This is a genomic window from Corynebacterium stationis (genome assembly GCF_001941345.1).
Taxonomy (GTDB): Bacteria; Actinomycetota; Actinomycetes; order Mycobacteriales; family Mycobacteriaceae; genus Corynebacterium; species Corynebacterium stationis.
Map to the genome: position 1 here is coordinate 2,355,227 of NZ_CP009251.1, position 230,686 is coordinate 2,585,912.

Here is a 230,686-nt window from a genome sequence, read left to right on the forward strand (position 1 = left end):
GGGTTCAAGATCATTAATGCGCGCACACGCGCCAGTTTATCGCTTTTTGTCAGTGAGGATTAATAACCGCTCGGCTAATCCGACTAGGCTGGTGCACCATGAGCGAAAATACCCCAGAAAGCAAAACACAAAATATTCCAGATTCTGCCGCTGATGCGTTGGCTGCGAACACCAACACCAGCGGTCGCCTCAACGGCAATGAAGCAGTGAACATGGCGGCAGAGGCGTGGAAAGACGCCGCTGGCCAAAACATTCCTGCGTTTAAGTTTGCCGATGAACCACTAGAGTCCGATACTGCTAACCTGCGCCAAGGCCCCTCCCTCAATGATGCGCTCTTAGGCCTGTTGCCACTCGTGGGCGTATGGCAAGGTGAAGGCGAGGCACACGATTCTGAAGGCAAGCAATTTCACTTTGGCCAGCAACTAGTCGTTGCCCACGATGGTGGCGAGTACCTCACCTTTAGCTCGCGCACGTGGAAGATTGATTCCGAAGGCACCGCCGGTGAACCTTATGTCCGCGAAACCGGTTTTTGGCGTATCTCCGCCAAGGATGAAATTGAGGTCACTTATACCTCTTCCAACGGCATCGTCGAGATCTTCTACGGCGAGGTCTTTAACGAACGCGCATGGCAGCTGCAGTCTGCATCTACCATGGTCACCGAAACCGGTCCGAAGAATCTCGGCCCGGGCAAGCGCATGTACGGTCTGATGCCTAATAACAACCTCGGCTGGGTGGATGAGCGCCTAGTCGACGATGAGATGCGCCCATACATGTCTGCTGAGCTGCGCCGCGTCGCAGGCTAATACCGCTAGCTGTACCACCGGTTAGCGGAATAACCCGCTAACCGCGCGTCATTGCAGCATCAATAAGGCTTCGGATTTCGTTCTCGTTATCCGGAGCCTTTAATTTATCTTCACCCAATCTGCGCACCCGTGCGGCTACACGCGTAGACGAGACTAGCCACACGGAGTCTGCTGCTAAAAGGTAATCCACATCGATGACCTTTTGTTTACAGCGATAGCCTTGGCTCTCAGCATGGGCAAAAAGGGCGGCTTGGGTGGTGCCGGGCAAAATGGTGTCATCGTAAGGCGTGCGCAGCTTGTCACCTTTGACCGTGACCACTGTCGAAGTCGCGCCTTCTAGAACGTGACCGTCATCTGGGTCGGTAAAGATAACGTCATCAAATCCACGCTCGCGCGCCAACCGCAAGGTTGCCATCGTCGCCGCGTAGTTGAGTGTCTTCGCCGGCAGCTCTGAAGGAAATGACCATCCGCGCTCACTCAACATCACTCGCACGCCTTCCTCACGCTGAGCAAGTACCACATCAGAAATGGGCTGGATGCTCACCCACGCGGTGGGGATCCCAGTTGATGCACGCCCTCGCGAATAAGTCCACGTGCACTTGCCTTCCCCTTCCCCAAATTCTTCAATTGCTGCTTGGGTGGCATTAATCCACGAGTCCAAAATGGGCTCCGGCAAGCCTAGTGCCGCCGCGGAGGTGCAAAACCTTTGCGCATGCCGTTCTAAATTAGCCGCGTGACCATCGCGAATAAGAATCGACTCAAAGATTCCATCACCGCGGGTGACAGCATAGTCATCCCAATAAATGAGTGGGAGGGAGGGATTATGCCAGCGAATCGAACCGCCGAAAGGTTCAACGACAAAGATAACCGGCTTATGTGAAACCATGGTTTTGATTATGCCTCGCTTGTTCGATTTGGTCTTGCTAACTCACCATTGAGCTCCCCAAGGATAGGCAAAAGAAGGGCAAGGGTGTCATTTCCCGAAGCAGACGGGTACGCTGGTGCTTGTGAGTTATACTTCGCCCCTGATGCAATTGCCGGGTGCGGCAGCCGTACAAGATGACACGCTGATTGACTCCCAGGGAGTCGCGTGGCACTACGGGGACCCGCTAGTTGAACAACGCGCAATTCATTTAAATACCCCTGTGCTGGTAGATCGCTCGCAGCGCCGAGTTATCTCTGTTATTGGCCCTGATGCGCCAGAGTTTTTAAATAACCTGCTGTCGCAAAAGCTAGACAATGTTGAACCAGGTTATTCAGCAGCCGCATTGGACTTAGATATCCAAGGCCGCATTCTTCATTACGCCGATGTTGTGCGCACCGATGAAGGTTTTTACCTCGACACCACTGACGCGGAATTTGAATCCTTCCTGAAGTTTTTGACCATGATGGTCTTCTGGTCAAAAGTTGAGGTAACTGAAGCCGACCTCGCCATCATCACTTTATTAGGCCAAGTTCCTACGCTTCCGGATAGTGTTGCAGCGTCTGCGGCATTTGTGCGTGAGGTCCCCAACTGGACCCAGACGCCCCGCACCGACATTGCGGTTCCGCGCGAGCAACTCAAAGACGTTGCTAAGGAACTAATCAGTGTTGGCTTTAAACCTGCTGGTTTGATGGCTTATACGGCCGAGCGCGTGCGTAACCTCGAGCCAGAAAAGGCAGCGGACTTGGACGATAAATCCATTGCGCACGAAATTGCACACTGGATTGGACGCGGGGAAATTCCTGGCGCAGTCCACCTGGAAAAGGGATGCTACCGCGGACAAGAAACCATCGCGCGCGTAGAAAACCTTGGCCGTTCCCCTCGCCTCCTGACACTCTTGCACCTTGATGGCTCGGTTCCGGAACTTCCAGCAACCGGCGCTGATATCACCTCCGGTGGTCGCCGCGTTGGACGCGTCGGTTCCATCATTGATGACTTTGAACTGGGTCCCATCGCCCTGGGCCTGATCAAGCGCTCGGCTCTTCCAACGCCGGAAAAGGCAGGAAGCCCAGCTGCAGAACTTCTCATTGGTGATTGCGCTGTCACGGTCGACGAAGAATCATTGCCGACGGATGAAGGTGTGAAATTGGGCCGCAGCGCGATTGATAAGTTGCGTGGCAGATAAAGCCACCTTTGAGATATCAGACTCAGCGCTAGGCGGTAGTAATTAGCCGGAAGAATCCGGTGTTAACCGGCCGCTTAGCGTTGATGTGAGCCTTAGAAAATGTCCCTCAGAGAAAGCGCTCGCGCGTATTTGAAATTTATATGCGCGTAGAGTGCATTTAATTGATCCATTTTCGCAAAACTCGCCCTCCCAGGCCTACTAAAATAGCAGGTCATAGCGCTGCGCGGGGGTCGGTGCGGCATTTTCCGGCTGTACAGGCTATTGTGTCTAACAGGAACATATACAAGATTACAGCCGATGGGGCGTCCGAATTCCCTGGATTGCCCTACACACCTCAAGGGGGTCATGCACATGGGACGCGGACGCGCAAAGGCAAAGCAGACCAAGGTTGCACGCCAACTAAAGTACAACACTCCTGATATGGACTTGGATTCACTACAAAGGGAGCTGGCATCCCAGCGTCCGGGTGATTCACGTTCTCTGGATGATGACGACGACTACGGCGACTCATATGACAACTACGTCGATGAGTGGGACGACGACCAGGATGAGGTTGATGACCGGCGCTAGGTTTAACTAGGCGCCGCGTTGATGTTGAAAATCTTTGGGGCCTTCAGCCCCCGGTTGATCGCTTCAAGGTTTGAGTAAATCCCCAACTGCGCCCACACTGTAAACACATAAATACTGCACCTCGTGGAATTCTCGGTTCCTAGTTTTTCCGGCTTGAGGCGCAGTATTTTGTGTTTCCAGTGGCCTTTTACAAAAGACAAAAGCCCAGGCTCGCAGCTTTTCAGCGCTGAGCCTGGGCTTTTGTTTTAGTGTTTAGAAGTTAGAGTGCTCACCTTGCATGACAACACCTGCGGTGTCGTCTTCCTTCTTGGTGCGAACCGAGCCCAGCTCCCATGCATCAACGTGGCGCGCAGTTAGCATCGCCAAGGCGCGGTCACGGTCTTCAGGGGAAACGATAGCGATCATGCCAACGCCCATGTTGAAGGTCTTTTCCATCTCTTCCAGGCTGACCTTGCCGAAAGACGCGATGGTGCGGAAAATCGCTGCTGGGGTCCACGATGCGCGGTTAACCTCTGCGACAAGGCCTTCAGGTAGCACGCGCTCGAGGTTGCCTGCCAAGCCACCGCCGGTGACGTGGCAGAAAGTAGCAACGTCACACTCAGAAACTAGCGCCAGGCAGTCCTTGGCGTAGATGCGGGTCGGCTCCAAGAGCTCTTCACCAAGCGTGCGGCCAAGGTCATCGATGTAGCCATCGAGTGGCAATCCTGCCTGCTCTAACAAGACGTGGCGCGCCAAGGAGTAACCATTGGAGTGCAGTCCGGATGAGCCCATGGCAATCAAAACATCGCCGTCGCGAACCTTGTCTGGTCCGAGAAGCTCGTCTGCTTCGACAACGCCGACAGCGGTGGCGGAAACATCGTAGTCATTTTCATTCATTACACCTGGGTGCTCAGCGGTCTCGCCACCAAGAAGTGCACAGCCTGCCTGCACGCAGCCCTCAGCAATACCGGCAACAATCTGCGCAACCTTTTCCGGAACAACCTTGCCTACTGCGATGTAGTCCTGGAGAAATAGTGGCTCAGCACCACACACGACCAAGTCATCGACGCACATTGCAACCAGGTCAATGCCGATGGTGTCGTGCTTATCCATTGCCTGGGCAACGGCGAGCTTGGTGCCCACGCCGTCGGAGCCAGCTGCAAGGATTGGCTCTTTGTATTCGCCGAGCTTAAACAGTCCCGCGAAGCCACCGAGTCCACCCATTACCTCTGGACGGGTAGCGCGCTTAGCCAGTGGAGCGAAAAGCTCAACGGCGCGGTCGCCTTCTTCAATGTTGACGCCTGCCGCGGCGTAAGTATTTTCAGACATGTCAGATCAAATCTTTCAGTTCTTTTGGCTGAGCAAAGTTCGCACAGCGTCAGCATTGGGGTTAGCGGTCGGAAGTCCGAGTTCGTAGTTGCCATCAAAGCAAGCGGTACACAAGGAATTGATAGGTTGGTGCGTTGCCTCAACCATCTCATCTACAGATACAAACCCTAAAGAGTCTGCTCCGATAGCTTCGCACACTGCATCGGTTACTACCTGAGGATCATCAGAAGGCTTGATATTAGCAATCAATTCACCAGGTGAGGCGAAGTCAATGCCGTAGAAACAAGGCCATTTGACTGGCGGTGAAGCAATGCGCACGTGCACTTCAGCAGCGCCTGCTTCACGCAGCATGCGCACCAGCGCGCGTTGGGTGTTGCCGCGGACAATAGAGTCATCTACAACAACGAGTGACTTGCCCTCGATGACCTCGCGCAGGGGGTTGAGCTTGAGGCGAATACCCAGCTGGCGCAAGGTCTGGGTGGGCTGAATGAAGGTTCGACCCACGTAGGCGTTTTTGACCAAGCCGTGCGCAAATGTCAGGCCCGATTCCCGGGCGTAGCCAACAGCTGCCGGGTTTCCGGATTCTGGCACGGGGATGACCATGTCAGCTTCTGGCGCAGGGTGAGATTTCGCAAGTGCGCGACCAATATCCACGCGCGTCGCGTGAACGTTGCGGCCTTTGATCACGGTGTCTGGGCGTGCCAGGTAGACGTATTCAAAGACGCAGCCCTGGCGCTTCGGCTCTGCGAATTTCTCACTGTGGATTCCTGCCTCATTGACAGAGATCAGTTCACCGGGCTCTACCTCACGGATAAACTGCGCGCCCACGATATCCAGCGCACAGGTTTCGGAAGCAACAACCCAGCCTTGCGCCAAGCGGCCAATGACCAAGGGGCGCACACCGTGCGGGTCACGCGCGGCGTACAAGGTCTTGCCATCGGTAAAGGTCAAGCAAAAAGCGCCTTTGATGCTTGGCAGCAGTTGCTTAGCGGCGTCAAAGACAGAGTTGCCTTCCCCGACTCCGTGCGCCAGCAAAGCTGTCATGATCATGGAATCCGACAGGGATTTTTCATTCTCTCGGTAAAGTCCCAGAGCTACTGCTTCATCGCGCAGTTCTTGGTAGTTCACCAAGTTGCCGTTGTGGCACAAAGCGATGTCTACCCCATTTGAGGTGGTATTAAACATCGGCTGGACATTCGACCACTCTTTGCCACCGGCAGTCGAGTAGCGCGTATGCCCCACGCCCACGGAGCCATGGAGGGAATTTAAAATGGACTCATCGAAAATATTCGAGACCAAGCCCATGTCTTTGAAGACAACTAGGCGGTCTCCATCACCGACGCCGATACCTGCAGCTTCCTGCCCACGATGCTGCAATGCGAACAGACCAAAGTAGGTCAGCGTCGCAACATCTTCACCAGGAGCCCAGACGCCAAAGACACCGCACTCTTCGCGGGGTTCTTGCTCGCCTTGGTCATCTAAATTCACGTCGCTGGGGAAAGTAGTGTTCACCACGACGCTGATTCTACTAAGTTTGCTGCTCGATAACTAACTGTTGCGACATTGTTCATGCCCAATCGGGGGCGTATACACGGATTTTATTCATCTGCAAAAGGTTTAACCCGGAGGATCGGCAGCCACTGGGCTATCTCGTGAGCGCGTGTGCCTGAAGCATCAACTTCCGCCTGCTCCCAGGTAATTAATCCAGTGGCTAGGAGCAACCAGGTCCGCGGCGAGCACTCCACTACATTGGGTGGAGTACCGCGGGTATGGCGTGGACCTTCGATGCATTGAACAGCAACAAATGGGGGTACTCGAAGCTCTACTGAGTGCCCCGGCGCGTCGTGTTCTAGCGTGCGGGCAGTAAGGCGCACGGCCTTAGCTAGTTCGTTGCGAGAAGGTGTTGCAGCAGCGTCAGCGTCATATAGCCACTTAGCGATGCCATCTACGGCAGCTTTCATCTCATGCGGGTCGGGCTTGGATCGTCGAGAACTCATGCGCGCTATTATAGTGACCTGCTATTTTGTTTGATATGTCGCAATCACAGCCAACCGCGTCCTCGACCGAGCAATTAAATGAAAATGCTAAGAAGCAAGAGGCGCAGTCTCAAGAGTCCCTCAAAAATCCAAATATCACCCTGCGGTTTATGGCCGCACCCACCGATGTCCTCATCGCTGGCGCACAGGGAATTTCGGGTGGCCGCGTCTTAGAGTGGATCGATAAGGCTGCCTACGCGTGTGCCGTGCAGTGGTCGGGTCAGTACTGCGTGACCGTCTACGTCGGCCACATCCACTTCATGCGCCCTATTGAGTCAGGCCATTTGGTGGAGGTTCGCTCTCGCTTGGCGATGACAGGTACGTCGTCCATGCACATCATCAATGAAGTATGGTCTGCGGACCCCCGCGATGGCATCTTTACCCGCGCCTGTGACTGCCTGGTGATTTTCGTCGCAAAGGATGCCGATACGCAGCGCCCTACCCCAGTTCCCACCTTTGTGCCGGAAACCGATGAACAAATTCGCGTGATGGAAGCGGCAAAGACCCGCATCGATCTGCGCAAGGCCATCGAGACTGAGATGCACAAGCAGACTTACAACGGGCCTTCTGATGCCCCTCGCATGGTCAACCGTTTCTTGGCGAAGCCGACCGATATTAACTGGGGCGGCAACGTCCACGGTGGCACAGCAATGGAATGGATCGATGAGGCGGGTACGGCTTGCACCATGGAGTGGTCAGGCGAGCAGACCATTGCTGTCTATGCCGGCGGCATTCGCTTCTACAAGCCCATTCACATCGGTGATCTCATCGAGGTTGATGCCCGCATGATGCGCACTGATAGCCGTTCGATGCAGATGTCCGTGCACGTGCGCTCTGGTGAAGCCCGCGGAGGACGCGAGAATCTTTCCACCGCTATTCACGCAACCGTGGCTTATCTAGCCATGGACCGCGACTGGAATCCACTGCCTGCGCGCCAATTCATTCCGCACACTGAAGAAGACAAGCGCTTGGCAGAGCACGCTACGACGCTGCGCAACTTGCGCAGTCAGTATTCGCCGATGCCACTGGTGTATGCGCCGAACCACCAGCACATCGACTAGCCAGCCTGCACGACAGCCATCCACACTGCGACGAGGTGCACTACTGCTGCCGCGATAGTCGCGGTGTGGAAATGCTCGTGATAGCCATAATATTTGGCATTTCGCCCAGGCCACTTCAAACCGTAGACCACTGCGCCGACGGTGTAGAACAATCCGCCAGCAGCCAGCAGCCACACCACAGTGGGACCCAGGTTGGTCCATAGCGTTGGAATAAGCGGCACCACCAGCCAGCCCAGCGTCAGGTACACGATGACATCAAGCCAGCGTGGGTGGTTTATCCACACCAGGTTCAAAATGACGGCGCACAGCGCTCCCGTCCACGCAATGCCGAGCATCCACGCGGTCGTACGCGTATCAAAAGCAATGATGCACAGCGGAGTGTAGGTCGCCGCAATAAAGACGGAGATTGTCGCGTGGTCTGCTCGCCGCCACCACTGCACCGCTCGGGCAGTTGGCCACGGCCAGCGGTGATACAGTGCAGATACCGCAAAAAGCCCCACGAGGCCGTTGCCATAAATGGTCACGCCCAGTGCGGCTACCCAACCGAGTGTCATCCACGCATAAGTGATGAGCACTGTGGAAGAAATCAGCGACAAGATTGCCGCGATGAGATGGCCCCAACCGCGCATAACCGGGCGGGGTCCTCTATCAGCAACCCAGAAGCTGCGCTGGATGCGGTCAGAAACTGCGGTATGGTCCTTGGACATTGCTAAATCTTGGGGGTCAAATTTCATGGGTCTCGTCTCACGTTTCAACGATGCGCAGAATTTACTATCTCTACCAAGAATAGTCCTCTTCCGCGGTATTTAACTTACGAAAACGTAACACACGTTGAATACCTCATTAGACCACCTGGGGGCATCGAAAAGCTATGGCAAAAGGCCAATCTCAGCCAAAGCTATCGATGACAAAAAGACCGGGGACAACCCGATAGTTGTGACCATCAAAAGGCTTTACTGCGGTATCGAAGAGAAGCTGCCTGCCGTCTGCGCGGCGTGTCGCGCCACATCATGGCACCTGAGAGTCCAATCGCAAAAATCTTCTTACGCATATGTACTCCCCATGTTGGGTTTCGAAGTGGGTGGGAATTCTAGTTAGCAACCGCGAGTGTCAAAGAGGTTGCACTGCTCCCAAAAAGTGAGGAAGCCATGGTCGATAAAATTACTGGCGTCCACAGCGCCGATCCGACGATGCTATTGAGCGTTGCTACCGGATCATCAAGGAAAGCATGCGAACTGTGCTGCGTGGACTGTACGACTGCGAATGCTGGGGCGGGTGCAATGAAGCCTAAGGCGATGGCCCCGGCAACTGCGATGGACAGGATTATCTTGCGCATAGTGTGCTCCTAGCCTTAGTCGGGCAAGATATCGAACCCCGCCCAGGAGGACAGGATAAACGGCGCTACCGAGCCCACGCCGAGGCTTCCGAGGAAAATTCCCAGCGGATCACCGACAAGACCGCAGTGGCAACAACCACCTATGGCTCGGGTTTTACTAACACCACCAATGCCCTGGTGGAATCGGCTAAAGCGCGCGTTCCTTTTGAGCTTGTCATTGGTTCAGCACTGCAGGATTCACCGCGGCCGTGGGCTATTGACCAGGCCGGCTTAGCGGCAAGCTTCGGTGTTCGAACCTTCACCGCACACCGGTAGTGCTGGAAATTCCTTATGCCCTAGGTGTGCAAGAATGCAGCGACACGCAATTGCAAACGCTGCTAGAAACTTCAGTTCTTGTGCCGCAGCCAGAGGTCATCGTGCCAGGGGTACAAGAGGTTGAGCGCATCGCTTCTTTGCTTGTCGATGCCCAACGCCCGCTTCTTCTTGCCGGCCGGGGCGCAAAGTCTGCAGCTGCGGACGTCATTCGGCTCGCAGATTTCTTAGGAGCCGATGTCGCGACCTCCGCGCCGGCCCAGGGACTTTTCAACGGCACAGGGAATTTTCGTGATTTAGGTATTCGTGGAGGTTTTGCATCGAAAGCTGCCGCAGCAGAAATCGGGCAGGCTGATGTCGTTCTGGTTATCGGTGCCGGACTCAACCCCTTCACGCTGGCTTTTGGCCAGGCTTTTCATCCCGCTGCCACTGTCATCCAAATAGATGTTACGGAACAGGCTACCTGTGCCCGCGTCGATCATTGCTTACGCGGCAGCGCGCACGCAACGGTGCCTGCGCTTTTATCAGAGCTGCAGGCCAAGGATTTCAACTCAGCGGGGCGTCCTTCCCCGTGCTCGGAGGTAAAAGACCACGAGAAAGGTGATGCGCTTGCTCCTGATGGCCGCTTGGATCCGCGCAGCTTATTGCACGCAATTAACGATATTATTACGTCCCAACGCCTGGTCGTTACCGATGACGGGCACTTCATCGGGTGGGCTAATACCCATCTGGATGTGCCTGCTGCGGACAACATGGTCTTATTGGGCACGACCACGCAATCAATCGGTTTAGGTTTTAGCTTCGCTGTTGGGCTGGCCGCTGCCGCAGGCAAAGAACAGATGACGGTGTTGGTCAATGATGCTGCCTATGGCGCAGAGATTCACCAATATGCCACCAAAGGCGTCAGTGGGGCGCCCATGCTCATCCCCGAGGTAAACTTTGCCCACTTATTAAGCGCACTCGGCGCACGCGCTACAGTTATCCATACTTTGGAAGACTTAGCTGATTTCCGCGCCTGGGTAGATTCCCAAGAAACCGGGACCTACGTACTGGATTGTCGGGTCTCCCGCGAGATCATCGCACTCTTTATGCAGGAACTCATGGCTCGGTAGAAAGATTCATCTACCCCTTTTCAGTGGGATTTCTTAAGTCGAATCAGGCGGGGAATATTAGAGTATCTTCATGTTCATTTCATAAAGCCATGTCTTAGCATTTCCCCTTTTCATGATAGGTTTTTGCCCTTGCTGGGAACTTTCGGCGCTGGTTACGTAGAAGGTGTACCACCCAAGCTATCCAAGCCAGAGACTTCGAAAGGAACTCGTCATGAAAGCAGCAATCGCAGCTGTCGCAGGCACCATCGCAGCAGTAATCGCCGCAGTTGGTATCTCAACCCCCGCAACCGCATCCTCTAGTACCGCAGTACAGCAGGTAGTGAAACAGGCAACGCCAGAAGCCAACAACACCGCCGGCGAATCCGCTAGCAAGTCCCAGCTCATCTCCCGTCAGCACGCGCTTGATATTTCCTACAAGCACGCAGGAATCACCGCGAGCCAGGTAACCGAGTACGACGACGTTGAACTGGACTGGGACGATGGTCGCCCAACCTGGGAGATCGAATACAACACCGGCTGGGTCGAGCACGAATTTGATATCGATGCTCGCACCGGAAAGGTCCTCGACTACGAGCGCGACACCGACGACTAATCCAGTACCGACAGAGTATAGAAAGACCGAAGACGCCAGGAGAATATCCTCCCTGGCGTCTTCGGCGGTTTTAGTACCTGATTGGCAGCTTATCCGTCGCTTTATTCGACTACGGAATTAGCGCCAACAGCGTGGCCAAACAGGTTTGGCAAGGTTGCAGACCATGCCTCGCGCAGCTCAGCGGTAGCAACTTCTTCACCAGCGAAGGTGATGTTGCCGGAATCATTGGTGGTTCCTACCACGACAGCTGGAATGCCCAGCTCGGAAGCACGCTGCAAGATTCCATCGAGGTGGTCAGACGCGGTGGAAATCAGAACACGCGATGCGGACTCACTAAACAGTGCGGTCAGTGCATCCTCGTGTACAACGCTCAAATCAAGGTCGACGCCGACGTTGTTCTTTTGCGCCATCTCAAACGCCGCGATAGCCAGACCGCCCTCAGAGAGGTCGTGGGAGGCTGCAACGGAGGTGTTGCCGACGAAGAAGTCCGCCAGCTTTGCCTCATTCGCCAGATCCACCTGTGGTGGCAGACCCTGCAGGCCGCCGCCGGAGACCTGCTGCCAGATGGAGCCGCCGAATTCTTCCTTGGTCTCACCAAGCAGAATCAGGGTTTCAGGCTCATCAATGCCGCCCAAGTCATGTGCCAGTGCCTTGTGAACATCATCAATGACACCGAGCACGCCAACAACTGGGGTCGGCAGAATTGGCTCATCACCAGTCTGGTTGTAGAAGGAGACGTTACCGCCGGAGACTGGGATATTCAGTTCCTTAGAACCGTCAGCCAGACCGTGAACGGCCTCGCGGAATTGCCACATCACGTCGGTGTTTTCTGGAGAACCGAAGTTCAAGCAGTTGGTCACCGCATATGGTCGTGCGCCGGTCACAGCAACGTTGCGGTATGCCTCAGCCAGCGCCAAACGTGCACCCATGTTTGGGTCCAGCTTGGTGTAGCGACCGGAGGCATCGGCAGAAATTGCGACACCGCGAGAAGTTTCCTCATTGATACGCAGAACGCCGGAGTCAGACTGCTTCGCCTTGACGGTGTTACCGCGCACGTAGCGGTCATACTGCTCAGTGATAAATGCACGCGATGACAGAGCTGGGGAGGACACCATGTCCTTGAATGCCTGTACCAAGGATTCCGGACGTGCAATTTCCGGAGCCTGCTGGATCTCGTCCTGCCACTGAGGGCGTGCGTATGGGCGCTCGTAGACAGGGCCTTCATCGATAGTTGATGGCGGAGCGTCTACTACCAGCTCACCGTTGTGGTACACGAGGTAGGTGTCCTTCTTATCGGTAACTTCACCGATTTCAGCACACGTTACGTCCCACTTTTCACAGATCTCGCGGAACTTCTCCACGTTATCTGGGGAGACAACAGCACACATGCGCTCCTGGGATTCGGAAGCCAGGATTTCTGCGGCGGACATGTTCTCTGCACGCAGTGGAACATTATCCAGGTTGACCACCATGCCGCCGTCGCCAGCTGCTGCCAGCTCAGAGGTCGCACATGCGAGGCCACCGCCACCAAGGTCCTGAATACCGACAACGACGCCCGCAGCGTAGAGCTCCAGGCAGCATTCGATGAGGACTTTTTCCGCGAATGGGTCGCCGACCTGGACTGCAGGAAGCTTGCGCTCTTCGCCTTCTTCGAAGGAAGCAGAACCCAAAACGGATACGCCGCCGATGCCGTCGAGGCCCGTGCGGGAGCCAAAGAGCATCACCTTGTTGCCAGTACCGGAAGCAAAAGCCAGCTTCAGGTCTTCCACGCGCAAGGTACCCACGCACAGTGCGTTGACCAGTGGGTTGCCGGCATAAGACTCATCAAAGACGGTCTCGCCGCCGATGTTCGGCAGGCCGAGCGAGTTGCCGTAGCCGCCGATGCCGGAAACAACGCCCGGCAGAACACGTGCGGTATCCGGGGCATCAGCTGGGCCGAAGCGCAGCTGATCCATCACTGCGATTGGACGTGCACCCATCGCCATGATGTCGCGGACGATGCCGCCAACACCGGTCGCGGCACCCTGGTAAGGCTCGACGAAGGATGGGTGGTTGTGGGATTCGACGCGGAAGGTCACTGCGTCACCGTCGCCGATGTCAACGACACCAGCGTTCTCACCGATACCGGCAAGAATCTTCGACGCCATTTCCTCAGTGGTGGTCTCGCCAAAGTAGCGTAGGTGGGTCTTGGAAGACTTGTAAGAGCAGTGCTCCGACCACATCACGGAGTAAACCGTCAGCTCAGCATCGGTTGGGCGGCGGCCCAAGATGCCTACAATCTTGTCGTATTCGTCTTGCTTTAAGCCGAGTTCTTCCCACGGCTGGTCTAGCTCGGGAGTGGCCTTTGCATTATCTACTGTGTCATTGGAAACAGTCATGTCACTCTCCTAAACAGTCGCCGTGATGGCATTGATCGCGGATACAAACAGACCCAGTCCATCGGTCGATGGGCCAGTCAGGGTCTCAATGGCATGCTCTGGGTGCGGCATAAGGCCAACGATGCGGCCGGTTTCATTCGTGATGCCAGCAATGTCATTCAGTGAGCCATTGAAGTTGTCGGTGTAGCGGAAGACTACTTGACCTTCGCCTTCTAGCTTGTCGATGGTCTCCGGCGCCGCCTGGAAACGTCCCTCACCGTGCTTAGCGGGAACAAAAATCTTATCGCCAGCTTCGAATTCGGTGGTCCATGCGGTGTTGTTGTTTACAACCTCGAGGTGGGTGTCCACGCAATGAAAATGCAGGCCCTTGTTGCGGGTTAGTGCTCCCTCAAGCAGGCCTGCTTCAGTCAAAATCTGGAAACCATTGCAAATGCCTAAGGTAGGCATGCCCTGGCGCGCGCGGTCAACGACGGACTGCATCACTGGCGCTAGTGCGGAAATCGCACCGGAGCGCAGGTAGTCACCATAGGAGAAGCCGCCGGGAACGACTACTGCGTCAACACCTTTCAAGTCGGTGTCGGCGTGCCAGAGGCTTACAGCCTCGGCGCCGGCAAGACGGACTGCGCGTTGTGCGTCGACATCGTCAAGCGTGCCGGGGAAAGTAATAACTCCGATTTTCGCGGTCAATTTACTTGACCTCCAGCCCTACAACTTCGTAGTCCTCGATGACGGTGTTTGCCAGCAAGCTTGCTGCGACCTTGTCTAGATCTTCAGCGCTGACTGAATCATCGACTTCGATTTCAAAGCGCTTGCCCTGACGGACATCGCTTACTCCGTTTACACCCAGGCGTCCAAGTGCACGGACAACAGCTTGTCCCTGCGGGTCGAGGATTTCAGCCTTGGGCATGACATTGACAACAACACGAGCCATAATTCTAAGCCTTACTGTGCGAGTTCTACTGCTAGTCTGCAATTGCCCACTTTAGCGGTTAGGCATGCAAAACTCCTAGACGGCAGGTACGCAGCACTCCCCACCTTTAACCCCGCGCGCGAATTTTTAAAGACGAAAACCCGAGGGGAAATGCTAAGAATGCATTTCCCCTCCCCCCGGTTGATGAACACGGTGTGTCCGATTTTTAAACCGCCGGAGAACTTTCAGCTTTGTTCAAGCAAACTCCCAGCTCGCTTCATTTCCTGCTGTTGCTGGGGCTGAGTATCGCTAATAGAAACAAGAAGGTTGCTTCACTGCACCTTTTCTATTTCCTCTTTACTCACACTTTCTTAAAGGATTTTTCTCCTATGTCTTCTCATCCGAAGCCAGCTTCTAAGCCCCGCTCTTCTGCGCGTCGCCTGCGCACTTTCGCGTTGGCTGCGCTGGCATCGACTTCTCTATCTGCCATCACCATCCCTGCCGCTTCTGCCACCCCAGAAGGCGATGACGTTGTCATCAGCGAAGTCTATGGCGGCGGCGGTAACAGCCGCGCTCCTTTTTCTCATGACTTCATTGAGCTGTTCAATCCAACCGAAGAAACCATCGATCTCGCGGATTGGAAAGTCGAATACTTCTCCAAGAACGGCAACTCCGGTGGCGTGACCTCGCTGACTGGCTCCATTCCCGCCGGCGGCTACTTCCTCATCCAGCAAGCTTCCGGAAATAACAAGGACTTGCCAGCACTTCCGACTGCTGATGTCACCGCGTCGATAAATATGAGCGGTTCCGAAGGTTCCGTGGAACTGCGCAATGACGCATCAGAGTCCGTTGACTTGGTTGGTTATGGCGCAGCTACCAAGGTAGAAACCGCGGCCGCTGCCAAGCTCGATAACTCCACCTCTGCTTCTCGCGACCAAAACGGTATCGACACCGATACCAACTCCGCTGACTTCACCGCTGGCGCACCTACCCCTACTAACTCTTCGGGTGACACCGAAGGCGGAAGCGAACCCGGCGACAACCCAGGCGACACTCCCGGTGACGACACCCCTGGTGGAGGAACCCCGGATGAGGTCATCGCGATTGCGGACATCCAAGGCACTGGTGCCACGACCCCTGTCAACGGCAAGACCGTGACCACCCAAGGTGAGGTCACCGCAGTTTATGCCGAAGGCGGACTCAACGGTTTTGTCATTCAGACCCCTGGTACCGGCGCTGAAGTACCAACCGCACAGGATGCATCGCACGGCATCTTTATCTACATGGGCAATCGTCCCGCCTCCGCCTACCCAGAACTCGGCCGGGTTCTTACCGTGAAGGGCCAAGCCGGTGAGCACTTTGATTCCACGCAGCTTTCCAATCCTTCCTTTGAAGTGGCAGAGGGCGAATTTGAACCGGTGACCCCTTTGAGCATCGATAAGCTGCCTACTGGCGATGCCGAGCGCGAACCTTTTGAGTACATGCTGGTTCTGCCGGGCACGCACACCGTGTCTAATAACTATGCGCTCAACACCTTCGGCGAAATTGTGCTTGCCCCAGGCGAGGAAGCATTCCGCCAGCCCACTGACGTCATGGCACCGGGCCCGGAAGCCGTCGCGCAGGCACAAGCTGCCAAGGAAGCATCGGTGACCTTGGATGATGCTCGTACCAGTAACTATATGCAGTCTGACAAGCGCACTCCACTGCCTTATATCACTGCCGATGACGCGCAAACTATCAAGTCCATCCGCACAACTGACCAGGTGGAATTTCAAAAGCCAGTCGTTGTGAAGAAGGACCATGGTCTGTGGCGCTTTTTGCCCACCACCCCGGTCACTGGCAATACCGCGTCTGCCGATTTGCCGATTACCTGGGAAGATTCCCGCCCCGCAGAGCTGAACGCCGTCGATGATGTCGCCGGTGAATACACCATCTCTGCTTTCAACGTGCTCAACTACTTCACCTCCCTGGGCGAAGATGAAGGTGGCTGCAACGGCTACACCGATATCAACGGCAACCCGGTCGCTTCCCGCAACTGCACCGTGCGTGGTGCCTTCACCGAAAGCGCACTAGCTGACCAGCAGGAAAAGATTGTTGCCGCCATCAATGGTCTTAACGCCGATGTGATTGCACTGTCTGAAATTGAGGACACCTTCGCCGTCACCGGCGATATCAACCGCCGCGATGAAGCACTCGCAACACTCGTTGATGCGCTTAACGCTGAGGGCGGCAACTGGGAATACGTCGAGTCCCCAGACAAGGTGCCTTCTTCCCCAGATGTCATCCGCGTGGCATTTATCTACAACCCAGACCGCGTTCAGCCAGTGGGTGAATCCCGCATCTTTGAAGATGACCGCTTCACCGGCACTGCGCGTGAGCCACTGGCTCAGGAATTCAAGCCTGTCGCCGAAGATGCCACCGAGTCTTTCGTCGCCGTTGCCAACCACTTTAAGTCCAAGGGTTCTATCGCACGTGGCGACGCCGATCAGGGCGACGGCCAGGGCAACAACGCCAACCTGCGCGTTGAGCAGGCGCAGGCGGTGCTCGATCACCTCGCTGCCCAGTCTGACTGGGATGACAAGGCAACGTTTATCATGGGTGATTTGAATTCTTATACCCGTGAGCATGCGATCGATGTCTTCCGCGACGGTGGCTACTCGGTGCCGCAGGAAGACTACGATGCATCCACCTCCTACCAGTTCGATGGCCTCTTAGGCTCCCTGGACCACGTATTGGCCAATGAGCACGTCGATGTCCAAGACGCCCAGGTGTGGAATATCAACGCTGACGAGCCCATCGCTTTTGAGTACTCCCGCCGCTTGTACAACGTCGTGGATTACCACGACGCCACCCCGTTCCGTTCTTCTGACCACGACCCAGTCAAGGTCGGATTCAATCTCAGCGATGAGGAAAACCCAGTTGAGCCTGAGGTTCCAGACACCGCGGATATCGAAGCTACTGATTTCGAGGCTGAGGTAAAGGCCGGTGAAACCGTCAAGGTTGCAGTGCCAAAGGCATTAGCTTCGCTTATCGATGCCTCCCTCACCAACCCCAACACAACCCAACTCACCGACTTAAACGACCTTGCGGTGACACTGGAAGTCAAGGACTTGCCTGAAGGTTGGGTAGTCAACGGCTACCGCGCGGGTGCCGTGGAAATTACCACCGCGGATGATGCCGAAGACGCATATGGATTCACAATCAACCGTGCTGATAATGACCAGCTCTTTGTCGAAGCCGCCCTGGAAATCTCCAAGGATTCCTCCAACGACGATGATGAGCCCGGCAACAAGCCCGGCAAAGGCAGCTCTTCCAGTGCCTTCGGTGGAGTAATCGCTGCTATCGCAGCCATTGCTGCAGCTTTAGGTTTGGGCGCAGCCTTTAGCGGTTCCGTTGAGCAGTTCCTGCCGCGTGAGGCTAAGAGCCTGCGTGCCCAAATCATGAACTTCTTCAACAACCTCTTCTAGATTCTCCTGACGCGTCGCTAGCGCGTCGCTCAAAGCCTGCTTTTTGAACTCCCACCGGGAGTGTGAAAGCAGGCTTTTTCTGTGGTTTTCAGCGTTTTCGGCCGCGCCTGTGGATAACTTTGCCGTTTGGGTGACGCGTCATGTGAAATTCGGGCTGGTTTCGGAACTTGCTCTGGTGCGGGCTTGCGGCGGCTTTTAGTGTCGAAGTCATGGACGGACAACAAATAATAAAACTCTTCTACACCAGCGGAATAACCATCCTCCGCGACGTTTATGACTGTTCCCCGCATGACTTAGCCGGTGGCCTGATGTCACTGAACACCGCACGCAAATACACCCGACTAGCCACAGTTTTCTTTGGCCCGGCTGACTCGCCCAAGGTGCAGCGCGACGCAGTCGCTCTCGCCGAAGCGAGACAGTTAAGCGTCGAGTATTTAGAAATGGTCAACAAGCACGCCAAGAAACTCAACACCCGCGGCGCCGCATGGAAACTCCGCGCTGAACTTATCGCGCATAAAGGCACGTTGGATGAAGTCAATGAATACGGCAAACAGCGCGTCACCGAAGAAGGCTGCGACAAACAAAAGCAACGCGGGGTGCGCGTAGGTCGGGCTATCGACGGCCTACGAACTATTAGTATCACCGATACCCAACGGAAAATCACCGACTTAGAAAAGACCCTCGACGCCGCCATCACAGATGATGACCAGCCACGCTCAGAAGCACTTCTGGAACCCTTCTGGGACCTTGTTGAAGGCAACGGCACTGGCCTCATCAAACCTGAATACCGCACCGTCATTGCTATTGGTCTCGAGGATTACGCGAAAGTCTCCTGCGGCAAAGGCGAGGACGTCGTTGTTGCTTTATCCGATGGCACCACAATGACCGGCGCTGAATTCATCAACGCCGCAATGGAAGGCGCACTCGGTGACAAACTCTACGTCGGGCTCTTCCATCCCACCGCCGGACCGGTGAATCTCTACGAGACCCGATTCGCATCAGACAAACTTCGCACTCTCGCCATGGCGGAGAATCTCGTCTGCCCATGGCCAGACTGCAACGTACCAGCCGATAGATGCCAAGTGCACCACATCGACGCGCATAAACACGGTGGCCATACGAAGCCATCAAATTTGACCATGTTGTGCAAGTACCACAACGGCGTCAATAACGATGACCCAGACGGTCAGCGCAACAAACGCAGACCAGGAAAGCCGAAACGAGGCAAGCCCAATCGCGGCAGGATCCGCCGCCATCGCGGCAAAGTCCGCCTGCAGACCCCAGGCGGAAAGCTTGTGGGCAACACCCACCACGTGAGCAGCATGGGGGCGATGAACCTGATCTAGACTCCCAGCCTTCGGCCTAGTTACACCGTTGAAGTCTCGTCCACGACTGCCGGTCTACTGCCAAAGCTAACGCAGGTCGGCAGGAATTTCGCGATCCGTTTTTCAGCAACGAGTGTCATCCACCACGAATATTGACAGACGTTTTTAGACTAGGCTCACTTCATGTAAGTGCATAAGAAACTCAGCCGCCGCGGCTTCCTGGGCGCGAGCCTTGGCGCTGCTGCAATCGCACTAGCCGCATGTACGCAGTCAGATAAGTCGGAGCAAGCAGCATCAACCACTGAGGGCGATAAAGAGCAGCGTATTGTTGCGCTGAATACCGGTCAGCTAGATAACCTGTTGCTGCTGGGCATCACTCCGGTTGGTGTAGCTGCAGCAAAGAACGCGGACTTGATCCCGCAATTCCTGCGAGATCGCTTCGGGGATGACATGGATTTGGATAGCATCGCAGACTGCGGTTTCCGCCAAGATCCGGATGTGGAGATCATCGCTAATCTGCAGCCGTCTTTGATTTGTGCCAACTCACGCAGCGATGAAGCTCTGCTGCAAAAGTTGCGCGCCATAGCGCCGGTTGTTACCGGTGAGGGCGGTGGCGAGAGTTGGAACGAGGACTTGATAACCATTGCCGCCGCCGCTGGCAAGGGCGATGAGGCCCAAGCCATGCTGGATGACTACGAGGCAGTGGCAGCAAAGGTGACAGACAGCCAAAAAGACAATCCGCCGACGGTATCCTTCTTGCGCACCAACAAAGGCGAGTTGCAGATGTATGGTGCCGAGTCGATGGCGGGCACCGTCGCAGCCGATTGCGGCTTTGCGCGCCCGCAGGCGCAGCAGTTAACAGACAAGGCCGGCAAGGATCTCTCAGCAGAACTCATCGCCGAAGCCGATGCCGACTGGTTATTCTACGGCGTGCAGAAAGGAAGCGACAGCCCTGCGGACACGTCCCTGTGGCCAACGCTTAAAGCAGTGAAGAATACCCAGGCCATCGAGATTGACTACGACTCGTGGTACATGAATGCATCTCTAGTATCAGCGAATGTCATCCTTGACGGCCTGAAGACTTACGTCCTGTTATCCGACTCGCTTTTAGACGGTTTCGCATTTTGCGAAAACCTCGTAGGAGGCAGGCACCGCGCCGGCTTTGATGGCTTTGCCAATCGCGCGCAGGAAGTCGTGCTGAACTTTCTTCTCGCCCAGGTTGCGGCCGGAGACGGACAAACGCACGGTATTGCCGCGGCTGGCGCCGCGTTCAGCGGCGCTGATGATGGAACGGCGCCACCACTTCGCTGCGCCGAAACCTTCGCCGTAGGACAAATTGCGAGACTGGTAGAAGTCCTCGGTGCGCAGGTCATGAATGCCCGTGGACGAGACAGCCAGGGAGAAGTCGAAATACGGCAGCACGTCGAGCGTGCCAGGAGACATGCGCCAGCGCGGCGGGGCGAAAATATCAAACTCAAAGCCCAGCTTCGACATTTGCCGGGTCGCACCTTTCAGCCGCAGGTTGGCCTCATGGGCATCGAGGTTGGCAAATTCCGCGCGCCGGCCCTGTACTGCTTGGTCAAAGCCGTTAAGGATTAAAAGGCGCCCGGATTCTTGTTGTTCCTGCAGCCACTGCTTCGTGGTCGGGTCTTTGGCTAAGTGCCAGTTGCCGTCGATGTGCGGGGCCACCAGCAATGAAACAGGAACGCCCTCTTTATCCAGCTGGTTTATCAAACGCGCCGCGGACTTCCGGGTGTCGTCGAAGATAGATGAAATCGAAACCAGAAGATGCCCTTGCATGCCACCAATTATCACACAGGCAAGCTAACCCCGCGCGGCGAGCAGATAAATCTACTCCACTAAACCAGTAGCCTTGTTAATCGTCCAAGCATACTCAAAAGCTGTCTGGTGCCAGCGCGCATAGCGCCCGGAAACACCGCCGTGGCCAGCAGCCATTTCGGTCTTGAGCAAGAACTCACCGCCGGTGGCAACTTCGCGCAGCTTGGCGATCCACTTCGCTGGTTCCACGTACAGCACGCGCGTGTCATTGAGCGAGGTCACAGCCAGAATATCGGGATAATCCTGCGCCGAGACATTCTCATACGGAGCATAGGTTGCCATGTAGTCATAGACTTCCGGGTCGTGGTACGGGTCGCCCCATTCTTCCCACTCACCCACGGTCAGCGGCAGTTCGGGCTTCAAGATTGAGGTCAACGGGTCCACAAAAGGCACCACGGCTTGGATGCCCTTAAAGCGGTCAGGAGCCATATTCGCCACCGCGCCCACAAGCAGGCCACCAGCAGAACCACCTTCGGCAACAAGTACCTCTGGGCTGGTCAGTTGGTTGTTAATCAGATGGTCAGCAACATCGATGAAGTCGGTAAAGGTGTTCTTCTTCGCCATCAGCTTGCCCTCGTCGTACCACAGACGGCCCATCTCCCCGCCGCCGCGCACGTGCGCAACAACATAAAGCATGCCGCGGTCGAGCAAGGAAAGACGGGAGACAGAAAAGCCCGGGTCCATACTGGCTTCATAAGATCCATAGCCATACAGCAGCGCAGGACGTGGGCTATCGGTCGCAAGGTCTTTGCGCTTGACGATGCTCACCGGAATCTGCGTTCCATTCTTCGCAATCGCCCACTCACGGTAAGCCTCATACTCATCCGCGTTGTAGCCACCAGGGACTTCTTGTTCTTTCAGCAAGGTGCGCTCACCAGTGGCGATGCGGTACTGGAACAGCTGCGCCGGCTGGGTATAGGAGGTATACGACAAACGGATCACCGGCGCATCCCACTCGGGGTTGCCGGCGGAGCCAGCAGAGTAGATTTCCTCGTCGAAGTCGATTTCTTCGAAGTCGCCGAAGTGGTCATCGACAAGCTGCATCACGGCAACCCGAGGAATGCCGCCGCGACGATAGGACAAGGTGGCAAAGTCGCGGTAGGTATCCACGCCTTCGATGCGCACGTCGTCATTATGTGGGACTAGGATGTCCAAGTCGCGGATGCCCGGCAGCGGGTTAGCGTTGGCATCCACCCACGAGACTTCGAAGTTCGGCCCGTGCGCGTTGTGGGTGACCAGCCACTGGTCTTTGCCGCCGCGTACCACGTGGTCAATGTCGTATTCGACACCGGTTTCGCGCTCCCAGAGGACTTCGAACTCGCCCTCGGGGTTGTCCATGTCGAGTACCCAGTACTCAGAAGTCAGCGGGGAGCCGACCGCGATGATGAGGTATTTTTCACTACGCGTGGAACCCACGCCGACGCGGAAGCGCTCATCTGCCTCAGTAAAGACGCAGACGTCGTCGCTTTGCGCGGTACCGACCTTGTGACGCCAGACAGTATCCGGGCGCCAGGCGTCGTCGACTTTCTGGTAGAAAATGTAGTCTTCGCCGGCCCAGGTGGCGCCGTAGAAGATATCGGTCAGGTGGTCATCGAGAAGCTTGCCTGTCTCTAAGTCTTTGATGAACAGCTCGAAGCGCTCATCGCCTTCGGTGTCCGTGGAATAAGCCAAAAAGCGCCCGGACTTGGTCACCGACGCCGCGCCCAACGCGAAGTAGTCATGGCCCTCAGCGAGTGCGTTATTATCCAGCAGGATCTGCTCACCCTCGGGCTTGCCTTCCTCCGGAATGACCGGCGGCTCCCACGGGTCCTGGCCTTCGGAGACCGGAATACGGCAGCTAAAGCCATATTCCTTACCCTCTTCGAAGCGTCCGTAGTACCAATAGTCCCCCGAGCGCGACGGCACGGACATATCGGTTTGCTTCACGCGGGACTTAATCTCTTCAAACACATTTTCCGTCAGCTGCTTCAAATGTGCGGTTTTCGCCTCGGTATAAGTGTTCTCTGCGTTCAGGTGGTCCAGGGTGTCCTGGGATTCCTTGTTGCGCATCCACTCATATTCATCAACAAAGCTGCGTCCGTGGAATTCACGGATTAGAGCTTCTTGCTTAGCGATGGGCGGGTTAACGTTGTCGAGATTGTTATCTGTCATAACGAACAACCCTACCCGCGTGAATTATGAGGAGTTTTAACCGCCAATGAAGTCGATGAAACGCTTGCCGGACAAGCGCTCATAAGCCTCGATGTAGCGCAGGCGGGTGGCGGCGACGATGTCATCGGGAAGCACTGGCGGCTGGGTTTCCGACTCCACATCCCAGCCGGATTCCTCCGAGGTCAACCAGTTGCGCACGTACTGCTTGTCGAAGCTAGGCTGCACAATGCCTTCCGCGTAGGTGTCTGCTGGCCAGTACCGGGAGGAATCAGGCGTGAGTACTTCATCGCCCAAGACCAGATTGCCTTCGGAATCAAGGCCGAATTCAAACTTGGTATCAGCCAAGATGATGCCCTTTTCTTCGGCAATCTTGGCGGCGGCGGAGTAGATGCGCAGGGTTTCATCGCGAAGCTGCTCTGCGCGCTCTTGGCCAAGGTCCTGCACCACGCGCTCGAAGCTGACGTTTTCATCGTGGTCGCCCTGCTCTGCCTTGGTGGCTGGGGTGAAAATTGGCTCTGGCAGACGCGACGCCTCAACCAAGCCTTCTGGCAGCTCGATGCCGCACACGGTGCCATTGGCGTTGTATTCCTTCAGGCCAGAACCGGTGAGGTAACCGCGGGCAACGCACTCAAAGGGCAGCATGTTGAGCTTCTTAACGATGAGCGCTCGGCCCAATACTTCTTCTGGAATCCGCGCATCATCGATGGGTCCTGCCAAATGGTTCGGGAAATCGATGGCGTCGAAGAAGAACATGGTGGTTGCGGTAAGAACCCGGCCTTTATCGGGGATGGCTGGCTCTAGAGCGAAGTCATAGGCGGAGATGCGGTCGGTGACCACCATGAGCAAAGTGTTGTCATCTACTTCGTAGATATCGCGGACTTTGCCGGAGGATACGTGCTGATAATCAGAAAGCTGTGGGCGCATGCTCTAAATGTTAGTGCATGCGCCCACAGCGTCCCGCTAGTGTCGGCGGAAATCTCCCGTCGCTTTCGGGAAATTCTTCTGGACTCTTACCGCGAAGTCTTTTACAAGATTTCGCCTGGGGTGTAGGCAGCCGCCTTCGGATGCTGATCCGCGAGTTCCTTAATGCGCCTAAGAACTGCATCTACCTGGGATTCAGCAGCGCCGATGAACGCGTGCTTGTCAGCGAGTGCTTCTTCGAGCTGTTCCTTGCTCATTGGCAGGCGATCATCGGCAGCAAGGCGCTCCAGTAGGTCTTGTTCCCCGCCGTTTTCGCGCATGTTCAGCGCAACAGCCACTGCGTTTTCCTTGATGACTTCGTGTGCGGTTTCGCGGCCAACGCCAGCACGCACTGCAGCCATAAGGATGCGGGTGGTGGCCAAGAATGGCAGGTAGCGCTCGAGTTCGCGGTCGATCATTGCTGGGAATGCGCCGAACTCATCCAACACGGTAAGGAAGGTTTCAAACTGACCATCGATGGCGAAGAAAGCGTCCGGCAACGCCACGCGGCGAACCACGGAGCAGAATACGTCGCCTTCATTCCACTGCTGACCAGCAAGGTCTGCAACCATAGTCAGGTAGCCGCGCAGGATAACCTGGAGGCCACCGACGCGCTCGCAGGAGCGGGCATTCATCTTGTGCGGCATCGCGGAAGAGCCAACTTGGCCTTCCTTGAAACCTTCGGTGACGGTTTCGTTGCCGGCCATCAAGCGGATGGTGGTAGCCAGAGACGATGGAGAAGCACCGAGCTCAACGAGTGCAGAGACCGCATCAAAGTCGAGGGTGCGAGGGTAGATCTGGCCAACGGAGTTGAACACGCGGGCAAAGCCCAGGTGGTCCGCGATGGCGGTTTCGAGCGCTGCGAGCTTGTTTTCGTCGCCGCCCATCAAGTCCAGCATGTCCTGGGAAGTGCCCATTGGTCCCTTGATGCCGCGCAGTGGGTAGCGGCCCAGGAGGTTTTCTACGCGCTCGATGGCGAGCAGCATTTCATCGCCAGCCGATGCAAAACGCTTGCCCAAAGTGGTCGCCTGCGCCGCAACGTTGTGGGAACGACCCGCCATGACCAAGGTCTGGTATTTCGCGGCGTGCTCACCAATGCGCGCTGCAACCGCGATTGCTTTATCACGAATGAGCTCCAGGGAGCGGTAGATTTGCAGCTGCTCGACGTTCTCCGTCAGGTCACGGGAGGTCATGCCCTTGTGGATGTGCTCATGACCAGCCAGCGCATTGAACTCTTCAATGCGAGCTTTCACGTCATGGCGCGTCACGCGCTCACGATCCGCGATGGAACCTAGGTCTACCTGGTCAATGACTGCTTCGTATGCGTCAATTGCTTCAGATGGAATATCGACGCCGAGGTCTTTCTGGGCGCGCATGACCGCGATCCAGAGCTGGCGCTCCATGATGATTTTGTGTTCCGGGCTCCACAGGTTGGATAACTCTGCAGAGGCGTAACGCGAGGACAAAACGTTGGAAATCTTCTTCTTATCAGCCACGGGCTTCATTATTCCACATGGCAAAAGGCGCAAGTACTCTACTTGCGCCTTTCATTTCTTAAGCCAACATAATTGCCCTCGCTATACCCCCGCAAACAGCGAGAGCGAGCTGCTAAGAGTCAATGCTGATGCGACTTTCTTCGGCAGCTTGGCCAATGTCGGTGCGGTAGAAGCTATCCGCCAGCTCAATGTTCTCGAGCACCTCATACGCGGCAGCGCGCGCGGCAGATAGGGTCTCACCCTTGCCGATTACGTTAAGCACGCGACCGCCATTGGAGATAACCTCTGCGTCCTTTACCGCGGTACCCGCGTGCAAAATCTTGTCGGTATCTGCCAGATCTGGCGAGGTGATGACATCGCCCTTGCGTGGAGATTCTGGATAATTCGCAGCCGCCAGCACTACGGTCACGGCATAGGCGTCTTCCCACTCCAGCGCAGGAAGTTCGTCCAGAGTTCCGGTTGCAACTGCGTTGAGAACCCCTGCCAGCGGCGTCTTCAACAGCGACAGCAGCGGCTGGGTTTCTGGGTCGCCGAAGCGGCAGTTGAACTCAATGACGGAGGGGCCTTCTTGGCCCCATGCCAGACCTGCGTACAGCAGGCCGGAGTATGGGGTTCCGCGCTCGACCATTTGCTTAGCTACCGGCTCGCAGACCTCGCGGATGATGCGGTCGACGCCTTCAGCAGACAACCACGGCAGCGGGGTGTATGCTCCCATGCCGCCGGTATTCGGGCCTTCATCATTGTCGTAGGCACGCTTGTGGTCTTGGGCTGGCAGAAGTGGCACGACGGTTTCGCCATCGACAAGGCAAAACAGCGAGACCTCTGGACCGTCCAAGAAAGACTCTAGTAGCACTGGGTTACCAGCGGCATGCACCAGGTGGATGTGCTGGCGTGCTTCGGCGCGGTCAGCGGTGACCACAACGCCTTTGCCTGCAGCCAAGCCATCGTCTTTGACCACGTACATGGGGCCAAAGTAGTCGAGCTCGTGCTCGATATCATCATCGCTCATCCCTGGCGCCAAGGTCTGCGCACGCGCGGTAGCAACGCCTGCAGCTTCCATGACTTCTTTGGCAAACGCCTTAGAGCCTTCAATCTGTGCTGCATCCGCGTTCGGTCCAAAGACCGCGATGCCCTCAGAGCGCAGTGCGTCAGCAACACCGGCAACCAATGGAATCTCTGGACCGATGACAACCAGTTCAGGTTTAATGTCCTGAGCCAATTCCAGCATGTGGGCCGGATCCGCTACTTCTTTGTAGTCAGCGTGCACAGTAGCTAGCGATGCAAAAGCAGGTGAGCCCGGTGCAACGTGCAGGTCAGTGGTAGCGGGGTCGGCCGCAAGGCCTTTCAAAATGGCGTGCTCGCGGCCGCCGGAACCAATTACAAGAATGCGCATGCGACTATCTTAACTTTTTCGCTAGACGGGTACCCCATTCACAGCCAAGAAAGCTATAGCATTGGGGCATGACTGAAATTGAGCCTTCTGTATTTACCAAGATCATCAACGGCGAGCTACCCGGCCGTTTTGTATACCGCGATGACAAGTGCGTGGCGTTTTTGAGCATTGAGCCATTGCGCTACGGCCACACCTTGGTCGTTCCAATTGAGCAGGTTGATAAGTGGACCGACCTGGATGCCGAGACCTGGCTGCACATTTCCGGCGTCGCGCAGGAAATCGGTGAGGCTATCAAGACTGCTTATGATACTACGCGGGCGGGCTTTATCATCGCCGGTTTCGATGTCCCGCACACCCACATCCACCTGTTCCCCACAGAGAAGATGGCGGAGTTCGACTTCACCAAGGCCATCGCCATGGATGCCACAGATCCGAAGGCTATGGATGAAGCCGCGGTGCGTATCCGCCAGCACCTTAACACCGGCGAAGATGGATACCGCTTAAGCTAAGCCTCCGGCCCTTCGCTTGTCGATGCCTCCCCGGCGCTCTCGCCCTTCGCACCGTTTTTCTTACCGCTGCGAAGGCTGCGGTTTTTCCGGGAGACTTTCACCGGTACGGCATTACCATGCGGCAGAGCGCCATCCTCACTGTCTGAAGAGTCCATGGATTCCGGTTCTTCCGCAGCGGGCAGGCGCACAGTGAAGGTAGAGCCGACGCCGAGTTCGGATTCCACAGAGATGGAACCGCCGTGTTGTTCAACAAGTGATTTTACAATCGCTAGGCCCAACCCGGAGCCGCCGGTATCGCGGGTGCGGGAGGTGTCCTCGCGGTAGAAGCGTTCAAAGATATGCGAGCTGACTTCTGGGTCCATGCCGCGGCCGGTGTCAATAACCTTGATCAGCACATCACCGTTGTCTTTTTCCAACCCAATGGTTATTTCGGCCTCTTCGCCGCCGTGGCGCAGGCCGTTGGTGATCAGGTTCAAAATGATTTGGTGTAAGCGGCTGGCGTCGCCGTAGACGACCGGCACGCCAGAGGTGTTGTTCGCAACGTTGATGGAACGGCCGGTGAAAGCCGCGCGCGCGGAAGATGCCACCGACAGTGAGAGTTCCAAGACATCGACGGGGCGAATATCCAACCGTGTTCCTTCAGCACGGGTCAGCGCCAGTAGGTCTTCGACCAGGTAAGACATGCGCGAGGATTCGGCATCAATCTTGGATAAGACCATGTCAACATCATCGGTAATGCCCGCGCGATACAGCTCGGTGTAGCCGCGCAGGGATGTCAGCGGGGTGCGCAGCTCATGCGAGGCATCGCCGACAAATCGGCGCATCTGCTCTTCTTTGCCTTGGGCTTGTTCCACCGAGGCCTGCAGCTTCGCCAACATGATATTCAATGCGCTGGCCAGCTGGCCTACCTCGGTGTGTTGTGGCCACTCGGGAACACGTTTGTCCAAGTCACCGGCTGCAATTTCCGAGGCCGTCTTTTCCACCACACGCAGCGGCCGCAGAGCACGTCTAATAAACCAGAATCCGGCTATCGCAATCAGCATCAAGACGACCACGGCAATCATGAGCTGCACCAGCGCCAAGCCGCGCAGCAAGATTTGTTCGGAGTCCAGATTTTTTGCCACCACGGTGATAACACCATCGCGTTCAGTGGCCATGGCGCGCCACTCGGAAGTGGAATTGGATTCGCTGGTGGAGTCGACAGTTTCAGGCGCAGCACCGATGACCAGCTCGTCGACCTGCGGCATGGACTCATAAGGATTGAGGTAGCGCACCGCGCCATCGGGATAAATCTTGATAAGCGAATACTCTGTCGGCGGACGGCCGGTCAAATCCAACCCGAAAACATTAGTGGTGCGCGCCCAGCCGTTTTGGGCTGCTATCAGCTCATCATCGACTTGGTTGTACAGCACATCGCGCATCACGGCAGAGACCGCGACGGAGGCGCTGATAATACCAAGTCCGGAAACGACAACGAGCAGCACGACCAACCACGTGCGCAGCGGCATCGCCTGCGGCGAGCCGGACATCCCGGGATATAAATATCCCCGCACGCGTTCTTTGAAAGAACGCGCATCGTGGTGGTTGTTGTCTGTTGCTGCCGGATTACTCACGTACTGCCCCTGAAATTTAGGAGCGTGGGGTGCGCAGGACGTAGCCCACACCACGCACGGTGTGGATCAGTGGGTTATCGCCGGTATCAATCTTGCGGCGCAGGTAAGAAATATATGATTCCACGACGTTGCCGTCGCCGCCGAAGTCATAGTGCCAGACGTTGTCCAAAATCTTCGCCTTGGACAGCACGACTTCCTTGTTCTGCATCAAAAAGCGCAGCAGGTTGAACTCGGTTGGGGAAAGGTCAATGATTTCCCCGCCCTTGGTTACCTCGTGGGTGTCATCATTCAAGGTCAGGTCTGCATAAGTCATGGTGGCATCACTATTGTCGTCTTGACCTGCACCACCGCGGCGCAAAATCACGCGCAGACGGGTGATGACTTCTTCCAAGCTAAAGGGCTTAGTTACATAATCATCAGCGCCGATGGTCAGGCCGTGGATGCGCTGGTCCACGCTATCTTTCGCGGTCAAATACAGCACGGGACCGTCAAGGCCTTCCGCACGCAGCTTGGCAAGCAGCTCAAAGCCGTCCATGCCCGGCATCATGACATCTAAAATGTAGGCTTCCGGATTGATCTCACGCGCAATGCGCAGCGCTTCGGTACCAGAATTTGCGCTGCGCACATTAAAGCCCTGGAATTTCAGGGAGACGGTCAATAGTTCGACAATATTGGGTTCATCGTCGACGACCAGGACAGTTACCTGGTCGTTGCTGTTTTCTTCCATGTTGCTTCCTTAGAAAATTTTCACTACTTCTTCAACTATTAAAAAAGTGTGGCACACAGGCTATCAAAGCTACTGAGCATTTTCTGAAAGAAAGCTGTGAGACTTACTCCCAAGCAACATTGCCAAGGTCAATACCTTCAGCCTGCGCTTGAGCTTCGATAAGCTCCAAAAGATACTGGCGGTGATCGCCATAGACCTCGGCAAAGCGCTCGTCAGCAACGTACATGCGCGCCAGCAACACCTGCTTCGAACGGCTCAGCGGCATATAGGGGCTGATAGTCGCCATATGCTTATCCACGACCTCCTCCGCCTCCTTGGAGCCCGGCGCGATTGCGTGGGAGTGGGCATCGATAAGCATCTGCTTGAACTCCTTAGCCACCTGCTTGGCTGCACGGATGTCTTCTTTGCTCATCTGCGCCACCATCTTTTGGTTTGCGGCATAGTCTTCCGTATCACCCCAGCGCTGCCGGGCCTCTTCGTCATACACCGGCCAGTTCTCTCCGAACAACGCAATCTTTTCTTCAGTACTCATGGTCTTTCCTTCCTTTAAGGTTTCCGCAGTCAACAGGGTGTCAACTGCCGCAATGAGTTCTTGCATGTGACTAACTTTGTCCAGGAGCAACTTGCGCTGGTTGCGCAAGATGGCGGTGCGGGAAGATGAGGTGGCATCGATAAGCTCTGCGATATCTTTCAACGCCACGCCTGCCCCGCGGTAGATGAGGATATTCATGCCGCGCTCCATATCTTCTTCGGAGTACAAACGATGATCACCCCACGTGCGCCAACTGGGAGTGAGCAACTCAATGTCATCCCAATGGCGCAGGGTGCGCGTGGATACCTGGAGTATCTCCGCTGCCTCACCAATGGTGTATTCAGCCTGGTCGTATTCGGTCACAAGAGTTATCTTCCTACTTGACGCAGCGTTAAGTTCAAGCCCCATCCTAAGCCCGATTGCAAAGCGCAATCGAGCTGTGCAGCCTAGGATTAGGGGCTATGACTAGCCCTGCATTGGAGAACATGCCTGATTCGGCCAAGCGCACAGACAAACTCACGGTCTTTTCCTGGGCCATGTGGGATTGGGGATCCGCTGCGTTTAACGCCGTGCTGGTGACGTTTATCTTCGCGGTATATCTGACTGATTCCGTTGGTGCGCAGGTTGATTCTTCGCGCACTCCGGCGCAGTGGCTCTCAGTGGCTATGACCGTGGCTGGGCTGGTTATTTTCGCGGTGACGCCAATTATGGGCCAGCGCTCCGATACCCGTGGAACGCGGCGGCGGTCCTTGGCGTTTTGGTCTTTCATCACGTTTGTGTTGATGGCGGCGCTGTATTTCATCCGCAATGACGCGCCGGTGTATTTCTGGGTAGGTCTAGTGGTGCTTGCGATTGGCACCATCACCATCGAATTTGCGGAGGTCAACTACTTCGCGCAGATTGCCCAGGTATCCACTAAAGACAACGTGGGCAAGATTTCTGGCCTGGGCTGGTCTTTTGGTTATTTCGGCGGCATTTTCCTGCTACTGATTTGCTACTTCGGGTTCGTTGCCGGAAATGGCGGCTTACTCGGCATCAGCACCGAAGGCGGGCTCAATATCCGCCTGGTCGCGGTGCTTGCCGCTGCGTGGTTTGGCCTGTCCGCCCTGCCCGGATTCTTCCGCGTACCGGAAATCCCCCCATCTGGTGAAAAGGCAGGGAGTATCAAAGACTCCTACGTCAAGCTCTTTCGGGATATCAAAAAGCTCTGGCAGGTTGACCGTAATGCCTGCTACTTCCTCTTTGCCTCAGCCATCTTCCGCGATGGTCTTGCTGGTGTCTTCGCCTTCGGCGCCGTCTTGGGCGTTTCCGTGTACGGACTCAACGCCGGGGACGTGCTCATCTTCGGCGTTGCAGCTAATGTCGCGGCCGCTCTTGGCGCACTCATTGGCGGGCTTATCGATGACCTCGTCGGCCCCAAGATCATCATCTTGACCTCGCTGTTTATCCTCGCCGGCACGGGCATCGCCATGTACTTTGTCGAAGGCCCTCTAGCCTTCTGGATTTTCGGCCTTATCTTGTGTCTATTCGTCGGCCCCGCGCAGTCCGCCTCCCGCGGCTTCTTAGCACGTGTTGCACCCGCTGGCCACGAGGGGCAGATGTTTGGCCTTTATGCCACCACGGGGCGGGCGGTGAGCTGGATGACTCCAGCGCTGTTCGGCATTTTCGTATCTTTGATCGGCGACGGCGACCGCGGTGGTGTTCTCGCGATCGCCGTCGTGCTGCTGGTTGGTGCGCTCATCCTGGTTCCGGTCCGTGATCCTAAGAAACACGAACCGGAAATGGCGCAACCTGCGGTCTAACCGTAAATCTCCCTACTTCATGTCCGTAGGTAGAGCTTCAGCGATATCTACGGGCGTGGGATATTGCGCAGGTTAGATGCTGCCATATCCACCATGTGTCCCACGCCGCCATCGAAGACGGTGCGGGCTGCGGCCTTGGAAAAGCCCAGCAGCTGATCAATAGACAGTGTTGGCGGGATAGACAGTGCATTCGGATCGGTGACGAACTCAACTAGTACTGGACCGTTATAAGCGAGTGCTTCGCGCACAGCCTTGCGCACTTCCTTGGGCTTTTCCACCCGGATGGACTTGATGCCCATGCCAGCGGCGATATCGGCGAAGTTAAGCTGCTCATGGTCGGTTTCAAACTCTGGCATGCCTTCGACCAGCATCTCGAGTTTGACCATGCCCAATGAAGAATTGTTAAAGACAAAGGTCTTCACCGGCAGGTTGTGCAGCTTCACAGTCAGCAGCTCACCCAGCAACATCGCCAGACCGCCATCACCGTTAAAGGAAATCACCTGTCGATCACGGTCAGCGAACTGTGCGCCAATCGCATGAGGCAGAGCATTCGCCATGCTGCCGTGGCGGAAAGAACCAATTTGCTCGCGTTGCCCGTTCGGGGTGATGTAGCGCGCACCCCAGACGTTGCACATGCCCGTGTCGACGGTAAAGACAGCATCTTGTGCCGCTTCCTCATCAATGACATCTGCGACGAACTCGGGGTGCAGCGGCGTCATCTTCTCAATGTTCGAAGTGTACGCGTCAATGACCTGGGTGAGTTTCTTGTGATGCTGCTTGAGCATCTTGTCCAAGAAGGAACGGTCCGTCTTTTCCTCTACATGCGGCAAGATATTCGCGATGGTCGCAGCGACATCACCAGTAACCGGATATGACACCTTGGTGCGCCGGCCGATGTGTGCACCGTTGATATCAACCTGGGCAACCTTGGTATCGCCAGGACCGCCTTGCGGCAGGAAGTCGGCATAAGGGAAATCCGTGCCCAGAAGAATCAGCAGGTCTGCTTCATTCATGGCATCGTGCGCGGCACCGTAACCTAGTAATCCTGACATGCCCACATCAAAGGGGTTGTCATACTGGATGTACATCTTGCCGCCCAGCGCGTGGCCGACTGGAGCCTTAATCTTCTCCGCGAGCTCTAGGACTTCCTTACGGGCATAGCGCGCCCCTACACCAACGAAGAAGGTGACCTTCTTTGCTTCGTTGATGGCCTGGGTCAGTGCTGCTGCTTCAGCCGGATCCGGGAAAGTAATCGGGTTACCTGCAGAAATAACCGATTCGGTAAACTGCTCATTTTCTGCTTCAGCAGAAGCCAAATCACCTGGGATGACCAGAACTGAGACACCATTGCCCGCCATGGTGGACTGAATAGCATTGTGCGTAATGACAGCTCCCTGATCTGCCGAGTTAACCATTTCGCAATAGCCGGAGGCTTCCTTAAACAGTATCTCCGGGTGAGTCTCTTGGAAGAACTGTCCGCCAATTTGGCGCGATGGGATGTGGCTAGCCAAGGCTAATACCTTGGCACCATTGCGGTGTGAATCATAGAGCCCCTGAATCAAGTGGGTATTGCCTGGGCCGCAAGATCCTGCACACACGGCAAGCTCACCGGTAAGCAGAGACTCCGCACCGGCGGCAAAGGCCGCGGATTCTTCATTATGAACGTGAACCCATTCGATGGATGACCGCCGAACGGCATCAACAATAGGGTTGAGCGAGTCACCGACTAGACCATAAATGCGTTTAACACCTTGTGCTTCAAGGGTGTCAACCAGTTGGTCAGCATAAGTACGTGCCATGTCTAACCTCTTTCATCAAAAGATTTGCCACTCTACTAAATCGCAGGGTGTAACCCCATAGTGCGCCCAAAGCTAAATTTTCGCCACAACCGCCTTAATCCTCGCCAGTTTATTCGGCTGTGATTTTTGCAACCTACTAATTTCCCCCGATTGTTACTATACCGAACGTGCGTTACAGTAACCGACCATGACGATAGGACATAACGCACGCCTGAGGAACGCACGCAAAGAATTCGATAGCAACTCCACACCAGCTCAACGCTGGTCTTTTTTCGCTGCAATCTCTTTAGGCTTACTAATGATTGGGCTGGATAACTCCATCCTCTTCACCGCGCTGCCAACTCTGACGGAGGAAATCCACGCGGGTGAAACCCAGCAACTGTGGATCATCAACGCCTATCCTTTGGTCCTCGCCGGACTGCTCCTGGGCACCGGCACACTCGGCGATAAAATCGGCCACCGCCGCATGTTTACCACCGGCCTGTTGGTCTTCGGCGTGGCATCGTTAGCCGCGGCGTTCTCCCCTACTCCGGCCTTTTTGATTGGTGCCCGCGCTACCTTAGGACTAGGTGCGGCTGTCATGATGCCCGCGACCTTGGCGCTGATTCGCCTGACCTTCAAAGACGAACAAGAACGCAACACCGCGATTGGCATTTGGGGCGCAGTTGCCGTGGTCGGCGCAGCGGCCGGTCCCGTCGTCGGTGGCGCCTTACTGGAAGTCTGGTGGTGGGGCTCCGTATTTTTGATCAACGTGCCCATCGTGGTCATCGCTATCATGGCAACGACCCTGCTGGCACCACCGAATATGCCTAACCCCACCAAGCATTGGGACCTCATTTCCTCGATCTTTGCGTTGGTTACGCTCACGGGCCTGACGCTGGCGATTAAAGAACTGGCCAACCCCAACCGTTCGTGGATTCTGGTTGCTGCGGCTTTCATCGCCTGTGTCATCGGCGGATTCTTGTTCACCCGTCGCCAAAACCGCCTCGAAGAGCCTTTGCTGACCTTCGATATTTTCCGCAACCGCCTCTTCCTCGGTGGTGTCATCGCCGCTTCCGGCGCCATGTTTATCATGGCTGGGCTGGAAATGATTACGGCGCAAAAGCTGCAGCTTGCCGATGATTTCAGCCCCTTCCACGCCGGCATCATCGTCGCGGCCGCAGCGATTGCTGCTTTGCCGATGTCTGCATTGGGCGGTGCGAACCTGCACCGCGTGGGCTTCTTGCCGCTTATCTCCGGTGGCTTCATGCTCGCTACCATCGGCACAGGCTTAGCGGTGTGGTCGACGCACGCAGATTCAGTTCCGCTTTTGATTGCCGGTCTGCTCTTCTTAGGTGCTGGTGCGGGTTCCATCATGTCCGTATCATCCATCGCGATTATCGGCTCAGTGCCAATGCACCGCTCCGGTATGGCTGCGGGTGTCGAAGAAGTCTCCTATGAATTTGGCACTCTATTGTCCGTTGCTTTCGTCGGTTCGCTGACGCCAGCCTTGTACTTGAGCAATCTGCCCACGCATCTTCGCCACATGGGTACGGAGGCGCTGCACGGTGGCCTTGGCCATGCGGATGCATCGACCGCGTATGCTTCTGCCTACGGCACCACCGTGGGATGTGTGGCTGTGCTTGCATTAGTTCTCACCATCGTCACGTTCTGGTGTTTCCGCGACAACCCGAAATCAGGAGGAAACGGTGGCGCGCACTAGCAAGAAGGAAGTAGCGCTGCGAGCAGCCCTAAAGATCATTGAATGCGATGGCATTCCCGCGTTGACCTATGAGTCACTTGCAGAAGCAACCGGGATGTCTAAATCAGGGCTGATCTATCACTTCCCCTCCCGTCACGAGATGCTCATCGACATCCACGCCTGGTCAGCCCAGCGCTGGGAGGAAGAGCTCGTTGATATCGCTGGCGCGCCCTATGGAGAACTCGATGCCAAGCAGCGCCTGCGCGCAGTCGTGCTTTCTTTGGGCAAAAATGACCCATTGGTGGAGCTGATCTTGAGCATCCACACCAAAACCCATGAAGACTTCGCGCAACAATGGGTGCCAGTAGAATCCCGCTGGATGCCCGATGCTTCAGATCCCGAGCTCGACCCAGAGATACTTGAAATTTCCTTCATCGCTCACGGGCTGTGGGTCTACGACCACATCTCACAACGCACGATTTCAGCAGCTAATCGTAAACGTCTAGTGGACAGCCTCCTCAACCGTATCGCGGCGGTATAGTCGAAAATCACGACTTATCGTGGGGAAAATCTCATGGCACGGTATAAATCCATCGCTATCGTCGCGGCAGTGCTGACCTTGGCTACGCGCTTGGGCACATCACGACGATCGCAATGCTCTCAGGTGAGGCCAACGTCCTGCTATTCCTGTGCAACACCGTGGGTCTAGTTATGGGCTCAGGAATCTTGTGGGCATCGATGAGTGTTGGGGGGCGGGCGAATAGCAGGACCACGCCTTTGGCGCAGCATTCTGGCCGGTACCGTCATTATCTTTGCCATGCTGGCTATTCATTACGCCTTTGGTTTTCTCATTGGCGTCTTCGACAACCAGGTCTTCAACAGCAATGCTTTATGGATGTACGGCTCTTTCATCACCGGCCCCATCCTCGGGCTAGTCGGCGGACTTTCCCACAAGATCCCGTGGCTGCTTTTGATTGTTCCGCTTGGCCTTATCGCCGAACCTTTTGTCATTAACAGCATCCCGGGCATGGACTTTCTCCCCTAGCCCACCATCTGGGCCGGTTGGGTTTCCGGTGCTCTGCTCATCGCACTCGGCATCGCCCTCGCCATTTGCCTGTGGAAGGTTGTCATCCAGCCGCAAGCATCTCGGGCTAAATAGATGAAATTACCCCCGGTAGGTTTTATGCCTACCAGGGGTTTCGGAGCTGAAGACGAGACTTGAACTCGCAACCTACGCATTACAAGTGCGTTGCGCTACCAATTGCGCCACTTCAGCAGTGCCTACCTAGATTACAACACCGTCTGGATAAACTTCCAAATAGGTGAATATGCAGCGGAAAAACATGCGTTGACTCGGTAATATGCACGAAGTACATTCCGGGATTAAAGTGCAGTAAAGAAATCGTGTAATACAACTGTGCGCAGTGTAAATTTCGAAAAAGTTTCATGTCATTCATTAACACTGGTGTAGAGGAAGTTCGTTGTCTGTATTTAAGTCTTTAAAGGCACGCCTGTCCAAGAAAGCCACCCCAGAAAACTCCACCGAAGATTCTTCGGCCGGCTCAAATGTGATGAATGAAGACTCCACTGTGCACGGCATTTTGACTGGCGAGTTTCCCGAGGGATTCCGCAACACTGATCACGTCGCCACGGTCGATACAGCGATGGCGGCACCACCGCCCTCACCGCTGGCACCAGTTGATCTGACAGACCCGGCGCAGGTAACCGGCGTGATGGAAATTGCCGCACGTATCGGGGAGATTTTGATCTTTTCGGGCAGCTCTAATTCCGATGCCCGCGCGCAGGTGTATCTTGCCGCAGCTTCCTACGGTTTGCACTACTGCCACGTCGATATCGTCATGAATACGGTTACCATCCACACTAATATCGGCACGGGTGCCAAGCGCCAGCCGCTAACGGTGGTGCGTTCCGCACGCAAGTGGACGATCAACTTCACCAAGCTATCAGCGGTTGACCGCCTGATTCGTTCCATCCACACGGGTTTCACTCCGCCATCGGTTGCAGAACAAGCTTTGGATGATATCGAAGCCATGAAATCGCCGCGCACTATCTTCACGGAGCTGCTCGGTTGGGCGACTATGGGTGGAGCCTTTTCGGTCATGCTGGGCGGCAATGTGTTTGTTGCCATGATGTCTTTCTTCGTTGCCTTTGCCATCATCGGTGTCATCATCGCGATGGAAATGATGCGAATTCCACCCTTTTATCACAACATCGTCGGCGGTTTTATGGCCGTGGTTCCAGCTGCGGTCGTATACAACATTGCTTCGTCGCTGGGATTAGCTTTCTCACCTAGCCAGGTTATCGGTATGGGCATCATCGTCTTGGTTGCCGGACTCACGCTCGTACAATCGATTATCGATGGCATCACGAGAGCACCGGTTACTTCCACCGCACGATTCTTTGAAGCCCTGCTTTCGACCGCCGCGATTGTCGGCGGTGTCGGTTTAGGCATTCAGTTTTCGGATTGGATTGGCTACCCGCTACCACCGTTGGCGTCGATGTCGGCGCCCGTGTACTACGAGGTTCCGCTCTTGGTCCTTGCGGGCGGAATCGGCTCCGCCGCACTAGCCTATGCTTGCCACGCGGCGTGGAAAGAAGTGCTGATTTCCGGCGCAACAGCTGCAGCCGGCATGCTCTTTTACTACTTCGTCGTGATTCCTTTTGGCGCCGGTGTCGTGGTGGCCTCCGGCATCTCCGCCATCGTGGTGGGACTTGCCGGTGGCCTTTTGGCTCGCCGTTTCCACATTCCACCGCTGATCACCATGGTCGTGGGCTACACGCCGATGCTTCCTGGCTTGACGTTGTACCGAGGCATGTACGCCTCATTGAATGAACAATTCATCACGGGCATGGCCAACCTCGTCACGGCCCTAGCAATCGCCGGTGCCCTAGCTGCCGGCGTGCTCCTAGGTGAACGCGGTGCACGTCGCCTGCGCAGGCCGAAACACTTCCGTCCGTACACAGCTTTCAAGCGCATCGGCCGGTACTCGGTAAACCAAGCTAAGGATTTGGCTGCGAAGGCACAGAAGATTCCCCGCGTGCCGCTCGCACCGTTGGCGCCGCGCGCTAACCGCCCGGAGCTTCCACCGATTCAAGGTCCAGCCACAGCTCCTGAGGACACCAGCGCGGTTTATGCAGATGCCTCACCGACTTCGCAGTGGGAAGTGCAAACCAATGACCGAGTATTCGATGAAACTTGGCCGCCACGCACGACCTTCCCTGCACAAAGCTGGCCGGATGAAGAAGCACCAACGGTGTACACCTCACCTGGTACCGAAGAGTTCATCGCGCAGCACGCAGCTGCCGATGAAGCTAAGGCCGCCGAGGAAGAGCAGGGCGAGGCGACTTCAGACGAGGAAATGCGGTAGAATATTCGGTCTGTACCCTACTCACGGTTGATTATCATCTTTCCTTGGATGAGCCCAGGGAACGCATTTAGGAGGAACACGTGCCACCAAAGGTCACTGACACACAGCCAGCAGCGGAGCAGATGCATGCTGTGGAGGAAGAGACCGCGCGCTCAGCTCGCCGCGTCGTCGCAACCTATGCTCAAGATTTCTTGGACGGCGTTACTTTGATGTCCATGCTGGGCGTTGAGCCAGAAGGTTTGGTTCACAAGAAGGTACTCGCTGAGCAGGTAGAATCCGAGCCTAAGACCACCCGCAAGAAGGCAACGAAAAAAGCTACCAAGAAGACCGCTGCAAAAAAGGCTACTAAGAAGACTACGAAAAAAGCGACCAAAAAGACTGCAGCTAAAAAGAGCACGAAGAAAACTACTGCGAAGAAGACTTCAAGCTAGTTTCATAAATTCCAGCAGATACCATCTTGAGGAGCCTTTGAGCGCATGAGCGAGACAGCCCCCGACAGTGCGGACGGCAATGTGGATAGCAATGTAGCCACAGGCACCGGAGACAACAGCTTTGTTGTTGTTGCCAACCGACTCCCCGTCGACATGATTATTGAATCCGACGGCACAAAGTCATGGCAAGAATCACCGGGCGGTCTCGTTTCTGCGGTATCTCCCGTCTTGGAAAAGCACCAGGGCTGCTGGGTGGGCTGGCCCGGGGTTACCGATGAAGCCCCCGAGCCTTTCCGCACGGAACGTGGAGTGCTCCTGCATCCAGTTGAGCTGACTCAGCATGACTTTGAGGAATTCTACGAAGGTTTCTCCAACGCCACCTTGTGGCCCCTATACCACAATCTGATTGTTACCCCGGAGTTCAACCGCTCCTGGTGGGACGCTTATCGCGACGTCAACTTGCGTTTTGCCACCGAAGTTGCAACGGTCGCAGCACCTGGTGCGACCGTGTGGGTGCAGGATTACCAACTGCAACTTGTCCCGGGAATCCTGCGTCAGCTGCGGCCTGATCTCACAATCGGGTTCTTCCTGCATATCCCCTTCCCACCGCCTGAAATCTACCGGCAGCTTCCGTGGCGCAATGAGATGTTGCGCGGGCTTCTCGATGCCGACCTCATCGGCTTTCATCTGGAATCCAACGTGCGCAACTTTGTTGAATTGTGCCGCGGCTACGACATAGAAGTCAGCGGCGAGATTAAAGTGCGCGAAGCTGGAATCACCATTACCTTGCCGAATGGTCATTCTTTAGGCGTTGGGGTATTTCCAATCTCTATCGATACTTCCGCGATCGCTGCGACTCTAGCAGCAGATACCCACCATGAATCCCATGGTGAGCTCGAGCAGATGCATCACAATATGGGCTCACCTTCCACGGTGTTTTTAGGTGTAGACCGTTTGGATTACACCAAGGGCATCTTGCAGCGACTTCTGGCTTTTGAAGAGTTGCTGGATTCAGGTGCTTTGGATCCAAAAGAAGTAGCGTTAGTGCAGCTGGCGACGCCCTCGCGTGAGCGCATCGATAGCTATCGCACCACCCGTTCCAATGTGGAAGAAGCGGTGGGCCGCATCAATGGCCGCTTTTCGCAGATTGGTCGGCCAGTGGTGCACTACCAGCACCGTTCGGTGACCAAAGATGTGCTAATGCGCTATTACCGTCTAGCTGATGTCATGCTGGTGACGCCGTTTCGGGATGGCATGAACTTGGTGGCAAAGGAATTCGTCGCCACGCGTGCAGATTCCTCCGGTGCATTAGTCCTGTCCGAATTTGCCGGCGCAGCTGATGAATTAACCCAGGCGCATTTGTGCAACCCTTTTGATATCGAGGACATCAAAAAGGCCATGCTGCAGGCTACTTGGGGTTTGAAGAATAACCCTGAAGCTATGAAAGAGCGCATGTCCGCGATGTATAACCAAGTCATGGAACATGATGTTGACCTGTGGGCGAATGCCTTTTTGGGAGCCCTGGGAGCACTCGAACAAAAGCACTCGGTATAAGTTTAAGTAGGACCATGAAGAAATCTTTTGCTGGATGCCTCGCGGCCACCGCGCTGATCGTAGCTGGGTGCAGCACCCCAGATGGCGCTCCCCCGCAGCCGCTTGGCGATGACCGCGTCGGCGGCAAGACCTGGCAAGCCATCGGTGTGTACACCTCACCTGAGACCAACGGCGCGATTTCAGAAAACACACTATCCGTTCCGCGCGTGGTCTTCGGGGAAACATCCATGCTTGGCTCCACCGGCTGTGAACAATTCTCCGCCGAGGTCACCTACTTCAACGATGCTTCCGACTCCGCGAACCCAGACCCGACTGAGCTGCGCAAGGCCGATGCCGTGCGCATTGATTCCATCGTCTTCGATACCGAAGGTGAGACTGGCAGCATGGAATGCACAGGTGAGATGCTGTGGACGCACAATAATCTTTCGCGTCTCTACGCTCAGGGCAACGAATTCGATATCACCGTTGATAAAAACAACCAGCTGATTTTGACGCTGCAGGACGGACGCGTCGATTCCCCGGCGATTCGCTATATCGGGCTGTAGATACTCACCAGACAAAGTTAGCGTGGGTAATCTTGTACCCATGTCTGACTTTCCTTGTGATTTTCGTGATTCGGCCCGGGTGGAAGAAATCATCGATAAGCTAGCGTCCACGCCGCGGCTATTTGTGGTCTCCGATTTTGATGGCACTCTTGCCGAGCACTCGACGGATATCTACGGTGTCCCTGTCAATCAGTACTCCATCGCAGCGCTTTCCGCCTTTGCGAAGCTTCCTGATACCTTCGCTGCTGCGTTATCAGGGCGCCACCTTGAAGGTCTCAAGCGAGTCTTTCCGCTGCGCGCACCAGTGATGCTGGCCGGTTCGCACGGTGCTGAGACCGAAGGTGAAGATAGCGCACTGACCGAAGACATGAAGGCTTTTTTGGACCGCGTGGATGACGAGCTCAACGCCATTGCTGCGGACTACGAGGAAGCTTTTGTGGAGCAAAAGCCCTTCCACCGTGGACTGCACGTCAAGGCTTTGTCTGAGCGCGACCCGCAAGCCGCCGAGGAAGCGCTCGCACGCGGGCTAGAAGTAGACCCCGGCGACTACTTCGTTTCCACCGGCAAGAACTTAGTGGAGTTCTCCGCCACCACGGCCAACAAGGGCACGTGGATTGAATCGCACCGCACGACTGTCGATGCCACTGCCGTGGTATTTCTTGGCGATGACGTCACCGACGAGGACGGCTTCGCTGTACTGAATCAGCCCACTGACTTGGGCGTCAAAGTCGGCCACGGCGACACCGCAGCACACCTCCGCGTTGCCGATATCGACGAAGTAGCTACTTTTTTGCAGGCTCTACTGAAAGCCCGACAAGAATTTCTCGCCGACTAACTAGCTCGCACGCTAGTGGCGTGGGCGGGCAATCGTCTTGCCCGGCGCGAGTTGGGTCTTCAACAGCACGCGCAGTGGCTTTCCGTCTTCGCTAGTGGGATAGGCAAGGTTGGCGACGGAGGCATCGATAAGCTCGGCGAGCATCCGGCCCGCTTCGGCGCCTTTATTGAAGTTGGGTTGAATCACTGTGGTCAATCCACGCAGGCGAGCGGATTCGATACCGTCGAAGCCGGTCACCGAAAGATCCCCAGGAATGGGAATTCCTTGGCGCTCCGCGAAGTCCAAGACACCCAGCGCCATGGAGTCTGTTGTGCACAGCACTGCGGTTAATTCCGGGTTATTGCTCAGCAGTTCCTCTGCCGCTTCCCGCGCCGTGTCGCGGGTGTTGATGTGGCGAGTGACCACGGGAATCTTATCCGCATCGATACCGGCATCGGCGAAGACTTTTAACGCTCCCTGCACGCGCAGGCGCTGAGTATCAAACTCTGCTGCGGCGAGGTTCCCTCGGTCCACCGCGCCGTCCAAGCGTTCATGGCGCAGACGAATGGATAGGATGCCGACTTTGGTATGGCCGGCATCGACGAGCGCTTGCGCCGCCGGAGCAATCGCTGTGAAATCATCAATGCCAACAAAAGGCTGCCCGGTATCGCGTGGCTGGTCACAGACCACCACCGGCAGGCCGCGGTTTCTAGCGGCGGCTAGATACGGGTCATCGCCGCCGACGGAATAGACCACAAAACCATCCACAACCGCGCGGCCCAAAAGTTCCTCCGCGCCGGTCCCTTCAGCAGTATCTGGGCCTGCCGGAATCAACGTCAACGTGCTATTTTTACCCGCTAGCCCTTGCGCCATACCTGCTAAAAAATCCACCGAAGCAGCATCTTCGAAGGCATAGGACAAATCCTCCGTCAGCACTACACCAATGGAGCCCACACGACGCGTACGTAGACTCCTGGCCATCGGGTCCGGCCCCGAATAGCCATGCGCGCGAGCAGCCGTCAAGATGCGCTCGCGCAGCTCAGGAGAGAGCTGATCGGGACGGTTATAAGCATTAGAAACAGTCGTTCGCGAGACCCCTAATTCTGCCGCGAGGGAAGCAAGAGTTTTACGAACCGGACTGCGTTTAACCATGCCCTACACCTTACCGCTCCCACGTAGTTTTACTTCATGATTATGCAGCCGTGGAATGAATGGCCTTAGCACTGCGTTTGAAATATAGGTTTAACCCTTAAGCCATTTTCATTTCATTTTCAGTTGACAATTGTTTTCAATAAGGCAATTATAGAAATTATGCATTTACAGACTTCTCATAAAGCTTCCCGCACTCACCGCGGCCGACGTGTAGCTTTAGCTGCACTAAGCATCGGCGCGCTCGCCTTTGCATCGGCTTGCTCAACGGCATCTTCTGATGAAGCATCTGACAACGGATCAGAAGGCAGCAACGGCTCTGACACCCTGAACATTGTCACTTCGGCATCTATTTGGGGCGATATTGCACAGTCGGTTGCCGACTCAGCGGAAGGCGCGGATGTAGAAGTCACCTCCATTGTTGAAGGCAACAACATGGACCCGCACCACTTTGAACCGACCGCTGCGGACCTGGCACGCGCGGCTGAAGCCGACGTGATTGTTGTGGGCGGCGGCGGATATGACGCCTGGCTCTACGACACCATCGAAGACCAAGACAAGATCATCCACGCCCTGCCGCTGACCGCGCACAGTCACGACCACGGTGAGGAAGGCGAAGAAGGTCACGACCACGACCACGGAGAAGAATCTGCGGAAGCGGAAGAAGCCCATGATCACGACCATGAGCATAACCATGGCGAGGAGGGCCACTCGCATGAGGTCTCGTCCATCGATGGCAATGAGCACATCTGGTACGACCCAACCGCGGTGATGGAAGTAGCGCACGAGATTGCTGAGCACATCAACGAGGTCAACCCAGATGCGCAGGCAAGCGATGAAGAAGTAGTAAACAAGATCTCTGACTTGGATTCACGCCTGCACGCACTGCCTGATGTTACTTATACACAGACCGAGCCGATTGCGGACTACATGCTGGCACACACCGAGATGACTGATGCAACGCCAGAAGGCTACCGCCATGCAACGCTCAGCCACGGTGAACCAGCAGCCGCAGACTTGGCAGCCTTTATCGATGAGCTTAAAGCCGGCGACGTGGATGTGTTGATCTACAACCCGCAGACCCAAACCGATATGACCTCACGGATTCGCACCACCGCGGAAGATGAAGGCATTCAGATTATCGAGATCGGTGAGACTCCCCCGGATAACCAAAACTTCTTTGAATACTTTGAAGAAGTCGTATCCAATCTCGAATCCCTCGAAGCGTAAGATGGTTGGGCTTGTGCATTACCAAAGATGCAAGCCCAACCATCCTTTTGGAGTTTGATGTTAGTTTCTTTTAGCCAGGCAGCCGTTGACCCTTTGTGGTCAGGGCTGGATTTGGAAGTAAAACCTGGCGAGTTCATCGCTGTCTTGGGCCCCAACGGCGTGGGTAAATCCACGCTGCTGGGAACCATCTTGGGCACGCGCCAACTCACCGGCGGAAAGCTGGATGTTAATGCACGCATCGGCTATATCCCGCAGCAGCGTATGTTTGCCCAGCAGCTACCTCTGCGGGCACGTGATTTGGTGTCATTGTCGTTGGCACACGGGGTCATCGGAAAGCGAAGGCCGTCTAAAGCGCAAGTCGATGAGCTTTTGGCCGAAGTCGGCGCCGGAGGAATTGCAGATCGCCGGGTTGGTCAACTTTCCGGCGGGCAGCAGCAGTTAGTACGTCAGGCGCAGGCCTTGGCCAATGATCCGCAGGTAATTCTTGCCGATGAACCCCTGCTCTCGCTGGATCCTGCACGGCAGGCGATGACCATCGACAGGCTGCAGAAACGCCGCCACGACAAGGGCACCGCGACCATTTTTGTCACCCACGGCATCAATCCGGTACTCGACGTCGTCTCCCGGGTGCTGTATCTCGCGCCGCACGGACATGTGCTGGGTTCGGTGGAAGAAGTCATGCGCACCGAGGTGCTCTCGGAGCTCTACGGCGCAAGTGTCAAGGTATTAAATGTCGATGGAAGGATTATTGTCGCCTAATGGATTTTCAGACTTTCCTCGACGATACCGGCTACTTGCTGTCGGTTGACTTCGTGCAGCAGGCGCTGATTGCGTGTGCTTTGCTCGGCGTGCTCTCTGGCGTGATGACGTCGTTGGTGGTGCTGCGGCAGATGTCATTTTCGGTCCATGCCACCTCCGAGCTGGCTCTCATGGGTGCGGCTGCGGCGCTGCTTTTCGGCCTTAATATCGGCTGGGGTGCCATCGCCGGTGCGATTGGCGCCGCTATCGTGTTAGCCGTCCTGGGATTTAGAGGCCAGCAAGACAGCGCCATTGGCGTGGTCATGAGCTTCGGCCTGGGGCTTTCCGTGCTTTTCCTGCACCTGTATCCCGGCAACCCGACTGCGGCAATGACTTTGCTGACCGGGCAAATCGTTGGTGTCTCCAGCGCTTCGGTATGGCTGTTGGCGCTAACTACCATCGTTGTCGTAGCCGCAGTCGTGCTCTTTTGGCGCCCGATGCTCTTCGCATCCGCCGACCCAGTCATGGCGCAGGCCTCCGGCATTCCTATCCGCGCGATTTCTGTACTTTTCGCGGTGCTGGTTGGTCTAGCTGCCGCGCAATCCGTGCAGATTGTCGGCGCGCTGTTGGTCATGGCCTTGCTGATTACCCCGGGTGCGGCAGCCGTGCAGATTACCTCTTCACCGCTGAAGACCGTGCTGTGGTCTGTCATCTTTGCCGAAGTCGCTGCGGTCGGGGGCCTGATTTTATCTCTGGCACCAGGGTTGCCGGTTTCGGTTTTTGTCACCACCATCTCTTTTGCGATTTACCTCGTGTGCCGCGCGGTCGGGGTGCTCAAGAACCGCCGTGCCGTGCGCGACGATATTGCTGCGAAACGCGATAAGGAAGAATTCGCCGCGACCGTCTCCCCGCGGATGGGCAACGCGGATCCTTCACAAATTCATCACACCAGCCACCATGATGAGCACTGCGATCATGTTGATGATTAAGCTTTTATCTCATGGAACAACGCCGGATCACATTTCAAGACACCGAACGCCGCTACGTTCTTATTCCGCCGGAGAACCCCGAAGACGGCCCGCAGGATCTGCTGCTGGTCTTTCACGGTTCTTTGCAGTCGCCGAATGTGATCCGACGTTTTACTGATTTCACCTTTGATGCTCTGGCTAGCTGCAACACTATCGTTGCCTATCCCGGTGGAATCAAGAACCACTTCAATGATGCCCGCAAGCACCTGCCGGAGGTCACGCGTGAGCTGGGCACTGACGATGTTGGTTTTACCCACGCAATCATTGATGAGCTGAGGCAAAAGTTCAACATTGGCCGGATCTTCGCCTGCGGGTATTCCAATGGTGGGCAGATGGTGCTGCGCTTGCTTTTCGATGCCCCCGGGCTTCTCTCCGGGGCCGCCTTATTTGCCGCAACTTTGGCTGCTGGCGAGAACCTCGCCCCAACTAATCCGGTCGAGGCCTATCAGCCCACGCCGTTGTTGATGATTCACGGCACCTTGGATGACAAGGCGCCTTATGAGGGCGGCATGGCCGGTATTCACGCCAAGCGCACCCGCGGCGAGGTCCTCTCAGCGCCTGCTACTGGCGCCTACTTTGCCGAGCGCAACGGCGCTGGCGCACCGCAGACTAGCAATCCTTACCCCGATGTAGAAATTACAACCTGGCCGGGTGACAACCGCGTGGAGCTGTGGACTGTGCAAGACATGGGCCATGTTGTGCCTTCTGGAAAAGAACTCGACCCCCGCTTGGGAAAGAACACTGATTCTTTCACCGCAGCAGAGGTCGTAGCGGAATTCTTCGAGCTAACCTAGCCCTTCCGGTTTTGCGCATGACTAATTAGCAGGTGTGCCGCGCCTTTTTGGGGCGCACCTACTTCATGGGTGTGGAAGCACTGGTCGAGGCGATTAGATGAGGTCCATCGCCCCCATGCTGCTCACGTGGTGGGTGTTGCCCACAAGTTTTCCGCCTGGGGTGTGCAGGCGGACTTTACCGCGGTGTCGGCGCATCCTGCCGCGCTTGGGTTTACCCGGACTTGGTCGTTTCCGTTTCTTGCGCGGGCCGTCATCGTCATTGACACCGTTGTGATACTTGCACAGCATCGTCAGATTCGATGGCTTGGTATGCCCACCGTGTTTGTGTGCGTCGATGTGGTGGACCTGGCATCTATCGGCTGGTACGTTGCAGTCTGGCCACGGGCACACCAGGTTTTCCGCCATGGCCAAGGTGCGCAGCTTCTCTGATGCGAAACGGGCTTCGTAGAGATTCACCGGGCCGGCGGTGGGGTGGAAAAGACCGACATAGAGCTTGTCACCAAGGGAGCCGGCCATCGCAGCGTTGATGAATTCAGCGCGCGTCATGGTCGTGCCGTCGGATAAAGCAACAATGACGTCCTCGCCTTTGCCGCAGGAAACTTTCGCGAAATCATCAAGACCAATAGCAATCACAGTGCGGTATTCCGGCTTGATAAGCCCAGTGCCGTTGCCTTCGATTAAATCCCAGAAGGGTTCTAACAAGGCTTCGGAACGAGGTCGGTCATTATCGTTTTCGACAGCGGCGTCAAGCGTCTTTTCTAAATCGGTAATACGACGTTGGGTATCGGTAATACTAATGGTGCGCAGGCCATCAATGACTCGGCCGACACGTACGCCCGGTTTCTTCTTGGTGTCGCCGCCTTCTTCCCTGACGCGCTTTTTCGCGTAGGCTTCGACTTCCTCGAGGCTGCCTTCGCGAGCGATAAGTTCGGCGCGCAGTTTCCAGGCGGCGCCGCGGGCTTTAAGCTTCTTCGCGTGCTTGTTTATCATCAACAAGTGATTGACGCTGAGCTGACGCTCTTCGGCGAGAGCTACCGCTTCGCGTTGGATGCGTGGGGAGTCGCACGGGCTAAAAAGCGTGCTTGCGAGGCGGGTGTAGTTTTTGGCTAAGGAAATTTCAATGCCGTCATCGGCTAAGTCATAGGGTGAGTATTCAGCGCACAGCCGGAGGAATCCGATGCCGTTGCTGGTGAGAAGCTTGAAGGCTTTCATTAATGGGTCCATGACTTCGACACTAAAAGCCTATGCAAGTCTTGGCTAGTGCAACAAGAAAAACCTGTGGATAACTACGTTGACACGTCACGCAGACGGTCAAGTTATCCACAGGCGAGGCATTTTAGCCCTGGGAAAGCCGGTTCGGCTTTCTAAGGCTTGTGCAAGAAGCTTTAGCTTTCTTGTGCGGCGACGCGGCGCTGGCGGGCGAACTCCGAGAGAACCGCGCCGGCGGCGACAGAAGCGTTGAGGGATTCTACCCAGCTGGTCATTGGGATGGACATGATAACGTCGCAGTTTTCTTTGACCAAACGCGAGATGCCCTTGCCTTCAGAACCGATGACAATAACAACTGGGTCTTTGCCGCCCTTGTAGGTATCCAGCGTGTGCTCACCGCCGGCATCCAGACCAACGACCTGGTAGCCGTTCTTCTGGAATTCCTGCACGGTGCGGGTCATGTTGGTCTCACGCGCAACGGGCAGACGCGCTGCGGTACCCGCGGAGGTACGCCATGCTACTGCGGTCACGGATGCTGAGCGACGCTCTGGGATAATCACGCCATCGCCGCCGAAAGCAGCAACGGAGCGGATAACCGCGCCTAAGTTACGTGGGTCGGTGATGTTGTCCAAGATAACGAACATGCCTGGTTCTGGCTTGTCGGCTGCCCGCGCAATCAAGTCATGCACATCGGCGTACTTGTACGGCGGAATCTGCAAGCCAATGCCCTGGTGCATGCCGTTGCCGGTCATCTGATCCATGGCGTGGCGCTGTACTTCCAAGATAGGAAGGTTGCGCGCATTCGCGATGGCTACGGCTTCGGACAGGCGTTCATCGTTACGCGTGCCCTGCACGATGTAGAGGCTGGTTGCAGGAACCTTCGCGTGCAGGCACTCGATGACCGGGTTGCGGCCAACGACCATCTCCGCGGTTTCCTTCTCGTGGCGTCCGGAGTCGCGGCGTTGGCGCTGCAGCTTCGCCTTGTGCTTAGCGTGGTAAACGCGGTCCTCTGCCTTTGGCGTAGGCCCCTTGCCTTCAAGCCCTTTGCGGCGCTGGCCGCCGGTGCCTTTCACAGCACCCTTCTTATTGGTTTTACGGGGACCTGCGCCGCCGCGGCCGTGAGTACGTGCCATAGTGTGTTTCTCCTTAAAGGTGGTTTAATTCAGCGACCACTTAGCGCCATCAGCAGAATCAGTCACCGTAATTCCTGCTTCAGCGAGACGATCGCGGACTTCATCAGCAACAGCCCAGTTCTTTTCTGCACGAGCTTGAGCGCGACGTGCAAGTTCAGCCTGAACCAAAACATCTAACGCCTCCAAAGCCGCGGAATCATCAGATTCACCGGCTCCCCACTGATTACTCAATGGGTCAAAACCTAAAATCTCAGCCATGCGGCGAACGGATTCAGCAAGCTTTTGTGCAGTCTGCTCATCGGAAGCAGAAAGGGCCTTATTGCCCTCACGAACAGCAACGTGAATTTCCGCCAGAGCCTTCGGAACAGAGAAGTCATCATTCATGGCCTTCTCAAAACCTTCGGTCCACTGACCTAATTCCACGTTGTCAAAGCGTGCTAGGAACTCCTCGATGCGACGGTAGCCTGCGGCTGCCTCGGTCAACGCACCTTCGGAGTACTCCAGAACAGAGCGATAATGTGCAGAACCAAGATAATAGCGCAATTCTTGCGGACGAACTATATCGAGCAAATTATCTACCGCTAAAACATTGCCCAAAGATTTCGACATCTTCTCGCCAGCCATGGTTACCCAGTGGTTGTGCATCCAGAAATTAGCAAAATCATCGCCAGCCGCGTGCGACTGCGCAATCTCATTCTCGTGGTGCGGGAACTGCAAGTCCAAGCCACCGCCGTGGATGTCAAAGCTCGAGCCTAAGTAGTAGGTCGACATCGCCGAGCACTCCAGGTGCCAACCAGGACGTCCTTCGCCCCAAGGGGTTGGCCAGGAAGGCTCGCCTGGTTTGGCGGCTTTCCACAGCGCGAAGTCTTGGGGCCTGCGTTTGCCCACGACATCGGTTTCGCCTTGTTCCATTTCTTCGACGCGGTTGCCAGACAGGGAGCCGTAGTCGGAGCCTTCGGCGTTTACCCAGGCAGCGACATCAAAGTAGACAGAGCCTTCCGCTTCATAGGCAAAGCCGCGGTCAATAAGGCGCTGCATGTAATCCACCATCTGGGTAACAAAGCCAGTGGCGCGTGGCTCTACCGAAGGCGGCAGCACACCAAGGGTGTTATAAGCCTTGGTAAATTCACGCTCGTAGGTAGAAACCCACTCCCACCACGGGCGGTTGTGCTCGGCAGCCTTATTTAAAATCTTGTCATCGATGTCGGTGACATTGCGGACAAAAGCGACATCTAGGCCTTGGGCGGAAAGCCAGCGGCGCACAATATCAAAGGCCACGCCGGAGCGCAGGTGGCCGATGTGCGGCTTGGCTTGTGGGGTGGCACCACACAAGTAGATCGAAACATGGCCGGGCCTAATCGGCTCAAAATCGCGCAACGAACGGGTAGCGGTGTCATAAATTCGTAGGTTCACCAGTCCTAGTCTACCGGCGTTGTTCCGGATTACTCAGGCACTACGCGCAAAGAAGCTACTGCGGTTTATTCTGCTGGATGAACTTGTAATAATCCACGTTGTTCAATCTGCTGGCGGCCGCTTCATCGACGATAACGGTGGCATGTGGGTGGATCTGCAGGACTGAAGCAGGACACGCGGCACTTAAGGGGCCTTCAACCAACTGCGCTACAGCATGAGCTTTGTGCTCACCGGTTGCGATGAGCACGAGCTGCCCGGCGCGCTGGATAGTGCCCAGTCCTTGGGTGACCACGTGGATGGGGACTTCGTCGAGGGAATTAAAAAAGCGTGCGTTATCCGCCACGGTCTGCGGATGCAAGGTCTTCATCCGCGTCAATGACGACAAGGAGCTAGCTGGTTCGTTAAAGCCGACGTGTCCGTTGGTGCCGATGCCGAGCAGCTGCACATCAATGCCACCTGCGTCCACGATGGCTTGTTCATATCCAGCACATGCGGCAGGGACATCGTCGGCTAGGCCGTTAGGGATATGAACATCCGCCGGATCAATATCCACGTGATCAGAAAACTCATCGTGGATCACGCGGTAATAGCTTTGCTCATGCTCGATAGGCAGGCCAACGTATTCATCGAGCGCAAACATCGTGCAGCCGGCAAAACTGACTTCGCCGGCTTTATGGCGGCGGATAAGTTCCTGATAGGTCAGCAACGGAGTCGATCCGGTTGCAACTCCCAAGACGCCGCCGTCATTGGCGTAGCCTTGGAGAATATCCGCTGCCTGCACAGCGACATCATGCGGTGAGTCGCAGACGATGATTTCCATTTAGGCTTCCCCTTGCTTCAATTCCTGCGTGTTCAATACCGTGGCTTCGATACCTTCTTCATAATACGGCTGCGCGCCATTGTATAGCGCACAGCCCGCCGTTAGGAGCTCTCTAGTGCTACCGCAGCGCTACTTCAGTGCCACCTCTGCGGCGACAGAGCCCTTCCCCTGCGCCAGGTGAACCGAAGATGTTTGAGTCTTCGTCGGCATCACTACCGCGATGGTGAGATCGACACCTTGGGCACGCAAAGCCTTGGCATCTACGCGCACGATAGGCTGGCCAGTTTCTACAAATTGGCCTTGTTCCACCAAGCGCGTGAATCCTTCGCCTTTGAGTTTGACCGTATCGAAGCCAATATGGACGAGCACTTCTAGACCAGCACTGGTGGTAAGCGAGAATGCGTGGTTGGTCTTGAACACCATGTCGAGCTTGCCCGATGCCGGCGCACAGACATCAAAGACGGCAGCCGTGCTGGCTGGAACCAAGGCGAAGCCATCGCCGATGGACTTGGAAGCAAAGGCATCATCGGATACACCCTCGAGTGCTATCACTTGGCCGACGGTGGGTTTGGAAAGCTCTACCGTCGTGCCGGTTAGGACGGCTGTGGCCGGCTGATCGAGTTCGGAGGCAGGGCGCTCCCCGATAAGCTCAGCATCCGCGCCGGATTGAGCCAGCAAGCGTGCGACTTCGTCATAGACAAACTGGACTTTGGTGCCCACGATGACTTGGATCGATTGCTTTGTCGGTCGCACCATACCGGAGGCGGCGGCTTTGCGGATGAGGGATTCATCGACAAGCGAAGCGTCGTGAACGTGTGTGCGCAGCCTGGTGGAGCAATAGTCGATGGAGTCGATGTTGTTCTTGCCGCCAAGCCCCTGAATGATTTGCTCGGCGGTATGGGTATTGGCGTTGTCAGCGCCGCCTTTCGATGCCCCAGGACGCGCGATATCGGTAAAGGCATCGAAGCTCGCACCGCCATCTTCCGATTCATCGTCATCGCGTCCGGGGGTTTTGATGTTAAACAGGCCGATGAGCGCGTAGAAGATGCCGAGGTAGGCGAAGAAGTAGATAACGCCCATCACCAGCAACATCCACCATTGATTGGCCAGCGGGTTTTGCGAGGAGAGCAAGAAGTCCACCGCACCGGCACTAAATCCGAAGCCGGCGGTCCAGCCCATGGCAGAAGCAATCGCCAAAGAGATACCGGTAAGGGTGGCGTGCACCAGGTACAACAGCGGTGCGAGGAACATGAAAGAGAATTCCAGCGGCTCGGTGACACCGGTGAAAAAGGAGGCTACGGCTGCAGCCATCATCAGCGCGCCCACTGCTTTGCGACGTTTCGTCTTTGCACGCAAGTAGATGGCCAGTGCTGCGCCGGGCAGGCCGAACATCATGATTGGAAAGAAACCCGCTTGGTATTGGCCAACCACGCCGATGACTTCACAGGTGGTGCCGTCCCATACGCCAGGGCAGCTGAGCGCGTCAGTGGCGGCAGCAGCGGCGTCGATGGTGACGGGGCCCTCTTGGAATTTGCGAATATCGTCAATGCCCATGACGTCGAACCAGAACACGGAGTTCAGCGCGTGGTGTAGCCCGGTGGGAATGAGCAAGCGGTTGGCAAACCCGTAGAGACCAGCACCGACAGCGCCGAGTCCTTGAATCCAGGCGCCGAAGGAAAAGAGCGCGGAGTAGACCAGCGGCCAGATAATGTACATGATGCCGGCGACGACTGCGGAGAAGATGGAAGATAGAATCGGGACCAAACGCCGGCCGGAGAAGAAGGCGAAGGCATCAGGTAGCTGGGTTTGATAAAAGCGGTTATAAATCCAAGCCGCGAGAATACCAATCATGATGCCGAATAGGACATTGCCGTAGCCAACAGCGTCCCAACCGGATTCGGCCCAGCGCAGTGCTTCATCGCCGGTAAGTTCTGTGGGTTCTATGCCGCGGTAGCCCGCCACGGCTTCCGGTCCAATGAGATTAACCAGCGTGGCAAAGCCGACGAACCCGGCAAGGGCCGCGGCACCACTGTTGTCTCTGGAGAGTCCATAGGCAATGGCAATAGCGAAAATAACGCCTAAGTTATCCAGTACGGCTGCGCCGGTCTTGAGCAGCAGGTCGCCATAGATTACCGCTCCTTCGCCGCCAACTGAGGTAATCCAGTAGCCAATACCCATCATCAGTGCGGCTAGCGGCATGACCGCCACCGCACCCATTAATGCTTTTCCGAGTCGCTGCAGCGGCTCCATGATTTTATCCATTGCGCCAGCGCCCCTTTCTGCTGATGTTGTCACAAAAGCGCGGGCCAGGATCCAAAGCAAGGGTAACCTCGCTCACACTGTGTGCGGTTCGTTTAAACCTAACACGCATGAGCGCTCAAAGCGATGGGTTTTAGGCTTTCCAGACCACAGCCGTAGCGATCGCCGCGCGGCCTTCGCCGCTGCCGGTAAAGCCCATGTGGTCAGTGGTCGTAGCCGAAATAGAGACCGGGGCGCCGAGAATTTCCGACAGCACGTGCTGTGCTTCTTCCCGCCGCGGGCCCATTTTCGGGGTTTGCGCAATCATCTGCGCGGCTGCATTTCCGATGACAAATCCATGCGATTCCAGCAGCTCACGACATTCACGCAACAGACGCTCACCAGAGACATTGTCATATTCTTTACGCCCCACGCCGACGAATGAGCCGAGGTCGCCGAGGTTGGCGGCAGAGAGGAGGGCATCGACAAGCGCATGCGATACCACGTCCCCATCGGAATGCCCTTCGCAGCCTGCAACCCCTTCAAATAACAATCCGGCAATCCAGCAGTCTTTGCCTTTTTCAATCTGGTGGGCATCGAAAGCCGTGCCCACGCGCGGGATAATCGGTTGCGAGGAAGTCATGTTCTTTACTTCTTTCTGGTTTTAGGAAGTTAAAAGGGCATTGGCCAAGGTCAAATCAAGCGGAGTGGTGATTTTAAAGGCCATGGAATCACCCTCGACGGTGGTCACCTGCTGGCCGTACCACTCCATCAAGCTGGCATCATCGGTAGCGACGAAACTGCGTGTCTGGCTGCTGAAGTACTTTTCATTTGCCGCACGCAACGTCGCCAAATCGAAAGCCTGCGGGGTTTGAACCGCGCGCAACGCGGAGCGATCCGGGGTATCTACCACCACGGTGTGCGATACGCGCTTGATAGTATCCGCCACCGGAACCACCGGGATGACGGCTTTCGCGCCTGCCTGGGCTGCCTCTACTACGCGGGCAATCATCGCCGGCGGCGTCAACGCCCGCGCTGCATCATGAACCAGGACAATGCCCTCATCATGTGGAATCGACTGCAGGCCTGCCCATACGGAATCTGCCCGCTCATCGCTGCCGTGAACAAACCGCACGCGCTCTATCAACCCAGCTTGAGTAAAGATTTCGCGCGCGTGGTATTCCATACTTGCGGCAACGATAACCGCAACATCATCGACTACCCCCGAATCCAACATGGCACGAACTGAGCGCTCGACGAGACTGTGGCCTTGCAACTGGACATAGGCCTTGGGCAATGCTGCACCTAGACGAGTGCCCTGGCCAGCAGCTGCGACCAGGGCACTAACGCGTGAAACCACTATTTAATCCTCGTCGTCATCGAAGGAGAGATCATCTAGATCTGCGTCATCATCAATCGAGGTAGTAATCGAATTATCTTCAACCAAACCAGCAGCACGGTGACGAGCGATGGTGGATTCAATCTCTTCCATCATGGTGTCAGCCTTTTTATCATCGACCGGCTGTGCCAGCGCCAACTCGCCGACCAGAATCTGACGAGCCTTTGCCAGCATGCGCTTTTCACCAGCAGACAGACCACGGTCTTGGTCACGGCGCCACAAGTCACGCACTACTTCTGCGACCTTGTTGATGTCACCGGACGCCAAGCGCTCCTGGTTCGCCTTGTAGCGACGGGACCAGTTGCCAGCTTCTTCAACATCAATCTCACGCAGAACAGAGAAGACCTTTTCCAGACCTTCCTTGCCTACGACATCACGAACGCCGACCTGCTCAACATTTTTAGAGGGAACGCGCACCACAAGGTCAGACTGATTAATCTGCAACACGAGGTACTCCAGCATTTCCCCGCCCATTTCGCGGTGCTCAATTGCCTCAATCACCGCCGCACCGTGGTGGGGATAAACAACAACCTCGCCGACCTTGAACTCCATTGCAGCTCCTTTAAAATAAAATTCCGTTGCACCTGCACACGTTGCGCACCACGCTCTGCGGCTTTAACTACCAGCAGATTGCCGCTACCTTCTTGTACCCAACCACAAGCACGTCACGACGCTGCTTGGCAGCTGGGCGGTATAACAAAATTGCGCTATAGATACACCTAGGACACACTTAGGCCGCTAATTCTACCACGCCCACCGACTGCACGACCGGTTAGGGCGGGCGATCATACTACCTACCGCCAACACGCAGGACGTCATCTTCGCCGCGTGCTTTAGTTTCCATATTTACGCCCCCTGGGCTGCCGCACAATAAACGATGAGGGCTTACCGGAGATCACCCCCGAACTACCCCGCGAATGCCCCCTAAATTGCCACTGTGAGCATCTCGACAGGGCGGGAACTGGGTATTATGTGGCAAAAGGGACTAAGCTAAGTCGTTGATAACCCCCGTGATCTCAATCGATGGAGGACGCTCGACGTGATGTCCCTGAAGTCTGTTACCCGCAAGGGTGCCACCATTTCCGCCACTGCTATTGCCGCGCTGGCACTGGCATCTTGCTCTGCAGGCCAGATTACCCAAACCTCTAGCCAGGTAGCAGCAGTTGATGGCGGCGATGCTGAAAGCGCAGACGGCAACATTGCTGTCCGCGACGTTGCTATCCAGGTAGAGCCAGATACCAACGAAGCGTCTCTGAAGTTCACCGCTCTCAACCAGGCCTACACCGACGAGCAGATCACCTTAGAGTCCATCTCCGTTGACGGCCAGGAGGTTTCCCTGCCAGGCCTTGAGCCAATTGGCCGCACCGATACCATCGTTGGCAACTCCCAGGACTGGCTTGATGCACAGCCACAGGCTGACAACGACCGCATCCAGTACGTTGCAACCGAGCTTGACAACGAAGACTACGGCATCGGCGGCTACCGTGCAGTAACTTTCACCTTCTCCAATGGTGACATTGAGGTCAACGCAGCTATTACCGCACCGCAGATGCACGCTGGCGAGAACGACCGCGACGTCTCCAGCACCGAAGGCTACAAAGCTAACTAAGCCCGCTTAGAACCAGCACCTTCAGCGCCCTGCGCGCGTGTGGATTACCCCACGCACGCAGGGCGCTTTCTGCATTTTACCCACCCTAAAGGGGGTAAGTAACATACAGGCTACGTTCGAACTCCTTCAAGCGCATTCACCGAGAAAGTCTAGACAATCAGCGCAGCTTGGTGACATAAACCACATTACTTAGTTTGCGCTATTAATCACTATAGTTTCGATTTTATAGCTTTGCGCTGCGCAAATGCAGCTTGGAGAGCGTAGGAAAACCTTATACTTAGGCTACCTTTACCCCTTTCGAAAGGAACCACCATGTTAGGCGCAGCTTTAAGTCTTGCATCATCCGTAGCGTTTATTTGGGGCATCTTGGAAGTCTTCACCGAGTTCCAGCGTGCACCAGGCGCAGGCGTCCCAGCAGCAGTTCGCCGCGCAGCAGCCCGCTACGGTTTCTAGTACCCTCCAACCCTCAATTCGTCCTACTTCTAAAACCGGCGCCACGAATCATCCTTTGTTTCGGGCGTCGGTTTTTCTTGCACCACAATTGCTAGCTTCCTGGTGAGATGCAGTGTCTGGCTGGTCTACTAGAGTATGAAGACATGGCTAAAAAGCAACGTCCCATCCACACCTGTTCTGAATGTGGATATGTCTCCCCCAAGTGGCTGGGGCGCTGCCCCGAATGTGGGTCTTGGGGCACCCTGCAAGAATCGATGCCCGCTACAGCAAGCGCGAATGTCGCAGCCGCTGCAATTACGGGGCAAGTATCCAAAGGCCTAACTCCTTCGTCCCCGGCGCAGCCTATATCCAAAGTAGCCAGCACCACCACCAAGGCTTTGAAGACTGGAATTGGGGAGCTGGATCGTGTTTTAGGCGATGGCATTATTCCCGGCTCAGTTGTCCTGATGGCCGGCGAACCTGGCGTGGGTAAATCCACGCTATTGCTTGAGGTAGCAGCACGCTGGACCCAAGCCGATAAGGACCCACGCACCGCCCTTTATGTCACCGCAGAGGAGTCTGTTGGCCAAGTCCGCACCCGCGCTGAACGCACGAATGCTTTGCATGACACTTTGTATCTAGCAGCAGAGTCTAACCTCGACGTTGTTTTCGGGCATGTAGAACAGCTAAAGCCTTCGCTGATTATCGTGGACTCCGTCCAAACCATGCACGCCTCCGGGGTCGAAGGTGTTGCCGGCGGTGTAGCCCAATCCCGCGCGGTTACCGCCGCCCTTACTACCTTGGCCAAGACCACGAATATTCCCATCTTGCTGGTTGGGCACGTCACCAAAGACGGCAATGTCGCGGGTCCCCGCGTGCTCGAGCACTTAGTCGATGTGGTCTTAAACTTTGAAGGCGATAGGCAATCCAGCCTGCGAATGCTACGCGGGATTAAGAACCGCTTTGGTGCTACCGATGAAGTGGGCTGCTTTGAACAAACCGCCGGTGGTATCCGCGAGGTACCGGATCCGTCGGGACTTTTCCTCTCCCACCGCGGCACTACCCCGGATGGTTCTGCTGTTACCGTCGCGATGGACGGTGTGCGCCCTATGCTCGCCGAGGTGCAGTCTTTGACAGTTGACCCAGTAGGCAAGAACCCACGGCGCGTGGTCACTGGTTTGGATAATAACCGCGTTCCTATGGTGCTAGCCGTTTTGCAGGCGCGCGCTAATGAGCGCACCAATGACAAAGATGCCTACGTGGCAACCGTTGGCGGAATGAAAATTACAGAAACCGCCACAGATTTAGCGGTTGCTTTAGCGACGTGGTCTTCGCTGCACGAGCGTCCGTTGCCTTCTAAAACCGTGGTTATTGGTGAGGTGGGCCTGGCTGGTGAATTACGCCGCGTGCCAAACATTGACCGTCGTTTAAGCGAGGCGGCACGTTTGGGATATACCCAGGCTATTGTTCCGGCGGGTGCAAAATCTGAAGTACATGGTATGAATATCGCCTATGCTTCAACGCTCGGACAGGCGATAGCCATCATCAACGGCTAGACCAGCCGGGAGGCTAAGCCAGGTTGAAGGTATAAGGCTCCGAAGCATTATCACCAATGACGGTGTGCAGGAAGTATGCGCCAGGATCTACAGCTGGGCGCTCGCTGCATTCACCGTCGCGGTCGGAAGCAAGGCGTGACCAGACAGCATCGAAGCTGCGCTCTTCACCAGCTGGGAAGTTGTACTCGCCGCGCTGCACGGAGTCGTAGCAATCGGTATCCGCCCACATGCGGCGGTTGTCAGAAATGCGGTAGACCTCGAAGCGCAGGCTTTCCTCGTCTAGGTTGATTTTGCAATCAGCGCCCGTGGGGTTGATGACGGTCATGCCAAAGTTAGGCTGGACCCCATTGGGATACGTGGTCGCATCTGAGGAAGCGCGGATGATGAGGTCTGAGAGTTCACAGGTGTCTTTATCAGCCAACGCTGGGTCAACACTGGCGCTTGGCTCTGAGGACTTCTCCGCGTCGTCCTTTTCCTCGCGCTTAGAGTTTTCCGTAGTCGACGGTGATTCCGATTCAGATTCCATCTCTTGGGAGGATTCGGAGCTAGCACCTTCGTCTTCCGGTTTCGCAGGTGCAGACGCAGGGGTGGATTCGGGAGCGGCTTGTTCATCGTCGCTGTTTCCGCCGAAGGCACTAAAAGCAATCAGCAGACCAACTACCACGACCAGGATCACAACAAACGCCGCGATGCGACGTCGCATGTAAATCTCGCGCGGCAGCTTATTGGAGGGCTGGTTAGGGTTAGACACACCCTCATATTATGCGGTTTTGCCACATACAGACACCATGCGGATGGGCGTGTCATAAAAGCTCCCTTCCCACGACCGCAACGCGACGGTTAGGAAAGGGAGCACGAGAATTTCGTGCAGGTTGCGGTTAAACCACACCGTGCAGGACGACTGGTTCAATACGGCTTTCATCCAGCAAGTAACGCGTGCCTACTACGCCTAGTTCGCCTTGAATAATGCGCTGGTTCAAATCAGGCATGCGCGCAAGAATCTGACGCACGGTGTCAATGACGTTCTGGCGCTCATAGTCTGCATGGTCGCGCTTGCCTTCTTTTTGTGCGCGCAGGGTGGACATCGCAACCTTTTCAATGATGCTGCGCTGGAAGCCAGATGGAATCTGCATGTCGCCATCTACGAATTGCGCGGTCGCACCGATGGCTCCACAAGACTGGTGGCCCATGACGACAATCAAGTTGCAGCCAAGGTTTTCCAGAGCGTAGTCCAAAGAGCCTAAGACCGTGTTGTCCACGATGTGGCCAGCGGTACGAATAACAAAGGCATCGCCCAAGCCCATGTCGAAGACCAGCTCCACTGGCACGCGAGAATCTGAGCAAGACAGCACGACGACTTTGGGGTCTTGGCCAGTGACCAAGGAAACTCGTCGCGTCTGGTCAATATTGGGGTGTTCGGCGCGTTCTTCTACAAAGCGCTGGTTGCCCTCTTTCAAAGAGTTCCAAACGTTCTGCGGGGTCATGTTAGTTGTATGTTCCGTCACAGGAAACAACTTTACTCCTACCTAGTACAATATCCATGATCATGATTGATACTACTGCGCTACTTACCTGGTTTGACCTCCACGAACGCCCTCTCCCGTGGCGGAAGAAAAACACCTCAGCCTGGGGGATTTTGATCAGTGAGGTCATGAGCCAACAGACACCTGTGGCGCGCGTGGCACCACAGTGGCAAGAATGGATTAAGCGGTGGCCCACGCCAACTGATTTCGCGAACGCCAGCAAAGCCGAGGTTCTTCGCGCGTGGGGCAAGCTGGGCTATCCGCGCCGTGCCTTGCGCTTGCATGAGTGCGCACAGGCAATCGTCGACAAGCATGGCGGCGAGGTGCCCGATAATGTCGATGAGCTCCTTGCGCTGCCTGGTATCGGCGCCTATACCGCGCGTGCGGTGGCATGCTTTCATTTCGGGCAGAATGTTCCCGTCGTTGATACCAATGTCCGGCGGGTGTATGGCCGCGCGGTAACCGGGCAATTTTTGCAGCCGCAGCCATCGACCAAAGAACTTGCCCAAGTCGCCGAAGTCACCACAGGTCCGCGGTGTTCGGCCGCATTGATGGAACTGGGGGCATTGGTGTGCACGGCGAAAAGCCCGAAGTGCGCAGAGTGCCCAATTGCGCACAGTTGTCAGTGGCAGCAACTCGGGTGCCCGCAGCCGAGTGAAGAAGAACTAGCTAAGGCGAAAAAGCGCGTGCAGAAATTCACCGGCACCGACCGCCAAGTCCGCGGGCTACTCATGGATGTGCTGCGCGCCGCGGATGCCCCAGTGGAGAAATCACAGCTGGATGTGGTGTGGCCAGATGCAGCACAACGTGCCCGTGCGCTATTTTCGCTTATCGATGACGGCCTCGCTGTCCAAACCCCCACCGGCACCTTCCACCTCCCGCGTTAAAAGCCACTTGTCGAAGTAAATCCCAAGTAAGCGAAGCGAGCGAGGGGCTTACTTCCACCGGCCGCGGTAGTTAAGCCCACCGGGGAGATTGACCCAAAAGCCCCCGCGAGAGTTGAGTGTTACCGGACCAATCTTGGTCGAGGTGGATGCTCCAGAACCAGAGAGGTTGAGCCAGGAGTTCTTGCCAATCTTCTTACGCTTGCGAAAATTTAGTCCCATATAGAAAACTCTAGCGCAGTAAAAGCACTTCAGTCACGAAAAAGTCGCCGTCCCAGGTTATTTTCTGGAAACGGCGACTTTCTCGTTGGTACTTGGTCAATAATTTCTAACTATTGACTACTGACCGGAAGGAGCACCTGCACCTGCTGGTGGCGGGTTGTTACCATCATCATTCGATGAGGAAACTGGCTCCTCTGGCAAGGTGTCCGGAACGATGGTGTCAACGCTTTCAGCATCTGCACCGTCATTGTCGCGGACCTCGGTGTCCTCCAAAGGCTCGTCGAAGGTGCCTTCTGGCAGTGGCTTCGGACGTGGGCTAAAGGTGAAGGTTGCCTTGGTGTTGTCCTTGGACTCGCCATCCCAGCCTTCGACATCGACGGAGATGATTTCGCCGGCGCCAATTTCGCCGTAGAGGATCTTCTCCGAGAGCTGGTCTTCAATCTCACGCTGGATGGTACGACGCAGAGGACGTGCACCCAGTACTGGGTCGAAGCCGCGCTTTGCCAGCAGGTCCTTGGCCTTCTGGGTCAGCTCGATGCCCATGTCGCGCTCAGCCAGCTGAACCTCAACACGGCCGATGAGCAGCTCAACCATCTGGACAATCTCATCGCGAGTGAGCTGGTGGAAGACCACAATCTCATCAATACGGTTTAAGAACTCTGGACGGAAGTGCTTCTTCAGCTCATCGTTGACCTTGTTCTTCATGCGGTCATACTGCGCATCCGAATCGGTCTCGTTCGAAGAGGTAAAGCCCAAGCCCACAGCCTTGGAGATGTCCTGGGTACCCAGGTTCGAGGTGAAAATCAGAACGGTGTTCTTAAAGTCCACGACGCGACCCTGACCGTCCGTCAGACGACCATCTTCCAGAACCTGCAGCAAGGTGTTGTAAATCTCCTTGTGAGCCTTCTCGATCTCGTCGAAAAGCACCACGGAGAATGGCTTGCGGCGAACCTTCTCGGTCAGCTGGCCACCTTCTTCGTAGCCAACGTATCCCGGAGGGGCACCGAAGAGACGCGACGCGGTGAAGCGATCATGGAACTCACCCATGTCAATCTGGATGAGGTCATCATCAGAGCCGAAGAGGAAGTTCGCCAAAGCCTTGGACAACTCCGTCTTACCAACACCGGATGGACCGGCGAAGATAAACGAACCGGAAGGACGACGTGGATCCTTCAGACCTGCACGGGTACGACGGATGGCGCGCGAGACAGCCTTGACTGCTTCGTTTTGGCCAATGATGCGCTTGTGCAGCTCGTCTTCCATGTTGAGCAGACGGGAAGATTCCTTCTCGGTCAGCTTCAGAACTGGGATACCAGTCCAGTGCGCAAGAACTTCTGCGATGTGGTCTTCGGTGATCTCTGCAATCTCTTCCAGGTCACCAGAACGCCACTGCTTTTCCTTGGTGGAACGCTCTTCGTGGAGCTTGCGCTCGGTATCGCGCAAGCCAGCTGCCTTCTCGAAGTCTTGCGCATCAATCGCAGCTTCTTTTTCCTTGCGAACCTCTGCGATGCGGTCATCGACGTCGCGGATGCTCTTTGGAGCAGTCATGCGCTTAATGCGCATGCGAGCGCCGGCCTCATCCAGCAAGTCGACTGCCTTATCTGGCAAGAAGCGGTCGTTGATGTAGCGATCGGACAGCGATGCCGCTGCCTTCAAAGCCTCATCGGTGTAGGAAACACGGTGGTGCGCCTCGTACTTATCGCGCAGGCCGCGCAGGATGGTGACGGTGTCTTCCATGGAAGGCTCGTCTACCTGTACCGGCTGGAAACGACGCTCCAACGCCGCATCCTTTTCAATGTGCTTGCGGTACTCATCCAAGGTGGTTGCACCAATGGTCTGCAGCTCACCACGAGCCAGCTTTGGCTTCAGCAAGGAAGCTGCGTCGATGGCACCTTCGGCTGCACCTGCACCAACAAGGGTGTGGATCTCGTCGATGAACAAGATGATGTCCCCGCGCTGGTTAATCTCCTTGAGAACCTTCTTCAGGCGCTCTTCGAAGTCACCACGGTAACGGGAGCCTGCCACCAAAGACCCCAGGTCAAGCGAGTAAACCTGCTTGTCCTTCAAGGTCTCTGGAACCTTGCCATTAACAATATCGAGAGCAAGGCCTTCTACAACAGCGGTCTTACCAACGCCGGGCTCACCGATAAGAACAGGGTTGTTCTTGGTACGGCGAGACAGCACCTGCATGATGCGCTCAATCTCAGACTCACGTCCAACGACTGGGTCCAGCTTGCCGTCCTTGGCAGCCTGGGTGAGGTTGCGGCCGAATTGATCTAATACCAGCGAGTTAGAACGCTCGCCTTGGTTACCTGGGCCCTGGCGGCCCGGGTTCTGGGCACCAGTGCCAGCACCTACTGGGCCAGAGCTTGCCTCTGGCTTATCGCCCTGATTGCCTTCATAGCCAGACAGCAGCTGAATAACCTGCTGACGCACGCGAGGCAGGTCAGCGCCCAGCTTGGTCAGGACCTGGGCTGCAACGCCCTCGCCTTCGCGGATAAGACCGAGCAGCAAGAACTCAGTACCGATGTACTTGTGTCCCATCTGCAGCCCTTCGCGCAAGGAAAGCTCAAGAACCTTCTTTGCACGTGGAGTAAACGGAATGTGGCCGTTGTGCGGCTGGGTTCCGTGTCCAATAATTGCTTCTACCTCACCACGGACGTCCTCGAGAGAGATTCCCATGGACTCCAGTGCCTTGGCAGCAACACCCTCACCTTCTTGGATGAGGCCGAGCAAGATGTGCTCGGTACCAATGTAATTGTGGTTGAGCATCCGCGCTTCTTCTTGCGCCAAAACTATGACGCGACGAGCACGGTCCGTAAACCTCTCGAACATGACTCTTACCCCTTGGATGTGGATTATTTTTATTGCTAAGTTGTCACCCACTCTAACGCGAGTTTGCCTGGACTATTTCCCCTCCGCTCAACAATAAAGCTGTTTTCAACGATTTCGGCAGGTCATAAGGGTGTACGCCGGTAGCGAACAGGTTGGAAAACTGCCATAATTGATGAATTTTTGTGGCTGGAATTGGGCATGGAAAAGCCGGCATCGATAAGCAATGCTTCCAGCTTGTGCGAAGCTGAGGCTTACTGATACCGGCGGAGAAAGTGAAGGTTCTACGCAGCTGGTACTTCTACGTGTTCCGGTTCATTGTTGACGCGCTTTACAAATGGCACCAAGCACACGACGATCACCATGCACGCTGCAGCGAAGGTAAACGCCATCGTGGAGCCTTGCGCAGTTGCGGCGGCCTCAGACAGACCTGCTTCGGTGCCTGCGATAGTGCCGCGAGTCAAGAAAACCACGAGGATCGCGGTGCCGGTTGCACCGGCAAGCTGCTGCAAGGTGTTCATGCCAGCAGAGCCGTGGCTGTAGAGATTATCTGGCAAAGAGCTCAATGCCGTGGTCATCATCGGGGTCATCATCATGGCCATACCGACGGAGAATGACACGTGCATGCAAATAACCATCCACACTGCGGAATGCTCATTGAGCAAGATCATCGAACCAACGCCCGCGAGCATCAAGATGGCGCCTGGAATAGCCAGCGGGAAAGGACCGTAAGAGTCAAAGAGACGGCCTACAAATGGCGACATAATCGCCTGCAGCACGCCACCTGGCATGACCACGAGACCCGTCACCAGTGCGGTAACGCCCAAAGAAGTCTGCAGGTAGATAGGCAAGACGGTGGCAAAGCCCAACATCGCGCCGAAAGACACCAAGATGACTGAAACTGCGAGGGTGAAGTTACGGATAGCAAAAGGGCGCAGGTCCAAGAAGGCTTTATCTTTCTTACCCAACTGGAGCTGACGCAAAACAAAAAGCACCAGGGATACAACGCCGATAGCCAGGATGATAAGGGCAACTGTGCCTTCACCGGCCAGCATCGATTCAATCGAGGACAATGCGTAGATCAGCCCGCCGAAAGCGAAAGCGGACAGGAAGAAGGACAGGATATCTAGCGGTACGTTGCGGTTTTCGCCGACGTTGCGCAGCTTCCACCAGCCACCGAGCAGCACCAGTGCAATCAATGGCACCATGAGCCAAAATACCCAGTGCCAAGTCATGGAGTTAACAATCGCGCCACCAACTGTGGGCCCAAGTGCTGGTGCCACGGAAATAACAATGGCGATAATGCCCATCACAGAACCGCGACGCTGGCGCGGAACCAAGGTCATGGTCACCGTCATCAGAAGTGGAATTACCAACGCAGTACCTGCTGCTTGCACAACGCGGCCAGCGAGCAAGAAGATAAAGGCTGGCGCTAACGCTGCCACCACGGTGCCAACGATAAAGAGCAGACAGGCGGTAATAAACACCTGGCGGGTGGTAAAACGCTCAATGGCGAAACCAGTTGTAGGGATAACCACGGCCATGGTCAGCATGAATCCGGTCAGTAGCCACTGCACAATAGTTGCTGGCACCTGGTATTCCGCCATAATTGCAGGCAGTGCGACCGAGAGGGAGGTTTCATTCAAGATCATGATGGTCGCTGCTGCAACCAACACGGCCAAGGTGAGCTTAACGTCAGCGGACATCTTTTCTGGGGCGGCTGCAGTAGAAGCTGCAGGCGAATTATTCTGTGCCACGCAAATTTTCTTTCTCAACTAAACATGTATTTATTTAAAGACACTTCACCCACGGGTGAAGGTTTGACCACTTAAATAAGGGGAATAGGCACCGCCACCCACAAATGTAGGAAGTGGCCCTTAAAGCAAAAGTGCCCGTGCGGGATTTCAATCAAAAGTTCTGTTTATGAAAAATAAGAACTTCAACCGCTTTAGAGCTAACAAGACCTTAGTGATTTTTCTTCCATTTCGGTACCCGCAGCCGAAAGTTGTAACTGAAAACACGGAAGTAACCCCAGTGTGTGGTGCACGTTCAGCATCCTACCGCAGCCACCACCGTGATTCAGGCTTCAGAAAATCTCGACGCAGTTGGTAAGGGCCCCGTGGTGTGGTCTTCGCGTAGCCGCTTGATGATATTTTCTGCAGAGATTAAACACAGCGGCACGCCCACTCCTGGAACGGTGGTTGCTCCAGCGTAATACAGGTTATCGATCTTGGAAGAGATATTCTTCCCGCGGAAAAATGTTGACTGTGCCAAGGTATGTGCAGGTCCTATTGCCCCGCCATCCCATGCGTTAAAGCGCTGCGCGAAATCTTGTGGCCCAACGGTTTTAGAAATCACGATTCGCGAAGCTAAATCTTCAATTCCTGCCCAGCGTGCGATGACGTCAATCGCTTGCTTTGCGATGTCATGCACTCGCGGATCTTCTTCACGTACTTCCATGCTGTTGCTGGCGTTAATATCCTCGGCGGCTTCTAGAAAAGCATTACCGTGGCCAAGATCTGGCTCTGCAGCGGTGGGAATGAGCACGAAGAGATTTTCATAGCCTTCAGGAGCCACATTGTCATCGGTTGCGGAGGTCTTCGAGACATACATCGACCGCGACCACTTTGAATCGAGCGGGGAGGCTTCTTTGCCAAAGACAGCGTCAAAGTCCGTGCTTAAGAACAAAGATTAACGCGCTAACTCTGAGAGCTTTCCTGTCTCCCGGTGTAGATGAGGACGGTTCCCAAACCAGGGTCGCGCTTGTCCCAGTATTTTGCGGGATAAGTACGCAAGTGTGGTGGGCGTTCAGTCCTGCGCCATAGCCGGCACCGTCAGCAATCTCATCGGCGATGCGCACTACTGCATACATACTGCGGATGTCAGTTTTACGTGACCGCGCAGCAAATTAGAAGCTAGGAAAAAGCTGCTGGAATAGCGACGAATAATCTCATGCGCTGCATGCTGAGCGGAGCGGTCATAGTGGTGCAACAACTTAGCAGGCTGTTCCTGCCAGGCACCCGACATGCTTTCCATACCTCCGTGAGAAGCACTCAACGCATTGTGATCCACGCGTCGTGCTCCGTTCAATCGCTAACTCATATTCGCTAATTTTTCCATCATTAGCACTCAATGACTATAAGCCGGAGGGTGAAAATCTTAAGCATTGGGTCAAAATCCGAGGCGGGAAAAGCCCTTTTTCCGCCCTCGAACATGAGCCGAAAATAAACCCCTCTAACCACATGAACAACATGAAAACACACAGGTCACAGTAGTGTACCCCTTGTTTACCCCTGTTGCTCGCACCTGTTTTTATTCGGTTCTAAGGTTCCTTTATAGACCTTGATAACGATTAAATAACGAACCCCTTGCGCTACCGCACTTTATCTTCACGGCAGTTACAGGCAGGGTTCGAGTGGAGCGAATTCGATGAACGCTATTCAAACTCAGATCGCTGGCATCGTCGCCGTTATAACAGCCGCGACGGGTAGCCTTACCGGCGGCGTCCAAGACGTTGTGCAGTCTATTGGCGCTCACGTCGGTGGCTCTTCGCAGTCAATCACCGCCACGGCGAACGCTGCTACGCCACCGTCCTCTAGCAACATAGTCAACACCCAGTCTGTCTACGTAGCTATCAATGAGTACCGCATCCGCCACGGCGTAGCACCAGTGGCACCTAACCCGCAGCTCGATAGCATCGCACAGCGCTGGGCTAATCACATGGCTCGTACAGGCGTTCCTGCGCACAACCCAAACTACTTGAAGCAGTACCCAGCCGGCTGGAAGGAAGGCGGCGAGAATGTTCACCAGAACTGGCGCGGCGCTTCCACCCAGGAAGTAGTCCAGGCATGGCACAATTCGCCATCCCACCGTCAGAATCAGGCAGACCCCTACTTCAACCAGATCGGCGTGGGCGTTGCTTATAGCTCCGATGGACGCATGTGGGTAGTTACAAACTACATGCGCTAATTTATAAAGGCTTCAGGCGTTTAAACCAAAAGCCGCGGGCAGCAATTTTACGTGATTGCTACCCGCGGCCTTTGTGATGTTTAAAAGTATTAAGCGTTAACCTTCTTGAGCATTGCTTCAAGGTCGGTAAACAGGTTGGCTGCTTCTTCAATCTTGCGATCAGCTGGAGCAAATCCGCTCTCGTTAAACTCGGTGAACAGGTTGAACTCTAGCGCTGCACGAACCTGCAGCATCTGGAAGTTGGAAACAATCAGACGCCATGCCTCGATGGCGCGAACTCCGCCGGAAGCACCGTAGCCAACGAAAGCTACAGCCTTGCCGAACCACTCGGAGCCCAGTGCGTCGAACGCGTTCTTGAAGCCACCTGGAACGGAGTGGTTGTACTCAGGGGTAACGAAGATAAAGCCATCGAAGGAATCGATCTTGTCGGACCATGCTTGGACCTGCTCGTTGTCGTACTGCTTGTTAGCAGCGCCTGGGATAACTGGGCTCTCCAGCAGTGGAACGTTAAATTCCTTCAAGTCCACCAGCTCGTACTCAACGCCGGTGTCGCGGCCCTGAGCTAAGTCATTAACCCAGCGTGCAACGCCTTCGCCCATACGACCTTCACGGATTGAACCAAGAACAATTCCGACCTTCATTAGCAAAAACCTTTCGATAGTTGATATGTCACGAACTACCCTAATTGATTAAAGGTTTAAGCGCTAGTTCTGTGATTCAGGTTTCACCAATGGGAAGAGTACGGTCTCGCGGATACCCAAGCCAGTCAGCGCCATGAGCAGGCGATCGATGCCCATTCCGGCACCGCCTGTTGGCGGCATGCCCTGTTCCATGGCTGAAAGAAAGTCCTCATCCAGAACCATTGCTTCGTCGTCGCCGGCTGCAGCCAGGCGCGCTTGGTCTTCAAAACGCTCGCGCTGAATGACTGGATCGACAAGCTCGGAGTAGCCAGTTGCCAACTCAAAGCCGCGGACATACAGGTCCCACTTTTCGGTAACGCCTGGTTCGCTGCGGTGTGAACGGGTCAAAGGTGAGGTCTCCACTGGGAAGTGCTTAACAAATATTGGGCCTTCCAGCTGGTCTTCGCACAAAAGCTCCCAGATTTCTTCAACCAACTTGCCGTGGCCCCAGCCGCCGTCCTTCGGAACATCCAGGCCAACAACCTTGGCTAGTTCCTTGAGCTCTTCGACGGTGGAGTCAATGGTGACTTCCTTTTGGCCTGGGAACTTCTTCTGCAGTGCCTCATTAAGAGACGGGTACATTTCAATCTCTGGCCAGGTCTCGCCGCCAAGGTCATATTCGGTGCCATCGGCAAGCGTGACAACATGCGATCCAAAGACTTCCTGAGCTACCGCTTGGATGGAATCCTTAATGGTCTTAGCAATACCGTTGTAGTCGCTCCAGGCATCATAAATCTCCAACATCGCAAACTCCGGGGAGTGGGACTTATCGATGCCCTCATTGCGGAAGTTGCGGTTGATCTCAAAGACCTTATCGATACCGCCAACAACAGCCCTCTTGAGGAAAAGCTCAGGTGCGATACGCAAGTACAGATCAATGTCAAGCGCGTTAGAGTGGGTGACGAATGGACGCGCTGCTGCACCACCGTGCAAGGTCTGCAGCATTGGGGTTTCAATCTCATTGAAACCATCATCTTCTAAGTGATGACGCAAGGCCCGAATGACCTTAATGCGGGTCATGGCGTTCTTGCGGGCTTCTTCACGCAGAATCAGGTCATTGTAGCGCTGACGCACGCGCGTATCTTCTGCCATATCCGCAAATGCCACTGGCATCGGGCGCAGTGACTTGGAAGCCATCTGCCATTCACTCGCCATGACGGACAACTCACCGCGGCGAGAAGAAATCACACGACCAGTTACGGAGATGAAGTCTCCTAAGTCGACGTCAGACTTCCATGCAGCTAGGGATTCCTCGCCGACCTCGGCAAGCGACAGCATCGCTTGCACCTGGGTGCCGTCACCATCTTGCAAGGTGGCAAAGCACAGCTTGCCGGTATTGCGCATAAAGATAAGACGGCCGGCGATGGAAACAACATCCTGGGTTTCCTGGCCGACTTCCAAGTAAGTCACGCCGTCTGCATCGCCTGCGGACTCACCTTCTGCAAGCACCTGGTATTGGCCACGAAGGTCGCGCAAAGAAGTGGTGCGCTTTACGCTAACGGGATAAGCCTCAATGCCGTTGTCTATCAGACGGGCGCGCTTATCGCGGCGGATCCGCAGCTGCTCGGGAACGTCTGGGGTCTGGGTATTTTTCTTCTGCTCGCTCACGCCCACAAGGTTAGTCGATCAACCACACCCACGTTAAACACAGGCCAAGCAGGACTTTCGACCTTAAGTATGGACAGACCTCGACCACAGGAAAGTTAATTCATCTAAGTGTCATCTCAAATTATTTATTAGGTCATCTGAAGTATCTAGTTTAGATGCGTCCTCCCCAGACAAAGATCTTCACACTTTTTATGTTTTCAGACTGGAGCTAGTTTCGTGGATCTCAAAGGTCGTAACCTTCTAAGTTCACTATTTTCATCGTCTCGTTCTTCTTTGACGTGTACCTATAAGTGCGGCAACGCATGTTTTGGAGCATGCGACAATACCTCGAGTAATCCGTATTTTGGTGACCAATTTTCTCGGCGTAAAGCGCTCCGTGCGGGCGGGCTAGCCGTTGTCACCGTCGGCGGCGGTGCCGCTTTAGCAGCATGTGCTCCACCAAGTTCAAACGGCTCTTCTGCGGCAACGTCTACAACTGGGACGCCCGGAAGTTCGTCTTCACAGCACATCTCGGATAAGGGCATGCAATTTACTCCAGTGGAGCCGAACACTGAGGACGTGATTGTCATCCCAGAAGGCTACGAGCAATCTATCCTCATCGCCTGGGGCGACCCAGTCATTGAGGGTGCGCCAGAGTTTGATGTGCAGAATCAGACCGCAGAGGCTGCTGAGAAGCAGTTCGGTTTCAACAACGACTTCGCTGGACTGCTAGAACACCCAAGTGATGACTCTCGCATGGTGTACGTCTGCTCCCACGAGTACACCACCGAGCCGCAAATGTTCCCGGATTATGATCCAGAGAATCCTTCAGAAGAGCACGTCAAAATTGGCTGGGCAGGTCACGGCCTCACAGTTTTAGAAGTCTCCAAAGTCAAAGGTTCCGGCGATCTCAAGCGCGAGTTTGGACCACTCAACCGCCGTATCACCGCAACTACACCATTTAAATTAGTCGGACCTGCCGCCGGTTCTGATTACACGAAGACCAAAGCTGACCCCACCGGAGAGACGGTGTTGGGCACCCTGAATAACTGTGCAGGTGGCGTGACCCCGTGGGGCACCATCTTGTCGGGCGAAGAAAACTTCGACCAATACTTCGCCAATGCCAAGTCTGATAATAAGCGCACACAGAAATCTCTGGAACGCTTTGGCTTTGGCGATGAAGCATCAGATCGCAAGTGGGAAAACTTTGATGACCGCTTCGATGTCTCCAAAACTCCTAATGAGGTCAATCGTTTCGGATACATTGTGGAATTCGATCCTTTTAATCCCGAGTCCACCCCTATCAAGCACTCCGCTAACGGCCGTTTCAAGCACGAGGCTGGGAACATCCACATCACCGATGACGGCACCGTAGTCTGCTACTCCGGCGATGACTCCCGGTTTGAGTACATCTACAAGTTTGTCTCTTCCAAGAAGATGGTCGAAGGCGACCTCGAGCACAACATGTCCATCTTGGACAACGGCACTTTATATGTTGCTGTCATGGAAGGTAACTCCCCCGAGGAAGAAATCGACGGCTCTGGCGTCTTGCCGGAAGACGGCGCGTTCGATGGCACCGGCTCTTGGAAGCCGCTTTTAACCTGTGAAGACGAAAAGTATGAGTCTCACGTTGATGGCTTTACCGCTGAAGAGGTAGCAATCTTCACCCGCGAAGCAGCCGATGAAGTGGGAGCAACGAAAATGGATCGCCCTGAAGATATCGAAGTACACCCCACTTCTTCTAAGGTCTACGTTGCTTTGACCAACAACTCCTACCGCGGTGCAACCGGCGAAAATGCTGATAGCAATAAGGAAGACCCACGGGAGTGGGCACCGGTCAAAGAAAATAAAAACGGCCTGGTCATGGAAATCGAAGATGACCACGCTGGCGAGAGCTTTACTTGGAACCTACTTCTAGTCTGTGGCGATCCAAAGGAAGCAGCAACTTATTTCGGTGGCTTTGACAAAGAGAAGGTATCCCCCATCTCCTGCCCAGACAACTTGGCTTTCGATAACCACGGATTGATGTGGATTTCTACCGACGGCAATGCTCTCGGTTCCAACGATGGTCTTTACGCTGTAACCACCGAAGGCAACAATCGAGGTGAACTCAAGTGCTTCCTCACCGTTCCCGCTGGCGCGGAAACCTGTGGCCCGATCGTCACCGATGAACGTGTGATGGTCAACGTTCAACACCCGGGTGAGTCCGACGACGCGACGTTTGCAAAGCCAACCTCCAACTGGCCGGATGGTGGCAACTCCACCCCGCGCCCAGCCGTCGTCACCGTCTGGCGCACCGACGGCAATATTGGTATCCAGGACGCTTAAGTACCCGGACTGCCCGTGCCTCCAGCAACCACCTTTAAGGTTGTCCATTTGCAAAATTAGCTGAATGCTTTGCTGAACGATGCCCCCGTCGCCCACAAATTCCGCGTGGAAGATAGGGGGCATCCCTGGTTCTCTTATGTTTCACATTACGGCGGGGGTACCCAAATCCGCAGCCGACTGAATTTTAGTTCGCAAAAGCTAGCCCTAACTCCCCATATGTTCTACGCTAATTTCACAACTTTCTTTAATCCGGATCACAGGTCCTTGTGATCTTTCCTTGACACCTATGCCCCTGGGGAGCACTTCAGATGAACTCATTACTCCTTGCCGTTATCGGCGTAGCCATGATGATTGGCGGCTACCTCCTCTATTCCAAATTCCTGGGTAAGAAGGTTTTCCAACTTTCACCAAGCTACAAAACTCCAGCCCACACCATGGAAGATGGCGTGGACTTTGTTCCTACTAACAAGTACGTGCTGTGGGGACATCACTTCACCTCCGTGGCAGGTGCCGCGCCAATCATCGGCCCCGCAGTTGCCGTCATCTGGGGATGGTTTCCGGCGTTTCTCTGGGTGACCATCGGTACGGTTTTCGCTGCCGGTATGCATGATATGGGTGTTCTTTGGGCGTCACAACGCCACCGCGGCCAGTCTATTGGACTGTTGTCTGGACGCTACATTGGTAAGCGCGGCCGCATGCTCTTCCTCGTGGTTATCTTCTTACTGCTGCTCATGGTCAACACTGCCTTCGGCGTGGTTATCTCCGGACTACTGATTTCCACCCCGTCATCAGTCATCCCAACTTGGGGAGCCATCGCCGTCGCCCTGTGCATTGGGCAGGCTATCTACCGTCTGAAGTGGAACCTGCCGCTGGTTTCCGTTGTTGGCGTGGTCGCGCTGTACTCCCTGATGCTCATTGGAGATAAATATCCAATCTCTTTGCCAGAAACTGTGCTGGGAATCCCAGCAGCTGGTGTTTGGATCATCATCTTGTTCATCTACGCATTCTGCGCTTCGCTGCTGCCAGTGTGGATGCTGCTTCAGCCACGTGACTACATCAATGGTCTGCAGCTGTTCATCGGCCTGGGTATTCTCTACGCATCTTTCTTGTTCACCCGCCCTGACCTCGTTGCACCGGCATTCCGTGAAGATGTTCCTGCCGGCACCCCAGGCATGTTCCCACTGTTGTTTGTGACTATTGCCTGTGGCGCGATTTCAGGCTTCCACGGAATGGTTGCTTCCGGCACCTCGTCGAAGCAGTTGGATAAGGAAACCGATACTCGCTTCGTCGGCTACTTCGGTGCTGTTGGTGAAGGCCTGCTGGCGCTGGGCACCATCATTGCAACCACCGCCGGTTTCCGCACGTACCAGGAGTGGGAATCCATTTACTCCGAGTTCAACGCCGGCGGTGTTAACGCTTTCGTTGAAGGCGGCGGCAACTTGCTCAATGAAGGCCTCGGAATTTCCACTTCCCTGTCAGCGACAATCCTGGCAACCATGGCCGTGCTGTTTGCCGCAACAACCATGGACTCCGGCGTGCGTCTACAGCGCATCGTAGTGCAAGAAATTGGTGATACCGCAGGTATCAAGATCAATACCTTCCTAGCAACGTGTATCGCCGTGCTGGTCGCCTTTGGTCTGACTTTCTCCCAGGGCACCGACGGTTCGGGCGGCATGACCATTTGGCCGCTGTTCGGTACCACGAACCAGCTCATGGCAGGCCTGTCTCTGTCCATCCTGTTGCTGATTCTGATGCACCTGCGCCGACCAACGTGGCCAATTCTTATCCCGCTGCTCTTCCTGACAGTGATGTCCCTGTGGGCTGCGTTCATCCAGTTGGGTACGTTCTTCCAGCAAGGCAACTGGTTGCTGTTTATCATGGACGTCATCATCGTTCTCGCAGCAATCTGGATCATCGTGGAGGTCTTCCTCGCGGTTGGCCGCATGAAGCATACAAAGCAGATTGAGTGGAGCGACGAAGACGTCGATGCTCCCACACCGGAGCCGATAAGCAGCGAGGCTTAATCAATGTCGCTGAAAGACAAACTGGCGCGGTTCGGTGCGGAACTTCAAGAGTATTATTCCGCGCCTTACCGGGCAGCGTTTGCAAAAGCGCAGCAGCAAGAAGATGACCTTTTTATGCTGCTAGTAATGTCCGAGGCTCTCGGTATTCCGAACCCCGCTAGTTTCTATACCCTCGAGCTTCTTCCCGTCATTTATGAGGATTTCCACGCCTGGCACCGCCGGATGGGGATGGCTAACTCACCGTTGGAGAATATTCAGTGCTGTTAAATATTCCTACCACCCCCGTGATGTTCTTTGGTGGTAAAGGTGGGGTGGGTAAAACAACCATCGCTAATGCAACCGCACTGAAGCTTTCGGCTCATGCTTCCACGTTGGTGGTTTCAACGGACCCCGCGCACAACGTTGGCCACCTGTGGAATATGCAGGTAGGAGATACTCCAACCACGGTGCGCCCAGGCATTGATGTGTTGGAGCTCGACCCCGCACGTGCTACGAACGAGCATCTCAAACAAGCTGGCGACACGATGCGCCGGATGATGCCGGAGCATTTGCACAAAGAAGTTAGCAAGCACCTCAACTTAGCCAAGCATTCGCCGGGCACGCATGAGGCCGCACTCTTGGAGCGCATCGCCATCTTGTTGGAAGAATACGGCGAAAGTTATGACCACATCATCTTTGATACGGCGCCTTCAGGCCATACCGCACGCTTGATGGCCTTGCCGGAGCTCATGTCCGCGTGGACTGATGGGTTGTTGGAACGCCGCGCGAAATCAGAGAAGTTCTCCGAGCTGGTGCGCGGGATGTCACCGACGGGTAAGGACACTACGGTGACCACGGCTATCGATCCAGTCGACCGCCGCAACCAAGAGTTGCGTTCCATTTTGCTCAAGCGCCGTCACCGGTTTGAACGTCTTCGCGCAGTGCTTAACGATGCCACCGCGTGCACCTTCAACATTGTCCTCACCGCGGAGCGTCTGCCGGTGTTAGAAACAGATGAATTCCACGCCGAGCTCACCGCCAATGGCGTGCACGTCGGCGCGCTTATTGTTAACCGCCGCTCACCTGCGGACCAGGGCGAATTCTTAGCTTCCCGCCGCCACTACGAGGACGAGGCCTTGGCCGAATTACACCGGCGCCTGCCGAATCTCCCTGTCGTCGAAGTTCCACTGCGCGCTCACGATGTTGGTTCACCGCAGGCGCTAGAAGATATCGCTGCTTACCTTTAGAACGATCCCGCTGCGTTGTCAGCGCCCTCAGCATGCGCTTCGATATTGCGGAAGCCAATGCCCAAAGGCAGGCCAACATTATCAGTTAGGCGCACGCCCCCGATATTCGCTGCAACAAGCAGGCGGGCATCGCCAATTTCGGGGGCGGGGCCAAGGTCTAAGCCGCGCAGTTCAACATACTCAGGCTCAATGCCGGCGGCGTCTAATACGGTATTGACTACTTCCAAGACCTGTTCTGCACCAGCTTCGGCAGCGTGCGCGCCGGCGGTCAGCGCGGCGGACAAGGTGCTGGCTTTATCACGCGCAGATTCTTCGACGTCCAGGTTGCGCAAAGACAGCGCTAGGCCATCGGGCATGCGCACGGTAGGAACACCTTGCAGACGCACCTGAATGTGGAAGTCACGAATCGCCTGGTTGAGTGCGATAAGCAGTTCATAATCTTTTTCGCCGACCACGACATCGCTGGGGGCAAGGGCGCCGATTAAGGCGAGATTGCGGGTGAGGGCATCGGAAAGCTCATCGGCAGGCTCTAGCGCCTCTTGCTTCGCGGTAAGGTGCAAATGCTGACCCTTGGGCCATAGCTTGTCATCCGTGTACTGCCAGATGACATCCACGGACTCCGTGCGCAACGCGTTGAGATCGTCTTCGTCTTCGGAGGCAATCGCCACAACCACGACGGCGCCGCGGATGGCTTTGGCTGCGCGCACCAAAGCGATATGGCCAGCATGCACCCCGCGGCCAAGCGGCACCAGCACAACGGGTGCTCCGGTCTTTTTGAAGGCCGAGCCCACCTTAGAAATCATATCGAGCTCGGTTACTACCGTTGCTTGCCCGCGACCAATGCTCATCGAAGCTCCTCCTGCAATCCCCACATCTCTAATTCCATATTGTGTTCCAATTCGCCTACTCGGCGTGCCGCTTCGACAAAAGCTTTTCTAAACCCTGGGTCCGTAATTGACTGGAACGCCGCATAAATATCGCTGATTTCAAAGCGCGGCGCTAAGAATTCGCCTAGTTCTTGCTCTGAAGGCACAGCCTGTTCATCGAGCAGTTCTTTCAAATCCCGATGGGCTGCGCGCGCTAATTGGCGCACCATCTGCGCGTAGGCAATCTTTGGCGCAAGTTCAACTCGCTCAGCATCCGTCTTCGGCATACTGACTTGGGCTGATTCAAAAAGCAGCACTTCTGCAATTCCCTGCGCGAGCTCGTCACTGGTAGTCACCACCCACCTATCAGCGCCGACATGGGCTATCGCCATGGCTAATGCGCCGTGCACTTCAACCGGATCGAGGACTTGCACGCCCAAGCCGATACTGGTGTGGATGACAATTTGTCCGCGGCGAATGTGCGGTTCGAGCGCTTCAACAATGCCTTCTATCTGCGCTTGGGACGTAGCAATGACAAGGGCTTCACAATCTACTGCCGCAGCAGGCGATGAAAGCTCAACAATGTCATGGCCTTGGGCTTCGAGCAGTGCTCGAAATCGGTTTTCGCGGCCAAACCAACCGACAACCATGCGTGGTGCTGGCATTGAACCTTAAGAATCCTTCTGACGCTTTTTCGCCGCCGCAAGCAACTCAGCAACGGAAACGGTGCCTTCGCGGTGAGCATCGCTGCGACGACGTCCGCGACGTGGCTCGTCTTCTTCTGCTACCTCGGCGGTCTCTGCCTTCTCTGTGTGCTTCGCGCCCGTCTTAGCGGCATCATCGCCGCCCGTGTCCCAACGAACTGCCTGGAACGAACCAGTGTTAAATTCCTTGGGCTTATCGCTGGAAGCTTCCTTGGTCTTTGCCGCAGGCTTTTCTTCTGCTGGCTTCGCCGGCTTAGAGTCAGCCTTCGCAGAAGCAGCGCTTGTCGATGCCATCTTTGCTTCTGTCTTGCCACCTGCGCCAGCCGCGCTGCTCTTGTCAGCCTTCTTCGGCGTCTCATTGGTGGATTCGCTATTCATCTCATTGATGAATTCCGCCAGTGGATTGTCATTGCGGGAATAAGTCGGAGTATTACCGATTCGCCCCGCAATCGCATCAGCCGAAGGCTTGCCGCCGGAAGGCTGCGTAAATTCCACGACTGGAGCCTCTGGCTCAGCATCTACATCTGCGCCATAGCTGGAGGTATAGCTAGAATTATTCGACTCTGCAGCTTTTGCGCGCGCTTCAATTTCCATGATGCGACGTGCCTCTGCCTGCAAAGCAGCTGGTACATAGGTAAATTCGCGGCCCGAGAGTTCCTCGAGTTGCTCACGAATAGATGCCAGCTCGGCTCGAATTTCAGCCAGCACATCCATGTCCACGTGTGGAGAGTTTTCTAAACGCTCCAGCGCCTGGTTGGTCTCCGCTTCGGCGCGCAGCTTATCTAGTTCCGCGTAGTAGAGATCCTCGCGAACATACATTTCTTCTTCGCGGTCACGGACTTGGTTGCGGTAGCGCGTAACTAAAAAGATTCCGCCAACGGCTGCCCACAAGGCTGCGAGCAAAGCGATCTTTAGCGCAGCCGTGGAACTGGCAATCAGCATCACAATGGAGGCGATAACAGCGAGCGCCACCAAGACAATTACTACAATCGACCCATTGTCCAGGTTCAACTTCTTCCCGGCCGAAGAACCGGTTGAGTGATCATCGCGAAAATCGTCGTTAGAGTACGAATCGACATCGTGGCCAGCAAACTCATCAGATGAGCGATCAGAGCTGCCTGAGTCTTTAAAGCGTTCCGAGTCGATTGTCTTCTCTTCGTCGTTGGCGGTCATGTGTCTACTCTATCGCGTGTGCACCATCAGTTGGAGGTGGCACCTCACAGTGTCGCTCCAAGATTAACCCAGCAATTGCCATCGCCACGCCACCAAGAACGGAGCTTACGACCCCAGTTATATCGTCTTGAGCTGCGGCAATCTGCCCCGCCATGGGGACGACATACAGTGCGATACCAAGGTAGGCGGCACCGACGATGGTGCCTGTCCAGGCCGAAGCTTTTCCGACCACCATAAAGCGCGCGATGGTCATAGGATTCATCTGACTACGGTCTAGACCAATGCCATGGGCGTCCTCGCCTTTAGCTTGGTGTACCTTCCAGGCCAGGCCAGCGCATAGAATTGCCATGGCCCACAAGGTGATTGACACTGTGGTGGGAATGGCCATCATGGAGCCATAAAACCCACGGGTGAGAATAAACACCGCCAGGGTGATAAAGACAGCAACGCCTACAAGGACGGCAATTGATGTCCTTTTCACAGCTTCTCGATTCGACCCAATACTTTAATGCCGGCAATATCTTCCTGCGGGATATTGCCAATGATTCCGGCGACTGGTTTACCACCCAAGGTAGCGTGTACATCCGCTGCAAGCCATGGAATGAGAACAAAGCCACGCTCAGCGGCATGCGGGTGCGGCACAGTCAGCTCTTGCGTATCAGAGCTAAACCCTTCGATTTCTACGATATCGACATCGAGCGTGCGCGGTCCCCAGTGACGCTCCCGCACACGGTCGGCCGCCTTTTCTAAGGCCTGCCCGCGGTGCAGAAGCTCCAACGGGGTTTGGTCGACCTCAACGATGATGATCGCATTGTAAAACTCGTCTTGGTCAGTATCTCCCCACGGCGGAGTCGAGTACACCGATGACGATGCAACAATTTCATCCTGAAATTCAGCAAAGACTGACTTGAGGTGTTCCACGCGGTCTTGCATATTAGACCCGATTGATAATACTGCGCGCATGATTTATCGCCGTCCTGTCTTCCGGGAGCGGCGCGCCACTACGGACACGTCGCGGAAGGTGCGCTCAATCGGTGCATCCGGTTTGTGCACGGTAACTTCTACGGCGAATAATAGCGGGTCACTAGCCATGATCTTGTCAGCGATTTCAATCGCAACCGTTTCAATCAAATCGCGCGCAGGACCTTCGACGATATCGGCTGCGATATCAGCCAAGTCGGCATAGCTGACGGTTTTTTCTAGATCGTCAGTAGCCGCGGCTTCCTTGAAATCCAGCCAACAGGTGAGATCCACGATGAACTTTTGACCTTGCTGCTTTTCGTGGTCAAAAACGCCGTGGTAGCCGAAGCATTCCAGGCCTTTTAATTCAATACGGTCAGCCATTTAGCTCTTTCCTCCTGAGACGTAATTTGCCCCTGCTGCCCATGCCGCAGCAACATCCACTGCGTCACGGGAGACGGGTACATCGTGAACGCGCACGGCCCATGCACCAAGCTGCGCTGATAATGCGGTCACCGCAGCAGTTGCAGGATCCGCGAGGTGCGGGCCGTGTTCTGCACCGCGGTCTTCGCGAATCGCAGATAAAAATCGCTTACGCGATGCACCCACCAAGATGGGATAGTCACCGGCAATAAATTCTGGCAATGATTTCAGCAGCGCCCAGTTATCCTGCGGGGTCTTGGCAAATCCCAAACCTGGATCCAAGGAAATAAGTTCTGGTCCCACGCCTGCTTTGAGGGCGTTATCCGTCAGCCGTGCCAAGGTTTCATGCACGTCTTTGACGACATCGCCATTGTGGTCAGCAGAACCTGCTGCATCACCAAAGCGCACGGTGCGCCAGTGCATCAAGCACACCGGCACCTGGGCCTGTGCCATGACTTTGTACATATTGTCATCAGCAAGCCCACCGGAGACATCGTTAAGCAGCACTGCGCCTGCCTCCACCGCAGCTTCGGCCACGCTAGCGCGCATCGTATCGACAGAGACCATGATGCCTTCTTGCGCCAACGCCTCCACGACGGGTGTCACGCGCTCTCGCTCAACATCTGCCTCCACGCGGGTGGCACCTGGACGAGTAGATTCGCCGCCGACATCAATCATGTCCGCGCCTTGTGCAACTAGCTCGCGGCCATGTGCAATAGCTTTGTCGATATTTATCCACTTGCCGCCATCAGAAAAAGAATCTTCCGTGACATTGACAATGCCCATCACCAAGGTGCGCTTGCCTGCGGCATCGGGACAAATTTCTGAAACCTGCATGTTTAAAGCTTTCTTTGCGGTAGGGACACGTGCCAGAAAACCTCCGGCGTATAAGGGCTTAGCTGCGAATTAAGCTTAAGACTTCTGCACGTGATGCAGCATTCGACTTAAAACCACCGCGTACTGCCGAGGTCGTCGTAACAGAGCCTGGCTTCTTCACTCCACGCATGCCCATGCACAGGTGCTCGCACTCAATGACCACGATGACTGACTGCGCCTGCAGCGATTCCGTAAGAGCATCAGCAATCTGACGCGTCAGACGCTCTTGGACCTGCGGACGCTTGGCAAAACCATCGGCCAAGCGCGCCAGCTTCGAAAGACCGGTGACGTGACCGTCCTTGCCCGGGATATAACCAATGTGGGCAACGCCGTAAAACGGCACCAGGTGGTGTTCACAGGTGGAGTAAATAGGAATATCACGAACCAGAACTAGTTCCTGGTGATCTTCATCGAAGGTCTTGTGCAACACTTCGGTGGGATCGACGTGCAAACCGGCAAAGACTTCCGCATATGAGCGCGCAACTCGGGCGGGGGTTTCTAAAAGTCCCTCGCGGTCAGGGTCTTCACCAACTGCAATCAGCAGTTCGCGAATTGCTGCTTCAGCACGCTCCTGGTCAAAAGGCCCACGGGCTGGAATCAAGCTTTCACTCATAATGTCGGATTTCCTTGTGTTTAAAAACTTTTCTTGGTGCTTCCCACGCTAATGCTTGGGCAGCACACGGCTAAATTCCCCTAGTAATTATCTTCACCTGGGTGGCGGTCTTTGCCTTGCTCCGGTTGCTTCGCCTCTGGCTTGTTGGCCCCAGGCCGGTTAGCCTCAGGCTGTGGTGCATAAGGGTTACGGGAGGCATCGCGGTTGTTAAAACCTGGAGACTGCCAGCCCTCGTCATCGCTCATCGGCGGCTTATGGTGGCGGCCAATTGGAATCTCTGTGGTGTCATCTTCGCTTGGACGACGCTCAGATTTCTTCTCAGCTTCCGCAGGCTTCTCTTCTACCGACGGGCGCTCAGCAGGCTTGCGCTCAGCAGGCTTGTCCTCTGCCTTCTGCTTCGGGGCTTCTGGTTTCGGGTCTTCAGACTTCGAGTCCTTCGGCTCAGACATAGCAAAGGAAGGCTTCGGGGCGGTTTCGGCGTGGTCCTTTGGTTCCGACATCGCAAACGATGGCTTCTGAGGTTTTGCTGGCTTAAAGCCTTCTTCGGTCCAGTCACCGGCGTGCTGGCCAAAGCTAAAGCCAATCTCTGGCTCATTGGCGGACTTTTCCTGCGAATCCTTGTCAGCATCGGATTCATTGCCGGAGTTTTCTGCAGCTTCTTCCAGCGCGAGGCGGCGCTCACGCGCCTGGCGGGATGCATCCAGCAAGGTAAAGCGGCGAGGTGGCTCTTCGCCGCGTTCTATTGCAAGCTCCACGGGGGTTTTCACTGGTTCGCGGCCTGCTTGGGCTGGGAAGCGCACGCTTTCCCCAGGGAAGACCTCATGCGATTCGCGTGGCTCGATGCCATCGAAAAGTGCCTCCAGGTCAGGACGACGCAGGGTTTCCTTTTCCAGCAGGGCTTCTGCCAGGGAATCCAGGTAGTCACGGTGCTCGGCCAAAATGTCATAGGCCTGCTGGTGCGCAGAGTCCAGAAGATAGGAGATCTGACCATCAATCTTCGCCGCAACAGCATCGGAGTATTCCAGCACTCCGCCGCCGCCCATGTAGGACATGGGGTCGCCTTGTTCTTGACCGTATTTCACGGTGCCCAATTCGGGGCTAAAGCCGTATTCGGTAATCATGGCGCGAGCAATCTTGGTAGCTTGCTCAATATCAGAAGATGCACCCGTAGTTGGTGTGCCAAAGACGAGCTCTTCGGCGGCGCGACCACCCATGGCGAAGATAAGACGCGCGAAAAGTTCATCGCGGGTGTACATGCCCTTGTCGTCTTCTTGCGCGGTCATGGCATGACCACCAGTGCGACCACGGGCCAAGATGGTCACCTTGTAGACGCGCTCAATATCCTTCAGTGCCCACGCAGACAGGGTATGTCCGCCCTCGTGGTAGGCAGTGATCTTCTTTTCTTGCTCAGAAATCACCTTGGATTGACGGCGTGGTCCACCCACGACGCGGTCGGTGGCTTCTTCCAGGGCGTCAGCGGTAATGACATTGCCGCCAATACGCGCGGTCAACAGCGCTGCCTCGTTCAATACGTTTGCAAGGTCAGCACCGGACATACCGGCGGTACGCTTGGCCAGCTGAGTGACGTCAACGTCTTTCGCCAAAGGCTTGTTCTTTGAGTGCACGCGCAGAATCTGCTCACGGCCTGCCAAATCAGGCGGCGTGACAGGAATCTGCCGGTCGAAACGGCCTGGGCGCAACAGCGCAGGGTCCAAAATATCAGGGCGGTTCGTCGCAGCGATCAGGATAACACCTTCGCGATCGCCGAAGCCGTCCATCTCTACCAGCAGCTGGTTGAGGGTCTGCTCACGCTCATCGTGTCCACCACCGGTGCCGGATCCACGCTGGCGACCAACCGCGTCGATCTCGTCCACGAAGATAATACAAGGGCTATTTTCCTTAGCCTGCTTAAACAGGTCACGCACGCGCGATGCACCAACACCGACGAACATTTCTACGAAGTCCGAGCCGGAGATGGAGTAGAAAGGAACGCCTGCCTCGCCCGCAACCGCGCGAGCCAGCAAAGTCTTACCTGTACCCGGAGGGCCATAGAGCAGCACGCCGCGTGGAATCTTTGCGCCGAGTTCGTGATAGCGCGTTGGGTCTTCAAGGAAGTCCTTGATTTCTTGCAGTTCATCAACTGCTTCATCAGCGCCGGCAACATCCTCAAAGGTGTTGGTCGGCATGTCTTTGGTCAGTTCCTTGGCCTTGGAACCGCCGATGCCGAACATTCCGCCGGCACCGGATTGCATGCGCGACATGAACCAGAACAGTACTGCGAACAGGATCAACATCGGCAGCAAGAACGAGAACATCGACATGAAGATCGAGTCTTGCGTGACGTTGGTCTGGTAATTTTCGGCACCAGAATTGCGCACGGAGTCAAAGATTTCTGGCGAGGTCCGCGCTGGATACTTCGCGATGACTTCTTCGACGCCTTCTTGCTCTTCGACCGTGATCGGCTCGCGCAAGGTCAGGCGAAGTTGTTGTTCGCGGTCGTCGATTTGAGCTTCCTCAACGTTTTGGTTGTTGAGCTGCTCAATAGCGATTGAGGTATCCACCCGCATGAAAGAGCGGGTGTCGTCAGAGAAGAAGGTGAAGATGTACAGCGCTACAAGTACTACTGCAGCGATGCCACCGTATTTAATCCAAGAAGAGTTTTTCATCAAGCGTTACAGTTTAGTGGTTGGAGTAAACGTCTGGGTGCAAAGTGCCGATGTATGGCAGGTCGCGGTAGCGCTCTGCATAATCCAGGCCGTAGCCGATGGCGAATTCATTAGGGATGTCAAAGCCCACGTCATAAAGGTCAATCTTGGCGGTGACTACTTCTGGCTTACGCAGCAAAGTAATAACTTCCAAAGACTTCGGGTGACGGCCCTTGAGGTTGCGCAGCAACCAGGACAGGGTCAGGCCGGAGTCGATGATGTCTTCCACGATGAGCACATCGCGGTTTTCAATCTCGCGGTCTAGGTCCTTCAAAATGCGTACGACGCCAGACGATGAGGTGGAGTTTCCGTAAGAGGAAACAGCCATGAATTCAATCTGGGAAGGGATAGACAGTGCTCGCGCAAAGTCGGTAAGGAAGTAAACCGCGCCCTTGAGTACGCAGATGAGCAGCAGGTCCTCTTCTGTGTCTGCGTAGTCTTTGGAGACTTTGTCCGCGAGTTCCTGGATCCTTGCTTGGAGGTTCTCCTCGCTAATCAGGACTGCTTCAACGTCGTTGCCATAACGGTGTGGTGGGACGTTAAAGTCTTTGGATTCTACTAGCGCAGTTTCATTGTGAGCCATGGTCGCCCTTTCTAATGAGCCGGTTTTAGGACCTTTAAGGTGGCTTAGGGTGCGTTAGAACGCAATAGTCTCAGTTTGCCACCATCTCGCACGACTTCCAACCTACTATCCGGGTTTTTCGCGTGCGCATCACCCACGGCTACACCGCCTTGTCCGCTCCAGGCGCTGCATAAAGCGTCAATTGCTGCGAGCCCGGCGCGCGAAACGAAGATATCTTTGGCAACTAACCAGCGAGCAATTATTCGCTTTCTTACAGGTTGGGCAAGGGCGCTCAGGTTGTTGCAGTCCAGCTCTTCGCTCTTTTCGATGCTTTTTCCACCACCCTTCTCATATTCTGAAATCACGGTGGCAAAGAAATCCTCATCGGCGGCGATATCATCTCCTGCTGCGGCCAAAGGTGCGATGGCGTCTCCGCCGATGATCTCTGAGAGCATTGGCAGAATCTGCTTGCGCATGGCCACGCGACGAAATTCTTCGCGCTCATTGTGCGGATCCTGCCAAGCTTCCACTTCCAGTTCAGCACATGCGCCTTGGGTATTGGCCCGACGAATCTGTAGCAGCGGGCGCACAATACGCGCGCCTTCAATCTCGGTTTCATAAGACATGGAGTTGGCATGCCCGCGTAGCGCGCTCAAAAGCAGCGTCTCAGCTTGATCTTCAGCGGTGTGCGCCACCATCACAGCGGGGGGATTCGCTAAACGCTCATCCCCAGTGGACCGATCAGACCGCACGGCGTTTGAGGATTCCGAAAACGCCGCGTAGCGAACCCGGCGCGCTTCGGCTTCCATGCCATCGGCAGCATCAGGTGCAACGTGCACTGGAATCACTTGTGCCTCGGCACCCCAGCGTCGCGCCTGGGCGGCAGCGGTTTCTGCGACCTCACGTGATCCTTCCTGCAGTCCATGATCGATGCACAGCGCAAGAACTCTCGTCTCTCTTTCACGGGTTTCAGCGCATAAGGCTGCACACAGCGCTAAAGAATCTGCGCCGCCGGATAGCCCGACGCACACGACCTCGGGGTATGCCAAGTCATCAAGGCTGCGCCGGACTGCGACGCGCACTTGCAGAAAGTGCGGGGATTTCCGGGGCCAAAAAGGTGCGCTAGACACGTTCTTAGTACTCCCGCAGCACACTCGCCATGGCGTCTTGAGCCTGACGAGCACCTAAGATATCGCCATCATTAACTAAGAAGGTAAAGGCATACACGGTGCCGGATTCGCCCAAGGCGGTTCCACTTAGTGCTGATACGCCCGTCAAAGTGCCAGTCTTTGCGCGCACAAAGCCCTTGCCCGATAGGTCTGCGTAGCGGTCAGTCAAAGTGCCTTCACCGCCTGCCACGGGAAGATATCCCAGTACTTCTCGCAGCGGTTCATTCGCGGCAGCATCAGCAATGATGCGCGTAAGCAAGTCCGCGGTGATGCGGTTATCTTTCGACAGCCCCGAATTGTCCATAATCGTGATGCCCTCAGTATTGAAGGAGGCATCCGAAAGAGTCTTTAAGGTTGCTTTGGTAGCACCCTCAAAGCTCGGCTCAGCACCAGCGGCTCGAGCAAGCTCACGAGCGATAGCTTCAGCCATGACATTGTCAGAGTGCTTCATCATTTGTTCAGCACGAATGCCAAAAGGTTCGGATTCCACGGCAGCAATAGGTTCAGCACCTTCGGGAACTTCGCCCGTGCCGACATTGGGGGCATCGATACGCTCAGCGAGCGCGCTGGCCACATCCACAGCTGGAGTGTGTGAGCGCGGCACATCACCTTCCGTATCGCCTAAACGACCGCCGTACAACATCGCTGGCTGCATAGGTGCAACGAAGCCGCCATCCACATTGCTCGGATCCCAGCCAGGTGCCTGGTCATCGCCGGACCAAATGCTGGTGTCAATCAAGACAGTATCTATACCGTCTGCGCCTGCACCGCTGGATTGAATTTCTTCGGCCAGCTCATCCATTTGCTCAGCAGTCATCCACACATCACCGGCGGCCTTAATAACCACCGTATTACTGCCCGGGGTGTGCAGGACTTCGGTTTTCAGCTTCTCGTTGTCATCGATAAGCAATGCGGCAGCTGCCGCGGTTAAGACCTTGGTCGACGATGCCGGAATCAACGCCTCTTGTGAATCATGCTCCCACAGCACTTCCCCCGTTGAGGTGTTGATGACTTGTGCGCCCAAGGTCGGCAGCGCTGGGCTTTGTGCCATCTCATCTAAACGCGCGGGCATATCCGCGGTGTCCACCGCTTGTCGCTGTTGCGGCTGCACCAACTGACTTACCTCGGGCGACTGCGGAGCCTGGCCATGATCCAGCTCGCTGTACTCCTGATGCACAGCAACTCCCAGCGCCGCGGTCGAACCGACAGCTGCGGCGGTGATAATTGTTACTGCAATCCAGGCGACGTGTTTAGCTTTCATCGCCCTTTAGCCTAGCGCGCGGCAACTTACAGGGCGGCAAAAGGTAGACTATGGCAAGTACTGTCTCCTCCCACGGTAGAGCAACTACCACCACTGGTAGCCGCCGTCGGGAATTTACAACGTATACAAGGAAAGGACGCGTCAATCGTGAGCGTTGAAGTAACCATTGAAATCCCAAAGGGTTCGCGTAATAAGTACGAGATCGATCATGAAACCGGCAAGGTCTACCTGGACCGTTACCTGTTTACCCCAATGGCTTACCCAGCAGACTATGGCTTCATTGACCACACCTTGGGCGAAGACGGCGACCCACTAGACGCACTGGTTCTGCTGCCAGAGTCTGTCTTCCCAGGTGTAGTTGTGAAGGCTCGCATCCTCGGCGTCTTCAAGATGACCGATGAAGCTGGCGGAGACGACAAGTTGCTGTGCGTTGTCGACGACCCACGTTCCGAGCGCTACCAGGACATCGGCGATGTTGAGCAGCACATCAAGGATGAAATCGAGCACTTCTTCACCCGCTACAAGGACCTCGAGCCAAACAAGGAAGTAACCGGTTCCGGCTGGGGCGACAAGGCTGAAGCAGAAGAAATCCACAAGGAAGCCATCGAGCGCTTCGGTAACTAGTCGCAAACATCTACAAAGTAAGTACTTACTTTGCACCCGGGTAGCACGACCGCTTATTTAACGGTTGAATTGCTACCCGGGTCTTGCGATCTCTGGGCAAAACAAACGTAAGATGGTGGACATGTATGAGGTATCACCAAAAGATGTTCCCGCCAACGCACAGCTAATCGATGTCCGCGAGGACGACGAATACGCAATCGACCGCGCCCAGGGCGTCATCCACATTCCCATGGGAGATATCCCCGAGCGCTACAAGGAAATTGACCCGGACAAAGATATCTACGTCATCTGCAAAGCAGGTGGGCGTTCCATGCAGGTCTGTGGCTACCTCGAAAATGCTTTGGGTTGGGACAATGTCATCAACGTCGCCGGCGGCACCGATGCATGGCGCGATCAGGGCTTACCGATGGAAACGCCCAGCTAAGCACCTAAAACAATTAGTGGACAACCACAATCATTTAGACAACGAATGGTAGGGGCGCTACTATCGTCTTATGAGTTCCACTAATTCCCACGCAGTGCCAACTTCACTGCTGCAATCCCCATCTTTTCAATTAGAACGCCTGCGCCGCCGCACCCGCGATTGCGTCGACGCTGCCCTTGCTGCGCATAAGACCACCATCCGTGAGTTCTGGGTTCTAACCTGCTTGGTGGAAGAAGACGCTGCCTCCCAGTCGTTTCTTTCTGAAACGCTAGCTATCGATGCCTCCGATATGGTGCGTTTGATTGACGCACTGGAAAAGCGTGGCTGGGCCAAGCGTGAGCGCGACCCGAAAGACCGCCGCCGTCAGATTGTGGCTTCCACAAAGAAGGGCACCAAGACCCAAGGAGAGCTCGCCGAGCTGGTTGTTGCTGCTGAGGATGAGGCTTTGAATGATTCCACCTCGAAGCAGCTGAAGCATTTGCGTAAACTGGCGCAGGTCATTATTGATGCCGACTCAGAAGATGAGGGCCAATAAGAAATGAGCGACCCCCTGGCCACTATTCCGGACCAGTACCTCCTACAAGACAAAGCTCCCGCCCCTCGAACCCTCTGGGATGTAGTGCGCGCTTCTGCTGCGCAGTATCCCGAAGCCGCCGCCATCGATGACGGCGAAATTTTGACCTATGCCGAGCTCATCCAAGATGTGGAAGCCTGGGCAGCTGATTTACGCCAGCATGGAGTAATGCGCGGTGACCACATCGGCATCCGCATGAGCTCTGGCCAGCGCGATCTCTACCTTGCGATTTTGGCAACCCTTGCCGCAGGTGCTGCCTACGTGCCTGTCGATGCCGACGATCCCGATGAGCGTGCCGAGATGGTCTTCGGTGAAGCAGGGATCAACGGCATTTTCACCGACGAGGGCTTTCGCAAGCTCAACCCTTCCACCGGCGTTGACCAAGATGAACCGCATCTAGAAGATACCGCGTGGATCATTTTCACCTCCGGCTCCACGGGCAAGCCCAAAGGCGTTGCGGTTACTCACCGCTCCGCTGCTGCCTTTGTTGATGCCGAGGCAGCCTTATTTTTGCAGGATAATCCCCTCGGACCTGAAGACCGCGTGCTTGCGGGATTGTCTGTGGCTTTCGATGCCTCCTGTGAGGAAATGTGGCTGGCCTGGGGCCACGGAGCGTGCTTGGTTCCTGCCCCACGCGCTTTGGTGCGCTCGGGCATGGATCTTGGCCCGTGGCTGATTCGCCGAGACATCACTGTGGTCTCCACCGTCCCAACCTTGGCAGGCTTGTGGCCAGCAGAAGCTTTGGATAATGTCCGCCTGCTTATCGTCGGCGGCGAGGCGTGTTCTCAAGAACTCGTCAACCGCTTAGCTACCTCGGACCGGGAAATGTGGAACACCTACGGTCCGACCGAAGCAACGGTTGTCGCCTCAGCAGCCATGCTGCAACCCGGCCACCCTGTATCCATTGGCCTGCCGCTTAATGGTTGGGACCTTGTTGTCATCGATAGTGAGGAGAACCCTGTTCGCCCTGGCGAAGTCGGCGAACTCGTCATCGGCGGCGTGGGTCTTGCCCGCTACCTCGATGCCGAAAAGGACGCGGAAAAATATGCACCGCTGCCTTCTGTCGGGTGGGAGCGTGCCTACCGCACCGGCGACCATGTGCGCTTGGAAGAAGATGGTCTGTACTTTGTCGGGCGTGTCGATGAACAGGTCAAAATCGGTGGCCGCCGCATTGAGCTCGGTGAGGTCGAAGCCAACGTCGCTGCCTTGCCGAACGTCTACAACTCCGCTGTCGCGGTCAACAAGACTGCCGCTGGGGAATCGGTGCTTGTCGGCTATGTCTCTTTGGAAGACCCCGAGGCAGGCTTTGACCACCGGGCAGCCAAAGAACGCCTGGCTGAAACCATGCCTGCTGCATTGGTTCCACGCATTTGCGTGATGGATGAGCTCCCGATTCGTACCTCCGGCAAGGTTGATAAAAAAGCTCTGCCGTGGCCACTACCTGGTGTTGGTATCGAAGCAGTAGGTCTCAGTGAGACTGAAGAATGGCTTGCCCAACTCTTTGTTGATGTTTTGGGAGTCTCCGTTGAAGACGAAGATGCCGATTTCTTCACCCTCGGCGGTACTTCACTAGCGGCCGCGACTTTAGTGGGTCGCATCCGTGAGCGCTTTCCTACCGTTGCGGTGCGTGATCTTTACGATCATCCACGCCTTGGCTCATTGGCAGAAATCATTGATGCCACAGCACCGTCGGCACAAAATGTGAAAGAGCGCCACGTAAAACCCGTCGGCGCCGGCACACGTTTGCTGCAGTTTTTATGGCAGCTGCCGACGATGACTTTGACTGCAACCAATTGGTTAGCCTGGCTGCTCTTCGGTTCTAATATTGCCGCTGCGCTCGGCGTGGATTTTGCCCCGCATACTTCCTGGCCGCTGGTTATCGTATTCCTCCTTGTCTTTGCATCCCCCTTGGGTCGCATTCCAATCGGAGCGTTCGGCGCACGGTTACTTACCGCTGGGATTACGCCTGGCAATTATCCACGCGGCGGCTCCGTGCACATGCGTATCTGGGCGGCAGAACGCTGGAGCGATGCCTCGGGCGCCCGCGCTATTGCGGGTGCCACCTGGGTTTTAACCTATGCACGCCTATTAGGCGTAAAAGTTGGCAAATCCGTTGACTTACACTCACTCCCACCGGTCACAGGCCTATTGACTTTGGGCGAGCACTGCGCAATCGAACCGGAAGTCGACTTAGCTGGCTACTGGCTTGACGGCGATATCTTGCGCGTCGGTGCCATTGAGGTTCGAGCCGGCGCGCGCATTGGTGCGCGCTCGCACTTGATGCCGGGCACAGTCATCGGCGAGGAAGCCCACATCGAAGCTGGCTCTACCGTCACTGGTGAGAAGAAAGTCAAAGCGCACGCACGCTGGTCGGGCTCTCCTGCGAAGAAGGTGGGCCGTTCTAAGCACCGCTTCCCGGACCACGCACCTGCCCGTCGCACTTGGTGGGTACCTATTTACGGTGCAACCTCTATGCTGCTCGCGGCTCAGCCTTTGGTAGCGATTGCACTCGCAGCTTTTGTCATCATCTCTTTAGTTCAGCTCACCGATGGCAATGGGTTTGTCGGCGCGGTGCTCTTTGCCCCTGTCGGCGCGCTTGCGGCCTTCGCCTTCTACATGGTGCAGACCTGGCTCGGCGTGCGCATTTTATCGATCGGGCTGCAGCCGGGAGTCTTTCCGGTTCGTTCTGCGCGTGGTTGGAGAATTTGGGCCATCGAAAAGCTGATGGACGATGCCCGCACCTACCTCTTCCCACTCTATGCCGGTCAACTCACCCCGCTGTGGCTGCGTTCTTTGGGCGCGACAATTGGCAAGGATGTAGAAATTTCCACTGCCGTGATGGTTCCGAAATTCACCGAAGTTAAAGACGGCGCTTTCCTTGCCGATGACACGCTTATCGGCGGCTATGAACTCGGCGGCGGCTGGATGTCCTCCGGACTTACCAAAGTGGGCAAGCGTTCCTTCGTTGGTAACTCTGGCATTACGGCACCAGGGCGCAAGCTGGCAAAGAACTCCCTGGTGGCAGTTCTGTCTTCGACACCAAAGAAGACTAAGTCAGGTGCGAACTGGTGGGGATCCCCACCAGAGCGTATGCGCCGTGTGGAAGCATCGGTAGGCGAAGGCGAGTCTTTGACCTACAACCCGCCACTGCGTGCAAAGGTCGCTCGCGGTGTGGTGGAAACTCTGCGCCTATTGGCTTCTGCTGCCTCTGCCATGCTACTTGCCGCGGTGCTGAGCACCATGGTCATCTTGCTCAATTCCGTTGGTTTTGGCCTGACCTGGCTGCTTTCTGGTCTGGTGCTTATTGCCGCTGGCATCATCGCCGTGACGGTAACAATCGTGGTCAAGTGGGTTTGCGTGGGTAAGCATAAGGCAGCGGACCACCCATTGTGGTCGGCATTCGTATGGCTTAATGAACTCCAAGATGCCTTTGTGGAAACCGTCGCCGCACCGTGGTTTTTCAACCACTCCATGGGTACTGCAGAACTTAATACTTCCCTGCGATTACTCGGCGTTAAGATCGGCCGCGGCGCCTGGATTGAGTCTTATTGGTTCCCCGAAACGGACCTGTGTCACATTGGTGCCGGTGCCACGGTGGGACCGGGCACGGTCGTGCAAACGCACCTTTTCCAGGACCGCGTGATGAGCTTGGACACCGTCACCGTTGATGACGGAGCTACCTTGGCCGCGCACTCGGTCGCACTGCCAGCAGCTCGTATTCATGCCGGCGCGACGGTTGCTCCTGGCTCTTTGGTAATGCGCGGGGACCAAGTTCCGGGTCACACCACCTGGCAAGGTAATCCGATTGAACCCGTGAATTAATCGGGTAGAGCTCGACAGTGTGGCGTTTTCGTTTCGGCAAAAATGTCGTTCACCCCCACGTGGCCTGCATATTTACCGGCTCAGATCGCGAACTTTCACAGATTCCTAGATTCCCCAGGGGCGCGCCTTTACAGTAATCCACATCACCTTCTGGTGGATGAGAGGAGCAGTATGGCGAAACAACTTCTGCCTTGCAAGGGCGTCACAGCTTTACCAAATCCCGTACCTATTACTGCCGGAGTGCTCGCAGCTCTCGGCAGCGGGCAAGGCCATGTACGCAAATCTTCAGTTGGAAAAGGATAAATCATGGATATCTCTGCAAAGACCGCACTAGTAACCGGTGGCGCTTCCGGGCTCGGGCTTGCCACCACAACCATGCTGGCACTTGCGGGCGCCCGTGTTGTGGTAATCGACCTGCCGAGCGCCGATCAAAGCCTTCTCAATGACATTGAAGGAGATGTTGTCTTCGCGCCTGCCGATGTCACCAGCGAGGACGAGGTGCAGCGCGCTGTTGATATCGCGAATGAAAACCACGACCTGGCTATCGTAGTCAACTGCGCTGGAATGCTTAATGGATTTAAGACTGCGGGTTCTAAAGGCCCATTTCCCTTCGAAGATTTCACCAAGGTCGTCGACGTAAATCTGAATGGCACTTTTAATGTTATCCGCTTGAGTGCCCAAGCAATGCTGGATAATCCTGCCGATGGCGAAGAACGCGGCGTGATTGTTAACACGGCATCGGTCGCAGCATTCGACGGTCAAATGGGGCAAGCTGCTTACGCTGCCTCAAAGGCTGGCATTGCTGGATTGACTCTGCCTGTTGCGCGTGACCTTGCGCGTTCGCTCATTCGGGTTGTTGCCATCGCACCCGGCACTTTTGAAACGCCCATGGTGGCGACTATGTCCGACGAGGTTAAAGACTCTTTAGGTAAGCAAGTTCCGCACCCTGCACGTTTGGGAAAGCCCACTGAATACGCTCAGTTGGTGGAATCCATCATCCGCAATCCGATGCTCAACGGGGAAACCATTCGCCTAGACGGCGCCATCCGCATGGGAATGCGTTAGCACAAGTACGTCAAAGTTCTCCTTCCTGCCCACCAAATAAGTTCACAGTCAGACCTGCATACTTTTGGTAATTCGGCTCTCCATTTGGATGCCGTGCATTCGTCACAGACAATAGGACTGATGATTACTTCCAGATAAATTGCAGTCTGGGTGACGTGAGTGAGCGTAGAAGGGACAAATAGATGACCGGCAATCTTCACGATGGCCTCCCTAATAAAGAAGGCAACGTACCACCGCCTTCTGCCCCTCCTGCTCCCACCGCTGACGTGCCTTCAGCTCCGTCTGCTCCCACCACTCCAACTACATCTGCCGCATCGGCCGTACCTGCCGCGCCCGCACCTCCAAGCAATACGGCACCTACTGTGCCCAGCGCACCGAGTGCGCCTCAAGCACCAGCTGCTCCGACACCGTCGACACCACCGGAAGCTCCGTCGGCGCACGCCTCCGCTGTACCTGCCGCACCAAATGTACCTGCTGCTCCGACGGCCCCCAATGCTCCAGCTGCACCACAAGCACCGGCAACACCTGCTGCGCCGGCTGCGCCCGCACCTCCAACTAGTACGGACACACCTGTGCCCGGCGCACCGAGTGCGCCCCAAGCACCAGCTGCTCCGACGCCACCGGCAGCGCCTGCATCCGCGGCACCGGGGGCTCCCGCTGCCCCGAGCGTTCCCGGCTCACCGTCCGCCCCTGCGGCACCGAGTAGCCCCAACGCACCTTCCACTCCGGCTGCCTCACAAGCAAGTGCGCCTTCCAAGCCAGCGGCTCCAGCAACGCAAAAGCCAGCAGCAACGAAGTCGACTGCAAAGCCCGCCGAGGCAAAGAAGGCCGCTGACAAGAGTTATGGTCGCTTCACGCTAAAACAATGGATCGGCGGAGGAATCCTCGTGATCATCGGCCTGGCAGTTCTTCTTGCATTAGCAGTTTTCGGGGCAAGGTATTTCTTCACGACAGAGATGGGTACAGATTTCCTTAACCGCTACTCCGGACACACGGCGCTGCCTGATGATGCGCCAGTCGGCATCCCTGCTTGGATGAGCTGGCAGCACTTCTTCAACTTCTTCTTCATCGTGCTGATTATTCGCAGTGGTCTGCAGATCCGGTACGAGCGCAAACCAAGCGCTTATGTCACACCGAAGCTGTCGAAGAAGAAAATCAGCTTGACCATGTGGTTCCACCTCTCGCTGGATATCCTTTGGGTTGTCAACGGTCTAATTTTCATCATTCTGCTGTTTGTTACTGGTCACTGGATGCGTGTTGTTCCAACCAGTTGGGATGTGTTTCCGAACGCCCTATCGGCCGGTCTGCAGTATCTGACCTTAGATTGGCCAACTGAAAATGGCTGGGTCAATTACAACGCGCTTCAGTTGCTGTCGTACTTTGTCACGATTTTTATCGCTGCTCCCCTGGCTATCATCTCTGGTTTCCGACTCAGCAGCTTCTGGTCAAAGAAGTGGACAAAGGCATCCCAGTTCTACCCAGCTCCGGTGGCACGCAAGATTCACCTACCGGTGATGCTCTACTTCGTCATCTTTATCGTGATTCACGTAGTCCTTGTCATTAGCACCGGAATGCTACGAAACCTCAACTCAATGTTTGCAGCACAAGGCGATGTCGACCCAACCGTTTATGCGAACAACTGGACAGGGTTCTTTATCTTCTTGGGTGCATTGGTTGTCATTGCCGCAGCATGGATTGCCGCGCGGCCAATGGTGCTGGCACCAGTTGCGCGACTGTTTGGCAAGGTGACAGCCCGCTAGTTTCCCCAAGTTCTAAAAAGTGATGGTCGCTGCGAAGATTCGCAGCGACCATCACTTTTCTTTGACTGACACTAAGCCCGTATTAATCACCAATCTGGTTACGGCCACGCTTGACGATATTCTCGTCAGGCTCCCCCACGACCGCATGGTCTTTATTGGTGTATTCAAACTTGCTTAAGACATAGCGCATCGCATTAATACGAGCGCGTTTCTTGTCATTCGACTTGATCGTAATCCACGGAGACTCATCCGTATCCGTGTAACGGAATTGCTCCTCTTTGGCGCGGGTGTAGTCATCCCACTTATCCAAAGATGCCAAGTCCATAGGAGATAGCTTCCATTGACGCACCGGGTCAATCTGGCGGATAGCGAAGCGCGTGCGCTGTTCTTTACGAGTGACAGAGAACCACAGCTTTGTCAGGGAGATTCCAGATCCTAAGAGCATATTTTCTAGCATCGGTACTTCACGCAAGAATTCCGCGTGCTGTGACTCGGTGCAAAAGCCCATGACACGCTCAACGCCAGAGCGGTTGTACCAAGAGCGGTCGAAGAATACGATTTCTCCGCCGGCTGGCAAGTGCTTAATGTAGCGCTGGAAGTACCACGACGTAGATTCGCGCGGCGATGGCTTTTCTAAGGCCACCGTGCGCGCACCACGCGGATTAAGGTGCTCATTAAAGCGCTTGATAGTTCCGCCCTTACCGGCGGCGTCACGGCCTTCAAACAAGATGATGTGGCGCTGTCCTGTCTCCTTGGTCCAGTTCTGCCACTTCAACAGCTCAATTTGAAGAGCACGTTTAGTAACTTCGTACTCCTCACGCGACATGCGCTCTTCATAAGGGTAGTTCTCACGCCAGGTTTGCACGGCGGAGCCATCCGGCATGATCAGGTTCGGATCATCCTCGTCCGAGTCGTCAACTACATAACCGTCTGTCTTTGCCAGATCGATTACTGGTAATTTATCATCTTTAATATCAGCCATGCTGCTAGTTTAATCGCTAAAAGTACTTCCGGCGCGGTGAGCTATCTATTTTTATCGCTAAGTTTGATCAACAAAGCCCCCGCTCAAAAGCAGGGGCTTCGGGTTAGCTACTACAAAGTCAGTAGCTACAGGCTACTACTAGGAAACCAAGCCGATGAGCTTAGCAGCGGCGCTAGCCCACGCGCCAGCTGGTTCCAAGATTGCGATGAGGGAACCGATTACGCCGTCAGAGGACAGGGTGTCCCAAGTTTGAAGAAATTCCATTGTTGTACTCCTTTAAGGGTGTAGTGCGCTAAGTTTCATACCATGCGCTGAGAAAGAACAAAATCATTTGTGCCTGAGCGGCAACTGAATTACTCGGAGTCCTTGGAGGAACCAAGCAAGCTAGAGGTAAGTTCTAGGTCGCTGTCGATAGTGTGGGTTACAGCGTCCTCGCCCTCACCAACCGTGTAGCCGTCACCCAACCAGCCAAATACGAGCTGAAGAATCTCAGCAGGCTTTTGCAGGAAGTCACCGATAGCGCCTGCGAAGGTAGCGAAGGTTTCGAGCTGTTCCTTGACGAAAGACAGATCCATGTGTGTCTCCTATGTGAAGTCCGGACTCTTGCCCGGAGGTGTTTGCGGATTTGCAGACACCCTATCGGGCGTCACTCCATGTATCTTGTCACAATTGGGTCACTTTTCAAGGGCAAAACAGAAAAAAGTTTTTAACAAAAATAACCCGGGACACTAAAGGCAGCCTTACCTTCCTTCGGAAGCTTAACTGACAGTAATTACTGGGCATAAAGTTGAGATCCTGAACTGCGGTTTTAATATGGTGTTTACGTGGAGTTTCGCAGAATTTACCAAGGTAAATAATGGTTTACGCTTAAACTATTGACAGACGGCCGTTAAGTGCCGGAAATTTTGGTCAACAATTTTCAAGAATCAAGGCACCACTACCCAAATTCGGGGCTAGTTTAAGCCCACTTCAAATCTTCAACCCGCCAGAGGTAGCGAAAATTGATTGAAAGCTTATGGGAAACTTGGGGCTTGGAATAGGTTTGTATCTTTAATTGATACGCGACAGTTAGCTAGTTTTGGGGGCAAATCTACATTTCGTTACCAATTTGAGATGGTGACGATCCTGACACTGATGCCTGTGCCCTTTCTGCGCTTCAGTCGGCACGACAAAGCCCACCGCTCCCGAGAAGAGGAAACGGTGGGCTTTTAAACAAGCGCTAAAAGCGCTGTGCCGCGTTTATAGCGGGGATGGACTTAGAAGCCCATGCCGCCCATTGCGTCAGCGTCTGGCATAGCTGGAGCGTTCGGCTCTGGCTTGTCAGCAACGACTGCCTCAGTGGTGAGGAACAGTGCAGCAATCGAGGTAGCGTTCTGCAGAGCAGAGCGGGTGACCTTAACTGGGTCGTTGATGCCAGCTTCCATCAGGTCAACGTACTCACCGGTCTGAGCGTTCAGGCCCTGGCCGTCAGGCAGGGACGCAACCTTGTCAGCAACAACGCCTGGCTCGAGACCAGCGTTGAAAGCAATCTGCTTCAGTGGAGCGGACAGTGCGGAGCGAACGATGTTCGCACCGGTTGCCTCATCACCGGTCAGCTCGAGGGAGTCCAGAGCAGCAGCAGCCTGCAGCAGCGCTACGCCACCGCCAGCAACGATGCCCTCTTCAACAGCAGCCTTTGCGTTGCGGACTGCGTCCTCAATGCGGTGCTTGCGCTCCTTGAGTTCAACCTCAGTTGCAGCGCCAACCTTCAGGACTGCGACACCGCCGGAGAGCTTAGCCAAGCGCTCCTGCAGCTTCTCACGGTCGTAATCGGAATCGGAGTTGTCGATCTCAGCGCGGATTTGCTTGATGCGGCCATCGATCTGCTCCTGGGAGCCAGCACCCTGAACGATAGTGGTTTCATCCTTGGTGACAACAACCTTGCGTGCCTGACCCAGCAATGGCAGGTCAGCGGTCTCTAGGGACAGGCCAACCTCTTCAGAGATGACCTGGCCGCCGGTCAAGATAGCCATATCCTGCAGGGTTGCCTTGCGGCGGTCGCCGAAGCCAGGTGCCTTAACAGCAACGGACTTGAAGGTGCCGCGGATCTTGTTAACAACTAGGGTGGACAGTGCTTCGCCCTCGACATCTTCAGCGATGATCAAAAGTGGCTTGCCGGACTGCATGACCTTCTCCAAAAGTGGAACGAGGTCCTTGATGTTAGCGATCTTGGAGGAGACCAGCAGGATGTATGGGTCTTCGAGGACTGCTTCCTGACGCTCAACGTCAGTTGCGAAGTAGCCGGAGATGTAGCCCTTGTCGAAGCGCATACCCTCGGTAACCTCAAGGTCAACACCAAAGGTGTTGGACTCTTCAACGGTGATAACGGAGTCCTTGTTTACAGCGCCGTTACCGACGGTGTACATAGCTTCAGCGATCTTCTCGCCAATTGCTGGGTCCGCTGCGGAAATACCAGCGGTGGTAGCGATCTGCTCCTGGGTTTCAATTTCCTTAGCGGAAGCCAGAAGAGCTTCAACAACAGTCTTGGTTGCTGCTTCAATGCCGCGCTTGATGCCCATTGGGTTAGAGCCAGCAGCTACGTTGCGCAGACCTTCGCGAACCAGAGCCTGAGCCAGAACGGTTGCGGTGGTAGTGCCGTCGCCAGCGACGTCATCGGTCTTCTTCGCAACTTCCTTAACCAGCTCAGCGCCGATCTTTTCGTATGGATCCTCGAGCTCAATTTCGCGAGCGATGGAAACACCGTCATTAGTAATGGTTGGAGCGCCCCAGCTCTTCTCCAAAACGACGTTGCGTCCCTTTGGTCCAAGTGTCACCTTTACTGCATCTGCCAGAGTGTTAAGACCACTCTCAAGACCACGACGTGCCTCTTCATCGAAGGCAATAATCTTTGCCATAGTGTTTTAATCTCCTAGATTGGGTTTCACTCAAGGTTTATGTTCCACGCAGGCGCCCGCGACGGCAGGATTGGTGAGTGCGTACCAACCTCAACCTGGTGTCAGCAACCATTCTGGCACTCAGCCCCCTCGAGTGCAAGAAAAAAGGTACTGGCGATCATAAATCTCCAGCTCACCAGCGTGGCTGCACATGTCATTATTTTCTCTCCTGGTTGGCAGCATCGGATCAGAAGCTCCCGACACAGTCAATTTCGTCGCATTCCCTGCCATTCTTGGTCGTTCCATGTAATGGAACAAGCCCGCGGTGTAAGTTGGGGAACATGACTGATATTAAGGAAATTATTCAAGGCGATCGCGAGAAAATCTTCGCCCAATTATCTGAACTTGTTAGTTTCAATTCGGTTCACACTTTTGCCGAACTCAAAGACCAGATGGACGGCGCGAAGACGTGGGTTTCCACGGCCCTGCAAGAAGCAGGTCTTGAGGTAGAAGAACACGTTACCGAAGATGGCTCCGTCACGCTTCTGGGCACCCGCGCCGGCAAGGAAGGCGCCAAGACTGTCCTTCTCTATTCGCACTATGACGTGGTTCCGGCAGGTGACCTCGATAAGTGGGAATCTGATCCGTTTACCCTCACTGAGCGCGATGGCCGTTGGTATGCCCGCGGTGCAGCAGACTGCAAGGGCAATGTGATTATGCACCTAGCCGCGTTGCGCGCGCTAAATGAAGCAGGCGGTTCAGACCTTAATATCAAGGTGCTTATTGAAGGCTCCGAAGAAATGGGCGGCGCTGGCCTATCCAAGTTGATTACACAAAGCCCAGAAGCATTTGCTGCCGATGCCATCTTGATTGCCGATTGTGGCAACTGGGCCGTGGGTGAGCCGACCTTGACGTCTTCTCTGCGTGGCTCGGCCCAGGTTCGCGTGCAGATGGATACGCTCTCGAGCCCCGCACACTCCGGCCAGTTCGGTGGTGCAGCACCAGATGCAGTTAAGGCGTTGATGCGCACGCTAGATTCGCTTTACGATGCCTCCGGTGCCACCGTTATCGACGGCACCGATTCCGCAGCTAAGTGGGAGGGTCGTCCTTACCCAGCTGAAGAATTCCGTAAAGATGCCCGTTTGCTGGAAGGCACAGAAATTGCCGGCGATGAAAACACCAATCCTGGCGACTTGGTCTGGGCGCGTCCTTCGGTCACCGTCACCGGTTTTACCTCCACACCTGTTGACCAAGCGGTCAATGCAGTGCCTGCAACAGCGGAAGCATTGCTCAATGTACGCGTGCCCGCAGCCTCCGACCCACAGGAAATTGCCGAAGCTGTTGTTGCACACCTAAAGGCACACACTCCTTTCGGCGCACACATCACCGCTGAGATTATCGAAGCTGCACGCGGCTTCGAAACTGACCTCACCAAGCCTGCGCTGAAGGTTCTCGAGCAGTGCCTGGCTGATTCTTATGGCAAAGAAACCACGACCACCGGCATGGGCGGTTCTATTCCGCTGACGGTCGAGCTCCAAGATGCACACCCGAATGCAGAGATTGCACTGTTCGGTGTCGAAGAGCCACTATGCGCTATCCACTCTCCTAATGAATCCGTCGATCCATCAGAGATTGAACATATCGCTATTGCCGAAGCACTATTTTTGCAGCGCTACCTGTAGTTACAGCAGCAATTACAGTACCTACGTATAAGGGTCTTTCTAGCTTGGCCACATTTATTGGGGCTAAGCTATTTTTATGTTTAGCCCCTCCAGACAACGTATCTTTGATGACCTCTCGCAGATGGTTGCCTTCGAGTCCGTACATGTGAACTCCTCACTGCGCGCGCACTATGAAGCCTGCGCGCAGTGGGTACACGATGCGTTTGTCAAAGTCGGCGCCACAACCCAGATCATCGAAGGGATTGATAAATCCCTAGCTATCCTCGGCGAGATACCCGGTGACCCAGCCAATGAGCGCACGGTGTTGCTCTATGCCCACCATGACATTGTGCCTTTAGGTCCACGCGAAGACTGGGACCACGAGCCTTTAGAAATAACCGAAAAAGACGGAAGGTGGTGGGGACGCGGAACCGCGGACTGCAAAGGGCACATCGCCATGCACCTGGAAGTTCTGCGCCTCATCAAGGACGAACCTAACCTACCGACTATCAAATTCGTCATTGAAGGCTCGGAAGAAAACGGCGGACTCGGCCTCAAGCACCTTTTAGAAGAGCGCCCAGAACTTTTCGAGGCTGAAGCCATCTTCGTCGTCGATACCGGCAATACGGAGCCTGGGGTGCCATCGATAGTCACCTTGCAACGCGGATCGGCGCAAATCCGCGTGCACTGCGAAACCATGGAAGCGCCTGTGCACTCCGGCAAATTCGGTGGCGCTGCTGTCGACGCCGTCGCAGCACTCATTCGCACCCTCGATTCCGTCCGCGATGAAGAAGGCCGCTGCGTCATCGATGGCGTAGACTGCACCGGCGAGTGGGACGGTGAAGAATACCCTGAAGAAAAATTCCGCGCAGATACCGGCATGCTCGACGGGACCGAATTGCCCGAGGGAGATATCGCGAGTTTCATCTGGGCACGCCCAGCGGTTTCTATTACCGGGTTTTCTTCCACACCCGTCGAAGACGCCATCAACGCCGTCCCCGCCACCGCCCAGGCACACTTGAACCTGCGTGTGCCACCACGGCAACGCAATAGCGCCGGCAAGCGCATCACCACCGCCAAAACTGCGAAACTACTTATCGAACACCTGCAAAAGCACACGCCATGGGGCGCGCAGGTCGATGCCGAAATCTTAGCCATCAACCGCTCCTATGCTGCCGATGAAGATGGGGAGATTCTCAACCTCTTGCGCGAGTGCATGTCCGATGCCTACGGCATGGATGCCAGCGAAATCGGCACCGGCGGTTCCATCCCCTTGACGGTGGAGCTACACGAAGCTTTCCCCGACTCAGAGATAGCCCTTTTCGGCGCAGCTGATTTGACCTCTGCCATTCACTCCCCACAAGAATCCGTCGACCCCACAGAAATTGAGCACATGGTGCAAACCGAGGCGTTATTTCTCACGCGCTTCCACTAGCCACCCACTGCTCCATGCAGTGGCAAAGATTACAAAAGGGGCGAATGGGCCATCGAAAAGCCCTGATCCGCATCCCTAAAAGCCCTCAGACATCCACAACGAACCAGCGCACAGCATGATCACAGCAACATCACGTCAACTGTTGATCGACAGAAAGTCCGCACGTGCTCCATATAATACTGAATATTTTTAAGTTATCTTTCAAACTAGCCCACGTCACGCTACTATTGGCTGTGTTGGCCGCGCCGTTTTCTATCGACGCCGCCTCAACATGTTTCCTTGAGTAACCCTCGTCACGAGATGCACAAGTCCATGTTGGTGATTCCTTAGATGTTGCAGTAATTCAAGGTGAAACAGCACTATTTCAAAAAGGTTGCTTTGCCGCCGCTGGGACAGCGCGGGTTGAAAGTCGATAAACGAAAACCTATGGCCCCTACCCTGTCCGTTTTAAGGAGCTCTATTGCTTCGCTAACTAAAGTAGGAGAGCACCGAATACTGTGCTGATATTGCTGTTAGCTCTAATTGCCGCGACGCTGTGTGCACCTTTTTTGATCCACACGCTCGGTCGGCCTGCCTTCGGAATCCTCGCACTCGTGCCAGGGGGAGGCTTTATCTGGGTTGTGCAACAGCTGGTCCAAGGCAACTTAGACCATAAGGCCAGCATCGAATGGATGCCGGCTGCGCACCTCAACCTAGACTTTCGCCTCGACGGTCTAGCTGCGCTTTTCTCCCTCATCATCTTAGGAGTCGGCGCGCTGGTTCTAGTTTATTGTTGGGGCTATTTTGATTCCGTCCCCCGGCGCCTGAACCTCTTCGGTGCGGAAATGATCGGCTTTGCCACCGCGATGTATGGCCTGGTCATCTCTGATTCCCTGCTGTTGATGTACGTCTTTTGGGAAATCACCTCGGTATTGTCCTTCCTCTTGGTGGCGTACTACGGTGAGCGCGCATCCTCGCGACGCTCTGCCACCCAGGCGCTGATGGTCACTGCTGCAGGTGGTCTGGCCATGCTGGTCGGCATCATCATCTTGGGCCGTCAAACTGGTGTCTGGAACTTTAGCCAAATCACGGAATACGACGGTTGGGCCCAAACCCCATATGTCACCGTGGCGCTGTGTCTGATTCTGGCCGGTGCGCTGACCAAGTCCGCGAATATCCCCTTCCACTTCTGGCTGCCCGGCGCAATGGCTGCCCCGACTCCGGTTTCGGCATACTTGCACTCCGCTGCCATGGTCAAGGCCGGTATTTACCTGGTTGCACGTCTTGCCCCGGAATTCAACGGCGTCTCTGCCTGGCACTTGGTGGTCATCCCCATTGGCTTAGCCACCATGTTAATGGGCGGCTGGATGGCGCTGAAACAGATCGACCTCAAACTGGTACTGGCTTACGGTACTGTCTCCCAGCTGGGCTTTATCATCTCCATTATGGCCGTGGGCTCCCGCGAAGCCATGCTGGCTGGACTGGCCTTGACCTTTGCGCACTCGTTGTTCAAGGCAACGCTGTTTATGATTGTCGGAGCCATTGACCACGCCACGGGAACCCGTGAAATTCCAAAGCTTTCGGGTCTCGCGCGCAAAGAGCCTTTCATCTTTGGTCTGGCAATTCTCTCCGCTTTGTCCATGGCGGGCATCCCGCCGCTCTTTGGCTTTGTCACCAAAGAAGCCGTCATTGATTCGGTGATGAACGAGCCACTGCTCATTGGTATGCCCCGCAATTTGATGCTCATCGCAATCATTCTGGGTTCGGTCTTTACCATGGCTTATGCCCTGCGCTTTTTGTGGGGAGCGTTTGCCACCAAGAATGGCGCAACCTCTGAAGCCGTGGAGAAGATGCACAAGATTGAACCAATCTTGTGGATTGCACCAACTGTCTTGACGGCGCTAACCGTGTTTTTCGGCCTCTTCCCGAAGTTCATGTCGAACCCCATCAACCAGCATTTAGACCGTCTCTACAGCGCCGAAGGTTCAGATCTGTCCCTGTGGCACGGGTTTAACCTAGCGCTCGGCATTTCTGCCGTCATCATCCTTGCTGGTTGCTTACTGCACTGGCAGCGTCACCTGCTCAAGCCCTTCCAAGGCGAATATGCTGCCTTGGGCAATGCGGATAATGCGTACGATGCCGTCCTAGTTGGCCTACGTAATCTTTCGCTGCGCATTACGGCAAATACCCAGCGTGGCTCACTGCAGCTGAACTTGACCACGATTTTCGTGTGTCTAATCCTGCTGCCAACCTTCGCCATCGTCTTCGGCGATCTCACCAATGTGCGCATGATTGTCGCGGAAAATCCGTGGCAGTTCTTCGCGGCATTTATCATCATCGCCGCAGCACTCGGCTCCACGATGACGCACAACCGTTTATCCGGCGTCATCATCGTCGGTATTACCGGCTACGGGTTGTCCTTTATCTTCGTGCTGCACGGCGCCCCAGATTTGGCGCTCACGCAGCTGCTGGTGGAGACCATCATCATGGTCTTGTTCATGTTGGTACTGCGCAAGATGCCCCCGAATACCGAATGGCGCGGCGAACCCCGCCACAACCGCATGCGCGCCTGGCTGGCGATTGGGGTCGGCCTGCTCACGGTCATTTTGACCATGTTCGCCGTCAACGCCCGCACGGAAGAATCCATCTCCATTCACATTCCGGATTTGGCCAAGGAAATCGGTCACGGCGCCAATGCCGTCAACGTTCTTCTGGTTGATATCCGTGCGTGGGATACCTTCGGTGAAATCACCGTGCTGGTTATCGCTGCGACCGGTGTTGCCTCGCTTATCTACCGCACGCAGTCCTTTACCCGCGAATCCCGCCGCCCTACCCTGCGCGTGACCGGTCGTCGCTGGTTGGCAGCGGGCGTCGAGACCGAGCAGCAGCTCAACCGCTCGCTGATGGTTGATGTGTCAACGCGCGTGCTCTTCCCATCGATGATTGCGCTGTCGCTGTACTTCTTCTTCACAGGCCACAATGCCCCAGGCGGCGGTTTTGCTGGCGGCCTGGTCGCGGCATTGGCATTTATTCTGCGCTACCTCGCCGGCGGCCGCGCGGAGTTGGAAGAAGCATTGCCTGTCGATGGCGGCCGCATCATGGGCGTAGGCCTCTTCTTCGCGATTGCCGCAGCACTTGGACCAATGCTGTGGGGTCTGCCGCCGCTGGCTTCTGCCTACGGCACGATTGATATCCCGCTGGTCGGTTCAGTCTCCTTGCCTTCGGCTTTGGTCTTCGACCTCGGCGTCTATCTCGTAGTCATTGGCTTGACGATGCATATCCTGCACTCCTTGGGCGGCAAACTCGATGAGGAAGAAGAAATTCGTAAGCAGCGCGCCCGTGACCGTGCACGTTCACTGGCGCGGAAAAACCGTCAGCGTAAAGCACGCGTCAAAGCCGCAGCTTCCGCGCGCACCACGGCACCTATGCCTTCCTCCTCAACGTCAGAGGCACCAACGGATACAACCGGTACAACAGAAATAGATATGCCGACGGAAGTCCCGCCACGCAAAGAAGGGCCAGATTCACCATCTAGTCCAAATGCCCAAAACCCCAATAATGACGGAAAGGAGAAGTAAATGGAAGCCAACCTCATGTTTCTCCTCGCTTCCGGGACATTGATGGCCGCGGGCGTGTACCTGGTGCTGGACCGCGCCATGACAAAGATGTTGCTGGGTAGCTTGCTCATCGGTAACAGCGTTAACCTGATTATCATTCAGGCCGGTGGCGATGCCGGATCGCCTCCGATTATGGGTCGCGATTCCCAACCACACGGCGAAGAAATCGCGGATCCGCTGGCGCAGGCGATGATTCTGACGGCGATTGTTATTTCCATGGCGTTGACGGCGTTTATCTTGACGCTTGCTTATCGTCAGTACCGCTACCGCACCGATGACGTTATTGAAGATGATGTGGACGACGTAGCGGTGGCATCGATAGCTACTCGCCCCTCTGCTGCCCCTGACTTGGACGCTTCTTCCGATCCAACGACCGGACGTGACACCAAGCAAGGCGATACCTTCGGCCCACGCTTCTTCGAAGAGCCCGTAAAGGGGGTCAAGGATGAGTGATTTGATTACCTCCTTTGTACAGCTGCTTCTTCCTTATATCAGCTTCCTCATTCCACTGCCGGTCTTGATTCCTGTCACGGGCGCGGCATTAACGCTGCTGCTAGCGCGTTTCCAGCGTTTGCAGTCCCAGGTAGCCTTCTTCATGCTGGCCTTCTCTTCCCTCGTCAGCCTGACTTTGTTGTTGATTGCAGACATCGACGGCATTCAAACCCTGCAAGTCGGCGGCTGGGATGCACCCGTTGGTATTACTTTGGTCGCGGACCGCTTGTCAACGGTTATGCTCTTTACCTCATCCATCGTGCTCTTTTCCGTGATGTGGTACGCCATTTCGCAAGGTGTGCGCGATGGCGGCAAAGATGAACCGGTAACAGTCTTTTTGCCTACCTACATGCTGCTGACGATGGGCGTGAATGTATCTTTCCTCGCCGGTGACTTGTTCAACCTGTATGTCGGCTTTGAGATCTTCTTAGTGGCGTCCTATGTGCTGCTGACCTTAGGCGCTTCACCCGCCCGCGTGCGCGCTGGCGTTGGCTACGTCATGGTCTCCATGGTCTCCTCCATGATCTTCCTGCTCGGCATCGGCCTGACCTATGCCGCCGTGGGCACCGTGAACATGGCGCAAATCGGTATTCGCATCCAAGAAATCCCCGAGGGCACACGCACCGCAATTTTCGGCGTGCTGCTGGTTGCCTTCGGTATCAAAGCTGCCGTGGTGCCACTCGATGCCTGGCTGCCCGACTCCTACCCCACCGCACCCGCGCTGGTTACCGCAGTCTTCGCAGGCCTTTTGACCAAGGTCGGCGTCTACTCCATCATCCGCATGCGCTCGGCTGTCTTTACTGACGGCTCACTTGATGGGCTCCTGATGTGGGTGGCCCTAGCGACGATGATCGTCGGTATTTTAGGCGCGATGGCGCAGACCGACATCAAGCGTTTATTGTCATTTACTCTGGTCAGTCACATCGGTTACATGATCTTCGGTGTCGCACTCGGTACCGCGCAGGGACTGTCCGGCGCCATCTTTTACGCCGTGCACCACATTTTGGTGCAAACAGCACTGTTTTTGGTCGTGGGTCTCATCGAAAGGCAATCTGGCACCTCCTCGCTGCGGCGTTTGGGCTCTTTGATCTACACCGCGCCCGTGATTGCCATCTTGTACTTCATCCCAGCCATGAACCTCGGCGGCATCCCGCCTTTCTCCGGGTTCATGGGCAAAGTTATGCTGCTGCAGGCAGGCGCAAATAATGGCACCTGGATGTCCTGGGTTCTCATCGGCGGCGCCGTGGTTACCTCGCTGCTGACCCTGTACGTCATGGTTTTGGTCTGGTCGAAGGGCTTCTTGCGTGACCGCGCCGATGCCCCCGAAGGCCATGTCGCCCTGGCTCGTCCAGCACCGCTGGCCGATGTCACCGACGAAGTCGCCTACTCTGAACGCGCCGATGTCGGCCGCCTGCCTTTTGGCATGTTTGGCTCTACTGCTTTGTTGGTTCTGGCATCGACCATCATTACGTTTGTTGCAGGTCCTGTCTCCGGCGTGACCTCGCGTTCGGCAGAGTCCGCGCAAGACCAGTCGATTTACCAAGATGCCGTCTTAGGCGATCACTCCGAAGACCCCATCCGGCACTTGGACCCGCAAGATCGCTATCTGGACCGAGATTCGATTGAAAACCGCACTCATCCGCTTCCAGAACCTGAGCCGGCAGCTAATGGCTCCGCTTCATTTGCGGATACGGCAACTGATGCTGGGGAGGAAAACTAGTGAACAAGTATTTAACTGGCGCACGGCATCGTTTCCGTCCCACGTTCATCCTGTGGCTAACCATCATGTGGTGCCTGCTGATGGGCGAGGTCACCTGGGCTAATGTCTTCGGCGGCATGCTGGTCGGCTTTGGCATTGTCTTCTTCCTGCCGCTGCCGGCGATGCCGATTTCTGAGCTCAATGTCTCTTGGGGTCGACTCATCCGGTACATGTTCATCTGGACTGGGGACCTGTTATGGGCGTCGGTCAAGGTGGCCTGGATTGCTGTTCGTCCCGGCGAAAAACCTAAGAACGCTATTTTGCGCGCTCCGATGCGCGTGGAAAATGAGCTGGTCCTAAGCCTCGCCGTGGTTTTGTACAACCTGCAGCCCGGCGGCACGGTCGCAGAAATTGATATTGCGAACCGAATGCTCACCGTGCACGTTCTTGAGGCCACCACACAAGCTGATATCGACCGCGAAGTCGCCAACTTAGTCAGCCTTGAGCGCCACATGATTTCTATCTTCGAAGGGAAACACAAATAATGGATCCCGCAATTTATAACTCACTTTTGTCTATCGCTGCGGCGATGTTTGTTATCTCCTTCCTTCTCACCACCTGGCGCATTGTCAAAGGCCCAAACTCCATGGACCGCCTGGTGGGCATGGATGGTTTCGTCGCAATGTGCCAGTGTGCCGTAGCCGTCTACATCTGCTGGACGCTGGATACCACGGTGACTAATGCCATGCTGGTCGTTGCGTTACTGGGCTTTATTTCCACGGTTTCTGTCACTCGCTTTAGAAAGAGGGATAACTAATGAGTTACGCATTTTTTGCCGATGTTGTTTCCCTTATCTTGATTTTCGCCGGTGCACTGCTGGTGCTATCCGCGGCGATTGGCGTGGCGCGTTTCCAAGATCCGATGTCGCGCATTCACTTTGTCACCAAGCCGCAGACCGTGGGCTTGATTTTCACCATCCTGGGCGCAGGTATTCGCGTGACCGGATCCGAATCTTTCGGCGTTGCTGAGCGCGCTGACTTAGGCATTTTATTCTTGCTGGTTGTCTTTGCTTTGGCCACCAGCCCGGTCACGGCGCAGCGCATGACACGTATTTCGCGCCGCGAAGGTCTCTATGCTGACGATGACCACATGTCGCGCAATGACCAGCCTGCGACAAAGCAGATGCGGCGCAAATAAAAATCTAGGCGTACGCTTGGCGTAGTTCTAATGCAAATATTGCCACCCGAGTAGATAGAGATATCAAGCGTGAAAAAGACCTGGGGCGTCACTTCGCTAGCCCTTGCCCTAGCCGCGTTTGCGGCGTGGGCAGTTTTTCAGATTCTCCACTTTGATGGCCACCATGCTTTGACGTGGCGTGTGCCTTTAGACCTTTATATCTATGCTGCGGCCGGCACAGATGTTGCCTCCGGCGGGCAGCTTTACGATGCAGCCTACGTCGGCAAATTGCCTTTCACCTACCCGCCGTTTGCGGGCACGGTATTTATGGCGCTTAGTTATTTGAGCGAAAATTGGCTGGTTATTCTCTGGCAAGGTGGCACAGCGCTCGCGCTTTTCACTGTCTTTCTACTGGTCTTTCGCGAGCGCGGCTACGGCTACCGCGCCTCCAATTGGCTGCTGTCTCTCTTGTTAACTGCTGCGGCGCTAGCTTTCGTGCCTTTTCACGGCACGCTATTTTTCGGCCAGATCAATATCTTCTTGATGTTGCTGGTGGCCCTAGATTTCTTGCCCAAGCGCCGTCTGCCCGGCATCGGCATTGGCCTTGCCGCGGGTTTGAAACTCACCCCTGCATTTTTGGGCCTGGCCTTGTTATTTCAGCGTCGCTGGTGGTCGGCAGCCATCTCCGTGGTGACTTTTGCGCTAACCGTGGGCGTCGGCTTTCTTACTATTCCCGATGCCCAAGACTTCTGGGAACGTGCCATCTTTGATTCTTCGCGCGTGGGCGATCACAGCAATCCCGGTGCGCAATCGATTCGCTCGCTTCTCGAGCGCGAATTCAACATCGAAGGCGGCCTCTGGTGGGTCATTGCCATCGTGGTGGTCTTCGCACTGACCTGCATCGCGGTGCGTCTTGCCTGCAAACGACACAATGGCACCGTGGCGATGGCGCTGACCGGTATCTCTTCGTGTCTGATTTCCCCGTTTTCCTGGTTCCACCACTGGGTGTGGGTGCTTCCGCTACTGCTGGCACTCATGCTGACAGTCAATCAGTGGTTGGGACATCGCCTACCCGGCATTTTCGGCGCGCAAGTCGCGGGCTTGGCTTCATTCGTGGTGTTGATTATCTTCGCGCTGCCCTTTGTTGCCAAGCAGGCCTGGGAAGGCACGGCTTATCAGCACCTCGATGACTTTGGAACCTTAGGCGCGCTAGCTTTTACCGGCACCGGCATAATTTTTATCGCTGGCTACGCACTCACTGGTCTTCTCCGCACGCGCCCATCCGAAAAATCGATCACCTAATCGGCTAACCAGCCCGGTTGGCTAGTTAGCTCTTGCTAGCTGTGGGGATCTCCCCGGTTTTAAATCAGATCCATTGCTCCCATGCTGCTCACGTGGTGCGTGTTCTCCACGAGCCTGCCGCCTGGGGTGTGCAGGCGGACTTTGCCGCGGTGTCGGCGCATCCTGCCGCGCTTGGGTTTACCCGGACTTGGTCGTTTCCGTTTCTTGCGCGGACCATCATCATTGACACCGTTGTGGTACTTACACAGCATCGTCAGATTCGATGGCTTGGTGTGTCCGCCGTGTTTGTGAGCGTCGATGTGGTGAACTTGGCATCTATCGGCCGGTACGGTGCAGTCCGGCCACGGGCACACCAGGTTTTCCGCCATGGCCAAGGTGCGCAGCTTCTCTGATGCGAAACGGGCTTCGTAGAGATTCACCGGTCCGGCGGTGGGGTGGAAAAGACCGACATAGAGCTTGTCACCAAGGGAGCCGGCCATCGCAGCGTTGATGAATTCAGCGCCAGTCATTGTCGTGCCGTCGGATAAAGCAACAATGACGTCCTCGCCTTTGCCGCAGGAAACTTTCGCGAAATCATCAAGACCAATAGCAATCACGGTGCGGTATTCCGGCTTGATGAGCCCAGTGCCGGTGCCTTCAACAAGGTCCCAGAAGGGCTCCAGAAGTGCTTCTGAGCGTAGCTGGTCATCATCCTTGATGGCGGCGTCAGGCGTCTTTTCTAAATCGGTAATACGACGTTGGGTATCGGTGATGCTGATAGTTCGTAGGCCGTCTACAACGCGACCTAGGCGTACACCGCGCTGTTTGGGTTTGTCGCCGCCTTCTTCCATAACGCGCTTTTTCGCGTAGGCTTCGACTTCTTCGAAGGTGCCCTCAAACGCGATAAGTTCAGCACGCAAGCGCCAGGCGGCACCGCGCTTCTGCAACTTCTTGGCGTGCTTTTCCACCATCTCTAAATACTCAAGGCTTAACCCTCGCTCTTCAGCAAGCGCTACTGATTCGCGTTGGAGGCGAGGTGAGTCGGTGGGGCCGAAAAGGACATCGGAAAGCTGGGTGAAACTCTTCGCAGTCTTGCGAGCCATGCCATCGCTTGCCATGTCATATGGCGAGCGTTTAGACATGTCTTTTAAGATGCCTATTGCTTGGCTGGTAAGAGCCATAAATTCTTCGTATTTATCCATGCCTTCGACACTAAAACGCAAACGCAAGCCCGCGCTAGGGGAAGGACAAAAACCTGTGGATGACCACGTTGACACATCACGCAACAGGCAAAGTTATCCACAGGAGGGAGTTTTAGGAGTCATCGACAAGCGGCAATAGAGTGTCTAGCTCATCGCACGTCATGTCAACAACGCTCTTCCAATCGCCGCTAGCTCGGAATTGCTTGCGCTGGCGTTCGTAACCGGCGCCGCGGTCGATGATTTCCAGCACCAGCTGCAGCTCCCGCGCGCACCCTAGTTCCTTCGCGAGCGGGGTTAGTTCATCGACCAAGTCGGCGAGTTCGTCTTTAACCCAGCGTTCATCGGTAGCGCGCGAGGTAATCACCAAAGCATCCATGCCATAACGGGCACCGCGCCACTTATTTTCCGCAACATGCCACTGCTGCAAGATAGGCAGCGGTTTGCCCTCATCAATCATGCGGTCATAGTGAACTACCAGGCAGTGGGTTAGCGCCACCACGGCGGCTAACTCCCGCAGGTTCGAGGAAGCATCAGACACGCGGACTTCCACGGTGCCCCACTTCGAGGCCGGGCGGATATCAAAGTGCATGGAACCGGTGTGGTTGATAACGCCGGAAATAGACTGGTCCCGCATGTAGTCCTGCCACGCGGCCCAGTCCTTGAATTGATAAGGCATGCCGGCTGTTGGCAACTGCTGGTACAGCATCGTGCGGTTGGAGGCGTAGCCGGTGTCCAAACCATCCCAGCCCGGCGAGCACGCGGAAATCGCCAACAAGTGCGGGTACTTTGTCATCAACGCGTTAATGATGGGCCACACGCGGTCCTCATGGGAAATGCCCACATGCACATGCGTTCCCCACAGCAGCATCTGCTGGCCCCAGTATTGCGTGCGGTTTATGATCTCAGAATAGGATTCCTTTTCCGAGACCGGGTTCTTCCGAAAATCCGAAAAAGGGTGCCCGCCGGATCCCCAGACGCGGATATCGTGTTGCTTCGCAGCGGCTTGCACGGCGCGAATGCCAGTGTTGAGCTCAGCAATTGCTTCCGGAACGGTGTTGCAAATGCCGGTGACCAGCTCAACTGTGTTTTGCAGAAATTCTTTTTCAAGGTGAATATCGGGCGCAATGTCTGCAACCGCATCCACAATTTCTGATGCCCGTGGCACCAGGTCACGGGTTACGGGGTCAACAAGCGCGACTTCCCACTCAACCCCCAGCGTGGGCTGCGGGGAGCGGGCGAAGATTTCTTCGACGTATTCCGTGTTACTCACTAATCCATCGTACCCAACCGACATGGGGCCAGGCGTGATTACATTCTTTAATTTTTAGTTGTCAGTTAAGACAATGGTCACGCCGTCGCGGGTGTTATCAGGCAAAATATTGCTGTGCTCGCGGGCAACGCCGTGGTATTGATCGGCGAGCTCGCGCGCGGTTTGTTCGGCAGCAGCGTTGCCTTTGGGGAAAAATACGGTGGTTTCGGGCAGGATTTCATCGGCGAAGTTTCCTACCTCGCCCAACTCTCGGCCATCGGCGCGCAGGCGGTCGGCGACATCGGCAGCTAGGCCTTGGGTCATCGAGTTATTCAAGACATTGACCTTCAGCGGCGCAGCAGGGGCGGCAGGAGCAGCAGCGGGTGCATCATCGCCTGTCGATGCCCGCTTGGCCTTTTCAGCATCACCACGGTCTGCGTCATCTTGCTCAGGCTTGGCTTCTGGATTGTCCTTATCGGCGTCAGCCTGCGCATCACCGGCTTCGTCCCCTGGAATATCTGTGGATTGCTCGGCAGTATCGGCGCCGACAGTGCCTGGTTCTTGCTCGCTGGATTCGTTGGTTTGCTCAGCGGCTTGCTCAGAACTGTCATCTTGGGTGAAGGCATATAGCGCCCACAGGCCGAACATGACCGCAACGGCAATGAGCACCATCGCGAAACCGCGCAGCGGCAACGTGGTGGCGGTAGCTCCTGCACCAGCAGATTGGCTAGCTTCGTTCCCTGAATTGTCTACAGTCTCATTAGTCACACCAGTAACACTAGTTGTCAGAGGATGAGTTTTCGTGCGCGGCACGCCGGATTTCCTCGCGTTCTCCACGTTTTCTAAGCAGTCTTTTTACCAACACCGGGTTATATGCCAACGCTGCTGGCAATTCCACAATCACGTTGAGACGCTGGTGGTAGCGCACTGGGGAAATATCCAGCTCAGCGCGAATCGCTTTTTCTTTCAACGCAATGGCTTTGGGCGCGTGGGCCTCAAAATCCAAAATTTGCTGATCTAAGGGGCTTAATTCTTCATGCCCGTTACTGTCGCTGGCGCTAGTCATGCTTAAACTGTATTCCATGACTATCCGCGCAATTGTGATCCATGGCGACCCTGTCCTTCATAACCCCACTGAACCGGTCACGGAGCCGATCGATTCCCCTGAATTACAAACACTTATTGCAGACATGTATGAAACCATGGCTGCTGCCCACGGTGTGGGCCTGGCGGCAAATCAGGTTGGCATCGCCAAGCGTCTTTTTGTGTATGACTGCCCTGATGATGAAGGCCACATGCATAAAGGCTGCGTTATCAACCCCGTGCTGGAAACTTCTGAGATTCCAGAGACCATGCCTGCCGATGACGGCTCTGACGACGAAGGCTGCCTGTCTGTGCCGGGCGAAGGATTCCCAACCGGCCGCGCCGACTGGGCCAAGGTTACAGGCCTGAATGAAAAGGGCGAAGAGATTGAGGTTGAAGGCACGGGCTTTTTCGCACGCTGTCTGCAGCACGAAGTTGGCCACCTCGATGGCTTGGTGTACACCGATACTCTCATTGGCCGCAATAAGCGCGCCGCCAAGAAGGCCATTAAGGCTAATGGCTGGAATGTTGCCGGTTTAACCTGGATGCCTGGTGAAGATATTGACCCATTTGGACACGACGACGAGTAAAGACGACACTTTTTAATTATGGCTAAGGCATTTCGCTCCGACCCGATTACCGTTGATGATCGCGTGGTCGCACGCCGCAAATTCAAAGGCGGTGGGCACAGCGATGTCATCGGCCATGTCGTGGCAGTCGAGCCTCTGACTATCCGTCCGCAGATGGTCGGTGGGTTTCCTTCTGCACTCCCGGAGGTAGTCATCCCGGCAGAAGAGCTTTATGTCGTGAAAAAGCTGTCGCCGCGCACGGTGCGTAATTCTGATATTCGCCATGTTGAAGTCGCCTCGGCTAAGTCCTATCTTGGGCACGCTACTCAGTGGACGAGCAATGGCCAGTGGCTTATGCGCGCAGGCGATGGCATCACCAAGCGCACCAACTCGGCAGTTCCTTTGGGGCCTTCGGCAGGTTTTGAGCGCGCGCCGATTGCGGAACTCATGGCCTTTTACGCAAGCCATAATTTGCCGTGTGTGTTGTTGGTTCCAGAGCGCATCGGCAATTCGGCGCTGAAGCTTGCGCACGAGCATATCGATGTGGAAAAGATCGTCATGACCCGCACGCTGGATGATTTAAGCGATATCCAGCCCTACCTCGACGACACCCTCGAGGTTGATATTTCTTCCGAACCCACCCCCGCCTGGCTGGAGATTACTGATCACGTAGGCACTGATCTCACAGATGCATCGCTCATCGATTCCCCCCTCGCCTTTTTCACCGCCTCTGCCGGCGCAGTGCTTCGCGCGACCATCACGGAGTCCGAAGACGGCACCAAGTGGTTGGGTATTGCATGTGTGAAGGTCAGCGAATCTGCACGTCGTCAACGCTTGGCTGCGCGTTTGGTTGCCGCTGCCATGGCCTGGGGTGCTGCCGAGGGCGCGGAGAAGTCCTACCTGCAAGTCAGCGTAGGAAATGATGCTGCGGTGGCGCTGTATGAGAAATTGGGGATGCTAGAGCACCACCGGCATCGCTATATCGAAGTTATTCCAGGTAACCTATAAATCATGCGGATAGCCACGTGGAATATTAACTCGGTACGCACTCGCGGTGAGCGAGCATTGAACTTGATGGACAAGCACGACATCGACGTGTTGTGTCTGCAAGAAACCAAAGTCGCTGATGATAAATTTCCCCAGGCTCTGTTTGAAGACGCCGGCTACCACGTCGTGTTCCACGGTTTAAACCAGTGGAATGGTGTGGCGATTGTAAGCCGTGAAAAGCCCACTGAGATCTTCACGGGGTTCCCGGGCCAGCCGGGATATCACAATGATGAGGAAAAAGAACAGGCCCCAGAAGCACGTGCTTTGGGTGCAGTGATTCGCAATGTCGAAATCTGGTCGCTGTATGTTCCAAATGGTCGTGAAATCACTCACCGCCACTATGACTATAAATTAGATTTCCTCTACGGCTTGGCGCGCTATGCCGAGAGCAAAAAACGCGAGAAGCTGCTGCTCACCGGTGACTTTAACATTGCGCCGCGCAATGAAGATGTGTGGGATTTGGAGCTATTCCGCGGCAAGACGCACGTCACCGAACCTGAGCGTGCTGCTTTTCAGAGCTTAGAAGAAGCAGGTTTGGAAGAAGTCACCCGGCGCTTTACGGAAAAAGATCGCTGGACTTATTACGACTACAAGTCGATGCGCTTTCAAAAAGACGAAGGCATGCGCATCGATTTCCACATGGCTTCTGCCTCCCTTGCCGAAAAGGTCACGGGCGCGGGCTTGGATAAAAAGGAGCGCGCAGAGAAAGGCAGCTCTGACCACGTACTGTTGTGGGCAGATTATGACCTCCCCGATTTCGACTCCGTTCGTTAGTGCCCTTTCATGAGCTTTTCTTCAGATTTAAGTTTCTGGCAGGCGGCGTTTTTCATTTTGGATTACGCCATCAAAATCTTTGCTGTCGGATTCGTTCCCGAAGGCCGTCGACCTTCTTCTTCCACGGCGTGGCTGCTGGCTATTTTGCTGCTGCCTTTCATCGGCCTGCCGCTATTTTTGCTCATGGGTTCTCCGCAGATCAACAGTCGCCGTCACCGCATCCAGCAAAAGGCAGATGATGCTATCGACGATGCGCACAAAGAGGTGCCGGACCACCCTTTTGAGATTATCCAGCCCGAAGTCGAATCCATCATCAAGCTCAACCGCCATCTCACCGGATTTCCCGCGGTCGTGGGCCACAATATCGGCATTCACGCTGACTATAAAAAGTGCATCCAGGCCATGGCCGATGCCATTGACAAGGCGGAGCGCTACGTCTATGTCGAAATCTACATCGCCAGCTGGGACGAAGAGACCGACCCCTTTTTCCAAGCGCTTGCACGTGCGCGCCAGCGCGGAGTGGAAGTAAAATTCCTCTTCGACCAGATTGGCAGTTTCAAGTACAAAGGATATCGCACGCTCGGGAAAAGACTCAGCGCCATCGACGTCGACTGGCGTCTCATGCTGCCTATCCAGCTGCATAAATTCCGCTTCCGCCGCCCTGATCTGCGCAATCACCGCAAGCTGGTCATCATCGACGGCAACCGTGGTTTCATCGGCTCACTCAATCTCATTAAGCGCGCGTATAAGAGCAAAGACCGCGCCTGGATTGACTACATGGTGGAGCTCACGGGCCCCATCGTGGTTTCTTTGCAGTCTGTTTTCGCTGTGGATTGGTATACCGAGTCGGGCGAATACATCGAAATGATCACCGAGCTCGAAGACTTAGGCGAAACCCCCGATTCCAACTACCTGCAGCTGATTCCTTCCGGCCCGGGCTATACCACCGAGCCGAACCTGCGGATGTTTACCTCGCTCATCCACCACGCCAAGAGCCGGTTGATTATCTGCTCGCCGTATTTCGTGCCTGATGAAGCGCTACTCGATGCCGTAACCACCGCCGCCTACCGCGACGTCCGAGTTGAGCTGTACGTTTCCCGGCGCGCTGACCAATTTGTCGTCGACCACTCGCAGTCGTCGTACTACCAAACCTTGCTCGAAGCCGGCGTGCACATTTATCAATTCCCCGAGCCTTTTGTACTGCACTCGAAGTTCGTGCTCGCCGACCCCGATGCCGGCCGCGCCGACCCCGAAGAAACCCACGATGGCCTGCGCCTGAAGTCTCATCCGCTGGCAGCGTTTGGTTCTTCTAACCTGGACATGCGTTCTTTCGGCCTCAATTATGAATCCACCATGTTGGTTGCCCAGGGAGATTTGATTACAGAATTTAATGAGCTCGCCGCCAATTACCGCGCGGTCTCGCATGAATTGACCTTGGAAGAGTGGAATAAGCGCAGTTTCGCACGCCGCTACATCGACAATGTCATGCGCCTATCTTCCGCTCTCCAGTAGTTTTTAGGGATTAGGACCTACCGGTGACTAGTCCACGAAATTGCGGGTTGCCAGCACGGCACCTGCCGCTGCAATCGCAATACATGCTGACATGCCCAGGGACATCACCACCGCGGTATTTCCGCCTAGGCCCATCAACGGACCGACGACAGCGGCGAGCACCGATTGCCCAAAGCCCATAATCGCGGTGACCGAGCCGGCGCGCGTGCGCATGAGCCCAGTTGCCATCGCCGTGGAATTGCCCATGATGACTCCGTTAGGCGAAATACACAGCAGCAGCGCAAGAATAATCCAGACCAGTCCTGCGCCGGATAGCACCGCAATCAGCAGCAGCACATTGCCCAAGAGCGCCAGGCTCAGCCCGCCCAGCATGACTTTCTTGGTGCCTAACTTGTCGATGCACCGTGAGTTCACAAAACTTCCCACGCACATGCCCAAGGCGTTGAGTGCAAAGACTGCAGCATAGCCGCGCGGACTGAGCCCAAATTCCTGCTGGAATACGAACGACGATGCTGCGATATAGCAAAACATGGAAGCGAAGGCGAAGACCATCGCCGCAAGAAATCCCCAAAAGCGCGGGCTTTTGAGCACAGCGGCGTAGTTAGAAAGCACGCGCGCCAAAAATCTTTGTCCTGTGGCACCTTGGCCGCCAGGGCTTTGTCCTCCAGTTTCGGGAACGATCTTTAGAACCACGAGCAGCTGGACTGCGTGCAGTCCGGTAAGCACCCAGTAGATGCCACGCCAGCCAATTGGCTCCGCCAACAGGCCGCCGACGATTGGCGCGACGGCGGGGGCAATCGCCAAGATGGCCATCAACAGCGAGTAAGTCTTGGCGGCTTCGCGCCCAGATAGCAGGTCCGGCACCATAGCGCGCGCGAGCACCACGCATGCCCCGCCGCCTAAGCCTTGTAAAAAGCGCGCGGCGACAAAGATCGCGATACTCGGTGAGAGTGCTGCGATAGCGGAGGCTAAAAGCGCCACTATCGCGCCGGCAATGAGCAGCCGGCGCCTGCCGATGACATCTGAAATCGGGCCCACCATCAGCTGCCCCAGCGCCATGCCGACGAAGAACCCTGAGAGGGTCAGCTGCACTACCGAGTCAGGGGCGCCGAATTCTGCACCCACCGCTGGCAGGGTGGGAAGATACATATCAGTCGCAAAAGGCGCTGTTGCGGACAACAGCGCCAATGCCAAAAGTAAAGAAACGGCCATCTATGCGTCTCGTTTGACCAACATAACTAGCCCGATAATCCAGGCTGCCAGTGCCCAGACCGCAAAGACCAGTCCGGATCCGGTCACGGAATCCCACGGTGCACCCGCAACATCACCATCCATGATCCACGTGTTGAGCGCGGAAAATGGCATGTAGTGCACGATGTCCTCGCCGATTTTCGGAATCATGGTCACCATGCCGTCGATACCTAAGTACAAAATCAGCGACAGCGCCACCGCGCCGGTGGTCTGACGCATAATCAGGCCTAAGCCCTGGCTAAAGATAACGAGCATGAGCATGCCCAGGGGGAAGACCCACAGCGCGCGTTTGGTGAAATCGTCAAAGATCTCAAATTGCTCGCCCATCTCACCAGCCAGCAACAGCTTCGCTAGCACCAGGACTGCCAAGATAGCGACGACCACGAGGATTGCGGCGATAGCCGCGTACATCACGGCTTTCACAATCACGACCATCGCGCGGTTTTGATTCGCCATATACGTGTTGGTTTGGACCCCGAAGCGGTATTCGGTGGTCACGACCATGACGGCTTGGATGAGCAGCACTGGCATAGCCAAGCTGTAGACACCCGTGACTAAAGCATTAGGTGGCACAGGAATCTGCTCTTCCACCGGCTGGGAGTTGCCCGGAAGAACCATCAACAACGTCCAGCCGATGGCGAGGAAAAAGAATACTCCGGTTGTCCACCACACCGAGCGGGTAGTAAATAACTTGGTCAGCTCTGAGCGAAAAGTATTAAGAAGCATCGGAGTCCTCTCCCGGTAGAGCCTCGGCATGGTACTGCACGGAATCGCTAGTGAGATCCATAAAAGCGTCTTCCAGCGAAGCGCGCTTGAGCGTTAGCTCAGTCAGCGGCACGCCCACCGAATAAGCGAGGTTGCCCACGTAATCGGTGGTTTGGTCGCGAATGAGCAGCTGCTCGCGGCCTTCTTCGTCGTGGGTGGAAGTAAATTCCACGTTCTCATTTTCCAAAGCTTGGGAAAATTCCGGCACGAAATCGGTGCGTACCAAAACATTGGACGCTGAATGCTCTTTCACGAACTCATAAGTTGGCTGGTCCGCAATCAATTTTCCGCGTCCGATGACAACCAGGTGATCTGCGGTCAAGGCCATCTCTGAGAGCAGGTGGGAGGAAATCAAAACCGAGCGGCCTTCTGCCGCCAGCGCGCGCACCAGAGAGCGCACCCAGCGGATACCTTCGGGGTCAAGGCCGTTGACCGGCTCATCCAGAATCAAAATCTCTGGGTCACCCAGCAAAGCACTGGCAAGGCCCAAGCGTTGGCCCATGCCGAGTGAAAAGCCGCCGGCTTTCTTCTTGGCCACATCACTCAAGCCCACAAGTTCTAAGACTTCCTTCACCCGTGAGGTCGCAATGCCGTTGGATTGCGCCATCCACTTTAAGTGCGCCGCCGCAGAGCGGTTCGGGTGCACTGCCTTGGCATCAAGCAAACAGCCGATGGTGCGCAGTGGGTTCTTCAGCTTCGAATAAGGCGTGCCGTGAATGAGCGCGCTACCTGCGGTTGGCTCATCAAGTCCGACAATCATGCGCATGGTAGTGGACTTGCCCGCGCCGTTAGGACCTAAAAACCCAGTTACTTTCCCGGGCTTGACTTCAAAAGAGAGGTCATCAACCGCACGGACTGACCGATATTGTTTCGTCAATCCTTGAACTTCAATCATGCACACAACGTTGCCATAAAATCCTCTCGCGTGGCCGCTGACCCCACCGATTACCCCTTAAATCAATGGTTCAATCAACTGCCTAATCCTTGGCAGTGCCTGCCGAAACGGCGCAATGAGCTGCAACTCTTCCAGCTGGTCTACTGGCACCCAACGCAGCTCCTTAGATTCTTCATTTGCCGTGGTAGCAAGCGTATTTCCATCACTGGTTTGGGCAATAACAGTGGTATAAGTCCACCCACCAGGTAAGCCCGCTACTGCCTCAAAAGGACCGGCGGTTACTTCCGCCCCCACCACCAAGACGTGATTTGGATCTATTGCACATTCTTCTACGGTTTCACGCACAGCTGCATCTTCGGCACTTTCGTGAAGGTCGCGCGCGCCCCCTGGGATGCCCCATGTATCACCGAAATTGGTCCACGCAGCGCGATGCTGCATCAGCACCACTGGCCCGGAACTATTCCGCGCGAGAAGAAATAACCCGGCAGCGCCATAGCGTCCCCACATGCGAACCCCACCGGGCCCTGCTGCCCAACCGTCACCATTTGCGTGTAGTGCTTCCCGTCCAGCCATAGTTATTTATCCTACTCGAGCATCTTCGCGCGCGAAGCGAATCACATCAGCCCCAATTTTCACAACATTTCGTGTCAGTGGGTAGAAGATCACACTTTGATTGCGTTAGTCTTAAGCAATGACCGGGCATCGGGATGCGCAGCGAAATGTGCAGCTTAAAGACGAGGATTTCCCCTCTCCTGAATCAACCGATCCCGGCTCCCATGACCACTGGCTAGATGAGGTCACAGAACCCTCGGATCCAGTGTTCAACCCCGCCACGCAATTCGCGCTCTCCACCTTCTCAGGTCCCGTGCGCCTTTTGCGTCGCATTTGGAATTTCATGACGACCACCCCTGGTCGCATGTTCGCCATCACCGTCGCCCTTTCTATTGCTTTGGCCGCTGCCGGTGTATCCATGTCGAGTTCTTCCGCTGAGCGCCAAGACGATCTCGATCGGTTGCTCACCATTACTGAGCCCACCGCTAATGCCGCGCATAATCTCTATACCTCGCTGTCACTGGCGGACACTGTGGCATCGACAGGCTTTGTGCAAGGCGGGGTGGAATCATCGCAAAGCAGGCAAAAGTACAACGAGGCCATCGACCGTGCTGCCGTGGCTGCCACCCAAGCCGTTCAAGGCGCTGGCACCGCCGACCATGAAATCCGGCAACTTGTGCAATTTATCCAGCGCGAATTGCCGGTTTACACCGGCACGGTCGAAAACGCGCGCGCCAACCACCGCATGTCCAATGCTGTTTCCGCAGCATATATGTCGAATGCTTCGGCCATCATGCGTGAAGAAATCCTGCCTGCTGCCTCCCGGCTGTACTCGATAACCTCCTCGCGCGTAGCCGATGAACAACGCAGCTTGACCTCCCCACAATGGGTGCCACTCTCCGGGCTTTTCGCCGCCGTATTCTTCCTGCTGCTGGCGCAATGGTGGCTGTGGCGAGTTACCCGCCGCCGGCTCAACCGCGGCTTTGTCACCGCCACCTCGCTGATGACCCTGGCTATTTTCTGGGTCTCAATTGCCAATATCGCCACCTGGTCCGCGGGCTCCCAGGCCTTTGAAGAAGCCTCCAGCCCGTGGAGCTCATTGACCACCTCGCGCATTGCCGCCCAGCAAGCCCGCACCACCGAAACCTTGGCGCTAGTGCGCCGCGATTCCGAAGACGAATCCGTACCCTTCGTGCAGGTCGAATCCTCTATCCGCGAAGCCCTTGACGAATTCGAAGCCACCACCCCGGCCTCCACCGAACCTGATGATCTAACCAGCACCCAGCAGGCCATTAACACCGCGCGCGAAGCACTCGATGCCTGGAGCGTATCCCATGAGGAATTTGTCTCCGCGCTGCGATCTGGCCGCTATGACGATGCCCTGCACATTGCCACCGCCGCCAACCCCGACCCGGGCGAAGAGGCCACCGCTGCCTCTGCCTTTAACTCCTTGGATAACGCTTTGACCAAGCTGATTGCCGATTCGCGTGAAACCATGCGCGCCTATATCTTGGAAGGTCTTGCCGCGATGACCTTTGTGGCCTCTGCCGTCATGATCCTCACGGTCCTTGCGCTCTTTGCCGTGTGGCTGGGTATTCGCCCTCGATTGCAGGAGTACCTCTAATGACTAAAACTCGTGCACTTTCAGCGTTGTTGCTCGCAGCTTGCTTGACGATGACTGCGTGCGGCACCCGCAACGACGGTAAGACCCCGCCGGACCCGGCGCTGCAGCAAAGTGAAGAAACTAATGAGCTGCCACGTGCGATGAATTCGGATCCTTTGACTGCACCCATTGCTGGTCCCCCGCTGCCGGTGGGCTCACGCTGGATGCCGGCGAGCGAGTACACACCGAAAGAGTCCAACTTTGACGCGGAACTGCGCGGTACTTACCGCCCTGATGATAAAGACCCGAAAGAGCGCGTGCCCAATATCATTGAGCGCGGCCGGTTGATTGTGGGCGTGGATCAGTCGCATAATCTGCTGTCCTACCGTGATGCTGCCACCGGTGAGCTGCGCGGTTTTGAAGTCGAGATCGCGCACGAAATCGCCGAAGACATCTTTGGCGACCGCGACCGTGTGGATTTTCGTTTCCTGCAATCCGCGGACCGTACGCGCGCGTTGGCTAATGGCACCGTGGATATTGTTATTCGCACGATGACTATTACGCCGGACCGTGAGAAGGAAATCGCGTTTTCCCAGCCGTACATGATCACCGATACGCGCATGTTGGTGCTTACGAGCTCCGGGATTACTTCCGTGGAGCAAACCTCTGGGCGCACATTGTGTGCGGTGGAAGGTTCAACGGCGCTGGATAAGATCCCCGATTTCGCGCCCAATTCCAATTTGCTCATCACCAAATCTTGGGGCGATTGTTTGATGTCGCTGCAGTTAGGGCAGACCAATGCGGTGGTTGTCGATGACACTTTGCTTTCCGGGATGATGGCGCAGGACCCGTATTCTTCTATCGTTGGCGAAACTTTGGCGACGGAGAGTTACGGTATCGGCGTGCGCAAACCAGACCAGCATTTTGATTCGCGCGGGCTTATCCGCCAGGTCAATTCCACGCTCGACCGCATCCAAGAAGATGGCACGTGGCGCTCGCTTTTCGATGAATGGTTCGGCCCTTACTTACCCGTTCCCACTTTGCCGGAGCCGAAGTATATAGACGAAGGTCGCCGCGGCGACAACGATGATGAGGAGCAGGCATGACGCATAATTTCTCTGACGATGAGCTCAACTACCTCACTCCTGAAGACGATAAGGGCAAAGATGAAGATGGGGGGAAAGGCGAGCCCGGTACCGAGGCGGTTGCCTTCGATCCTTTCGCCGATGACGACGATGAATTCCCCGACGCTAGCCACAATGCTGCTGATGCTGAGGTAGCCGCGCTGTTGCGGCAAGTCGGTGCCGGTGACGACCCTGCCGGTAAGGGCGCTGCGGGTGACAATACCGCGGGCGGCGATGTCGATACGGGCGCTGCGACCGAGGCAGTTGCCTTCGATCCTTTTGCCGATGACGACGATGAATTCGGCGATGCTGACGGCGATAACCAGCGCACTGACGCTGTTGCTTTTGACCCCTTTGCCGACGAGGATGATAACGATGATTCAGAGGCGGCTTTTACCGACCCCGATAATATTGCCGCGCTGATTAAAGACTTAGGCCAGCTGCGCGATAGGAATGAAAAGCAGAGCGGCGATCTGCTTGACACCTCGCAGCGCTCACGCCAGCAGGCGCTGGATACTTTCCGCGAGCTGCGCTTGGCAGCGCGCACCAACCGCGAAGTTGCTGACGGCATGGTCACCCTGCCGTTCGTGGTTCCCACCGCACCCGAAGATGCGCTGATAGACCCGACGGAGGCCATTAAGGAAAAGAAGCTTTCCCCGCCGCAGCTCAAGCCCGGCGATATCGTCGCCAGCCAGTATGAAATCCTCGGCGTGATTGCGCACGGCGGCATGGGCTGGATTTATCTGGCCAATGACCACTTCGTCTCCGGGCGTGTGGTGGTACTCAAAGGCATGCAGGCGCACAAATCCGCTGATGAAACTGCCGCCGCCGAAGCCGAGCGGGAATTCCTAGCCGATATTACTCACCCGGGCATCGTGAAGATTTTCAACTTCATCGATGACGAGCGCGTGCCGGGCGGGTTCATCGTCATGGAGTATGTAGGCGGGCCATCACTGCGCAAACGGCGTAATGAACTGCCCAATAAGCGTCTGCCCTTTAGCATCGCGATTGCCTATATCTTGGAGCTTCTGCCGGCGCTAGATTACCTGCACTCGCGCGGAGTGGTCTACAACGATCTTAAGCCCGACAACATTATTGTCACCGAAGACCAGGTCAAACTCATTGACTTGGGCGCGGTCTCAGGCATCGGGGCTTTCGGCTATATCTACGGCACCAAGGGCTTCCAGGCCCCAGAGGTCCCCACCGAAGGACCATCGGTAGCCAGCGATATCTACACCATCGGGCGCACTTTGGCTGCGCTGACCTTGAAATTGCCGAGCGAAGACGGCGTCTTTTTGCCCGGCATTCCCAACCCGACGGAGCAGCCGCGCCTGCGCCGGCACGTGTCCTTCTACCGTTTGTTAACGCGCGCGACCAACCCGGATCCGAAAAAGCGCTTCAAAGATATCAGCGAGCTGCGCACGCAGCTCTATGGTGTGCTGCGCGAGATCATCGCCATTCGCGATGGCATCCAGCACCCGGCACAGCACTCGCTATTTTCCCCGGCACGTTCGACATTCGGCACCAAGCACTTGGTGTTTCGCACCGACCAGCTTATCGATGGCATCGAGCGGACCGTGCGTATTACCGCCCCCGAGGTTGTATCCGCGCTGCCCACGCCACTGCTGGACCATGACGATGTCGGCGCGGCGCTGCTGCAGGGCTATTCTTATACTGAGCCGCAGGAAGCGCTAGAAACACTGCGCCAGGCGATGCAAGCTGTGGAATATGAAAAGTCCGCCGAAATTCCTTTCGGCGTGGTTCGTTCGATGCTGGATCTTGGCTATACCGGCCAAGCCAAGCAGTGGCTGGATAAGCTCGAGCAAAGGCTCGGACAGGACTGGCGCTACCAGTGGTATTCGGGTGTTACCCAGCTACTTTTGGAAGATTATGAGGCAGCACAGCTGCACTTTTCCAATATGTTGGAGATTTTACCCGGTGAATCTGCGCCAAAGCTTGCGCTCGCGGCCGTCAATGAGCTGTTGCTGCAGTCTTTGGGCTATTCCGAACAGCAGCTTTTGGAACCGCCGGTGGCCCGCGCCTGTGCGAACATCACCTCGAACCTCTTTGAGCTCGACGATTCCTATTTTGAAGATCCCACCATCTGGGAACACGTCACCACCGACCCGAAGCGCATTCGCTTTAACTCGCTGCGCCTTTATGGCACGGTGTGGTCCACCAACCCTACGACCGTTTCTTCAGCTTTCGGACTAGCTCGCTTGCTGCGTGCGGAAAACCAAGTGGAAACGGCGGTTGCGACCTTGGACCGAGTTCCGAATGCTTCACGGCATCATCGCATGGCGCAGTTGACCACGATTCTGCAGCTCATCTCGTATGATGTCAACGAATCGCGGGTACGCCGCGCTGCGCGCCGACTGGAAGAAATCCCAACGAATGAGCCGCGCTTTTTGCAGATCAAAATCGCCGTCATTTCTGCTGGTTTAAGCTTCTTGCGCGACGCCAATCTCAAGGCAGCTGCCTCACCAAATGACCTTTTTGAGTATCCGTTCACCCAGCGAGGCCTGCGCTACGGCTTGGCCGATACGCTGCGTGCGCTCGCGCGCCAAGCGCCCTTTAGCCGTCACCGCTACGCGCTAGTGGACTTGGCAAACCAAGTCCGTCCCGTCACGATGTTCTAGGGCGCTTGGGCTTTCGCCCGCGCACCGTTGATGCTTTCCGGCGCTTACCCCTGGGTAAGCGCCGCGGCTTTTTGCGCGATAGCGAGTTCCTCATTAGTGGGCACGACCAGGACTTTCACCGTGGAGTCATCGGTGGAAATCTCGCGCGGCTCATCGGAGCGCACCGCGTTGCGCTCGGGATCAATCTTGATGCCATAGACCTCTAAGTCCGCGAGCGCATCCGCGCGCACCTCAACGTCATTTTCGCCCACTCCAGCGGTGAAAGTAATCGCGTCGACGCGGCCCAAAATGATCATGTACGAGCCAATGAATCGGCGCAGCTGGTGGATATAGATGTTATAGGCCAGCCAGGCATCGGAATTGCCGTCATCAATCATCTCGCGCAGCGCGCGAAAGTCATTGACACCGGCCAGGCCTTTGACACCGGATTTTTTATTCAGCAACACATCAATCTCATCGATGCTCATCTGCGCCTCGCGCGCCAGATGGAAGATGATGCCGGGGTCAATATCACCGGTGCGGGTACCCATGACCAAACCCGCGAGCGGCGTTAGTCCCATCGAGGTATCCATCGCACGGCCATTGTGCACCGCGGCTGCCGATGCACCATTGCCCAAGTGCAGCGTAATCTGCCTCGTGTGCTCCGGATCCCGGCCCAATACCTTCGGTACCTGCTGGGAAATAAACTCATGCGAGGTGCCGTGAAAGCCGTAGCGGCGAATATTGTACTGCGAGGCGACCTCATTATTAATCGCATACAGCGCCGCTGCCGGCGGCATGTGATTGAAAAAGGCCGTGTCAAAGACTGCCACGTGCGGCAGGTCCGGCAGGATTTCCCGTGCAACCCGGATGCCGTCTAAGTTCGCCGGGTTATGCAGCGGCGCCAAAGGGATCAGGTCTTCGATCATGGATTCAATTTGGGCATCGATAAGCACTGGCTCTGAAAAGAGCTTGCCGCCATGCACCACGCGGTGCCCGACCGCGAAGAAATCCAACTGCGAAGGGCCGACCCCGCGGGCATCGAGAAGCTCAAATGCGCGCTTTAAGCCCTGGGTGTGGTCGACAACCTCGAGTTCCTCGCGCGATTTCTCGCCTTCGACGGTGATATTGATAGCGCCCTGTGGCTCACCAATCTGCTCAACCAGACCAGAGGCCAAAGGCTCATCAGTTGCCGAAGACTCCGGGTCTACGATCTGAAACTTGATCGACGAAGATCCTGAGTTAATAACCAAGCAGTACATTATTTCCCTCCCGCTTGGATCGCCGTGATCGCAACCGTGTTGATGATATCCGGTACCGTCGCACCACGTGAAAGGTCATTGATCGGCTTTTTCAGGCCCTGCAAAATCGGGCCTACCGCCAAAGCATCACCCGTGCGCTGCGCGGTTTTGTAGCCGATATTGCCAGCTTCTAGGTCCGGAAAGATAAAGACATTCGCTTGCCCTGCAACCTCGGAGTCCGGCATCTTCTTCGCCGCAACGCCAGGGTCACAAGCAGCATCAAATTGCAGTGGACCGTCAATTTTGACCTGCGGGTCAATCGCCTTGGCACTAGCAACCGCCGCCGTTGCGCGCTCAACGTCCGGTCCAGCACCAGAGGTGCCGGTGGAATAGGATAACATCGCCACGCGCGGGTCGATACCAAATTGCTTCGCCGTGCGCGCTGAGACCACTGCGATCTCACCTAGCTGTTCCGCCGTCGGGTTGGGATTGACCGCGCAATCACCAAAGGCCCACAGGCGCCCGCGCATGACCATCAAGAAAATCGAGGAAACCACCGATGCGTCCGGCACAGTCTTAATGATTTGGAACGACGGCTTAATCGTGTGCGCAGTCGTGTGCGCGGCACCCGAGACCATGCCATCCGCTGCACCGCAGTGCACCATCATGGTGGCGAAATACGAGATATCTTTCATGGTCTCACGCGCCTGCGCGATGGTCACGCCCTTGGATTTACGCAGCTGCGCAAATTTCTGCGCGTATTCCTCCAGCAACGGTGAGCGCACGTGATCCAACAAGGTCGCATCATGTAAATCCACGCCCAGCTGCGACGCTCGTGATTCCAACGCTTCCGGCTCGCCCAAGATAGTGAGCTTCACCACGCCTTTTTCCAACAAAGCACCGGCGGCTAACAAGATGCGGTCATCCTCGCCTTCTGGCAAGACCACGTGCGCGCCGACCTTTTTCGCCTGCTCCAAAAGGTTGTGCTCAAAGACCGGCGCGGACATGACCGGCTTCACGTTCAGATTCACCGCACGGCGCAACGCGCGTTCATCGCTAATCTGCTCTGGGCTAAACACCCCAGCTACCGTGGCGTGCATATCTTTGGCGTGACGCTCAGCCAGCATCGCCGCGCGCGAATCTCCGCGGGCAACAATGACCAACGGGATTCCCAACGCCGCTGCCACCACAGCGTCAAAGTGACTATCGCCGGAGCCTTCGACGAACGCGGGGCCATCGGCAAGCGGCTGCGCAGCAACAATCTCTGCCACCTTCGGCGGCTGCTGCGAAAGGCGCACCACAGCGACCCCCGATTTTGCAGCCAGGTCGGCCACATCAATCTCGTCGAAACTCAAACCAAGCACATTCAGAAGCGCCGAACGGGTTTCAGGCATAATTGAAAGCAGACCTTTCGTTTTAACGGCATGGATACTGCACTCAATTCTATCCGAGCAGCGCACAATCCACGCGGAAAACGAAAAGTAGCAATATTTTTATGCACCCGCCGCGCACCGCCAATACACTGGCCAAACAGTGCAAGGGCGACCTTAAAACCCAAGGTAAGAGGTGATTGTTACCACAAACATCGCCTATTCTACAACGTAGACTTTAAGCACTATTCGAATTATCAAGGAGACGAATCTTCCGATGAGCACCACCGCGGACGTACACGCGTCCAACCAGCCCGCACGGATTGCTGTTATTGGCTCTGGCCCGGCCGGCATTTACGCTTCTGACCTTCTAGTGAAATCTGAACTGGACGTCCAGATTGACCTATTTGAGAAGATGCCGGCACCTTTTGGCCTCATCCGCTACGGCGTTGCCCCTGACCACCCACGCATCAAGGGCATCGTGCAGTCTTTGCACAACGTGATGGAAAAGAATGAGATTCGCTTCCTCGGCAACATTGAAGTCGGCCGCGACATCACCGTCGATGAGATGCACGAATACTACGACGCCATCATCTTCGCTACCGGCGCGACCCAGGACAAGGCCATGGGTCTGCCTGGTGAGGAGCTCGACGGCAGCTTCGGCTCCGCTGAGTTCGTGGGCTTTTACGACGGCAACCCAAACTTCAAGCGCGAATGGGACCTCAGCGCTGAGTCCGTCGCTGTTATCGGCGTCGGCAACGTGTCTTTGGACGTTTCCCGCATCCTGGCGAAGACCGCCGATGAGCTGCTGGTTACCGAAATTCCAGACAACGTCTACCAGTCCCTCAAGGACAACAAGGCCAAGGAAGTCCACGTGTTTGGCCGTCGCGGCCCAGCGCAGGCAAAGTACACCCCGAAGGAACTCAAGGAGCTCGACGAGTCCCCAACCATCGAGGTTATTGTCGCGCCAGAGGACATCGACTACGACGCCGCATCGGAAGCTGCGCGCCGCGAGTCCAAGTCCGTTGACCTGGTCTGCCAGACACTGGAAAGCTACGCCATGCGCGAGCCAGGCGATGCACCGCACAAGATTTACATCCACTTCTTCGAATCTCCTACTGAGATTGTCGGCGAAGACGGCAAGGTTGTGGGGATTCGCACCGAGCGCACGCAGCTCGACGGCAACGGCAACGTTACCGGCACCGGCGAGTTCACCGACTGGCCTGTACAGGCTGTTTACCGTGCAATTGGTTACCACCCACAGCACGTCGACGGCGTGCCTTTCGATGAGAAGAAGTCCGTCATCCCGAACGACGGCGGCCATGTTATCGACTCTTCCACCGGTGAATCCATCCCGGGCCTGTACGCCACCGGTTGGATCAAGCGCGGTCCTATCGGCTTGATTGGTAACACCAAGTCCGATGCCAAGGACACCACCACCATGCTCATTGAGGACTACGTCTCCGGCAAGCTCACCGCAGCTGATAAGCGCGACCCTGAAGCGATTATCAACCTGTTGGAGTCCCGCGATGTAGCGATCACCACCTGGGAAGGCTGGGGTCGCTTGGATGCAGCCGAGCGCGCCGCTGGTGAAGAATTCGAGCGCGAGCGCGTAAAGATTGTGGAGTGGGAGGACATGATCCGCCACGCAGGACCACAGGCCTAATTAAGCCACGCATTTAAGCGCGGGCGTCCTTTAGCGCGGGAGACTGAGAAAGTCTCCCGCGCTTTTCTTATGCCTCAGCGCCTGCCTATGGACAACTTCAGGGGTTAGGTGACGTTTCAACGCAGCTATCCACAGGCTGAGGCTGCTTGGACTAGACGGGCTTTGGAAGCTGGGCTTAGCTTTAAGGCCTGGACATCTTCCCGTCTTTAGCTCATATTGCCGCACACGGTGTCTCGGTGGTGCGGGCGTGCCAAAACCGCAGCGCTAACGACGTCATCGAGCTTGGTTATTCGCCGAAGGTACAACGGGAGCCAGACGTTGCGGCGGAGCAGGTCGGGTTGAGCATTGATCGCTTGACGATGTTCAACTGCCACCCCCTACGTCTCAAACCCCGCGGGCAAGCGTGGGTTTTGCGCGCGGGTAGGAGAGATTTTAGGCCCTCGGCCGACTGAGGCTGGTGTGCGTTTTGGATGCGCGAAGCACGGCATACACACGATGTCGGTTACTGATTTTCAGCGTCGCATCGCGGACTTGGAAAAGACCCTCGACGCCGGTATCCAAAAGCACACCGAAGCTGGCGGTGCTGCAGATACTGGAACAGCGCCAACGACGGTGACCCGAATGCGCCACCCCAGCGCGGGTGCATGCACCGCCGGGGTCGTGTGCGTTATCGCAGCCCAAGCGGGCGCCAGTATTCAAACACGCACCTTAATAGCTCACTCGGAGATTTCGACCTCATCGGAGGATAACTCCTTTTCAGAGGTTGCCCCATTCTCTTCGGTTAGTTCTGATTCAGGAACTAATCTTGGGGCGGCGCTAATCGTGATCTTCGATGCCGCGATCGCAGCGCGGTCGCGTGCTTCGGAGACATCGTCGGCGGTGGCCATGATCAACCCCATGCGTCGGCCAGGGTATGCCGAAGGCTTGCCGAATAGGCGCACATCGGTTTCTGCAACCTGCAGGGCTTCTTCAACGCCCGAGTAGGTAACTTCGTCGATCTCTTCGGTCGCGTGCAACAAAGAACTTGCGCCCGGTGAGACAAGCGTGATGTCAATCGGCAGGCCCAAAATGGCGCGCGCGTGCAATTCATACTGCGAAAAGCGTTGGGTAGCTTCGGTCAGCATCGCTTTATCAGAAGGACGCGGGGTCACCGAGGAGAAGTAGATATCGTCGCCCGCGACAAACAGCTCCACCGCGAAGATGCCGCGGCCGCCGAGTTCGTTAGAAATACGCGCTGCAACCGAACGTGCATTTTCAAAAGCACGCTGGCTCATCGTCTTTGGCTGCCAGCAGTCCACGAGGTTGCCGCGCGCATGCTCATAACCAATCGGCTCTGAGAACCACGTTGCCAGCTTGCCCGTTTCCGGGTCAATCGAGCGCACCGCCATGATGATGACTTCATAGTCAAAATCCACAAAGCGTTCGGCGACAACCCAGGAGTTCTTCTTGCCGCGACGCACATTATCCCACGCGTCTTTGAGTTGGTCTTCGTCTTTGACCAGCACATGCCCGCGTCCAGAGGTTGCAACATCCGGCTTAATAATGCACGGCAAACCGAGCTCGTTCACCGCTTCTTTCAAAGCGTCGAAGGTTTCTACGACCTTGTACGCGGTCGTCGGCAAGCCGAGGCTTTCTGCGACTTCGCGTAGCTTCTTCCGGTCGCTGGTAAGCTCACACGCCCGGGCGGTGGGCACAACGGTGACAGCGGAGTCATCGTGAAGCGCATGCAAAGCCTCATCTGCTACGCCCTCGATTTCTGGCACGACATAAGCCGGCTTGATGTGCTCAACTAAATCGAGCACCGCCTTTTCATCATCGATATCCGCGGTGTAGCTAAAGTGTGCAACCTGCTGTGCTGGAGACCCCTCATAGCGGTCGACAACGTGGACTTCCAAGCCCAAATTCTGAAACGCGCCCACCAAACCTTTGGCCAGCTCACCGCCGCCGAGCATGAGAACCCGAACAGCATTCGAGGTCAGGGGGCTACCGATATAAGACTCCAAGGTTGCTCCTTTTTATTATTTCTCGTCGAGCACGTCGTGGCGCACGATGGTCTGGTCACGGCCAGGGCCAACGCCGATGTATGACATGCGGGTGCCGGACAGCTCCTCTAGCCGCAGCACGTAATCCTGTGCCTTTTGTGGCAGCTCCTCAAAGGTGGTGCAACCGGTGATGTCTTCTTCCCACGCTGGCATGGTTTCATAAATTGGTTGTGCGTGGTGAAACTGCGACTGAGTCAGCGGCATTTCATCGAAGCGTTCGCCATCGACGTCGTAGGCGACGCAAATAGGGATTTCGCCGATGCCGGTGAGCACGTCGAGTTTAGTAAGGAAGTAGTCGGTAAAGCCGTTGACGCGCGATGCGTAGCGTGCAATGACAGAGTCATACCAGCCACAACGACGGGTGCGGCCGGTGTTGACGCCGACCTCGCCGCCGGTGGTCTGGAGGTATTCGCCCCACTTGTCAAAGAGCTCGGTTGGGAATGGGCCAGCACCAACGCGGGTGGTGTACGCCTTAATGATGCCCAGGGAGTGCGTGATGCGGGTAGGGCCGATGCCAGAGCCTACCGATGCACCACCGGCGGTTGGGTTGGACGAGGTCACGAATGGGTAGGTGCCGTGGTCCACGTCGAGCATGGTGGCCTGGCCGCCTTCCATGAGCACGTGCTTGCCGGCATCCAGAGCGGTGTTGAGCTCGTACTCGGAGTCCACGACCATAGGCTCGAGGCGGTCGCGGTAGGACAGGAAGTATTCGACGATGGTCTCAGGGTCAATCGCCTTGCGGTTGTACATTTTGACCAGCATCTGGTTTTTGATATCCAGCGCGGATTCGACCTTCTGACGCAGGATGGATTCGTCGAAGATGTCTTGCACGCGAACTCCCACGCGCGCGACCTTGTCGGCATAAGCTGGGCCGATACCGCGGCCGGTGGTGCCAATCGCGCGCTTGCCCAAGAAACGTTCCTGCACGCGGTCTAAGGTCTGGTGGTATGGCGCAACCAGGTGCGCGTTGGCGGAAATACGCAAGCGGGAAGCATCAGCGCCGCGGGCTTCGAGGCCTTCAATTTCCTCAAAGAGTGCTTCGAGGTTGATAACTACGCCGTTGCCCAGCACTGGCACGGCGTTTTCGGAGAGGATGCCGGCGGGCAGCAGCTTGAGTTCGTACTTTTCGCCACCGACTACAACGGTGTGGCCAGCATTGTTACCACCGTTGGGCTTGACGACGTAGTCCACGCGTCCACCCAGGATGTCTGTAGCTTTGCCCTTGCCTTCGTCGCCCCATTGGGCGCCGACGATAACGATAGCTGCCATGGTTATTCACTTCCTAGATTTAAGGCTAAATACGCGTTAACTCTACCTTTATCGCCAGTGATAATGTATTTAGCCATGCAAGTTCGTATTTTGCGCTGCGGTGATGTCCCGGTGCCAGATGTTGAATATCACCAGGTATCGGCGATTCCGACGCGTCAAGAACTGAAAATAATCGATGAAGCTGCGGCGGCAATTTTGCCGGTTGACCCTACCCCGTCGCTGGATGAAATTGCGAAGCAGCCGGATGTTTCGCATTTGGGTGCGCCGCAGTTTGCGCCGCAGCCTATCCATGATCCCTTGCGCATTGTGGTCATCGGCGACGATGCCGCGCTTTCAGCTGTGTTGACGCGCATGATGCGAGCGGATTATATGTGGGCAGAGGTCGGTTACGTCCCTGTCCTTGGCGAAGGAGCTTCGAAAAATGCCGGCAGTGGAGCGCAAGTCTCCACTGCCGCGCAGAACTGGAATATTCCGGCTGATACCGATGCCGCGATGAAGCTGGCCTTGGAGGGGTCGGTGTATCCGGTGCCGTTGATTCGCAATGACACCGGACTTGCCGTGGCGGGTTCCGCGGTCATCAGCGCGTGGGAGAACGGGCCGCTAGTCGGCGAAATTATTGTCGATGACACGACGCTGGTTGCCGGGTCGCAGCAATTTGGAGCGCGCTTGGTGCCGATGCTCGATGCTCCGGGCATCGTGGCCGCTGCCGCGCGCACGCCTTTTGCGTACCCAGAGGCAAAAAGCCGGTGGGAGCGGTTGAAGCAAAAGCTCGCGGGTCAAGCAGCGCTCGGGCAGTTGGATTCTGCTTCGGCGCTCACCGGCCGGGCGCTGCAGGCTGGGGGGCCTGATTTGCGCGTGACCGTCGATGGCGTCAGCGCGAAGCGTCCCGTGAAGCGTTCGACGTTTTACCGGCACCTGCGCGATTTACAGGTCGTGCGCGCCGAGGGCTAGACGACGAGGGCTAGACCTCCGGTGGAAACGCCGGAGTCTTCGAGGTTGGTTTAAGCTGTGCCACGGCAGATTCGCGCGACATGCCGCACACGATCATCAGATCGACTGCCACCGAGCGGGTCTGCGCGAGAATGGCATAGGCAGAGAGCACGGAATTTTTATCCAATACCTCGGTGCCGGATTCTGCGGCGACGTCGCGCAGGCGGTTAATTAGCGCGGGGATTTCTTGAGCTTCGATGACTTTGGTGCGTTTTTGATAGACCGTCGATAAGCCAAGGGCGATATCGGCGAGTTCTTCCAGCAGCGCGATTTGTTTATCGCTGACCTTATCGCCGTCTTCACACAGCACCCCAGCCCGGCGCGCCAACACTTGGACCAGGCGAACGCAATTGCCGACAGGCTCGAGCATGCGCTCAAAAGAGCGCAGCTGCCGGCGCGAGCTCCACATCAAAGGCGAGACCTTAGTGACTTCCTTGCCGGATTTCGCAGCCGCCAGCATGCTGTTGATCTCGGTCTGCGAGTTGTTGACCGCATCCATGGCTTGGTCGATAACCTTGGAGTCGTTATCACGCAGGCCGGCGACGACATCGTCAAGCACCGAGGAGATAATTGCCAGCACCTTGGAAATCTCATTGCGCCCGTTGGTCAACGGCGAATTCGGCAATAGCGCGATGGTGGCGATACCAATGACGCAACCAATCAGCGCGTCTATCGCGCGCTCGAGCCCGCCGTTGGAGACATCGGGCGGCAATATCGTGGCGATAAGGATAGAGCCGATGACAATCTGGTTGCTCACCAGCACAGATTTTGTCAGCAGGGAGCCGACAATCAGCGCGATGAACACAATGAGCGTGATCTGTAAGGGACCGGTCATGCCGGTGGAATGGAAAAGCAGGTCGCCCACGGCCACGCCCATCACGCCGCCCATCGCCATTTCAAAGGCGCGACTGAGGCGGTCGCCGCCGGAGAGGCCGAGGATAATGACCACGGACATCGGCGCGAAGAACGGCTGTGGGTGGCCCACTAATTCGTGGGCCACCCAATAGGCCAAGCCAGCGCCAATGGTGGCTTGGAGCATATAAGGAAAGCGGGTGCGCACACGGTTGATTCGCGAACGAAGTGAGTGTTCGACTACCTGGAGTCGCTCGCGGGTGTTGATCTTGCCGCCGTGTGTGCCTTTGCCCTTTCCTGCCATGTATACCGAGTTTAGTCGTAAAGCTCTTACTTGCTGACGGACTTGCCAACAGACTTAAGGTCCTGGCAAGACTCGATGATGCGCTCAGACATGGACTGCTCTGCCTTCTTCAGGTAAGAGCGTGGGTCGTAGACCTTCTTGTTGCCAACTTCGCCGTCAATCTTGAACACGCCGTCGTAGTTGCCGAACATGTGGCGCGCGATCGGGTTGGTGAACGCGTACTGGGTATCGGTGTCGACGTTCATCTTGATAACGCCGTAGCGCAGCGCTTCTTCGATCTTTTCCTTTTCGGAACCGGAGCCACCGTGGAAGACGAAGTCGAATGGGTTAGAACCAGCGGCGAGGCCGAGCTTTTCTTCGGCAACCTTCTGGCCCATGTCCAAAATCTCCGGGCGCAGCTTCACGTTGCCTGGTTTGTACACGCCGTGCACGTTTCCGAAGGTCGCAGCCAGCAGGTAGCGGCCGTTTTCGCCGGTGCCTAGGGCATCGATGGTCTTCGCGAAGTCTTCTTCGGTGGTGTACAGGTTCGCGCCAGCCTTAGCTTCAACGCCATCTTCTTCGCCGCCGACGACGCCGATTTCAACTTCCAAAATGATGTTGGCAGCGCGCGCCTTTGCGAGCAGTTCTTGGCCGATTTCGAGGTTTTCATCGATAGGCACAGCGGAACCATCCCACATGTGGGACTGGAACAATGGCAGCTCGCCGCGGTCGACGCGCTCCTGGGAAATCGCAATCAATGGGCGCACGAAGTCATCGAGCACTTCCTTCTGGCAGTGGTCGGTGTGCAGTGCGACGTTGATGCCGTAGTGCTTCGCTGCCTCATGAGCAAACGCAGCCAACGCCTGTGCGCCAGCGACCTTGTTCTTTACACCCAGACCGGAACCGAATTCAGCACCACCGGTGGAAAATTGGATGATGCCGTCGGATTCTGCTTCGGCGAAGCCCTTCAACGCTGCGTTGATGGTCTCCGATGAGGTGCAGTTGATCGCGGGAAACGCAAAGCCATCCTTCTTGGCGGTGTCAAGCATTGCGTTATAAATTTCAGGAGTTGCGATAGGCATGAATTCTTCCTTCTTACGCGTGGAATGAAATGTCACTAACTAGTATGCCTGCGTGAAGGAATTCTTGCCGCGAACTCAGCTATGAAATTAACTTTCTTCGAGCGTGCCAGCTACCCGCGCGGCTGCTTCTAGCAGCATCCAGCCTGATAGCTGCACCGAAAGATCACGCTCGGCAATGCGAATGACTCCGACTTTTTCTCCCAGCGAACTCGCACCGACGCCGTAGTTATGCGGCAAGCGCGCGTCAGCGGTCCAGTCGGTGCCGAAAATTGGCAGGCCATCGACTTCTAGGCGGTGCTCCCACACAGAGTTTGCCGAGGCCATGACCAACCTTGCCGCAAGTTTGCGGGTCGCACGGTTCGCCGGAGAATCGGCCGGCAAACGCACCGCAACTTCAGCTAAATAGCGCGCCAGAATGCCTTTAAACAGCCCGCCGTCGCCGTCGCCAGTGTCCCAATCGATAACACCAGCAGGAGTTGCCATCTCCGAAGCCACCGCTTGAACCAGGCCGCGGATGCGGGTGAGATAGCGCATGGTTTCATCGGCAAGCTCGGCGTCGCGGACTGAATCTATTTGCTCCAAAGAACCCACTCCGGCCTCTTTACGTAACGCCAATGCGATTTCCAAACACGCGCCTAGGACAACGCCTTGGCAGTAAGGGTGGATATTGCGCACCAGTTCCGGTCCGTCCATGCGCATGCGCAACCCGTCCATGATGAAGCCGTCATCGTCGACCAAATTGTCATAAATCCAGTCCACGATGTGCCGGGCTTCATCAATTCGCCCCATGCGCGCGAGCATGATCGCCGCAGGGCCATTGGTAGGCACGTTTAAAAAGGTCTCACCTTCGCGCCACGGCAGCACACCGAAGGTCTTATCCCGGCCCTCAAGGATGTTGTTTTGCAACGACGTCAGGCTTTTCGGCCGCGACATCTTCGGCAGCTTCGCCACTCGGTCCATGGCCAAAGCCAGCCACAACTTGTCGTCGTAATAACGGTTTTTAGTCAAAGCCGTTATATTGCGACGTCGGATTCCGCGGAGAGTGTCAGAAATTCTTTTGCGTCGAGTCTTGGTGTTGTGACGCAAAGCCGCATCTACCTGACAATCGACATAGTGAGCTTGCCACCAGTAGTGCCAATGCACAAAGAGGCGCTCTTTGGACACGGGTGGCCAGCTCACGACGGCTAGGTTCGTCCGGGGCAAAGACCACACAGACGTTGCATGCCGGTCATGAATTGCCGACTCAGCAAGGTCGGCGCGATGCGACCATTTTTCTTTCACGGCGGCTTTATCACTCCTCGAGTTGGTATTCAATACAAGATTTATATCACCATGCGCGCGATAAATCTGCGTGCTGGCGAATCCACGTGTGCATGGCTATACCCGCTGCTACACCCGCGTTAATTGAGCGTGTTGAACCAAACTGAGCGATCGAACAGGTCATTTTTGCGCTTGCCTGCGCTTCTTCGGTCACCCCGGGGCCTTCCTGACCAAATAGTAGCAGGCAATGTGAAGGTAATTCGGCGGTTTCTAAAGGAACACTTCCGGGGGTGTTATCGATGGCCACCACGGTTAAGTCTTGCTCGCGCGCCCAGGCCATCAGCTCACCAACGGTGTCGTGATGCTGCAGGTGCTGATAGCGGTCGGTGACCATCGCGCCGCGGCGATTCCAGCGGCGTCGGCCCACGATGTGCACGGTATCAACGGCAAAGGCGTTGGCGGTTCGCACGACGGTGCCAATATTGGCGTCGTTTTCGAAATTCTCAATCGCGATGTGCAGCGAGTGCCGGCGGGTATCGATATCGGCGACAATCGCCTCACGGCTCCAATAGCGATAGGCGTCGACGACGTTGCGGCGGTCACCATCGACAAGCAATTGCGAATCATAGTGCTCCTCGGTGGGCAGCTCGCCTTCCCAGGGGCCAACGCCGTGGCGGCCTTCATTCCATTCGGTGGGGCCGGGTTGTTGAGTTTCCATCTACAGGCCCAGGTCAGCAAGGTCGAGCAGGTAGCGGTATTCAAGGCCTTCGGCGGCGATGACATCGGCGGCACCGGTCGCGCGGTCTACGACGGTAGCAACACCAACGACCTCAGCGCCAGCTTCGCGCAGCGCGGCGACGGCAGTCAGCGGCGAGTTGCCGGTGGTGGTCGTATCTTCAACGACTAGGACTTTTTGCCCGACGATATTCGCGCCTTCAATACGGCGCTGCATGCCATGCTTCTTGGCTTCCTTGCGCACTACAAAGGCATCAATGTCGCGGCCGTCGGCATGCATGATCGAGGTGGCAACAGGGTCAGCGCCCAAGGTCAGGCCGCCTACGGCGACATAGTCCCAGTCAGCGGTGAGCTCACGCAAAAGCTTACCGATGAGCCGTGACGCCTCATGCTGTAACGTCGCCCTGCGCAGATCCACATAGTAATCAGCTTCCTTGCCAGAGGACAGGGTGACCTTGCCGTGGACAACAGCAAGTTCTTTAACTAGTTCTGCCAGGCGGGCTTTAAGTTGCGGGTCCAAGCTCATGAGTATTTCGGGCCTTTCTATTCGGGATAGTCTTCAAAGATGGAAGCATCAGTGCCTTGTTGGCGGGTGATGCGCACATCCGTGGGGTTGGGCGTCTGATTATCAGCGGGTTGTTCGCCGATAGCGTCGACATCATCAGCGCCAATATCGTACGCGTCTGTGTCATTGTCATCGAAGTCACCACGGGAATCATCAACCACGCGGGTGGGTAATTCGATGGGTTCTTCCGGCCTTTGCACGGGCGGGTGCTCAAAGTGCTCTGGGCTCGTGCGGATTGTGGGCAGCCCTGAAAGCTCGACTGGGCCCGCGGGTGGCGCTGGACGGGTGGGGTCGCCGTCTTCTAAGCGCAGTTCCTGGCCAGAAGATGGCCGCGGTGGAAGGGTGCGGGCGGCATCGGCAAGCAATGCGAGTGGGGCGAGCATCTCTTCCCAGACCGGCGACATGGCATTTTTAGTGGTCTGTGCAAGCACCCATTCGGATTCCATCCAAATGCCCGTAACTTCTTTGGGCATGCGCTCGAGCGCGACGTCCACGCGGATATCGCGCATGCGCTGGGCCACGGCGGTATCAGTAGCCAGCGCGGTGAAATCTGCGGCGGAAAAAGCTTCAAGCAAGTCATTGGAAGATTCTTGCGTCAAGGCATTGTCGCGGCGGAAATCAATGACCTCTTCTGAAGCCGCGCCAGTGCGCATGGCCATGACGTTAATTCCGCCAAGATCCATCAGCAGCATTTCGTGGCCAAAGACATTGCCGACGACAATATCGCGCGGGGCAGCACCACTGGCAGCAGCTCCGCGTGTCCACTCATCTGCGAGGTAGTCATCGGATTTTAGGAACTCGAAGTTCTTCGCCTCTGCCCAGTGCCGGCGTTCGCGCTTTAGCGCCCCTGGCAGCATCAGGCGAGCGTGATGCTCGGGCTGCGGCTCAGGTTCGGGTTCGGGCGCTGGTTCGGAATCTGGCTCAGCTTCTGTCTCCGCCATGGGTTCTGGCAAAGGTTCCGGTAAGGGTGCTGGTTCCACTTCCGACGAGAGCTTAGGTTCAGGCTCAGGCTGGGCCTCAGCCTCAATTTCTGGCTGCGCAGCTGGTGCGGGCGCGGGCAGTTCCTGTTTGTTGGCAGCGCGCCACAGCGCAATAGCCGCTACGGCTGCGCCCAAGGAGAGAAGGAGAAGTACAATAGCCATCGCTTCCCTACTTTACTGCCTGCAGGGGGTTTAAATGCTTATTGCCGTGCGATCTCCGCGTTCTACGGGGTTAGCGGGATTTGCCGACCACTGCGACCAGCCACCGACATAGTGCCGTGCGCCGGTCAGACCAACAAGTTCCATGGCCGCAAGTGCCAGCGCTGAGTGATTGCCGGAGCCGGAATAGACAATGGCGTCTTTGACATTGTCTTTGGTGATGCCGGCTTGGTCGAAAATCTCGGAGATTTCTTCCTTGGACTTCCAGGTGCGGTCTGGGTGGTGGAAGTTGCGCTCCGGAATGTTGACGGCACCTGGGATGTGGCCGGCTTTTAGATCCAGGTTTTCACGGCGCCCGGCAAAACGGTTGGCCTCGCGAGCATCGAGCAGCAGCCCGGTATGTGCCTTCACGTCTTCGATCGTGGCGACCATCTGTGGCTGCGGCTCCACGATCTGATCAGTTTCCACGGAGATATTGCCCGGGCCGGTAAGTGTTGGCAGTTTGTGCCGGCGCCAGTTCGCAAAGCCACCGTCGAGGATTTGCACGTTCTTTACACCTGCCCAGCGCAGGATCCACCAGGCGCGGCCAGCGAATAGTCCACGGCCTTCGTCGTAGACAATCACGGGGCGGTCTTGGCGCAGGCCCCAGGTTTCAAAGTGCTTTTGCAACAGCTTCGGATCAGGCATCGGGTTGCGGCCATCACGCGAGCCAGGCAGTCCAGCCAGCGCGCCGGCGGTGTCACAATACTGGGCAGTAGGAATGTGCAAAGACTGGAACTGTTGTGCGCCGTCATATTCGCTAGTTCCCCACAGCGAGGCTAACAAGGTGTAGCGCTGACCTTGATGAATTAGATCATTGAGGGCTTGCGGAGATACCAAAATACTCATGCTGCTCATTCTATAAGCTCAGCACTGAGTCGGCAGCGCAAATGCGCTAGCGCGCAGAATCGCAATGAATGGACTCTGCGCGCTAGAGAAGGGTGGATTAGTTGGTGGACAGAGTCAGTGATTCACCGTCTTCAGCAGTGGTGACATGCACCGTATCTCCGTCGCGGACTTGGCCAGCGAGCAACCCGCGGGCGAGCTGGTCACCAATCGACTGCTGAATCAGACGACGCAGCGGACGAGCACCATAATCTGGGTCGTAGCCGCGCTCAGCGAGCCAGTGCTTGGCAGAGAGATCCACATCGAGTTCTAGACGGCGCTGCTCCAGACGCGACGCCAGGCTTTGCAGCTGGATATCGACGATGCCCTCAAGCAATTCAGTAGACAATGGCTCAAAGACAACCACGTCATCAAGACGATTAATAAACTCCGGCTTGAATGCCTTCTTCACTGCTGCCATGACCTGCTCACGGTCGCCACCGGCGCCAAGATTCGAGGTCAAAATGATAACCGTATTGCGGAAATCGACGGTGCGGCCTTGGCCATCGGTCAGGCGGCCATCGTCAAGCACCTGCAGCAAGATATCGAAGACATCCGAGTGGGCTTTCTCAACTTCATCGAAAAGCACCAGCGTGTACGGACGACGACGCACTGCCTCGGTGAGCTGACCGCCAGCCTCGTGGCCGACATATCCCGGAGGCGCACCGATAAGACGTGCAACCGAGTGCTTCTCGCCGTACTCCGACATATCGATGCGAACCATCGCGGATTCATCATCGAACAAGAACTCCGATAGTGCCTTGGCAAGCTCCGTCTTACCGACACCAGTTGGGCCAAGGAAGAGGAAGGAACCAGTTGGGCGGTTCGGATCGGCAATGCCTGCACGCGAACGGCGCACGGCATCGGAGACAGCAGTAACTGCCTCAGACTGCCCGACCACGCGACGGCCCAGAACCTTTTCCATGTGCAGAAGCTTTTCGGTTTCACCCTCGAGCATCTTGCCGGCAGGAATACCGGTCCAAGCGGAGACGACCTCGGCGATGACATCTGGAGAAACTTCTTCTACCAGCATGGTGTTGTGCTGCTGGTTCGCGCGCTCTTCAGCTTCCTCGACCTGGGTTTCCAGCTTCGGAATCCGACCGTAGCGCAGCTCAGAAGCTAGCTCATAGTCACCGTCGCGCTCGGCGATTTCTGCCTCGCGGCGCAGGTTCTCCAGTTCCTCTTTGGCCTGCTGGACATCGTCGATGGACTTCTTCTCATTATTCCACCGGGCTTGCAGCTCACCGAGTTTTTCGCGTTCATCGGCAAGCTCTTGCTGCAACTTGGACAAACGATCCTGGCTGGCGGCATCTGATTCTTTCTTCAGCGCCAACTCTTCGATTTCCATACGGCGAACGATGCGCTCCAGCTCATCGATTTCCTGCGGGGAGGAGTCAATCTCCATACGCAGGCGGGATCCTGCCTCATCGACCAAGTCAATAGCCTTATCCGGCAAGAAACGGTTGGTGATGTAGCGATTCGACAGCTCCGCTGCCGCAACGAGCGCGGAGTCCATAATGCGGACACCGTGGTGGACCTCGTAACGCTCTTTCAGGCCACGCAGAATACCGATGGTGTCTTCCACAGAAGGCTCAGCAGCATAGACCTGCTGGAAACGGCGTTCCAGTGCGGCGTCCTTTTCGATGTATTTGCGATACTCATCCAAGGTGGTTGCACCTACTAGGCGCAGCTCACCACGCGCCAGCATCGGCTTAATCATGTTGCCGGCGTCCATCGAACCTTCACCGGTAGCGCCCGCGCCGACGAGCGTGTGAAGCTCATCGATGAAGGTAATAATCTGGCCTTCAGATGCCTTGATTTCGTCCAAGACGGCCTTCAGGCGTTCTTCAAATTCACCACGGTATTTCGCACCCGCAATCATGGAACCGAGGTCCAAAGACAGCAGCGTCTTTCCCTTAAGTGACTCTGGGACGTCACCGGCAACAATTCGGCGGGCAAGGCCTTCCACGATGGAGGTCTTACCTACACCAGGCTCACCGATAAGAACTGGGTTATTCTTCGTGCGCCGGGACAGAACCTGCACGACGCGGCGGATTTCTTGGTCACGGCCGATAACCGGGTCAATCTTGCCCTCGCGAGCACGCGCGGTGAGGTCCGTGGAGTATTTCTCTAATGCCTGGAACTGCTCTTCCGGGTTCTCACTGGTTACTTTCGCAGCGCCGCGAACGGAAGGAAATGCGCCTTTAATAGCTTCTGCGGTAGCGCCGCGGGAAACAAGCAGCTCTGCGGCATCCGACTTCGATGCAGCAATAGCAGCGAGCAACACTTCCGTGGAGACGTATTCATCCCCCAGCTCCCCGGCGAGTTCCTGCGCGTTGGTAAGTACGTTGAGACCATCGCGGTTGAAATTAGGGTTGGCCATATTCTGACCCTCAGCCTTGGGGTAGCTATCTACTAATGCGCGTGCTTCAGCCAGCACGGTGTCAGGATCGACACCGGTTGCTTTCAATACGGGGACAGCGATGCCATCTTTTTGTTCCAAGATAGCGGCCAGCAAGTGCGCTGGGCGGATATCCGGGTTGCCATTAGCGGAAGCCTTGGCAAGCGCTTGCTGCAAGGCTTCTTGAGTTTTGGTGGTGGGGTTAAATGAGTTCATTAGTTCTCCTTTTAGCTATTTCTTCAGCCTCCATCATAGGTGCTTCACTTGTTCCAACGCAGCCCAAGTTGAGTCTATTCCACTCATGTTTAAATATTTTGGAAAAAGTTGAGCCCATTTGGATCAAGAAAAGCGCCCAGGAGAAATCCTAGGCGCTTTTAGTCGGCTTCGATCCCGTAGTTTCTTGCCTTAGGAAGAAACTAATCGTTGCGGGCTCTGCGTGCCCACCACGTACCAAAGGCTTGGATGAGCTGGACGACCACAATGAGGATGATCACGGTGATGATGATAGCTACGGTGTCGAACTGCTGGTAACCATAGGAAATGGCAAGGTCACCCACGCCACCGCCGCCGATGGTACCTGCCATGGCAGTGGCAGAAATCAACGTGATGGTCGATGTCGTGAGCGCCAAGATAATGCCAGCTTTGGCCTCGGGAAGCAGGAAGTAACGAATGGTTTGCCAGGTCGTTGCGCCCATGGATTCGGCGGCTTCCAAGATTCCAGAATCAACGTCTAGGACTGACTGCTCAATCAGACGAGCCATAAAGGGCGCGATGAAGATGGTCAGTGGAACTAGCGCTGCAGTAGTACCAATCGAAGAGCCGACGATCACGCGGGTAAAGGGCAAAATCGCGACCATCAAGATAATGAAAGGCAGCGAACGTACGGTGTTGACCACAAAGTTTACGACTTCGTACAACCACCGAATAGGACGCAATCCACCAGGTCGGTTAAGCACCAAGATAACGCCAAGTGCTGCACCTAAAAGCGTACCGACGAGCAAAGAAATGCCCACCATGAACAGGGTTTCAACAGCGGCCTCGCCGTACTTTTCCAACCCGACGCGAGTATCGAAAATATCGGTTAAATCCATTAGTTCACTTCCTCCACATCCAGGCCGGGTCGGTTTGATAGGGAAGCCAGGGAGGCATCGATAAGCGAGGCGTTTTGTGCCGAGAGTCCTAAGACCACCGTGCCGACGGACTGCCTGCGCAATGCGGCATCAGAGGCGTGCAATAACGATGCGTGAACACCCTGCGCGCCGAAATCCGAGATGAGGTCGCGTGCCGCCCCACCGGTGTGCACGGCGCGGATAACGCGGTTGAACTTGCCGCTGTGCACCTCTTGCTCAATAGCGAGTGGAAGCTTTTGCGGTACCACGGTTTCAACAAATTGCCGGGTTAATTCCTGCTGCGGATGGGCAAAGACTTGCGCGACATCACCTTGTTCGATCACACGGCCACGTTCCATCACTGCAACCTGGTCCGCGATGCGCGAGACCACGGACATCTGGTGGGTAATAATTAACACCGTAATCCCCAGCTCGCTGTTGACTTTCATCAACAGGTCCAAGATTTGGTTGGTGGTAATCGGATCCAGTGCCGAGGTCGGCTCATCGCAGATCAAGATTTTCGGGTTCGTCACCAGCGCGCGAGCGATGCCGACGCGCTGACGCTGACCACCCGAGAGCTGTTTCGGAGTATTTTCCGCACGGCTTTCAAGACCCACCATCGCTAGCACTTCAGCGACCCGCTTTTTAACTTGCGCGCGGGGCGTGCCAGCCAAAATCAGCGGCAAACCGACGTTGTGCGCTACCGACTGGCTATAAAGCAGGTTGTAGTGCTGAAAGACCATGGATACGTCACGGCGCAAGGCACGAAGATCTGCCCCGCCCAGGGCGGTGACTTCTTTGCCAAGCACCTGCACGGTGCCCGAGCTTGGGCTTTCCAGACCATTGACGGTGCGCAACAAAGTGGACTTACCAGCACCAGAGGTGCCGACTACTCCGAAGATGGAGCCGGCGGGGACTTCAGCGTTGACATCGTCAAGCGCTGTGATTGCGCCGGCCTTGCTCTCGAAGACTTTAGATACGTTGCGGAATGAAACAGCTACCATAATTTAGCTCTACTTCTGCAGGGACTCAGGGATGAACCAGTAGTTATCCTCGTTTTGCTCAGCTACAAAATCAAGGAATTCCTCAGAACGATAGGCCTCAGCAACTGCCTTTGCCCAGTCAGAATCAACCTGGCCTTCAGTGGTAACTGCCTGCAAGATGAGGTCATCGGTCAGGTCTTCTTCTTCGAGTGCTAACGCTGGGTCAACCTGGGAAGAATATGCGATGGAACCTGGGATAACGCCCCAGTCCAAGTCACCTAAAGCGCGTGGGATGGTAGCGGAATCCATCGGCTGGATATCCAGGTTATGAGGATTGTCCTTGATATCGGATGGGGTCAGCAGGTTCTGATCGGCGTCTTCGTTGACCGTGATCCAGCCAAGCTTAATCAGCAAACGGAATGCGCGGGTTTGGTTGGAGCCATCATCCGGGATGCCAATGGTCTGCCCGTCTGCGACATCATCCAAAGACTTCAAGTCATTGGAGTAAATCTTGGTCGCAACGGTTGGGATATCAGTGATATTGGCCAGATCCGAGCCGGTTTCATCATTAAAGACGTTCATGTACGCGGTGTGCTGGTCGACGTTGAGGTCAACATCATTTTCGCTCAAGGCGACGTCAGCTTGGCGCAGGTCGGTAAATTCCGTGTAATCAATCTCGTAGCCCTGCTCGGTCAAGATTGGATCGATACCCTCGCGGAAGAGTTCAGAGTAAGGGCCTGGAGAGGTGCCGACGCGAATCTGGGTGGTCTCACCATCAGCGGCAGATCCACTATCGGAACCGCATGCAGCGAGAGTGAACGCCACGGAACCAGCTGCGAGCACAGCGGCAAGCTTCTTATAAGGGGTAAAAGTCATGGTAGAAAACCTCAAGTCTCGAGAAATAGGTAGGGAAAACCGTCTTACCTTTGGATTCAACACCAAAAAAGACTGTTTATTCCATTTAATATAGACCACTCGGTACATTTGTGCTGGATTTTACCCCCGCACGGGAACAGAAAAGCACCCAGGCTGATGTGCCTGAGTGCTTGAGTTGAAAGTGCTAGAAGCTAGCTTTTGGGGGCTTTCTCCCCGACGTGCCCAATGCCTTGGGCGAAGACTGTGCCGCGTGGCGGCATCCATCCGCTGAACTTGGCAAGCAGGTAAATGCCAATGGCAAGGACCACGGAGACCCAGCCGAGGCCGGCGGTGAATCCGTAGACCACAGCGATTGGGGCGATGACGGTCATACCGATTTCGAATGGGCCGAAGCCAACGTAGGCCATGCCGTATTCGGACAGCGTGCCGGACTTGAGCTTTGGATCAACAATCTTGAGCAGCGCGATACCGGTTGCAACAGCGGCGGTTGCCCAGCCCCAGCCGAAGAGGCCGCGTTCGATCCAGTTCTCGCCGAAGAACTCTGCTGGGAACCACAGGAGGAAGAAGACACAGAAGATGGTGCCCAGAACGAACATGATGGACAGTGGTACCCAGTACGCAGCAATCGCGGAAGGTGCAATCGCGGCGATGCCGAAGGCAATCAGGTAGTCGGTCGCAGCACCGGAGACAGAAGAGGTGGTCTCACGGTCGAGGTAGTCCTTGGCGCCAATGGTGTTCATGATGGCGCGAATAATCAGACCGACAACGATGGACATAGCGAACAGCGGGATGGAAACCTGCTCCCAGGTGTTGGAGACCAGGTTGATGATGCCGTAGGCGATAACAACGGTGAGCACGATGAAGCCCAGGTGCAGGGTGATTGGCTCGATGGAGGAAGGGTTGGTGGTCGCCTTGCCTACCGATGGTCGGTCTTCAACCTTGGAGATGTAGCCCTTGCGCAAGTCATCTGGCAGGCCTTCCGATGGAACCTCAGCCACCTTGCCGCGGCGGATTGCCCAGTTCGCGGCGATGATGCCACCGACGATGGCGGCAAGCGTGCCGACAGTCGCGGAGGTAAAGCCCAGCGAGGAAGCTTCCGATGCACCGATGTCTTCCAGTGCGCCACCCACAGCAGCAGCGGTGCCGAAGCCGCCGGTGAAGCCGACTGGCAACATCATGCCGAACCAGATTGGGGTGTCAAAGACTGGCTGGAAGAAGTACAGGCCCAACAGGATAAACAGACCCCACTGGCCGAGGAACATGACGGTGGAATATGCCCACATATTGCGGGCACCCTTGCGCATGCTGCCGCCGACATCCATGGAATATGCCATGGATGCAAACACGATTGCGATGAGGATGGTGGTGTAATCCCCCATCGAATCTGAGAAGTTCAAAATGCCCAGTGCGTTTGGGCCGAGCAGAAGTCCGAGCAGACCCGCAGTCACAGGTGCTGGGAGCAGCAAATCCTGGAAAACAAACTTAATGCGGTGGCGCAGGACGTTGCCGATAACCAGAAGGATTGAAATTAATCCGACGTCTACCATCAGATCAAAGGGGGAGAATTCCACGTGTCCTATTCCTTTCGTTGAAAGACGTTATAAGTCTTTGTAAGCACCCTCTTGTGATGTGTTAGAGAATTTCATGTACGGATTGAGCGTTTTCTACTGGGATTACCAGCAAAAACTGCATATTTCTCCCTAGATAGTAGGAGAGTCATTAGGTACTGTATCGCAAACCACGATTGTTAACCGAATGTCCTAAGGCGCACAGATCAATCGTTACGGTTCTGCTACGAGACTGTGAGATAGGTGCGTATCGCTTTGACCTTGGCTGTTTTAGTGGTGGAGGAAAATGCGAACACGTGACTGAAGCGCACCCGCGGCTGTTCGCGGTCCGCAAATTCGAGATAACCATCACAAGATGCCGCGCGCCCGTGATTGATTGCGCCGAGAACAACCACTTCCGAAATCGCGGTTTCCGGTAAGGCGGGGCCGAAAGTGGACCAGGAGGGATCATCGGCAAGCCACTGCTCTAGCGTGTCCTTATCATCGGCTGCCCATGCGACGGCGAGGTCTGCGACCAGCGCCATGCGGGGTGAATTTCCACAGTCAGAAGGAAGCGCAATCTTCATAATCGCATTGTTGCACAGCTAACACTTGTCGGCTTTGTAGAATCTGTAGGCATGGATGCAATTGACCGGGAGATTTTGACTCTTCTGCAGCAAGACGGACGCGCAACGATGACTGAGATCGCGCAGAAGGTAAATCTCAGCCTGTCTGCCTGTCACCGTCGCTTCCGGGACCTTCAAGCAACCGGCGTCATTCGTGGTTTTAGTGCCGACCTCAATCATGACTTGATGGGTTTTCCGTTCGAGGCGCTAGTTTTTGTCACCCTGCGCGAGAGCAACGGCAAAGCCGTGCTGGAGTTTGAAGAAGCCCTGGCCAAAATCCCTAATGTGGTGCAAGCCCACCGCCTATTCGGCGAGCCTGATTATCAACTGCTGGTGGCGGCGAAATCGAAGCTGCACTACCAGGAACTTTATGACCGCAAGCTATCCGTGCTGCCCGGCGCGGGGCGGCTGACCTCCACCATGGTAATGAAGACGGTGGTGGCGCACCATCCCCCTATTTAATAGGCCTTAAATTTTAATAACCCGTAAGTCCACTGGACTTACGCCAGCATTCCGCCGGAATGCGCAATCTCCAGGGCTTTCTCCCCCAGCATGACCACACCTAGTAGCAGCATGGCGACCCCAGCCACGCGGGTGGTGATATCTGCGAAGCGTGGCCGGGTGCCAATTACGCGGCCAAACGCAGAGCCGAGCAAGGCATAAAAAATTCCACCAATCACAATCCACACCACGCCCAGCACAGCGAGCTGCACGGAGAGCGGCCAGGTACTAGATGTGCGCACAAACTGCGGCAAAATGGACAAAAAGAACAGCACGCCTTTGGGATTCAGCCCGCTGACCGCAGCACCACGAAGGATATAGCCCCAGGAACCGCCGGTTGGCACGACTGCCACAGTCCCGGTTTCTACTTGTGCCGTGCTGCGCAAGGTTTTAACCCCGAGATAAATCAGGTAGCCCGCGCCACCAATAGTTAGAGCAACAAGCAGGAGGGGTGCGTTAGCCGCAATCGGCCCAAGCCCAAGCACGACAACAACCGTAATCACGACATATCCAAGCATCAGTCCGCCAACAGCCGGACCTACCACGCGGCCACGCACGCCCGCGGCAATGATGTACGCCCAGTCCGGGCCTGGAACGGCAATCAACGCCAACGACAGCGCCGCGAATGCCATGATTACGCTTGTTTCCACAATATCTCTCCTTTGAGTTCCAGCTTGCTTAACTGGGAAAACTCTACGGCGAAAGCCGCGCAATGTGCTCCCTACTTTCAGGCGCAGACAAAGCACTTACGGAAGATTTATCGCGCTAATGCCCGCGGGGCGCAAGATTCTTCCGGCGCCAATAAAGAGGGCGCGCATAAGCTGTGCCACACAGGACAAATCGGCGAGAGAAATCACTTCAACATTTAAGTGACAAATCAACAATCTGAGGTAGACTGCACGCTATGAAATCATTTGGCTTTTTAAGTTTCGGTCACTACGCACTAGGCAACAACAAACCTAACGCCGCTGACATGGCGAAGATCCACCTTGAGTTGGCAAAGAACGCTGATGAGATTGGCGTAAACAACGCATCTTTCCGCGTGCACCACTTTGTGCCACAGGCAGCCGCACCCATGCCTCTGTTGGGTGCGATTGCTGGCTCCACCAAGCACATTGAGGTGGGCACCGGCGTTATTGATATGCGTTATGAAAATCCTCTGTACCTCGCGGAAGAGATTGCGTCTTTAGACCAGATCGCGGAAGGCCGAATTGCTTTGGGTCTATCCCGTGGCGCGCCGGAGGCCGCTGACCGCGGTTGGGAGGCTTTCGGTTATAAGGCTGAAGCGCCCAACGGTGCGGATTTAGCGCGCGCGAACTTCCTGCGCTTAATGGATGCGCTGGATGGCCACGGCATGACCACGGCAGCGCCTTTGGAGCGCCAATACCCAAACATGTACCAGCCGGGCATTCCGCTGCCCGTGTTCCCACACTCCCCTGGCGTACGCCAGCGCATTTTCTATGGCTCCGGCACCCACGCCTCTGCGGAGCAGGCAGCGCAAGACGGCGTGAACCTGATGTCTTCGACGCTGGTCTCTGAAACCTCCGGTGAAACCCTGGGCGATGTGCAGGTGGAACAGATTCGCCGCTACCGCGCCGCATGGAAGGAAGCCGGCCATGAGTGGACCCCACGCGTGAGCGTTTCACGTTCTATCTTCCCGATTGTGGATGACGCCGACCGCCGTATGTTTGGCCTGCACAAAACCAGCACTGACCAGGTGGGCATGCTACCCGAGGCCGGCGCTGCCATCTTTGGCCGCACCTACGCCGATGAACCGGACGTGCTCATTGAGCAGCTCAAAGCCGATCCAGCGGTAATGGAAGCAGACAGCCTGCTCATTGCCATCCCAACCGGCATGGGCGTGGATGTGAACACGAAGATTCTGCAGAACTTCGCCGAGCATGTTGCTCCAGCCCTGGGCTGGATTCCAAACACGCAAGGCCGTCCTTCCGGTTACCCGATTGACTAATTCTCTGTACGATCGATCGGCGTGACAGGCACATCTTCTTTGACCACGTTGCGGGAGCTCGCCGACGCTTTGCGTGAGGCTGATGAGCGCTACCGCGACGTTGTCCATGAGCAGCTGTTTAGCCAAATTTTTGAAGCCCGGCAGGTCTTCGCTCCGGCGCGCGCATCGCGGCATGTGGACTTAACCGTGGCTATCGCCTGGGCGTTGGAGAACCCCGCACCCAAGGTGGATGCGCTGGTGGCCCAGCTGGGCCGTGACCATCGCCGTCTGGGTTTTCCACCGGAGGTCTATGACACTTTTGCGCAATGTTTGATTGATGGCTTGGGTTTGTTTGAGCTTTCGCCCGAGCTTGCCGGTACTGCCGCGGCCCGCCTGCGCAGCATCTGCACCATCATGAAAGATGAGGCCTCCAAAGCTGATTGGGAAGGCATTCCGCCGGCCCACACGGCGACGGTGGCAGCGGTAGAACGCCCCAACCGCAAGACCGCCGTGGTGCGTCTGGAATCTGCATTCCCCATGGACTTTGAGCCCGGGCAATCCATCCCCGTGACCACCGCGCACCTGCCGGGCACATGGCGACTGTTGACTCCGGCGAATATTTCCGATGACACCGCGCAGCTGTTTTTCCACATCACCGACGCCGGTGGCGCCTCCACCATGCTGACTCTCGCGCGTCCCGGTGACATGTGGACCTTGGGCACTGCGCGCGGGAAGTTCCCGGAGGATATTGATGTCAGTTTCTTGGGGGCATCGGCAAGTAGCCCGGACCTGTACATTTGCTATGGCACGGGCTGGGCGGCGGTGCGCTCCTTCTTGTTGGGTAAAATTGCTGCCGATGACTCCACCCCAGTAGCCGTGCTCGCGCACGCCGATAGCCCCGGCGCACACTATGACCTGCTTTTTCAACACAACCTGCAGGAATTAGCACCGGAAATTTCCATCCAACACACCGTCGGCGATGCGAAAGACCCGCTACTCTTTGGCACCACGCAGGCCTTCCCCGACCACACGCCCGTGCCGGAAATGGCCGTGGTGGACAACCCGGCGCGCGTGGCCTTGGAAGCGCTGGTGTCCAACCCGCAGGCCTTTCGCCGCTGCGTCCTGGTTGGGCCTGCCGATGAAGTCACCGAAGGTGCCGGCATTTTAAACCTCGGCCTCGCACGCGCGGGCATCGTGGATGGGCTCATTGAAACCCATTCGTGGGGCGAGGGACGTCTAACTCAAAGCCTCAAGTACGGGCAAAGTTTTCCGGGTCTTAGCGACTAGCTCTGGGTCCAACTCCGCGTAGATGATTTCTTCTTCGTAGCCCGCTTCGGCCAGGCGCTCGGCAGTAGGGCTGACGATGACAGAGTGCCCAATGCCGGTTGGCCCCGAAGGTTCTCCGGCCTTGGCCAGCCCGCCGGGGCGCGCTTGACCGGCACAGATGACAAAAGAGGTGGAATCGAGCGCCCGCGTGGCCGAGAGCAAACGCCACTGCTCCAGTTTTTCTGGACCGTCTGCCCAGCTGGTGGGCACCACGATGATTTCCGCACCCTGTCGAGCCAGCGCCTTGAATTGCTCGGGGAAACGCACGTCGTAGCACACCGCTACCCCGACGGTTATGCCATCTAATTCAAAAGTAACCAGTTCATTGCCGGGTTTCACGGTGTCAGATTCGCGGTAGTTGAAAGCATCGTAGGTGTGGATTTTGTTGTAGCCCAGGTGCACGCCAGGACCGGTAATCAACGCGGTGTTATACACGCGGTTAATAGTCTTGCCGTCTTTATCCACGTTATCGGCAGTCCGGAACATGCCCGCTACCACCGTGACGCCTAAAGATTCAGCGTGCGCTTTTAATTGGCTCGCAAAATCACCATCGAGTTCTTGCGCTTGAGAATCTAAGCGCCCCGAGGCAAAAGATTGCGCGGTGGCCTCCGGCAACACAATGAGCTTCGCGCCTTTGCCGGCGGCGGTAGAAATCAGCTCTTTCGCGCGCGAAAGATTGGCGTCAATCTCTCCGCCGGATACAAATTGCACAGCTGCTACCTTCATGTTTGCCTTTCTTCGCAGATCTCGAGGAAGTTATCCACAAGCTAATAGTGCCCACCCTAGACTGCACCCGTGGGCGTCGCAATGATTATGGCATGAACATTTTCTTTAATAATGCCAGTGAAAACCTCGTCCATGACTATTTAGATCTCACCACGAATTCGCTGCTCCCGCAGGAGATTGGGCAGGTCGCTGACCACCTTCGCCCCGAATCTTTAACCGCACATGCCTTATCTAATGCCACCACTTCTTGGTCTAGAGCCGTTGCACAATCAACGCACGCCTGTGCGGACCAATTACATTCTGTCGCGGCAATGCTAACGCGAATGCGCAGTGATGATAATTCGCTGGCAGCGCAGTTAAGGCGGATTCTATGAAACTACATAGTGCTGAAATGTTTAGGGCTGCGGCAATGCTGCGCCAGCACTCCGTTTCGCTCGCGCAGTTCCGTGAGGAATCCGAGGGCTATCAACGCGAGATTACGCATGCTGGTTTTAGCGGTAATGCTTTGGAAATCGCGTTGGGAAACGTGCAGGAGGCATCGACAAGCTTAAATGCTCCCGCGCACAAAATGGCCGCTGCCTCTACTGTCTTGGAAGTATTTGCCACCTTGCAACAGCGTGCTGAAAAGCTGATGCTAAGCACCCTGGGCGAAGATTTAATGACTAACCTCAATTCACTCGGCGATGCCTTAGATTGGGCATGTGCGCGCAGCATCGATGCTTTGTGCACGCCAGTTGCTACCCCGCCGCCGAAGAGACTGGATGAGTTTGGCGAGCTTTCCCTCGATGCTATCCATGAGCTCAATATGGCCCAAGCTCCGCCAGAGATTCAAGCTTTAGCCGAGGCCAACCCGGATGTGTACTTACTCGAAGTCGGTGAAGACACCATGGTGGCGATCATAGACCCGAACGAGGTAAAAACCTCACCAAGCTCAGTGACGACTTTTGTCGAAGGCGTTGGCTCTTCTGATAAATCTCGGTGGCCAACCACAATCGAGCGTTCGCGTTCTATTGCACATGCCACCGGCGGCGTCACAGCGTTATGGTTGGGATACGGGGCACCAGCGAATCTTTCCCGTGCCGTCCATGCCGCGCCCGCCGAAGCTGCCGGCGGTGAGCTAGCGCGCTTTCAACGCAGCTTAAGCCAGCGCTTTCCCGCTGCCAAAAAGGTGGTTACCGGATACTCTTACGGGTCAGTGGTTTCTGGATACGCTGCACGCGAAGGCTTGGAGGCGGATGAATTAGTGCTCGTGGGCAGCCCCGGAGTCGGTGTTTCGCATTCGTCCCAACTGGGCTTTGACGGTTCAGTGGTAGCGGTAACCAATGATGGAGATCCTATATCTTTTACGGGTGGCAACTATGGTGGCGCCCATGGAGTAGACCCCACCGCACCAACATTTGGTGCGCAGCCCTTCCCCACCAAGCCGAAGGGAACTCATACGTCCTACTGGACTGACCCAGTGTTTTTAGAAGGGCTGCGCACCATAGCTACGCGCTAGAACAAGCCAGCTGGCTTTTCAGAGTAAGAGACCAGCATGTTCTTGGTTTCTTGGTAGTGAGACATCATCATCAGGTGGTTCTCACGGCCAAGGCCGGATTCCTTGTAGCCGCCGAAAGCGGAGTGCGCTGGGTAGACGTGGTAGTGGTTAACCCACACGCGACCTGCCTGGATGTCACGGCCGGCACGGTATGCGGTGTTTTGGCCACGGGTCCAGACACCGCCACCGAGACCGAAGTTGGTGTCGTTAGCGATCTTGATGGCTTCGTCATAGTCCTTGAACGTTGCCACTGCCAGGACTGGGCCGAAAATCTCATCGCGGAAGATCTGCATGTCATTGCTACCACGGAAGACGGTTGGCTCAATGTAGTAGCCGTTTTCCAAGCCATCAATCTTGTTGATGCCACCACCGATAAGCGTTTCTGCACCTTCTGCTGGGCCAATCTCCAGGTAGGACTTAATCTTTTCCATCTGCTCCACGGAAGCCTGCGCACCCATCATGGTTTCAGTATCCAGTGGGTTACCAATCTTGATAGCCTTCACGCGCTCAATGGCAAGCTTGAGAAAGTCCTCTGCGATGTCTTCGTGAATCAACGCACGCGATGGACAGGTACAGACCTCGCCCTGGTTCAGAGCGAACATCGTAAAGCCCTCAACACACTTCTCCAGGAAGTCATCATCTTCATCCATGATGTCTTTGAAGAAGATAGATGGGGACTTACCGCCCAGCTCCAAGGTCACTGGAATGATGCGCTCGGCGGTGCTCTTGTTAATCATCTTGCCGACTGGGGTGGAACCGGTAAACGCAATCTTCTTGATACGCTCATTCGCGGTCAGCGCCGCACCGGCTTCCTCACCCAGGCCGTTGACGATGTTGAGAACACCCGCTGGCACAACATCCTTAATCTTTTCAATCAAGTACAAGATTGACGCTGGGGTCTGCTCAGCTGGCTTCATGACGATGCAGTTACCCGTTGCCAGTGCTGGCGCAATCTTCCAGGTTGCCATGAGGATTGGGAAGTTCCATGGAATGATCTGACCCACCACGCCGAGTGGCTCGTAAAAGTGGTACGCCACGGTGTCTTCATCAATCTGGGACAGGCGACCTTCCTGGGCACGCAGAACACCTGCGAAGTATCGGAAGTGGTCTACTGCCAGTGGGATATCCGCTGCGAGACACTCACGCACGGCCTTACCATTTTCCCAGGTCTCAGCGACAGCGATTTCTTCCAGATTCTCTTCGATGATGTCCGCGATGCGCAGCAGCACCAAAGAGCGCTCTGCGGCTGAGGTTTTACCCCAGGTTTCAAAAGCCTTCTCCGCGGCATCTACTGCCTTGTCGATATCCGCTGCCTTACTGCGCGCGACCTGGCAGAAGACTTCACCGGTGACAGGGCTGATATTGTCCATGTATTCACCGTCAGCCGGTGCGACCCATTCACCGCCGATGAAGTTGTCGTAGCGTTCACGGTAGTTGACGATTGAGCCTTCAGTTCCAGGTTGTGCATAAACAGTCATGATTAGCCTCTCTTCGAATGCGCACACCACAACCGCAGCAGTAATGCGCGCCCCAATATGGATGGAACATGAACCAAGTCACGTTTGCCACCATGCTAATACATGTTGAATGTTTAAGCCACGAAATTAACAAGAAACCCCCGCTGCGGCTAGATCCCTTAAATGACCTCTGATTTCTCCGGGAATGTCAGCCACACCCACAGATAGACCGCAACCATGGGACCCCGAACACCATAGGAAGCACAACCCAAAACCGGATAACATTCGGGTCAGAACCGCGCAGGTCAGCAATGCCGGAGCACACCCCACCCAGCATCTTTCCATCGGAGAGAGGATAGTATTTCTGGTTCGCACCCCCAACCTATGGCAGCGCGAATTTTTTAAAGGACAAGATTCGCATTGCTGCCTTCGCCTTTGCGGGATACCACCAACGATAGCGAAAGACCCCGTACTCAATTACATGAATTCGGGGCCCTAATCGACTGAAATTTTTCTACGACTCGCTGCTGCGACGACGGCGTGGCTTCCACATAACCACGGACGTCGACCGCGGCACGTGAACCAACTCGCCTCCGCGCTGGCTGCGGAATTGTTCCTGCGCCGAGCGCACAGCATGCAACTCTTGCGCTAGCGCATCGCGTTCGTCACGCAGTCGGTCGCGTTCTTCGGTCAACTCAATAATCGCTTTAATTCCAGCTAGGTTTACGCCGTCTTCTTGAGATAGCTCTTGAATTCGGCGCAACAGCTTAATATCGCGATCGGAATAGCGCCGGCCACCGCCTGAGGTGCGCTCCGGGGTCACCAGACCAAGACGGTCATAGGTACGCAGCGTCTGCGCGTGCATCCCGGCACGTTCGGCGGCTACAGAAATGACGTAGAGAGTTTTCTCGCTCATTTTCACACCTCCTACGCATTCCCCGCCCACCCAGCACGGGGATTGAAACCGGATTCCTTTTCTGCCTGGGCGTAAGTACGCAATGCTGACGATGCCGCTGCATCCAAGTTCGAAGGAACCTTTACTTGGACTGTGACCATCAGATCGCCGGCAGTACCGCCTCGCTTTGGAACTCCACGTCCGCGTACACGCAGGGTACGACCATCGGGAGTGCCTGCAGGTACCTTCACGCGCACTGGCGCATCCAATGTTGGCACGTTGATGGTGTCGCCTAAGGTCAGTTCCGCAAAGCTTACCGGCACGGTTACGTGCAGGTCATCGCCTTCACGGGTAAAGACCTTATCCGGCTTGACCTTAACTTTGACGAAGAGGTCTCCGGACGGAGTGCCGTTAGGCCCTGCCTCGCCTTGGCCGGCCAAACGCACCTTTTGCCCGTCGATGACCCCCGCTGGGATACGAACGGTAATGGACCGGGTACGGTGCACGGTGCCTTGACCCTTGCAATCATCACATGGGTCGGTAACCGCGCGGCCGGAGCCACCACACACAGTGCATGGGCTAGAGAATGCGAAAGCGCCGCGGTTTTCACTAGCAAAACCAGTACCGCCACAGTTAGAACACGTAGTGGTCTTGCCGGATTTCGAACCGGAACCATGACAGGTTGTGCACGGTGCCTCACCGGAAAGCTGCAAAGGAATGGTGGTTCCCTTGGCTGCTTCGCGAAATTCGAGGGTTACTTCCGTCTCGACGTCCGCCCCCCGCGACGGCCGAGCTGCGCGGCCGCCACCGCCACCGCGGTTGAAAACGCCACCGAAGATATCCCCAAAGCCACCGCTATCGCCTTGTCCAGACGCCCGTCCGCCAAAGATGTCGGAGAGGTCGAAGTCTTCTTGCGTCGACCGAAACCCGCCGGGAAAGCCGGCGCCTCCTGACCTTCCGAATCCGCCGGAGCGGACCATCTTGCGGAAGTTGTCATATTCCTTGCGCTCATCAGGGTCAGATAGGGTGTCGTAGGCTTCAGCTGCCCGCTTGAAACGTTCTAGCGCCTCAGGGTTATCGGGATTTGTGTCCGGGTGGTTCTCGCGAGCAAGCTTGCGATAAGTACGCTTGATTTCATCTGCAGACGCGGACGAGGAGACCCCCAGATCCGCATAGTAATCTTTGTCTGCCCATTCAGGTTTTGCGCTCACTGGGCATCTCCTCCTTTCATTGAAGAGTAGAAAATGTCATAAGTAATTATTGTTTTATCTAAGCTAATTATTTAGTTCTTAATTTCTTAATACTGCCACTAATGCAAGTAAGGGCGTCAGAGTCTGTTCAAACACACCCCTGACGCCCTTTCTCATTGGCTAGCTTTCTTGCTCCGCTGATGGTTCAGGATCAGCGATGATGACCATGGCATTGCGAACCAGCTTATCGCCGACGCGGTAGCCGCGGCGAAGAACGGTACCAACTACCTGTTCTCCACCGGAGGAGAGATCTTGAACTGCTTCATGGATCTCTGGGTCAAATGCGTCGCCCTCTTCGCCGAAGCCTTCAAGCTTTTGGCTTGCAAGGGTGCTCGAGAGCTTGTCAGCAATCGCCTTGAGCGGCCCCTCATTGAGGTCACCGTGCTGGCGAGCCAAATCCAAGTCGTCCAGGATAGGCAGGAATGCTGCAATAACCTGGCTCTTGGCATTTTCAATTACTGCCTGGCGGTCACGCTCAGTGCGGCGGCGGTAATTGGTGTACTCAGCATTGAGGCGTTGTAGATCTTCGGTACGCTCCGCAAGCTGTGCTTCAACATCGGAAGCCTCGGCATCAGCATCGACGCCTTCTAGGCTTTCTTCAATTTCAGCTTCCATCTCTGGGCTTACCTGCACGTCGCCTTCAGCAGCTGCTTCGAAGGATTCATCCTTGATCGCGTCTGCCTGGGCTTCCAAAGCTTCCTCCGCTGCGGCCTCAGCACGGTCTGCAGAGGTTGCCTCAGGGTCAGTCTGCTCTGGGTCGCCGGGGTTCTCTGGCATTCCGTTCGGCTGAGTCATTACTTATCGCCGTCCTTGTTCTCTGACTCTGCGTCAGCATCTTCTTCGTCTACAACCTCAGCGTCAACGACGTTAGGGTCGGAGTTTTCAGAAGCAGCGCCAGCCTCTGCGCCTTCAGCAGCCTGTGCCTCGTAGATCTGCTTGCCCATTTCCTGAGATTCGGTGGACAGCTTCTCTACAGCGGACTTGATTGCTTCGATGTCATCGCCCTTGAGTGCTTCGTCGACAGCATCGGCAGCCTCGGTGACCTTGGTCTTGATTGCTTCATCGACCTTGTCGGAGTTCTCTTCCAAGAACTTACGGGTCTGGTAAGCAGTGTTCTCCGCGTTGTTGCGGGTTTCCTGCTCTTCACGACGCTTCTTGTCTTCCTCAGCGTGTGCTTCAGCATCCTTGACCATGCGGTCGATCTCTTCCTGGGAGAGACCGGAACCATCCTGGATCTTGATGGTGTTTTCCTTGCCAGTACCCTTGTCCTTTGCGGAAACGGAAACAATGCCGTTTGCGTCAATATCGAAGGTGACCTCAATCTGAGGCATACCGCGAGGAGCTGGAGCAATGCCGCCGAGCTCGAAGGAGCCGAGCAGCTTGTTAGCGGAAGCCATCTCGCGCTCACCCTGGAAGACCTGAATCTGTACGGAAGGCTGGTTGTCTTCCGCGGTGGTGAAGGTTTCAGACTTCTTGGTTGGAATGGTGGTGTTGCGCTCAATCAGCTTGGTCATCACGCCACCCTTGGTTTCAATACCAAGAGACAGTGGGGTGACGTCCAGCAGCAGAACGTCCTTAACTTCACCACGCAGGACACCAGCCTGAAGTGCTGCACCTACTGCAACAACCTCGTCTGGGTTAACGCCCTTGTTTGGCTCGCGGCCGGTCAGTTCCTTAACCAAGTCGGAGACAGCTGGCATACGGGTGGAGCCACCGACCAGAACAACGTGGTCAACATCGCCGACGGACATTTCCGCGTCCTTGATGACCTGGTTGAATGGGCTCTTGGTGCGGTCCAGCAGGTCCTGGGTGATGCGCTGGAACTCGGTGCGGGACAGGGTCTCGTCCAAGAACAGTGGGTTCTTGTCACCATCAACGGTGATGTATGGCAGGTTGATGTTTGCCTGCTGGGAGGAAGACAGTTCGATCTTTGCCTTCTCCGCTGCCTCACGCAGACGCTGCAGGGCCATCTTGTCCTTGGTCAGGTCAATACCGTTGGAGGACTTGAACTTCTCTACCAACCAGTCAACGATGCGCTGGTCCCAGTCATCGCCACCGAGGGCATTGTCACCAGCGGTTGCCATAACTTCTACGACGCCGTCGCCGATTTCCAGCAAGGAAACGTCGAAGGTACCGCCACCAAGGTCGAAGACCAGAATAGTCTGTTCCTTGTCGCCCTTTTCTAGGCCATAAGCAAGTGCTGCCGCGGTTGGCTCGTTAACAATACGCAGAACGTTAAGGCCTGCAATCTGGCCGGCTTCCTTGGTTGCCTGGCGCTGTGCGTCCTCGAAGTATGCAGGAACGGTAATAACTGCATCAGTAACGTCTTCGCCCAAGTAGGACTCTGCGTCGCGCTTGAGCTTCATCAAGGTACGAGCGGAGATTTCCTGGGAGGTGTACTTCTTATCATCAATATCTACCGTCCAGTCAGTACCGATGTGGCGCTTAACGGAGCGGATGGTGCGATCCACGTTGGTGACAGCCTGGTTCTTAGCAGACTGACCGACGAGGATTTCGCCGTTCTTTGCAAAAGCGACAACAGATGGGGTGGTGCGTGCACCCTCTGAGTTAGCAATAACGGTTGCCTCGCCACCTTCCAGTACAGATACGACTGAGTTGGTGGTACCGAGGTCAATGCCTACTGCGCGTCCCATAGTTTTGTTCTCCTTCTAGCTTTGGGTTTCATTTAAGTTGATTGTCTGTGACTCAACCCTTAATGAGCTACTCGCCCACAATAACAGATGATTGCAATTTCTCGCATCATTCCTGAGCGTTGGCCACTCAACTACTATAACGGCACACATCTCAAAGTTGTTCCCGCCCAACTCAACTTTATTTAAAGATTTTTAAAAACCCCAGGTAGTAGCTTTAAAAAAGTTTGCAGAATGTTCAGATTGCAAGTGCACAACAGCTTGCCGATGCTCCCCCCACACCCCTCAAAACCTTCCAAAAGCGACCCGTCACACACTGGAATTAAGTGGGGGCGACTCAATTTCATTACAGAATCGCTAGCACTAGAAATCCACATTCTACGTCGCCACAGCTTGTAAATACATGCCTAAGGGTCAGATTTAAAATAGTTAGAATTGAATCGGCCTGAATTTTTGAGAGTGGCGTGTTACACGGCGTGAAGGCCTGTGTAGTTTTCTCGTTGGTAGTTGGTGTAGTGCTGGATCGGCGGGATATGCCCGAGCGAGGAATGCAACCGCTCGTGGTTATACCAGTGGACCCATCCAGCTGTGGCGCGTTCCACCTCACCCCAGTTTGTCCACGTCCCTGCCTCGGAATCAATGAGCTCAGATTTGTACAGCCCGATCGTTTTCTCCATCAGGCCGTTATCGTAGGCGTCGCCGACAGTGCCGATAGACCCATCCATCTAATAGACAGCCAGCAGCCGGCGCAGTTCTGTGGAGGTGTACTGTCAGCCCGAATCTTAAGTGATGGATCACCCCGGCCGATTCAAAGTACGGGTCCTGGCGCCAGTGCCTGTCGCAGCGCACGGATGACCAAAGATTTCGTAGCTCGGGTGTCCACGACATACGCCAGGATCTCACGAGTGAACACGTCGGTGACAAAAGCCACGTAGCTGCAACCGCAGCTGGTGTGCACATACGTGAAATCCGCGACCCACCACTGATCGGGGCGCTGAGCCTTCAACCAAGCACGTTGAATACGATCCGGGAAACGCTGCGCGGTGGGATCAGCAACGATGGTGCGTGTGGTCTTGCATCGGAGTACACCCGCGATTCCAAGGATATTCATCAGGCGTTGCACCTGGCCACGGCCAATGATCCAGCCTGCCCGGTGTGCCGTTTCGGGGTAGTTGGTACGGGTATTCCGCGTAGTTGGTACCCGTGTTCCGTATAAGTGGTACTGCTTGGGGGTTTGGGTCATTGTTTTAGGTGGCGGTGCCACGTCTTGTGTCATCGCGTCACCTTTCATGAGTCAAAAAAGGGGCCTGTAATGGCTAACTTCAAAGAAATCATGGCGATGTGTTTAGACGGGGTGAGCTATTCTGCAATAGCTTCTGCCCTGGGATGCTCACGTCGTGATATCGCAAAGACCAAGGCTGTGATTGCATCAGAGTCGGTCACCAAAGAATCGTTTCCCCAGCTTGCGCCCGAGTTTTTCGAGCATCACTTCGGCGATAACCGTACTGTGCGTAAGAAGCATTATCACCAGCCAGACTTCCAAGCCTTGGCGAAGCGTTTGGCAGCAAATAAGCATCTGACCCGGCATAAGCTATGGATGGATTATCTTGCCATTGATGCCGGTCCGGACGAAGCAAAGTATCAGTACTCGCAGTTCTGCGGGCATCTGCGCGACTATGTGCAAGCCTCGGGGCTTGACAGCGTGATTGAACATGAGCCGGGCCAGGAACTCTATGTTGATTGGGCCGGCGATAAGATCCCGGTCATCGACCAGGCCACCGGACTGGTTGGGATGAAGGCCTCGTTGTTTGTCGCAGTGTGTCCATATTCTGGGTTATTGTTTGCCCTGGCTGCCGCAAATGAGAAAATGCCAGCCTGGATTGACTGTCACGTCCAAGCGTTGAACTATCTCGGGAAAGTACCAGGGATCATCGTCCCTGATAATGCATCTACCGCAACGTATCGGCCGTTCAAAGCACAACCAGCTCGTCGTATCCATGACCGTTACGCTGATTTCGCTACGTTCTACGACCTGCTTATCGTGCCAGCACGACCAAGCAAACCGAAGGATAAAGCCGCAGTAGAACGCGCCGTGCAAACAGCCTATAGCCGTATCCTGGGCTATTTTGATGGTCAAATCTTCTACAGCCTGGATGAGCTCAACGAAGCCATCATCATCCGCGTTGACGATATCAACGACAACCTCGTACGCACTGATGGGATGAGCCGACGCGAGCTATTTGACGCGGATGAAGCACCCTTGATGCGGGATCTACCCGCGGTAGCTTTTACCGAAGTGTCCTGGCGTGATGTCAAAGTCGATCGCAACTGGCACATCACCTGCGACCACCAATACTATTCGGTACCGTTTCGTCTCATCGGGAAACGACTTCGAGCCCGTTTGACCAAAGACCTCGTCAGCATCTTCGACGGGGACACACTGGTAGCAGAACACAGCAGGCTACAGGGATTTCGCTACCGATACAGCACCGACCCGGCGCATAATCCTGATGGTGATACCCACGGAGTCGAAGTTCTCACCCGTGATGAACTGCTCAAACGCGCATCCTCGTTCGGGCCGGCAACTACCAAGGTCATCACACTAATCCTCAAGCGCAATGAAAAAGCCATTCCCCGCGGGCTACACACCGCACGCAACATACTGGTCAAACTTGGCAACAAGCACAACAAGACCAGCTTGGAGCCTGCCTGCCAGAAAATACTTGAGCATAATCTAGCACCGAATATGCAGGTCATTGCCCGTATCCAAACCGATATCGCACGCAATCATCAACAACAGTGCGCACCACCGACAGTCGTTTCAGGTGATAGGGCACGCAAACCTGTTGATATCGACAAAGTCGCAGGCGCTGTCTTCATTCGCCCGGCAAGTCACTATGACCAGGTCAAGGAGGTATAGCCATCATGTCATTGTTAAGTATTGATGAAACCACCCGGGCACAATTACGCCAGCTGCGGCTATCCACATTTGCTGATGTCTACTTTGAACTCGCAGCGGATGAAGAAATGACCAATGCGCTGCCGGAAGAGATCTTTCTCAAAGCAGTGGCCCAAGCCGCCGAACAACGCCGGCAACGCAATATCGCCAAAGCCATCACCCAAGCCAAATTCCGCTACCCCGATGCCACGTTGGCCGAGGTGATTAACCCACAAGATCGTGGTATCAACCTGCGCCAGCTCAAACGCTTGTCCGCGACAAACTGGCGTGAAAACCCCACCAACGTCCACGTGCTAGCACCGACCGGTACCGGTAAAACCTATATCGCCTGCGCTTTAGGCATTGCCGCCTGCCAAGCAGGCTACTCGGTAGCCTACTACCGACTTGATCAACTTGTGGATGCTTTAACGGTCTTCCTGCCAGCAGATAAGCGTTATGCAGACCTTATGCGACGGCTGCAAAACATAGACGTTCTCATCCTGGATGACTTCCTGACCATAGGAATCGACCAACGTGGACAAGAAGACCTCACCAAAATCATATTCGACCGCGACGGCAGACTACCAACCATTGTCGCCTCGCAAACCTCCGCCGCCTACTGGCTTGAAGCCCTCCCCGATAGAGTCGGCGCCGACTCCCTAGTCAGCCGACTTAACACCGGCCAACGCATCAACCTCGGCGACTACGACATGCGCCAACACCTGGCCTACACCCACCACACCACCGACTAACAACACTGACCCCTGGTAGCAGCCCACCGACCAAACAAGCTGCCACCAGGGGCCAACCCCAGTACCAACAACCCGGAAACTCTAAGTACCAGCTCCCCGGAACACCGGTACCAAAACATCGGAGTCAGCACCCGGTGGGCGGCTTTCTATAGTTTTCGTCGCCCGTAGACCCGCCGATTGGCCCGCCACAGCTTAAAGAGCCGGTGCGCGGTATACGCCTCATCCAGCTCGGCAGGGGTGGGCCCGAAATCACGGGCCTGGAAGCGGTAGAACGTTGCTGGTGAAATAGCGTATTTATGCTCGTTGAGCACGCGGCACATCCGCTCGATGGGGCCCGACCCCCGGATAGTAGACACGGAGGATTTAGTCAGGAAGCAGATTTCAGGATAGCAAGACCGCTCTCCTCGAACACCGCAGGGGCGAGAAATTTACACCAGGAATGCCGGCGCACCGTGTTGTAGCGGGTGCACCAGCGGAAGACGTCTCGGCGGCAGAGCAACTGGTTCATGAATGTCTGGGAATCCTGAAGGACTTCCCGCTTCATCGCGGCATTGAAGGACTCCGCCAACGCGTTATCCGCACTGGTCCCGATTGATCCCATCGACTGCCTGATCCCTAATTCTTTGCAGGTGTCCTGGAATGCGTTCGACGTATAAACACTTCCGTGATCCGAGTGAAAGATTGAGCCTTTCAGGCTTCCGCGCTGGCCTTTGGCCATCAACAGTGCGTCCTGGACCAGGCTGGTCCGCATGTGATCGGCGATCGCAAAGCCCACCAACCGGCGGGAATAGCAATCAATGACCGTAGCCAGATACATATTCGACCCATTCGTAATCGGCAGGTAGGTAATGTCCCCGACGTACACCTGGTTCGGCTTCTCAGCAGTGAATTTCCGGCCCACCAGATCAGGAAACACTGGTTTCTTCTGATCCGACACCGTGGTGGTGACCTTGCGCTTTTTGGTGTAGCCAAACAGTTTGAGTTCACGCATGACCCGCGCAACTCGCTTGTGGTTCACGGGGGCATGATCGGCCTGGTCTTTGAGTTCAGCCGTGATCCGTTTGGCTCCATAACAACCCTTTTCGGCGGTGAAGACCGCCTTGACCCGGGCCCCGGGGAGAGCGTCAGATATCAGTCGTTTTCTACAGTCTGAACTGCTGTTTTTCCATTTGTAATAGGAGGACCTGTTGAGTTTCAGAACCTCACATAACCGCTTAACCGAATGGTTTTTCTGGGCGTCATCAACGAACCGGAAGCGGATCACCAGTTCGTCTCTTCCGCGAAATATTTAGCCGCCTTGCGCAGGATGTCACGTTCTTCTCTCAGGCGGGCGACTTCGCGTTCCAGCTTTCGGATCCGCTCGGCTTCGTTCACCGAGGCTGGTGAAGGCGCTTCGTTGGGAGCTGCGGTGCCGTATTTTTTCACCCAGTTCGCCAACGTGGCGCGGTTGACCCCAAGATCAGTGGCGATGGTCTGGATCGAGGTGCCCGGGGAGTTCTCATACAAGGCGACGGCGTCGCGCTTGAACTCCTCTGAATAGGTCTTGATCGGCATGGTGTGAAGATTACCTTTCAGTCCCAGAATGTTGGGATGTTAGGTGTCCACCAAACGGGGGTCAGGTCCATGGAATACAGGTGTCGGTGAGTGCGGAGGAAGTCCACGAGCACTTCAGTTTGCGGTCGAGCTCCGCCTGGGCCAAAAAGCTGAGGTAAGTTTCAGGATCTCGTTAGCTTCTTTGAGCCCGGCATTTTCTTTGCGCAGGGTGATAAGTTCCGCGTCTTTCACGGCGTCGGAATACTCGACGGCGGCGTCCACCTTTTTCTCTTCTGCGCGTACCCAATTGCGGATAGCAGATGTTTTGATGCCGATGACAGCTTCGACAGCGCGTAGTGCGGCTGCCTTGGATGAAGCGCCGTCAGCGAGCTCCTCGAAGTACAGGCGCACCGCCCGCTGGCGGGTCTCCTGGTCGTAGGGGTTAATAGCCATGATGCTCCTCCTGCGTTACATCATGCCCTCTCACCAACCCAGGCCGGTTTAGAGTCCAAAAAGTCGTTAGACATCACAAGTAGGAACTAAAAGGTGCAATTGTCCTCGACTTCCGGGGATCTAGTTTCTAGTAGAAATTCAAGCGGCCGATTGGGGAATAGAACTATTATTCGACTTCCCAATCGGTCGCAATGAATGAGTTTTGCGCCGCCTCCCTTTATTTCACCAAGGAGCCTTGTAACAGCCGATCCTGAATAACATATCGAGGGAATACAGCCAGGAAGCCACAACCCCTGAGATCGAACCTGCAATTCCGGAAGAAGATTCGATCTCAGCTCAATCACTGCTAGTTCTTTTGAGCAGACCGTGTAGCCGCTAGTACCGCAGCACCAGCCAAGAGTAGACCTATGAGGCCAAGGCGATACCAACCGGAACCGCCAGTAAGTGGCAATTCTCCCTTGTAAACGTTAACCACTTCTACCACTGGCTCAAATGGACTTTCGCTTGTTGCCGGTAATACTGATATCTCAATGGGTGCGCCTTCAACTTGAACGACTGCCCTGCCGTTTTCCATCAGGATTCGGAAAGGTATTTCCTTGCCCAACAAAGAATATCCCGTAGGTGACTGCAGCTCGACAAGCACGTACTCTTCATCATATTCCAAGGTGGCAGTGAGATACGCACCATCGATTTCCAAGTCAGTCACGTGCGAGCCATCAGGGCGATTTACAGCAAATCGCACACCTTCAAGTGGAAGTGGATTACCGTCTGGCCCCATTTTGATGATCTTCAGGGTCGGATCCGGGAGACTCGGAGGCGGAACGTCATCGCAAACTTCATCAGTAGATTGGCCTACTGTTACTGCGTTACCAATTCCTCCTCGAGTTTTGCAATCTCCATTCTGGACATCACCGTAGGCTTCATGCCATTGGGCCGGATCAATTGTAAATTTCATTTCAACTTTATAAACATGAACGCCTGAACCAGACCCAGACAGGGTTCTTTGAGCTGAATTTTCATCCAATTTGTAGGAACCGTCAGGCCGAGAAGCCAACACACGTTTTGCACGCTGCTGACCGGCCTCATTAACAAAGATTACAGAAACTTCGTTCATGACCGCTCCAGCAGGCAGGGTTGGCCGATCGATGACTTCAGCATAGTTACCAAAGCCCGAAACAGTTATGTCATACGTCGCGGTGTAAGTACCAGCTCCATCTACTCGGACATTACCGACGGAAGACTTATCAACTTCAACCGCACAATTGGTCGGAACTTCAGCCTGGTTATTGCTTTGAATGGGATCGTTCTCATTGTTCACGATCTCAACGGTGTTTGGTCCGCATTGCGAATTAGCGCCTGATCGTGCAGCTGAAACTACAATTTGCCTGGTCTCACCATTAGCTAACGGACCAAAGACATAGGTGCCTGAAGGACCACCCTTTGTACCAACCGTTTGCATACCACCCACAACATAATCACCTGCGGCCGCCAAATGCACTCTTTGATTTTGGTAGTCGCTCGGCATGTGGTCATAAAGTGTATACCCTGATGACCTACCCGGCCCCTTGTTTGTCACTCGTACACCCCAGTAAATACGGGATGGATCGTATGCATTAGTGCTGCGTAGCGCTTCAATTATATCTGGATGCTGTGCAGGGGTTACCTGAAATTTCACCGCTTCCAAATCTGATGCTTGTGGGGGCACACCTGCGTTACTCGTACCGTCCGTGTTGTAACTGGCAGGAAGTCCACTTTGAGAATTTACTGATGTGAAGGTTGGGTTTGCTGAACCCTGGTTCTCGATCCTGAGTTGCACTCCTAACTGATCCGCAGTTTCACCACCGGTACCGAATCCGAAGTTGCCGTTACCGTAGGCCCAAGCTTTGCCCCATGTCCTTGCTCTAGGAATTTGCTGGCCAGTTGCCGAACGTAAATTGGTCACATTGAAATAGGTTTTTACGTTGGTGACCATATCAATTCGCTCTATAACCACCGTGTTGTCTGGATTCGTGTATCCAGGCACTAGATTATTCCGCATTGGGGCAGGACTGACTATGCCCCACGCGTACCTACTGTTCGTTCCAAGTCCCGCTACGTGGTCTTCCGCATACATGTAGTCGGATGCCCGAACTTGAGCTGTGGGCATGCTTAGTACTCCTACATTCGGAAGCTGCACTTGATACGTCTGCCGAGTTCCTGATGTAGATGCATTTGCCACTCGCAGTACCGAATTCGACGGCTCAAAGACACCTGAATTGATTAATTGATTTTCGCCAACAAAGGCGGAGTTTTCGGTACCTGGACTAACGACGGGTCCAAGATTGTGCACTTCTCCCGTTGCAGGATTGATTTGTAATAGGTGCCCACCCGGATAGCAGGGGTTTGCTGGACTTAGCGTTTGGCTAATGCCGTAAATCCAATGGTCAACATTATTGTATGAAATCGCGTTATACTGCCAACGACTCTGCTCACCAATCCTAACGAACTCATTCGTTCCAAAGACTTGTCGGTGGAGGGAAGTTCGGCCTTGGCCAGCTGCTACAAACACAGTTGTGGACTCGAGTTCAGTTGCAGTAGGAGTTCGAGGTGCTTTACGTGCCACCATATTGGCGGAAGCCTCAAATTCCACTCCTTGCCGTGGATCTGTTGTTGATGCTTCTCCAACCGGCGTTCCGTTTACGATAATATTCCAGGCTGCATAGTTCGTATTAGCCGTGTTGACCGCAAATATTAGGGTTCCACTACGAATTTGTAGCGGTCCTGGACTTGCTGTAATTGTTAATACACGATTGCCACTAGAACGCGTGACGTTCAGCCCATAGGTGTTAGAACGAACCTCTTGACCATTCAGTCGCCCATTTAGATAGACGAATGCATTGGCATTACTAAAAGTATCACCCGGGATGGTCACTTGGACCGATTGAAGAGCAAATGGATCTTGAGGTAAATCGAGGTAAACACGCTTCAGGTTTCCCGAAGGCACTACTTCTCGAAAGCTAACTGCAGTTGGTGCAGCCTCACCACTACCTCCTCTAGGAGTACATACCTGGGCTTGAGCTTGCATAGGCATCTCCATCATTGGTGCCATCTCGAACAAGCTCGTTGGCTCTGATTCTAGAAGTCCAGCACTTTCTTCAGCAGGCAATTCAAGATTTTCGGATAACACAGGACTAGGCCGCTCTTCTGGTACAGGCCGATCAGGAATGTTTTCCGAAGTATCTTCCTCAATATCGAAACCTGATTCATTCCCTGGGTTAGCTTCAGAAGTGCTCTCCTGCGCCTGAACGGGAGAAGACATAAGCACGACGATTAATGCACCGATAAAGACGACTATTGCGAGATTGCGGAGGACATTTACCGTACCGTTTAATGTCCATGGCATCGGAAATACTGACTTCATGATGCATCCTCCGTGATATTTTTATTCTTTCGACCGATCAAAATAATTCCCGCTAAAAGCGCGAGCAGACCCATTGCTACAATCCACAAGACAGAAGCGCCGGTTTCTGCTAATCGGCCAGGAGTCCCGTTTACAGGCCTATCAGGCTCTCGTGGAAGTACTTCAACTTCTCGTGGCATCTCAGTGGTGGGAGCCACCTCATGTGGGGTCCTGGTAGGTGGTGGGACCTCAGTTGAAGGCACAGGATTCGGAAACTCTGTGGGTGGGGAAATTTCACCGTCGCCGTCTGACTTTGCGTTAATCTCAGCCTTGTTTAGCCACTGGCCGTCCTTTCCAACGAGCGGCAAAATCACAATGAACGGCTTAAAAGTCTTGTAACGGTAGCCGGGTGTTTCTGGAGATTTAAATTCCACTAGGTATACGCCAGGCGATAGTTCACCGAAGAACGCTTGTCCTTCAATATCGGTTTTCTTAATAGAGCGTTCTTCCGAAAGCCCTCGAGAGCGAGCTCGTTCTACATCGAGACCTTTTGCGTATCGGTAACCTTCGTCAGTACGAATATCAATGTTTGAGATCTGCGAAATTATTACCTCGTACCCAGCACGGCCTCCAGGTGGAAGCTCTCCCGGCGGCACATCATCGTAGTCATTGTCATGAGGAATCGAGATAGTTAGCTCGTTTAACCGGTCACCGATCGTATTAGTCGATGGTGCCAAAGTCTGGTAACCAGAAACTACAGCGGTATCTGCACTAGCTGCAACTTGCTGAGATCCGAAAGTTAACGCCAGGACTACAAGTAGAGCGCTCACAGCTCCAACGGCTAAACGTCTAATATTCATCTAGATTTGTCTTTCGTTATCCTGAACCGGGGATTCCGGAAACCGCTGGTTATGCTTCCGCGCCATCGACCTCAGCCAACGCACCGTCAGCAAAGCAATCAGTAACGCTGTAATTGCGAGGGCGTACATCCACCAAGTCCAAATCATTCCGCTCGGTGTAAATATGTCGCCTTCCTCGTCCGGGTCCATTTCCACTCGCTCGCCAGTAACTAACAGCCGGTGAGTATTAATGCCGTATGGGGTACAGGTGATTAAAGTCAACTGATCTTTGCCGATCTCAGGGCGCAATGTATCAGTTTCGTGTGGCAGTACCACTCGGATATCGGTAACTTTGTACTTCAGCTTTTCGCCGGCCACAGAGATATAGATGGATTCTCCTTCAACAACATCATCTAAGTTGTCAAAGAGAGTCGCATTCGTGAGTCCCGTGTGCGCCGTGAGAATCGAATGTGTTCCTAGCCCGCCGACTGGCAAGTCGGATCCGTAGAGATGACCCACACCTTTGCCCAATACCTCCTCGCCCGTACCGTGGTACACGGGTAGATCGACTGATGCGCTCGGAACTACAAGACGAGCCATTACGTCATGAGTATCTAGCTCGTCAAGGTAGGCCTGATAGGCAACATTATCTTCTGTAATTCTTGCAAGCCAAGGATCAAGTATCGGACCTTGACTTCGTTCTTCGTTGTAGCGTTGTGCAGAAGCAAAGCGTTCTGCCAAGTCGTCGTGCGACTCCATGTCCAGGTCACTGCTGTATTGTTCAGCAACACGTCTTTGTTCAATGTTATTTAGTTGTGTGACAATCACGGGATACAACAGAACGCCAATCGCAAGTAGCACGAGGATGATCGTGGGTAGCACCTTTGAAATCAAGCTCTTAGGGTTTTTCTCGGCTCCCGGTTTCGCCATGGTTCTGTGTGAGGCCATGATTGTCCAATCAATATGTTTCCAGGTTTATGGAATTGGTGAATAATCGCAGGCTAGACGCACTGCTGAGACGGATCAGATCCAAGCTCAATCGGGCGTCTAGCACCTTTTAGTCCGAGTTAAGCTTCAGATCCATTGCGACGAGCTACCCATGCGGCCAGACCAGCAATGATCACGCCGAGTGCAGCAAGAATACCAATACCCATACCACCTGTCAGAGGCAGCTGAGGCACCTCAGATCGCTGGTTCTCAATGTCAGCGATGTGCAAAGGCGCGCCGCCAGCAGTCCGCTCTTCGCTATCGGAAGCGAGTTGGAAGCGGTGAACTTCTTCGGTAGCTACGTAGCCATTTGGTGCTTCGATCTCAACGAGGCAGTACCAACGATCAATGTCAACAGTGTCGTTTTCAATGTCGGTAACATGGATACCGTCGATCGTTACGGTTCCCTCTGCGTTAGTAGTCCAAGTAGAGTTACCGTTAATAGAGATTGGATCAATGCCGTCGAACTGGTCGGCACTGGTTTCATTGCCTTCGCATCGGAAGAGCTCGAACTGAGCACCTTCCAGTACCGTGCCCGCGGAACCCGCTTCAGTCTTGTTGATCTGAACCTGACCCCAGTACGAAGTGACTTCGTTCGAGTCTTTCTCAGTCTTATTTTCTTGACCTGGGTAGTGAACAATCAGAGTCGCTTCGTTTGTAGCCACACCATCGGTTCCTGCAACTGCAAGCACTTCGCCGCCGATCGTTACATCGACAGTCTTTCCAGCATGGTTTGCAAGGAATGCGCGTCCGGCAGCATTAAACTCAATGGTCACTAGACCATTTTCGCCAACAGTTGCATCGTAGTTGCTTGTATCAATCGGCGTACCGTCGGAGAGCATGACGGAGTCCACAGTCACGTCGTGGAGGTTTTCTGCATCAGTCTGGTCTGTGATCGCAAAGCGAGTTAGTGACTCACCGGACGGGACAGCAGGTACAGTCGCCTTAACCGTGTATGAAATCCGGTCGCCGACGTTCTGCTCAGCATCGTTTACAGTCTTGGTAATCTGCGGAGCTGCATTCTTGGGGTAAACCACTACGTCATAGTTCCAACCGTCACTGGTTGGTGTGGTGTATGGAAGAGCAACAACAAACGAGGTACTTGCAATCTCGCCTGGCTCATAAGTTACATCTCCAACCGTGATCGGCGCAGTAATGGATTCCTCTACAATCCAGATACCCTGTTCCAGATTTGAGTGTCGTGAATCAAAAACGAGCTGACCACTTGCACCAGTCACACCCTGAACAGTAGTTCCGGTGCGGGTAGCATTTTGAAGGTCACTAGCGGTGATGCTGCCCAAATCAGCATTCGCGACACCATCGGTATTCAGCAAAGTAGCGGTGAAAGTGACACCCGGGAGCGGGGTGCCAGAAACGCTCGGATCTACTTCGCCGGTGCCTGCACTACCAATCGCATCTGGGTTCAAAATCTTGTTGATGGTCAGGGTGACTGGCGCTGATTCATCAATGACAGCAGAATTCTGTGCAAAAGCAACAGGGGCAGCTGTAAGCGCAATGCCCCCGCCAGCCGCGAGGGCTAGACCAAAGACTGAGACGAGTGCAGCAGAACGAACCAAAGTCGGATTCTTCATATCAGGTTTCCTTTTCGGAATTCGTTCCAGTTTTCACACTCCAAGAAATCCAGGGCGCTCGCTGCAACGAAAATGAACAAACAATTTTTGATAACAAAAGCCAATTTCTCCCACTGGGCTTTGCCGACCCCGACATTGTTGAACATACCGGAGCCACTTCAAATTCTAGCTGTTTTAAATCTGACCGCAACTGGAATTTTTCCATATATTAGCCTTACGCCTGATTCAAAATTTCGGAACTTGTCACCTATACCTACATATTTTGTTTATACCCGCATATTTGGTTGTCTTACTAATATTTGAAATTTATTTACATCCAATAGACGGGTTCTCGGTTGCAATTTTGCAAGCAAAACAAAGTTAATACCAATGCAAAAGACGCCAGTATTAAACACGGAAAACCACGTACAAACTTAGCGTGCAGCTACTTCACAGCGGGTGCCTAGTTCGAATCCATTCAGCAACGACCAGTCCAGGCAGGAAGAAAAGCAACGCAGAAAGGAATCCACTATCCAAGTGATTGCGTTTTGCAAAAATGCAACACAGCACCGCCTGTTTGCACACATTTAAAAGAAGGCTATTTTTCTATCTTTCCACCCCCGGACCATGCGGCTGAAGCCATGTCTGCACGATGCATACCCTGCCAAACCTCCACCACACGGACAATCTTTTACAGCTAGGAGTGAGCAGTTGTAGAAGAATCTATCCCCGATCGTCTGGGCGCACGCGGCACCCTGACACTAAATAGCCCTACCCCGAAACCCACGGTTTGAAACTTCTATACAATCGGAGGATGATTAAGCACTGATTACATTCATTGATTTTATTGATATAACTCACAGATGTATTATTGCTGCAAATATACAATTTCCTTGTGTTAGGGGTGAGAGTTGAACGCAGAGCTCGTGCGTAAGCGCCGTTCCAGTGACCGTCCGCCGGTCAGCTGTTGAGATAGTCCTCGCTGCTTTGTTTTCATCCATCTCCAGGCCTTTTGTTGGCCTGCCCTTTTGTAGAGGAAATTTTCATGACTACTGCTGCACATACCCGTTTGCCAGAATCAGATGACGTTGAATCCGTTGTTGACGCAGCTGTCCAGCGCGCACGCACTTGGCTATCTGCCACCGAAGGTGAACATGACAAGTCCACCGAACAGCTAGCTGACTTGCTGCGTGATGAAGATGGTGTTGCGTTCACCATGGACTTCGTCGATCGCGTCATGCGCCCGGAAGATGACAAGGTTGCCGCGGATGCGCTCAAGGCCATCACGCAGAAGTTTGACCCATCCTTCCTGGGCCGTATTAATGGCTCCTTGGTGGGCCTGGGTGGCTTTTTCGGTCCTATCCTTCCTAACCTGGTCATGCCGTTGGCACGTTTGCGCATGCGGCAGATAGTTGGCCACTTGGTGCTTGATGCCGAGTCGGACAAGCTGAATAGGACTCTGGCCAAGGCGGCGGAGTCCGGTGAGCAGCTCAACCTGAACCTGCTCGGCGAGGCTGTGCTCGGTGAAGATGAGGCCCGCTCCCGTGCGGAGCGCACCCTGGCGCTAATCCGCAACCCGCTGGTTACTTATGTTTCGGTGAAGGCATCCTCCATGGTGGCGCAGCTGAACCCATGGGATATTGAAGGCTCACTGAAGCGTCTGAAGGAGCGTTTGCTGCCGCTTTATGATGAAGCGGTTAAGCGCTCCCCGAGCGTATTCATCAACCTGGACATGGAGGAATATCATGACCTGCACCTGACCATCCGGCTTTTCAAAGAAATTCTGGCCGACCCAAAGTTCAAGGATCTAGAAGCAGGCATTGTTTTGCAGGCTTATCTGCCAGATACCTTCGAGTGCCTGGTGGATTTGGCGGAATTTGCGCAAGAGCGCGTGGCCCAGGGCGGGGCGCCGATTAAGATTCGCTTCGTGAAAGGCGCGAATCTGTCCATGGAGCATGTCCAAGGCGAGGTACACGGCTGGCAAGTCGCGACGTACTTGAGTAAAGACGAGGTCGATGCCAACTACTACCGCCTGCTGGATTATATTTTGCGCCCGCAGTTCGTGGGAGCCGTGCGCATTGGTGTTGCTACCCATAACCTCTTTACCGCAGGCTTGGCCTATGAGCTGGGTAAAAAGCGCGACGTACTGTCCATGATGGACTCGGAGATGCTACAGGGCATGTCGCCATCGCAGCAGGCTGCGGTACGCGAGATGTTTGGCCGCCAGATTCTCTACACTCCAGTCGTGCACATGGAAGACTTCGATGTCGCGGTGTCTTACCTGGTCCGCCGTTTGGAAGAAAACTCTGCCGAGCAGAACTTCCTTTATGCTTTGTTTGCGCCAGATGTGGCAGATAATGAAGGGCTTACGCCGCTGCAGAAGCAGGAAAAGGTCTTCCGCGAGGCTGTTGCTAATCGTTGGGACGTTTTTGCCGGGCCGCGCCGCACCCAGGACCGTTTAACGGAAGAAGGTGGGCGTCAAGCTGCCAAGACTGGCCGCTTTGTCAATGAGCCAGATACTGACCCAGCCTTGGAAGACAACCGCGCCTGGGCACTGGAGGCATTGGCTAATGATCCAGGCGAGCACGGGATCACCGAGGTCACTGACACTGAGGCTGTAAACCAGGCTGTAGCCAAAGCCCAGGAGTTGGGAGCTCAGTGGGGTGCAAAGCCTGCCGATGAACGCGCCGCGGTCCTAGAGGCCATCGGTGATGAACTTGCGCGCAGCCGCGGCAAGCTAGTCAGCGTTGCTGCTTATGAGGCGAATAAGACCGTCACGCAAACTGACCCGGAAATCTCCGAGGCCATCGACTTTTGCGTCTACTACGCACATTCGGCACGTCAGCTCGATGCCGCGCGTTCTCAGTTCACCCCGCACCAGGTCACCGTGGTGACTCCGCCGTGGAATTTCCCTATCGCTATTCCGACCGGCGGCATGATGGCAGCGTTGGCGGCGGGCTCGGCGGTCATCATCAAGCCGGCACCGCAGGTGGTGCACTGCGCGAAGACCGTCGTCGGTGCCATTCACACTGCACTTGAAGCGCAGGGCTTGGATAAGGACTTAGTCCAGCTGGTTTACACCGATGAAGGTGAGGCCGGCAAGGCCCTGATCTCGCATACGGATGTCGATAATGTGATTCTCACCGGCGCTTCCGATACCGGGCAGCTATTCCGCTCCTGGCGCCCAGAGATGAACCTATCTGCGGAAACTTCCGGCAAGAATGCGCTGATCATTACCCCGGCGGCAGACCCAGACCTGGCGATTGCAGATCTCTATGACTCAGCTTTCGGCCACTCTGGCCAAAAGTGCTCGGCAGCTTCCTTGGTTATCTTCGTCGGCGCTGCCGGCAAGTCAGATCGCCTACGCAATCAGCTTCTCGATGCCGTGCGCACGCTCAAAGTTGGCCCCGGCTTCGAAACCCAGACCACCATGAACGGTCTCGTAGAACCTCCGAGCGAGAAACTGCTGCGCGGTCTAACCCAGCTAGATCCTGGTGAGAAGTGGCTGATTAAGCCGGAAAAGCTCAACGAAGAAGGCACCCTGTGGTCCCCTGGCGTGCGCGATAATGTGCAGCCTGGTTCGTGGTACCACCTCAACGAGTGCTTCGGACCGGTCCTGGGCATCATGCACGCAGAGACTTTGGAAGAAGCCGTCGAGTGGCAAAATTCCACGGGCTTTGGGCTCACGGGAGGCATTCATTCGCTTGACGATGAAGAACTGCGCTACTGGATCGACAATGTCGAAGTCGGCAATGCCTATGTCAACCGCGGAATTACCGGCGCGATTGTGCAGCGTCAATCCTTTGGTGGCTGGAAGAAATCCGTCATGGGACCAGGCGCAAAAGCCGGCGGTCCGAACTACGTGGCACAGTTTGGCTCCTGGGAAGACGGCGACCTGAACCCGGTCGATGTGGATATCGCGCCGCAGATTGTGTCGTGGTTGCGTGAGGTGGAATCGTTAAGCGAAGCTGATACCGCCTGGCTCTGGCGCGCCGCTGAGCTGGATCAATTGGCGTGGCAGACGGAGTTTGGGCGCGAGCATGACCGCACCGGATTGGTGTCTGAGGCGAATATCTTCCGCTACCGCCCGCTGCTGGATGTCTTGCGTATCCGCGTAGGTGCTGGATACCAGTTGCGCGACGTTTTACGCCAGCAACTTGCAGCGCTGATTACGGGAACTGAAATCCGGATTTCTGCGCCTGCCGAGATTGCTGCGGAGCTACCGGTTAATGTCACGGTACAGTCCGCCGCGGAATTTGCTGAGGAGGTCGCGAATGCAGAATCGGCCCGAATTCGCGCACTAGGCGAAGTCGAGCCGGAGGTTTATGAGGCTGCGGTGAAATCTAACTCGGTAGTTCTCGCGCAGCCCGTGCTTGCCGATGGCCGCCGCGAGCTACTGCCTTATCTTCTCGAGCAGGCGGTCACCGTGACCATGCACCGCTTCGGAATTATCCGTTCGGTGGCTGGTATTAAGCGCTAAGCGCTTCGTAGAGTTTGCGCACCTGTGCACGCGGAGAATCTTCTGGATCATCTCCGACTGCGCCGGTGCGTATATCTATGTCTTCAGGCGTGATTTCTTTGGCGCGCAGCGAGATCATTTCTGCGTGGTAGCGCAACACCGTGGCAATGGTTGCGGCAACAGGTACTGCCAAGAAGGCACCGACGATGCCAGCCAGGGCCGAACCCACAGTAACTGAAAGCAGCACGATAGCTGCGTGCAGGCCCATGGCCTTGGACTGCAAGATTGGCTGCAGCACATTGCCTTCGATTTGCTGCACGAGCAGAATCAACGCCAGCACCAGCAGCGCATTGATGAGCCCGTTAGATACCAAGGCGATAACGACTGCCAGGGCACCGGCGGTAACAGCACCGATAATCGGGATAAAGCCTGCGAAGAAAGTCACCACGGCCAGCACAAAGGCCAGCGGCACGCCAAGTGCCCACAGACCCAGACCAATAAAGAGCGCATCCACGAAGGACACTGCTGCCTGCGCCTGGATAAAGCCAGCAAGCGTCTTCCACACGCGGGTTAAGACCTCAGTCGCGTGCCAGCCAATCGAAGCGCCGGAGTATTTACGTACCCACGGCAAGAACTTATCGCCGTCTTTGAGAATAAAGAAGGAAATAATAAACATCACGGCCACCGTGACCAAGACCGACGATGCCGCCGACGCACCGGAGATAACTCCGGACGCAATCGAGGACATTTGGCCTTGGATGAAGGACATTGCGTCATCGATAAGCTGGTCTACTTGCTTAGCATCAATGTTAAACGGCATGTCATTGACCATGCCCATGAGCTGGTTAATGCCCTCTTCTGCCTGATCCCACAGCTGTGAGCCTTGGCGGGAGACAACAGGGCCCATCGCAGTGAAGGTTCCGCCGATAATCAGCAGCAAGCCCAAAAGCGTGGAGATAGAGGCCAGCGCGGCTGGGAATTTCCAACTGCGCAGCTTCGCCGTAACCGGGGCAAGCACAGAAGAAAGTAAAATCGCCAAAATAACTGGCAGCAAACCGACCCACACGAATTTCAGCACAAATCCGGCCAGCGCGAGCGCTGCGACGATGACGATAAAACGCCATGAAAAACTCGTCAGAGCTCGGCCATCTGAGACCATCACGGAAGTCTTATTATCTACCGCAGGAATTTCTGTCGACAGGTCTTGACCGATATTGTCTTGATCTTTAGCAACTATTTCTTGCTCTTGGTTTTCTGTCATTAGTCTTCCAATAATCCAAGTTCACCCAAAGCGGTAAACAGTTGACGCGCGCCTCGTGGCACGGCTTCGGCCCAGCTTTCTTCCGCAAGCTCATCCGCAGAGTCAGAAATCTGCTTGAGCAGGGTCACCGGCACACCGAATAGTCCGGCGGCGGCGGCTACGGCGTAACCTTCCATGTCGCACAGGCTAGAGTCCTGAGCCAGGCGCTTCCGGGTTTGCGAATCGCCCACGAACTGATCGCCGGTGGCAAGACCTGCGGTAGGCAAACGGCCTGAGGTGGGAAGTTCAATGACATCCGGCAGCAAGTACTGCGCAATGCCGGAATGGTCATCGAGGTGGAAATCATGCTTAGTTACGCGGTTGACCTCATAAACTCCCGCGAGGCCATCACGAAGTGCTCCAGCGGTGCCGACGTTGACGACGCGCGCGGGCATAGCTCCTTGGGCCTGCGCACGCGCAAGCACAGTGGCGACTGAAATCGCAGTCGGCACTGTGCCAATTCCCGTAACCAGCAGCGGGACATTCTTCGGCAGGCGCTCAGCCTCACCGTGTACCGCTGCCACGAAAAGGGTACGGCCAGCTAGGCTTTCACCACTAACAAGCTGGCCGACGTTGTATTGATCTACGCTTCGTTCACTCATGAACTCTAGACTAGCGCAGACGGTGTCCAATTAGTCCGGCTGCAAGGGTATTTCCTGTCGATGAATCGGTCACCAGGAAATTACCAACTGCGCCGCGTGCTGCATAGTCTTCTACTGGGAGTTCCTCAGCGACTTCAATGCTCACGTGCGCGATGTCATTGAGCGCAATCTTTTCTGGCTCCAGAACATCGAAGTCGACGCCATCTAAGTCCAGCACGCGCTCAATGCTCGTGATGCGGCCCTTGACAACCTTGGATCCATAACGGACCTTGTACATTGGTCCGATCTTCAAGTCTTTTTCGGTCAAGGCCACAACAGTGGCTTCAAAAGAACGCACCGCTTCTGGACGCTGCGCACCAGAGATGAGGTCGCCGCGGGCCAGGTCGATGTCATCGGCAAGCCGCAGCACGACAGAATCACCATTGACAGCGGACTCTGCAGGCTCTGGACGGTCAATATGGGTAACCGTGGTGCTGCGTCCGTTATCGAGATAAACAGTATCGCCAACCTTGACTGAACCCGCCTCAATTCGACCAGCGTAGCCGCGGTAGTCCGAAGCATGCTCGCGAATGACGTACTGGATTGGCAAGCGGAAATCCAACTCGGATGCGCGGCCGGTGCCGACCTCGAAAGATTCCAAAAGCTCCAGCACGGTCGGGCCGGTGTACCACGGCATATTGGTAGAAGGCTCCACCACATTATCGCCGCGCAGCGCCGAGATTGGCACCACGTGGGTATCTTCAATGCCCAAACGATTAGCCACCGAGGTAAATTCCGCTTCGATATCGCGGAAGACAGACTCAGAGAAGTCAACCAAGTCGATCTTGTTGACACCCAAGATCACGTGGCGCACACCCAGCAAGGCAGCCACGTTTAAGTGGCGGCGGGTTTGCTCCACAACGCCGTGGCGGGCATCGATAAGCACGACGACGACCTGGGAGGTTGACATACCGGTGACGGTATTGCGGGTGTACTGCACATGGCCTGGAGTATCAGCCATGATGAAAGTGCGCTTATCGGTTGCGAAGTAGCGGTAAGCCACGTCGATCGTGATGCCTTGCTCGCGCTCGGCACGGAGGCCATCGACAAGCAGCGAAAGATCCAGGCCATCAAAGCCGCGGTCCTTCGAGGACTTTTCCATCGATTCCAGCTGGTCAGCCAGCACCGACTTCGTATCGTGCAATAACCGGCCCACAAAAGTGGACTTGCCATCATCGACGCTGCCGGCGGTGCACAGGCGCAGGGTCTCGCGGGTTTTAAGTGTTGCCACCGAGCTCATCAGAAATAGCCTTCCTTCTTGCGGTCTTCCATGGCAGATTCAGACAATTTGTCATCGGCGCGGGTTGCACCGCGCTCCGACAGGGTGGAGATAGAAATCTCTGCCAAGATTTCATCCGGGGTGGTTGCCGTGGATTCCACAGCGCCGGTGCAGGACATATCGCCGACAGTGCGGTAGCGCACGGTCTTTAGCTGCAGCGGCTCATTTTCGGTCGGGCCGCCCCACTCACCAGGAGAAAGCCACATGCCGTTGCGGTTGAACAGCTCGCGCTTATGCGAGTAGTAAATCTCCGGCAGACGCAGCTCACGCGCGCCGATGTATTCCCAGATATCCGCTTCGGTCCAGTTGGAAATTGGGAAGACGCGGATATTCTCGCCCGCCATCTTGCCACCGTTGTACAAATCCCACAGCTCTGGGCGCTGACGGCGTGGGTCCCAGCCACCGAAGGAGTCACGCACAGAGAAGATGCGCTCTTTCGCGCGGGCACGCTCCTCATCGCGGCGCGCACCACCCAGTACTGCGTCGTAGCCTCGCTCAGCGATGGTTTCTACCAAAGGCACCGACTGCAAAGGGTTACGTGTGCCATCAGGGCGTTCTTGCAAGTCACCGCGGTCAATCCAATCCTGAACCTTGGCCACGTGCAGGCGTGCTCCGGTTTCTTCCACCAGCTCATCGCGGAACTGGATGACCTCAGGGAAGTTATGGCCGGTATCAATGTGCACTAATTCAAAAGGCACAGTCTGCGGCGCAAAAGCCCGGCGCGCTAGTTCAAAGACAACGCAGGAGTCTTTGCCGCCAGAAAACAGCAGGCCCACCTTGTCGAATTGGCCGGCCACCTCGCGCAGGATGTGGATGGATTCATTTTCCAAGTCCTGCAGATGCGGCGATAAAGTAGTAGTCATGAGAGATTAAAGTCCTTATATCTAAAAAGTTATTCGTGCAATCCGCACTCGGTTTTGCCATCAGCAAAGACGCGGCCCGCGCGCGCATCATCCCCATCGCCAACAGGGAAAGTCACGGGCGCACAACCGATCGAGCGGTAGCCTTGCAAGGTCAAGGGGTGGATGACCAGGTTTTCATCGGCAATGTACTTGTCCGTATCGGCTAGATCCCAGGTGATAATCGGGGAGATTTTCAACCGCCCGGTCCGATCCAGGCTCAGCGCCGGAGCTTGGGCGCGGTGCTCGGAGTCAGCGCGGCGCAGGCCCGTAATCCAGCCGGCGTATTCATCCATGGCCATATTCAGCGGTTCGACCTTGCGCATGCGGTTGTAGGCCGCCAGGTCCCAGCTGTACATGCGCGGGCCGTAAATTTCGTCCTGCTGCTCAGGGCTTAGCAGTGGCTTAATTCGCTTGAGTGGAAGTTGTGGATAGCGCTTTTCCACAGCGTCAGCAGTTTCTAAGGTTTCCGGGAAGTGGAAGCCGGTATCGATAAATAACAGGTCCGCATCCAGTCCGGCTTTCGCGGCTAATTCCGCGAGCACGGTATTTTCCATCGACATGGTCACAGCCAAGCGCCCGGGCGCGTGCTCAGCGGCCCAGGCCATGATGTCGGTCGCAGTGGCATCGAAAAGCTTATCTGCCCATTGCTCGACTAATTCTTGGTTTTTCTGGGCAACATCAGCCGCAAGGGGCGCGGTGTCGCGGGTGCCTTGCGGGCTTATCGATGCATCCAGGTAGTTCTTGCCTGCGTTCAGTAGGTCGGTCATGCCCATTACTTTAAGCGGATTACGTCTTTTGTACACCTGCGGAAATCATTTAGGCGGCTAAGCGGGCAATTTAGGAAGAATAAATATCTCGCCAAAGTGAAACACTTAGTCTATTTTAGTAGACTAAGCAGTCTATAAAGGAGTTTCCATGACACGCGTTTCCATCGTTGGCTCTGCTGCAACGAGCCTACAGACAGCCGAACATCTTATCCGCGCCGGGATGTCCGTCGACCTCTTCACCGAAGAACCCGCCCCCTTCGGCCTACTCAACAATTGCCCCGACGGAGCCGCTTTGCGTCTCTTTGGCAATATCCGCATCGGCGTGGACATCACCATGGATGAAATCTTGCACGATGATGCCGAAGCCCTCCTGCGCGCCCGCGGGGTCGCATATACCACCTGGAGCGGTGGTTGCCCCGAAAACCCCATCGACTGGGACGCGGTCATAGAACGCGCCAGCCTAGTGCCCGTCGTATACTTATGAGGTAATGAATGATAAACACATCCGGCTATCAGACGATGACCGCAATGAGGCCATAAACCAGCTCGCCCGCGCCGTCGGCGAGGGTCGGTTGAGCATGGAAGAATTCGAAGAACGCTCCACCGATGTTATGGGCGCAACCTATGGCAAAGACCTCGTGCCCGTACTGCGTGACATTCCCGCCCATAGGAATACGGACATTAAAGAATTTTCGCGCGCTGACATCGACAAGCTGCGCGCCGACGGCCGCAAGACCCGCCTTGGCATCGCGCTAATCTCCTCGCTCGTGGGCATTACCGCAGGGCCCCTACTGATTACTTCGAACCTCGCCATCGCCGGGATTGCCTTGTTGATCGCCGTGCCGATCATCTGGATTTTGCTCTACGTCATGAAAGTCGGCCCAGACTCCTGGCACGCCCCGTCCCTGCGACAATTAGAACGCATGCGCAAACGCGAAATCGAGGCGCAACGCAAGGATAAGTGGAGCCAGCTTTCCGATGAAGCCCTAGGACTCGCGCAACGCCAGCTATCAAGGTGGAATAAGAAGTAGTTATGGCACAATATTGCGTATGACTTCTCCACGACTTCGAATCCTTGACCAAGCCGACAAACTGCGCAATGTCGCCTACGACATCCGCGGCGAGGTGTCAGCGGAGGCGGAGCGCATGGAAATGGACGGCAACCGGATCTTGCGCCTAGATACCGGCAACCCAGCACTCTTTGGCTTTGATGCTCCCGATGTCATCATGCGCGATATGATTGCTGCCCTGCCGACTGCTCAGGGCTATTCCACCTCCAAGGGAATCGTATCTGCGCGCCGGGCTATCTACACCCGCTATGAGCTCGAGGACTTCCCGGCTTTCGACATCAATGATGTCTACCTCGGCAATGGTGTCTCTGAGCTGATCATGATGACCATGCAAGCCTTGCTTTCCGATGGCGACGAGGTGTTAATCCCTGCCCCTGACTACCCGCTGTGGACTGCTGCGACCTCGCTCTCGGGTGGTACACCTGTGCACTATATCTGCGATGAGCAAGACGACTGGAATCCGTCCATCGAAGATATCGAATCCAAGATCACCGAGCGCACCAAGGCGATTGTGGTCATCAACCCGAATAACCCGACGGGTGCCGTGTATTCGCGCGAGGTGCTTGAAAATATCGCGGCTGTGGCCCGCAAGCACTCCCTGTTGGTGCTCGCTGATGAAATCTACGACCGCATCCTCTACGACGGTGCAAAGCACATCTCCATGGCATCGCTTGTGCCGGACCTGCTGTGCATTACCTATAACGGCTTGTCTAAGGCTTACCGCGTTGCCGGATACCGCGCTGGCTGGATGGTGCTGACTGGCCCGAAGAACCACGCTGCCGGTTTTATCGAAGGCCTGGATTTGATGGCAGGCACACGCCTGTGCCCGAATGTGCCAGCACAGCACGCCATTCAGGTAGCACTCGGTGGCAAGCAGTCGATTTATGAGCTCACCGCAGAAACCGGTCGCTTACACCGCCAGCGTGACGTTGCTTTTGAAAAGCTCAACGAAATCCCTGGCGTCTCCGTGACCAAGGCCCAAGGCGCGCTTTATGCTTTCCCGCGCCTAGACCCCAATGTGTATGAGATTCACGATGATACAAAGTTAATGCTCGACATCTTGCGCTCTGAGAAAATCCTCATGGTGCAAGGCACCGGCTTTAACTGGCCGACCACCGACCACTTCCGTATTGTCACCCTCCCCTGGGTTTCGCAGTTGGAAGAGGCGATTGAACGCCTCGGCAACTTCCTGGTTAGTTATAAGCAGTAAAATTATCGGCTATGTCCTGGGCGGTTCCCCTCCACCCTTCCCGAAACTGCGGGTTGGGATTGTGGAATATGGGACCGCCTGGTTCTTCTTGGCGGCCTGCCCAGCCATACTCATCACGTTCGATGCGCCCATTTTTCGGCGGCGCATTCGGGTTGTCATCGTTTTGCGCGTTGTGCGGACCGCACAAGCTCACGGTGTTTTCCCAACTGGTTTCGCCATCGTGATAGCCCACCGAGCGGATGTGGTGCACCGCGCATAAAATCGCCGGCAGATTGCAGGATTCATGCGCGCACACGAGATTTTCTAGAACCACGCCCACACGGTGCAGTCCGGTAGAAAAGCGTTCACGCACAATCGGCGCGATGGTCTCTAGCTGTGCTTTGCCGTCTTTTATGGTGGTTAATGCCACGTAACCGGTACCGGCAAACTTGAGATTTATCGCTTCATCCAGCGGTATCTGCGCCCCGGACAAGGTATTCAAGTGCCCGCGGGCAATATCCACGTTTGGGTCGCCGGAGAAGATAATCATCGGCGTATAGGTAATATTCGCCTCATTAACGTCATCGCCTGAGCCGTTAAGCAGGCGATTGATGACCCAGTTCGCCAGCAACTGGTCATACTGCAGCACTGGGTTCTTCTTCATCGCGGTTTTTATATACGGGTCCGCCGCGGTCATAATCGCGCGCGCTTGGTCCGATTTGAACTTGCCCATCAGATTCAGCATGCCGTTTTCATCCGGTTGCTTGGCAAAGTTCAGCCGGTTGGTCCTGCCCTTGCGCCCGCCCCGCTCAGTCTGCGCCACGATTTTGCGCAACCTCGCATCTGCTTCGTGCATGGATGCGCCTTCACATGCTTTGAGCATCCTGCTGAGGATGGCGGGGACATGGTTAAGCCTGGCGTCCACCTTGCCTATTGCTTTCGATACTAAACCCAACATGTCCAAGCTCAAGCCCAGCTTGGCCGCGACCTTGCCGCGCGGGCGAATCCGCTTGAACACCCGTTGCAACTCGCGCACCTCGGACTCCGCGATGCCATCGCGGCGCGCAATGCTGGTGGCCTGCTGGGTGCCGGCGCGCTTGTGAAATGCCGCCAGCACATCCCAGCCGCGGGCCTTCGCCGCGAGGTATGAACTATACGCATCTGTCATGCCGCTCAGCCTAAGACCGCGCTGAGCGCTTGCCAAGACTTCGAAGGCTTGCGTACTCAAAGCTGTGGATAACCTTTCAGGCGAAATGGATATGCGCAGGCTAGAGTATGTGTATGAATAATTGGCGGAAGGGTCTACTGGCCCTGTTGGCGCTGGCGGGAATCATCACGCTAGTTGGGTTGGTGTGGTTGTGGCCTAGTGCAGCGACGAAAGCGGGTGAGGATTTCCCGTTTAATCAACCGCAAGTTCCGGGCACAGTGGTCAAGGTGGATAACCATCTGTGTGATTCTGGACTGACCGGCACGCGCGTGGAGACGGCCCCGCTGATTCCTGCAGGTGACGGCGGCGACTGCACGCGTTCCCTGGTGGAGTTTGATGACGGCACTTTCACCTCGCTGGTGCACTGGGGCATCGCCGGCGAGCCGGAGCTAGCCGAGGGTGACCGCATCACCATGTCGGAGACCGACGGCAGCCTGTACGCTTTCGCCGATTATGAACGCACCAAAAATCTGCTTATCTGGGGTGCTGTCGCTGCGATCGTCATAATCGTGGTTGCGGCGTGGCAGGGTCTGCGTGCACTCATCGGACTGGCGTACAGCCTCGCGGTGGTGTTTGTCTTCCTCATTCCCGGGCTCATGGCCGGCACGAGCCCGCTGCTACTCGCGTTAGTCGCGTGTTCGACGATTGTGTTCGTAGCTGTGCCCTTGGTCCACGGCATCAATTGGAAAGCGGCGTCGTCGTTGGGCGGCGTGCTCATCGCCCTGGGTTTGGCTGGCTTCTTAGCGTGGGTGGCGATTGATTCAGCCTCGTTGCAAGGGCTTTCCGATGATTCCAACCTCAAGCTTCTCCTCTACGTCCCCGGTGTGTCCATCGTGGGAATTTTGCTCAGTGGCTTCGTCATCGGCGCATTGGGAAGTTTGAATGACGTGGCTATTGCGCAGGCTTCGACGGTCAATGAGCTGGCCTATGCGCAGCCCGATGCGGGTGTGTGGGAGCTTTTTGTCTCCGCCATGAAGGTCGGGCGTGACCACATCGCGTCGATGGTCTACACGCTGGTGCTGACGTATACGGGTGCGAGTTTGCCGCTGCTGATTCTAATCTCCGCCGCCGACAGAACTATTGCCAGCACGTTGAGCTCCGATGTCGTGGCCACGGAACTGCTGCGCTCAGGTGTGGGCGCGATTGCGCTAACGCTCGCAGTTCCGTTGACCACGGTGATTGCGGCACTTACGGTGTCAAGGTCCGACCTAGAGCTTCCACGGTCCACCCCGCGGCATTCCAGGAAGCGACGTCGAGGACGTTACGTCCATCAATAATGTGGGTTCGCGCGACCAGCTCAGCCACGGCTTTCGGGTCGAGGTCGCGGAATTCTTGCCATTCGGTCGCAAGGATTACTAATTCCGCATCAGAGAGTGCCTCGGAGGCACTTTCCGCGTAGCCGAGTGTTGGGAAGACCTTGCGGGCGTTCTCCATGCCTTGGGGGTCATAAACCGTGACGGCAGCACCACCCAGAGACAGCGAGCCTGCCACAGACAGCGCGGGCGAGTCGCGGACATCGTCCGAGTTGGGCTTGAAGGCACAACCCAGCACGGTCACGCGGTGTCCCAGCAAAGAGCCATTGAAAGCACGTTTGGCCAAGTCCACCATGCGGTCGCGGCGGCGCATGTTGATCGCGTCGACTTCGCGCAGAAAGGTCAGCGCTTGGTCCGCGCCGAGTTCGCCGGCACGCGCCATAAATGCGCGGATATCTTTGGGCAGACAGCCGCCACCAAAGCCGAGGCCGGCGCCTAAGAATTTGCGGCCGATGCGGTCATCGTGACCAATGGCATCGGCAAGCGCCACGACGTCACCGCCAGCGATTTCGCAGATTTCAGAGACCGCGTTGATAAAAGAAATCTTGGTGGCCAAAAAGGCATTCGCCGCGACTTTTACCAGTTCCGCGGTTTGTAAGTCAGTGACCAAGAAGGGCGTATCCTGCTCAAGAGGCTGCGCATACACCTCGCGCGCCAAAGCCTCAGCAGAACTTTCACCAGAGCGCACTCCCAACACGATACGGTCTGGGGTAATCGTGTCTTTGACCGCGTAGCCTTCGCGCAGAAATTCAGGATTCCACGCGATTTCCACCGAGGTGCCCGAAGGCGTCAAAGAATCCGCCAACTCCTGCAACTCTGCTGCTGTGCCAACTGGAACCGTGGACTTGCCAAAAATAACGTGCTCTCCGCGCAACAACGGCACGAGCTGCTCAATCACCGCACGCACATAGGTCATATCCGCAGCATAAGAACCGTGGCGCTGCGGAGTACCCACGCCTAGAAAGTGCACGTTGGCAAACTCTGCGGCGAGCGCGTAGTCCGTCGAAAAGCTCAAGCGCCCAGCAGCCAAATTCCGCTCGAGTACTTCCGGCAACCCCGGCTCATAAAAAGGCACCGTGCCCGACGACAACGCCGCGATCTTATTTTCATCCACATCCACGCCGAGCACTTCATGGCCCAATTCGGCCATGCATGCTGCGTGTGTTGCGCCTAAATACCCGGTACCAAAGACTGTCATTTTCATAAGATGCCAGCCTAATAGCCCAAGTTGAACCCACGATTAAATCTATTGAAAATTCAAGTACGACTTCGACGGGGTGGGGCCGCGCTGACCTTGGTACTTCGAACCGAGTGCGCCAGAGCCATAAGGAACTTCAGCTGGCGAGCTCATCATGAACATCGCCATTTGGCCGACCTTCATGCCCGGCCACAAGGTGATCGGTAGGTTTGCCACGTTGGAAAGTTCCAAAGTGATATGCCCAGAAAAACCGGGGTCGATAAAGCCCGCGGTGGAGTGGGTCAAAAGGCCCAGTCGGCCAAGGGAAGATTTACCTTCCAAACGGCCCGCCAGGTCATTAGGAAGGGTGAACTTCTCCAAGGTGGCAGCAAGTACAAACTCACCAGGGTGCAGCACGAAAGATTCACCCTCAGGAACTTCGACCTCAGTGGTCAAATCGGGCATGTCACGCTTAGGGTCGATGTGGGTGTACTTCGAGTTATTAAAAACCCGGAAGTACTTGTCGATGCGAACATCCACGCTCGACGGTTGGATAAGCTCCGGCTCAAAAGGCTCAATGCCTAGGCGTCCAGCTTCAATGGCAGCGCGGATATCCTTGTCGGATAGAAGCACAATGACCCTCCAAGTTTCTGAGGTTTTATTCCTCGGTGTACACTTATATTTTGTTACGCGCCGGCGTAGTTTAGTGGTAGAACATCAGCTTCCCAAGCTGATAGTGCGAGTTCGATTCTCGTCGCCGGCTCCATTTTAACCTAGCTGCAGGTCACAATCGGCTGGGGATCATAGACGGTGGTTACTGTCTCGCGGTTGATTTCATTCCCGCTCAAATCCCGAATAATCCGAGTATCGGACGTAGTAAATCCAGGCGCACCTGAAGAAGGCGCACAATCGCTGCCGGATAATTGAATCCGGTGCGGCGAGGTTTGTGCCCAGCGGCCATTGTTAACAGATTCCACATCTACAGTCTTGACACCCATCAACTTCACGGTCACGTTGCCGCCGCCAAAGCTGGTTTGAATCTGCACGGGGTACTGCGAATCATTCTTGAACTGCAGGTCAATCGCACCTTCATACACCGTGGCTTCACGGCCCGCAGGGTAACGGGAGATGTAGTAGGAGTGCGGGGTGTGCGCAACATCGGTCATGCCAGCGAAGTAGGAAGCGTTGTACAAGGTAGTCGCAAACTGCGAAATGCCGCCGCCGACAGCAGTGCCTGCGTGGCCGTCAATAATGATGCCGGATTCCACAAAGCCCTGGGCTGCACCGCGAGGACCGGTGTAGCCATTCAAAGAGAAGGTATCGCCCGGAGAAATAACCGCACCATTGACCATTTGCGCGGTTAGCTCAATATTACGGCCAGAAGCATCCGAGTAACCCGAAGTTGTAAACTCGCCGACGACCTCATCAAAGGAGGCGTTCTCTGCGTCTTCGGTAGTAAATTCTGCCGGCTCATCCTCATAAGCCGCATCCCATTCCCGAGGCTCTTCGCCCAAAACGCGCTTATCAAAATCGCGCAGGGTGGTCTCCCAGTCGATCACTTCACCATCGGAGTGCGGGGTAACCTGCATAGCCCCAGAGGCAAAGGAAATCTGCGCATTTTGCATTTCGGTTTCAGTATCGGCCAAGGTGGCATCGAAAAGCTCTTGTGCGCGCTCAACATCAATGTCTAGCTGGAGGTTTTCTCCCTCCTTCTTGACCCCAACGAAGCTGGAAATAGCTTGTTTATCCAAGCTTGCGGTGACATCTTCGCGGCCCTTGAGCTCCAAGTCGCCGTTGAGCGCGGCCTTCGCAGGGCCCGCGGCGAATTCATCGACCTTGTCCTGGTCAATGACCGGCTGCACGTCCTCTGGCTCTACCTCCACGCCCTTCGGGTCAAGCCAATCACTGGTGACCTTCTCCTCCAGCTGGCCGCGGTCAACGCTTTGGCCAAGCTTGGCATCAACGGTCTTGACCTCGCCTTCTTCAATGGCAACCTGGCCATCGGTGGCATCGAAAGAAAGCTCATTGCTCAGGCGGTTGAGCACGGGTTCCAAGGCAGTTGGTTCAATGTCGGCATCGACATCAATTTCTTGGGGTCCGCCGAAAAACGCCGCCAAGCGGGCAAAGGGGTTCGTCGAAGCTTCAGGAATCGAGTCCACTGCCTCAGAAAAATCCAGCGACATGCCGGCCTGCTCAGGGATAAATTGCGCTTCGCGCTCTCCCGCGGTCACGGTCACAGACTGGGAGGTGGCGCCGCCGAGTTCGCTTTCGAGCTTGTCGATGGCAGCCTGCGGCTCCATGCGCGAAATATCCACGCCGCCGACTGACGTCTTGCGTGGAAGCTTGCCCTTGCCACTGACAACATCCAGTGCGTAGGCAACGCCCAAGATCACCAAAAGGCCCACGAGGAGCCCGGCGATAATGGCCCACTTTTTCCCTGTACCCGCTTTATTCACAGATATTAGGGTAATGCGTTATTACAGGCTATCCAACCTGTGGCAGATGCGAGCGGGGGATCTGCCCTGCTTCCACGGCCTGCACGCAGGATTCTATGACCGCATCAACATTGCTTGCCGATGACCATAGTGCCTGGTCAGCACCCGCCGCCAGCGCCGCCGGGACTGCTTGTTCAATGCTCATCGTATTGGAAATCGCGGCCATACCCGTGAGATCGTCGGTATAAGCAGTGCCGTGGAAATTGTGGTGGTTACGCAAAAGCCCGTAGGCGTGGCTGTTTAGGCTGGCAGGGGTTGTGCCATCGCCAAGCCCTGGCACCACCATGTGCCCGACCATCACTGCTGCATCTGGGGCCTGCGCGAAGGCTTCTTCAAAAGGAATCAAATCGTGCTGGAATAGTTGCGATAGCGGCGGGGTAATCGCCTCGCCTAGGTGCGTATCGCCTGAAGCGTGTCCGTGGCCGGGGTAGTGCTTAAAGACAGCTTGCACCCCGGCGCTTTGCAGACCGCGGGCAAAGGCCGCGCCATAATCACCCGCAAGGCGCGGGTCTTGGGAAAAGGAGCGGTCGCCGACAACTTCCAGCCCGCCACCATCAACGTCAATGACCGGCGCGAAATCCACCGTGATGCCATGCGCTCGCAGGCTTTTGCCGATTTCATACGCTTTGGCCTCTACCTGCTCAACACTCATTGTTGCAGCTAGCTCACGCGGGGAAGGATGCGCGCCTAAAATCTCGGAGAAGCGCTGCACGCGTCCGCCTTCAAAATCAATGGCGACATCAAAAGGCCGGCCGATTTCTTTCCGCAGCCCCTCGATTTGATAGAGCAGGTTCGGATCGGCCCAGCTGGTAATGAAAATCCCGCCGACGCCGGCTTGGAGTTTGGCTTTAGCATCGGCGTAATTGACCACGCCCGGCATGAGCATGCGGGCTACTTGTTCGCGCACATCTACCTCTGGCTTGGACGTGCTTGTCGGCGTTGTCGAGGTGGTTGTTGTCGTGGTGGTGCTGGTCGGGGTTGGGGCGGGGGTGTCATCGACAGGCGCGGCGCAGCCGGCAAGCATGCCTGCCGCGAGAATTAATCCAACAAACCTTTTCATCGATTTCCTAGTGTGCCGCACTCACCCCATTTTGGCTAATAGCATGGTTACAATTGTCGATATGAATAATGCACAGACCATGCTCATTGCCTACGACGGCTCCGATAGAGCTGCGCGCGCCATGGAATATGCTGCGCGTTTCTTGCAACCTGGAACGGTGGAAATCTTAACTGCCTGGGAGCCCGTGGCGCGCCAAGCAGCACGGGTGGTGACGCGCACGGGCCTGCAACAAGCCGCCATGGATACCGAAGCTGTTGAAGACGACCCAGCATATGAAGAGGCTCTGGCGATTTGCCGCGAAGGTGTGAAAGTCGCTGAGGATTTAGGTCTTGCTGGACGTGCGCATTTAGTAGAGTCAGCAACAACCATTGCTTCTGCTATCGTAGACGCCGCTGATGAGTTAGATGTTGATATTATTGTCACTGGTACCCGCGCTTTGAAGGGTTTTCGTGGCTGGTGGAATAATTCCACGGCGGAGCACATTGTGCGTCATGCTGGCCGCCCGGTCTTTATTGTCCCGCCGGAAAAAGATGATGAAGACGATGACCCCGAATACTTCGACTAAGGAATTGTAGAAAATATGCCTCGCACTTTCGGCCCCGCCCTCGGCTCTGTTGTCGTGGGTATTGCCTTGGGGATTATTACCATCATTGGGGTGGCACAGTTCTCCGGGCAGGATTCGGTGCCATCGTCGCATGCAGTACCTGCCGAAGAAGCCGTGATGGGCAGCCCTGAATACGGATCCCGCGGATAGTTGTATGTCCACGCTATCGGGTGGGTAATCTGTGCCGTTTTAGCTTTTGTGCAGCCGTTCGGGCTGATTGCTGCGGATACTAAACATGATTTGAGCGCCGATCCTTTAGGCTTTTTAGCCGGCGCTTTTTCTGTCTACTCTGATAATTTTCCTCTTGGCCAGTTACAAAACCAGGCCTATGGCTACCTGTTTCCACAAGGTGCCTTCTTTCTCCTCACCGACTTCCTACCGGACTGGGTAGCTCAGCGTCTGTGGTGGACAATTGTGCTGGGCGTGGGCTATTCGGGCTTTGTTGTCCTTGCCCGCAAGGTTGTCACTCTTTCCCCTGCCTGGCTGGTACTCGGCGGTTTCGTCTATGCGCTCAGCCCGCGTGCGCTGACCACGTTGACGGCGATTTCTTCGGAGACTTGGCCGGTCATGCTCGCGCCCTGGGTGGTGGCGCCGTTTCTGGTCCAGCGTATTTCCTGGCGGCATATTGCTGCCGCCGTCGTTCCGGTGGCGTGCATGGGGGCAATTAACGCCACCGCGACATTGGCTGCGTGTGTGCCCGCGGCCATCGTGTTGTTATATCGCAAACAATTCAAAGCCTTAGGTCTGTGGCTTATCGGCTGCGCGCTGGTCAGCGCCTGGTGGATTGGGCCGCTGCTCATCCTGGGCAAATACGCGCCTGCTTTTACGGACTATATTGAATCTGCTTATGTGACCACGCGTTGGTTGAACCTGCCGGAGCTACTGCGGGGTACCACCAGCTGGTCCACGTTTGTCGATACCGAGCGCCAAGCCGGTTCCCTGTTAACCACCGAGCCACTTTTTGTCCTCGCTACCTGCGCGGTCGCCGCAGTGGGCTTGGCTGGTCTCACGCGCCTTCCAAAAGTCTGGACCGCGATGCTGCTCATCGGCATCGCCGTCATGGGAACGCACTTAGGTGTTTACCTCGATTTCCTCGATGGCGCCGGCGCTTTTATGCGCAACCTGCACAAATTCGATCCCCTGGTGCGCTTGCCCTTGGCACTCGGGGTGGCGGTCGCAGCGCATAAGCTTGCCACCCGCCGCATGGCTGCCGCCACATTGGTGGTTTTGGTCGTGCTCACCAGCACCGCGCCTGCTTGGACGGGCCGGCTGTTGCCCAAAGGCGCCTACGAGGAGGTGCCGCAGTACTGGCAGGAAGCAGCCGATTTCGTCAACGCGAATGCGCAAGATACCCGTACGCTGATTGCTCCGCAGACTTCCTTTGCACGGCAAGACTGGGGCTGGACGCGCGATGAACCAGCGCAGCCGCTCGTCGATACTCCCCTGGCCTTCCGCGACGCCATTCCGCTTATTCCCGCTGAAGCCATCCGCGGGCTCGACGGCATCATGGATATCTTGCGCTACGACCCCGCCCAGGGCGCCAAAGCGCTGCAGCGCCTGGGAATCGGCGTGGTTGTCTACCGCCACGACCTGCAGAATTCCTTCACCGAATTCGACCCGGAGGAACTTCCCGGTACCGTGCATACCTTCGGCGAGGTCGACGTCGTGCTCTTGGACGAACAACCCGACATGCTCATCGCCGACAACCAGCCCACCACCGTTGCTGGCGGCGGGGAAATCCTCGCGCTGCTCGACATGCTCGGCACCCCCGGCCCACGTCAGCTAGTCAAAGCCAACGCTGACATCGTCTCCGATACTCCAGCGCTGGTGGATAGAAACTTCGGCACACTCGACGGCGCATCCAGTGCACAATCGGCCGAAGGGGACGAATCTACCTCCAACAACGCAGCGCGCGATTATCCTAGCGCCGGGCCATTGACCACCGTGGAAGAGGGGGATGTGCGGTTGTCGGCAAAGTCATCGGCAAGCGATGCATCTGCCTTTGGCGGCGCCAACCCGGCGCGCTCATTGACCGCTGCCGCCGACGGCAACCCCGAAACCGCCTGGTGGCCAGCACCCGGACACACCGGCTGGTTGCAGCTCGACGGCGATTTCCCCAATCCCGAAATCACGCTGACTGCCACGCGCAGCACCGAGGTGGAAATCCACGGGGCCGACGGCGCGAAGGTCACCGCCAAGCTAGAGGCCAATACCCCAAGCACCATCACCGTGCCGGGCGGGCCGACCGAAACCATCCGCGTGGAATTGAGCGAGCGCGTCGGCATTGCCGAAATCGCGCAGGCACAGCGCGTGGTCACGGTGCCGGATACCGCCCCGGATGTACAGCAGTTCATTTTCCAGCGCCTTTTCCTGGACACCGGCATCATCATCCGCGAATTTACTGCCCCACGCGAGATGACCGTCACCCTAGATGCTGATAGAGCAGAAGTGCTTATCGATGACACCCTCTACTCCCCCGGCGACACCCTTACTCTGAGCAAAGGCACGCACCGGGTAGAAACCCGCGCGCAGTGGATGAGCCTTACCGCTACCGAGGAACAGGTGGCTTATGAAGCTACTGGCGCTGAGATTGCGGCTGCCGATTCCGAGCGGATTTTAAACAGCGGCCGGGCTTTTAATGCTGGTCTGCGCGGCTATCTCGGGGATACGGAATTGGCGCCGTTGGAAATTGACGCGGCATCTCAAGGGTTTGTGATTCCAGCAGGAGTCTCTGGCCAGTTTCACATGGAACATGTTGCCGATGGCTTATACCGCGCGTGGCTGCTCATTGGTGGAGCGATTGGCATCGCAACGCTTGTGGCGTGCGCATGGAAAGGGCGTTTGCGCGGTGAGCCAGCGCAATTAGAAATGGGTCCGCCGTGGGTACTCGGTCTTGCGGTTCTAACTACGGTCAATTGGGTCTTCGGCATAGCCGCGCTCTGCGTGGGGGCCGTGTTGCGCTGGACCAATCTTCAGCCGGGTTATTTATCGGCTGCGCTAATGCTCATTGCGGGCGCGATGTTGGCGCGGGCGCCGTGGCCATCGGAAAGCTATGCCGGTGATTCTGTCTTGGTTGCCTGCTTAGCCGCCGCCGCTGTGGCTTGTCTTTTCCTACCGCGGAAATAAAGCCGCGCGGGTTCCTCAATCAGTTCATAGCTGGCATAACTCACCGCGATGGTAAACGCCACGGTGAGAATAAAGATGAGCGTAAAATGCCCTGAGAATAACGAAATACCCGTCAGCGGGAACATCAGGCCCAAGATTGCGACGTGCCATAAGAAAATGGAATAGGAAATCTTGCCCAGGAACTGCCAGATTGTACTCTCCAAGATTTTGCTGGGCCCGCCCAGGGCATAAGGCACCACGAAGCATGCGGCGAATAGTCCGCCAGCGAGAATGCGGCGGTTAAACTCTGCCGGTTCTGGGTGTACCAAACCTTGTGGGCCAAACCATTCGCGTGAAGCCACCCACATGATTGCTGCGGCAAGCAGCCACGCGAGAGGTCGAATGCGAGAGGAGATTTTCACGCGGCCTTCACATTCCGCCGCGAGCATGCCAATCGCAAACCACAAAATATAGGACGGTGGCCAGATTTGGAAGTTGATGCCCTCGCCATCGAAAGCCGCGACGAAAGGTAGCCACGGCCAGGCAAAAGACAGCACTGCGGCGCTAATAATCGCGGCTAAGCGCCCTCGGCGACTTAGCCTGCGCATTGCCCAGGCAATCACAGGAAGAGCAAGGTAAAAGGCCACTTCCACACACAAGGACCACAGGTGCGTGAGCCCCGGCGCGAGCCCGTCGGGGATATAGAGCTGCGTCAGCGTGAGGTTGGTGAGAATCTGCCAGATATCCATGGTCCGAGCCTCGGGGAAAAGCAGAATCACAGCGATGACGCAGACCAGATAAGCAGGAGCGATGCGCGCGGTGCGGTTGCGATAATAGTGCTGGTTAACGGGCCTGCGCCACAGCACAAAGGCCGAAAGTGCGAAGAATACTGCGACGAAATAGTCAAAGCGTTCTGCCAGTGCCCAGCCGGTGCCAGTTTGGAAGGAAACATGGGTGACAACGATTCCTAGTGCGGCTACCGCGCGGATGCCGTCTAAAGCGGGCAGGTGCTGCGGTAAAGTACTAATCGTTATCACCTCCTGTTATTTGAATTGGATAATCTTTCTTAAATGCTACGTAACCAGTCTTCGCTAAAGCTCACCGCCATCATCGCACTGGTGTGCTTGATTGTAGGAGCGCTCGCGCCCAGCCTGGTTACCCAGCGGACGCGACCTTTGTCATTTAAAGAAGATATTTCCATCACCATGGGCCCCGCCGAAGCCCAAGTTATGCATTGCGAAGACACCGGCGAGTGCTCCCAAGAAATTTCAGAGCTTGAGATTACACGCCATTCCACCACCGCAAAGACCGAAGTAGATGATGCCGCAGCAGTTGCTGAAAGCACTATCGAAGCAAGCTTGGATGGAGAGAAAGTCGCCGAAATTGCCCAAAGCGCGCTGCTTAACCGCGAATCGGCGTATCCCATGGCAGGGACGGATACCACGCAGGAATTTTCCATTCATGGCGGAGCGGTACTAAATTCCGAGGGCGCGGAAATTGACGGCATTGACTATTTCTTCCCCTCGCAAACCGAGCAGCGCTCTTATCCCTATTTCGATCCCGTGATGCAAAAATCGGAGCCGATTGACTATCTCACTGATGAGAAGGTCGCAGGTATCCCAACCTATTCCTTTTACCAGCAGCGCCAAGGGATTGAGGTTTCGCAGCTTTTCGATGATCAACGTTTCCCCTACAATCTCAGCCCCTATTACGCTGTTGAGCGCACCGTGTGGGTAGAGCCCACGACCGGGCGCATCGTGGATGTCAACGAGAAGATGCAAATTTATCTCGCCGGTACGCCGCAAGAAGAACCGACGGATGATCGCACGTTATTCGCCACCGATATTTCCTGGGATGAAGCCTCCACGCAGGCTGAGCTGGATAAGGTGAAAAACACTGTCTTAGCCATTCAGGTAGTCAGCATCATCGGCTGGGTCCTAGCGATTGTCGGTGCCGTGCTCTTGCTTGTCTGCGCATGGCGTTTTAGCAGGCAGCGTGAGAAATAGGCTGGTCTTTTCCGCCTTCTCGGCGGCAGCAGTCCTGGCCGTAGTGTGGCCTTTTCTCTTCGGCGGTCAATTAGCGTGGCGCGACATGCTCGTCTTGGATTACCCACAGATGACGGCGTCGAATTTCGGCGGTGGTGATCTCTTTGCCCGCAATGCGCCACAAGATGGTTTCTTAAGCATTATCGCTGTGGTGATGCCTGCGACCTGGGTGGTCAAAGCCCTGATGGTTGCTTCCGCTGTAGGCTCCGCCGCCGGAGCCTGGTGGTTAAGCAATAAAGAACTTCTTCCCACACTATCCGCGATCGCATTGGCAGTCGCCAACCCCTTTGTCATCGAAAGGCTCTTGCAAGGCCATTGGTCGGTGGTAATTGCCGCCTGGCTTCTGCCACTGATTGCTGCCGCCGCTTTAAACGGGCGCGCACTGCTGGTGTGGCTTTTGGTATTTGTAGCGTCGCTAACGCCCACTGGCGCGCTCGTCGGCATCACTGTGGCCTTAGTGTGTATGAATAAGCATCGCCTAGTAACCCTTGGTCTGGGCGTGCTGTATCTCCTGCCGTGGGCTATTCCTGGCATCATTGCGACATTTCGCGGCGGACAGGATATGAACCCGTTGGCTGCAGCGCAAGCTTTTGCTCCGCGCGCCGAAGAGGCCGTGGGCACCCTCGGCGCGCTGCTGGGGCTGGGCGGAATCTGGAATGCGGACGCAGTGCCCGACTCACGGCACTTAGGCTTTGCACTTTTTGGCCTCGGGGTCTTTGCTTGCGTGCTCCTCGGTCTCCGTTCTGTGCCCAAGCGGCTCATCGGCTTGGCTCTTGTCGGCATGGGCATCGCTATTTTCGCTTGGCTAGCGCCCGCGGCGATGGCGTGGGCACTTGAGCATATTCCTGGTGCGGGCTTGTTCCGCGATAGTCAGAAACTGCTAATACTTGCTCTCCCCGCCTATGTCGCGGCGATCGGGCGCATTCCCGCGAAACAAACTATCGCAGCAGCATGCGCGCTGGGATTTATCATCTTGCAAACCCCCGATGCCTCATCCTCGCTTGCGGCACTGCGCGGCACCCACGCGCAGCTAGTTGACTCTGATTTGGTCCGCGAAATCGGCTCCCGCGAGGTTCTTTTCGTAGACCGCGATACCTTGGTCACTACTGATGGTCGCTTGGCCATCGACCCTTATTCCAAGGTGGTCAACAAGGTCGAATCAGGCCAGCTGACCGTCGACGGCGAGGTCGTCGACATCCCGAGCCCCCGCTGGCTAGCAGCAATGACCGCCTGGCAGAGTAATGACCGAAAAGCCGTGGAGGAACTCGGCATTGGTGTGGTCGTCGAAGGCGAAGAAATCGTTTATGAAACCGCCGCGAGCACGCCGAAAGTGCCGTGGATTTTAACCAGCCTATGGATGCTTAGTCCGCTGATTGCTGCCCTAGCCCGTGCAGCAATTCCTCGAAACGAGCGCCAGTCGAATCCCACGAAAAGCCCAGAGCAAAATCTTTAGCCGCCTGCCCTAACTTCTCCCGCAATCCGCTATCCCGGATAAGCCTCTGTGTCGCCTCGGCAAATTCTTTCTCATCATTTACCAGCAAGCCAGTCTTATTGTGCAGCACGCTATCGCGCAGCCCGAAGGCATATCCCACAGTGGGCACACCGTGTTGGGCAGCTTCCATCACCGCCAGTCCCCAGCCTTCTTTGCGTGAGGGCATCAGGTGAATATCGGCGCGGGCTAAAAGCGCGTGCTTGTAGTCTTCGGTGACCTGCCCGTGGAAATTCACCTTCGCCAAAACTCCGCGCTCGCGCGCGTAGGTGCGCAGTTGTGCTTCCCACCAGCCGGAACCGATGATGTCCAGGGTGGCATCGGAAAGCGATGCAACCGTGTCAATCGCGTGCTCAATTTGCTTATAAGGCACCAGCCGCGACAGCGTGACCAGGTGAATGGGAGATTCGCGTTCAATAATCGGAATGTGCGCCGGGATAGGATCCACGCCATTTTCAATGATGTGCGCACCATGCACACCCAGCTCCGCCAAGTCCGCGCGCGAGGCAGCTGAGACCGTCACCGTCTCCGAATTCCGGTAGACCCACGGCGCAAATTGAGATTCTAAAAACCAGCCCAACCGGCCAATAACTCGACCCGCCACCGGCCACACCTCGCGGTGGCAATGGTGCGTCAGCAATACCGTCGGCTTGCCAGAAACCACCCGCGCGAAGAAAGGAATACCATTTTGGGTATCAACCACCACATCCACGCCGCGCAATGGGCCAATGCCTAAACGACCCGCAGCAATCATCGCCAAAGCGGTGGGATATACGCTGTATTTAGCACCACCGCGGGAGTATTTCACGCCATTGCGGACTTCACTGCGCGCAGCATTCATGTGCCGCGAGGTTCGGAAAATGACGTCGTGGCCACGGGATACCAGATACTCCCCGACGCGTTCGAGGTAGCGTTCTGAACCGCCGCCTTGTGGGTGGGTGGAATCGCGCCAGCACAACAGGAGGATCTTCATCGTGGGTAATAAGCCTAGCAAGTCCATGCAACATACCCGGGCTTTAGCAACCTTTTCGCGCGCTTGGCAGCTCTTGCGGGCTTTTCGCTTTGAGCAATCCCGACCCGATATCTTCTACGGGGCGCTAGCGCGCGACACAGCTTCGCTTATCGATGCCCTCTGTCGCGACACCGGTCTCTCACTTTCCGGGGCCAAGGTCTTGGATGTCGGCGGTGGACCCGGCTATTTCGCCAGCGAGTTTGAAAACCGCGGCGCACTATATTTCGGTGTCGAGCCCGATGCCGGAGAGATGGCAGCAGCCGGAATCACGCTGAGTAATTCTGTGCGCGGGGATGGCACCGCTTTGCCCTTTGCCGATGGCACCTTTGAGGTGGTGTATTCCTCTAATGTGGCAGAGCACATCGACAAGCCCTGGGCGATGGCCGATGAAATGCTGCGCGTTACCCGCCCCGGCGGCATTGCCGTTATCAGCTATACCGCGTGGCTGGGACCTTTTGGCGGACATGAAACCGGGCTGTGGCAACACTATATCGGCGGCGAGTTTGCCAAGCAGCGATATGAGAAAGTCCATGGGCATCCGCCAAAGAATGTCTGGGGTGAGTCCTTATTTGCGGTCTCTGTGCGCGAAGGCATTGACTATGCGCGCGACAAAGAACTCCTAGCGGCGTTTCCGCGCTATCACCCTGCTTGGGCGTGGGCGATTGTGCGCATGCCGGTATTGCGGGAAATCTTGACCTCGAACTTAGTGCTGGTCTTGCGCAAAAAGCCCGCCTAACCTTCAACAGGCTGGCGGGCTTGGATGCTTTAAGACTTAGACCGATTCGATGCGGGTCTTGAGTGCATCGAGCTGGTCATGCAGTTCCTGCGGCACGCGTGGGCCGAGGAAACGCAGGTACTCAAGGTTGTCTTCCAAGTCGCCGCCCCATTCAGCTGGGTCAACGCCTAGTGCTTCCTTGATGTCTTCCAGTGGAGTATCCAGACCAGTCAGGTCCAGGTCCTCTGCACGTGCGGTGCTGCCGATAACGGTGTCTTCAGCGCCAACGTTGCCTTCCACGCGGTCAATGACCCACTTGAGAACACGGGAGTTCTCGCCGAAGCCAGGCCACAGGAAGCGGCCGTCTTCACCACGACGGAACCAGTTGACCAGGAAGATCTTTGGCAAGAGGTCTCCGCCCTTGTTACCCATGTCGATCCAGTTCTGCAGGTAGTCACCAGCGTTGTAACCAATGAATGGCAGCATTGCCATTGGGTCGTGGCGCAGGGAGCCAACCTTAGCTTCAGCAGACGCTGCGGTCTGACCGGATGCCAGCAGGGAGCCGATCATTGTGCCGTGCTCCCAGTCAAAGGACTGGGTAACCAATGGGACGGTGCTTGCGCGGCGGCCGCCGAACAAGATGGCGTCAAGCTTTACACCCTGCCAGTCATCAAATTCCGGTGCAGCAGTTGGGCACTGTGCAATCGGGGTGCAGTAGCGGGAGTTCGGGTGTGCTGCAGGAGTAGCGGACTGTGGAGTCCAGTCCTCACCGAGCCAGTCGATGAGGTGCTCAGGCTTCTCACCGTCCATGCCTTCCCACCAGACGTCGCCGTCATCAGTCAACGCAACGTTGGTGAAGATGGTGTTGCCTGGCTCCATGGTCTTCATCGCGATTGGGTTAGACGCGTAGTTGGTACCTGGCGCAACGCCGAAGAAGCCGTTTTCTGGGTTGACAGCGTAGAGGCCGTCTTCGCGCAGGTGCAGCCATGCGATATCGTCGCCGACAACCTCAGCCGTCCAGCCCTCGAGGGTTGGGGTGATCATCGCGAGGTTGGTCTTGCCACAGGCAGATGGGAAAGCACCGGCGATGTGGTAGGCCTTGCCCTCAGGAGAGATAAGCTTGAGGATGAGCATGTGCTCAGCCATCCAGCCTTCTTCCTTCGCCATGACCGACGCGATACGCAGTGCGTAGCACTTCTTCGCCAAGATAGCGTTGCCGCCGTAGCCCGAACCGTAGGACCAAATTTCCTTGGTGTCTGGGAAATGCGTGATGTACTTAGTGTCATTGCATGGCCATGGAACATCTTCCTGACCTGGCTCCAAAGGAGCACCAACAGAGTGCAAAGCGTGTACGAAATCGCCGTGCTCACCAATCTTGTCCAGTGCTTCCTGGCCCATGCGGGTCATGATGCGCATGGACAAAACAACGTATGCCGAGTCAGTCAGCTGAACACCGAGCTTCGGGTTCGGGTCGCTGATTGGGCCCATGCAGAAAGGAACGACGTACATGGTGCGTCCGCGCATAGCACCGCGGAACTCCTCCGTCATTTCTTCCTTCATTGCTGCTGGCGGTACCCAGTTGTTGGTAGGGCCGGCATCTTCCTGGTTTTCAGCACAGATGAAGGTGCGGGACTCCACGCGCGCGACATCAGAAGGGTTGGAACGAGCTAAGTAAGAATTAGGACGCTTTTCCTCATTCAACTTAATGAGCGTGCCTTTTTCTACTAGCTCCGCAGCTAGGCGATCCGCCTCTTCCTGTGAGCCATCGATAAAGACCACCTGGTCTGGCTGGAAAAGCTCGACGCTTTCATTAATCCACTTAATGAGCTCTTCGTTATTAGTTGGTGCTTGACCAACGAGGCCTTGAATAGCGGCGGTCATCTACTAAGTCTCCTGCGATAATTGGGAAAGATCTTCTCTGAGTTAGTCTCATGCACCAGCCTAACTGTCGAAGTGAAGAAATTGGACTAATTTCGACACACGCTGGTTATATCCACCGAACCTACCACAAGATTTACTGCGCGAACAGGACGTAAACCACAGATGAAGCCTTGGTTTTACACCCCTTAACGGGGGAGGACAACGAAAATTTGTCCAGGTAACCCCTTCCAGTCAGCCACCCCCGAGTCGCTACTGGTTATATCCACTGGGTCTAAACGGCGTGTTTTTGTGCACTTTCGAGTGCCAATCTTTGCCTACACCCCTTTGTCCATGGACAATAGTATGAGATAACAGTAATCACATTTACCACATCTTGTTCTTATTAATTACTAACCTTTAAAAGAAAAATTCATGGATAATACTGAAACCCACGCTGGCCGTCCCCCGCAGACTGATTTCAACACAGTCTTTGACAACGATTTGGACTACCCGCGTCTTGGCAATGTCACCTTCCGTCGCGGCACCTTAACGGACAACCAAGAGGCTATGTTCAATGAGAACTGGCCCACCATCGGCAAGGACCTGGCCGATGAAATCATCGACGTTGATACCTGGTTCAACCGTCAAGGACACAGGACCATCGTCGAGATTGGCTCCGGCACCGGCACGTCAACTGCGGCAATGGCACCACTGGAAGCTGACACCAACATCATCGCCGTAGAGCTGTACAAGCCAGGCCTGGCTAAGCTCATGGGCCAAGTGGTCCGGGGTGGGTTGGACAATATCCGCATGGTGCGCGGCGACGGCGTCGAGGTCATGGTGCGCATGTTTGAGCCAGAATCCCTCGACGGCATCCGTGTCTTCTTCCCGGATCCGTGGCCGAAAGCACGCCACAATAAGCGCCGTATCATTCAGTCCGGCACGCTGAACCTGTTCGCATCCCGCCTGAAGAAAGGCGGCGTGTTGCACGTCGCTACCGACCACGCGGACTACGCCGAGTGGATCGATGAGCTTGTCGATGTTGAGCCCACCCTCGATTACAAGGGCTGGCCGTGGGATGAGTGCCCGCAGCTGACCAACCGCCAGGTCATCACCAAGTTCGAAGGCAAGGGTCTAGATAAAGACCACATCATTACTGAATACCTGTGGGAAAAGAAATAATGAGCCGCTCATACGCACTTATCTGGGATGCGCCGAATATGGATATGGGGCTCGGCGCCATTTTGGGCGGCCGTCCCACCGCTGCTTATCGTCCGCGCTTTGATGCCATTGGCCGCTGGGTTGTTCTGCGCGCCATGGAAATCGGTGCCGAACCGCAGGCTTCCGTCTTTACTAATGTCACCCCCGGCGGCGCCGATGTAATTCGCCCCTGGGTCGAGGCAATTCGCAACGTCGGCTTCTCCGTCTTCGCTAAGCCGAAAACAGACGATGACTCTGATGTCGACCCAGACATGATCGAATACATCCTGGACAACCGGGATGAGCTCGCAGGGCTTGTCGTCGCCTCTGCAGATGGGCAGAATTTCCAGCCTTTGTTGGAAGAACTCGCCGGCGAAGGCATTCCCGTGACCGTGCTCGGTTTCCACGAGCATGTCTCCTGGGCCATCGGGTCTGACTTGTTAGAGTTTGTCGATCTCGAAGACATCCCCGGTGTCTTCCGCGACCCGCTGCCACGCATTTCGCTGGATGCTTTGCCACCAGAAGGTGCTTGGCTGCAGCCTTTCCGTTCCCTATCGGCTTTATTAGAGCACTAGGAGCAGTAAAGACGTGTTTTTAAAATGGGGCCATTTTTCCTATGTCTACCGTAAATTCATCCCGTTTGTACTCATCGGGTTAATCCTGCTGCTTTTCGGAGTCTTTGGCACGCAGTTGGAAAACCGCATGAGCCAAGAAGGCTGGGAAGATCCCAACGCGGCATCGACACGCGCAGCCGAGATCGAAAACGAAGTCTTCGGGCGCGATAAATCTGGCGACGTGATCGTCATGGTCAATAATCCCCAGGAGAACCTGGAGGAAGGCCGCGCGTACGTCGACAAGCTCAAAAGCTCCTACCCTGAGCAAATCGCCCAGGTCAATAGCTACTTCGATACCCAAAACCCCAATCTTTTAAACGAAGCAGGCGACACCGCCTTCATCGCGATTGGGCTCGCCGGCGATGAAGAGCAAACACTCAAAGACTTCCGCATCATCCAAGATGCATTGACCGACACCTCCCTCGACGTTGAGGTCGCTGGCGCAACCGCCGTGGCAGATGCTCTCGATGCCGGCATGGCCGCAGATATCTCCCGTGCCGAACGCGCAGCCTTGCCGTTGGTCGGGCTGTTGCTGCTGGTAGTCTTTGGCTCCGTCGTCGCAGCCTTTATGCCGCTGATTGTCGGTGGTTTATCCATTTTGGGCTCGATTGGCATTTTGGCCATCCTCGCCGGCTTTTTGCAGGTCAATGTCTTTGCCCAAGCCGTTGTCACGCTTTTGGGCCTGGGTCTGGCCATCGACTATGGCCTGTTCATGGTCTCGCGCTTTCGCGAAGAATTGGATAAAGGCCGCAACGTTAAAGACGCCGTCGCGATTACCACCGCCACAGCAGGGCAAACCGTGGTCTTTTCCGCCGCCATGGTTGCGGTTGCGCTTTCCGGCCTGTTCATTTTCCCGCAGGCCTTCCTCAAATCGGTGGCCTATGGCTCGATTTCCGCAGTCGGTTTAGCGGCGCTGCTTTCTGTAACCCTGCTGCCGGCACTATTTGGCATGCTGGGGCACAACATCGATAAGTGGTCGATTCGCCGCACCAAGCGCACCGCGCGCCGAATTGAAGATACCTGGTGGTACCGCCTGCCGAAGTGGGCCATGAAGCACGCGAAGGTCATGACGCTGGCTATTTGCGGCCTGCTTATCGCGCTGACCTTGCCTATTTTGAATATTTCTTTCGGCGGCATCAACGAAAGCTACCTGCCGCCGACGCAGGAAACTCGCATCGCGCAGGATAAATTCAACGAAGAATTCCCTTCTTTCCGCACGGAACCAGTGAAACTGGTGGTGGAAAATGCGTCGAATGAGCAGCTTGTCGATGTCATCATGCAGGTCCGCGAACTCGACGGGCTAACCTCCCCGATGGCACCATCGTCTGCGACTGTCGACGGCACCACCGTGCTTTCTGCCGGTATCGAAGACCGCGACGACTACGCCGATATTGTCCACGAACTGGAAAATCTCAATGCCCCTGAAGGCGTAAACCTCTATGTCGGCGGCACTCCAGCGATGGAAGTGGAATCCCTCGACGCCCTCTTTGACAAGCTGCCGTGGATGGTTATCTACATCCTGGTTGCAACTTTCATCCTCATGGCCTTGGTCTTTGGCTCTGTGGTCTTGCCAATGAAGGCCATTTTGATGACGGTGCTGACTCTGGGTGCAACCTTGGGTATTTTGACCGCCATGTTCGTCTCCGGCGTGGGCTCTAACCTGTTGAGCTTCTCCCCTGGCCCGTTGATGAGCCCGATTCTGGTGCTGATCATCGCCATTATCTATGGCCTGTCCACGGACTATGAGGTCTTTTTGGTCTCGCGCATGGTCGAAGCCCGCAAGCAAGGCGCAACCACCGATGAGGCCATCAACTCCGGCACCGCGCACACCGGCGGCATTATTACTGCCGCAGCGCTGATTATGATTGTGGTCGCCGCTGCCTTTGGCTTCTCCGATATCGTGATGATGAAGTACATCGCCTTCGGCATGATCTTCGCGCTGTTTATCGACGCCACCATCGTGCGCATGCTGCTAGTTCCCGCCGTGATGCACCTGCTGCGCGAAGACAACTGGTGGGCACCGAAATTCATCCACAAGGCCTACGAAAAGATGGGCCACGGCTCCGAACCTGCTGCTTCCTCGCTTCGCTCATCAGCAGAAAAAGAAACAGTCAACCCCTCAAGCACTGCTCCAGCCGCTGACCCTGCCGTGGAACCGGCTCCAGCTGCCGAGCCGGAAACTTATGACGAGGAGTTCTACGATTCCTACCAAGACGCCGCGGACGAAGGCCCGGGACGTTCGGGGCGCTCCATCGAGGAAGATGCTTCGCTGATTCCATTCAATGAGCTTATGGAGCGTTTAGCGCGCGAGCGCCGTTCCTTAAACCGCGGCCCACAGCGCCGTGAACTGCCACAAGCCAAGGACGACGATTTCTAGATGACTATGCAATCCGGCATGCGCTGGCTGCGCTGGGGTGCCTCGCTCCTCGTGCTCATCGTGCTGATCTGGGTCTTTCGGGACGAGCTGGACTTCCTCGAGGAAGGCTTCCGACGACTCAGCCACGCCAATGCCTTCGCTGTCGTGATTGTCATCATCGCATCTCTTGCATCGCTAGTCGCGATGAGCGGGGTGATGCAACAGCTCATGGTGGCCGGCGGAGTCAACGTTTCGGTGAAAGAAGCAACCGCGATTTCACTCGCCTCCAATGCCTGGTCTACCACCTTGCCTGCCGGACCGGCGTTCTCCGCCCTTTTAACCTTCCACGTGCAACGCGCCTGGGGCGCAACCATCGCCTTGTGCGCCTGGTTCTTCGTCGTATCTTCAGCGGTTTCCACCATCTGGCTGGTGCTGATTGGACTGTCCGGGGTGATGTTGCTGCGCGCATCGATAGGCTTGGGCGCACTGATAATTTCACTGGCTCTGATGGTCTTGCTACTCGCCGGATTATTCTGGGTCACCAACAATCCCCGCACAGTAGAGCGCTGGTTAAAGCGCCAAAAGATTATCAAAGGCAAAGTGCGCGACGGCCTAGTTGAGCAAGCCCGTAACTTAAAAGAAGTGCACCTGTCGCGGTATCAATTCCTCTCCGTATCCGCGCTGTCTTTCGGTCACCGACTTTTTGACATGGTTGCCCTGTGGGCCTGCGTGTGGGCTGTCAGCGGGGCCATCCCATGGATTAATGCCGGCGAAAATGAAACTACCCTGGCCGGTGTAACCCTGGCTTATATCACCGCGAAGCTAGCTGGCTCCGCACAAATCACCCCGGCGGGACTGGGCACGGTAGAAGCGGCAATCATCGCTACGCTGGTGGCAACCGGTATGACCGCGGTCGAGGCCACCGGCACCGCGGTCATCTACCGCCTGATTTCCTTTGCCCTGATGACCGCCATCGGCTGGGTAGTGTACTTCTGGCACTACGCGCGCAAGGGCCTGAAAATGTCCTCGTTGAGCACCACTTCTGGTGAGAAAGAAACATCATGACTAAACAGTTAACCTACGACATCATCGCTATCGCCGTCTTCGCCATCTTGGCGCGATTTGCGCACCCACCAGTTACCCTCGGCGGCATCTTCGACGCCTTCTGGCCGTGGGCTGTCGGCGCGGTTCTCGGCTGGGCGATTTTGACTTGGCTGTTTAAGACCAGCAATATCTGGCTGCAGGGTCTAACGGTCTGGGCCTCGGCGATCATCTTCGGCATGATTTTCTGGGCGCTGGTGAACTCCTCGCTGCCGCACTACAGCTTCCTCATCGTGGCAATCACTATGTCGGCGCTGCTGCTCTTTGGCCGCCGGGCAGTTGCGCAGTGGATGTCGCGCAAGAAGACTACTGCGTAGCTTCTACCCCACGCCGTGAGTGCAGGTCACTCACGGTTTTTCTTATGTCATTTTCGGGCTTTGATATTCAATTGATCGATTGATACTGTTTGCTCCATGAGTACTGACATTCTAGGGTTTCGCGCGCAACGCCGCCGAGCCCTAGCCTGGTCAGGAATTATTTTTTGCGCCCTGATCGCGGTCCTTGCTCTCGGCGTCATTGTCGGGCCGACCCCGCTGAATATCGCCGACTTGGGCGCGATTGCCTCGCACCATCTTTTCGGCTCCGCTTTGCCAGTTGAGCTACAGACCGCCGATGCCATCGTGTGGGATATCCGCCTGCCGCGTCTGCTTTTGGGCGTTGCGGTCGGTGCAGGTTTGGCGGTCACCGGTGCGGTTTTGCAGGCCGTGGTGCGCAATATGCTGGCGGATCCGTTTACGCTGGGTATTAACTCTGGGGCATCGACAGGCGCGGCCTTGGCGATTTTGTTCGGCGCCGGGGCGGTCTTTGGGGATTTCGCGCTGCAGGGCTCAGCGTTTATTGGCGCGGCGGCCGCGGCGGCGCTGATGTTTTTCGTTGCACGTGCCGCCGGCCAGCTGACCTCCGTGCGCCTGCTCATGGCCGGAGTGGCCGTGGGTTATGCACTATCGGCGCTGACGTCTTTTCTGATTTTCGCCTCCGATTCCGCCGAGGGCTCTCGGTCTGTCATGTTCTGGCTTTTGGGCTCACTTGCCCTGGGCCAATGGGATCTCACCTTGCCCGCAACCCTTGCCGTGGTAGTCATCATCACCGCCGCGTTGTGGTTCTTGGGCCCGCTCATCGACGCGCTTACCGTCGGCGACGAAGCCGCGCGCACGCTTGGCATAAACCCCAACCGCATGCGCGCGGTGCTGGTGGTTTTGGTCTGCATTCTCGTCGGCGCGGTGGTCGCGATGGCTGGTTCCATCGGCTTCGTTGGCCTCGTAGTTCCGCACTCCGCGCGGCGCCTGGTCGGCGGCACCCACCGCCACATGCTCCCCGTCGCAGCACTTTTAGGCTCAGCACTACTGGTTCTCGCAGACATCGGCTCGCGCACGCTACTCGCGCCGCAAGAAGTCCCCATCGGCATCCTGACCGCGCTAGTTGGCGCCCCATTTTTGCTGGTACTGATTCGGAGGATGAACGCGAAGTCATGATTGAAGTCAAAAATCTAAGCTTCCACGACATCCTGCACGATATTTCGTTGCAGATTCCGGATCACGGCATCACCGGTTTGGTCGGCCCCAACGGCTCCGGCAAGACAACACTGCTGCGCTGCATGTATGGCGCGAATAAAGCAAGCTCAGGGCAGGTGCTTATCGATGCCACCCCGCTTCCCAAACTCTCCTCCCGCGCATTGGCCCGCAAGATATCCGTCGTGGGCCAAGAACATGGCGAGCCGCCCCCGATGACTGTCGCTGAGATCGTGCGCTTGGGACGCTTACCGCACAAGGACAACAATGAGCGGGCCATCGTGGATGCTCTCGAGCGCGTCGGCATGGCGGATAAGGCCACCCGGCCGATGGCGCAGCTGTCCGGTGGCGAGCGCCAGCGCGTCATGATTGCGCGGGCGTTTGTGCAAAACGCGAAGCATCTGCTTCTCGATGAACCCACCAACCACCTTGATATCTACTACCAGCTGGAAGTCTTTCAGCAGCTCAAAGAGCTGAAATCCAACGCGGTAGTGGTGCTCCATGATCTCAACAGCGCTTTGGCCTATTGCGATACCGTGCACCTTTTGGATCATGGCCGCATCGTAGCCTCTGGCCCGCCTGACGAAGTTCTGGTGCCAGAGATTCTTGAACCGATTTACCGCGTGCGTGTTATTCGCACTTCTACTCATCTACATCTTGAAAGGTTTGATTCATGAAAAAATCCCTCATCGCCCTAGCTTTACTGAGCTCTTTGGCGGTGGCGGGTTGTACCGCACAAGAAGACTCCTCGTCGTCTGCAAGCGACACAACATATAGCGTGGAAAACTGCGGCAATACCTGGGACTTTAACGAGGTCCCCGAGCGGGTAGTGCTGCAGGATGTTTCATCGACCGAAACTCTGGCGCAGCTCGGCGTCTTGGATCATGTGGTGGCTAAAGCTGGCTACTTCCCCGAAGCTTACTTCGATGAAGAGACCTTCGCGCAGGTCGATGCCATCCCAACTCTTACTGACCGTCTCGGCGAAGCCGGCCACCTAGAAATCACCAAAGAGGCAGTCCTTGCTCAGGAACCAGACCTCATCGTGGGCTTTAGCCCCACGGTGCGCGATATTACGGTGAAGAACATTCCAATTATGAACGAGCCCGGCTTCTGCGGCGAAGTGCACAACGCATCTTTCGATGATGTTTATGACCAGATAGATCTCTACTCCTCTATCTTCCAAAAGCAAGAGCGCGGCGAGGAATACAAGGCCGAGTTGAAGTCCCAAATCGCAGCTATCGATGCAAACATCGGCCAAGGCAAGACCGTCGCCGTTCTCTACCCAGCGGTCATGGGTTCCACCGTGTATGCCTACGGCACCGATTCCATGTCTAATGCCGTGGTGTCCGCGGTTGGACTCGAGAACGTCTTTGCCAATGAGTCGGAGCGAGTCTTTGAAATCAGCGCCGAGCAACTCACCGCGGCGAATCCTGATGTCATCGTGCTGTTGAATTCGGGCGAGGAAAACCTCAAATCATACGTCACCATGCTGCCCGGCGCGCACGCGATTTCCGCGGTACAACAGGACCAGATTATCCCGCTGGAGCTCGCTTTTGCAGAACCTCCAACCCCCTTTGCTGTAGAGGGCGCAAAACGCTTAGAACAGGCTCTAAAATAGCCTCAAGATAATTCATCTGAGCTGGCGTTTCTCCGGGCGACCAGACGATTTGGATCGAGGGGTTAGAATAGGTAGTAATGTCTGCTTTAGCAAACATTGCACGGTCGTCACTCATGAGGATCGTTGAATAACCAAATAGATTTAACCGGAGGATTTCCATGCACTTGACTCAGCGTGAGCAAGAAAAGCTCTTGATTGTGGTCGCAGCGGATTTGGCACGCAAAAGAAGAGATCGCGGCGTCAAGCTCAACCACCCAGAAGCCATCGCTCTCATCACTGCAGAACTGCTCGAAGGTGCTCGCGACGGCAAGACCGTCGCAGAGCTTATGAGCGAAGGTGTCACGTACGTAACGCGTGATGAAGTCATGGAAGGCGTGCCAGAGATGATCACCGATGTGCAGGTCGAGGCCACATTCCCCGACGGAACCAAATTGGTCACCGTCCACAACCCGATCCGTTAAGCACGCAGGAGTAAATAAATGATTCCCGGTGAACTCATCTTCAACGCCACCGACAAAATACTTATCAACGAGGGCAAAGAAGCAATCACCCTCGAAGTCACCAACACGGGAGACCGGCCTGTCCAGGTTGGCTCCCACTTCCATTTCGCAGAGGCGAATTCTGCCCTCGAGTTTGACCGCAAAGCCGCCCAAGGCAAGCGCCTTGATATTCCTGCTGGCACTGCCGTGCGCTTAGAGCCCGGCGATTCCCGCACCGTGGAACTTATCGACTACGGCGGACACCGCAAGATTTACGGCTTCAACGCCGAATTCAACGCCAAACTCAACCGTGCCTAGACGGCACGATAAGCACTGGAAATCGGAATAGTCCCGATATCCAAGAATTAGGAGAAAACGTGTCTTTTGAAATGGATAGACGCCAATATGCCGAGCTCAACGGCCTGACCACAGGCGATGGCGTCCGCCTGGCAGATACCAATCTGGTTGCCATCATCGAATCGGATACCACCGTCTACGGCGAAGAAATGTCTTTCGGCGGCGGCAAAGTCATCCGCGACGGCATGGGCCAAAATGGCCGCCTCACCGCAGTCAATGACATCCCGGACCTGGTGATCACCAATGCACTCATCATTGACTACACCGGTATCTTCAAAGCCGATATCGCGGTTAAAGACGGCAAGATTTTAAAGCTGGGCAACGCCGGCAACCCGGATACCCAGGACAATATCGACATCATCATCGGCGTCGCCACCGAGGTCATCGGCGGCGAAGGCCTGATTGTCACCGCCGGCGCGATTGATACCCACATCCACTACCTCTCCCCGGACCAGGTCGGAGCAGGCTTGGACAACGGCACCACCACGTTCATCGGCGGCGGCACCGGCCCGGTGGATTCTTCCAACGCCACCACCGTGACCGCAGGTCCCACCAACCTCAAGACCATGATCAAGGCGACCTCGCATCTACCGGTCAACCTTGGTTTTCTGGGCAAAGGCCACGCCTCCGAACCAGAAGCGCTGCGCGAGCAAATCCGCGCCGGCGCCGTGGGCTTGAAGATCCACGAGGACTGGGGCGCAGCGTATCACTCCATCGACCTTGCGCTCGCCGTGGCCGATGAGATGGATATCCAGGTCGCCATCCACTCCGACACCCTCAACGAGGGCGGTTTCGCCGATAACACCATCGCCGCATTCAAAGACCGCGTCATCCACACCTTCCACACCGAAGGCGCTGGCGGCGGTCACGCGCCCGATATCTTGAAGGTCGCAGGGCTCAACAACGTACTCCCAGCTTCGACAAACCCGACGCTGCCGTATACGGATAACACCATTGACGAGCACCTCGACATGATCATGGTCTGCCACCACCTCAACCCAGACCTGCCAGAAGACGTCGCCTTCGCTGATTCCCGCATCCGTAAGGAAACCATCGCCGCCGAAGACGTACTCCACGACCGCGGCGTGCTCTCCATTACCTCATCCGACTCCCAAGCCATGGGCCGTGTCGGCGAAGTCGTGCTGCGCACCTGGCAGGTTGCTCACCGCATGAAAGAGCAGTTCGGACCGCTCGCAGGCGATAGCGAAAACAACGACAACAACCGCATCAAGCGCTACGTCGCCAAGTACACCATCAACCCTGCCATCGCCGCCGGCATTTCCCATGCGGTGGGCTCAGTCGAGGAAGGAAAGCTCGCCGACCTGGTCATCTGGGAGCCCGCATTCTTCGGCGTCAAGCCTAAGCTCGTGCTCAAGTCCGGCATCGTCGTGCGCGCAGTCGTCGGCGATTCCAACGGCTCCATCCCCACCCCGCAGCCGCGCACCATGCGCTATGAATACGGCGCGATCGGGGACGCCGCTGGTCAAACCTCGGTCACTTTCTTGCCCACCGCCGCGTTTGAGGCCGGCCTGCCGGAAGAGTTGGGCATCAACCGCACGTTTGTCGAGGCCAAGAACATGCGCACTATTTCCAAGCAGGACATGAAACACAACAGTGCCACCCCGCACATCCACGTCGACCCGGAAACCTATGAACTAACCGTCGACGACGAAAAAATCACCTCCGAGCCCGCCTCCGTGTTGCCGATGGCGCAGCGCTACTTCCTGTTTTAAATCACAAAGAAAGGCATTCAGTGATTATTGAAAACATCACGAGCAATATCGCAGAGCTTAACGATGCAAACCTCGAAGGCCTGACCATCGACGAAGTCTTCTTCGATGACGAAACCCGCCTCAAGCGCATCCAACGCGTCAAGGCAGAATCCGGCGAGGAACTCGCGCTGCGCCTGCCCACCGGTTTTCGCGAGCTCAAAGACGGCGATATCTTGCAGCAAACCGCGGAGAAAATCTTCGTCGCTAAGATGAAGCCGACCGATGTACTTGTCATTGCCCCGCGCAGCATCCAAGAAGCCCTCGTCGTGGCGCACACCCTGGGCAACCGCCACCTGCAGGCGCAGTTCTTTGACGCTGAATCACAGTTCGGCGCCGAGGTTATGGTCGTGCGCTATGACCACACCGTCGAGCACCACTTAGAGCATGCCGGTGCCCCGTATTCGCGCGGTGAATACGTCATGCCTGAGGCCTTCCGCCATGCCGAACACACCCACTAGCCGCCATGCGCAGCTGGTCATTTGGCACCTGACGGATTCGGCGCTGCCCACGGGCAGCTTCGCGCACTCAGCGGGTTTAGAAACCTACATCCAAGCCAACCAGGTCCACGACGCCGCATCGTTTAGCTCGTGGCTGCACGGCTATTTGCGCCAAGCAAGCTTCAACGACGCCCTGGCGGTGAAATTCGCAGTGGAGTTGGTGGGGGCATCGATAAGCGATGGCGAAAAGCTGGAACTTTTGGCCCAGCTGGATGCCCTGCTGCACGCGGCCCAAACGCCAAAGCAGGTTCGCGTATCGATGAACTCCATGGGCAAGCGCATGTCGCGTGTCGCCAGCATTGTGGCGCCGGATGGTTTCTTGGTGCAGGAATACGCGCGGGCAATTTCGGCGCGCACGATGCATGGCAACCCCGGCATCGCGACCGGGCTGGTGCTCGCCGCGGTTGGGGTGTCTGCCCGCGAGGCTGTCGATGCCTACCTCATGCAACTTGCAACGTCGATGACCCAAAACGCGATTCGCGCCATCCCGCTCGGTCAAGATGCCGGGCAGCGCGTGCTTGTCGGCGCCTACCCCGTCATCGAGACTGCCGGCCAGATGACTATGGCGCACACCATGGCGGATTTGGGCGTGGTTGCGCCGCGTTTGGAAGTCGCGCAGATGCAACACGAAAAGCTGCACGCGCGCATGTTTATGTCTTAAGTCCGAAAAAGGAAAGGAATTTTGCAATGACACTCATCAAAATTGGAGTTGGCGGACCAGTCGGCTCCGGAAAGACCGCGCTGGTAGAGCGCCTTACCCGCGCGCTGGACGGCGAAGTGTCCATGGCCGCTATCACCAATGACATCTACACCACCGAAGATGCCAAGATTCTCGCGCGCGAAGGTTTGCTGCCCGAGGACCGTATCATCGGCGTGGAAACTGGCGGCTGCCCGCACACCGCGATTCGTGAGGATACCTCCATGAATGAGGCCGCCATCGAAGAGCTCGAATCACGCCACCCGGACTTGGAGCTGGTGTTCGTCGAATCTGGCGGCGATAACCTCTCTGCGACCTTTTCGCCTGAGCTGGTGGATTTTTCCATCTACATCATCGACGTGGCGCAGGGTGAAAAGATTCCGCGCAAAGCTGGCCAGGGCATGATCAAATCTGACCTGTTCATCATCAACAAGACCGACCTGGCACCGCACGTCGGCGCTGACTTGAAGGTCATGGAGGAAGACTCCAAGCAGTTCCGCGGCGAAAAGCCTTTCGCGCTGACTAATCTGAAGACCGATGAGGGCCTGGACCAAGTCATCGAGTGGATTCGCCACGACGTGCTCATGCAGGACCTCGCGAAGTAAATGTGGACACTCCCCGCACACGTCTTTCACCACTCGCCGCCGCGGCCGCTGATGGGCGAGCTAGAGCTGGGAATTTCTGTTTCCGGCGGCAGGTCCATTGCCACGACGCAGTATCACGCCCGTGCGCTCAAGGTCATTCGCCCGCACTACCTGGATGATTCGGGGCAGGTGTATTACACCATCGTCAATCCCGGCGGCGGGTACGTTGGCGGTGATGCCTACCGGATAGGCATCAGCGTTGCCGAGGGTGCATCCGCGCTGATTACGGACCAATCCGCGGCGAAGGTTTACCGCACCCCTGATGATTTCGTGGTGCAAAATATCGAGTTCTCCCTGGCCGCGGGCGCCGTGCTGGAGTACGTCCCCGACCAGCTGATTTTGTACCGAGACGCGGATTTCCGCCAACGCACCGTGGTCAATATGCACCCGCAGGCCTCGCTGTTTCTTAGCGATATCATCACCCCGGGCTGGTCCCCCGACGGCGGTAAGTTCCTGTACAAGCAGGCGCACCTGCTCAACGAGGTCCACATGGATGGTGAGCCGGTGCTGCTGGATAACCTGCGGATCAATCCCCTTGCCAGCGATTTCGGCGAGGTGCAAGACTTCTTCATGGATGGCCGCACGCATGTCGCCACAGCGATTTGCTTCGACCCTGGCATTACGCCAGAGCTTATCGATGCTCTCTCCCACCTCATCACCGCCCACCACTCCCCGGATGGCTCCCTGATCGCCGCAGTCACCGAATGCGACAAACCCGGCTTCGTACTGCGCGCACTCGGCAACCGCACCGAGGAACTCCACGCGCTGGTGCTTGCCACCGCGAATCTGGTCCGCTCTCAGCTTCGCGGCCAAGGCAAAATTCACCTGCGCAAATACTAGTTTTTGGGTTGCCTGTGGATAACTTCGGCTGTTGCGTGACGCGTCAACGTAGTTATCCACAGATTTTCAAGCTTGCACTAGCGCGGACTTGCGTTGCTCTTTTAGTGTCGAAGTCATGGACGAATTAATGAAAGCTTTCAAGCTTCTCACCAGCAACGGCATCGGATTCCTACGGCTGTGTGCTGAGTGCTCACCCTACGATCTCGCCGATGACGGCATTGAAATTTCCTTAGCCAAAAATTGCACCCGACTTGCAAGCACCCTTTTTAGCCCTTGTGATTCCCCGCGCGTTCAACGCGAAGCCATCGCGCTTGCCGAACAAAGGGAATTGAGCGTCAACCACCTGTTGATGATTAACAAGCACGCCAAGAAGTTGAAAGCCCGCGGCGCTGCCTGGAAGCTGCGTGCAGAACTCATCGCCCGTGAGGGCTCTTTGGAAGAAGTCGAAGCCTACGCTAAAACCCGCGTCACGGAAGAAGGCGGCAACAAACCGAAACAGCGCGGCGTGCGCGTAGGACGCGTCATCGACGGCCTGCGCACCATCAGTATTACCGATACCCAGCGCCGCATCACTGACCTAGAGAAAACCCTCGACGCCGCTGTCGAAAACGATAATGACCGACCTCGTTCCGAAGCACTATTAGAACCATTCTGGGATTTAGTCGAAGGAGGCGGCACTGGGCTTATCAAGCCCGAGTACCGCACGGTGATTGCTATTGGTCTCGAGGATTTCGCGAAAGTTTCCTGCGGTCGCGGCGACGAAGTCATCGTCGCGCTCTCCGACGGTACAACCATGACGGGTGCTGAGTTCATCAACGCGGCGTTGGAGGGCAGCTTGGGCGACAAGCTCTATGTCGGGCTCTTTCATCCCACCGCCGGGCCCGTGAATCTTTACGAAGCCCGCTTCGCGTCCGAGAAACTGCGCAGCTTGGCGATGGCGGAAAACCTCGTCTGCCCGTGGCCGGACTGCAACGTGCCGGCCGATAGATGCCAAGTGCACCACATCGACGCCCACAAGCACGGAGGCCATACGAAGCCGTCGAATCTGACGATGCTGTGTAAGTACCACAACGGCGTCAACGACGATGACGGCCTAGCTACGCCGGGCCGAAAGAGACGAAAACGACCCAAGCGGGGTAAACCCAGCCGCGGCAGGATGCGACGACACGGCGGCAAAGTACGCCTGCACACCCCAGGCGGCAAGCTGGTGGGAAACACCCACCACGTGAGCAGCATGGGAGCAATGGACTTGGTCTAAACCCACCGCTGACAGGAGCTGAACCGAGCTAACTAGCAAACCTGGCTGGTTAGCCAATTCGGCGATCCCTCATGCATTTGTCATGGCTAGGACACGCGCAGGCGCACCCGAGCGTTTACGTCTAGTGCTGGTGCCCGGTGCCGATCCAGTGCAGCAACTCGTGAACATGCTCGTTGTGGATGCCATAGCGGATGCTGCGTCCATCGCGCTGGGAGATGACGGTGCCGTTGGCTTCCATCGCTCGCAATGCCGCCGAGGCCGTGGGGATGCGCACGCCGGTCGCCTCTGCTAGTTCGCTGACCGTATACACGAAGCGCCCGGCGAAGTGGATGGCGCTAAGCAATTTCAGCCGTGTCGGGTCACCCAAGGTTTTGAAAGTGCCGGCCCATTCTTCCGCCAGGTCGAGGTTGCGTTGCAATTCGCCCTGCTCTGACATGGCCGCGTCCTTTCTTTTGTTGGTGGAGGAGATAAATGCGGTTAAATCTGGATGCTCGCAATTATCTGTGTGTGCGCCGAACTGCGCCCACCACCAGCTTATCCACTCCGACTCATCTAAATGGCGCGGCGGCTCGATAACCGTGTCTCCCACCTGAATCTGTGTCACGGGGCTGATACCATGCAGCGCGTTGAGAAACCACACGGGCCCGGCAGCTAAATCATCCGGATAAATAGGCGCGAACTCGATTCTCTTTCCGAGATCCCGGGCACGCATAAAGATTTGATACAAGGTCACGCTGGGTAGTTGCTTGTCCAGCCGGTCGGATAGGACAAGGACATCGTCTTTCCACAGCACCAATGCACCCGTGGTCGTTTCTAGGCACGCGCCATCGGTGTCACTGATAATGACATCGTCAGCTTCCACACCGGCTTTCATCTTCGCAAATAGCGCCAGGTCGGGGCCTTTGAGCACAGGAGCTTGTCGATGATCCTCCCCCACCCCATACACCAGCGTCGTCGTTTCGCGGACCGCCGGTGCCGGGCGGATTTCGAAGCCGATGCGCCTAGTTCCGTCAGGAAACTCAAGGAGAGAAATTCGCGGAAACAGCTCACGTTGGCAATTTTCAGGGCGGGCTAGAAGTGCTTCAATGCGCTGCCAAATCTCGCGAGGCAAAACAGAGCCCATTGACCCACAAGCCGCGTTGAACCTAGCAGCATGTTGCCCAAGCCCGAAAGACTTTCCAAAGCTATGGCGCCAGGAATCGATGATCAGCATCCAATAATTCTCCGCGAGCGGTAGCTCTCGGAAGTCTCCATCTTCCCAAATCAGTGGGCTCATAAATTCGAGCTCCTGACCTGCGCGATGGAGCGCAGAAGGGCTGCCGCTTTGAGTTCTTTTTCGGCGTTTTCTTCCTTGGCATCAGAATCTAGAACAATCGCGCCACCGGCACCCACGGTGATGTTCTCGCCAGCTTTGACGATGGTGCGGATAACGATATTCAAATCCGCCGTACCATCTAGTCCCAAGTATCCGATGGTGCCCGAATATACCCCGCGCGGTCCTGCTTCTAAAGAATCGATGATGCTCAGTGTGCGTTCTTTAGGAGCGCCCGTCATGGAGCCGCCGGGGAAGGTGGCATGAAGCAGGTCGATGAGGTTGGCATCGCCGCGCAATGTGCCCACGACGGTGCTGACCAGCTGATGAACCGTCTGATACGATTCCACGCCCATCAGCACGGGAACTTCCACGGAGCCGACTTCGCAGACACGCCCTAAGTCATTGCGTAGAAGGTCCACGATCATCAAATTCTCTGCCCGCGTCTTCGCATCGGTTTGTAAGAAGTAGCTGCGCCGGCGGTCCTCCTCAGGGTCCTCGGAGCGCGCAATCGTGCCCTTGATGGGCTTGCTCGACACGGTGCCATCGCGTTCGACCTTAAGGAATCGCTCGGGCGAAGATGACAGAATCTCCAGCTCATCACCAAAGGCGCCAAGCTTCAGGTAGGCGGCATAGGGCGCCGGATTGTTGCGCCGCAGCTGCCGGTACAAGTCCCAGCCATCGACCGCCACCTGGGTTTCATAGGTATCGGTCAAGCACACTTCATAGCTATCGCCACGGCGCAGTGCCGCATCCACTTCCCCGATGCGCGCCACGTATTCATCCGCCGTCAGCCGCCATGTGCCTTCCAGCGCCGCTTCCGGTTCCCTCGCCGTATGAGTCGGCATCCCAACCTCGAGAGATTCCTCGAGCCATTCCATCAACTCGGTCGTCTCTGCTGTCGGGCCTTCCACCGCGTCATAAATAACGCATAGTTGCGCCATCGCTTCTCGATGATCAAAGACCACAAAAGCCTGCGGAAACACCCAATAGGCATCGGGAGTATCTGCACTGTGAACACCGGGCCCGACCGTGAGAGCTTTGCACTCATAGCCTAAGAATCCGACGTAACCACCACGAAACGGCAGCTCTGGTAGGTCTTCCGTGTCCACTGTTTCGGCCAGGAGCTGCTGCAGGTAGGACAAGACGTCGGTCTCAACAGTTGTGATTTCACCACCGCGGGCTACCTGGACGCTCCCACGGCTTATGTCATAGCGAATAGATGCGGACTGAGAACCGGTGCCGGTGCCGAGAATCGAATAGCGGCCCACGCCGGTATCTGCAGTGGCAGAATCTAGCCAGAAAGCGTCTGGCGCAGCATCTTTCAAGCGGGCAAAGGTGGCTTCGCAGTTCATCGGCAGCGAAACCTCGCGATGCGCAAGCTTCCATTTCGCGGGAGGTTCTTGGTCCAAGAAATTCTGGATGATGGTCCGCCCGTGCTCGGTCAAAATTGATTCCGGATGGAACTGCACGCCCCAGTGCGGGCGACCCAGCACTTCAAGCCCCATTAGCACGCCGTCTTCGGACCACGCCAGCGGGCGGATCAGCGTGGTGTCAATATCGTCAACGCACAGCGAGTGGTAGCGCACCACCTTGAAATCCTGCGGGATACCGGCGAAGAGTCCGGTCCCGGTGTGGTGGACAGTGCTGATGAAACCGTGTTTCGGTTCAGGAGCGGGCTTGACGCGAGCGCCATTAAGAAGCGCGAGGCCCTGGTGTCCTAGGCAAATACCGAGGACAGGAATGTCTCGTGCGGCTTCGATGACTTGGCATGCGGCCGCAAAGTCGCGTGGGTTTTCCGGGGTGCCTGGGCCTGGTGAAATCACGACGTGGCTAAATTCTCCGTGGCGCACCCGCTGGGCTAGGTTTTCACGTTCGCTGAATTCAGCTCGAACCACCAGCGGTAATTCCCCTGCTACCTCTGCGATGAGTTGATAGAGGTTGAAAGTATAAGAGTCATGATTATCGAGTAGGAGAATCATCAACGCCCCCTGTCTGATCTAGAAATGCGGGCTCCGTGGAAACCACGGGGCCCGCATTATTGCGCCGTTCTTATGAGAACTGTGCAGCAATGCCGTTGATAGCCATGACCAGGTAGCTGATCAGTTCGCCGACTACGTCGAAAACGCTAGATAGCATGAGGAAATCTCCTTATAAAAGCTTCTTGAGAAAGTCTACTGTTTAATATCCGCTAAACAATGCCACTACGTTACATCGATGAGGCGCTACATCGGCGCAATCGGATGCTTCTTTGGCAAATCAGAAATATTTTTAGTTTCCAATTGACGCAATGCCTGGCGCAAAGCGATACGCGATTCGCGCGGGCGAACCATTACGTCGATATAGCCACGTTCGGCAGCCACGTACGGCGAGGTCATGTTTTCATCATAGAAATCCATGAACATCTTCTTGGTCATCTCGCGCTGCTCAGGTGTTTCAGCGGCATCGAGCTGCTTGCCCGCAATCATCACGACCGCCGCGGCAGAGCCCATCACGGCAATCTGCGCGGTCGGCCACGCCAGATTAATATCGCCAGACAGGTTCTTCGAGCCCATAACCGCATAAGCACCACCAAAAGCCTTGCGCACAATCAGCGAAACCTTTGGCACGGTGGCTTGCACCCCAGCGAACGCAAACTTCGCGCCGCGGTGAATAAGCCCAACCTTTTCCTGCTCAACACCCGGCATATAGCCCGGGGTATCGACAACGAATACCAAAGGCACATTGTAGGCATCGCAAATCTGGATAAAGCGCGCGCCCTTATCGGCTGCATCAGCGTCAATACAGCCCGCCAGGTGCATCGGGTTATTCGCCACGAAACCAACGGTTTTGCCATCGATACGCCCAAAGGCCGTAATCATATTCGGCGCGAAGTTGGGCTGCAGTTCGATGATCTCGTCATCATCGCCAAGCTGCTCTAAGAGCTCAATCATGTCGTAGCCGGCATTGGTGTCATCAGGCATGAAGGAGTCGAGCTCAGTGTCTTCGCGCAGTTCTTCATCGCTCGGCGCAGCAAACTCTGGCGCCTCGTCGAAGCAGGACGATGGAAGGTGGTCGAGCAGATCCCGGACCAAGTCGAAAGCTTCATCTTCACCATCGACGACGGCCGAGACATTGCCGTTGAGCTCCTGCTGGCTCGCGCCACCTAGCTCCGCAGAAGAGATATCCTCACCGGTTACCTCGCGGATTACCTTCGGGCCGGTGACGTACATTTCCGCTTGCTTGTCGACGGCAATGACGAAGTCCGTGGTCACCGGCGCATAGACGGCACCGCCGGCAGACTTGCCCAGCATGATGGAAATCTGCGGGCTGCGGCCAGACAGCGGCAGCTGACGACGAGAAATCTCCGAGTACATCGCAAGCGATGTCACGGCGTCTTGAATACGCGCGCCGCCGGAGTCTTGAATGCCGATGACAGGGCAACCGATCTTGATCGCCATGTCCATGACCTGGCAGACCTTTTGCCCGAAGGTCACGCCAACTGAGCCGCCGTAAACAGTCTTATCGTGCGCGTAGATGCACACGGGACGGCCTGAGATGCGGCCGTAGCCGGTGACTACACCGTCAGAGTAAATAGCGTCCGGGTCATTGGGGGTCTTGCCCAAAGCGCCGACCTCAACGAAGGAACCTTCGTCTAGCAGCGCGTTAATACGCTGACGCGGGGTTGAATGACCGGCGTCATCGCGGCGCTTGCGGGAGCGTTCGCTGCCTGGATCCTGCGCCTGTTCCAGACGGGATGCCAGATCAGCGATCTTCTCCGCGGTGGTCGTCGGCTTATTAGCTGCCGTTGCCACGAATCTTCTCCTCAATCCAAGTGTCCATGTGCTTTGCCACGATGCCAATTACGGGCTCGTCTGGCACCGCCAAGTGGTCACCTGGCAGCTGCACAATCTTTAAGTCTTCTACGATAGCGCCCCAGCCACCATCTGGGTCAATATGCGCGTAGCGCGGCTCCAGCTCAATCGCGCCATCGTGCATGCGCTCGGAGCGGAACAAAAGCACCGGTGCCTTCACGTCGACCCAGCGGATGAAGTCAATGCTGGACAGAATCTGGTTATCCACAAAGGATGCGCGCTGGTGTTCCAGAACGCCTGCGGCAAGGCCGTGCTCGGAGGCATCGGTGGTAGCAAGCAGTTGCTCGAGCATCTGCATCACGGCTGCTTCACCAGCGGTTTCTAGCAGCTCATAAGGTACCGGGAATTCTAGGCCGTAGGTCTTCTTCGCGAAGGCAGCGAAGCGCTCCCAGCGGGCCTTGGTTTCTTCCAAAGTATCCGGCGCAGGATCCGAAGGCTGGGTGGTATCCAGCAGCGAAATGTACGCGACTTCGACCTCTGGGTGCTTCTTCTCCAGTTGCAACGCGACCTCGAAAGCCAAGGCGCCACCAAAGGACCAGCCGCCCAAGACGACCTTGCGCCCACGGGCATACTTCACGATGTCATCCAGGTACGCGGCAGCACGCTCTTCCAAGGTGCCCTCGAGGCGCTCTACGCCGTAGACCGCAACATCTTTAGCAAGGCGGCGCATCAGCGGCTGGTAGACAACGGTGGTGCCACCGGCGGGGTGGAACATGAACACAGCTGGGCCGTCGGCTTCGCGCAGCACGCGGATATTGCCTTCGACCTCAGACTCTAAGCCTTCGCGGACACGGTCGGACAAAGGCTCAAGGGTCTCCGCATCTTTGACCTGCTCAGCCGTAACCTCAACGCCGGCGCGCGCAGTGAGACGCTCTGCGATTTGGGCTGCTTGCTCATCGCTAATCGCTGGTAGTTCGCTGGTCACGCCACCTGCAGCAGCACCGGTAAAGGTTGCCCAGGTAGCAAAAACCATGCGCTCTGAGGCGTCACGCGGGGCAACGCCCACGCCTGAAGCCTTCGAGGTCTGAGGCTCAATATCTGCGTCAGCAGCGTCAACTACGTCAACAGCGTCCAGATCACCCATTGCTTCGGCGGCTTCTTCCAATCCAGCAGCAGTCTCCGAAGTGGTTTCCGTTTCTTCTGCTGATGACTCCGATGAAGGTGTAGTGGAAGGAGAACCTGTCTGGGAAACGGCTTCTTCGACCATCACGATGACATCGGCAAGCGATGCATCCCGCAATGCCTGGACCTGCAGCTGTGGAATCTGGAAATCATTTTCCACGCGGTTTTTAATGCGCATGCCCATCAAGGAGTCCAGACCCAGGTCAATCAGCGGCAACTCGCGTGGGAGGTCGCTGACGTCATAGCCCATCGACTCGGAAACAATGGTAGCCAGGCGCTCTTCGACGGTTTCCTTTTCCGGATCCCAGCGCACAGCCTCGATGCCATCGGAGATGAAATCAGCTGGTGAGTCCTGGCTTTCTGGCACCGCGCTCACGCCCTGCAGCGGCGCAGGAGCACCACCCAGGTCCAGCGTGGAAGCGAAACCTTCGGCGACCAGCTGGGTTAACCCGCCGACCACGGTGTAGACCGCGATCGAAAGCCCGCCGAGGTTGCGGTCGACAACGGTGGTAACTTCGCCTTGCGCCGGCAACACGCCGTGTTCTTCGCTGGCTACGACCTGCGCGCGGGCATCCACAGCCGCGGCGGCTGATTCCAAGATGGCAACGGCTGAAGGAGCCTGGTCAGCATCGGTGGCAAAGGCAATTTTGCCGTCCGGCAAGGTCACGCGGGTGCCCGGCAGGCCAGAAACGCCTGACGATGGCCGCGCTGAGGTCCAAAAACGCTGCTTCTTAAACTGCGTAAACGGCGCCTTGACCGGGGTGTTGCCGGTAGTGTTACCGGCGCTGGTACCAAAGACATTGCGGAAATCCACCGGAGAGCCGGTGACATAGAGCTTCGCCAAAAGGTCCAACAGTGACTCAGATGGATCGACTTTGCGCTTGAGCGAGATCAGCAGCTGCGCATCCGGCTTGCCGACGCTAAAGGCAGTGTTCATCATGCCCATCAGCGCCACTGGGTTCGGCGAAATTTCCACCAGCTGGTTGTGCCCCGCAGCCAAAGCCTGCTCGGTAGCATCCTGGAAGTACACGGCCTGTCGCGTCATGCGAATCCAGTACTCATCGGTGTGGATGGTTGCACCTGGCTGGTAAACCGTGCCGCGGTCGACGGAGCTAAACACCGTGGTGTGGATTGGACGGGCTTCAATACCGGCAATTTCTGCGGCGAGCTCGCCCAAGAAAGGCTCGACAGCCGAGGTGTGGCCTGCGCCCTTAACGTTGAGCGCGCGGGCAAACTTGCCTTCCCCTTCTAGCTTTTCCACCAAGTCGAGGACCTGCTGACGTGGACCGCCGACAGTAGTCATGCCAGGACCTGCGTAAACGGCTGGCTCAATATCGTTGCCTAAAGCTTCAATATCTGCGGCGGTCATTTCCACCACTGCCATCGCACCCTGGTTTTCAGGCGTCAGCGAAGCTTCGCCCTCGCCCATCAGGCGGGCGCGGTGGCTGGCAATTAGCAAAGCGTCAGTGTCTTTGAGACCACCTGCGGCATAGGCCGCTGCGATTTCACCCATGGACATGCCCATAACACCTGCAGGACGCACGCCAAAGTGCGCCAGCAAATCAGTCAGGGCAATCTGGATAGCCGTGATCGCTACCTGGGCAGTTTCGGTGTTGTAGGTCTGCGCGTCGTCATCGATAAGCTCTAGCAACGACCAGCCAGCCTCAAAGTCAATGGTTTCATTGAGCTTAGCCAAGCGCTCGGCAAAGAGTGGCGACACGGCCATGAGATCCTTGGCCATCTTGCGGTGCTGGGAGCCAAAGCCCGAGTAGACAAAGACCGGTCCGACACTCGCTGGGGCATCGGCAGCCGCGATACCCAAGGACACCTTGCCGTCAGCAACCTGGCGCAGGCGCTTGATGGCATCTTCGGCATTGTTGGCGGAGACAACGGCACGGGTACGGCCGTGGTTGCGGCCAGCCAAAGAGCGCGCAAGCTCTAGCAAACCAGTGTGGTCCAGCTGTTCATTTTCGATGTAGTCCGCAAGGTTTTGTGCCGCGTGTCGACGACGCGACGGCAGCAAACCAGATACCGGCAAAGCCACGGTGGCTGGTTCTTCTTCCCCCGCATCGCCTTCGCGCGTGTCGATAGCAACCTGCGCCTTCGCCGCCGTCTGCCTACCTGTGTACTCAGCAACTACGACGTGCGCGTTGGTGCCGCCGAAACCAAAGCCAGAAATACCTGCGACCTTGGAGCCGGAGTATTCTGGCCACTCGCGTGGGTCTTCGACGACCTCGAGGTGCTCGGCGTCGAAATCGATGTAGCGATTCGGTTCGCTGAAGTTGATCGATGGCGGAATGATGCCATGGCGCATGCCCTCGATGACCTTGATAAGGCCCACGATGCCCGCGGCGGATTCGGAGTGTCCGATATTGGATTTTGCGGAGCCAAGCAATGCTGGGTTCGCTGCATCGCGGCCCGCGCCCACGGTCTTGCCCAGGGCAGTAGCTTCAATCGGATCACCCAAGATGGTACCGGTGCCGTGAGCTTCGATGTAGTCGACCGTCAGCGGATCGACCTCGGCATCGAGGTAAGCGCGCTCTAGGACATCGACCTGCGCATCCGGGTTCGGTGCGGTCAGGCCATTGGAGTGGCCATCGGAGTTAACGGCAGAGCCTTTGATGACACCGAGGATATTATCGCCGTCGGCTTCTGCATCTTCTAGGCGCTTGAGCACGACAACGCCTGCGGCGTCGGCGCGCACGAATCCGTCCGCATCATCGGAGAAGGCGTGGATACCGCCGGTAGGTGAAATAACGCCGAGCTCACCAAAGGAAGTGGTGATAAATGGCGAAGCCTGAATGTTGACGCCACCGGCCAGGGCCACATCCGCGTCGCCTTCGCGCAGACCGCGCACGGCCTGGTGGATAGCAACGAGAGAAGAAGAACACGCAGTATCGACGTTGACCGAAGGACCGCGCAGATCCAAGGCATAGGACACGCGGTTCGGGATAATGGAAGAAGACGAGCCCGTGAGCGCATAAGGGTGTGCTTCAGCTGGGTCTGCGGCAATGAGCATGCCGTAATCATTGTTGGTCGAGCCCATGTAAACGCCAGTGGCGGTGCCTCGTAGTTCGTTTGCAGGCACGCCGGCGTCTTCTAATGCTTCCCACGCCAGTTCCAAGATGATGCGCTGCTGCGGATCCATATTGGTGGCCTCAAGTGGGGAAAGGCCGAAGAACTCCGGATCGAAGCTGGAGATATCCTCTAAGTAGCCGCCTTGGAGATTCTGCGTTTCCATCTTTGTACGCAGCACTTCATCGGCGTTGTACTCAGACCAGCGACCAATTGGAAGTTCGCCTGTAGCAGCGCGGCCTTCAATAAGCATCTGCCAGAACTCTTCGACGTTATCCGCGCCAGGGAAACGCCCTGCGACGCCAATAATCGCGATATCGTGCGCGCCAGTTCCCGTCGCCTTATTCTGCGCCTTGCGCACAACCTGCGCGGCAGCAGGAGTTTGGGCAGGTCCGTTGATTAAGCGCTCGGCTAAAGCTGCAATCGTGGGGTATTCATAAGCCACGGTCGCATCCAGTTGGAGACCGAGGAGGTTTTCTAACTCACCTGATAGCACCACGGCATCACGTGAGGAAAGTCCAAAGTTCTCCAGAGGTTTCGTATCTACGACTTCTTCTTCTGGCAGGCCAGTTACGTCTGCCACCCAAGCGCGGATCCAGCCTCGGAGTTGTTCAACGGTCATAAAGGTTGTTGCCTTACTAATTTACAAATCACTAATTCACTAAGAAAACCAGTTACATTGTCATATCGCGACATGTCCGGTTTATTGTTACATACCACTAGTACACATCATGTGCTGTTGGTTTTGAAAATCACAACGCCCGGCCTAGCTCGTTGCAGCTGGACCGGGCAGGGGTGTTGCCGCAGGTAAATTTCCCGTGGCAGGTTAGCCCATGTAGTGCTTCTTTGCTACGCGGCGAGCAATCTTGCCGGATGAGGTGCGGTTGATCTCATGTGGTGCTTTCCACTCAATCGCATCTGGCACGATGCCGTGGTTCTTGCTAACGGCGGTACGAATTGCTTCGGTGGCTGCCGCATCGCCGGATTCATCAGCGGAATCAGCGCGCTCCACCAAGACAATCAACTGCTCGGTGTTTTCGCCTTCCACGGAGAACGCCGCAATCGAGTCCGGGCGTACGTGGTCAGTTGCTTCTTGGATGGTGCCTTCAATGTCTTGTGGGTAGTGGTTACGCCCTGCAATAACAATGAGGTCCTTCAAACGGCCGGTGATGTAGAGCTCGCCGTCCAGGATGGTGCCCAAGTCGCCGGTGGCCATCCACTTGTCATCGTCAGGCGCGCCTTCGACGCGGCTGCCGGATGCCAAACGCTCACCCAAGGTGTTGCGGAAGGTGGCCTTGGTTTCTTCTTCGCGGCCGAGGTAGCCCACAGCCATGTTTTCGCCATGTGCCCACAGCTCGCCCACGACGCCGTCTTCAACTTCGGCGCGGGTTTCT

Annotated in this window: 200 protein-coding genes, 2 tRNA genes and 4 pseudogenes (2 of these 206 cut by a window edge); 91 read left to right on the forward strand and 115 right to left on the reverse strand. The window is 55.9% G+C overall.

The annotated features are described in order from the left end of the window. Nucleotides 1-14: the beginning of a diacylglycerol/lipid kinase family protein gene (locus CSTAT_RS10990; protein WP_156845159.1), read on the reverse strand. It extends 1,012 nt beyond the left edge of the window; only the first 14 of its 1,026 coding nucleotides appear in the window; its start codon is at nucleotides 12-14; its stop codon lies beyond the left edge, outside the window. 84 nt (nucleotides 15-98) lie between these two features. Between CSTAT_RS10990 and CSTAT_RS10995 the strand changes: the two genes are divergently transcribed. After that, the gene (locus CSTAT_RS10995) at nucleotides 99-803 is read left to right on the forward strand and encodes a heme-binding beta-barrel domain-containing protein (RefSeq protein ID WP_066796214.1); all 705 of its coding nucleotides are present in this window, start codon (nucleotides 99-101) and stop codon (nucleotides 801-803) included. 37 nt (nucleotides 804-840) lie between these two features. Here the strand turns inward: CSTAT_RS10995 and CSTAT_RS11000 are convergent, their stop codons facing one another. Further along, nucleotides 841-1,689, reverse strand: coding sequence for an aminodeoxychorismate lyase (locus CSTAT_RS11000; RefSeq protein WP_075723509.1), 849 nt, complete (start codon nucleotides 1,687-1,689; stop codon nucleotides 841-843). Nucleotides 1,690-1,810: 121 nt separating this feature from the next. On the opposite strand from CSTAT_RS11000, the gene ygfZ reads away from it, so the two are divergent. After that, nucleotides 1,811-2,911 (forward strand): CAF17-like 4Fe-4S cluster assembly/insertion protein YgfZ, encoded by a 1,101-nt coding sequence (gene ygfZ / locus CSTAT_RS11005; RefSeq protein ID WP_075723911.1) that lies wholly within the window; start codon nucleotides 1,811-1,813, stop codon nucleotides 2,909-2,911. A gap of 351 nt (nucleotides 2,912-3,262) precedes the next feature. After that, nucleotides 3,263-3,481 carry a DUF3073 domain-containing protein gene (locus tag CSTAT_RS11010; RefSeq protein WP_211273008.1) on the forward strand — a complete coding sequence of 73 codons (219 nt, stop codon included), beginning with the start codon at nucleotides 3,263-3,265 and terminating at the stop codon, nucleotides 3,479-3,481. Nucleotides 3,482-3,733: 252 nt separating this feature from the next. Here CSTAT_RS11010 and purM read toward each other — a convergent pair whose 3' ends face one another. From purM to CSTAT_RS11025, 3 genes are all read right to left on the reverse strand, one after another. Next, nucleotides 3,734-4,789, reverse strand: a complete 1,056-nt coding sequence (gene purM, locus CSTAT_RS11015; protein WP_075723511.1) for a phosphoribosylformylglycinamidine cyclo-ligase — start codon at nucleotides 4,787-4,789, stop codon at nucleotides 3,734-3,736. Between the two features lie 15 nt (nucleotides 4,790-4,804). After that, nucleotides 4,805-6,304 (reverse strand): amidophosphoribosyltransferase, encoded by a 1,500-nt coding sequence (purF, locus tag CSTAT_RS11020; RefSeq protein ID WP_066796231.1) that lies wholly within the window; start codon nucleotides 6,302-6,304, stop codon nucleotides 4,805-4,807. An 83-nt stretch (nucleotides 6,305-6,387) separates the two neighbouring features. After that, on the reverse strand, nucleotides 6,388-6,786 hold the full coding sequence (locus tag CSTAT_RS11025; RefSeq protein WP_066796238.1) for a sterol carrier family protein: 399 nt from the start codon (nucleotides 6,784-6,786) through the stop codon (nucleotides 6,388-6,390). A 149-nt stretch (nucleotides 6,787-6,935) separates the two neighbouring features. Between CSTAT_RS11025 and CSTAT_RS11030 the strand changes: the two genes are divergently transcribed. Continuing rightward, entirely contained in the window at nucleotides 6,936-7,886 is a 951-nt protein-coding gene (locus CSTAT_RS11030) for an acyl-CoA thioesterase (RefSeq protein ID WP_075723912.1), read from the forward strand. Here the strand turns inward: CSTAT_RS11030 and trhA are convergent. Both trhA and CSTAT_RS11040 read right to left on the reverse strand, forming a co-directional pair. After that, nucleotides 7,883-8,620 (reverse strand): PAQR family membrane homeostasis protein TrhA, encoded by a 738-nt coding sequence (gene trhA, locus CSTAT_RS11035; RefSeq protein WP_066796241.1) that lies wholly within the window; start codon nucleotides 8,618-8,620, stop codon nucleotides 7,883-7,885. The genes CSTAT_RS11030 and trhA overlap by 4 nt on opposite strands. A 356-nt stretch (nucleotides 8,621-8,976) precedes the next feature. Then, entirely contained in the window at nucleotides 8,977-9,222 is a 246-nt protein-coding gene (locus CSTAT_RS11040; protein ID WP_075723512.1) for a hypothetical protein, read from the reverse strand. 3 nt (nucleotides 9,223-9,225) lie between these two features. Here CSTAT_RS11040 and CSTAT_RS11045 point away from each other — a divergent pair, with 3 nt between their 5' ends. From CSTAT_RS11045 to CSTAT_RS11055, 3 genes are all read left to right on the forward strand, one after another. Beyond that, on the forward strand, nucleotides 9,226-9,537 hold the full coding sequence (locus tag CSTAT_RS11045; protein WP_066796247.1) for a hypothetical protein: 312 nt from the start codon (nucleotides 9,226-9,228) through the stop codon (nucleotides 9,535-9,537). Nucleotides 9,538-9,617: 80 nt separating this feature from the next. Then, the gene (locus CSTAT_RS11050; RefSeq protein WP_169833263.1) at nucleotides 9,618-10,646 is read left to right on the forward strand and encodes a thiamine pyrophosphate-binding protein; all 1,029 of its coding nucleotides are present in this window, start codon (nucleotides 9,618-9,620) and stop codon (nucleotides 10,644-10,646) included. A 211-nt stretch (nucleotides 10,647-10,857) separates the two neighbouring features. After that, nucleotides 10,858-11,238 (forward strand): PepSY domain-containing protein, encoded by a 381-nt coding sequence (locus CSTAT_RS11055; protein ID WP_066796253.1) that lies wholly within the window; start codon nucleotides 10,858-10,860, stop codon nucleotides 11,236-11,238. A gap of 101 nt (nucleotides 11,239-11,339) precedes the next feature. Here the strand turns inward: CSTAT_RS11055 and purL are convergent, their stop codons facing one another. Genes purL through purS form a run of 3 tightly spaced genes read right to left on the reverse strand, consistent with a single transcriptional unit; the run spans nucleotide 11,340 to nucleotide 14,547 of the window. Next, nucleotides 11,340-13,616 carry a phosphoribosylformylglycinamidine synthase subunit PurL gene (gene purL / locus CSTAT_RS11060; protein ID WP_066796256.1) on the reverse strand — a complete coding sequence of 759 codons (2,277 nt, stop codon included), beginning with the start codon at nucleotides 13,614-13,616 and terminating at the stop codon, nucleotides 11,340-11,342. A gap of 9 nt (nucleotides 13,617-13,625) precedes the next feature. Then, on the reverse strand, nucleotides 13,626-14,303 hold the full coding sequence (gene purQ, locus CSTAT_RS11065) for a phosphoribosylformylglycinamidine synthase subunit PurQ (RefSeq protein WP_066796259.1): 678 nt from the start codon (nucleotides 14,301-14,303) through the stop codon (nucleotides 13,626-13,628). A 1-nt stretch (nucleotide 14,304) separates the two neighbouring features. Then, on the reverse strand, nucleotides 14,305-14,547 hold the full coding sequence (gene purS, locus CSTAT_RS11070; RefSeq protein ID WP_006823163.1) for a phosphoribosylformylglycinamidine synthase subunit PurS: 243 nt from the start codon (nucleotides 14,545-14,547) through the stop codon (nucleotides 14,305-14,307). A gap of 368 nt (nucleotides 14,548-14,915) precedes the next feature. Here purS and CSTAT_RS11075 point away from each other — a divergent pair, with 368 nt between their 5' ends. The 3 genes and pseudogenes from CSTAT_RS11075 to CSTAT_RS11085 all read left to right on the forward strand — a co-directional run. Next, complete coding sequence (locus tag CSTAT_RS11075) at nucleotides 14,916-17,993, forward strand: ExeM/NucH family extracellular endonuclease (protein ID WP_083640842.1); 3,078 nt, start codon at nucleotides 14,916-14,918, stop codon at nucleotides 17,991-17,993. A gap of 209 nt (nucleotides 17,994-18,202) precedes the next feature. After that, nucleotides 18,203-19,339 carry an HNH endonuclease signature motif containing protein gene (locus CSTAT_RS11080; protein WP_075723514.1) on the forward strand — a complete coding sequence of 379 codons (1,137 nt, stop codon included), beginning with the start codon at nucleotides 18,203-18,205 and terminating at the stop codon, nucleotides 19,337-19,339. 168 nt (nucleotides 19,340-19,507) lie between these two features. Then, nucleotides 19,508-20,407, forward strand: a pseudogene (locus CSTAT_RS11085) (iron-siderophore ABC transporter substrate-binding protein); the annotation flags it as partial. A gap of 18 nt (nucleotides 20,408-20,425) precedes the next feature. On the opposite strand, the gene CSTAT_RS11090 reads toward CSTAT_RS11085, so the two are convergent. The 5 genes from CSTAT_RS11090 to purD all read right to left on the reverse strand — a co-directional run bounded on the left by CSTAT_RS11090 (nucleotide 20,426) and on the right by purD (nucleotide 27,157). Next, nucleotides 20,426-21,118 (reverse strand): DUF2334 domain-containing protein, encoded by a 693-nt coding sequence (locus tag CSTAT_RS11090; protein WP_075723913.1) that lies wholly within the window; start codon nucleotides 21,116-21,118, stop codon nucleotides 20,426-20,428. 51 nt (nucleotides 21,119-21,169) lie between these two features. Next, complete coding sequence (locus CSTAT_RS11095; RefSeq protein WP_075723515.1) at nucleotides 21,170-23,308, reverse strand: S9 family peptidase; 2,139 nt, start codon at nucleotides 23,306-23,308, stop codon at nucleotides 21,170-21,172. 36 nt (nucleotides 23,309-23,344) lie between these two features. After that, nucleotides 23,345-24,232, reverse strand: coding sequence for a phosphoribosylaminoimidazolesuccinocarboxamide synthase (locus tag CSTAT_RS11100; protein ID WP_075723516.1), 888 nt, complete (start codon nucleotides 24,230-24,232; stop codon nucleotides 23,345-23,347). A 101-nt stretch (nucleotides 24,233-24,333) separates the two neighbouring features. After that, nucleotides 24,334-25,773 (reverse strand): adenylosuccinate lyase, encoded by a 1,440-nt coding sequence (gene purB, locus CSTAT_RS11105; RefSeq protein WP_075723517.1) that lies wholly within the window; start codon nucleotides 25,771-25,773, stop codon nucleotides 24,334-24,336. A gap of 103 nt (nucleotides 25,774-25,876) precedes the next feature. Next, on the reverse strand, nucleotides 25,877-27,157 hold the full coding sequence (purD, locus tag CSTAT_RS11110) for a phosphoribosylamine--glycine ligase (protein ID WP_075723518.1): 1,281 nt from the start codon (nucleotides 27,155-27,157) through the stop codon (nucleotides 25,877-25,879). Nucleotides 27,158-27,225: 68 nt separating this feature from the next. Between purD and CSTAT_RS11115 the strand changes: the two genes are divergently transcribed. Continuing rightward, on the forward strand, nucleotides 27,226-27,666 hold the full coding sequence (locus tag CSTAT_RS11115; protein ID WP_066796292.1) for an HIT family protein: 441 nt from the start codon (nucleotides 27,226-27,228) through the stop codon (nucleotides 27,664-27,666). On the opposite strand, the gene CSTAT_RS11120 is transcribed toward CSTAT_RS11115, so the two are convergent. From CSTAT_RS11120 to CSTAT_RS11130, 3 genes are all read right to left on the reverse strand, one after another. After that, entirely contained in the window at nucleotides 27,663-29,279 is a 1,617-nt protein-coding gene (locus tag CSTAT_RS11120; protein ID WP_244892844.1) for a sensor histidine kinase, read from the reverse strand. The genes CSTAT_RS11115 and CSTAT_RS11120 overlap by 4 nt on opposite strands. A 16-nt stretch (nucleotides 29,280-29,295) precedes the next feature. Further along, a complete protein-coding gene (locus CSTAT_RS11125) occupies nucleotides 29,296-30,006 on the reverse strand; it encodes a response regulator transcription factor (protein ID WP_075723519.1) in 711 nt (236 codons plus the stop codon). A 103-nt stretch (nucleotides 30,007-30,109) separates the two neighbouring features. After that, complete coding sequence (locus CSTAT_RS11130) at nucleotides 30,110-30,901, reverse strand: MerR family transcriptional regulator (RefSeq protein ID WP_075723520.1); 792 nt, start codon at nucleotides 30,899-30,901, stop codon at nucleotides 30,110-30,112. 98 nt (nucleotides 30,902-30,999) lie between these two features. Here CSTAT_RS11130 and CSTAT_RS11135 point away from each other — a divergent pair, with 98 nt between their 5' ends. Continuing rightward, on the forward strand, nucleotides 31,000-32,340 hold the full coding sequence (locus CSTAT_RS11135; RefSeq protein WP_083640848.1) for an MFS transporter: 1,341 nt from the start codon (nucleotides 31,000-31,002) through the stop codon (nucleotides 32,338-32,340). A 47-nt stretch (nucleotides 32,341-32,387) separates the two neighbouring features. On the opposite strand, the gene CSTAT_RS11140 is transcribed toward CSTAT_RS11135, so the two are convergent. Beyond that, entirely contained in the window at nucleotides 32,388-34,139 is a 1,752-nt protein-coding gene (locus CSTAT_RS11140) for a pyruvate dehydrogenase (RefSeq protein WP_075723521.1), read from the reverse strand. Between the two features lie 187 nt (nucleotides 34,140-34,326). On the opposite strand from CSTAT_RS11140, the gene CSTAT_RS11145 reads away from it, so the two are divergent. The 3 genes from CSTAT_RS11145 to CSTAT_RS11155 all read left to right on the forward strand — a co-directional run bounded on the left by CSTAT_RS11145 (nucleotide 34,327) and on the right by CSTAT_RS11155 (nucleotide 36,865). Then, complete coding sequence (locus CSTAT_RS11145) at nucleotides 34,327-35,841, forward strand: MFS transporter (RefSeq protein WP_075723522.1); 1,515 nt, start codon at nucleotides 34,327-34,329, stop codon at nucleotides 35,839-35,841. Then, complete coding sequence (locus CSTAT_RS11150) at nucleotides 35,828-36,361, forward strand: TetR/AcrR family transcriptional regulator (RefSeq protein WP_066796307.1); 534 nt, start codon at nucleotides 35,828-35,830, stop codon at nucleotides 36,359-36,361. Before CSTAT_RS11145 ends, CSTAT_RS11150 begins: the two co-directional genes overlap by 14 nt. Nucleotides 36,362-36,637: 276 nt before the next feature. Then, nucleotides 36,638-36,865, forward strand: a complete 228-nt coding sequence (locus CSTAT_RS11155) for a hypothetical protein (RefSeq protein WP_156845124.1) — start codon at nucleotides 36,638-36,640, stop codon at nucleotides 36,863-36,865. Nucleotides 36,866-37,023: 158 nt separating this feature from the next. On the opposite strand, the gene CSTAT_RS11160 is transcribed toward CSTAT_RS11155, so the two are convergent. Next, nucleotides 37,024-37,096, reverse strand: a tRNA-Thr gene (locus tag CSTAT_RS11160). Nucleotides 37,097-37,391: 295 nt separating this feature from the next. Between CSTAT_RS11160 and thrE the strand changes: the two genes are divergently transcribed. The 5 genes from thrE to otsB all read left to right on the forward strand — a co-directional run bounded on the left by thrE (nucleotide 37,392) and on the right by otsB (nucleotide 42,574). Further along, nucleotides 37,392-39,209: a threonine/serine exporter ThrE gene (gene thrE, locus CSTAT_RS11165; protein WP_419186567.1), complete on the forward strand. Its 1,818-nt coding sequence runs from the start codon at nucleotides 37,392-37,394 to the stop codon at nucleotides 39,207-39,209. An 80-nt stretch (nucleotides 39,210-39,289) separates the two neighbouring features. Further along, nucleotides 39,290-39,640, forward strand: a complete 351-nt coding sequence (locus tag CSTAT_RS11170) for a hypothetical protein (protein WP_066796322.1) — start codon at nucleotides 39,290-39,292, stop codon at nucleotides 39,638-39,640. Between the two features lie 45 nt (nucleotides 39,641-39,685). Then, entirely contained in the window at nucleotides 39,686-41,194 is a 1,509-nt protein-coding gene (locus tag CSTAT_RS11175) for an alpha,alpha-trehalose-phosphate synthase (UDP-forming) (protein ID WP_075723524.1), read from the forward strand. A 14-nt stretch (nucleotides 41,195-41,208) separates the two neighbouring features. Continuing rightward, nucleotides 41,209-41,739 (forward strand): hypothetical protein, encoded by a 531-nt coding sequence (locus CSTAT_RS11180; RefSeq protein WP_066796328.1) that lies wholly within the window; start codon nucleotides 41,209-41,211, stop codon nucleotides 41,737-41,739. Between the two features lie 40 nt (nucleotides 41,740-41,779). Further along, the gene (gene otsB, locus CSTAT_RS11185) at nucleotides 41,780-42,574 is read left to right on the forward strand and encodes a trehalose-phosphatase (RefSeq protein ID WP_075723525.1); all 795 of its coding nucleotides are present in this window, start codon (nucleotides 41,780-41,782) and stop codon (nucleotides 42,572-42,574) included. 12 nt (nucleotides 42,575-42,586) lie between these two features. Here otsB and CSTAT_RS11190 read toward each other — a convergent pair whose 3' ends face one another. After that, nucleotides 42,587-43,705: a LacI family DNA-binding transcriptional regulator gene (locus CSTAT_RS11190; RefSeq protein ID WP_075723526.1), complete on the reverse strand. Its 1,119-nt coding sequence runs from the start codon at nucleotides 43,703-43,705 to the stop codon at nucleotides 42,587-42,589. A gap of 159 nt (nucleotides 43,706-43,864) precedes the next feature. On the opposite strand from CSTAT_RS11190, the gene CSTAT_RS11195 reads away from it, so the two are divergent. From CSTAT_RS11195 to CSTAT_RS11210, 4 genes are read left to right on the forward strand one after another with little or no spacing between them, the layout of a single operon-like run. Next, nucleotides 43,865-44,932: a metal ABC transporter solute-binding protein, Zn/Mn family gene (locus tag CSTAT_RS11195; RefSeq protein ID WP_075723527.1), complete on the forward strand. Its 1,068-nt coding sequence runs from the start codon at nucleotides 43,865-43,867 to the stop codon at nucleotides 44,930-44,932. Between the two features lie 57 nt (nucleotides 44,933-44,989). Then, nucleotides 44,990-45,691, forward strand: a complete 702-nt coding sequence (locus CSTAT_RS11200; protein WP_075723528.1) for a metal ABC transporter ATP-binding protein — start codon at nucleotides 44,990-44,992, stop codon at nucleotides 45,689-45,691. After that, nucleotides 45,691-46,659: a metal ABC transporter permease gene (locus CSTAT_RS11205; RefSeq protein WP_075723529.1), complete on the forward strand. Its 969-nt coding sequence runs from the start codon at nucleotides 45,691-45,693 to the stop codon at nucleotides 46,657-46,659. Before CSTAT_RS11200 ends, CSTAT_RS11205 begins: the two co-directional genes overlap by 1 nt. Before the next feature lie 11 nt (nucleotides 46,660-46,670). Next, nucleotides 46,671-47,492 (forward strand): CE1 family esterase, encoded by an 822-nt coding sequence (locus CSTAT_RS11210; protein WP_075723530.1) that lies wholly within the window; start codon nucleotides 46,671-46,673, stop codon nucleotides 47,490-47,492. Nucleotides 47,493-47,585: 93 nt separating this feature from the next. On the opposite strand, the gene CSTAT_RS11215 is transcribed toward CSTAT_RS11210, so the two are convergent. The 8 genes from CSTAT_RS11215 to CSTAT_RS11250 form a co-directional block, all read right to left on the reverse strand. After that, entirely contained in the window at nucleotides 47,586-48,716 is a 1,131-nt protein-coding gene (locus CSTAT_RS11215; protein WP_156845125.1) for an HNH endonuclease signature motif containing protein, read from the reverse strand. Nucleotides 48,717-48,877: 161 nt separating this feature from the next. After that, nucleotides 48,878-49,834 carry a 23S rRNA (guanosine(2251)-2'-O)-methyltransferase RlmB gene (rlmB, locus tag CSTAT_RS11220; RefSeq protein ID WP_066796347.1) on the reverse strand — a complete coding sequence of 319 codons (957 nt, stop codon included), beginning with the start codon at nucleotides 49,832-49,834 and terminating at the stop codon, nucleotides 48,878-48,880. 24 nt (nucleotides 49,835-49,858) lie between these two features. Continuing rightward, nucleotides 49,859-51,247, reverse strand: a complete 1,389-nt coding sequence (gene cysS / locus CSTAT_RS11225; protein ID WP_075723532.1) for a cysteine--tRNA ligase — start codon at nucleotides 51,245-51,247, stop codon at nucleotides 49,859-49,861. Nucleotides 51,248-51,302: 55 nt separating this feature from the next. Further along, entirely contained in the window at nucleotides 51,303-52,067 is a 765-nt protein-coding gene (nagB, locus tag CSTAT_RS11230; protein ID WP_075723533.1) for a glucosamine-6-phosphate deaminase, read from the reverse strand. Nucleotides 52,068-52,196: 129 nt separating this feature from the next. Beyond that, entirely contained in the window at nucleotides 52,197-54,329 is a 2,133-nt protein-coding gene (gene nagE / locus CSTAT_RS11235) for an N-acetylglucosamine-specific PTS transporter subunit IIBC (protein ID WP_075723534.1), read from the reverse strand. 130 nt (nucleotides 54,330-54,459) lie between these two features. Beyond that, nucleotides 54,460-54,948, reverse strand: a complete 489-nt coding sequence (gene ispF, locus CSTAT_RS11240; RefSeq protein WP_075723535.1) for a 2-C-methyl-D-erythritol 2,4-cyclodiphosphate synthase — start codon at nucleotides 54,946-54,948, stop codon at nucleotides 54,460-54,462. A gap of 21 nt (nucleotides 54,949-54,969) precedes the next feature. Then, entirely contained in the window at nucleotides 54,970-55,665 is a 696-nt protein-coding gene (gene ispD / locus CSTAT_RS11245; protein WP_075723536.1) for a 2-C-methyl-D-erythritol 4-phosphate cytidylyltransferase, read from the reverse strand. 3 nt (nucleotides 55,666-55,668) lie between these two features. Next, entirely contained in the window at nucleotides 55,669-56,256 is a 588-nt protein-coding gene (locus CSTAT_RS11250; RefSeq protein WP_066796361.1) for a CarD family transcriptional regulator, read from the reverse strand. A gap of 490 nt (nucleotides 56,257-56,746) precedes the next feature. On the opposite strand from CSTAT_RS11250, the gene CSTAT_RS11255 reads away from it, so the two are divergent. The 3 genes from CSTAT_RS11255 to radA all read left to right on the forward strand — a co-directional run bounded on the left by CSTAT_RS11255 (nucleotide 56,747) and on the right by radA (nucleotide 59,301). Next, complete coding sequence (locus CSTAT_RS11255; RefSeq protein WP_211273046.1) at nucleotides 56,747-57,313, forward strand: hypothetical protein; 567 nt, start codon at nucleotides 56,747-56,749, stop codon at nucleotides 57,311-57,313. A 312-nt stretch (nucleotides 57,314-57,625) separates the two neighbouring features. After that, the gene (locus tag CSTAT_RS13530; protein ID WP_156489160.1) at nucleotides 57,626-57,766 is read left to right on the forward strand and encodes a hypothetical protein; all 141 of its coding nucleotides are present in this window, start codon (nucleotides 57,626-57,628) and stop codon (nucleotides 57,764-57,766) included. A 143-nt stretch (nucleotides 57,767-57,909) separates the two neighbouring features. Continuing rightward, a complete protein-coding gene (gene radA, locus CSTAT_RS11260; RefSeq protein ID WP_075723538.1) occupies nucleotides 57,910-59,301 on the forward strand; it encodes a DNA repair protein RadA in 1,392 nt (463 codons plus the stop codon). Between the two features lie 13 nt (nucleotides 59,302-59,314). Here radA and CSTAT_RS11265 read toward each other — a convergent pair whose 3' ends face one another. Further along, nucleotides 59,315-60,052 carry a hypothetical protein gene (locus tag CSTAT_RS11265; protein WP_336469890.1) on the reverse strand — a complete coding sequence of 246 codons (738 nt, stop codon included), beginning with the start codon at nucleotides 60,050-60,052 and terminating at the stop codon, nucleotides 59,315-59,317. A gap of 127 nt (nucleotides 60,053-60,179) precedes the next feature. Next, nucleotides 60,180-60,785, reverse strand: a complete 606-nt coding sequence (locus CSTAT_RS11270) for a carbonic anhydrase (protein ID WP_066796369.1) — start codon at nucleotides 60,783-60,785, stop codon at nucleotides 60,180-60,182. 62 nt (nucleotides 60,786-60,847) lie between these two features. On the opposite strand from CSTAT_RS11270, the gene CSTAT_RS11275 reads away from it, so the two are divergent. Further along, entirely contained in the window at nucleotides 60,848-61,711 is an 864-nt protein-coding gene (locus tag CSTAT_RS11275) for an HhH-GPD family protein (protein ID WP_156845126.1), read from the forward strand. Between the two features lie 48 nt (nucleotides 61,712-61,759). On the opposite strand, the gene CSTAT_RS11280 is transcribed toward CSTAT_RS11275, so the two are convergent. The 5 genes and pseudogenes from CSTAT_RS11280 to CSTAT_RS13340 form a co-directional block, all read right to left on the reverse strand. Beyond that, nucleotides 61,760-61,930 carry a DUF4236 domain-containing protein gene (locus CSTAT_RS11280; protein WP_075723539.1) on the reverse strand — a complete coding sequence of 57 codons (171 nt, stop codon included), beginning with the start codon at nucleotides 61,928-61,930 and terminating at the stop codon, nucleotides 61,760-61,762. A gap of 117 nt (nucleotides 61,931-62,047) precedes the next feature. Continuing rightward, nucleotides 62,048-64,765 carry an ATP-dependent Clp protease ATP-binding subunit gene (locus CSTAT_RS11285; protein ID WP_066796372.1) on the reverse strand — a complete coding sequence of 906 codons (2,718 nt, stop codon included), beginning with the start codon at nucleotides 64,763-64,765 and terminating at the stop codon, nucleotides 62,048-62,050. Between the two features lie 281 nt (nucleotides 64,766-65,046). Then, a complete protein-coding gene (locus tag CSTAT_RS11290; protein ID WP_075723918.1) occupies nucleotides 65,047-66,468 on the reverse strand; it encodes an MDR family MFS transporter in 1,422 nt (473 codons plus the stop codon). Between the two features lie 373 nt (nucleotides 66,469-66,841). Continuing rightward, nucleotides 66,842-67,566, reverse strand: a pseudogene (locus tag CSTAT_RS11295) (phytoene desaturase family protein); the annotation flags it as partial. A gap of 55 nt (nucleotides 67,567-67,621) precedes the next feature. Continuing rightward, entirely contained in the window at nucleotides 67,622-67,798 is a 177-nt protein-coding gene (locus CSTAT_RS13340; protein WP_232465807.1) for a hypothetical protein, read from the reverse strand. Between the two features lie 393 nt (nucleotides 67,799-68,191). On the opposite strand from CSTAT_RS13340, the gene CSTAT_RS11300 reads away from it, so the two are divergent. Next, the gene (locus tag CSTAT_RS11300; protein ID WP_066796384.1) at nucleotides 68,192-68,731 is read left to right on the forward strand and encodes a CAP domain-containing protein; all 540 of its coding nucleotides are present in this window, start codon (nucleotides 68,192-68,194) and stop codon (nucleotides 68,729-68,731) included. An 89-nt stretch (nucleotides 68,732-68,820) separates the two neighbouring features. On the opposite strand, the gene CSTAT_RS11305 is transcribed toward CSTAT_RS11300, so the two are convergent. Both CSTAT_RS11305 and lysS read right to left on the reverse strand, forming a co-directional pair. After that, nucleotides 68,821-69,372, reverse strand: coding sequence for an NADPH-dependent FMN reductase (locus CSTAT_RS11305; protein WP_066838768.1), 552 nt, complete (start codon nucleotides 69,370-69,372; stop codon nucleotides 68,821-68,823). Nucleotides 69,373-69,435: 63 nt separating this feature from the next. After that, entirely contained in the window at nucleotides 69,436-71,019 is a 1,584-nt protein-coding gene (gene lysS, locus CSTAT_RS11310) for a lysine--tRNA ligase (RefSeq protein ID WP_075723919.1), read from the reverse strand. A gap of 216 nt (nucleotides 71,020-71,235) precedes the next feature. On the opposite strand from lysS, the gene CSTAT_RS11315 reads away from it, so the two are divergent. The 4 genes from CSTAT_RS11315 (at nucleotide 71,236) to CSTAT_RS11330 (ending at nucleotide 76,576) form a co-directional block, all read left to right on the forward strand. Further along, a complete protein-coding gene (locus CSTAT_RS11315) occupies nucleotides 71,236-73,326 on the forward strand; it encodes a PhoX family protein (RefSeq protein ID WP_075723541.1) in 2,091 nt (696 codons plus the stop codon). A 308-nt stretch (nucleotides 73,327-73,634) separates the two neighbouring features. Continuing rightward, on the forward strand, nucleotides 73,635-75,350 hold the full coding sequence (locus tag CSTAT_RS11320; protein ID WP_075723542.1) for a carbon starvation CstA family protein: 1,716 nt from the start codon (nucleotides 73,635-73,637) through the stop codon (nucleotides 75,348-75,350). 3 nt (nucleotides 75,351-75,353) lie between these two features. Beyond that, nucleotides 75,354-75,617 (forward strand): cory-CC-star protein, encoded by a 264-nt coding sequence (locus CSTAT_RS11325; RefSeq protein ID WP_066796396.1) that lies wholly within the window; start codon nucleotides 75,354-75,356, stop codon nucleotides 75,615-75,617. Then, nucleotides 75,608-76,576 carry an ArsA family ATPase gene (locus CSTAT_RS11330; RefSeq protein ID WP_211273010.1) on the forward strand — a complete coding sequence of 323 codons (969 nt, stop codon included), beginning with the start codon at nucleotides 75,608-75,610 and terminating at the stop codon, nucleotides 76,574-76,576. Before CSTAT_RS11325 ends, CSTAT_RS11330 begins: the two co-directional genes overlap by 10 nt. Here CSTAT_RS11330 and CSTAT_RS11335 read toward each other — a convergent pair. The 12 genes from CSTAT_RS11335 to dacB all read right to left on the reverse strand — a co-directional run bounded on the left by CSTAT_RS11335 (nucleotide 76,573) and on the right by dacB (nucleotide 87,888). Beyond that, complete coding sequence (locus CSTAT_RS11335) at nucleotides 76,573-77,424, reverse strand: pantoate--beta-alanine ligase (RefSeq protein ID WP_075723543.1); 852 nt, start codon at nucleotides 77,422-77,424, stop codon at nucleotides 76,573-76,575. The genes CSTAT_RS11330 and CSTAT_RS11335 overlap by 4 nt on opposite strands. Further along, the gene (locus tag CSTAT_RS11340; protein ID WP_066796404.1) at nucleotides 77,421-78,107 is read right to left on the reverse strand and encodes a 6PGD fold domain-containing protein; all 687 of its coding nucleotides are present in this window, start codon (nucleotides 78,105-78,107) and stop codon (nucleotides 77,421-77,423) included. The genes CSTAT_RS11335 and CSTAT_RS11340 overlap by 4 nt, the downstream gene beginning before the upstream one ends. 6 nt (nucleotides 78,108-78,113) lie before the next feature. Further along, nucleotides 78,114-79,319 (reverse strand): DUF6779 domain-containing protein, encoded by a 1,206-nt coding sequence (locus CSTAT_RS11345; RefSeq protein WP_075723544.1) that lies wholly within the window; start codon nucleotides 79,317-79,319, stop codon nucleotides 78,114-78,116. Between the two features lie 4 nt (nucleotides 79,320-79,323). Continuing rightward, entirely contained in the window at nucleotides 79,324-79,800 is a 477-nt protein-coding gene (locus CSTAT_RS11350; protein ID WP_075723545.1) for a DUF3180 domain-containing protein, read from the reverse strand. Further along, nucleotides 79,797-80,282, reverse strand: a complete 486-nt coding sequence (gene folK, locus CSTAT_RS11355) for a 2-amino-4-hydroxy-6-hydroxymethyldihydropteridine diphosphokinase (RefSeq protein WP_066796410.1) — start codon at nucleotides 80,280-80,282, stop codon at nucleotides 79,797-79,799. Before folK ends, CSTAT_RS11350 begins: the two co-directional genes overlap by 4 nt. A 3-nt stretch (nucleotides 80,283-80,285) precedes the next feature. Then, complete coding sequence (gene folB, locus CSTAT_RS11360) at nucleotides 80,286-80,663, reverse strand: dihydroneopterin aldolase (protein ID WP_075723546.1); 378 nt, start codon at nucleotides 80,661-80,663, stop codon at nucleotides 80,286-80,288. After that, entirely contained in the window at nucleotides 80,664-81,539 is an 876-nt protein-coding gene (gene folP, locus CSTAT_RS11365; RefSeq protein WP_066796414.1) for a dihydropteroate synthase, read from the reverse strand. Nucleotides 81,540-81,597: 58 nt separating this feature from the next. Continuing rightward, the gene (gene folE, locus CSTAT_RS11370) at nucleotides 81,598-82,191 is read right to left on the reverse strand and encodes a GTP cyclohydrolase I FolE (RefSeq protein ID WP_066796416.1); all 594 of its coding nucleotides are present in this window, start codon (nucleotides 82,189-82,191) and stop codon (nucleotides 81,598-81,600) included. A gap of 80 nt (nucleotides 82,192-82,271) precedes the next feature. Continuing rightward, nucleotides 82,272-84,857: an ATP-dependent zinc metalloprotease FtsH gene (gene ftsH / locus CSTAT_RS11375; protein ID WP_075723547.1), complete on the reverse strand. Its 2,586-nt coding sequence runs from the start codon at nucleotides 84,855-84,857 to the stop codon at nucleotides 82,272-82,274. Nucleotides 84,858-84,870: 13 nt separating this feature from the next. Next, complete coding sequence (gene hpt / locus CSTAT_RS11380) at nucleotides 84,871-85,479, reverse strand: hypoxanthine phosphoribosyltransferase (RefSeq protein ID WP_066838738.1); 609 nt, start codon at nucleotides 85,477-85,479, stop codon at nucleotides 84,871-84,873. A gap of 44 nt (nucleotides 85,480-85,523) precedes the next feature. Then, entirely contained in the window at nucleotides 85,524-86,588 is a 1,065-nt protein-coding gene (gene tilS, locus CSTAT_RS11385; protein WP_075723548.1) for a tRNA lysidine(34) synthetase TilS, read from the reverse strand. 4 nt (nucleotides 86,589-86,592) lie between these two features. Further along, complete coding sequence (gene dacB, locus CSTAT_RS11390; protein WP_075723549.1) at nucleotides 86,593-87,888, reverse strand: D-alanyl-D-alanine carboxypeptidase/D-alanyl-D-alanine endopeptidase; 1,296 nt, start codon at nucleotides 87,886-87,888, stop codon at nucleotides 86,593-86,595. A gap of 147 nt (nucleotides 87,889-88,035) precedes the next feature. Between dacB and CSTAT_RS11395 the strand changes: the two genes are divergently transcribed. From CSTAT_RS11395 to CSTAT_RS11415, 5 genes are all read left to right on the forward strand, one after another. After that, nucleotides 88,036-88,512: an inorganic diphosphatase gene (locus tag CSTAT_RS11395; protein ID WP_066796430.1), complete on the forward strand. Its 477-nt coding sequence runs from the start codon at nucleotides 88,036-88,038 to the stop codon at nucleotides 88,510-88,512. A gap of 121 nt (nucleotides 88,513-88,633) precedes the next feature. After that, nucleotides 88,634-88,936: a rhodanese-like domain-containing protein gene (locus CSTAT_RS11400; RefSeq protein ID WP_075723550.1), complete on the forward strand. Its 303-nt coding sequence runs from the start codon at nucleotides 88,634-88,636 to the stop codon at nucleotides 88,934-88,936. A gap of 70 nt (nucleotides 88,937-89,006) precedes the next feature. After that, nucleotides 89,007-89,471, forward strand: coding sequence for a MarR family winged helix-turn-helix transcriptional regulator (locus CSTAT_RS11405; protein ID WP_075723551.1), 465 nt, complete (start codon nucleotides 89,007-89,009; stop codon nucleotides 89,469-89,471). A gap of 3 nt (nucleotides 89,472-89,474) precedes the next feature. Then, nucleotides 89,475-93,332, forward strand: coding sequence for a Pls/PosA family non-ribosomal peptide synthetase (locus CSTAT_RS11410; RefSeq protein WP_075723552.1), 3,858 nt, complete (start codon nucleotides 89,475-89,477; stop codon nucleotides 93,330-93,332). A gap of 306 nt (nucleotides 93,333-93,638) precedes the next feature. Beyond that, nucleotides 93,639-94,397 carry an SDR family NAD(P)-dependent oxidoreductase gene (locus CSTAT_RS11415; protein ID WP_066796442.1) on the forward strand — a complete coding sequence of 253 codons (759 nt, stop codon included), beginning with the start codon at nucleotides 93,639-93,641 and terminating at the stop codon, nucleotides 94,395-94,397. Between the two features lie 385 nt (nucleotides 94,398-94,782). Here CSTAT_RS11415 and CSTAT_RS13345 read toward each other — a convergent pair whose 3' ends face one another. After that, a complete protein-coding gene (locus CSTAT_RS13345; protein WP_083640851.1) occupies nucleotides 94,783-95,235 on the reverse strand; it encodes a hypothetical protein in 453 nt (150 codons plus the stop codon). A 49-nt stretch (nucleotides 95,236-95,284) separates the two neighbouring features. Here CSTAT_RS13345 and CSTAT_RS13350 point away from each other — a divergent pair, with 49 nt between their 5' ends. After that, entirely contained in the window at nucleotides 95,285-96,157 is an 873-nt protein-coding gene (locus tag CSTAT_RS13350; RefSeq protein ID WP_228385265.1) for a cytochrome b/b6 domain-containing protein, read from the forward strand. A gap of 82 nt (nucleotides 96,158-96,239) precedes the next feature. Here the strand turns inward: CSTAT_RS13350 and ppk2 are convergent, their stop codons facing one another. The 4 genes from ppk2 to groL all read right to left on the reverse strand — a co-directional run bounded on the left by ppk2 (nucleotide 96,240) and on the right by groL (nucleotide 100,033). After that, nucleotides 96,240-97,139 carry a polyphosphate kinase 2 gene (ppk2, locus tag CSTAT_RS11425; RefSeq protein WP_075723554.1) on the reverse strand — a complete coding sequence of 300 codons (900 nt, stop codon included), beginning with the start codon at nucleotides 97,137-97,139 and terminating at the stop codon, nucleotides 96,240-96,242. A gap of 138 nt (nucleotides 97,140-97,277) precedes the next feature. Beyond that, on the reverse strand, nucleotides 97,278-97,403 hold the full coding sequence (locus tag CSTAT_RS13680; protein WP_211273011.1) for a porin: 126 nt from the start codon (nucleotides 97,401-97,403) through the stop codon (nucleotides 97,278-97,280). Between the two features lie 89 nt (nucleotides 97,404-97,492). Further along, on the reverse strand, nucleotides 97,493-97,714 hold the full coding sequence (locus CSTAT_RS11430) for a PorH family porin (protein WP_075723555.1): 222 nt from the start codon (nucleotides 97,712-97,714) through the stop codon (nucleotides 97,493-97,495). Between the two features lie 681 nt (nucleotides 97,715-98,395). Further along, the gene (groL, locus tag CSTAT_RS11435; RefSeq protein WP_066838704.1) at nucleotides 98,396-100,033 is read right to left on the reverse strand and encodes a chaperonin GroEL; all 1,638 of its coding nucleotides are present in this window, start codon (nucleotides 100,031-100,033) and stop codon (nucleotides 98,396-98,398) included. A gap of 320 nt (nucleotides 100,034-100,353) precedes the next feature. On the opposite strand from groL, the gene CSTAT_RS11440 reads away from it, so the two are divergent. The 9 genes from CSTAT_RS11440 (at nucleotide 100,354) to CSTAT_RS11480 (ending at nucleotide 111,373) form a co-directional block, all read left to right on the forward strand. Then, nucleotides 100,354-101,694, forward strand: a complete 1,341-nt coding sequence (locus CSTAT_RS11440) for a dipeptidase (RefSeq protein ID WP_075723556.1) — start codon at nucleotides 100,354-100,356, stop codon at nucleotides 101,692-101,694. Nucleotides 101,695-101,770: 76 nt separating this feature from the next. Then, entirely contained in the window at nucleotides 101,771-103,108 is a 1,338-nt protein-coding gene (locus tag CSTAT_RS11445) for a M20/M25/M40 family metallo-hydrolase (RefSeq protein ID WP_066796463.1), read from the forward strand. Between the two features lie 497 nt (nucleotides 103,109-103,605). Further along, entirely contained in the window at nucleotides 103,606-106,665 is a 3,060-nt protein-coding gene (locus tag CSTAT_RS11450) for a Na+/H+ antiporter subunit A (RefSeq protein WP_075723557.1), read from the forward strand. Continuing rightward, entirely contained in the window at nucleotides 106,666-107,157 is a 492-nt protein-coding gene (locus CSTAT_RS11455) for a Na(+)/H(+) antiporter subunit C (protein ID WP_075723558.1), read from the forward strand. After that, nucleotides 107,150-108,916 carry a Na+/H+ antiporter subunit D gene (locus CSTAT_RS11460; protein WP_075723559.1) on the forward strand — a complete coding sequence of 589 codons (1,767 nt, stop codon included), beginning with the start codon at nucleotides 107,150-107,152 and terminating at the stop codon, nucleotides 108,914-108,916. Before CSTAT_RS11455 ends, CSTAT_RS11460 begins: the two co-directional genes overlap by 8 nt. Then, nucleotides 108,916-109,440 carry a Na+/H+ antiporter subunit E gene (locus CSTAT_RS11465; protein WP_075723560.1) on the forward strand — a complete coding sequence of 175 codons (525 nt, stop codon included), beginning with the start codon at nucleotides 108,916-108,918 and terminating at the stop codon, nucleotides 109,438-109,440. Before CSTAT_RS11460 ends, CSTAT_RS11465 begins: the two co-directional genes overlap by 1 nt. Beyond that, complete coding sequence (locus CSTAT_RS11470) at nucleotides 109,440-109,712, forward strand: monovalent cation/H+ antiporter complex subunit F (protein ID WP_075723561.1); 273 nt, start codon at nucleotides 109,440-109,442, stop codon at nucleotides 109,710-109,712. The genes CSTAT_RS11465 and CSTAT_RS11470 overlap by 1 nt, the downstream gene beginning before the upstream one ends. Continuing rightward, a complete protein-coding gene (locus CSTAT_RS11475; RefSeq protein WP_066796476.1) occupies nucleotides 109,712-110,092 on the forward strand; it encodes a monovalent cation/H(+) antiporter subunit G in 381 nt (126 codons plus the stop codon). The genes CSTAT_RS11470 and CSTAT_RS11475 overlap by 1 nt, the downstream gene beginning before the upstream one ends. A 69-nt stretch (nucleotides 110,093-110,161) precedes the next feature. After that, nucleotides 110,162-111,373 carry a glycosyltransferase 87 family protein gene (locus CSTAT_RS11480; protein ID WP_075723562.1) on the forward strand — a complete coding sequence of 404 codons (1,212 nt, stop codon included), beginning with the start codon at nucleotides 110,162-110,164 and terminating at the stop codon, nucleotides 111,371-111,373. A 59-nt stretch (nucleotides 111,374-111,432) separates the two neighbouring features. On the opposite strand, the gene CSTAT_RS11485 is transcribed toward CSTAT_RS11480, so the two are convergent. From CSTAT_RS11485 to CSTAT_RS11500, 4 genes are all read right to left on the reverse strand, one after another. Beyond that, nucleotides 111,433-112,554: an HNH endonuclease signature motif containing protein gene (locus CSTAT_RS11485; protein ID WP_075723563.1), complete on the reverse strand. Its 1,122-nt coding sequence runs from the start codon at nucleotides 112,552-112,554 to the stop codon at nucleotides 111,433-111,435. Between the two features lie 112 nt (nucleotides 112,555-112,666). Continuing rightward, a complete protein-coding gene (locus tag CSTAT_RS11490) occupies nucleotides 112,667-113,824 on the reverse strand; it encodes a glutamate--cysteine ligase (protein WP_244892845.1) in 1,158 nt (385 codons plus the stop codon). A gap of 54 nt (nucleotides 113,825-113,878) precedes the next feature. After that, a complete protein-coding gene (locus CSTAT_RS11495) occupies nucleotides 113,879-114,571 on the reverse strand; it encodes a LytR C-terminal domain-containing protein (RefSeq protein ID WP_083640854.1) in 693 nt (230 codons plus the stop codon). A 10-nt stretch (nucleotides 114,572-114,581) separates the two neighbouring features. Beyond that, a complete protein-coding gene (locus tag CSTAT_RS11500; RefSeq protein WP_156845127.1) occupies nucleotides 114,582-114,869 on the reverse strand; it encodes a DUF3263 domain-containing protein in 288 nt (95 codons plus the stop codon). A 16-nt stretch (nucleotides 114,870-114,885) separates the two neighbouring features. Here CSTAT_RS11500 and CSTAT_RS11505 point away from each other — a divergent pair, with 16 nt between their 5' ends. Genes CSTAT_RS11505 through CSTAT_RS11520 form a run of 4 tightly spaced genes read left to right on the forward strand, consistent with a single transcriptional unit; the run spans nucleotide 114,886 to nucleotide 118,788 of the window. Further along, nucleotides 114,886-115,476 carry a peptide deformylase gene (locus tag CSTAT_RS11505; protein ID WP_075723566.1) on the forward strand — a complete coding sequence of 197 codons (591 nt, stop codon included), beginning with the start codon at nucleotides 114,886-114,888 and terminating at the stop codon, nucleotides 115,474-115,476. Nucleotides 115,477-115,494: 18 nt separating this feature from the next. Then, the gene (locus CSTAT_RS11510; RefSeq protein WP_075723567.1) at nucleotides 115,495-116,463 is read left to right on the forward strand and encodes an N-acetylglutamate synthase, CG3035 family; all 969 of its coding nucleotides are present in this window, start codon (nucleotides 115,495-115,497) and stop codon (nucleotides 116,461-116,463) included. 3 nt (nucleotides 116,464-116,466) lie between these two features. Next, nucleotides 116,467-117,276, forward strand: coding sequence for an exodeoxyribonuclease III (locus CSTAT_RS11515; RefSeq protein ID WP_075723568.1), 810 nt, complete (start codon nucleotides 116,467-116,469; stop codon nucleotides 117,274-117,276). A gap of 9 nt (nucleotides 117,277-117,285) precedes the next feature. After that, the gene (locus CSTAT_RS11520) at nucleotides 117,286-118,788 is read left to right on the forward strand and encodes a phospholipase D-like domain-containing protein (RefSeq protein WP_075723569.1); all 1,503 of its coding nucleotides are present in this window, start codon (nucleotides 117,286-117,288) and stop codon (nucleotides 118,786-118,788) included. A 27-nt stretch (nucleotides 118,789-118,815) separates the two neighbouring features. Here the strand turns inward: CSTAT_RS11520 and CSTAT_RS11525 are convergent, their stop codons facing one another. Genes CSTAT_RS11525 through CSTAT_RS11540 form a run of 4 tightly spaced genes read right to left on the reverse strand, consistent with a single transcriptional unit; the run spans nucleotide 118,816 to nucleotide 122,272 of the window. Beyond that, nucleotides 118,816-120,000, reverse strand: coding sequence for a multidrug effflux MFS transporter (locus CSTAT_RS11525; protein WP_075723570.1), 1,185 nt, complete (start codon nucleotides 119,998-120,000; stop codon nucleotides 118,816-118,818). Next, nucleotides 120,001-120,765 (reverse strand): ABC transporter permease, encoded by a 765-nt coding sequence (locus CSTAT_RS11530; protein WP_075723571.1) that lies wholly within the window; start codon nucleotides 120,763-120,765, stop codon nucleotides 120,001-120,003. Beyond that, nucleotides 120,755-121,699, reverse strand: coding sequence for an ABC transporter ATP-binding protein (locus CSTAT_RS11535; protein ID WP_066796516.1), 945 nt, complete (start codon nucleotides 121,697-121,699; stop codon nucleotides 120,755-120,757). Before CSTAT_RS11535 ends, CSTAT_RS11530 begins: the two co-directional genes overlap by 11 nt. A 57-nt stretch (nucleotides 121,700-121,756) precedes the next feature. Next, nucleotides 121,757-122,272 (reverse strand): NUDIX domain-containing protein, encoded by a 516-nt coding sequence (locus tag CSTAT_RS11540; protein WP_075723572.1) that lies wholly within the window; start codon nucleotides 122,270-122,272, stop codon nucleotides 121,757-121,759. Nucleotides 122,273-122,390: 118 nt separating this feature from the next. Here CSTAT_RS11540 and CSTAT_RS11545 point away from each other — a divergent pair, with 118 nt between their 5' ends. The 3 genes from CSTAT_RS11545 to CSTAT_RS11555 are packed head-to-tail and all read left to right on the forward strand — an operon-like array spanning nucleotide 122,391 to nucleotide 127,617. Next, a complete protein-coding gene (locus CSTAT_RS11545; protein ID WP_075723573.1) occupies nucleotides 122,391-123,875 on the forward strand; it encodes a hypothetical protein in 1,485 nt (494 codons plus the stop codon). Continuing rightward, nucleotides 123,875-124,960, forward strand: coding sequence for a glutamate ABC transporter substrate-binding protein (locus CSTAT_RS11550; protein ID WP_075723574.1), 1,086 nt, complete (start codon nucleotides 123,875-123,877; stop codon nucleotides 124,958-124,960). The genes CSTAT_RS11545 and CSTAT_RS11550 overlap by 1 nt, the downstream gene beginning before the upstream one ends. Then, nucleotides 124,957-127,617, forward strand: coding sequence for a serine/threonine protein kinase (locus CSTAT_RS11555; protein ID WP_075723575.1), 2,661 nt, complete (start codon nucleotides 124,957-124,959; stop codon nucleotides 127,615-127,617). Before CSTAT_RS11550 ends, CSTAT_RS11555 begins: the two co-directional genes overlap by 4 nt. A gap of 44 nt (nucleotides 127,618-127,661) precedes the next feature. On the opposite strand, the gene CSTAT_RS11560 is transcribed toward CSTAT_RS11555, so the two are convergent. Both CSTAT_RS11560 and pta read right to left on the reverse strand, forming a co-directional pair. Continuing rightward, the gene (locus CSTAT_RS11560) at nucleotides 127,662-128,861 is read right to left on the reverse strand and encodes an acetate kinase (RefSeq protein WP_075723576.1); all 1,200 of its coding nucleotides are present in this window, start codon (nucleotides 128,859-128,861) and stop codon (nucleotides 127,662-127,664) included. Then, complete coding sequence (pta, locus tag CSTAT_RS11565) at nucleotides 128,858-130,231, reverse strand: phosphate acetyltransferase (RefSeq protein ID WP_075723577.1); 1,374 nt, start codon at nucleotides 130,229-130,231, stop codon at nucleotides 128,858-128,860. The genes CSTAT_RS11560 and pta overlap by 4 nt, the downstream gene beginning before the upstream one ends. 253 nt (nucleotides 130,232-130,484) lie before the next feature. Here pta and CSTAT_RS11570 point away from each other — a divergent pair, with 253 nt between their 5' ends. Beyond that, nucleotides 130,485-131,873: an FAD-dependent oxidoreductase gene (locus CSTAT_RS11570; RefSeq protein WP_066796534.1), complete on the forward strand. Its 1,389-nt coding sequence runs from the start codon at nucleotides 130,485-130,487 to the stop codon at nucleotides 131,871-131,873. Between the two features lie 716 nt (nucleotides 131,874-132,589). Here the strand turns inward: CSTAT_RS11570 and purT are convergent. Beyond that, a complete protein-coding gene (purT, locus tag CSTAT_RS11575) occupies nucleotides 132,590-133,825 on the reverse strand; it encodes a formate-dependent phosphoribosylglycinamide formyltransferase (protein ID WP_244892941.1) in 1,236 nt (411 codons plus the stop codon). 66 nt (nucleotides 133,826-133,891) lie between these two features. After that, nucleotides 133,892-135,184 carry an adenylosuccinate synthase gene (locus tag CSTAT_RS11580; RefSeq protein WP_075723579.1) on the reverse strand — a complete coding sequence of 431 codons (1,293 nt, stop codon included), beginning with the start codon at nucleotides 135,182-135,184 and terminating at the stop codon, nucleotides 133,892-133,894. Nucleotides 135,185-135,259: 75 nt separating this feature from the next. On the opposite strand from CSTAT_RS11580, the gene CSTAT_RS11585 reads away from it, so the two are divergent. Further along, nucleotides 135,260-136,135 (forward strand): hypothetical protein, encoded by an 876-nt coding sequence (locus tag CSTAT_RS11585; protein ID WP_066796542.1) that lies wholly within the window; start codon nucleotides 135,260-135,262, stop codon nucleotides 136,133-136,135. 10 nt (nucleotides 136,136-136,145) lie between these two features. Here the strand turns inward: CSTAT_RS11585 and CSTAT_RS11590 are convergent, their stop codons facing one another. From CSTAT_RS11590 to CSTAT_RS11650, 13 genes are all read right to left on the reverse strand, one after another. After that, nucleotides 136,146-137,330 carry an FUSC family protein gene (locus CSTAT_RS11590; protein WP_066796545.1) on the reverse strand — a complete coding sequence of 395 codons (1,185 nt, stop codon included), beginning with the start codon at nucleotides 137,328-137,330 and terminating at the stop codon, nucleotides 136,146-136,148. A 26-nt stretch (nucleotides 137,331-137,356) separates the two neighbouring features. Beyond that, a complete protein-coding gene (gene fbaA, locus CSTAT_RS11595; protein ID WP_066796547.1) occupies nucleotides 137,357-138,391 on the reverse strand; it encodes a class II fructose-bisphosphate aldolase in 1,035 nt (344 codons plus the stop codon). Between the two features lie 87 nt (nucleotides 138,392-138,478). Then, nucleotides 138,479-139,672 carry a glycoside hydrolase family 76 protein gene (locus tag CSTAT_RS11600; protein WP_066796550.1) on the reverse strand — a complete coding sequence of 398 codons (1,194 nt, stop codon included), beginning with the start codon at nucleotides 139,670-139,672 and terminating at the stop codon, nucleotides 138,479-138,481. A 46-nt stretch (nucleotides 139,673-139,718) separates the two neighbouring features. Next, entirely contained in the window at nucleotides 139,719-140,369 is a 651-nt protein-coding gene (locus CSTAT_RS11605; protein ID WP_066796553.1) for a TrmH family RNA methyltransferase, read from the reverse strand. Then, nucleotides 140,370-140,912, reverse strand: a complete 543-nt coding sequence (gene pyrE / locus CSTAT_RS11610; protein WP_066796556.1) for an orotate phosphoribosyltransferase — start codon at nucleotides 140,910-140,912, stop codon at nucleotides 140,370-140,372. A 17-nt stretch (nucleotides 140,913-140,929) separates the two neighbouring features. After that, nucleotides 140,930-142,093: a type III secretion system chaperone family protein gene (locus CSTAT_RS11615; protein WP_075723580.1), complete on the reverse strand. Its 1,164-nt coding sequence runs from the start codon at nucleotides 142,091-142,093 to the stop codon at nucleotides 140,930-140,932. Nucleotides 142,094-142,123: 30 nt separating this feature from the next. After that, entirely contained in the window at nucleotides 142,124-142,978 is an 855-nt protein-coding gene (locus CSTAT_RS11620) for a sulfurtransferase (RefSeq protein ID WP_066796561.1), read from the reverse strand. Between the two features lie 97 nt (nucleotides 142,979-143,075). Beyond that, complete coding sequence (clpB, locus tag CSTAT_RS11625; protein ID WP_075723581.1) at nucleotides 143,076-145,631, reverse strand: ATP-dependent chaperone ClpB; 2,556 nt, start codon at nucleotides 145,629-145,631, stop codon at nucleotides 143,076-143,078. 200 nt (nucleotides 145,632-145,831) lie between these two features. Further along, nucleotides 145,832-146,506 (reverse strand): methionine ABC transporter permease, encoded by a 675-nt coding sequence (locus CSTAT_RS11630; protein ID WP_075723582.1) that lies wholly within the window; start codon nucleotides 146,504-146,506, stop codon nucleotides 145,832-145,834. Next, nucleotides 146,506-147,528 (reverse strand): methionine ABC transporter ATP-binding protein, encoded by a 1,023-nt coding sequence (locus tag CSTAT_RS11635; protein WP_075723583.1) that lies wholly within the window; start codon nucleotides 147,526-147,528, stop codon nucleotides 146,506-146,508. The genes CSTAT_RS11630 and CSTAT_RS11635 overlap by 1 nt, the downstream gene beginning before the upstream one ends. A 9-nt stretch (nucleotides 147,529-147,537) precedes the next feature. After that, nucleotides 147,538-148,383 (reverse strand): MetQ/NlpA family ABC transporter substrate-binding protein, encoded by an 846-nt coding sequence (locus CSTAT_RS11640; RefSeq protein ID WP_075723584.1) that lies wholly within the window; start codon nucleotides 148,381-148,383, stop codon nucleotides 147,538-147,540. Nucleotides 148,384-148,574: 191 nt separating this feature from the next. Beyond that, complete coding sequence (locus tag CSTAT_RS11645; RefSeq protein ID WP_075723922.1) at nucleotides 148,575-149,930, reverse strand: sodium/glutamate symporter; 1,356 nt, start codon at nucleotides 149,928-149,930, stop codon at nucleotides 148,575-148,577. Nucleotides 149,931-150,175: 245 nt separating this feature from the next. Further along, nucleotides 150,176-150,517 carry a hypothetical protein gene (locus CSTAT_RS11650; protein ID WP_075723585.1) on the reverse strand — a complete coding sequence of 114 codons (342 nt, stop codon included), beginning with the start codon at nucleotides 150,515-150,517 and terminating at the stop codon, nucleotides 150,176-150,178. A 51-nt stretch (nucleotides 150,518-150,568) separates the two neighbouring features. Between CSTAT_RS11650 and CSTAT_RS11655 the strand changes: the two genes are divergently transcribed. After that, a complete protein-coding gene (locus CSTAT_RS11655; protein ID WP_066796577.1) occupies nucleotides 150,569-151,018 on the forward strand; it encodes an Lrp/AsnC family transcriptional regulator in 450 nt (149 codons plus the stop codon). 38 nt (nucleotides 151,019-151,056) lie between these two features. Here CSTAT_RS11655 and CSTAT_RS11660 read toward each other — a convergent pair whose 3' ends face one another. Then, complete coding sequence (locus CSTAT_RS11660) at nucleotides 151,057-151,707, reverse strand: LysE family translocator (RefSeq protein ID WP_083640857.1); 651 nt, start codon at nucleotides 151,705-151,707, stop codon at nucleotides 151,057-151,059. 254 nt (nucleotides 151,708-151,961) lie between these two features. On the opposite strand from CSTAT_RS11660, the gene CSTAT_RS11665 reads away from it, so the two are divergent. Beyond that, the gene (locus CSTAT_RS11665; protein WP_075723586.1) at nucleotides 151,962-153,026 is read left to right on the forward strand and encodes an LLM class flavin-dependent oxidoreductase; all 1,065 of its coding nucleotides are present in this window, start codon (nucleotides 151,962-151,964) and stop codon (nucleotides 153,024-153,026) included. 21 nt (nucleotides 153,027-153,047) lie between these two features. Further along, complete coding sequence (locus CSTAT_RS11670) at nucleotides 153,048-154,292, forward strand: hypothetical protein (RefSeq protein ID WP_083640860.1); 1,245 nt, start codon at nucleotides 153,048-153,050, stop codon at nucleotides 154,290-154,292. On the opposite strand, the gene CSTAT_RS11675 is transcribed toward CSTAT_RS11670, so the two are convergent. Beyond that, nucleotides 154,242-155,057: a carbon-nitrogen hydrolase family protein gene (locus CSTAT_RS11675; RefSeq protein WP_075723587.1), complete on the reverse strand. Its 816-nt coding sequence runs from the start codon at nucleotides 155,055-155,057 to the stop codon at nucleotides 154,242-154,244. The two genes, CSTAT_RS11670 and CSTAT_RS11675, sit on opposite strands and share 51 nt — an antisense overlap. A 370-nt stretch (nucleotides 155,058-155,427) precedes the next feature. Between CSTAT_RS11675 and CSTAT_RS11685 the strand changes: the two genes are divergently transcribed. Then, on the forward strand, nucleotides 155,428-156,555 hold the full coding sequence (locus tag CSTAT_RS11685; RefSeq protein ID WP_075723588.1) for an alpha/beta hydrolase: 1,128 nt from the start codon (nucleotides 155,428-155,430) through the stop codon (nucleotides 156,553-156,555). Here the strand turns inward: CSTAT_RS11685 and exaC are convergent. The 8 genes and pseudogenes from exaC to CSTAT_RS11725 all read right to left on the reverse strand — a co-directional run bounded on the left by exaC (nucleotide 156,552) and on the right by CSTAT_RS11725 (nucleotide 164,123). Then, a complete protein-coding gene (gene exaC / locus CSTAT_RS11690; RefSeq protein ID WP_066796619.1) occupies nucleotides 156,552-158,072 on the reverse strand; it encodes an acetaldehyde dehydrogenase ExaC in 1,521 nt (506 codons plus the stop codon). The genes CSTAT_RS11685 and exaC overlap by 4 nt on opposite strands. A 187-nt stretch (nucleotides 158,073-158,259) precedes the next feature. Beyond that, nucleotides 158,260-158,391, reverse strand: a pseudogene (locus CSTAT_RS14010) (PspC domain-containing protein); the annotation flags it as partial. A 174-nt stretch (nucleotides 158,392-158,565) separates the two neighbouring features. Next, nucleotides 158,566-158,967 carry a heat shock protein transcriptional repressor HspR gene (locus CSTAT_RS11700; RefSeq protein ID WP_075723589.1) on the reverse strand — a complete coding sequence of 134 codons (402 nt, stop codon included), beginning with the start codon at nucleotides 158,965-158,967 and terminating at the stop codon, nucleotides 158,566-158,568. An 11-nt stretch (nucleotides 158,968-158,978) separates the two neighbouring features. Continuing rightward, nucleotides 158,979-160,157, reverse strand: a complete 1,179-nt coding sequence (dnaJ, locus tag CSTAT_RS11705) for a molecular chaperone DnaJ (protein ID WP_066796626.1) — start codon at nucleotides 160,155-160,157, stop codon at nucleotides 158,979-158,981. A 159-nt stretch (nucleotides 160,158-160,316) separates the two neighbouring features. Further along, a complete protein-coding gene (grpE, locus tag CSTAT_RS11710; RefSeq protein WP_066796629.1) occupies nucleotides 160,317-160,991 on the reverse strand; it encodes a nucleotide exchange factor GrpE in 675 nt (224 codons plus the stop codon). After that, nucleotides 160,991-162,850 carry a molecular chaperone DnaK gene (dnaK, locus tag CSTAT_RS11715; RefSeq protein WP_075723590.1) on the reverse strand — a complete coding sequence of 620 codons (1,860 nt, stop codon included), beginning with the start codon at nucleotides 162,848-162,850 and terminating at the stop codon, nucleotides 160,991-160,993. The genes grpE and dnaK overlap by 1 nt, the downstream gene beginning before the upstream one ends. Before the next feature lie 464 nt (nucleotides 162,851-163,314). Continuing rightward, on the reverse strand, nucleotides 163,315-163,572 hold the full coding sequence (locus CSTAT_RS11720) for an integrase core domain-containing protein (protein WP_075723591.1): 258 nt from the start codon (nucleotides 163,570-163,572) through the stop codon (nucleotides 163,315-163,317). Nucleotides 163,573-163,655: 83 nt separating this feature from the next. Then, the gene (locus CSTAT_RS11725) at nucleotides 163,656-164,123 is read right to left on the reverse strand and encodes a DDE-type integrase/transposase/recombinase (RefSeq protein ID WP_075723592.1); all 468 of its coding nucleotides are present in this window, start codon (nucleotides 164,121-164,123) and stop codon (nucleotides 163,656-163,658) included. Nucleotides 164,124-164,159: 36 nt separating this feature from the next. Here CSTAT_RS11725 and istA point away from each other — a divergent pair, with 36 nt between their 5' ends. Continuing rightward, nucleotides 164,160-165,767, forward strand: a complete 1,608-nt coding sequence (gene istA / locus CSTAT_RS11730) for an IS21 family transposase (protein WP_075722970.1) — start codon at nucleotides 164,160-164,162, stop codon at nucleotides 165,765-165,767. A 5-nt stretch (nucleotides 165,768-165,772) separates the two neighbouring features. Further along, nucleotides 165,773-166,537, forward strand: coding sequence for an ATP-binding protein (locus CSTAT_RS11735; RefSeq protein WP_075722545.1), 765 nt, complete (start codon nucleotides 165,773-165,775; stop codon nucleotides 166,535-166,537). 367 nt (nucleotides 166,538-166,904) lie between these two features. Here the strand turns inward: CSTAT_RS11735 and CSTAT_RS11740 are convergent. The 6 genes from CSTAT_RS11740 to CSTAT_RS11770 all read right to left on the reverse strand — a co-directional run bounded on the left by CSTAT_RS11740 (nucleotide 166,905) and on the right by CSTAT_RS11770 (nucleotide 175,320). Then, nucleotides 166,905-168,091, reverse strand: a protein-coding gene (locus CSTAT_RS11740) for an IS3 family transposase (RefSeq protein ID WP_156845128.1) whose coding sequence is annotated in 2 segments (ribosomal slippage) — nucleotides 166,905-167,818 and nucleotides 167,818-168,091 — 1,188 coding nt in all. Because the reading frame shifts where the segments join, the coding sequence is not laid out codon by codon here. Between the two features lie 114 nt (nucleotides 168,092-168,205). Next, nucleotides 168,206-168,523, reverse strand: coding sequence for a hypothetical protein (locus CSTAT_RS11750; protein WP_244892847.1), 318 nt, complete (start codon nucleotides 168,521-168,523; stop codon nucleotides 168,206-168,208). Between the two features lie 346 nt (nucleotides 168,524-168,869). Continuing rightward, on the reverse strand, nucleotides 168,870-171,923 hold the full coding sequence (locus CSTAT_RS13535; RefSeq protein ID WP_156845129.1) for a DUF6923 family protein: 3,054 nt from the start codon (nucleotides 171,921-171,923) through the stop codon (nucleotides 168,870-168,872). Continuing rightward, nucleotides 171,920-172,732 carry an LPXTG cell wall anchor domain-containing protein gene (locus tag CSTAT_RS11760; RefSeq protein WP_169833265.1) on the reverse strand — a complete coding sequence of 271 codons (813 nt, stop codon included), beginning with the start codon at nucleotides 172,730-172,732 and terminating at the stop codon, nucleotides 171,920-171,922. The genes CSTAT_RS13535 and CSTAT_RS11760 overlap by 4 nt, the downstream gene beginning before the upstream one ends. A gap of 30 nt (nucleotides 172,733-172,762) precedes the next feature. Further along, nucleotides 172,763-173,671, reverse strand: a complete 909-nt coding sequence (locus tag CSTAT_RS11765; protein WP_244892848.1) for a class C sortase — start codon at nucleotides 173,669-173,671, stop codon at nucleotides 172,763-172,765. A gap of 137 nt (nucleotides 173,672-173,808) precedes the next feature. Beyond that, the gene (locus tag CSTAT_RS11770; RefSeq protein WP_075723598.1) at nucleotides 173,809-175,320 is read right to left on the reverse strand and encodes a SpaH/EbpB family LPXTG-anchored major pilin; all 1,512 of its coding nucleotides are present in this window, start codon (nucleotides 175,318-175,320) and stop codon (nucleotides 173,809-173,811) included. A gap of 1,024 nt (nucleotides 175,321-176,344) precedes the next feature. On the opposite strand from CSTAT_RS11770, the gene CSTAT_RS11775 reads away from it, so the two are divergent. Beyond that, complete coding sequence (locus CSTAT_RS11775) at nucleotides 176,345-179,779, forward strand: bifunctional proline dehydrogenase/L-glutamate gamma-semialdehyde dehydrogenase (RefSeq protein WP_075723599.1); 3,435 nt, start codon at nucleotides 176,345-176,347, stop codon at nucleotides 179,777-179,779. Here CSTAT_RS11775 and CSTAT_RS11780 read toward each other — a convergent pair. From CSTAT_RS11780 to CSTAT_RS11800, 5 genes are read right to left on the reverse strand one after another with little or no spacing between them, the layout of a single operon-like run. Beyond that, the gene (locus tag CSTAT_RS11780; protein WP_066796637.1) at nucleotides 179,769-181,019 is read right to left on the reverse strand and encodes an AI-2E family transporter; all 1,251 of its coding nucleotides are present in this window, start codon (nucleotides 181,017-181,019) and stop codon (nucleotides 179,769-179,771) included. The two genes, CSTAT_RS11775 and CSTAT_RS11780, sit on opposite strands and share 11 nt — an antisense overlap. Continuing rightward, on the reverse strand, nucleotides 181,019-181,660 hold the full coding sequence (locus tag CSTAT_RS11785) for a nucleosidase (protein WP_075723600.1): 642 nt from the start codon (nucleotides 181,658-181,660) through the stop codon (nucleotides 181,019-181,021). The genes CSTAT_RS11780 and CSTAT_RS11785 overlap by 1 nt, the downstream gene beginning before the upstream one ends. A gap of 10 nt (nucleotides 181,661-181,670) precedes the next feature. Beyond that, nucleotides 181,671-182,939 (reverse strand): sulfate adenylyltransferase subunit 1, encoded by a 1,269-nt coding sequence (locus tag CSTAT_RS11790; protein ID WP_066838558.1) that lies wholly within the window; start codon nucleotides 182,937-182,939, stop codon nucleotides 181,671-181,673. After that, nucleotides 182,939-183,841, reverse strand: coding sequence for a sulfate adenylyltransferase subunit CysD (gene cysD, locus CSTAT_RS11795; protein WP_066796646.1), 903 nt, complete (start codon nucleotides 183,839-183,841; stop codon nucleotides 182,939-182,941). The genes CSTAT_RS11790 and cysD overlap by 1 nt, the downstream gene beginning before the upstream one ends. A gap of 29 nt (nucleotides 183,842-183,870) precedes the next feature. Further along, complete coding sequence (locus CSTAT_RS11800; RefSeq protein ID WP_410110775.1) at nucleotides 183,871-184,653, reverse strand: phosphoadenylyl-sulfate reductase; 783 nt, start codon at nucleotides 184,651-184,653, stop codon at nucleotides 183,871-183,873. A gap of 142 nt (nucleotides 184,654-184,795) precedes the next feature. On the opposite strand from CSTAT_RS11800, the gene CSTAT_RS11805 reads away from it, so the two are divergent. From CSTAT_RS11805 to CSTAT_RS11815, 3 genes are read left to right on the forward strand one after another with little or no spacing between them, the layout of a single operon-like run. Beyond that, nucleotides 184,796-185,131, forward strand: a complete 336-nt coding sequence (locus CSTAT_RS11805) for a ferredoxin (RefSeq protein ID WP_066838556.1) — start codon at nucleotides 184,796-184,798, stop codon at nucleotides 185,129-185,131. A 4-nt stretch (nucleotides 185,132-185,135) separates the two neighbouring features. After that, the gene (locus CSTAT_RS11810) at nucleotides 185,136-185,678 is read left to right on the forward strand and encodes a DUF1707 domain-containing protein (protein ID WP_066796656.1); all 543 of its coding nucleotides are present in this window, start codon (nucleotides 185,136-185,138) and stop codon (nucleotides 185,676-185,678) included. A gap of 19 nt (nucleotides 185,679-185,697) precedes the next feature. Next, nucleotides 185,698-186,927, forward strand: a complete 1,230-nt coding sequence (locus CSTAT_RS11815; protein WP_066838552.1) for a pyridoxal phosphate-dependent aminotransferase — start codon at nucleotides 185,698-185,700, stop codon at nucleotides 186,925-186,927. On the opposite strand, the gene CSTAT_RS11820 is transcribed toward CSTAT_RS11815, so the two are convergent. Then, the gene (locus tag CSTAT_RS11820) at nucleotides 186,911-188,074 is read right to left on the reverse strand and encodes an HNH endonuclease (protein WP_075723601.1); all 1,164 of its coding nucleotides are present in this window, start codon (nucleotides 188,072-188,074) and stop codon (nucleotides 186,911-186,913) included. The two genes, CSTAT_RS11815 and CSTAT_RS11820, sit on opposite strands and share 17 nt — an antisense overlap. Before the next feature lie 113 nt (nucleotides 188,075-188,187). Here CSTAT_RS11820 and CSTAT_RS11825 point away from each other — a divergent pair, with 113 nt between their 5' ends. Beyond that, the gene (locus CSTAT_RS11825) at nucleotides 188,188-189,390 is read left to right on the forward strand and encodes a YibE/F family protein (RefSeq protein ID WP_075723602.1); all 1,203 of its coding nucleotides are present in this window, start codon (nucleotides 188,188-188,190) and stop codon (nucleotides 189,388-189,390) included. Here CSTAT_RS11825 and CSTAT_RS11830 read toward each other — a convergent pair. After that, complete coding sequence (locus tag CSTAT_RS11830; RefSeq protein WP_211273012.1) at nucleotides 189,302-190,630, reverse strand: UDP-glucose dehydrogenase family protein; 1,329 nt, start codon at nucleotides 190,628-190,630, stop codon at nucleotides 189,302-189,304. The genes CSTAT_RS11825 and CSTAT_RS11830 overlap by 89 nt on opposite strands. Before the next feature lie 42 nt (nucleotides 190,631-190,672). After that, nucleotides 190,673-191,236: a dCTP deaminase gene (dcd, locus tag CSTAT_RS11835; protein WP_066796668.1), complete on the reverse strand. Its 564-nt coding sequence runs from the start codon at nucleotides 191,234-191,236 to the stop codon at nucleotides 190,673-190,675. 59 nt (nucleotides 191,237-191,295) lie between these two features. Between dcd and CSTAT_RS11840 the strand changes: the two genes are divergently transcribed. Further along, a tRNA-Gly gene (locus tag CSTAT_RS11840) sits at nucleotides 191,296-191,369 on the forward strand. A 7-nt stretch (nucleotides 191,370-191,376) separates the two neighbouring features. Here CSTAT_RS11840 and CSTAT_RS11845 read toward each other — a convergent pair. Then, nucleotides 191,377-193,059, reverse strand: coding sequence for a VanW family protein (locus CSTAT_RS11845; protein WP_075723603.1), 1,683 nt, complete (start codon nucleotides 193,057-193,059; stop codon nucleotides 191,377-191,379). 28 nt (nucleotides 193,060-193,087) lie between these two features. Beyond that, nucleotides 193,088-194,158, reverse strand: a complete 1,071-nt coding sequence (locus CSTAT_RS11850; protein ID WP_075723604.1) for a glycoside hydrolase family 3 N-terminal domain-containing protein — start codon at nucleotides 194,156-194,158, stop codon at nucleotides 193,088-193,090. A 61-nt stretch (nucleotides 194,159-194,219) separates the two neighbouring features. Here CSTAT_RS11850 and CSTAT_RS11855 point away from each other — a divergent pair, with 61 nt between their 5' ends. The 3 genes from CSTAT_RS11855 to CSTAT_RS11865 are packed head-to-tail and all read left to right on the forward strand — an operon-like array spanning nucleotide 194,220 to nucleotide 197,888. After that, complete coding sequence (locus CSTAT_RS11855) at nucleotides 194,220-194,723, forward strand: universal stress protein (protein WP_066797979.1); 504 nt, start codon at nucleotides 194,220-194,222, stop codon at nucleotides 194,721-194,723. 15 nt (nucleotides 194,724-194,738) lie between these two features. After that, a complete protein-coding gene (locus CSTAT_RS11860; RefSeq protein ID WP_075723605.1) occupies nucleotides 194,739-194,912 on the forward strand; it encodes a DUF2613 domain-containing protein in 174 nt (57 codons plus the stop codon). Continuing rightward, nucleotides 194,913-197,888: an alpha-(1->3)-arabinofuranosyltransferase domain-containing protein gene (locus CSTAT_RS11865; protein WP_075723606.1), complete on the forward strand. Its 2,976-nt coding sequence runs from the start codon at nucleotides 194,913-194,915 to the stop codon at nucleotides 197,886-197,888. On the opposite strand, the gene CSTAT_RS11870 is transcribed toward CSTAT_RS11865, so the two are convergent. After that, nucleotides 197,813-198,904, reverse strand: coding sequence for an acyltransferase family protein (locus tag CSTAT_RS11870; protein WP_075723607.1), 1,092 nt, complete (start codon nucleotides 198,902-198,904; stop codon nucleotides 197,813-197,815). The two genes, CSTAT_RS11865 and CSTAT_RS11870, sit on opposite strands and share 76 nt — an antisense overlap. 33 nt (nucleotides 198,905-198,937) lie before the next feature. Here CSTAT_RS11870 and CSTAT_RS11875 point away from each other — a divergent pair, with 33 nt between their 5' ends. Continuing rightward, a complete protein-coding gene (locus CSTAT_RS11875) occupies nucleotides 198,938-199,873 on the forward strand; it encodes a PorA family protein (RefSeq protein ID WP_066796684.1) in 936 nt (311 codons plus the stop codon). After that, entirely contained in the window at nucleotides 199,863-201,365 is a 1,503-nt protein-coding gene (locus tag CSTAT_RS11880) for an MmpA family trehalose lipid delivery protein (RefSeq protein WP_075723608.1), read from the forward strand. The genes CSTAT_RS11875 and CSTAT_RS11880 overlap by 11 nt, the downstream gene beginning before the upstream one ends. Here CSTAT_RS11880 and CSTAT_RS11885 read toward each other — a convergent pair. Then, nucleotides 201,274-202,374: a glycosyltransferase family 4 protein gene (locus CSTAT_RS11885; RefSeq protein WP_075723609.1), complete on the reverse strand. Its 1,101-nt coding sequence runs from the start codon at nucleotides 202,372-202,374 to the stop codon at nucleotides 201,274-201,276. The genes CSTAT_RS11880 and CSTAT_RS11885 overlap by 92 nt on opposite strands. 25 nt (nucleotides 202,375-202,399) lie before the next feature. On the opposite strand from CSTAT_RS11885, the gene CSTAT_RS11890 reads away from it, so the two are divergent. Next, the gene (locus tag CSTAT_RS11890; RefSeq protein WP_075723926.1) at nucleotides 202,400-203,149 is read left to right on the forward strand and encodes a class I SAM-dependent methyltransferase; all 750 of its coding nucleotides are present in this window, start codon (nucleotides 202,400-202,402) and stop codon (nucleotides 203,147-203,149) included. A gap of 36 nt (nucleotides 203,150-203,185) precedes the next feature. Here CSTAT_RS11890 and CSTAT_RS11895 read toward each other — a convergent pair whose 3' ends face one another. After that, a complete protein-coding gene (locus tag CSTAT_RS11895; RefSeq protein WP_075723610.1) occupies nucleotides 203,186-205,009 on the reverse strand; it encodes a phosphoenolpyruvate carboxykinase (GTP) in 1,824 nt (607 codons plus the stop codon). 411 nt (nucleotides 205,010-205,420) lie between these two features. Between CSTAT_RS11895 and trmB the strand changes: the two genes are divergently transcribed. The 16 genes from trmB (at nucleotide 205,421) to CSTAT_RS11975 (ending at nucleotide 219,929) form a co-directional block, all read left to right on the forward strand. Next, nucleotides 205,421-206,170, forward strand: a complete 750-nt coding sequence (trmB, locus tag CSTAT_RS11900; RefSeq protein WP_075723611.1) for a tRNA (guanosine(46)-N7)-methyltransferase TrmB — start codon at nucleotides 205,421-205,423, stop codon at nucleotides 206,168-206,170. Next, nucleotides 206,170-206,763: an NYN domain-containing protein gene (locus CSTAT_RS11905; protein WP_066796701.1), complete on the forward strand. Its 594-nt coding sequence runs from the start codon at nucleotides 206,170-206,172 to the stop codon at nucleotides 206,761-206,763. The genes trmB and CSTAT_RS11905 overlap by 1 nt, the downstream gene beginning before the upstream one ends. Before the next feature lie 13 nt (nucleotides 206,764-206,776). Next, complete coding sequence (locus tag CSTAT_RS11910; protein WP_075723612.1) at nucleotides 206,777-209,179, forward strand: MMPL family transporter; 2,403 nt, start codon at nucleotides 206,777-206,779, stop codon at nucleotides 209,177-209,179. Next, complete coding sequence (locus tag CSTAT_RS11915) at nucleotides 209,180-210,223, forward strand: lysylphosphatidylglycerol synthase transmembrane domain-containing protein (RefSeq protein ID WP_083640868.1); 1,044 nt, start codon at nucleotides 209,180-209,182, stop codon at nucleotides 210,221-210,223. Continuing rightward, nucleotides 210,220-210,576, forward strand: coding sequence for a DUF3054 domain-containing protein (locus CSTAT_RS11920; protein ID WP_075723613.1), 357 nt, complete (start codon nucleotides 210,220-210,222; stop codon nucleotides 210,574-210,576). Before CSTAT_RS11915 ends, CSTAT_RS11920 begins: the two co-directional genes overlap by 4 nt. 96 nt (nucleotides 210,577-210,672) lie before the next feature. Then, on the forward strand, nucleotides 210,673-211,731 hold the full coding sequence (locus CSTAT_RS11925; protein WP_075723614.1) for a FecCD family ABC transporter permease: 1,059 nt from the start codon (nucleotides 210,673-210,675) through the stop codon (nucleotides 211,729-211,731). After that, entirely contained in the window at nucleotides 211,728-212,444 is a 717-nt protein-coding gene (locus CSTAT_RS11930) for an ABC transporter ATP-binding protein (protein WP_075723615.1), read from the forward strand. The genes CSTAT_RS11925 and CSTAT_RS11930 overlap by 4 nt, the downstream gene beginning before the upstream one ends. After that, a complete protein-coding gene (locus CSTAT_RS11935; protein WP_075723616.1) occupies nucleotides 212,441-213,385 on the forward strand; it encodes an ABC transporter substrate-binding protein in 945 nt (314 codons plus the stop codon). The genes CSTAT_RS11930 and CSTAT_RS11935 overlap by 4 nt, the downstream gene beginning before the upstream one ends. 158 nt (nucleotides 213,386-213,543) lie before the next feature. After that, nucleotides 213,544-213,846 (forward strand): urease subunit gamma, encoded by a 303-nt coding sequence (locus tag CSTAT_RS11940; RefSeq protein WP_066796718.1) that lies wholly within the window; start codon nucleotides 213,544-213,546, stop codon nucleotides 213,844-213,846. 18 nt (nucleotides 213,847-213,864) lie between these two features. Then, nucleotides 213,865-214,182, forward strand: a complete 318-nt coding sequence (locus tag CSTAT_RS11945) for an urease subunit beta (protein WP_066838507.1) — start codon at nucleotides 213,865-213,867, stop codon at nucleotides 214,180-214,182. Between the two features lie 59 nt (nucleotides 214,183-214,241). After that, complete coding sequence (ureC, locus tag CSTAT_RS11950; protein WP_075723617.1) at nucleotides 214,242-215,954, forward strand: urease subunit alpha; 1,713 nt, start codon at nucleotides 214,242-214,244, stop codon at nucleotides 215,952-215,954. Between the two features lie 20 nt (nucleotides 215,955-215,974). Continuing rightward, nucleotides 215,975-216,451, forward strand: a complete 477-nt coding sequence (gene ureE, locus CSTAT_RS11955; RefSeq protein WP_075723618.1) for an urease accessory protein UreE — start codon at nucleotides 215,975-215,977, stop codon at nucleotides 216,449-216,451. After that, nucleotides 216,432-217,151 (forward strand): urease accessory protein UreF, encoded by a 720-nt coding sequence (locus tag CSTAT_RS11960; RefSeq protein WP_075723619.1) that lies wholly within the window; start codon nucleotides 216,432-216,434, stop codon nucleotides 217,149-217,151. The genes ureE and CSTAT_RS11960 overlap by 20 nt, the downstream gene beginning before the upstream one ends. A gap of 26 nt (nucleotides 217,152-217,177) precedes the next feature. Continuing rightward, a complete protein-coding gene (gene ureG, locus CSTAT_RS11965; RefSeq protein ID WP_066796737.1) occupies nucleotides 217,178-217,792 on the forward strand; it encodes an urease accessory protein UreG in 615 nt (204 codons plus the stop codon). Then, complete coding sequence (locus CSTAT_RS11970) at nucleotides 217,793-218,671, forward strand: urease accessory protein UreD (RefSeq protein ID WP_075723620.1); 879 nt, start codon at nucleotides 217,793-217,795, stop codon at nucleotides 218,669-218,671. It abuts the gene before it with no gap. Between the two features lie 115 nt (nucleotides 218,672-218,786). Beyond that, complete coding sequence (locus CSTAT_RS11975; protein ID WP_075723621.1) at nucleotides 218,787-219,929, forward strand: HNH endonuclease signature motif containing protein; 1,143 nt, start codon at nucleotides 218,787-218,789, stop codon at nucleotides 219,927-219,929. A gap of 121 nt (nucleotides 219,930-220,050) precedes the next feature. Here the strand turns inward: CSTAT_RS11975 and CSTAT_RS11980 are convergent, their stop codons facing one another. The 6 genes and pseudogenes from CSTAT_RS11980 to CSTAT_RS12005 all read right to left on the reverse strand — a co-directional run. Beyond that, entirely contained in the window at nucleotides 220,051-220,365 is a 315-nt protein-coding gene (locus CSTAT_RS11980; protein ID WP_075723928.1) for an ArsR/SmtB family transcription factor, read from the reverse strand. A 168-nt stretch (nucleotides 220,366-220,533) separates the two neighbouring features. Then, nucleotides 220,534-221,205, reverse strand: a pseudogene (locus CSTAT_RS13930) (aminotransferase class IV); the annotation flags it as partial. Further along, nucleotides 221,202-223,223 carry an aminodeoxychorismate synthase component I gene (gene pabB, locus CSTAT_RS11990; RefSeq protein ID WP_075723622.1) on the reverse strand — a complete coding sequence of 674 codons (2,022 nt, stop codon included), beginning with the start codon at nucleotides 223,221-223,223 and terminating at the stop codon, nucleotides 221,202-221,204. The gene pabB and the pseudogene CSTAT_RS13930, both read right to left, overlap by 4 nt. A gap of 243 nt (nucleotides 223,224-223,466) precedes the next feature. Beyond that, a complete protein-coding gene (locus CSTAT_RS11995; protein ID WP_075723623.1) occupies nucleotides 223,467-225,035 on the reverse strand; it encodes an acyl-CoA carboxylase subunit beta in 1,569 nt (522 codons plus the stop codon). Beyond that, nucleotides 225,019-229,914 carry a polyketide synthase Pks13 gene (pks13, locus tag CSTAT_RS12000; protein WP_075723624.1) on the reverse strand — a complete coding sequence of 1,632 codons (4,896 nt, stop codon included), beginning with the start codon at nucleotides 229,912-229,914 and terminating at the stop codon, nucleotides 225,019-225,021. Before pks13 ends, CSTAT_RS11995 begins: the two co-directional genes overlap by 17 nt. A 204-nt stretch (nucleotides 229,915-230,118) precedes the next feature. Beyond that, nucleotides 230,119-230,686 carry the final stretch of a FadD32-like long-chain-fatty-acid--AMP ligase gene (locus CSTAT_RS12005; RefSeq protein WP_075723625.1) on the reverse strand. 1,283 nt of this gene lie beyond the right edge of the window, so 568 of the gene's 1,851 nt are visible here — the last part of the coding sequence; its start codon lies beyond the right edge, outside the window; it ends in the stop codon at nucleotides 230,119-230,121.

Excerpts from the sequence above, each read along its gene's own strand:
- CSTAT_RS11935 (WP_075723616.1), top strand. The coding sequence starts at position 212,441 with ATGAAAAAATCCCTCATCGCCCTAGCTTTACTGAGCTCTTTGGCGGTG.
- CSTAT_RS11920 (WP_075723613.1), top strand. The coding sequence starts at position 210,220 with ATGACTAAACAGTTAACCTACGACATCATCGCTATCGCCGTCTTCGCC.
- CSTAT_RS11645 (WP_075723922.1), bottom strand. The coding sequence starts at position 149,930 with ATGGTAGACGTCGGATTAATTTCAATCCTTCTGGTTATCGGCAACGTC.
- CSTAT_RS11140 (WP_075723521.1), bottom strand. The coding sequence starts at position 34,139 with ATGGCACGTACTTATGCTGACCAACTGGTTGACACCCTTGAAGCACAA.
- CSTAT_RS11290 (WP_075723918.1), bottom strand. The coding sequence starts at position 66,468 with ATGTCCGCTGACGTTAAGCTCACCTTGGCCGTGTTGGTTGCAGCAGCG.
- CSTAT_RS11500 (WP_156845127.1), bottom strand. The coding sequence starts at position 114,869 with ATGACTAGCGCCAGCGACAGTAACGGGCATGAAGAATTAAGCCCCTTA.
- CSTAT_RS11530 (WP_075723571.1), bottom strand. The coding sequence starts at position 120,765 with ATGCTTCTTAATACTTTTCGCTCAGAGCTGACCAAGTTATTTACTACC.
- clpB (WP_075723581.1), bottom strand. The coding sequence starts at position 145,631 with ATGAACTCATTTAACCCCACCACCAAAACTCAAGAAGCCTTGCAGCAA.
- ftsH (WP_075723547.1), bottom strand. The coding sequence starts at position 84,857 with ATGAAAAACTCTTCTTGGATTAAATACGGTGGCATCGCTGCAGTAGTA.
- nagE (WP_075723534.1), bottom strand. The coding sequence starts at position 54,329 with ATGGATAAAATCATGGAGCCGCTGCAGCGACTCGGAAAAGCATTAATG.
- CSTAT_RS11180 (WP_066796328.1), top strand. The coding sequence starts at position 41,209 with ATGAAGAAATCTTTTGCTGGATGCCTCGCGGCCACCGCGCTGATCGTA.
- CSTAT_RS11415 (WP_066796442.1), top strand. The coding sequence starts at position 93,639 with ATGGATATCTCTGCAAAGACCGCACTAGTAACCGGTGGCGCTTCCGGG.
- CSTAT_RS11915 (WP_083640868.1), top strand. The coding sequence starts at position 209,180 with ATGACTATGCAATCCGGCATGCGCTGGCTGCGCTGGGGTGCCTCGCTC.
- CSTAT_RS13535 (WP_156845129.1), bottom strand. The coding sequence starts at position 171,923 with ATGAAGTCAGTATTTCCGATGCCATGGACATTAAACGGTACGGTAAAT.
- CSTAT_RS11410 (WP_075723552.1), top strand. The coding sequence starts at position 89,475 with ATGAGCGACCCCCTGGCCACTATTCCGGACCAGTACCTCCTACAAGAC.
- CSTAT_RS11775 (WP_075723599.1), top strand. The coding sequence starts at position 176,345 with ATGACTACTGCTGCACATACCCGTTTGCCAGAATCAGATGACGTTGAA.
- CSTAT_RS11585 (WP_066796542.1), top strand. The coding sequence starts at position 135,260 with ATGCAAGTTCGTATTTTGCGCTGCGGTGATGTCCCGGTGCCAGATGTT.
- CSTAT_RS11250 (WP_066796361.1), bottom strand. The coding sequence starts at position 56,256 with ATGGAGTTCAAGGTCGGCGAGGTTGTTGTTTATCCCCACCACGGTGCG.
- CSTAT_RS11080 (WP_075723514.1), top strand. The coding sequence starts at position 18,203 with ATGGACGGACAACAAATAATAAAACTCTTCTACACCAGCGGAATAACC.
- CSTAT_RS11025 (WP_066796238.1), bottom strand. The coding sequence starts at position 6,786 with ATGAGTTCTCGACGATCCAAGCCCGACCCGCATGAGATGAAAGCTGCC.
- CSTAT_RS11475 (WP_066796476.1), top strand. The coding sequence starts at position 109,712 with ATGAGTTACGCATTTTTTGCCGATGTTGTTTCCCTTATCTTGATTTTC.
- purD (WP_075723518.1), bottom strand. The coding sequence starts at position 27,157 with ATGCGCATTCTTGTAATTGGTTCCGGCGGCCGCGAGCACGCCATTTTG.
- trmB (WP_075723611.1), top strand. The coding sequence starts at position 205,421 with ATGGATAATACTGAAACCCACGCTGGCCGTCCCCCGCAGACTGATTTC.
- CSTAT_RS11210 (WP_075723530.1), top strand. The coding sequence starts at position 46,671 with ATGGAACAACGCCGGATCACATTTCAAGACACCGAACGCCGCTACGTT.
- CSTAT_RS11630 (WP_075723582.1), bottom strand. The coding sequence starts at position 146,506 with ATGGATTTAACCGATATTTTCGATACTCGCGTCGGGTTGGAAAAGTAC.
- dacB (WP_075723549.1), bottom strand. The coding sequence starts at position 87,888 with ATGAAAGCTAAACACGTCGCCTGGATTGCAGTAACAATTATCACCGCC.
- fbaA (WP_066796547.1), bottom strand. The coding sequence starts at position 138,391 with ATGCCTATCGCAACTCCTGAAATTTATAACGCAATGCTTGACACCGCC.
- CSTAT_RS11520 (WP_075723569.1), top strand. The coding sequence starts at position 117,286 with ATGAGCTTTTCTTCAGATTTAAGTTTCTGGCAGGCGGCGTTTTTCATT.
- rlmB (WP_066796347.1), bottom strand. The coding sequence starts at position 49,834 with ATGGCACGTACTCACGGCCGCGGCGGCGCAGGTCCCCGTAAAACCAAT.
- radA (WP_075723538.1), top strand. The coding sequence starts at position 57,910 with ATGGCTAAAAAGCAACGTCCCATCCACACCTGTTCTGAATGTGGATAT.
- CSTAT_RS11820 (WP_075723601.1), bottom strand. The coding sequence starts at position 188,074 with ATGACAGATGCGTATAGTTCATACCTCGCGGCGAAGGCCCGCGGCTGG.
- CSTAT_RS11075 (WP_083640842.1), top strand. The coding sequence starts at position 14,916 with ATGTCTTCTCATCCGAAGCCAGCTTCTAAGCCCCGCTCTTCTGCGCGT.
- CSTAT_RS11605 (WP_066796553.1), bottom strand. The coding sequence starts at position 140,369 with ATGGAAACTCAACAACCCGGCCCCACCGAATGGAATGAAGGCCGCCAC.
- folK (WP_066796410.1), bottom strand. The coding sequence starts at position 80,282 with ATGCGCGCAGTATTATCAATCGGGTCTAATATGCAAGACCGCGTGGAA.
- CSTAT_RS11345 (WP_075723544.1), bottom strand. The coding sequence starts at position 79,319 with ATGACCGCCAACGACGAAGAGAAGACAATCGACTCGGAACGCTTTAAA.
- pks13 (WP_075723624.1), bottom strand. The coding sequence starts at position 229,914 with ATGACCGTTGAACAACTCCGAGGCTGGATCCGCGCTTGGGTGGCAGAC.
- ispF (WP_075723535.1), bottom strand. The coding sequence starts at position 54,948 with ATGACTTCCTCGCAACCGATTATCCCGCGCGTGGGCACGGCTTTCGAT.
- CSTAT_RS11860 (WP_075723605.1), top strand. The coding sequence starts at position 194,739 with ATGCCTCGCACTTTCGGCCCCGCCCTCGGCTCTGTTGTCGTGGGTATT.
- CSTAT_RS11505 (WP_075723566.1), top strand. The coding sequence starts at position 114,886 with ATGACTATCCGCGCAATTGTGATCCATGGCGACCCTGTCCTTCATAAC.
- CSTAT_RS11335 (WP_075723543.1), bottom strand. The coding sequence starts at position 77,424 with ATGAGCATTGGTCGCGGGCAAGCAACGGTAGTAACCGAGCTCGATATG.
- CSTAT_RS11275 (WP_156845126.1), top strand. The coding sequence starts at position 60,848 with ATGATTGATACTACTGCGCTACTTACCTGGTTTGACCTCCACGAACGC.
- CSTAT_RS11300 (WP_066796384.1), top strand. The coding sequence starts at position 68,192 with ATGAACGCTATTCAAACTCAGATCGCTGGCATCGTCGCCGTTATAACA.
- thrE (WP_419186567.1), top strand. The coding sequence starts at position 37,392 with ATGAATGAAGACTCCACTGTGCACGGCATTTTGACTGGCGAGTTTCCC.
- CSTAT_RS11255 (WP_211273046.1), top strand. The coding sequence starts at position 56,747 with ATGTCCCTGAAGTCTGTTACCCGCAAGGGTGCCACCATTTCCGCCACT.
- CSTAT_RS11635 (WP_075723583.1), bottom strand. The coding sequence starts at position 147,528 with ATGGTAGCTGTTTCATTCCGCAACGTATCTAAAGTCTTCGAGAGCAAG.
- groL (WP_066838704.1), bottom strand. The coding sequence starts at position 100,033 with ATGGCAAAGATTATTGCCTTCGATGAAGAGGCACGTCGTGGTCTTGAG.
- CSTAT_RS11970 (WP_075723620.1), top strand. The coding sequence starts at position 217,793 with ATGTGGACACTCCCCGCACACGTCTTTCACCACTCGCCGCCGCGGCCG.
- CSTAT_RS11200 (WP_075723528.1), top strand. The coding sequence starts at position 44,990 with ATGTTAGTTTCTTTTAGCCAGGCAGCCGTTGACCCTTTGTGGTCAGGG.
- CSTAT_RS11675 (WP_075723587.1), bottom strand. The coding sequence starts at position 155,057 with ATGAAGGTAGCAGCTGTGCAATTTGTATCCGGCGGAGAGATTGACGCC.
- CSTAT_RS11615 (WP_075723580.1), bottom strand. The coding sequence starts at position 142,093 with ATGGCTATTGTACTTCTCCTTCTCTCCTTGGGCGCAGCCGTAGCGGCT.
- CSTAT_RS11640 (WP_075723584.1), bottom strand. The coding sequence starts at position 148,383 with ATGACTTTTACCCCTTATAAGAAGCTTGCCGCTGTGCTCGCAGCTGGT.
- pyrE (WP_066796556.1), bottom strand. The coding sequence starts at position 140,912 with ATGAGCTTGGACCCGCAACTTAAAGCCCGCCTGGCAGAACTAGTTAAA.
- CSTAT_RS11010 (WP_211273008.1), top strand. The coding sequence starts at position 3,263 with ATGGGACGCGGACGCGCAAAGGCAAAGCAGACCAAGGTTGCACGCCAA.
- CSTAT_RS11805 (WP_066838556.1), top strand. The coding sequence starts at position 184,796 with ATGACACGCGTTTCCATCGTTGGCTCTGCTGCAACGAGCCTACAGACA.
- CSTAT_RS11735 (WP_075722545.1), top strand. The coding sequence starts at position 165,773 with ATGTCATTGTTAAGTATTGATGAAACCACCCGGGCACAATTACGCCAG.
- otsB (WP_075723525.1), top strand. The coding sequence starts at position 41,780 with ATGTCTGACTTTCCTTGTGATTTTCGTGATTCGGCCCGGGTGGAAGAA.
- CSTAT_RS13340 (WP_232465807.1), bottom strand. The coding sequence starts at position 67,798 with ATGGAAAGCATGTCGGGTGCCTGGCAGGAACAGCCTGCTAAGTTGTTG.
- grpE (WP_066796629.1), bottom strand. The coding sequence starts at position 160,991 with ATGACTCAGCCGAACGGAATGCCAGAGAACCCCGGCGACCCAGAGCAG.
- CSTAT_RS11215 (WP_156845125.1), bottom strand. The coding sequence starts at position 48,716 with ATGGACCCATTAATGAAAGCCTTCAAGCTTCTCACCAGCAACGGCATC.
- purB (WP_075723517.1), bottom strand. The coding sequence starts at position 25,773 with ATGAAGCCCGTGGCTGATAAGAAGAAGATTTCCAACGTTTTGTCCTCG.
- CSTAT_RS11810 (WP_066796656.1), top strand. The coding sequence starts at position 185,136 with ATGAATGATAAACACATCCGGCTATCAGACGATGACCGCAATGAGGCC.
- CSTAT_RS11825 (WP_075723602.1), top strand. The coding sequence starts at position 188,188 with ATGAATAATTGGCGGAAGGGTCTACTGGCCCTGTTGGCGCTGGCGGGA.
- purL (WP_066796256.1), bottom strand. The coding sequence starts at position 13,616 with ATGACTGTTTCCAATGACACAGTAGATAATGCAAAGGCCACTCCCGAG.
- CSTAT_RS11055 (WP_066796253.1), top strand. The coding sequence starts at position 10,858 with ATGAAAGCAGCAATCGCAGCTGTCGCAGGCACCATCGCAGCAGTAATC.
- CSTAT_RS11750 (WP_244892847.1), bottom strand. The coding sequence starts at position 168,523 with ATGGCTATTAACCCCTACGACCAGGAGACCCGCCAGCGGGCGGTGCGC.
- CSTAT_RS11175 (WP_075723524.1), top strand. The coding sequence starts at position 39,686 with ATGAGCGAGACAGCCCCCGACAGTGCGGACGGCAATGTGGATAGCAAT.
- CSTAT_RS11890 (WP_075723926.1), top strand. The coding sequence starts at position 202,400 with ATGCAACATACCCGGGCTTTAGCAACCTTTTCGCGCGCTTGGCAGCTC.
- ppk2 (WP_075723554.1), bottom strand. The coding sequence starts at position 97,139 with ATGGCTGATATTAAAGATGATAAATTACCAGTAATCGATCTGGCAAAG.
- CSTAT_RS11800 (WP_410110775.1), bottom strand. The coding sequence starts at position 184,653 with ATGGGCATGACCGACCTACTGAACGCAGGCAAGAACTACCTGGATGCA.
- CSTAT_RS11285 (WP_066796372.1), bottom strand. The coding sequence starts at position 64,765 with ATGTTCGAGAGGTTTACGGACCGTGCTCGTCGCGTCATAGTTTTGGCG.
- CSTAT_RS11155 (WP_156845124.1), top strand. The coding sequence starts at position 36,638 with ATGCTGGCTATTCATTACGCCTTTGGTTTTCTCATTGGCGTCTTCGAC.
- CSTAT_RS11830 (WP_211273012.1), bottom strand. The coding sequence starts at position 190,630 with ATGAAAATGACAGTCTTTGGTACCGGGTATTTAGGCGCAACACACGCA.
- istA (WP_075722970.1), top strand. The coding sequence starts at position 164,160 with ATGGCTAACTTCAAAGAAATCATGGCGATGTGTTTAGACGGGGTGAGC.
- CSTAT_RS11905 (WP_066796701.1), top strand. The coding sequence starts at position 206,170 with ATGAGCCGCTCATACGCACTTATCTGGGATGCGCCGAATATGGATATG.
- CSTAT_RS11125 (WP_075723519.1), bottom strand. The coding sequence starts at position 30,006 with ATGGAAGAAAACAGCAACGACCAGGTAACTGTCCTGGTCGTCGACGAT.
- CSTAT_RS11945 (WP_066838507.1), top strand. The coding sequence starts at position 213,865 with ATGATTCCCGGTGAACTCATCTTCAACGCCACCGACAAAATACTTATC.
- CSTAT_RS11930 (WP_075723615.1), top strand. The coding sequence starts at position 211,728 with ATGATTGAAGTCAAAAATCTAAGCTTCCACGACATCCTGCACGATATT.
- CSTAT_RS11115 (WP_066796292.1), top strand. The coding sequence starts at position 27,226 with ATGACTGAAATTGAGCCTTCTGTATTTACCAAGATCATCAACGGCGAG.
- CSTAT_RS11540 (WP_075723572.1), bottom strand. The coding sequence starts at position 122,272 with ATGGCTGGACGGGAAGCACTACACGCAAATGGTGACGGTTGGGCAGCA.
- CSTAT_RS13680 (WP_211273011.1), bottom strand. The coding sequence starts at position 97,403 with ATGGAATTTCTTCAAACTTGGGACACCCTGTCCTCTGACGGCGTAATC.
- CSTAT_RS11190 (WP_075723526.1), bottom strand. The coding sequence starts at position 43,705 with ATGGTTAAACGCAGTCCGGTTCGTAAAACTCTTGCTTCCCTCGCGGCA.
- CSTAT_RS11785 (WP_075723600.1), bottom strand. The coding sequence starts at position 181,660 with ATGAGTGAACGAAGCGTAGATCAATACAACGTCGGCCAGCTTGTTAGT.
- CSTAT_RS11445 (WP_066796463.1), top strand. The coding sequence starts at position 101,771 with ATGTTTAGCCCCTCCAGACAACGTATCTTTGATGACCTCTCGCAGATG.
- CSTAT_RS11980 (WP_075723928.1), bottom strand. The coding sequence starts at position 220,365 with ATGTCAGAGCAGGGCGAATTGCAACGCAACCTCGACCTGGCGGAAGAA.
- CSTAT_RS11340 (WP_066796404.1), bottom strand. The coding sequence starts at position 78,107 with ATGCCAGCACCACGCATGGTTGTCGGTTGGTTTGGCCGCGAAAACCGA.
- CSTAT_RS11280 (WP_075723539.1), bottom strand. The coding sequence starts at position 61,930 with ATGGGACTAAATTTTCGCAAGCGTAAGAAGATTGGCAAGAACTCCTGG.
- ureG (WP_066796737.1), top strand. The coding sequence starts at position 217,178 with ATGACACTCATCAAAATTGGAGTTGGCGGACCAGTCGGCTCCGGAAAG.
- CSTAT_RS11720 (WP_075723591.1), bottom strand. The coding sequence starts at position 163,572 with ATGGATGGGTCTATCGGCACTGTCGGCGACGCCTACGATAACGGCCTG.
- purT (WP_244892941.1), bottom strand. The coding sequence starts at position 133,825 with ATGCTCGGCGGCGGTGAGCTGGCCAAAGGTTTGGTGGGCGCGTTTCAG.
- CSTAT_RS10995 (WP_066796214.1), top strand. The coding sequence starts at position 99 with ATGAGCGAAAATACCCCAGAAAGCAAAACACAAAATATTCCAGATTCT.
- CSTAT_RS11895 (WP_075723610.1), bottom strand. The coding sequence starts at position 205,009 with ATGACCGCCGCTATTCAAGGCCTCGTTGGTCAAGCACCAACTAATAAC.
- CSTAT_RS11700 (WP_075723589.1), bottom strand. The coding sequence starts at position 158,967 with ATGAGCGAGAAAACTCTCTACGTCATTTCTGTAGCCGCCGAACGTGCC.
- CSTAT_RS11205 (WP_075723529.1), top strand. The coding sequence starts at position 45,691 with ATGGATTTTCAGACTTTCCTCGACGATACCGGCTACTTGCTGTCGGTT.
- CSTAT_RS11770 (WP_075723598.1), bottom strand. The coding sequence starts at position 175,320 with ATGAAGAATCCGACTTTGGTTCGTTCTGCTGCACTCGTCTCAGTCTTT.
- CSTAT_RS11665 (WP_075723586.1), top strand. The coding sequence starts at position 151,962 with ATGAAATCATTTGGCTTTTTAAGTTTCGGTCACTACGCACTAGGCAAC.
- CSTAT_RS11100 (WP_075723516.1), bottom strand. The coding sequence starts at position 24,232 with ATGCGCCCACAGCTTTCTGATTATCAGCACGTATCCTCCGGCAAAGTC.
- CSTAT_RS11460 (WP_075723559.1), top strand. The coding sequence starts at position 107,150 with ATGAGTGATTTGATTACCTCCTTTGTACAGCTGCTTCTTCCTTATATC.
- CSTAT_RS11550 (WP_075723574.1), top strand. The coding sequence starts at position 123,875 with ATGACTAAAACTCGTGCACTTTCAGCGTTGTTGCTCGCAGCTTGCTTG.
- CSTAT_RS11400 (WP_075723550.1), top strand. The coding sequence starts at position 88,634 with ATGTATGAGGTATCACCAAAAGATGTTCCCGCCAACGCACAGCTAATC.
- CSTAT_RS11780 (WP_066796637.1), bottom strand. The coding sequence starts at position 181,019 with ATGACAGAAAACCAAGAGCAAGAAATAGTTGCTAAAGATCAAGACAAT.
- CSTAT_RS11000 (WP_075723509.1), bottom strand. The coding sequence starts at position 1,689 with ATGGTTTCACATAAGCCGGTTATCTTTGTCGTTGAACCTTTCGGCGGT.
- CSTAT_RS11325 (WP_066796396.1), top strand. The coding sequence starts at position 75,354 with ATGTCGCTGAAAGACAAACTGGCGCGGTTCGGTGCGGAACTTCAAGAG.
- dnaK (WP_075723590.1), bottom strand. The coding sequence starts at position 162,850 with ATGGGACGCGCAGTAGGCATTGACCTCGGTACCACCAACTCAGTCGTA.
- folP (WP_066796414.1), bottom strand. The coding sequence starts at position 81,539 with ATGCAGGTTTCAGAAATTTGTCCCGATGCCGCAGGCAAGCGCACCTTG.
- CSTAT_RS11040 (WP_075723512.1), bottom strand. The coding sequence starts at position 9,222 with ATGCGCAAGATAATCCTGTCCATCGCAGTTGCCGGGGCCATCGCCTTA.
- CSTAT_RS11940 (WP_066796718.1), top strand. The coding sequence starts at position 213,544 with ATGCACTTGACTCAGCGTGAGCAAGAAAAGCTCTTGATTGTGGTCGCA.
- nagB (WP_075723533.1), bottom strand. The coding sequence starts at position 52,067 with ATGGAAATCATCGTCTGCGACTCACCGCATGATGTCGCTGTGCAGGCA.
- CSTAT_RS11535 (WP_066796516.1), bottom strand. The coding sequence starts at position 121,699 with ATGATTGAAGTTCAAGGATTGACGAAACAATATCGGTCAGTCCGTGCG.
- CSTAT_RS11320 (WP_075723542.1), top strand. The coding sequence starts at position 73,635 with ATGAACTCATTACTCCTTGCCGTTATCGGCGTAGCCATGATGATTGGC.
- CSTAT_RS11765 (WP_244892848.1), bottom strand. The coding sequence starts at position 173,671 with ATGGCGAAACCGGGAGCCGAGAAAAACCCTAAGAGCTTGATTTCAAAG.
- CSTAT_RS11580 (WP_075723579.1), bottom strand. The coding sequence starts at position 135,184 with ATGGCAGCTATCGTTATCGTCGGCGCCCAATGGGGCGACGAAGGCAAG.
- CSTAT_RS11590 (WP_066796545.1), bottom strand. The coding sequence starts at position 137,330 with ATGGCAGGAAAGGGCAAAGGCACACACGGCGGCAAGATCAACACCCGC.
- CSTAT_RS11515 (WP_075723568.1), top strand. The coding sequence starts at position 116,467 with ATGCGGATAGCCACGTGGAATATTAACTCGGTACGCACTCGCGGTGAG.
- pta (WP_075723577.1), bottom strand. The coding sequence starts at position 130,231 with ATGCCTGAAACCCGTTCGGCGCTTCTGAATGTGCTTGGTTTGAGTTTC.
- CSTAT_RS11430 (WP_075723555.1), bottom strand. The coding sequence starts at position 97,714 with ATGGATCTGTCTTTCGTCAAGGAACAGCTCGAAACCTTCGCTACCTTC.
- CSTAT_RS11090 (WP_075723913.1), bottom strand. The coding sequence starts at position 21,118 with ATGCAAGGGCATCTTCTGGTTTCGATTTCATCTATCTTCGACGACACC.
- CSTAT_RS11440 (WP_075723556.1), top strand. The coding sequence starts at position 100,354 with ATGACTGATATTAAGGAAATTATTCAAGGCGATCGCGAGAAAATCTTC.
- hpt (WP_066838738.1), bottom strand. The coding sequence starts at position 85,479 with ATGGCTCACAATGAAACTGCGCTAGTAGAATCCAAAGACTTTAACGTC.
- CSTAT_RS11850 (WP_075723604.1), bottom strand. The coding sequence starts at position 194,158 with ATGAAAAGGTTTGTTGGATTAATTCTCGCGGCAGGCATGCTTGCCGGC.
- CSTAT_RS11925 (WP_075723614.1), top strand. The coding sequence starts at position 210,673 with ATGAGTACTGACATTCTAGGGTTTCGCGCGCAACGCCGCCGAGCCCTA.
- CSTAT_RS11470 (WP_075723561.1), top strand. The coding sequence starts at position 109,440 with ATGGATCCCGCAATTTATAACTCACTTTTGTCTATCGCTGCGGCGATG.
- CSTAT_RS11620 (WP_066796561.1), bottom strand. The coding sequence starts at position 142,978 with ATGAGTATTTTGGTATCTCCGCAAGCCCTCAATGATCTAATTCATCAA.
- CSTAT_RS11405 (WP_075723551.1), top strand. The coding sequence starts at position 89,007 with ATGAGTTCCACTAATTCCCACGCAGTGCCAACTTCACTGCTGCAATCC.
- CSTAT_RS11195 (WP_075723527.1), top strand. The coding sequence starts at position 43,865 with ATGCATTTACAGACTTCTCATAAAGCTTCCCGCACTCACCGCGGCCGA.
- CSTAT_RS11545 (WP_075723573.1), top strand. The coding sequence starts at position 122,391 with ATGACCGGGCATCGGGATGCGCAGCGAAATGTGCAGCTTAAAGACGAG.
- CSTAT_RS11525 (WP_075723570.1), bottom strand. The coding sequence starts at position 120,000 with ATGGCCGTTTCTTTACTTTTGGCATTGGCGCTGTTGTCCGCAACAGCG.
- CSTAT_RS11790 (WP_066838558.1), bottom strand. The coding sequence starts at position 182,939 with ATGAGCTCGGTGGCAACACTTAAAACCCGCGAGACCCTGCGCCTGTGC.
- CSTAT_RS11875 (WP_066796684.1), top strand. The coding sequence starts at position 198,938 with ATGCTACGTAACCAGTCTTCGCTAAAGCTCACCGCCATCATCGCACTG.
- CSTAT_RS11960 (WP_075723619.1), top strand. The coding sequence starts at position 216,432 with ATGCCGAACACACCCACTAGCCGCCATGCGCAGCTGGTCATTTGGCAC.
- cysD (WP_066796646.1), bottom strand. The coding sequence starts at position 183,841 with ATGACTACTACTTTATCGCCGCATCTGCAGGACTTGGAAAATGAATCC.
- CSTAT_RS11510 (WP_075723567.1), top strand. The coding sequence starts at position 115,495 with ATGGCTAAGGCATTTCGCTCCGACCCGATTACCGTTGATGATCGCGTG.
- CSTAT_RS11685 (WP_075723588.1), top strand. The coding sequence starts at position 155,428 with ATGAAACTACATAGTGCTGAAATGTTTAGGGCTGCGGCAATGCTGCGC.
- CSTAT_RS11655 (WP_066796577.1), top strand. The coding sequence starts at position 150,569 with ATGGATGCAATTGACCGGGAGATTTTGACTCTTCTGCAGCAAGACGGA.
- CSTAT_RS11725 (WP_075723592.1), bottom strand. The coding sequence starts at position 164,123 with ATGACACAAGACGTGGCACCGCCACCTAAAACAATGACCCAAACCCCC.
- CSTAT_RS11145 (WP_075723522.1), top strand. The coding sequence starts at position 34,327 with ATGACGATAGGACATAACGCACGCCTGAGGAACGCACGCAAAGAATTC.
- CSTAT_RS11555 (WP_075723575.1), top strand. The coding sequence starts at position 124,957 with ATGACGCATAATTTCTCTGACGATGAGCTCAACTACCTCACTCCTGAA.
- CSTAT_RS11095 (WP_075723515.1), bottom strand. The coding sequence starts at position 23,308 with ATGACAGATAACAATCTCGACAACGTTAACCCGCCCATCGCTAAGCAA.
- purM (WP_075723511.1), bottom strand. The coding sequence starts at position 4,789 with ATGTCTGAAAATACTTACGCCGCGGCAGGCGTCAACATTGAAGAAGGC.
- trhA (WP_066796241.1), bottom strand. The coding sequence starts at position 8,620 with ATGAAATTTGACCCCCAAGATTTAGCAATGTCCAAGGACCATACCGCA.
- folB (WP_075723546.1), bottom strand. The coding sequence starts at position 80,663 with ATGGCTGACCGTATTGAATTAAAAGGCCTGGAATGCTTCGGCTACCAC.
- CSTAT_RS11815 (WP_066838552.1), top strand. The coding sequence starts at position 185,698 with ATGACTTCTCCACGACTTCGAATCCTTGACCAAGCCGACAAACTGCGC.
- CSTAT_RS11305 (WP_066838768.1), bottom strand. The coding sequence starts at position 69,372 with ATGAAGGTCGGAATTGTTCTTGGTTCAATCCGTGAAGGTCGTATGGGC.
- CSTAT_RS11650 (WP_075723585.1), bottom strand. The coding sequence starts at position 150,517 with ATGAAGATTGCGCTTCCTTCTGACTGTGGAAATTCACCCCGCATGGCG.
- pabB (WP_075723622.1), bottom strand. The coding sequence starts at position 223,223 with ATGATTCTCCTACTCGATAATCATGACTCTTATACTTTCAACCTCTAT.
- CSTAT_RS11030 (WP_075723912.1), top strand. The coding sequence starts at position 6,936 with ATGGCCGCACCCACCGATGTCCTCATCGCTGGCGCACAGGGAATTTCG.
- purS (WP_006823163.1), bottom strand. The coding sequence starts at position 14,547 with ATGGCTCGTGTTGTTGTCAATGTCATGCCCAAGGCTGAAATCCTCGAC.
- CSTAT_RS11855 (WP_066797979.1), top strand. The coding sequence starts at position 194,220 with ATGAATAATGCACAGACCATGCTCATTGCCTACGACGGCTCCGATAGA.
- CSTAT_RS11455 (WP_075723558.1), top strand. The coding sequence starts at position 106,666 with ATGGAAGCCAACCTCATGTTTCTCCTCGCTTCCGGGACATTGATGGCC.
- CSTAT_RS13530 (WP_156489160.1), top strand. The coding sequence starts at position 57,626 with ATGTTAGGCGCAGCTTTAAGTCTTGCATCATCCGTAGCGTTTATTTGG.
- CSTAT_RS11270 (WP_066796369.1), bottom strand. The coding sequence starts at position 60,785 with ATGACCCCGCAGAACGTTTGGAACTCTTTGAAAGAGGGCAACCAGCGC.
- CSTAT_RS11135 (WP_083640848.1), top strand. The coding sequence starts at position 31,000 with ATGACTAGCCCTGCATTGGAGAACATGCCTGATTCGGCCAAGCGCACA.
- CSTAT_RS11975 (WP_075723621.1), top strand. The coding sequence starts at position 218,787 with ATGGACGAATTAATGAAAGCTTTCAAGCTTCTCACCAGCAACGGCATC.
- exaC (WP_066796619.1), bottom strand. The coding sequence starts at position 158,072 with ATGACTGTTTATGCACAACCTGGAACTGAAGGCTCAATCGTCAACTAC.
- folE (WP_066796416.1), bottom strand. The coding sequence starts at position 82,191 with ATGAGTGAAAGCTTGATTCCAGCCCGTGGGCCTTTTGACCAGGAGCGT.
- CSTAT_RS11885 (WP_075723609.1), bottom strand. The coding sequence starts at position 202,374 with ATGAAGATCCTCCTGTTGTGCTGGCGCGATTCCACCCACCCACAAGGC.
- CSTAT_RS11485 (WP_075723563.1), bottom strand. The coding sequence starts at position 112,554 with ATGGATAAATACGAAGAATTTATGGCTCTTACCAGCCAAGCAATAGGC.
- CSTAT_RS11570 (WP_066796534.1), top strand. The coding sequence starts at position 130,485 with ATGAGCACCACCGCGGACGTACACGCGTCCAACCAGCCCGCACGGATT.